At 45.0% G+C, this 230,686-nt stretch carries 189 protein-coding genes, 4 tRNA genes, 1 other RNA gene, 1 pseudogene and 1 riboswitch (2 of these 196 only partly in view); of the genes and pseudogenes, 83 read left to right on the top strand and 112 right to left on the bottom strand.

Going from position 1 to position 230,686, the window contains the following annotated elements:
• Both DXX93_RS03515 and pdxH read left to right on the top strand, forming a co-directional pair.
• On the top strand, positions 1-1,177 hold the 3' portion of the coding sequence (locus tag DXX93_RS03515; protein WP_116006837.1) for an amidohydrolase. 137 nt of this gene lie to the left of the window's left edge; the window shows 1,177 of its 1,314 coding nt (coding positions 138-1,314); the start codon falls outside the window, past its left edge; the stop codon is at positions 1,175-1,177.
• Positions 1,178-1,307: 130 nt separating this feature from the next.
• A complete protein-coding gene (gene pdxH, locus DXX93_RS03510; RefSeq protein ID WP_116006836.1) occupies positions 1,308-1,961 on the top strand; it encodes a pyridoxamine 5'-phosphate oxidase in 654 nt (217 codons plus the stop codon).
• A 130-nt stretch (positions 1,962-2,091) separates the two neighbouring features.
• Here pdxH and DXX93_RS03505 read toward each other — a convergent pair whose 3' ends face one another.
• The 13 genes from DXX93_RS03505 to DXX93_RS03440 all read right to left on the bottom strand — a co-directional run bounded on the left by DXX93_RS03505 (position 2,092) and on the right by DXX93_RS03440 (position 15,856).
• Entirely contained in the window at positions 2,092-3,222 is a 1,131-nt protein-coding gene (locus DXX93_RS03505) for a sodium ion-translocating decarboxylase subunit beta (protein WP_116006835.1), read from the bottom strand.
• 9 nt (positions 3,223-3,231) lie between these two features.
• On the bottom strand, positions 3,232-5,028 hold the full coding sequence (gene oadA / locus DXX93_RS03500; protein WP_116006834.1) for a sodium-extruding oxaloacetate decarboxylase subunit alpha: 1,797 nt from the start codon (positions 5,026-5,028) through the stop codon (positions 3,232-3,234).
• Between the two features lie 13 nt (positions 5,029-5,041).
• Complete coding sequence (locus DXX93_RS03495) at positions 5,042-5,308, bottom strand: OadG family protein (RefSeq protein ID WP_116006833.1); 267 nt, start codon at positions 5,306-5,308, stop codon at positions 5,042-5,044.
• A 1,651-nt stretch (positions 5,309-6,959) separates the two neighbouring features.
• A tRNA-Arg gene (locus DXX93_RS03485) sits at positions 6,960-7,036 on the bottom strand.
• A gap of 67 nt (positions 7,037-7,103) precedes the next feature.
• A tRNA-Arg gene (locus DXX93_RS03480) sits at positions 7,104-7,180 on the bottom strand.
• Positions 7,181-7,281: 101 nt separating this feature from the next.
• Positions 7,282-7,358, bottom strand: a tRNA-Arg gene (locus tag DXX93_RS03475).
• Between the two features lie 52 nt (positions 7,359-7,410).
• Positions 7,411-7,503 (bottom strand) — tRNA-Ser (locus tag DXX93_RS03470).
• Positions 7,504-7,736: 233 nt separating this feature from the next.
• Complete coding sequence (locus tag DXX93_RS03465; protein ID WP_116006831.1) at positions 7,737-10,469, bottom strand: M16 family metallopeptidase; 2,733 nt, start codon at positions 10,467-10,469, stop codon at positions 7,737-7,739.
• A gap of 140 nt (positions 10,470-10,609) precedes the next feature.
• On the bottom strand, positions 10,610-10,807 hold the full coding sequence (gene csrA, locus DXX93_RS03460) for a carbon storage regulator CsrA (protein WP_115999145.1): 198 nt from the start codon (positions 10,805-10,807) through the stop codon (positions 10,610-10,612).
• 129 nt (positions 10,808-10,936) lie between these two features.
• The gene (locus tag DXX93_RS03455; protein WP_116006830.1) at positions 10,937-12,163 is read right to left on the bottom strand and encodes an aspartate kinase; all 1,227 of its coding nucleotides are present in this window, start codon (positions 12,161-12,163) and stop codon (positions 10,937-10,939) included.
• Positions 12,164-12,181: 18 nt separating this feature from the next.
• Positions 12,182-14,806 carry an alanine--tRNA ligase gene (gene alaS / locus DXX93_RS03450; protein ID WP_116006829.1) on the bottom strand — a complete coding sequence of 875 codons (2,625 nt, stop codon included), beginning with the start codon at positions 14,804-14,806 and terminating at the stop codon, positions 12,182-12,184.
• A 20-nt stretch (positions 14,807-14,826) separates the two neighbouring features.
• Positions 14,827-15,264, bottom strand: coding sequence for a regulatory protein RecX (locus DXX93_RS03445; RefSeq protein WP_116006828.1), 438 nt, complete (start codon positions 15,262-15,264; stop codon positions 14,827-14,829).
• Between the two features lie 244 nt (positions 15,265-15,508).
• Positions 15,509-15,856 carry a hypothetical protein gene (locus DXX93_RS03440; RefSeq protein WP_116006827.1) on the bottom strand — a complete coding sequence of 116 codons (348 nt, stop codon included), beginning with the start codon at positions 15,854-15,856 and terminating at the stop codon, positions 15,509-15,511.
• Between the two features lie 81 nt (positions 15,857-15,937).
• Between DXX93_RS03440 and DXX93_RS03435 the strand changes: the two genes are divergently transcribed.
• The 4 genes from DXX93_RS03435 to DXX93_RS03425 all read left to right on the top strand — a co-directional run bounded on the left by DXX93_RS03435 (position 15,938) and on the right by DXX93_RS03425 (position 19,527).
• A protein-coding gene (locus DXX93_RS03435; protein WP_116006826.1) for an IS3 family transposase occupies positions 15,938-17,091 on the top strand; the annotation gives its coding sequence in 2 pieces (ribosomal slippage) (positions 15,938-16,184 and positions 16,184-17,091; 1,155 coding nt in all).
• A 192-nt stretch (positions 17,092-17,283) separates the two neighbouring features.
• Complete coding sequence (locus tag DXX93_RS20915) at positions 17,284-17,418, top strand: hypothetical protein (RefSeq protein ID WP_258872577.1); 135 nt, start codon at positions 17,284-17,286, stop codon at positions 17,416-17,418.
• The gene (locus DXX93_RS03430) at positions 17,415-18,377 is read left to right on the top strand and encodes an NAD(P)/FAD-dependent oxidoreductase (protein WP_116006825.1); all 963 of its coding nucleotides are present in this window, start codon (positions 17,415-17,417) and stop codon (positions 18,375-18,377) included. Before DXX93_RS20915 ends, DXX93_RS03430 begins: the two co-directional genes overlap by 4 nt.
• Complete coding sequence (locus tag DXX93_RS03425) at positions 18,325-19,527, top strand: IS256 family transposase (RefSeq protein ID WP_116006715.1); 1,203 nt, start codon at positions 18,325-18,327, stop codon at positions 19,525-19,527. The genes DXX93_RS03430 and DXX93_RS03425 overlap by 53 nt, the downstream gene beginning before the upstream one ends.
• A 189-nt stretch (positions 19,528-19,716) precedes the next feature.
• Here DXX93_RS03425 and DXX93_RS03420 read toward each other — a convergent pair.
• Both DXX93_RS03420 and DXX93_RS03415 read right to left on the bottom strand, forming a co-directional pair.
• Positions 19,717-20,873 (bottom strand): IS3 family transposase gene (locus DXX93_RS03420; protein WP_116006824.1). Its coding sequence is split into 2 segments (ribosomal slippage): positions 19,717-20,630 and positions 20,630-20,873, totalling 1,158 coding nucleotides; the frame shifts between segments, so codons are not numbered across the junction.
• Positions 20,874-20,933: 60 nt separating this feature from the next.
• Positions 20,934-22,190, bottom strand: a complete 1,257-nt coding sequence (locus DXX93_RS03415; RefSeq protein ID WP_258872576.1) for an AAA family ATPase — start codon at positions 22,188-22,190, stop codon at positions 20,934-20,936.
• Between the two features lie 176 nt (positions 22,191-22,366).
• Here DXX93_RS03415 and DXX93_RS03410 point away from each other — a divergent pair, with 176 nt between their 5' ends.
• Positions 22,367-23,335 (top strand): IS30 family transposase, encoded by a 969-nt coding sequence (locus DXX93_RS03410; RefSeq protein ID WP_116006822.1) that lies wholly within the window; start codon positions 22,367-22,369, stop codon positions 23,333-23,335.
• A gap of 78 nt (positions 23,336-23,413) precedes the next feature.
• Here DXX93_RS03410 and dinB read toward each other — a convergent pair whose 3' ends face one another.
• The 16 genes from dinB to DXX93_RS03330 all read right to left on the bottom strand — a co-directional run bounded on the left by dinB (position 23,414) and on the right by DXX93_RS03330 (position 43,465).
• Positions 23,414-24,478: a DNA polymerase IV gene (gene dinB / locus DXX93_RS03405; protein ID WP_116006821.1), complete on the bottom strand. Its 1,065-nt coding sequence runs from the start codon at positions 24,476-24,478 to the stop codon at positions 23,414-23,416.
• Positions 24,479-24,694: 216 nt separating this feature from the next.
• Positions 24,695-25,483: a tetratricopeptide repeat protein gene (locus DXX93_RS03400; protein ID WP_116006820.1), complete on the bottom strand. Its 789-nt coding sequence runs from the start codon at positions 25,481-25,483 to the stop codon at positions 24,695-24,697.
• Between the two features lie 209 nt (positions 25,484-25,692).
• Positions 25,693-25,929: a (Na+)-NQR maturation NqrM gene (nqrM, locus tag DXX93_RS03395; RefSeq protein WP_116009820.1), complete on the bottom strand. Its 237-nt coding sequence runs from the start codon at positions 25,927-25,929 to the stop codon at positions 25,693-25,695.
• A 254-nt stretch (positions 25,930-26,183) separates the two neighbouring features.
• A complete protein-coding gene (locus DXX93_RS03390) occupies positions 26,184-27,203 on the bottom strand; it encodes an FAD:protein FMN transferase (protein WP_116006819.1) in 1,020 nt (339 codons plus the stop codon).
• Positions 27,204-27,313: 110 nt separating this feature from the next.
• On the bottom strand, positions 27,314-28,537 hold the full coding sequence (gene nqrF, locus DXX93_RS03385) for an NADH:ubiquinone reductase (Na(+)-transporting) subunit F (protein ID WP_115999136.1): 1,224 nt from the start codon (positions 28,535-28,537) through the stop codon (positions 27,314-27,316).
• Between the two features lie 66 nt (positions 28,538-28,603).
• The gene (gene nqrE, locus DXX93_RS03380) at positions 28,604-29,227 is read right to left on the bottom strand and encodes an NADH:ubiquinone reductase (Na(+)-transporting) subunit E (protein WP_116006818.1); all 624 of its coding nucleotides are present in this window, start codon (positions 29,225-29,227) and stop codon (positions 28,604-28,606) included.
• Positions 29,228-29,232: 5 nt separating this feature from the next.
• Positions 29,233-29,856 carry an NADH:ubiquinone reductase (Na(+)-transporting) subunit D gene (locus DXX93_RS03375; protein ID WP_115999134.1) on the bottom strand — a complete coding sequence of 208 codons (624 nt, stop codon included), beginning with the start codon at positions 29,854-29,856 and terminating at the stop codon, positions 29,233-29,235.
• Positions 29,856-30,629: a Na(+)-translocating NADH-quinone reductase subunit C gene (locus DXX93_RS03370; protein ID WP_116006817.1), complete on the bottom strand. Its 774-nt coding sequence runs from the start codon at positions 30,627-30,629 to the stop codon at positions 29,856-29,858. The genes DXX93_RS03375 and DXX93_RS03370 overlap by 1 nt, the downstream gene beginning before the upstream one ends.
• Positions 30,619-31,830, bottom strand: a complete 1,212-nt coding sequence (locus DXX93_RS03365; protein ID WP_116006816.1) for an NADH:ubiquinone reductase (Na(+)-transporting) subunit B — start codon at positions 31,828-31,830, stop codon at positions 30,619-30,621. The genes DXX93_RS03370 and DXX93_RS03365 overlap by 11 nt, the downstream gene beginning before the upstream one ends.
• A 2-nt stretch (positions 31,831-31,832) precedes the next feature.
• The gene (locus DXX93_RS03360) at positions 31,833-33,182 is read right to left on the bottom strand and encodes a Na(+)-translocating NADH-quinone reductase subunit A (protein ID WP_116009819.1); all 1,350 of its coding nucleotides are present in this window, start codon (positions 33,180-33,182) and stop codon (positions 31,833-31,835) included.
• 378 nt (positions 33,183-33,560) lie between these two features.
• Positions 33,561-34,751 (bottom strand): enoyl-ACP reductase FabV, encoded by a 1,191-nt coding sequence (gene fabV / locus DXX93_RS03355; protein ID WP_116006815.1) that lies wholly within the window; start codon positions 34,749-34,751, stop codon positions 33,561-33,563.
• 134 nt (positions 34,752-34,885) lie between these two features.
• Positions 34,886-35,986, bottom strand: coding sequence for a TRAP transporter substrate-binding protein (locus DXX93_RS03350; protein WP_116006814.1), 1,101 nt, complete (start codon positions 35,984-35,986; stop codon positions 34,886-34,888).
• A 60-nt stretch (positions 35,987-36,046) separates the two neighbouring features.
• The gene (locus tag DXX93_RS03345) at positions 36,047-37,432 is read right to left on the bottom strand and encodes a TRAP transporter large permease (protein WP_220347593.1); all 1,386 of its coding nucleotides are present in this window, start codon (positions 37,430-37,432) and stop codon (positions 36,047-36,049) included.
• Positions 37,432-37,992: a TRAP transporter small permease subunit gene (locus tag DXX93_RS03340; protein ID WP_116006812.1), complete on the bottom strand. Its 561-nt coding sequence runs from the start codon at positions 37,990-37,992 to the stop codon at positions 37,432-37,434. The genes DXX93_RS03345 and DXX93_RS03340 overlap by 1 nt, the downstream gene beginning before the upstream one ends.
• 211 nt (positions 37,993-38,203) lie before the next feature.
• On the bottom strand, positions 38,204-40,330 hold the full coding sequence (locus DXX93_RS03335; RefSeq protein WP_116006811.1) for a S9 family peptidase: 2,127 nt from the start codon (positions 40,328-40,330) through the stop codon (positions 38,204-38,206).
• A gap of 141 nt (positions 40,331-40,471) precedes the next feature.
• Positions 40,472-43,465, bottom strand: a complete 2,994-nt coding sequence (locus DXX93_RS03330; protein WP_116006810.1) for a TonB-dependent receptor plug domain-containing protein — start codon at positions 43,463-43,465, stop codon at positions 40,472-40,474.
• 277 nt (positions 43,466-43,742) lie between these two features.
• Here DXX93_RS03330 and DXX93_RS03325 point away from each other — a divergent pair, with 277 nt between their 5' ends.
• Positions 43,743-45,980, top strand: coding sequence for a winged helix-turn-helix domain-containing protein (locus DXX93_RS03325; RefSeq protein ID WP_116006809.1), 2,238 nt, complete (start codon positions 43,743-43,745; stop codon positions 45,978-45,980).
• Positions 45,981-46,028: 48 nt separating this feature from the next.
• On the opposite strand, the gene bolA is transcribed toward DXX93_RS03325, so the two are convergent.
• Positions 46,029-46,346: a transcriptional regulator BolA gene (gene bolA, locus DXX93_RS03320; RefSeq protein WP_116006808.1), complete on the bottom strand. Its 318-nt coding sequence runs from the start codon at positions 46,344-46,346 to the stop codon at positions 46,029-46,031.
• A gap of 256 nt (positions 46,347-46,602) precedes the next feature.
• The gene (locus tag DXX93_RS03315) at positions 46,603-47,223 is read right to left on the bottom strand and encodes an alpha-ketoglutarate-dependent dioxygenase AlkB family protein (RefSeq protein WP_258872575.1); all 621 of its coding nucleotides are present in this window, start codon (positions 47,221-47,223) and stop codon (positions 46,603-46,605) included.
• 169 nt (positions 47,224-47,392) lie between these two features.
• Between DXX93_RS03315 and DXX93_RS03310 the strand changes: the two genes are divergently transcribed.
• The 6 genes from DXX93_RS03310 to DXX93_RS20760 all read left to right on the top strand — a co-directional run bounded on the left by DXX93_RS03310 (position 47,393) and on the right by DXX93_RS20760 (position 52,604).
• Positions 47,393-48,595 carry a methyltransferase gene (locus DXX93_RS03310; protein WP_441351373.1) on the top strand — a complete coding sequence of 401 codons (1,203 nt, stop codon included), beginning with the start codon at positions 47,393-47,395 and terminating at the stop codon, positions 48,593-48,595.
• 9 nt (positions 48,596-48,604) lie between these two features.
• Positions 48,605-49,291: a YajG family lipoprotein gene (locus DXX93_RS03305; RefSeq protein WP_116006807.1), complete on the top strand. Its 687-nt coding sequence runs from the start codon at positions 48,605-48,607 to the stop codon at positions 49,289-49,291.
• 22 nt (positions 49,292-49,313) lie between these two features.
• Complete coding sequence (locus DXX93_RS03300) at positions 49,314-49,901, top strand: peptidylprolyl isomerase (RefSeq protein WP_116006806.1); 588 nt, start codon at positions 49,314-49,316, stop codon at positions 49,899-49,901.
• 383 nt (positions 49,902-50,284) lie between these two features.
• Positions 50,285-50,614, top strand: coding sequence for a hypothetical protein (locus DXX93_RS03295; protein ID WP_116006805.1), 330 nt, complete (start codon positions 50,285-50,287; stop codon positions 50,612-50,614).
• A gap of 96 nt (positions 50,615-50,710) precedes the next feature.
• Positions 50,711-52,360, top strand: coding sequence for an AmpG family muropeptide MFS transporter (locus DXX93_RS03290; protein ID WP_116006804.1), 1,650 nt, complete (start codon positions 50,711-50,713; stop codon positions 52,358-52,360).
• A gap of 73 nt (positions 52,361-52,433) precedes the next feature.
• Positions 52,434-52,604, top strand: a complete 171-nt coding sequence (locus DXX93_RS20760) for a hypothetical protein (protein ID WP_181902129.1) — start codon at positions 52,434-52,436, stop codon at positions 52,602-52,604.
• Between the two features lie 99 nt (positions 52,605-52,703).
• Here DXX93_RS20760 and DXX93_RS03285 read toward each other — a convergent pair whose 3' ends face one another.
• The 4 genes from DXX93_RS03285 to DXX93_RS03270 form a co-directional block, all read right to left on the bottom strand.
• Positions 52,704-53,189 carry an LURP-one-related/scramblase family protein gene (locus DXX93_RS03285; RefSeq protein WP_116006803.1) on the bottom strand — a complete coding sequence of 162 codons (486 nt, stop codon included), beginning with the start codon at positions 53,187-53,189 and terminating at the stop codon, positions 52,704-52,706.
• A 109-nt stretch (positions 53,190-53,298) separates the two neighbouring features.
• Positions 53,299-53,724 (bottom strand): hypothetical protein, encoded by a 426-nt coding sequence (locus DXX93_RS03280; RefSeq protein ID WP_116006802.1) that lies wholly within the window; start codon positions 53,722-53,724, stop codon positions 53,299-53,301.
• 106 nt (positions 53,725-53,830) lie between these two features.
• Complete coding sequence (gene chrA, locus DXX93_RS03275) at positions 53,831-54,991, bottom strand: chromate efflux transporter (protein WP_116006801.1); 1,161 nt, start codon at positions 54,989-54,991, stop codon at positions 53,831-53,833.
• 155 nt (positions 54,992-55,146) lie between these two features.
• On the bottom strand, positions 55,147-55,641 hold the full coding sequence (locus DXX93_RS03270; RefSeq protein ID WP_116006800.1) for a GNAT family N-acetyltransferase: 495 nt from the start codon (positions 55,639-55,641) through the stop codon (positions 55,147-55,149).
• A 133-nt stretch (positions 55,642-55,774) separates the two neighbouring features.
• Here DXX93_RS03270 and DXX93_RS03265 point away from each other — a divergent pair, with 133 nt between their 5' ends.
• Positions 55,775-56,677 carry a hypothetical protein gene (locus DXX93_RS03265; RefSeq protein WP_116006799.1) on the top strand — a complete coding sequence of 301 codons (903 nt, stop codon included), beginning with the start codon at positions 55,775-55,777 and terminating at the stop codon, positions 56,675-56,677.
• A gap of 195 nt (positions 56,678-56,872) precedes the next feature.
• A complete protein-coding gene (locus tag DXX93_RS20755) occupies positions 56,873-57,022 on the top strand; it encodes a hypothetical protein (protein WP_181902128.1) in 150 nt (49 codons plus the stop codon).
• A gap of 210 nt (positions 57,023-57,232) precedes the next feature.
• Here the strand turns inward: DXX93_RS20755 and DXX93_RS03260 are convergent, their stop codons facing one another.
• On the bottom strand, positions 57,233-58,249 hold the full coding sequence (locus tag DXX93_RS03260; protein WP_181902127.1) for an extracellular solute-binding protein: 1,017 nt from the start codon (positions 58,247-58,249) through the stop codon (positions 57,233-57,235).
• Between the two features lie 351 nt (positions 58,250-58,600).
• Here DXX93_RS03260 and DXX93_RS03255 point away from each other — a divergent pair, with 351 nt between their 5' ends.
• Positions 58,601-60,973: a bifunctional diguanylate cyclase/phosphodiesterase gene (locus tag DXX93_RS03255; protein ID WP_116006797.1), complete on the top strand. Its 2,373-nt coding sequence runs from the start codon at positions 58,601-58,603 to the stop codon at positions 60,971-60,973.
• Between the two features lie 25 nt (positions 60,974-60,998).
• Here the strand turns inward: DXX93_RS03255 and zapE are convergent, their stop codons facing one another.
• Positions 60,999-62,114 (bottom strand): cell division protein ZapE, encoded by a 1,116-nt coding sequence (gene zapE, locus DXX93_RS03250; RefSeq protein ID WP_116006796.1) that lies wholly within the window; start codon positions 62,112-62,114, stop codon positions 60,999-61,001.
• A 219-nt stretch (positions 62,115-62,333) separates the two neighbouring features.
• Between zapE and DXX93_RS03245 the strand changes: the two genes are divergently transcribed.
• Positions 62,334-62,789: a YhcB family protein gene (locus tag DXX93_RS03245; protein ID WP_116006795.1), complete on the top strand. Its 456-nt coding sequence runs from the start codon at positions 62,334-62,336 to the stop codon at positions 62,787-62,789.
• A gap of 79 nt (positions 62,790-62,868) precedes the next feature.
• Positions 62,869-64,224 carry a Do family serine endopeptidase gene (locus DXX93_RS03240; RefSeq protein WP_116006794.1) on the top strand — a complete coding sequence of 452 codons (1,356 nt, stop codon included), beginning with the start codon at positions 62,869-62,871 and terminating at the stop codon, positions 64,222-64,224.
• A gap of 92 nt (positions 64,225-64,316) precedes the next feature.
• Here DXX93_RS03240 and yjgA read toward each other — a convergent pair whose 3' ends face one another.
• The gene (gene yjgA, locus DXX93_RS03235) at positions 64,317-64,835 is read right to left on the bottom strand and encodes a ribosome biogenesis factor YjgA (RefSeq protein WP_116006793.1); all 519 of its coding nucleotides are present in this window, start codon (positions 64,833-64,835) and stop codon (positions 64,317-64,319) included.
• 118 nt (positions 64,836-64,953) lie between these two features.
• Here yjgA and pmbA point away from each other — a divergent pair, with 118 nt between their 5' ends.
• Positions 64,954-66,297, top strand: a complete 1,344-nt coding sequence (gene pmbA, locus DXX93_RS03230; protein WP_116006792.1) for a metalloprotease PmbA — start codon at positions 64,954-64,956, stop codon at positions 66,295-66,297.
• Between the two features lie 185 nt (positions 66,298-66,482).
• On the opposite strand, the gene mgtE is transcribed toward pmbA, so the two are convergent.
• The 12 genes from mgtE to DXX93_RS03170 all read right to left on the bottom strand — a co-directional run bounded on the left by mgtE (position 66,483) and on the right by DXX93_RS03170 (position 75,934).
• Positions 66,483-67,841 (bottom strand): magnesium transporter, encoded by a 1,359-nt coding sequence (mgtE, locus tag DXX93_RS03225; protein WP_116006791.1) that lies wholly within the window; start codon positions 67,839-67,841, stop codon positions 66,483-66,485.
• Between the two features lie 216 nt (positions 67,842-68,057).
• On the bottom strand, positions 68,058-68,333 hold the full coding sequence (locus DXX93_RS03220; RefSeq protein WP_116006790.1) for an HPr family phosphocarrier protein: 276 nt from the start codon (positions 68,331-68,333) through the stop codon (positions 68,058-68,060).
• A 30-nt stretch (positions 68,334-68,363) separates the two neighbouring features.
• Positions 68,364-69,218 carry an RNase adapter RapZ gene (gene rapZ, locus DXX93_RS03215; protein WP_116006789.1) on the bottom strand — a complete coding sequence of 285 codons (855 nt, stop codon included), beginning with the start codon at positions 69,216-69,218 and terminating at the stop codon, positions 68,364-68,366.
• A gap of 17 nt (positions 69,219-69,235) precedes the next feature.
• Positions 69,236-69,688: a PTS IIA-like nitrogen regulatory protein PtsN gene (gene ptsN / locus DXX93_RS03210; protein WP_116006788.1), complete on the bottom strand. Its 453-nt coding sequence runs from the start codon at positions 69,686-69,688 to the stop codon at positions 69,236-69,238.
• Positions 69,689-69,690: 2 nt separating this feature from the next.
• Positions 69,691-69,978, bottom strand: coding sequence for a ribosome hibernation promoting factor (gene hpf, locus DXX93_RS03205; RefSeq protein ID WP_116006787.1), 288 nt, complete (start codon positions 69,976-69,978; stop codon positions 69,691-69,693).
• Positions 69,979-70,005: 27 nt separating this feature from the next.
• Positions 70,006-71,514, bottom strand: coding sequence for an RNA polymerase factor sigma-54 (locus DXX93_RS03200; protein WP_116006786.1), 1,509 nt, complete (start codon positions 71,512-71,514; stop codon positions 70,006-70,008).
• Positions 71,515-71,590: 76 nt separating this feature from the next.
• Positions 71,591-72,325 carry an LPS export ABC transporter ATP-binding protein gene (gene lptB / locus DXX93_RS03195; RefSeq protein ID WP_116006785.1) on the bottom strand — a complete coding sequence of 245 codons (735 nt, stop codon included), beginning with the start codon at positions 72,323-72,325 and terminating at the stop codon, positions 71,591-71,593.
• Positions 72,325-72,837, bottom strand: a complete 513-nt coding sequence (gene lptA, locus DXX93_RS03190) for a lipopolysaccharide transport periplasmic protein LptA (RefSeq protein ID WP_116006784.1) — start codon at positions 72,835-72,837, stop codon at positions 72,325-72,327. Before lptA ends, lptB begins: the two co-directional genes overlap by 1 nt.
• The gene (lptC, locus tag DXX93_RS03185) at positions 72,803-73,369 is read right to left on the bottom strand and encodes an LPS export ABC transporter periplasmic protein LptC (RefSeq protein WP_116006783.1); all 567 of its coding nucleotides are present in this window, start codon (positions 73,367-73,369) and stop codon (positions 72,803-72,805) included. Before lptC ends, lptA begins: the two co-directional genes overlap by 35 nt.
• Positions 73,366-73,950: a 3-deoxy-manno-octulosonate-8-phosphatase KdsC gene (kdsC, locus tag DXX93_RS03180; RefSeq protein ID WP_116006782.1), complete on the bottom strand. Its 585-nt coding sequence runs from the start codon at positions 73,948-73,950 to the stop codon at positions 73,366-73,368. Before kdsC ends, lptC begins: the two co-directional genes overlap by 4 nt.
• Entirely contained in the window at positions 73,950-74,921 is a 972-nt protein-coding gene (locus DXX93_RS03175; RefSeq protein WP_116006781.1) for a KpsF/GutQ family sugar-phosphate isomerase, read from the bottom strand. The genes kdsC and DXX93_RS03175 overlap by 1 nt, the downstream gene beginning before the upstream one ends.
• A gap of 32 nt (positions 74,922-74,953) precedes the next feature.
• On the bottom strand, positions 74,954-75,934 hold the full coding sequence (locus DXX93_RS03170; RefSeq protein ID WP_116006780.1) for a calcium/sodium antiporter: 981 nt from the start codon (positions 75,932-75,934) through the stop codon (positions 74,954-74,956).
• Between the two features lie 302 nt (positions 75,935-76,236).
• Here DXX93_RS03170 and DXX93_RS03165 point away from each other — a divergent pair, with 302 nt between their 5' ends.
• The 7 genes from DXX93_RS03165 (at position 76,237) to murA (ending at position 80,940) form a co-directional block, all read left to right on the top strand.
• Positions 76,237-77,040 carry an ATP-binding cassette domain-containing protein gene (locus DXX93_RS03165; RefSeq protein WP_116006779.1) on the top strand — a complete coding sequence of 268 codons (804 nt, stop codon included), beginning with the start codon at positions 76,237-76,239 and terminating at the stop codon, positions 77,038-77,040.
• Positions 77,041-77,043: 3 nt separating this feature from the next.
• On the top strand, positions 77,044-77,820 hold the full coding sequence (gene mlaE, locus DXX93_RS03160) for a lipid asymmetry maintenance ABC transporter permease subunit MlaE (RefSeq protein ID WP_116006778.1): 777 nt from the start codon (positions 77,044-77,046) through the stop codon (positions 77,818-77,820).
• A gap of 36 nt (positions 77,821-77,856) precedes the next feature.
• Positions 77,857-78,327: an outer membrane lipid asymmetry maintenance protein MlaD gene (gene mlaD, locus DXX93_RS03155; RefSeq protein WP_116006777.1), complete on the top strand. Its 471-nt coding sequence runs from the start codon at positions 77,857-77,859 to the stop codon at positions 78,325-78,327.
• Positions 78,328-78,987: an MlaC/ttg2D family ABC transporter substrate-binding protein gene (locus DXX93_RS03150; protein WP_116006776.1), complete on the top strand. Its 660-nt coding sequence runs from the start codon at positions 78,328-78,330 to the stop codon at positions 78,985-78,987.
• A 5-nt stretch (positions 78,988-78,992) separates the two neighbouring features.
• On the top strand, positions 78,993-79,289 hold the full coding sequence (locus tag DXX93_RS03145; RefSeq protein ID WP_116006775.1) for an STAS domain-containing protein: 297 nt from the start codon (positions 78,993-78,995) through the stop codon (positions 79,287-79,289).
• Positions 79,290-79,306: 17 nt separating this feature from the next.
• On the top strand, positions 79,307-79,564 hold the full coding sequence (locus DXX93_RS03140; protein ID WP_116006774.1) for a BolA family protein: 258 nt from the start codon (positions 79,307-79,309) through the stop codon (positions 79,562-79,564).
• A 113-nt stretch (positions 79,565-79,677) separates the two neighbouring features.
• Positions 79,678-80,940: a UDP-N-acetylglucosamine 1-carboxyvinyltransferase gene (gene murA / locus DXX93_RS03135; protein WP_116006773.1), complete on the top strand. Its 1,263-nt coding sequence runs from the start codon at positions 79,678-79,680 to the stop codon at positions 80,938-80,940.
• Positions 80,941-81,065: 125 nt separating this feature from the next.
• Here the strand turns inward: murA and DXX93_RS03130 are convergent, their stop codons facing one another.
• A complete protein-coding gene (locus tag DXX93_RS03130) occupies positions 81,066-81,623 on the bottom strand; it encodes an NAD/FAD-utilizing enzyme (RefSeq protein ID WP_116006772.1) in 558 nt (185 codons plus the stop codon).
• 223 nt (positions 81,624-81,846) lie between these two features.
• Complete coding sequence (locus DXX93_RS03125; RefSeq protein WP_116006771.1) at positions 81,847-82,551, bottom strand: FadR/GntR family transcriptional regulator; 705 nt, start codon at positions 82,549-82,551, stop codon at positions 81,847-81,849.
• Between the two features lie 437 nt (positions 82,552-82,988).
• Here DXX93_RS03125 and DXX93_RS03120 point away from each other — a divergent pair, with 437 nt between their 5' ends.
• From DXX93_RS03120 to DXX93_RS03100, 5 genes are all read left to right on the top strand, one after another.
• Positions 82,989-83,753, top strand: a complete 765-nt coding sequence (locus DXX93_RS03120) for an SDR family NAD(P)-dependent oxidoreductase (RefSeq protein WP_116006770.1) — start codon at positions 82,989-82,991, stop codon at positions 83,751-83,753.
• Position 83,754: 1 nt separating this feature from the next.
• Positions 83,755-84,729, top strand: a complete 975-nt coding sequence (locus DXX93_RS03115) for a 2-dehydro-3-deoxygalactonokinase (RefSeq protein WP_258872574.1) — start codon at positions 83,755-83,757, stop codon at positions 84,727-84,729.
• A gap of 107 nt (positions 84,730-84,836) precedes the next feature.
• Complete coding sequence (locus DXX93_RS03110; RefSeq protein ID WP_220347550.1) at positions 84,837-85,433, top strand: 2-dehydro-3-deoxy-6-phosphogalactonate aldolase; 597 nt, start codon at positions 84,837-84,839, stop codon at positions 85,431-85,433.
• Positions 85,430-86,395: an SMP-30/gluconolactonase/LRE family protein gene (locus DXX93_RS03105; RefSeq protein WP_116006767.1), complete on the top strand. Its 966-nt coding sequence runs from the start codon at positions 85,430-85,432 to the stop codon at positions 86,393-86,395. Before DXX93_RS03110 ends, DXX93_RS03105 begins: the two co-directional genes overlap by 4 nt.
• 417 nt (positions 86,396-86,812) lie before the next feature.
• The gene (locus tag DXX93_RS03100; RefSeq protein ID WP_116006766.1) at positions 86,813-88,240 is read left to right on the top strand and encodes an SLC5 family protein; all 1,428 of its coding nucleotides are present in this window, start codon (positions 86,813-86,815) and stop codon (positions 88,238-88,240) included.
• 357 nt (positions 88,241-88,597) lie between these two features.
• On the opposite strand, the gene DXX93_RS03095 is transcribed toward DXX93_RS03100, so the two are convergent.
• From DXX93_RS03095 to glpD, 7 genes are all read right to left on the bottom strand, one after another.
• A complete protein-coding gene (locus DXX93_RS03095; protein WP_116006765.1) occupies positions 88,598-89,407 on the bottom strand; it encodes a lysoplasmalogenase in 810 nt (269 codons plus the stop codon).
• Between the two features lie 688 nt (positions 89,408-90,095).
• Positions 90,096-90,845, bottom strand: a complete 750-nt coding sequence (locus tag DXX93_RS03090; protein ID WP_116006764.1) for a SapC family protein — start codon at positions 90,843-90,845, stop codon at positions 90,096-90,098.
• Positions 90,846-91,013: 168 nt separating this feature from the next.
• The gene (locus DXX93_RS03085) at positions 91,014-93,155 is read right to left on the bottom strand and encodes an alpha-galactosidase (protein WP_116006763.1); all 2,142 of its coding nucleotides are present in this window, start codon (positions 93,153-93,155) and stop codon (positions 91,014-91,016) included.
• Between the two features lie 531 nt (positions 93,156-93,686).
• Entirely contained in the window at positions 93,687-94,472 is a 786-nt protein-coding gene (locus DXX93_RS03080; RefSeq protein WP_116006762.1) for a SapC family protein, read from the bottom strand.
• Between the two features lie 101 nt (positions 94,473-94,573).
• Positions 94,574-96,091 carry a tryptophan halogenase family protein gene (locus DXX93_RS03075; RefSeq protein WP_116006761.1) on the bottom strand — a complete coding sequence of 506 codons (1,518 nt, stop codon included), beginning with the start codon at positions 96,089-96,091 and terminating at the stop codon, positions 94,574-94,576.
• A 199-nt stretch (positions 96,092-96,290) separates the two neighbouring features.
• Complete coding sequence (locus DXX93_RS03070) at positions 96,291-99,008, bottom strand: TonB-dependent receptor (protein WP_116006760.1); 2,718 nt, start codon at positions 99,006-99,008, stop codon at positions 96,291-96,293.
• Positions 99,009-99,082: 74 nt separating this feature from the next.
• On the bottom strand, positions 99,083-100,570 hold the full coding sequence (glpD, locus tag DXX93_RS03065; protein ID WP_116006759.1) for a glycerol-3-phosphate dehydrogenase: 1,488 nt from the start codon (positions 100,568-100,570) through the stop codon (positions 99,083-99,085).
• 577 nt (positions 100,571-101,147) lie between these two features.
• Here glpD and glpK point away from each other — a divergent pair.
• The 4 genes from glpK to galK all read left to right on the top strand — a co-directional run bounded on the left by glpK (position 101,148) and on the right by galK (position 106,462).
• Positions 101,148-102,623: a glycerol kinase GlpK gene (gene glpK, locus DXX93_RS03060; RefSeq protein WP_116006758.1), complete on the top strand. Its 1,476-nt coding sequence runs from the start codon at positions 101,148-101,150 to the stop codon at positions 102,621-102,623.
• A gap of 415 nt (positions 102,624-103,038) precedes the next feature.
• Positions 103,039-104,064 carry a UDP-glucose 4-epimerase GalE gene (galE, locus tag DXX93_RS03055; protein ID WP_116006757.1) on the top strand — a complete coding sequence of 342 codons (1,026 nt, stop codon included), beginning with the start codon at positions 103,039-103,041 and terminating at the stop codon, positions 104,062-104,064.
• Between the two features lie 84 nt (positions 104,065-104,148).
• Positions 104,149-105,204 carry a UDP-glucose--hexose-1-phosphate uridylyltransferase gene (locus DXX93_RS03050; RefSeq protein ID WP_116006756.1) on the top strand — a complete coding sequence of 352 codons (1,056 nt, stop codon included), beginning with the start codon at positions 104,149-104,151 and terminating at the stop codon, positions 105,202-105,204.
• Positions 105,205-105,310: 106 nt separating this feature from the next.
• A complete protein-coding gene (gene galK, locus DXX93_RS03045) occupies positions 105,311-106,462 on the top strand; it encodes a galactokinase (RefSeq protein WP_116006755.1) in 1,152 nt (383 codons plus the stop codon).
• An 87-nt stretch (positions 106,463-106,549) separates the two neighbouring features.
• Here galK and DXX93_RS03040 read toward each other — a convergent pair whose 3' ends face one another.
• Positions 106,550-108,781, bottom strand: a complete 2,232-nt coding sequence (locus DXX93_RS03040; RefSeq protein ID WP_116006754.1) for a dehydrogenase E1 component subunit alpha/beta — start codon at positions 108,779-108,781, stop codon at positions 106,550-106,552.
• A gap of 818 nt (positions 108,782-109,599) precedes the next feature.
• On the opposite strand from DXX93_RS03040, the gene DXX93_RS03035 reads away from it, so the two are divergent.
• Both DXX93_RS03035 and DXX93_RS03030 read left to right on the top strand, forming a co-directional pair.
• The gene (locus DXX93_RS03035) at positions 109,600-110,313 is read left to right on the top strand and encodes a response regulator transcription factor (RefSeq protein ID WP_116006753.1); all 714 of its coding nucleotides are present in this window, start codon (positions 109,600-109,602) and stop codon (positions 110,311-110,313) included.
• Positions 110,313-111,833 (top strand): sensor histidine kinase, encoded by a 1,521-nt coding sequence (locus DXX93_RS03030; protein ID WP_116006752.1) that lies wholly within the window; start codon positions 110,313-110,315, stop codon positions 111,831-111,833. Before DXX93_RS03035 ends, DXX93_RS03030 begins: the two co-directional genes overlap by 1 nt.
• Positions 111,834-111,904: 71 nt before the next feature.
• On the opposite strand, the gene DXX93_RS03025 is transcribed toward DXX93_RS03030, so the two are convergent.
• The 5 genes from DXX93_RS03025 to DXX93_RS03005 all read right to left on the bottom strand — a co-directional run bounded on the left by DXX93_RS03025 (position 111,905) and on the right by DXX93_RS03005 (position 118,425).
• On the bottom strand, positions 111,905-114,496 hold the full coding sequence (locus DXX93_RS03025; protein WP_116006751.1) for a putative bifunctional diguanylate cyclase/phosphodiesterase: 2,592 nt from the start codon (positions 114,494-114,496) through the stop codon (positions 111,905-111,907).
• A gap of 113 nt (positions 114,497-114,609) precedes the next feature.
• The gene (locus DXX93_RS03020) at positions 114,610-116,139 is read right to left on the bottom strand and encodes a methyl-accepting chemotaxis protein (protein ID WP_116006750.1); all 1,530 of its coding nucleotides are present in this window, start codon (positions 116,137-116,139) and stop codon (positions 114,610-114,612) included.
• A 434-nt stretch (positions 116,140-116,573) separates the two neighbouring features.
• Positions 116,574-117,422: an alpha/beta hydrolase family protein gene (locus DXX93_RS03015; RefSeq protein ID WP_220347549.1), complete on the bottom strand. Its 849-nt coding sequence runs from the start codon at positions 117,420-117,422 to the stop codon at positions 116,574-116,576.
• A 149-nt stretch (positions 117,423-117,571) separates the two neighbouring features.
• On the bottom strand, positions 117,572-117,910 hold the full coding sequence (locus DXX93_RS03010; RefSeq protein WP_147302634.1) for a hypothetical protein: 339 nt from the start codon (positions 117,908-117,910) through the stop codon (positions 117,572-117,574).
• Between the two features lie 158 nt (positions 117,911-118,068).
• The gene (locus tag DXX93_RS03005; protein ID WP_116006748.1) at positions 118,069-118,425 is read right to left on the bottom strand and encodes a hypothetical protein; all 357 of its coding nucleotides are present in this window, start codon (positions 118,423-118,425) and stop codon (positions 118,069-118,071) included.
• 737 nt (positions 118,426-119,162) lie between these two features.
• Between DXX93_RS03005 and DXX93_RS03000 the strand changes: the two genes are divergently transcribed.
• From DXX93_RS03000 to DXX93_RS02990, 3 genes are read left to right on the top strand one after another with little or no spacing between them, the layout of a single operon-like run.
• Positions 119,163-120,635 (top strand): sensor histidine kinase, encoded by a 1,473-nt coding sequence (locus tag DXX93_RS03000; RefSeq protein ID WP_116006747.1) that lies wholly within the window; start codon positions 119,163-119,165, stop codon positions 120,633-120,635.
• Between the two features lies 1 nt (position 120,636).
• Entirely contained in the window at positions 120,637-121,197 is a 561-nt protein-coding gene (locus tag DXX93_RS02995) for a hypothetical protein (RefSeq protein ID WP_116006746.1), read from the top strand.
• Positions 121,198-121,232: 35 nt separating this feature from the next.
• Entirely contained in the window at positions 121,233-122,642 is a 1,410-nt protein-coding gene (locus DXX93_RS02990; protein ID WP_374188921.1) for a sigma 54-interacting transcriptional regulator, read from the top strand.
• Between the two features lie 58 nt (positions 122,643-122,700).
• Here the strand turns inward: DXX93_RS02990 and DXX93_RS02985 are convergent, their stop codons facing one another.
• From DXX93_RS02985 to DXX93_RS02970, 4 genes are all read right to left on the bottom strand, one after another.
• Complete coding sequence (locus DXX93_RS02985; protein WP_116006745.1) at positions 122,701-127,176, bottom strand: PAS domain-containing protein; 4,476 nt, start codon at positions 127,174-127,176, stop codon at positions 122,701-122,703.
• Between the two features lie 223 nt (positions 127,177-127,399).
• Positions 127,400-127,891 (bottom strand): TlpA disulfide reductase family protein, encoded by a 492-nt coding sequence (locus DXX93_RS02980; protein ID WP_258872573.1) that lies wholly within the window; start codon positions 127,889-127,891, stop codon positions 127,400-127,402.
• Positions 127,892-127,921: 30 nt separating this feature from the next.
• Positions 127,922-129,982, bottom strand: a complete 2,061-nt coding sequence (locus DXX93_RS02975; RefSeq protein ID WP_258872572.1) for a TonB-dependent receptor — start codon at positions 129,980-129,982, stop codon at positions 127,922-127,924.
• 130 nt (positions 129,983-130,112) lie between these two features.
• Positions 130,113-130,637 carry a RidA family protein gene (locus tag DXX93_RS02970; protein ID WP_116006744.1) on the bottom strand — a complete coding sequence of 175 codons (525 nt, stop codon included), beginning with the start codon at positions 130,635-130,637 and terminating at the stop codon, positions 130,113-130,115.
• Between the two features lie 302 nt (positions 130,638-130,939).
• Here DXX93_RS02970 and DXX93_RS02965 point away from each other — a divergent pair, with 302 nt between their 5' ends.
• Together DXX93_RS02965 and DXX93_RS02960 are read left to right on the top strand one after the other, a co-directional pair.
• Complete coding sequence (locus DXX93_RS02965; RefSeq protein WP_116006743.1) at positions 130,940-131,713, top strand: substrate-binding periplasmic protein; 774 nt, start codon at positions 130,940-130,942, stop codon at positions 131,711-131,713.
• Positions 131,714-131,942: 229 nt separating this feature from the next.
• Positions 131,943-132,524, top strand: a complete 582-nt coding sequence (locus tag DXX93_RS02960) for a Crp/Fnr family transcriptional regulator (protein ID WP_116006742.1) — start codon at positions 131,943-131,945, stop codon at positions 132,522-132,524.
• 273 nt (positions 132,525-132,797) lie between these two features.
• On the opposite strand, the gene DXX93_RS02955 is transcribed toward DXX93_RS02960, so the two are convergent.
• The 9 genes from DXX93_RS02955 to DXX93_RS02915 all read right to left on the bottom strand — a co-directional run bounded on the left by DXX93_RS02955 (position 132,798) and on the right by DXX93_RS02915 (position 146,944).
• Positions 132,798-134,570, bottom strand: coding sequence for an AMP-binding protein (locus tag DXX93_RS02955; RefSeq protein WP_116006741.1), 1,773 nt, complete (start codon positions 134,568-134,570; stop codon positions 132,798-132,800).
• Between the two features lie 320 nt (positions 134,571-134,890).
• The gene (locus tag DXX93_RS02950; protein WP_116006740.1) at positions 134,891-136,291 is read right to left on the bottom strand and encodes a flagellin N-terminal helical domain-containing protein; all 1,401 of its coding nucleotides are present in this window, start codon (positions 136,289-136,291) and stop codon (positions 134,891-134,893) included.
• A 252-nt stretch (positions 136,292-136,543) separates the two neighbouring features.
• A complete protein-coding gene (locus DXX93_RS02945; protein ID WP_116006739.1) occupies positions 136,544-138,262 on the bottom strand; it encodes a PepSY-associated TM helix domain-containing protein in 1,719 nt (572 codons plus the stop codon).
• Positions 138,259-138,564, bottom strand: coding sequence for a hypothetical protein (locus DXX93_RS02940; RefSeq protein WP_116006738.1), 306 nt, complete (start codon positions 138,562-138,564; stop codon positions 138,259-138,261). The genes DXX93_RS02945 and DXX93_RS02940 overlap by 4 nt, the downstream gene beginning before the upstream one ends.
• The gene (locus DXX93_RS02935; RefSeq protein WP_116006737.1) at positions 138,554-138,889 is read right to left on the bottom strand and encodes a hypothetical protein; all 336 of its coding nucleotides are present in this window, start codon (positions 138,887-138,889) and stop codon (positions 138,554-138,556) included. Before DXX93_RS02935 ends, DXX93_RS02940 begins: the two co-directional genes overlap by 11 nt.
• A gap of 551 nt (positions 138,890-139,440) precedes the next feature.
• Positions 139,441-140,319, bottom strand: coding sequence for a hypothetical protein (locus DXX93_RS02930; protein WP_116006736.1), 879 nt, complete (start codon positions 140,317-140,319; stop codon positions 139,441-139,443).
• 196 nt (positions 140,320-140,515) lie between these two features.
• A complete protein-coding gene (locus DXX93_RS02925) occupies positions 140,516-142,813 on the bottom strand; it encodes a tetratricopeptide repeat protein (protein WP_116006735.1) in 2,298 nt (765 codons plus the stop codon).
• A gap of 325 nt (positions 142,814-143,138) precedes the next feature.
• Positions 143,139-143,681 (bottom strand): hypothetical protein, encoded by a 543-nt coding sequence (locus DXX93_RS02920; protein WP_116006734.1) that lies wholly within the window; start codon positions 143,679-143,681, stop codon positions 143,139-143,141.
• Positions 143,682-143,743: 62 nt separating this feature from the next.
• Complete coding sequence (locus DXX93_RS02915; protein ID WP_116006733.1) at positions 143,744-146,944, bottom strand: S8 family serine peptidase; 3,201 nt, start codon at positions 146,942-146,944, stop codon at positions 143,744-143,746.
• A gap of 956 nt (positions 146,945-147,900) precedes the next feature.
• Here DXX93_RS02915 and DXX93_RS02910 point away from each other — a divergent pair.
• The 4 genes from DXX93_RS02910 (at position 147,901) to DXX93_RS02895 (ending at position 154,115) form a co-directional block, all read left to right on the top strand.
• The gene (locus DXX93_RS02910) at positions 147,901-151,176 is read left to right on the top strand and encodes a VPS10 domain-containing protein (RefSeq protein ID WP_116006732.1); all 3,276 of its coding nucleotides are present in this window, start codon (positions 147,901-147,903) and stop codon (positions 151,174-151,176) included.
• 424 nt (positions 151,177-151,600) lie between these two features.
• On the top strand, positions 151,601-152,239 hold the full coding sequence (locus DXX93_RS02905) for a hypothetical protein (RefSeq protein ID WP_116006731.1): 639 nt from the start codon (positions 151,601-151,603) through the stop codon (positions 152,237-152,239).
• 354 nt (positions 152,240-152,593) lie between these two features.
• The gene (locus tag DXX93_RS02900) at positions 152,594-153,400 is read left to right on the top strand and encodes a sensor histidine kinase (protein ID WP_181902126.1); all 807 of its coding nucleotides are present in this window, start codon (positions 152,594-152,596) and stop codon (positions 153,398-153,400) included.
• A complete protein-coding gene (locus tag DXX93_RS02895) occupies positions 153,390-154,115 on the top strand; it encodes a LytR/AlgR family response regulator transcription factor (RefSeq protein WP_116006729.1) in 726 nt (241 codons plus the stop codon). Before DXX93_RS02900 ends, DXX93_RS02895 begins: the two co-directional genes overlap by 11 nt.
• Before the next feature lie 264 nt (positions 154,116-154,379).
• On the opposite strand, the gene DXX93_RS02890 is transcribed toward DXX93_RS02895, so the two are convergent.
• The 10 genes from DXX93_RS02890 to DXX93_RS02850 all read right to left on the bottom strand — a co-directional run bounded on the left by DXX93_RS02890 (position 154,380) and on the right by DXX93_RS02850 (position 164,945).
• Positions 154,380-155,099 carry an enoyl-CoA hydratase/isomerase family protein gene (locus tag DXX93_RS02890; RefSeq protein ID WP_116006728.1) on the bottom strand — a complete coding sequence of 240 codons (720 nt, stop codon included), beginning with the start codon at positions 155,097-155,099 and terminating at the stop codon, positions 154,380-154,382.
• A gap of 399 nt (positions 155,100-155,498) precedes the next feature.
• Positions 155,499-156,206, bottom strand: a complete 708-nt coding sequence (locus DXX93_RS02885; protein ID WP_116006727.1) for a hypothetical protein — start codon at positions 156,204-156,206, stop codon at positions 155,499-155,501.
• 264 nt (positions 156,207-156,470) lie between these two features.
• Positions 156,471-158,168 (bottom strand): sulfatase-like hydrolase/transferase, encoded by a 1,698-nt coding sequence (locus DXX93_RS02880; RefSeq protein WP_181902125.1) that lies wholly within the window; start codon positions 158,166-158,168, stop codon positions 156,471-156,473.
• Positions 158,169-158,286: 118 nt separating this feature from the next.
• Positions 158,287-158,970 (bottom strand): response regulator transcription factor, encoded by a 684-nt coding sequence (locus DXX93_RS02875; RefSeq protein WP_116006725.1) that lies wholly within the window; start codon positions 158,968-158,970, stop codon positions 158,287-158,289.
• Between the two features lie 98 nt (positions 158,971-159,068).
• Positions 159,069-159,365, bottom strand: coding sequence for a hypothetical protein (locus DXX93_RS02870; RefSeq protein ID WP_147302633.1), 297 nt, complete (start codon positions 159,363-159,365; stop codon positions 159,069-159,071).
• A 125-nt stretch (positions 159,366-159,490) separates the two neighbouring features.
• On the bottom strand, positions 159,491-160,591 hold the full coding sequence (locus DXX93_RS02865) for a hypothetical protein (RefSeq protein WP_116006723.1): 1,101 nt from the start codon (positions 160,589-160,591) through the stop codon (positions 159,491-159,493).
• A complete protein-coding gene (locus DXX93_RS02860) occupies positions 160,575-162,689 on the bottom strand; it encodes a peptidase domain-containing ABC transporter (protein WP_116006722.1) in 2,115 nt (704 codons plus the stop codon). Before DXX93_RS02860 ends, DXX93_RS02865 begins: the two co-directional genes overlap by 17 nt.
• An 8-nt stretch (positions 162,690-162,697) precedes the next feature.
• Positions 162,698-163,939, bottom strand: a complete 1,242-nt coding sequence (locus DXX93_RS02855; RefSeq protein WP_116006721.1) for an HlyD family secretion protein — start codon at positions 163,937-163,939, stop codon at positions 162,698-162,700.
• 102 nt (positions 163,940-164,041) lie between these two features.
• On the bottom strand, positions 164,042-164,194 hold the full coding sequence (locus DXX93_RS20750) for a hypothetical protein (protein WP_181902124.1): 153 nt from the start codon (positions 164,192-164,194) through the stop codon (positions 164,042-164,044).
• A gap of 73 nt (positions 164,195-164,267) precedes the next feature.
• Entirely contained in the window at positions 164,268-164,945 is a 678-nt protein-coding gene (locus tag DXX93_RS02850) for an ATP-grasp domain-containing protein (RefSeq protein ID WP_116006720.1), read from the bottom strand.
• Positions 164,946-165,007: 62 nt separating this feature from the next.
• Here DXX93_RS02850 and DXX93_RS02845 point away from each other — a divergent pair.
• Positions 165,008-166,037 (top strand): IS630 family transposase gene (locus DXX93_RS02845; protein WP_374188918.1). Its coding sequence is split into 2 segments (ribosomal slippage): positions 165,008-165,466 and positions 165,468-166,037, totalling 1,029 coding nucleotides; the frame shifts between segments, so codons are not numbered across the junction.
• Positions 166,038-166,042: 5 nt separating this feature from the next.
• Here DXX93_RS02845 and DXX93_RS02840 read toward each other — a convergent pair.
• On the bottom strand, positions 166,043-166,417 hold the full coding sequence (locus DXX93_RS02840) for an MvdC/MvdD family ATP grasp protein (protein WP_116006719.1): 375 nt from the start codon (positions 166,415-166,417) through the stop codon (positions 166,043-166,045).
• A 932-nt stretch (positions 166,418-167,349) separates the two neighbouring features.
• Between DXX93_RS02840 and DXX93_RS02830 the strand changes: the two genes are divergently transcribed.
• The 3 genes from DXX93_RS02830 (at position 167,350) to DXX93_RS02820 (ending at position 170,178) form a co-directional block, all read left to right on the top strand.
• A complete protein-coding gene (locus DXX93_RS02830) occupies positions 167,350-167,724 on the top strand; it encodes a recombinase family protein (protein WP_116006717.1) in 375 nt (124 codons plus the stop codon).
• A gap of 46 nt (positions 167,725-167,770) precedes the next feature.
• Positions 167,771-168,924 (top strand): IS3 family transposase gene (locus DXX93_RS02825; RefSeq protein WP_116006716.1). Its coding sequence is split into 2 segments (ribosomal slippage): positions 167,771-168,014 and positions 168,014-168,924, totalling 1,155 coding nucleotides; the frame shifts between segments, so codons are not numbered across the junction.
• A gap of 51 nt (positions 168,925-168,975) precedes the next feature.
• The gene (locus tag DXX93_RS02820) at positions 168,976-170,178 is read left to right on the top strand and encodes an IS256 family transposase (protein ID WP_116006715.1); all 1,203 of its coding nucleotides are present in this window, start codon (positions 168,976-168,978) and stop codon (positions 170,176-170,178) included.
• 129 nt (positions 170,179-170,307) lie between these two features.
• On the opposite strand, the gene DXX93_RS02815 is transcribed toward DXX93_RS02820, so the two are convergent.
• The 4 genes from DXX93_RS02815 to rsmI all read right to left on the bottom strand — a co-directional run bounded on the left by DXX93_RS02815 (position 170,308) and on the right by rsmI (position 172,964).
• Positions 170,308-170,973, bottom strand: a complete 666-nt coding sequence (locus DXX93_RS02815) for a DUF6538 domain-containing protein (RefSeq protein ID WP_116006714.1) — start codon at positions 170,971-170,973, stop codon at positions 170,308-170,310.
• Positions 170,974-171,234: 261 nt separating this feature from the next.
• Positions 171,235-171,649, bottom strand: an RNA gene (gene rnpB, locus DXX93_RS02810) — RNase P RNA component class A.
• 55 nt (positions 171,650-171,704) lie between these two features.
• Positions 171,705-172,106, bottom strand: coding sequence for a hypothetical protein (locus tag DXX93_RS02805; RefSeq protein ID WP_116006713.1), 402 nt, complete (start codon positions 172,104-172,106; stop codon positions 171,705-171,707).
• 6 nt (positions 172,107-172,112) lie between these two features.
• Positions 172,113-172,964 (bottom strand): 16S rRNA (cytidine(1402)-2'-O)-methyltransferase, encoded by an 852-nt coding sequence (gene rsmI, locus DXX93_RS02800; RefSeq protein ID WP_116009812.1) that lies wholly within the window; start codon positions 172,962-172,964, stop codon positions 172,113-172,115.
• Between the two features lie 107 nt (positions 172,965-173,071).
• On the opposite strand from rsmI, the gene DXX93_RS02795 reads away from it, so the two are divergent.
• From DXX93_RS02795 to dolP, 4 genes are read left to right on the top strand one after another with little or no spacing between them, the layout of a single operon-like run.
• Positions 173,072-174,901, top strand: a complete 1,830-nt coding sequence (locus DXX93_RS02795; protein ID WP_181902123.1) for a penicillin-binding protein activator — start codon at positions 173,072-173,074, stop codon at positions 174,899-174,901.
• Positions 174,888-175,262 carry a YraN family protein gene (locus DXX93_RS02790; protein WP_116006711.1) on the top strand — a complete coding sequence of 125 codons (375 nt, stop codon included), beginning with the start codon at positions 174,888-174,890 and terminating at the stop codon, positions 175,260-175,262. Before DXX93_RS02795 ends, DXX93_RS02790 begins: the two co-directional genes overlap by 14 nt.
• A gap of 15 nt (positions 175,263-175,277) precedes the next feature.
• Positions 175,278-175,865, top strand: coding sequence for a phosphoheptose isomerase (locus tag DXX93_RS02785; protein WP_116006710.1), 588 nt, complete (start codon positions 175,278-175,280; stop codon positions 175,863-175,865).
• A gap of 5 nt (positions 175,866-175,870) precedes the next feature.
• Entirely contained in the window at positions 175,871-176,440 is a 570-nt protein-coding gene (gene dolP, locus DXX93_RS02780; RefSeq protein WP_116006709.1) for a division/outer membrane stress-associated lipid-binding lipoprotein, read from the top strand.
• A 336-nt stretch (positions 176,441-176,776) separates the two neighbouring features.
• Here dolP and recA read toward each other — a convergent pair whose 3' ends face one another.
• Positions 176,777-177,805 (bottom strand): recombinase RecA, encoded by a 1,029-nt coding sequence (recA, locus tag DXX93_RS02770; RefSeq protein ID WP_116006707.1) that lies wholly within the window; start codon positions 177,803-177,805, stop codon positions 176,777-176,779.
• Between the two features lie 270 nt (positions 177,806-178,075).
• Here recA and mutS point away from each other — a divergent pair, with 270 nt between their 5' ends.
• From mutS to DXX93_RS02755, 3 genes are all read left to right on the top strand, one after another.
• Positions 178,076-180,640 carry a DNA mismatch repair protein MutS gene (gene mutS / locus DXX93_RS02765; protein WP_116006706.1) on the top strand — a complete coding sequence of 855 codons (2,565 nt, stop codon included), beginning with the start codon at positions 178,076-178,078 and terminating at the stop codon, positions 180,638-180,640.
• Positions 180,641-180,682: 42 nt separating this feature from the next.
• A complete protein-coding gene (locus tag DXX93_RS02760; protein WP_116006705.1) occupies positions 180,683-181,180 on the top strand; it encodes a hypothetical protein in 498 nt (165 codons plus the stop codon).
• Positions 181,181-181,519: 339 nt separating this feature from the next.
• Positions 181,520-181,933 carry a hypothetical protein gene (locus DXX93_RS02755; protein WP_116006704.1) on the top strand — a complete coding sequence of 138 codons (414 nt, stop codon included), beginning with the start codon at positions 181,520-181,522 and terminating at the stop codon, positions 181,931-181,933.
• 175 nt (positions 181,934-182,108) lie between these two features.
• Here the strand turns inward: DXX93_RS02755 and DXX93_RS21095 are convergent, their stop codons facing one another.
• Positions 182,109-182,690, bottom strand: coding sequence for a prepilin-type N-terminal cleavage/methylation domain-containing protein (locus tag DXX93_RS21095; protein WP_309545392.1), 582 nt, complete (start codon positions 182,688-182,690; stop codon positions 182,109-182,111).
• Positions 182,691-182,983: 293 nt separating this feature from the next.
• On the opposite strand from DXX93_RS21095, the gene DXX93_RS02745 reads away from it, so the two are divergent.
• The 6 genes from DXX93_RS02745 to DXX93_RS02720 all read left to right on the top strand — a co-directional run bounded on the left by DXX93_RS02745 (position 182,984) and on the right by DXX93_RS02720 (position 189,460).
• The gene (locus DXX93_RS02745; protein WP_116006703.1) at positions 182,984-184,054 is read left to right on the top strand and encodes an ROK family protein; all 1,071 of its coding nucleotides are present in this window, start codon (positions 182,984-182,986) and stop codon (positions 184,052-184,054) included.
• Positions 184,020-185,240: an N-acetylglucosamine-6-phosphate deacetylase gene (gene nagA / locus DXX93_RS02740; protein ID WP_258872571.1), complete on the top strand. Its 1,221-nt coding sequence runs from the start codon at positions 184,020-184,022 to the stop codon at positions 185,238-185,240. Before DXX93_RS02745 ends, nagA begins: the two co-directional genes overlap by 35 nt.
• A gap of 58 nt (positions 185,241-185,298) precedes the next feature.
• Positions 185,299-186,690 carry an ATP-binding cassette domain-containing protein gene (locus DXX93_RS02735; protein ID WP_116006701.1) on the top strand — a complete coding sequence of 464 codons (1,392 nt, stop codon included), beginning with the start codon at positions 185,299-185,301 and terminating at the stop codon, positions 186,688-186,690.
• 187 nt (positions 186,691-186,877) lie between these two features.
• Positions 186,878-188,533 carry a methyl-accepting chemotaxis protein gene (locus tag DXX93_RS02730; RefSeq protein WP_116006700.1) on the top strand — a complete coding sequence of 552 codons (1,656 nt, stop codon included), beginning with the start codon at positions 186,878-186,880 and terminating at the stop codon, positions 188,531-188,533.
• A 157-nt stretch (positions 188,534-188,690) separates the two neighbouring features.
• Complete coding sequence (locus DXX93_RS02725; RefSeq protein ID WP_116006699.1) at positions 188,691-189,056, top strand: substrate-binding periplasmic protein; 366 nt, start codon at positions 188,691-188,693, stop codon at positions 189,054-189,056.
• Positions 189,057-189,100: 44 nt separating this feature from the next.
• Positions 189,101-189,460, top strand: a complete 360-nt coding sequence (locus tag DXX93_RS02720) for a transporter substrate-binding domain-containing protein (protein ID WP_258872570.1) — start codon at positions 189,101-189,103, stop codon at positions 189,458-189,460.
• A gap of 29 nt (positions 189,461-189,489) precedes the next feature.
• Here the strand turns inward: DXX93_RS02720 and DXX93_RS02715 are convergent, their stop codons facing one another.
• The 3 genes from DXX93_RS02715 to bufA2 form a co-directional block, all read right to left on the bottom strand.
• Positions 189,490-190,278 (bottom strand): HvfC/BufC N-terminal domain-containing protein, encoded by a 789-nt coding sequence (locus tag DXX93_RS02715; protein ID WP_116006697.1) that lies wholly within the window; start codon positions 190,276-190,278, stop codon positions 189,490-189,492.
• Positions 190,279-190,293: 15 nt separating this feature from the next.
• The gene (gene bufB, locus DXX93_RS02710) at positions 190,294-191,139 is read right to left on the bottom strand and encodes an MNIO family bufferin maturase (RefSeq protein ID WP_220347592.1); all 846 of its coding nucleotides are present in this window, start codon (positions 191,137-191,139) and stop codon (positions 190,294-190,296) included.
• Between the two features lie 179 nt (positions 191,140-191,318).
• Entirely contained in the window at positions 191,319-191,798 is a 480-nt protein-coding gene (bufA2, locus tag DXX93_RS02705; RefSeq protein ID WP_116006695.1) for a BufA2 family periplasmic bufferin-type metallophore, read from the bottom strand.
• 686 nt (positions 191,799-192,484) lie between these two features.
• On the opposite strand from bufA2, the gene upp reads away from it, so the two are divergent.
• Together upp and DXX93_RS02695 are read left to right on the top strand one after the other, a co-directional pair.
• Entirely contained in the window at positions 192,485-193,114 is a 630-nt protein-coding gene (gene upp / locus DXX93_RS02700) for a uracil phosphoribosyltransferase (protein ID WP_116006694.1), read from the top strand.
• The gene (locus DXX93_RS02695) at positions 193,114-194,340 is read left to right on the top strand and encodes a uracil-xanthine permease family protein (protein ID WP_116006693.1); all 1,227 of its coding nucleotides are present in this window, start codon (positions 193,114-193,116) and stop codon (positions 194,338-194,340) included. Before upp ends, DXX93_RS02695 begins: the two co-directional genes overlap by 1 nt.
• A gap of 64 nt (positions 194,341-194,404) precedes the next feature.
• Here the strand turns inward: DXX93_RS02695 and DXX93_RS02690 are convergent, their stop codons facing one another.
• Together DXX93_RS02690 and DXX93_RS02685 are read right to left on the bottom strand one after the other, a co-directional pair.
• Entirely contained in the window at positions 194,405-194,854 is a 450-nt protein-coding gene (locus DXX93_RS02690; RefSeq protein WP_116006692.1) for a MaoC family dehydratase, read from the bottom strand.
• Between the two features lie 92 nt (positions 194,855-194,946).
• Positions 194,947-195,690, bottom strand: coding sequence for a hypothetical protein (locus DXX93_RS02685; RefSeq protein WP_116006691.1), 744 nt, complete (start codon positions 195,688-195,690; stop codon positions 194,947-194,949).
• A gap of 291 nt (positions 195,691-195,981) precedes the next feature.
• Between DXX93_RS02685 and DXX93_RS02680 the strand changes: the two genes are divergently transcribed.
• The 3 genes from DXX93_RS02680 (at position 195,982) to DXX93_RS21090 (ending at position 198,670) form a co-directional block, all read left to right on the top strand.
• Positions 195,982-197,166, top strand: a complete 1,185-nt coding sequence (locus tag DXX93_RS02680; protein ID WP_147302632.1) for a sensor histidine kinase — start codon at positions 195,982-195,984, stop codon at positions 197,164-197,166.
• 125 nt (positions 197,167-197,291) lie between these two features.
• Positions 197,292-197,939, top strand: a complete 648-nt coding sequence (locus DXX93_RS02675) for a response regulator (protein WP_181902122.1) — start codon at positions 197,292-197,294, stop codon at positions 197,937-197,939.
• 185 nt (positions 197,940-198,124) lie between these two features.
• Positions 198,125-198,670, top strand: a complete 546-nt coding sequence (locus DXX93_RS21090) for a type II secretion system protein (RefSeq protein WP_116006689.1) — start codon at positions 198,125-198,127, stop codon at positions 198,668-198,670.
• Between the two features lie 163 nt (positions 198,671-198,833).
• On the opposite strand, the gene DXX93_RS02665 is transcribed toward DXX93_RS21090, so the two are convergent.
• Both DXX93_RS02665 and mdh read right to left on the bottom strand, forming a co-directional pair.
• Positions 198,834-200,744 (bottom strand): methyl-accepting chemotaxis protein, encoded by a 1,911-nt coding sequence (locus DXX93_RS02665; protein ID WP_116006688.1) that lies wholly within the window; start codon positions 200,742-200,744, stop codon positions 198,834-198,836.
• Between the two features lie 491 nt (positions 200,745-201,235).
• Complete coding sequence (gene mdh, locus DXX93_RS02660; protein ID WP_116006687.1) at positions 201,236-202,171, bottom strand: malate dehydrogenase; 936 nt, start codon at positions 202,169-202,171, stop codon at positions 201,236-201,238.
• 406 nt (positions 202,172-202,577) lie between these two features.
• Here mdh and argR point away from each other — a divergent pair, with 406 nt between their 5' ends.
• Entirely contained in the window at positions 202,578-203,051 is a 474-nt protein-coding gene (gene argR, locus DXX93_RS02655; protein ID WP_116009809.1) for a transcriptional regulator ArgR, read from the top strand.
• 99 nt (positions 203,052-203,150) lie between these two features.
• Here the strand turns inward: argR and DXX93_RS02650 are convergent, their stop codons facing one another.
• Together DXX93_RS02650 and DXX93_RS02645 are read right to left on the bottom strand one after the other, a co-directional pair.
• Positions 203,151-205,631: a TonB-dependent receptor gene (locus DXX93_RS02650; RefSeq protein ID WP_116006686.1), complete on the bottom strand. Its 2,481-nt coding sequence runs from the start codon at positions 205,629-205,631 to the stop codon at positions 203,151-203,153.
• Positions 205,632-205,715: 84 nt separating this feature from the next.
• Positions 205,716-205,994, bottom strand: coding sequence for a hypothetical protein (locus tag DXX93_RS02645; RefSeq protein WP_147302631.1), 279 nt, complete (start codon positions 205,992-205,994; stop codon positions 205,716-205,718).
• Between the two features lie 302 nt (positions 205,995-206,296).
• Between DXX93_RS02645 and DXX93_RS02640 the strand changes: the two genes are divergently transcribed.
• Entirely contained in the window at positions 206,297-206,722 is a 426-nt protein-coding gene (locus tag DXX93_RS02640; protein ID WP_116006684.1) for an MAPEG family protein, read from the top strand.
• Positions 206,723-206,824: 102 nt separating this feature from the next.
• Here DXX93_RS02640 and DXX93_RS02635 read toward each other — a convergent pair whose 3' ends face one another.
• The 4 genes and pseudogenes from DXX93_RS02635 to dapA all read right to left on the bottom strand — a co-directional run.
• Complete coding sequence (locus DXX93_RS02635; protein WP_116006683.1) at positions 206,825-207,952, bottom strand: succinylglutamate desuccinylase/aspartoacylase family protein; 1,128 nt, start codon at positions 207,950-207,952, stop codon at positions 206,825-206,827.
• Positions 207,953-207,955: 3 nt separating this feature from the next.
• On the bottom strand, positions 207,956-209,173 hold the full coding sequence (locus DXX93_RS02630; RefSeq protein ID WP_116006682.1) for a PLP-dependent decarboxylase: 1,218 nt from the start codon (positions 209,171-209,173) through the stop codon (positions 207,956-207,958).
• 18 nt (positions 209,174-209,191) lie between these two features.
• Complete coding sequence (locus DXX93_RS02625; protein WP_116006681.1) at positions 209,192-209,944, bottom strand: 2,3,4,5-tetrahydropyridine-2,6-dicarboxylate N-succinyltransferase; 753 nt, start codon at positions 209,942-209,944, stop codon at positions 209,192-209,194.
• 97 nt (positions 209,945-210,041) lie between these two features.
• Positions 210,042-210,941: pseudogene (dapA, locus tag DXX93_RS02620) on the bottom strand (4-hydroxy-tetrahydrodipicolinate synthase); the annotation flags it as partial.
• Between the two features lie 79 nt (positions 210,942-211,020).
• Positions 211,021-211,193: riboswitch (Lysine riboswitch) on the bottom strand.
• A 245-nt stretch (positions 211,194-211,438) separates the two neighbouring features.
• On the opposite strand from dapA, the gene DXX93_RS02615 reads away from it, so the two are divergent.
• The 3 genes from DXX93_RS02615 to arcA all read left to right on the top strand — a co-directional run bounded on the left by DXX93_RS02615 (position 211,439) and on the right by arcA (position 215,266).
• Positions 211,439-212,500: a class I SAM-dependent methyltransferase gene (locus DXX93_RS02615; protein WP_116006679.1), complete on the top strand. Its 1,062-nt coding sequence runs from the start codon at positions 211,439-211,441 to the stop codon at positions 212,498-212,500.
• Positions 212,501-212,750: 250 nt separating this feature from the next.
• The gene (locus DXX93_RS02610) at positions 212,751-214,364 is read left to right on the top strand and encodes an ATP-binding protein (RefSeq protein ID WP_258872569.1); all 1,614 of its coding nucleotides are present in this window, start codon (positions 212,751-212,753) and stop codon (positions 214,362-214,364) included.
• A gap of 200 nt (positions 214,365-214,564) precedes the next feature.
• Positions 214,565-215,266, top strand: a complete 702-nt coding sequence (gene arcA / locus DXX93_RS02605; protein WP_116006678.1) for a two-component system response regulator ArcA — start codon at positions 214,565-214,567, stop codon at positions 215,264-215,266.
• A gap of 12 nt (positions 215,267-215,278) precedes the next feature.
• Here arcA and DXX93_RS02600 read toward each other — a convergent pair whose 3' ends face one another.
• A complete protein-coding gene (locus tag DXX93_RS02600; RefSeq protein ID WP_181902121.1) occupies positions 215,279-215,623 on the bottom strand; it encodes an Hpt domain-containing protein in 345 nt (114 codons plus the stop codon).
• 286 nt (positions 215,624-215,909) lie between these two features.
• On the opposite strand from DXX93_RS02600, the gene folE2 reads away from it, so the two are divergent.
• The 4 genes from folE2 to DXX93_RS02580 all read left to right on the top strand — a co-directional run bounded on the left by folE2 (position 215,910) and on the right by DXX93_RS02580 (position 225,186).
• Positions 215,910-216,836, top strand: coding sequence for a GTP cyclohydrolase FolE2 (gene folE2 / locus DXX93_RS02595; protein ID WP_116006676.1), 927 nt, complete (start codon positions 215,910-215,912; stop codon positions 216,834-216,836).
• A gap of 502 nt (positions 216,837-217,338) precedes the next feature.
• Positions 217,339-221,799, top strand: a complete 4,461-nt coding sequence (gene gltB / locus DXX93_RS02590) for a glutamate synthase large subunit (RefSeq protein WP_116006675.1) — start codon at positions 217,339-217,341, stop codon at positions 221,797-221,799.
• A 17-nt stretch (positions 221,800-221,816) separates the two neighbouring features.
• On the top strand, positions 221,817-223,250 hold the full coding sequence (locus tag DXX93_RS02585; protein ID WP_116006674.1) for an FAD-dependent oxidoreductase: 1,434 nt from the start codon (positions 221,817-221,819) through the stop codon (positions 223,248-223,250).
• A gap of 163 nt (positions 223,251-223,413) precedes the next feature.
• Positions 223,414-225,186, top strand: a complete 1,773-nt coding sequence (locus DXX93_RS02580; protein WP_116006673.1) for a sensor domain-containing diguanylate cyclase — start codon at positions 223,414-223,416, stop codon at positions 225,184-225,186.
• Between the two features lie 38 nt (positions 225,187-225,224).
• On the opposite strand, the gene DXX93_RS02575 is transcribed toward DXX93_RS02580, so the two are convergent.
• Positions 225,225-226,040 carry a class II aldolase/adducin family protein gene (locus tag DXX93_RS02575; RefSeq protein ID WP_116006672.1) on the bottom strand — a complete coding sequence of 272 codons (816 nt, stop codon included), beginning with the start codon at positions 226,038-226,040 and terminating at the stop codon, positions 225,225-225,227.
• Positions 226,041-226,281: 241 nt separating this feature from the next.
• Here DXX93_RS02575 and DXX93_RS02570 point away from each other — a divergent pair, with 241 nt between their 5' ends.
• The 5 genes from DXX93_RS02570 to mtnN all read left to right on the top strand — a co-directional run.
• Positions 226,282-228,099 (top strand): DUF885 domain-containing protein, encoded by a 1,818-nt coding sequence (locus DXX93_RS02570; RefSeq protein WP_258872568.1) that lies wholly within the window; start codon positions 226,282-226,284, stop codon positions 228,097-228,099.
• Between the two features lie 146 nt (positions 228,100-228,245).
• Positions 228,246-228,875, top strand: a complete 630-nt coding sequence (locus tag DXX93_RS02565) for a dUTP diphosphatase (protein WP_116006671.1) — start codon at positions 228,246-228,248, stop codon at positions 228,873-228,875.
• A 310-nt stretch (positions 228,876-229,185) separates the two neighbouring features.
• Positions 229,186-229,860 carry a DUF2726 domain-containing protein gene (locus DXX93_RS02560; protein ID WP_116009806.1) on the top strand — a complete coding sequence of 225 codons (675 nt, stop codon included), beginning with the start codon at positions 229,186-229,188 and terminating at the stop codon, positions 229,858-229,860.
• Between the two features lie 160 nt (positions 229,861-230,020).
• Entirely contained in the window at positions 230,021-230,554 is a 534-nt protein-coding gene (locus DXX93_RS21085; protein WP_116006670.1) for a type II secretion system protein, read from the top strand.
• A 48-nt stretch (positions 230,555-230,602) separates the two neighbouring features.
• A protein-coding gene (gene mtnN, locus DXX93_RS02550; protein WP_116006669.1) for a 5'-methylthioadenosine/S-adenosylhomocysteine nucleosidase crosses the window boundary here: on the top strand, positions 230,603-230,686 show its 5' portion. The gene runs 627 nt beyond the window's last position; the window shows 84 of its 711 coding nt (coding positions 1-84); it begins with the start codon at positions 230,603-230,605; its stop codon lies beyond the right edge, outside the window.

Genomic DNA, 230,686 nt, shown 5'->3' with positions numbered 1-230,686 from the left:
CCGCCATTTTCACCAACACCCAGAGCTTTCCAATCGCGAGTTTGAAACCGCTAAAGTCATCGAAAAGTACCTTAATGACCTTGGCCTGGAAGTACAAACCGGTATTGCTAAAACCGGCGTAGTAGGCGTTCTTGACACAGGAAAGCCCGGCCCTGTTGTTGCCTTGCGCGCAGACATGGATGGCCTGCCCGTAACCGAAGCAACTAATTTGCCATTTGCCTCAACCGTGACCGCCATTCACGAGGGAAAAGACGTTGGTGTCATGCACGCCTGTGGACACGATACACATATGGCCATGCTAATGGGTGCTGCGAAAATTCTCACCGAACAAAAAGACCAACTTAAAGGCAAAGTAAAGTTCATTTTCCAACCAGCTGAGGAAGGTGCGCCGCGCGGCGAAGTGGGTGGTGCGGAAGTGATGGTTAAAGAAGGCGTGCTTAAAAATCCTGATGTCGATGTCATTTTTGGTCTCCACATCAGCTCAGGTCAAGATGTCGGCACCGTAGAATACAAAGCTGAAGGCATTATGGCAGCGGTCGACCCTTACCGCATCGTCATCAAAGGTCAGCAGTCACATGGTGCCTACCCTTGGTTGAGTGCTGACCCTATTGTTTCTGCGGCACAAGTGATCATGGGCTTACAAACGATCGTCAGCCGTGAAGTCAAACTAATCGACAGCGCCGCAGTCGTAACCGTTGGTATGATTAACGGTGGTAACCGCTCCAACATCATTCCAAGCGAAGTTGAACTGGTGGGCACCATTCGCAGCTTAAACCCAGAAATTCGCAAACATATCCACGAAGCGGTTCATCGTAAGGCGAGTCATATTGCTGAAAGTATGAATACCACCGCCGAGGTCACTTTACCACTGGATTATAGCTATCCAATTACCTACAACGACCCTGAGCTTATGCAAAAAATGCTACCCACGTTAGTCTCAACGGCTGGTGAAAGTAATACCGTTGCCACAAAAGCGGTAACAGGTGCGGAAGATTTTTCATTCTTCCAAGAAGAAGTGCCCGGGTTGTACCTGTTCGTTGGCGGTAAAAGCCGAGACATTCCGGTTAACGAGGCGCCCGGCCACCATACACCAGAGTTTAAAATTGACGAAAGCGGTATGAAGTTGGGTGTTGAGTTACTGACGAACCTCACTTACGACTATATGAAAATGAACTAAAACACGTATCTGCCAGTAGTATAAACTCAAACCAAGTAGGTAATTTATGCTACTGGCTCGCCCTTTCTTTGTGGCAATCCAGTTCGCTAACTTGCTAAAATAAACCTAACCATTATTTGCTGTTATCACTATGACTTTCCTAGAAAAACTTCGCTGTTTATTTACGTTTGGCCAAGGGGTTGCCTTGTCATTACCCGAATTTGATGACGCCAGTGACCCAATAGCCCTATTTCACACGTGGTTTGATGATGCCAATAAATCTGGGATATTGTTGCCAGAAGCTGTCTCGGTAAGCACTTGCAGTAAAGATGGTCAGCCAAGCTCGCGTATGGTGCTGATGAAATCTTTCGACGAACGAGGCTTTGTGTTTTATACCAACTACGGCAGTCGCAAAAGCCATGAGCTGGAAGACAACCAAAAAGTCGCCTTGTTATTTCACTGGAATGTTTTACAACGCCAAGTACGCATTGAGGGCACCGTTGAAAAAACGACCTTGGAAGAGTCGGCCAATTACTTCAACAGCCGTGATCGTGGCAGCAAAGTGGGCGCTTGGGCGTCAAAACAAAGCCAGCAGCTCAGCCACCCGAACGAACTTAAAGAGCGCGTAAAGCAATTTGAACAAGAGTTTTCGGGTAAAGAGGTGCCACACCCGGAATTTTGGGGCGGTTGGCGCGTAAAACCGCATTACATTGAGTTTTGGCAAGGGCGTGCAAGCCGCTTACACGATAGGCTGTGCTTTGAACACAGTGACAGCGGTTGGCAAACGTTTAAGTTACATCCATAGCGCTTAGCTTTTAACTCTTAGCTTTTGGCAGAAAAGAACACCCAGTAAAAAGCCCAAGCACTGCTGCTTGGGCTTTTGGTTGATAGCTTAGCTATGTGACTATGTGACTAAGTGACTAAGTGACTAAAGCTTAGCCAACTAATGCTAAGAGAATGCCTGCGGCAACTGCCGAGCCAAGTACACCAGCAACGTTTGGCCCCATCGCATGCATTAGCAAGAAGTTGTGTGGGTTTGCTTCCAAACCCACCTTATTAGCCACACGTGCTGCCATCGGCACCGCAGAAACACCCGCTGCGCCAATCAGTGGATTAATTGGCTCTTTCGATAGCTTATTCATTAATTTGGCCATCAGTACGCCTGATGCCGTACCAATCGAGAATGCCACCGCACCTAAGGCTAAAATACCCAAGGTTTCAACATTTAAGAACGCTTCTGCACTTAATTTTGAGCCAACACCTAAGCCCAAGAAGATAGTCACGATGTTAATCAATTCGTTTTGCGCGGTTGAGCTTAAACGATCAACAACGCCGGACTCACGCATCAAGTTACCTAAACAGAACATACCAACCAATGGTGTTGCTGCCGGCAAGAAGAATATCGCCATTAGCAGTACCGCCAGTGGGAAAATGATCTTCTCAATTTTGGTAACATGACGCAGTTGCGCCATCTCAATTTTGCGCTCTTCTTCGTTTGTGAACAGCTTCATAATTGGCGGCTGAATAATAGGTACTAACGCCATGTAGGAATAGGCTGCAACCGCGATGGCACCAAGCAATTCAGGCGCTAGTTTCGACGCTAAGAAGATCGCCGTAGGGCCGTCAGCACCACCAATAATGGCGATGGCCGAAGCGTCTTGTAAGCTAAATTCAAAACCCGGTACAGCGTTTAATGCAATGGCTCCAAACAAGGTGGCAAAAATACCAAATTGCGCAGCCGCCCCTAAAAATAAGGTTTTAGGGTTGGCAATCAAGGCGCCAAAGTCAGTCATTGCCCCCACGCCCATAAAAATAAGCAGTGGGAAAATGCCTGTATCTATCCCCGCGTAATAGACATAGTGCAGCAAGCCCCCGACTTCAGAGAAGCCGGCAACAGGAATGTTCGTCAATATGGCGCCAAAGCCCATAGGCAATAGCAATAAGGGTTCAAAGTTTCTCGCGATGGCCAAATACAATAGGCCACAACCAACCAACATCATAATGACCTGACCAACCTCAAAGTTAGCAAGGCCAGTCGACATCCAGAGTGTTTGTAACTGCTCCATGTTCAGCCCCTATGACAAGCTCAGCAAGACGTCGCCGACCGCAACAGAATCACCTTCGCGAACATTTAAGCCAACCACAGTGCCGCCTGTTACTGCGCGTACTTCGGTTTCCATTTTCATCGCTTCCATGATGATGACGACATCACCTTCAGCGACTTCTTGGCCTTCACTGACCAGCACTTTAAAGATGTTACCGGCAAGCGGAGCGTTCAGGGTTTCTTCTGCCGATACTGAAGCGGTTTGTTTAATGGCCGCGTCTGCCGCTGAAGTTGCAGCCGCAGCTGGCGCAACGGAAGTGACACTGCCACTTGGGCCAACAACCACTTCGTAAACTTTACCGTCAACCGCTACAGAGTAATTCTCTGTCGCCGTCGAGCCTGACGATGCCGCAGGTGCCGCTTTTGGCGCAACATCTTCTTTCGTTGGCGCAGGTTCGAAAGCATCTGGGTTGTTGCGATTTTCCAAGAATTTCAAGCCAATTTGCGGGAATAGTGCGTACGTGAGCACGTCATCAATTACATCGTCAGCTAAGTCGATGTTTTTCTCTTTTGCTAATTGCTCTAGCTCCGCGGTTAGCTTATCAACCTCGGGGTCAAGTAAATCTGCGGGGCGGCAAGTGATCGCCTCAGCCCCATCAAGCACACGTGCTTGCAATTCGGCGTTCACTTCCGCCGCCGTTGCGCCATATTCGCCTTTTAACACACCAGCGGTTTCTTTAGTGATGGTTTTATAGCGTTCGCCCGTCAGGACATTCAGTACCGACTGTGTCCCTACAATTTGTGACGTAGGCGTTACCAATGGGATATAACCAAGATCTTTGCGCACTTTAGGGATTTCAGTGAGTACTTCGTCTAAACGGTCTGCTGCGCCTTGCTCGCGCAACTGGTTTTCCATGTTAGTCAACATGCCACCAGGTACCTGAGCAAGTAAGATACGCGCATCAACACCCTTTAAACTGCCCTCAAACTTGGCATATTTTTCTCGAACATCACGGAAATAAGTCGCCACTTCTGCCAACTTATTCATGTCTAAACCAGTATCGCGTGCCGAGCCTTCGACCGCAGAAACGATAGTCTCTGTTGGCGAATGGCCGTAAGTCATACTCATGGAAGAAATTGAGGTGTCAATCACATCAACATCAGCATCAATCGCCTTCATATGGGTTGCTACACTCAAGCCCGTTGTTGCATGACAGTGTAATGAAATCGGCAAAGCTACCGTTTCTTTTAATTTAGCAATTAACTCTTCGGCGTAGTAAGGCTTGAGCAAGCCCGCCATATCTTTAATACATAGTGAGTGCGCGCCCATATCCTCTAGCTGTTTAGCCATGGTGAGCCAGCCCTCTAGGGTATGTACAGGGCTTTCAGTGAAACTTAATGTCCCCTGCGCATGAGCACCCACGTTTACTGCCGCTTTGATGGCGGTTTGCAAATTGCGGACATCGTTCATGGCATCAAATATGCGGAAAACGTCAACGCCATTAACATGCGCACGTTCAACAAACTTCTCTACGACATCGTCAGCATAATGGCGATAACCAAGAATATTTTGGCCGCGAAATAGCATTTGCTGCTTGGTATTTGGCATCGCCTTTTTAAGTTCGCGAATACGGTGCCAAGGATCTTCACCTAAGTAACGAATACAAGAATCAAAAGTTGCACCGCCCCATGACTCAATAGACCAAAAGCCTACCTCATCTAGCACTGGCGCTATCGGTAACATATCTTCCAAGCGCAGTCGGGTTGCCAGCAGGGATTGGTGTCCGTCCCTAAGTACAAGCTCTGTAATGCCTAATGGTTTTGTCATGACCATGCTCCTTCTATTCTTTATTATGCTTTTGGCGGTATTGTGAAACAGCGGCAGAAATCGCCGCTACAACCGATGGTGAGACACCATCTTGGGCCGTGGATTTTTTAACGGGTGAACGAGTAACGGCTTGCGCAACCGGATCTGGAAACTTGTTAGCCAGTGGCGCTAAGATGGTATTAATAATCACCACTAAAATACCGAGAAAGGCAAAAACAAACACCATACCAGCGAGCATTAATGTGCCTGCTTCAATAAACAATTGGCTGAGTGACTCCATTTGTTACTCTCTTATAATTTTCATTGTTTAGTTAGAATAATCACTCCAATATTGAAAAATCAATCAACAAATCACGAATCAAGATAAAAAAACAGAAGTCAATAGCAAAAAACATGATTTTTACTATTCATTCATAATATTTTGATATTTATTCACTCAAAAAACAGCAAAAAATATTTTTGTATACAATATTTTTTATCTTAGTTGATTAATTTCAGTGACATAGACAAATATTGTATACAATTTCAACCATTGAGTTGTCTATACAATTATGCACAACAAGTTGAAAGGCTTTTGCTAAGTGATCAGCAAATGAGTAGTCTAAGCCTAGTTTGAACAAGTCAAATTTCAAGCGCGTGATAAGTGGCTTACCGATCAACTCAATTTTTACTGCGCCCTCTAGCAACTAGCGACTAGCGACTAGCGACTAGCGAGGAAATGATAAGCCAACCGAGAAATGAATAGCTGGCTCAGAAACAATTGACAGCTCCGGAAATAGGTAGCAGGTTAAGACATAAGTAATAAGGAAAAATTAGCCGCATAAATGACAAGATAGCCGATATGAAATAATCCATGTGAAATAGTCCACTAGCGACATTGATGATCAAGCTCAAGCTAGAGGCTCAGCATAAAGGTTTGTTGTAGTCTCGAGTAACCAAGGTCGCGGTTTTGTATTGATACTGTAGTGGCAAAAGTCGAACCTGCGACCGACTGGTTCGTCGCCACTTCACTTTTATATCAGGCTATCCAGCTGAGCTGCGCGTCCGCAGTCAATCGCAATCTACACCATCAGTCATGAACAGTGAGCAATTTTGTGTAGACGAAAAAAAACCAGTCAAAAGACTGGTTTATTCTTTTTTCAAGATATGTGGCACTCTTGATTGCTGTAGCACAGGCAGGAGTCGAACCTGCGACCGCTTTGTTCGTCGCCACTTTACTTTTATATCAAACTATTCAGCTGAGCTGCGCGTCCGCAGTCAATCGCAATCTACACCATTAGCCATAAATAGTGAGTATTTCGTGCAGACGAAAAAAAACTAGTCAAAAGACTGGTTTCTTAGATGTGGCGCTCTTGATTGCTGTAGCACTGGCAGGAGTCGAACCTGCGACCGACTGGTTCGTCGCCACTTCATTTTTATATCAGGCTATCCAGCTGAGCTAGGCGTCCGCGGTCAATCGCAATCTATGCCATCAGTCATGAACAGTGAGCAATTTTGTGTAGACGAAAAAAAACCAGCCAAAAGACTGGTTTCTTAAATATGGCGCTTTCGATCGCTGTAGCACTGGCAGGAGTCGAACCTGCGACCGCCTGATCCATAGCCACTTTACTTAAATATCAGACTATCCAGCTGAGCTAGGCGTACGCAGTCAATCGCAATCTACACCATCAGCCATAAATAGTGAGCAATTTCGTGCAGACGAAAAAAAACCAGTCAACAGACTGGTTTCTTAGATGTGGCGCTCTTGATTGCTGTAGCACTGGCAAAAGTCGAACCTGCGACCGACTGGTTCGTCGGCACTTCACTTTTATATCAGGCTATCCAGCTGAGCTAGGCGTCCGCGATCAATCGCAATCGACACCATAAGCACAAATAGCTAACCATTTCGTGTAGACGAAAAAAAACCAGTCAAGAGACTGGTTTCTTAGATGTGGCGGACGCGGCAGGAGTCGAACCTGCGACCGCCTGGTTCGTAGCCAGGTACTCTATCCAGCTGAGCTACGCGTCCGCGGTCAATCATTATTTTATATCCCGAGGTAAGGATAGTCTTTATTGTGCTGCCACTTTAAAGAAAGTGGCGGACGCGGCAGGAGTCGAACCTGCGACCGCCTGGTTCGTAGCCAGGTACTCTATCCAGCTGAGCTACGCGTCCGCAATAAAATAAAACAATACTAATTTATTTAACCAGCCTTAATATTAGCTGCTTTTCTATGCTTAACCAGTTGTTTAAGTTGATTACCACTTTCGAGAAAGTGGCGGACGCGGCAGGAGTCGAACCTGCGACCGCCTGGTTCGTAGCCAGGTACTCTATCCAGCTGAGCTACGCGTCCGCAATAAACTTAAATCTTAATCCTAGTTAATCTAGAAGCCATTAAGAAATAATGGCGGTGAGAGAGGGATTTGAACCCTCGATACGGCTACAAACCGTATACTCCCTTAGCAGGGGAGCGCCTTCAGCCACTCGGCCATCTCACCAGTGGCTGCGAATATTAATGATTCTGAAAAATAAGTCAAACAGTTTTTTAAACTTTTTATTCCGTTCGCTCACAATTAGTACAACACGTCGATAATTGATGCAAATATGTGATTATTTCATCAATTCTTCCGTCACTTTTGTTCGTTTTCTACTTTGGCTTGTCGGTAATATTTGCCCAATAAAAAAAGGCTACCCATTGGGTAGCCTTCAAAAAAGTTAAATAAATACGTATTTATTCGACTTTACTCATGTCACCACCTTTAATGATAGAGAAATCTTTCAGTTTGAAATATTTCTTCACCACTTTGTGTAGCTGCTCAGGCGTTAAAGACGCCAGTTGTTTTTCGTACTTTTTGTCAAACTGCATGGTTTTGTTGTAGTACAAGTTACCATTTAGTTTGCCCACTAACTCGCGATCTTGTGAGCGGCTGACACGCTTGCCTTGCAATAAACCCGATTTTGCTGCTTCCACTTCCTCAGCAGTAAAGCCATCTTTAATCAGCCTAGCTAGCTCTTCTTTAAAGCCCACTTCAACTTTTGCCAGGTTTTGTGGTGCACAAATCGCATAAGCCCCCATTGATGCGCGCGCATCACTGCTGCTCATACGCACAAAAGAACCAGCACCATAGCTCAGACCATCTTTTTGGCGTAAACGCGTTGCTAGTCGACTGTTGAGGAAGCCTCCGCCGAAAATATAGTTTGCCAACTCCAATGCAGGTGCATCTTTGCTGTTAACGCCAACAGGTAAAGTGGTCGAGGCAACAAATACCGCATTTTCTTTATCTGGGGTGTTGAACGTTTGGTCTTTACTCGGCTGCTGGTGATAAGGGTGTGTAATGCGCTGGTAAGCTTGATCTGACGACCACTTGCCAAATAGCTCGTTCAACGTTTTAACAACGACCCTTTCGTCAAAGTCACCCACGACACTAACCTGCATGCTGTTCGCGCTGTAGAATTGCTTGTGGAAGGCTTGTAGGTCAGCCAGTTTTACTGTTTTCAGGTTGGCTAGCTCTTCTTCCATCGTGGCAATATAACGCGGGTGTGACGCATCAAATGGACTCTGACGGCGAGAGAATTCTCTGAACACAATCGCTTGTGGATCTTGTAGCTGTTGTTCAATATCAACTTCCGTGGTTGAAACAAGTTGATCGAACTCTTTCGCGTCAAACGAAGGCTGTTGCAGCACTTGCGCCATTAGCTTTAACGCAGGAACAAGGTTGGCTTTCACCGTTTCCAGGCGCGCTGAAGCACCTTCTACATCACCGCCAATGCGAGCATTAGTTTTGAGCTTGTCGAATTCGTCTTTTAACTGTTCACGAGTGTATTTTGTCGTACCACGCATCAGCATGCTACCGGTTAACTCACCCACTAGACCTTTGCTTTGTAATGAATCTAAATCACCCATTTGGGTGGCAACATTAACCACAACCGACTCACCGCGAGTTTTCTTCGCCAACAGCGCCACTTTAATGCCATTGTCTAGCGTTAACATTTTAGTGCGGCTATCAATGTTGTCGTGACTCGGGTCGAAAGCTTCACCCTGCGCGATGTTTTCACGCCCCTTGTAGCCTTCGAGCATTGCGGCAACGCTTTCTACCTGTGGAATTTCGACACGCTCAGGTTTGTCAGTTGGAATATAGCGGCCAACGGTACGGTTGTTTTGTACAAAGTAGGTATCAACAACACGTTGTACATCGGCCGTGGTCACCTGCTCGATGCGATCGCGATTTAAGAACAGTAAGCGCCAATCGCCCATACCAACCCACTCACTTAGCCCCAGCGCAATACGCTCAGAGGAATTAAACGTTAGTTCAATGTCCTTTAAAATGGTGCGTTTTGCACGTTCAACTTCGTCATCGGTGAACGGCGTTGCCATGGTTTTCTCAAGCGTTTTGATCAGCTCAGCTTCCGTGACGGCTAAATCTTGATCCTTATCGACTTGCGCGAAGTAAAGCGCCACGCCCGGCTCTTCCCACTGGAAGTTAAAGCCAAACGCACGGCTCGCCAGTTTGTTTTCAACAAGAGCTTTGTGCAAGCGACCAGTTGCTGCGGCGCCGAAGATCTCGGCGGCAACATCAAGCGCGGCAAAATCTTCGTGTGAGCCAGCTGGCACCTTGTAAACACTGCCCACTAGCTGCACGTCACCAACGCGACGTACGGTAACTTCACGTTCACCATCTTGCGCAGGGTCTTTTGTGTAAAGTGGCTCAATAACACGTGTTGGCTTTGGAATCACGCCAAAGTACTTATCGATCAGCTTGATCATGCTGTCGTTTTCAAATTTACCGGCAACAATCAAGGTTGCATTATCTGGCTGATAGTACTTTTTGTAGAACGCTTTTAAGCGGTCGATCGATACGTTTTCAAGGTCAGAGCGAGCACCGATGGTTGATTTACCGTAGTTGTGCCATTCAAATGCACTGGCCAAGGTACGCTGCAAGGTCACGCGAAATGGGCTATTTTCGCCGCGCTCAAATTCATTGCGCACTACCGTCATTTCACTGTCGAGGTCTTTTTTCGCGATAAACGAATTGACCATGCGATCCGCTTCCATGTCTAACGCCCAGTTAATGTTCTCTGGCGAGGCTGTGAAAGTTTCAAAGTAGTTAGTGCGATCTGTCCACGTGGTACCGTTTGGACGCGCACCGTGTGAGCTTAGCTCAGCTGGAATATCTTTATGACGAGGCGTTCCCTTAAACACTAAATGTTCGAGTAGATGCGCCATACCGGTTTCGCCGTAATTCTCATGTTTCGAGCCAACGTGGTAAGTCACATTAACGGTCACCGTTTCTTTGGTTTGATCAGGAAATAATAGTACTTGCAGACCGTTGTCCAAATGGTATTCAGTTATACCTTCGATACTCGTCACTTGTTTGGCCGCCAGCGCAGACCAAGAAACAGCACTTAAACTGCTACAGACCACAGAAGCAACTAGCCAGCGCTTGGTGGGTTGGGCTAAGAACATCCCGTTCTCCTTGTTGTTTTTATAGAAAGATTAACACCAATTCAACAATGTAAAGGAAGTTGACACATTTGGAAATATCTGCGCATAAAAAAGGCCAGCGTAACGCTGGCCTTTTTTGTATCAATTTTTCTCAAGTTCGCTTAGAACTGGTTGCCTGATGGCTCTGAATCGCCTTTTTCGGCTTGTATGCGCATGTAGATTTCTTCACGATGCACAGAAACTTCTTTTGGTGCATTAACACCGATGCGTACTTGGTTACCTTTAACACCTAGTACAGTGACAGTCACGTCGTCACCAATCATTAATGTTTCACCTACGCGGCGAGTTAATATTAACATTCTTCGATTCCTTTAAGTATGAATTGAGATCCACTAATTTTCTTTAAGCTAGTTTTTTGGTCATTGACCTTATCTAAGTTAGTCTATATTTTACATTTATCCATAAAAACTATGGGTAAAAATAGTCACTTAGGAAGATGAATCCAAACCAAATCCGCTATGCAGTATTTGAACCGCGCGAACCAGATAAGTTTCATCAATTACAACAGAACATGAAATTTCTGAGGTAGAAATTAACTTTATGTCAATTTCTGAAGATGCGAGTAGGGCGACAATTTTGCCAACCACTTTGGCATGAGCATTCAGGCCAATTCCAACTGCTGATATTTTAGCAACTGAATCGCGGCTGCGGATAGTACCAAATTTGTTACACATTGTAATCTCTTGCAGCGCATTTTTCGCACATAAAAGCTTGTCTCGATTCACGGTAAACAAGAGCTGCTTAGCGAGTGATGACTCACCTATCAGCTGTACCATATCCGCTTCAATAGCACTGTTATCAAGGGCGTCAAATAGCGCTGGTAATGCACTGTCACTCACCTCTGAGATAGCGATCAAGGCCTGTTGCTGATCATGCACAATACTCGTTACCAGATTGCTATCTTGGCTTTCTGCCAATACTTGTTCTTTAGGTAACACTAACGTTCCCTCCCCTTGGCTAAAGCTGCTCAGTACCCTGATTGGCATATTGTGCTGATAGGCATATTCAACAGCGCGGTTTTGCAGCACTTTGGCACCTAAACTCGCCATGACCAGCATTTCATCAAAACGCAAATAATTAATGCGCTGCGCACAACTGACAAGACGAGGATCCGCACTGTAGACACCATCAACATCTGTGAATATTTGCGCCTCAGCAGCGTGCAAGGCAACTGCTAAGGCAACGGCGCTAGTGTCTGAGCCACCGCGCCCTAATGTTGTGATATTTTGCTCTTGATCTTGGCCTTGAAAACCCGCAACAACAATCACTTGCTCTTGCGATAAGGCTTGTGAGAGGCGTTTGGTGTCAATCGCTTGTATCCGCGCGGCGCCAAAGCGATTATCGGTTTGAATGCCGACTTGATGGGCAAGCAGTGAAATCGCTGAAATACCACGCTGCACCAGCGCAATAGCAAGCAGTGAAATGCTCACTTGCTCGCCAGAAGCCAAAAGCATATCAAGCTCTCGGCTAGCAGGCTGGGCATCAAGCTGTTGTGCCATCGCCAGCAAGCGATTGGTTTCACCCGCCATAGCAGAGAGCACCACCACCACTTGATGGCCTTGCCTAACCGTCGCAATCACATTTTCTGCCACGGCTTCAATACGCGAAAGGGAACCTACCGAGGTTCCCCCATATTTTTGAACGATAACCGCCATGTAAAAACGAGTGGCAAGTTAGCCGAGTTTCTCAGTCAACCATGGCTGTACCGACGCAAGTGCTGTTGCGATATTTTCAGGTTGGCTACCACCGGCCTGTGCCATATCTGGACGACCGCCACCTTTACCACCTACTTGCTGAGCCACCATATTAACCAACTCACCCGCTTTAACTTGACCTGTTAGGTCTTTTGTCACGCCAGCAATTAAGCCAACTTTATCGCCGTTCGCGGTTGCTAACATGATAATGCCTGAGCCCATTTTCACTTTAAGCTCGTCAACCATGCCACGCAGCGCTTTTGATTCGACACCGTCTAAATCCGCAATCAAGGCTTTGACGCCATTGATTTCAACAGCTTGACTGACTAAGTCACCACTTGCGGCAGCAGCTAGTTGCTGTTTAAGTTGCGTGATTTCTTTCTCTAATTGCTTAGCGCGCGAGATCATTTGCTCAACCTTACCCGTGGTGCCAGCGACATCAGACTTCACCATAGATGCGATGGTAGCCAGTGTATCGGCTTGGCTATCAATAAAGTCCAATGCGGCTTCGGCGGTAACCGCTTCAATACGGCGAACGCCAGCGGCGATGCCAGATTCCGAAGTGATTTTTAACAGGCCAATATCACCCGTGCGGTCAACGTGTACACCACCACAAAGTTCAGTTGAGAATTCAGCTAGCGTCACTACGCGCACTTCGTCGTCGTACTTCTCACCAAATAATGCCATTGCCCCTTTGGCTTTAGCTTCGTCAATTTGCATCAACTCGGTTTCACGTTTAACGTTGTGGCGAATTTCGCTGTTCACCATGTGCTCAATTTGGCTGAGCTCTTGTGCCGTTACCGCTTCAAAATGCGAGAAGTCAAAACGCAGCTTGTCTGGGTCAACCAATGAACCTTTTTGCGTGACATGATCGCCTAGCACCTTGCGCAGCGCTGCGTGTAAAATATGCGTAGCCGTGTGGTTTTTAACAATTTTCTCGCGGCGTACTAAATCAATTTCCGCTTTCACACGGCGATTTAGGCCAATCGCAATTTGCGCTGTACCGTGGTGAGCAAAGGCATTACCCACTTTGACTGTGTCGGTCACTTCAAATGTACCGCCGTCCAAGTGCAAGACACCTGTGTCCCCTACTTGACCACCTGATTCAGCGTAAAATGGTGTGTTATCAAGGATCACGACACCTTTATCACCCGGCGCTAATTCAACAACCGCTTCGCCTTCTTTGAATAGCTCAACCACGGTACTTGAGTATTCGTGATTGGTGTAACCTTTAAATTGAGTGAGCTTGTCAGATTTAAGCTGCTCGTTGTAGTCAGTACCGAATTGGCTGGCTTGCTGGGCGCGCTCACGCTGTAAGCCCATCGCAACGTCAAAACCGTTGTGGTCGATGCGCAATTGACGCTCGCGCGCGATATCAGCGGTTAAGTCTGCCGGGAAGCCATACGTATCATACAGTTTGAACACATCATCACCATTGATGGTATCGCCCTCTAAGCCACCAATAATGTCTTCAAGTAACGCCATACCGCGGTCTAGCGTGCGGCCAAATTGCTCTTCTTCAATACGCAACATTTTTTCAACAACGGCTTGCTGCTGAACAAGCTCAGGGTAAGCTTCGCCCATTTGCTCAATCAATGCTGGTACTAATTTGTGGAAGAAGAAGTCTTTCGCACCGAGTTTGTGACCGTGGCGAATCGCACGGCGAATAATGCGGCGAAGTACGTAACCACGACCTTCATTTGACGGCATCACACCATCGGCAATCATAAAGCTACATGAACGAATATGGTCGGCAATAACGCGCAGTGATTTGTTCTCTAAATCGTTGCACGCAAGCAGGCTTGCAGCAGCGCCGATCAACCCTTGGAAAATGTCGATTTCGTAGTTGCTGTGAACATCCTGCATGATCGCAGAAATACGCTCTAAGCCCATGCCGGTGTCGACAGACGGCTTAGGTAAAGGCTCCATCGTGCCATCGGCATGACGGTTGAACTGCATAAATACTAAGTTCCAGATTTCAATGAAACGGTCGCCATCTTCTTCTAGTGAGCCTGGAGGACCACCCCAGATTTGTTCACCGTGATCGTAGAAAATTTCTGAACAAGGGCCACATGGGCCAGTGTCACCCATTGACCAGAAGTTGTCAGAATCGTATTGCTTAGCACCGTGCTTGTCGCCAATACGAATAATTTTCTCGGCGGGTACGCCAACTTCTTTATGCCAGATATCAAACGCTTCTTGGTCGGTTTCATATACCGTCACGAGGAGCTTTTCAGTCGGTAGTGCTAGAACTTCCGTTAAAAATTGCCATGCAAATTTAATGGCATCTTGCTTAAAGTAATCACCAAAGCTGAAGTTACCTAGCATTTCAAAGAAGGTGTGATGACGTGCCGTGTAGCCAACGTTCTCTAAATCGTTGTGCTTACCACCAGCACGCACACAACGCTGTGATGAGGTAGCACGTGTATAGCTGCGAGTTTCTGCACCTAAAAATACATCTTTAAATGGCACCATACCGGCGTTTGTAAACAACAAGGTCGCATCATTGCCCGGTACTAATGAAGCACTTTGGACAATTTGATGTTGTTTGGAGGCAAAGTAATTTAAAAATGCTTTGCGTATCTCAGCACTACTTCTAATCATGGTTATTCCAACACTTTCGGTTAATTTGCATTCAATGCCGTTAAGCACTCGTCCATCGAGAAGCCACGGTATTGTAAAAATCGTAATCGCTTGGCTTTGTCTTTTTGATCTTCAATTGGCGCATGGCCAAAACGTTTCTGATAGGCTTGTTCTGCTTGGGTGTACCAGTCAACCTTGAGCTCATCTAGCACCCCAGTGTAGATGTCACTATTCACCCCTTTGAGCTTGAGCTCTTGGCGGATCGCATTCCAGCCGTAGCCGCGACTCACTTTATTGCGAATCACACTTTCCGCAAAACGTATGTTCGACAAGTAACCTTCGTCCAATAAAAACGCGATAACTTGTTTAATATCGTCTGATGAATAGGCCTTTTTGCTCAGCTTTTGCGTTAGCTCTTTAGTCGAGTGTTCCCGGCGTGATAATAGCCCGATGGCGGAGTGTAAAACGTCTTTATTCAAAAATCATAAAAGCCAGACAAATAATAGTCGGTATTCTACCTAAACCAATGAAGATGTGTAGTGCTTTTATACCAATCCAGCAAAGAAAGCAGGCGTAAAGCGAGAATGTAAAGCATCAGCGAAGCAATAGTAATGGCCAAGCGTTAGGTGAATCAGTTAGTTGGATGATATAGCAAACTGGCGAAGCGCTAACAACGATTGCCGCGCTTCGCCAAAGTGTTGCTAAAATTCTTGTGAAATGCCTTTATTGATAATCAGTCAATAGGTTTTTTAACCAGCGCTCTTCGGTAATAAAGCGCCACGACAACGTTTTGTATTTGTCTTCAACACCTGCGGCCAGAATTTCTGCTTCTGTTCGACCAGCTTTTAACTGCGCCTTCACTTGTTTGCTCGTATCACTCATCATATTGGCAAACTGCTGTAGCCCCGCCTTGTCAGTTATTTCACCATGCCCCGGAATAATCACCACGTCATCGGGAAAGACCTTGAGCATATAATTGACATTGGCAATGTAACCATCAACCGAGCCGCCGCCTTTTAAATCGACGTAGGGGAAACGTCCCTCAAAAAACAAATCCCCCGTATGCAGCACATTTGCTTGTTTAAAGTATGATCTGATCCAATAGTTTTGGACACCTCATTAAGTGAGTAAAATAACTCACAGAGGTGAATAATGACATCCCAAAAGAAAATCCGAAAAACCTATTCAGTAGAATTCAAAGAAGAAGCTCTAAAGCTAGCAGCCAAAGTTGGAGTAGCACAGGCTGCACGTGAACTTAGCATTTATGAATCTCAACTTTACGCATGGAGAAGTTCGGCACAAAAAAAAGCATCCACATCTGAACGAGAAAGTTCTTTAGCCACAGAAAATGCGAAGTTAAAACGCCAATTAGCCGAACAAGCCGAGGAGCTAGAAATACTAAAAAAGGCGGCCACCTACTTCGCGAAAAACCAAAAGTAGCCAGATTTGAGTTTATTAAAGACAATCACGGCTCATTCTCCATTGTCAGAATGACTCGTGCATTGTCCGTTTCGCCAAGTGGGTATTATTCATGGTTGAAGGCTTGTCAACAGCCAAGCAAGCGAAAGCAGGCACAGCAAGTTCGTGATGAAAAAGTCAGGCACATTTTTGATGACAGTAAAGAGCGAGATGGTGCTAGACGCATCCAAGCTGAGCTTGAAGAACAAGGTCATAGACATGACATAAAAACCATCGCCAACAGCATGGAGCGTCAAGGGCTTGTTGCCAAAGCAGGGCGTAAGTTTAAAGTCACGACAGACAGTAAACATTCGTTACCTGTTGCACCGAATTTACTAGAACAGAATTTTACCAGCGACAAGCCAAATCAGAAATGGGCGGGTGATATCACCTATCTAATGACGAGCGAAGGCTGGTTATATCTAGCCGTTATCATTGACTTATACTCCCGCTCAGTGATTGGCTGGTCGATGAGTACCCGTATGACCTCAACGCTGGTCTGTGATGCTTTACAAATGGCTTTATGGCGCAGAGGCAAACCTAAGAATGTCATTGTGCATAGCGATCGTGGTAGCCAATATTGCTCACACGCTTATCGTGATTTGATTAAAAAGAACTGTTTAATCCAAAGCATGAGTCGAAAAGGCAACTGCTGGGACAATGCCTGTGTTGAAAGCTTCTTCCATTCAATGAAAGTTGAAGCGGTTCAATATGAGCCGATTATGAACCGAGAAACCATGCGCCAGCACATATTTGAGTACATCGAAATTGATTACAACAAAAAAAGAAGGCATAGTGCCTTGGGCTATTTAAGTCCTGAAAGATTTGAACAATTAAATGTCGCTTAATGCAGTGTCCAGTTTTACTGGTTCAGATCATTTCTATTGGCGCAGCTATTGGCAAAGCCTTAAGATAGTATTATTAGAGAAGCTTTATAAGGTTTAAGGTTTAAGGTTTAAGGTTTAAGGTTTAAGGTTTAAGGTTTAAGGTTTAAGGTTTAAGGTTTAAGGTTTATAGAGCTTCGCACAGGGAAAATAACTATGTTTATTGAATTTTTAAAGAATAGAACAGATGCTGAAGCAGTTTTAATTTTTTTTGTATTAGGAGTTTTAATTCTTTTTAGTGGTGTAAAAATCGGTCAATTGATTGGTATGTTAATTAAGAGTTTTTCATGAAGAGAAAATTTGATGTCGCTATTGTTGGCGCAGGACTAGCAGGGCAAAGTTGTGCGCTTGTAACTGCAAGAGGGTTACTAGATGTTGCAATATTTGGAGCGAATAACTCTCAAAATAATAACTTTGAAACTCATAATTTTATTACTAATGATGGTTTAACTAAAAAGAGTATTTTATCTAAAGGTCTATCAGATCTGAAAAAATACTCTAACATCAATATTTATAGCGATCCAGTAATAAAAGTTTCAGTTACGATGAATGGTTATTTAATATTCACAGAAGAAGGTGTGGCAATTGAAGCTGAGAAAGTTGTTTTTGCAATGGGAAATAACTTTGATTTCGATTCTACAAAAATTGAAGGCCTTAAAAAGGTATGGGGTACAAGTGCATTTTCTTGTGCTTATTGCCATGCATATGAACTTAAAGGTAAGCCTATTTCTATAATTGCTCAAACAGAATCCGATATTCATTTTATTAAATTGCTTCGAAGGTGGTCAACAGATATTAAAATATTTATTCATGCAGAGGAACACATAAATATTGAACAGATGATCTACAGGAATATCCCTGAACCGAAGATATATAATAAGAAAATCAAAAGTATTGAAAGTTGTGAAGGTCAAATAACCTCTTTGGTATTAGAGGATGGTAAGAGGGTTGCGTCAGATGCATTATTTATATCTGACATAGACACTCGAACAAATATCATTATAGATAGCATCTATAACTCAACAACTTTTAATTCACAATTGAATAGAAACTTATACAAGACTGATCCTTATGGAAGAACGGATATGAAAAATATTTTCATAATAGGAGACTCTAGAACTAGATTCTCTACATTAGTAGGGGTAGTGTTTAGAAATCTGTGTCATTTCAGTAATATTAAGAAAATAGGAATGACACATGACTCAATCTTTCGACTTCAACAAAGCATTAGCAGAACTTCAATCAGGTAAAGGGTTAACGGGTGAAGATGGTGTTTTAACGCCACTCATTAAACAATTAACAGAAGCTGCACTCAAAGCCGAGCTAGAGCAACACCTAGACTCAGAGCAACAACCTAACCGTAAGAACGGTACAAGCAAGAAAACGGTTAAATCCTCCGTAGGCCAGTTTGAGCTTGAAACCCCAAGAGACCGTACTGGCTCATTTGAACCTCAACTCGTTAAGAAAAATCAAACTAAGCTAACCGCTGAGATTGACCATAAAATCCTATCCATGTTTGCGTTAGGCATGAGCTATCGTGATATTCGCAGCCATGTTCAGGAAATGTACGGCATTGAAATCTCAGAAGCCACGATAACAGGCGTTACAGACCAGCTCATACCAGAGCTAAAAGCGTGGCAATCACGTAGCCTTGATACGCTGTACCCGTTTATCTGGCTTGATGCTATTCACTATAAAATCAAGGAAAGTGGCCGTTATGTTAGCAAAGCTGTTTACACCGTACTCGGCATAAATATCGAAGGTCGCAAAGAGTTACTTGGCTTATACGTCTCAGAAAGCGAAGGCGCTAACTACTGGCTATCAGTGCTCACCGATTTACACAATCGCGGCGTATCCGATATTTTAATTGCTTGTGTTGATGGACTTAAAGGCTTTCCTGAGGCCATTGGTACTATCTATCCTGAAACAGAGGTTCAACAGTGCGTTATTCATCAAATTCGTAACTCGATGAAGTATGTTGCTTCAAAGCACCAGAAAGCATTTATGGCGGACTTAAAGCCTGTTTACCGTGCAACGACCAAAGATGCCGCAGAAGCAGCCTTAGACGAATTAGATGCTAAATGGGGCAAGCTATATCCCATCGTGATTGAGTCTTGGCGCAGAAAATGGGCTAACTTGTCGGTTTACTTCAAGTATCCAGACTACGTGCGCAAAGCTATTTACACCACCAATGCTATCGAGGCAGTGCACCGCCAGTTTAGGAAATTGACCAAAACGAAAGGCGCTTTCCCGAACGAAAATAGCTTGATGAAATTATTGTATGCGGGCATATTGAACGCTTCGAAGAAATGGACAATGCCAATCCACAGTTGGAACCTGACATTGTCGCAATTAGCCATCCACTTCGAGGGGCGATTAGATGGCGTGCTAGATATTTAGCAATTTAGGCTGACACAGAATTCTGAACGCCCTCTTAGTAGGTGCAGCCAATGAAGGCTTTTTAGCCGGTATTATGATTGTTACAACGTATCTTAGTTTAGAAGCTAATTTTAATGATTATATCTAATAAACTTTCATTTTCTGTATTAAAAAGATGTCCACTCATTCTTCAATCAGAAATTGTTCTGGTCAACTCCAGCCGGACACTTTTCTAAAAGAATTTTCATACTCTACTGGTGACAGATCACTATTAGCTGAATGCAGTCTTTCTAAGTTGTAATACTTCATATAATCGACAACATCATTTTTCATATGCTCACGCGTAGGTTGAGCCACTTTAAGTAACCAATCATGTTTCAAACTGCCAAAGAACCTCTCCACTACTGCGTTATCCCAACAGGCTCCCACATCACCCATACTCGCTCGAATACCAAATTGTTCGAGCAGCTGACGGTAACGCTTACTGGTGTATTGAGAGCCTCGGTCAGAGTGGAATACTAAGCCTTTAGCTGGTTTTCTCAGGTTATAAGCCCTAATCATGGCTTTCATCACTAAGTCAGTCGTCATACGTTTATCTATATGCCAACCAACAATGCGTCGAGAATATAAATCCATCACAACAGCAAGATACATCCAACCTTCGCCTGTTTTTAAATAAGTCACATCACCAGCCCAAATCTGATTTGGCCCCAACGGATTAAAGTTCTGATTAAGCAAATTATCTGCAACTGCATCAGCATGCTTACGCTTCGTTGTTACCTTGTAGGCAACTCGCTGCTTTACTTTCAGGTTCAACGCTTCCATGAGCTTTCGAGTTCTGTGCTTACCAATTTCAAAGCCTTCTTTGCGTAAGTTTTTATGTAGCTCGCGATAGCCCAAGCTTTCACGACTGCGTTTAAACAGCGCTTTAGCTCGCCGATATAAATGAAGCTCTTCTGCCGTAATTAACTTGGCTGGCCGTTTGAGCCATGCATAGTAAGCAGAGCGACTGACTTGCATCACAGCACACATCTTGCGGACGTCATGAGCCTGACTATTGGCTTTGACGAACTCGTACTTTACTTCATTTCTTTCGCAAAGAAGGCGCTTGCCTTTTTTAAGATCTCTTTCTCCACTTTGAGTTCTTTAACTTCTTTTCTCAGTCGTTTTAGCTCTGCTCGTTCACCTTCACTTAACGCATTGCCAGCTTGTTGTTGTTCAAGTTTAGCTTTCCAGTTATAAATGAGTTTAGTTGTAATTCCCAAAGAGGCTGCGGCTTGTGAGACCGTATAGCCTTGCTCAGTCACTAAAGCTACAGCTTCTTGTTTAAATTCGGTTGTATAGGTTTTGTTTTTTCGTTTTGTCATTTAACACCTCAATATTGGAACATTGTCCTTTATTAAAGTGTCCGGCTCAATTAAACCAGTTCAATCTAGCTCTGTGTTGGCAATAGATTGTGATGATACGATATCAGCAAGAACCTTACCGCAACCGATGGGAGGGAGTTGGTCAGGATCACCTGTAAAAATAATTCTGACGGATGGGTGAATATGATTAACTAATCGGTACATCGTAGGTATGTCAATCATGCTAGCTTCGTCAATTACAAGGAGATGATTTGGTTTTTCCTGACTCGGTTCAATAGGCTCGTCCCTGAGTAGTTTGGCTATTGTTGATGTAAAAAAACCTATTGATTCGTGAAGGCGCATTGCAGCACGACCACTTAGTGCTACAGCGTGAACTTCAAACCCTATTTGGTGATAAGCCTTTAATGCTGTTCTTAAAACCGTTGTTTTACCAGTGCCTGCACCTCCTGTTATACAACTTACAGCATTATCTAAACAGGTAACGACAGCAACTTCTTGCTTCTGCAATATTTCGTAAGGAAGTTCATTTTTAGCTGAATCATATGCTGCTTTGGCTCTGTCATCCAGTAACTCTGTTTTTGAAGCAAGTAATTTAAGTCGTTTCGCAACGACACTCTCCATTAACAATTGAGCTGTTGGGTGATAGGTTCCAGTTTCTGGATGTAAGATATACTGCGCTTTGTCGTACCCTTTCCGAAAAGCTAAAGAAACCAGCTCAGTATCCTTAAGTAATTTTAGCAAAGAAGGCCGTAAACTTTCTTGACTAGTGTAAGTGTGCCCTTTTTCAACTTCTTTGCGAATTGAAAATTCTAGTGCTGCACTCAATCGTTTAGGGTCGTTGTTTATTAACTTGTTTTTGAATTGATTGCTTTGTACTAGTAAATCAATATCCTCAAACTTCATACCAAAACCTATTAGCAAGTAAGGGTTTTGTTTTATGGCCCTTACGGAATTTTCACCATGATGTTTGAGTAATCGCTGTTGTATGCTTGCAGGGATCTTATGATTAGACATCCAATTACAGTGAGAAAGGTTCTTGTATTTTTTGTAACCTTCAAATAACGCACTAATGGAATCGTCACTTAGAAGCTTTCTGAGCCTTTTTCTTGTTTTAGGAGTATCATCTTGCAAAACTTTGTGAAAATCCTCCCCAAGCTCATCCCACAATGCTCTAGCTTTACCTTCACCAATGCCTTTGAAATCTTTTTCTTTACCAATGAAGCGAATAAGTTGTTCGCCATTTTCTGGTAGACTGCATTGTATAGACTCTGGTGAGTCATACGTATGCTGCTCCATCTCATAATCACCTGTATCCACTTGAGCAACATCTCTTTTGCCTGTTACAGTCCAATGCTGACCAATTGCGGGTAATACTGGTATTTTTTCTGGCGCTATTTTTATTGTGACTTAGATTCGCATAATAAGTGCAATTTCTCAGGTTAGGTGGCCAGCTGTTATAGTTCGGCTACTTTCTCGCCAAAGGAAATAGCCTTATGAACTACAAACAGCTGACACAAGCTGAACGATACCAGATTTACGCTTTGTTAAAAGCAAAACATAGTCAAAAAGAGATAGCTGAAATTTTAGAGCGCAGTCCGTCATCCATTTCACGCGAGATACGACGCAATAAAGGATTGAGGGGCTATCGACCAAAACAAGCTCACCAATTGGCTAAACAAAGACGTCAATCGGCTACTAAGTCAGTCAAAATCACAGAGCAGGTCCAAGGTTGGATTAAGTGGTTGCTTGAGCAAGACTTTAGCCCAGAGCAAATTACTGGACGGATTAAATTAGAAGAAAAGCTTTCCCTGCACCATGAGAGTATTTACCGCTATATTTATCAGGATAAAGCCCAAGGTGGTCAACTGTATAAATCTCTCACCAGAGCAGGTAAAAAATACCAAAAACGCTATGGCCGCTATAGTAAGCGTGGCCAACTTGTGAACCGTGTCGGTATTGATGAACGCCCAGCGGTAGTTGACACAAAATCTCGTCTTGGTGATTGGGAAGGTGATACTGTTATAGGAAAAGGGCGCCAACACGCCTTTGTCACACTGGTTGAGCGAAAGACACTTTATACCGTTGTTAGGCGTATTGAGAGCAAACATGCTGATATTACAGCAGACGCTATCATTGATAGTGTTATGCCACTCAAAGAAAAGGTACTGACGATTACCTTCGATAATGGTAAAGAATTTGCTCAACATGAGCGAATTGCTCAAGCGCTAGAAGCGGATGTGTACTTCGCCCACCCTTACGCTTCGTGGGAGCGAGGTATCAATGAGAATACTAACGGTTTACTGCGACGTTACTTTCCCAAAGGCACAGACTTTATGGCGCTTAGTGAAGAAGAAATTCAGGCGGCAGTTGATAAGCTCAATCACCGCCCAAGAAAGACAAGAGGTTATAAAACACCTTATGAATTATTTACCGGTCAGCCAGAGAAATTAGTGGCTGCATAAACGATTGCACTTATTAGTTGAATTCAAGACAAAAAGAACCAGCCAACAACATGATTAAAAACAATTGTTTAAAATGGTTTAATCAAACGCCAGCCCTAATTGTGCTGTCTGCTCTTCCGGCGCTTGTAAGCCAATATGAATACCTAATAATCGCACTGGCTTACCCTGACCACGAAGCAGGGCTTCTTTTAGGAGTTCATTGAGTAGTGGCAAGCTAATTTCATGGCTTTTTTGATCTTTGGTGGTTTGCACAAAATCATTAAACTTTACTTTCACGCCAAGCTTGTTCATTCCATACGTTGCTAGATACTTTTCTGAACGGCGATAAAGCTCGGGCAATAACTTTTGCGCCATAATTTCGCTAAGTTCATCATAGCTGTTGATATCATATTCAAAAGTGCGCTCAACCCCCACAGATTTTCGCACGCGCGATACTTGTACTTCTCGCTCATCAATACCATGGCTGCGCGCCCATAATACTCGCCCATATTTGCCAAACCGACTGATCAGATAAGCTTCATCAGAGCGGCGAATATCACCGCAAGTATTAAAACCCAGTTTACTGAGTTTTTCTGAGGTGACCTTACCAACTCCGGGGATTTTGCGCAGTGATAAATCTGCTAAGAAGTCCCAAATTTCATCTGGGGCTATCGTGCACTGGCCATTGGGTTTATTCAGATCAGAAGCAATTTTGGCAACAAATTTTAGTGGTGCAATACCCGCTGATGCGGTGAGCCCAGTTGCTTTAACAATTTCTTGGCGAATTTCTTGGGCAATTAACGTGGCAGAGCCTTGATGTAAGTCAGAGTCAGATAAATCTAGGTAGGCTTCATCCAGCGACAGTGGCTCAATTTTGTCAGTATAACGTTCAAATATGCCGCGAATAATCTCGCTGGTTTCTTTATACACTTGCATTCGTCCTGGCACGACAATTAAATCAGGACACTTTTTTCGCGCCAGCGCCACCGGCATTGCCGAGCTGACTCCATATTGGCGCGCAATATAGTTACAGGTCGACAGTACACCTCGGCGATCCGATTTGCCACCTACGGCGACCGGCCTATTGGCTAATGCAGGGTTGTCTCTGATCTCGACCGACACATAAAAGGCATCCATATCGATATGGGCAATTTTTCTTTGCATCGTTACCTTAAAGCCTACCTTACAAATACTGAACACTACTCAAACCTAGCCGCTATGTTATCAGCTATGTTATCAATAACGGCTAGCTACTGGATGGAGCTCGGCCTCTATTTTTATATTGAAAAAAAATTGATGAGAACATAAAAAAAGAGCTTAGCTGTATATTAATACAGTTAAGCTCTATCTAAAAGCCAAAGCGAGTAATTTGCTATAGAGCTAGAAGCGGATGAAAGGAAAATCTAGCAGCCCTTCTGCACCACTAGTAGAGTAACACCCAAATTGATTTTTACACTGACTATTCGGTAACCGCGAGCCCAACGCTTTGGCTGGGCGTCGATATAGCACTAGTTGCTCGGTAAGCACTTCCTCTATTGGCGGCGAAGTAATGGTAATCACTTCAGTTTCGCCTTTCGGCCATATCAAGCTACCTTCTTCATTTTTAGCCAAAGGTTGGTTAGCGAGTGCAGAGGAAAGGTCAGGGAGGCTTTCCGCAGTGATAGGCTGTGATGTCTGAATTAGCTCAATCACAGCTGGCATATCAGGATGATTGTCTCGATAAGATTTGGCTAGATAGCTGTCTGCTTTTATCAGATCGTGCAAACCAAAATCTTTACTCAGATAAGCAATACCCAGTAAAAAATTGGCATTCTTATAATTTTTTCTAGCAGCGGTTGCTAAATAGCGAACACCCTTATCTAAATCTTTAAGATTTGGGTCGCTAAGATAAACAAGACCCGCTTTATAGTGAGCAGCAATATCGCCCCCTTTTGCTGCTTTCTTGTAATAATGCAGCGCTTTTTTGGTATTTTTTTCAGTACCATACCCCGCTTGATAAAGCTGACCTAACAAGCTCATGGCACCGGCATGACCACGAGTGGCTGCCGCTTGATACTGCTTAAAGTACTCAATGCAAGTAGCCGTCTCGCATACGCTGAGCGAGTTAGCGTTAACGCTGATCGCGAATAAGTAGGCAATAGTTAAGGTGGATAAAGCGCCTTTTTTCATTCCAATATCCTTGTCGGTGGTATTTTAATAGCGATTACGGGAATCTCGACGATGTAAAGTTATGGCAAATACCTGTTTAGCGTGCAAGTCAGTTGTGGTCAGTCGCCACCCGATAGTGACTAATGGCATCCAATTGATCGGTGAAACGAACATGCCAGCCATAAAAAAGGCCGCAAATGCGACCTTTTCAAAGATGAGGTAATTTTTACTTACAGCGTTTTAATATCAATGCTGTTTTTCGCCATAGCGACTTTGCGCTCTCTTTCTTGGCGCTCTCTTTCTTGGCGCTTTTCACAAGGGTTATCGCAGTTACAGGCTTTGTCGATACCAAGCGTGCCTAAGCCACCACAACTGCCCGCTAGGGATTTCTGCTGAAAGATATAACCAACGGCCATACCCAGTGCAATAAGTAAAAACAAACCTAGGGTAATAAAAAATACTGTCATCATAATCCAAGCGAGCCCAAGCAAATACTGATTAATTTATCATGTGTGGCCATTTAGACCCGACTAACACACGATAATTTCAACTACGGCGCAAATTTTAACGCATTCCATCAAGCAAAACAAAATAGCGAGCTGATTTTTCATTCAATCATTCCAGCTAAGTGATTATCATCGCCCTAGCATTGGATAACATGAATTGAATATCAACTGACACTAATAGCAATTTAAGTAACTAACCTTACACCAGACATCTGCTATTTTAAGAATGGCATAAACTTCTTAGTGTTGATCTCTTCAAAACCTTTGTCGGTTTTGCTGATCATCATTACTGCCAAATCGTGCTGCTCAGCAAACGCTAAGCCTTTTTCTGGCCCCATCACCATAATTGCCGTCGATAAACCGTCTGCCGTCATTGAAGATGGATGAATCACAGTCACAGACACTAAACGATGATCAATCGGTTTGCCCGTTTGCGGGTCAATAATATGCGAGTAACGTTTGCCAGCCACTTCGATATAGTTACGGTAGTCACCAGAGGTGGCAACAGCATTGTCTTGCGGCACAATCACTTGGTGTACGCTACGCTCACTCGTAATAGGCTTTTCAACCGCGATATGCCATAAGGTGCCATTCGCTTTAAAGCCTTTAAGGCGCATTTCACCACCGATTTCCACTAAGTAGTTTTCAATGCCCTTGCCTTCAAGTAATTCAGCAATTACATCAACCCCCCAGCCTTTGGCAATGGTCGATAAATCTAAGTAAACATCGGCTTGGGTTTTGGCTAAGCCTTGCTCAGTCAACAACAATTTGTCTAAACCAATACGGGCAAATGCCGCGGCTTGTTCATCAGCAGATGGCACTTTTTCAGGCTTTAAATCAGGGCCAAAGCCCCATAAGTTAACCAATGGGCCGACTGTCACATTGAGCATGCCATCCGTTATTTCACCCAAGCGCAGCGCTTCGGTCACCACAGTTCTAAAACCTGTTGAGATTGCTGTTGGCTGATCCCCTTGGCTATTGTTGAACTGTGTGAGTTCAGAGTCTTGCTGGTAAGTCGACATCTGATTGTTCACTTCCACTAAGGCAGCATCTATGTCTTTCTGAAGAAGCGCCAGATCGTATTGTGCTTGCTTGGCCACAACTTTAATGTTGTAGGTTGTGCCCATCGTACGCCCTTGTAGATGGAATTCCTGATTGGCGTCTTGAGAAGGCGCAGGAAAACAGCCGATAAGTAACAAGGCCAAAAATGTCGTAATAAAAAGCTTGAGTTTCATGTTCTAAACCTTTAATCCGTTAACATAACAAGAATACAAAAAGAGCGGCTAATGCCGCTCTTTATCAGGTTGCTAGCTAGATCACTCGTTAGCGAACCTTGAAATATCGCTTAACCACCGAAGTCATCAAGTAGGATATTCTCATCTTCTACACCAAGATCTTTCAGCATGCCGATAACCGCTGCGTTCATCATTGGTGGACCACACATGTAGTACTCACAGTCTTCTGGTGCTTCATGATCACGCAAGTAGTTTTCATAAAGAACGTTGTGAATGAAGCCCGTCATACCATCCCAGTTATCTTCTGGTTGCGGATCTGATAGGGCAACATGCCAGTCAAAGTTTTCATTTTCAGCCGCTAAGCCGTTAAAGTCATCTTCATAGAACATTTCACGTAATGAACGTGCACCGTACCAGAAAGAGATCTTGCGCTTAGAGTTAAGACGCTTGAGCTGATCGAAAATGTGAGAGCGCATTGGCGCCATACCCGCACCACCACCGATAAATACCATCTCGTTGTCAGTGTCTTTCGCGAAGAATTCGCCGAATGGACCTGAGATAGTCACTTTATCGCCAGCTTTTAAGCTCCAAATAAACGATGACATTTTACCCGCAGGTAAAGATAGGTTATTAGGCGGCGGCGTAGCGATACGCACGTTCAACATAATAATACCTTCTTCTTCTGGGTAGTTCGCCATTGAGTAGGCACGAAGCGTGTCGGTATCAACTTTCGATTCGATATCGAAGAAGCCGAAACGCTCCCAGTCACCACGATATTCTTCTGGAATATCGAAGTCTTTGTATTTCACGTGATGCGCTGGTGCTTCAATTTGAATGTAACCACCGGCACGGAAAGGTACAGACTCACCATCAGGGATCGCTAGCTTAAGCTCCTTGATGAAGGTTGCTTTGTTGTCGTTAGAAACAACAGTACATTCCCACTGCTGAACACCGAAGATTTCTTCTTCAAGTTCAATGTCCATGTCTTGTTTAACCGCAACCTGACATGATAAACGACAGCCTTCTTTCGCTTCACGCTTAGTAATGTGACCTAATTCAGTGGGTAGAATATCGCCACCACCTGAGTGAACGTGTACACGACACTGGCCACAAGTACCACCGCCACCACACGCTGACGGTACGAAAATACCTTGGTCAGCTAATACGCCCAGAAGTTTGCCACCAGCACCTGCTGTTACCGCTTTTTCTGGGTCACCGTTAATTGAGATGGTTACATCGCCTGTTGATACTAACTTAGATTTGGCAAATAAAATTACCAAAACAAGTGCAACAACAATTGCTGTAAACATCGATACGCCGAGAATAATTTCCATCGACTTTTCCTTAGCACTTATCTTGAGAAGGATTAGCTAAACGCTTCACCTTCTGCATTAATCTTATTACAACGAAATACCACCGAAAGATAGAAAGCCGAAAGCCATCAATCCAGCGGTAATAAACGTAATACCCAAACCTTTAAGGCCATCTGGTACATCAGAGTACTTCATTTTCTCACGTAAGCCCGCAAGTAAAACAATCGCTAATGCCCAACCAATACCTGAACCGATACCGTAAACTACAGACTCACCTAAGGTTAGGTTCTTGGCAACCATAAAAGATACGGCACCAAAAATCGCACAGTTCACCGTAATCAATGGTAAGAAAATACCTAACGCGTTGTATAGCGGCGGGAAGTACTTGTCTAAGACCATCTCGAGGATTTGAACTAGGGCAGCAATTACACCGATAAAGGTAATGAACGATAGGAAGCTCAAGTCAACTGACTGTGTTGGGTCAGTAATACCTAGTACGCTGTCTAACGCACCTGGGGCTAGAATTGCTTGGTAGATGATTTGGTTAGCAGGTACTGCGATACCCAATACCACAACTACCGCAACACCAAGACCAATCGCTGTGCTTACCTTCTTTGATACCGCCAAGAAAGTACACATACCAAGGAAGAAAGATAACGCAATGTTCTCGATGAAAATTGTTTTAACTAAAAGTGATAAATAATGTTCCATCGTGCTTAGTCCTTCTCAACCTGCTCTGGTTTCCACTGGCGAATTGCCCAGATGATTAAACCAATAATGAAGAATGACGAGAATGGTAGTACTAATAAACCGTTCGCTTGGTACCAACCACCGTTTTGAATTAACGGTAGGATTTCAATACCAAATAACGTACCGAAACCCAATAATTCACGGAAGAAAGCCACGGTAATTAGGATAAAACCGTAACCTAAACCGTTACCGATACCATCCATAAAGCTCACGCCTGGCTTTTCTTTCATCGCGAAAGCTTCAGCACGGCCCATCACGATACAGTTAGTAATAATCAAACCAACGAATACCGAAAGTTCTTTCGATAATTGGTATGAGAATGCTTTTAGTACCTGATCAACCACGATTACCAATGACGCGATAATCGCCATTTGCACGATAATACGTACACTTGATGGAATGTGGTTACGGATAATAGAGATAAATAAGTTAGAAAATGCCGTTACGAAAACAACCGCTAAGGTCATTACTAACGCATTTGCCATTGAGCTAGTTACCGCTAACGCAGAACAAATACCTAATACCTGTAAGGCAATTGGGTTGTTGTCTACGATCGGGGTAGTTAATACCTTTTTAGCTTCAGAAGCCATTAGTTAAGCCCTCCGCGATTTTTCTTGATGTAAGGCAAGTAGCCTTCTTCACCAAACCAGAATTGCAGTGTGCGTGTTACGCCGTTACTGGTTAATGTCGCACCAGATAACGCATCAACACCGTGCATGTCGCCAGATTTAGCACCACCTTTTACAAGGTTCGCTTTAACAACATCACCTTCGCCGTAAATTTTCTTACCTGGCCACATAGCGATCCACTTAGGGTTCATTACTTCCGCACCTAGGCCCGGAGTTTCTTTGTGATCAGAGTAAATTACGTTTTTCACTGTGTTTAAGTCAGCTTCTAGACCAACGTAACCAAACATTAAGTCCCATAAACCAGAACCTACGATTGGTAGTACCACAGTTTCAACTTCACCAGCACCGTTACGCACTAAGTAAACAACTGCATCGTGTGAACGACGGTTGATACCTGCCATATCATTTTCAGGCTTGTCTGATTTTTGCGCATCACGAGAGTTACGACGCTCGTCAAATAACTCAGGGTTACCGTCAATATAGTCACCTGAGTCAAGGTCGATCATTTTCGCTTCCACGAATTGATCGAACGTGCTGTTCACTGAGCTCTTGTTCACTTTCTCCGGTAAAATACCAGCGGCTTCTAAGATCTTAGTTTGTTGATCAAGTGCTTTGTTATCGATTTGCTTTTGTTTTAAGCCAACCGCAGCTGTTGATACAACCGCTGCACAAACAATACATACCGCTAAAACGAAGCCGACCGTTTTGCCAAAAGTTTCTTTATTAGCTGACACGTGCGATCCTCCGTTTAACATTGGCTTGCACTACAAAGTAGTCAAATAATGGCGCGAATAAGTTAGCAAATAAAATCGCTAGCATCATACCTTCAGGGAACGCAGGGTTAACTACACGCACTAGTACAACCATGACGCCAACTAACGCACCGAACCAGTATTTACCCGTATTGGTAAATGACATAGTTACTGGGTCTGTTGCCATAAACATCATACCGAACGCGAAACCACCAACGACTAAGTGCCAGTACCAAGGCATTGCAAACATAGCATTAGTATCACTACCAATCATGTTAAATAGCGTTGCTGTTACCGCCATGCCTAGGAATACACTTAGTACGATACGCCATGAGGCAATACCTTTGTAAAGAATGTATGCACCACCCACTAAAATAGCGGCAGTAGACACTTCACCCATAGAGCCAGGAATAAAGCCCCAGAATGCGTCGAACCATGCTTGGTTCATGCTGTAGTCAATTGCGCCTACTTGTGCTGCTGCGCCTGCTGCTAAGTACGTTGCACCAGAGAAACCATCAACCGCAACCCATACCGAGTCACCAGAAATTTCCGCAGGGTAAGCGAAGAATAAGAAAGCACGACCCGCTAATGCTGGGTTTAAGAAGTTTTTACCTGTGCCACCGAAAATTTCTTTTGCGATAACCACACCAAAGGTAATACCGATAGCGACTTGCCACAATGGAATTGAAGCAGGCAAAATCAAGGCAAATAAAATTGAGGTAACGAAGAAACCTTCGTTCACTTCATGCTTGCGTACTGCTGCGAATAGCACTTCCCAGAAGCCACCGACAATAAAGGTTGTGGCATAAATGGGCAGGAAGAAACACGCGCCGTAAAGCATCATAGTAAACCAACCAGCGTTTGCTGTTAGTTCACCACCTAGCATTTGGAATAAACCAACCTGCCATGAATCAGGTAATGCATAACCTGCTTGTAGTGCATCAACGGCTTGGTAACCGATGTTGTACATACCAAAGAACATCGCAGGGAAAACCGCTAACCACACAGTGATCATAATGCGTTTTAAGTCGATGCTGTCACGAATGTGAGTTTTACCTTTGGTTACGTAACCTGGGGTAAATAAACCTGTAGCTACGGCTTCGTATAGAGCAAACCACTTCTCGTGTTTACCGCCTTTTTCAAAATGCGGCTCGATATCTTCAATAAACGTTTTTAAGCCCATGTCTAACCTTCCTTCTCAATCGTCGTCAGGCAGTCACGAAGTAATACGCCGTAATCTGTTTTACCAGGGCAAACAAATGTACATAACGCTAAATCTTCTTCGTCTAACTCTAGCGCACCTAACTGCTGTGCACTGTCAGTATCACCCGCGGCTAAATCGCGTAGTAATAAGGTCGGTAAAATATCTAATGGCATGACACGCTCATAGTTACCAATTGGCACCATGGCACGGCTTGAGCCATTAGTTGTGGTTGTCATGTTAAACAACTTACCTTTGAACAAATGCGACATGTAAGCGCGAGTAACCGAAAACTTGTTCGGGCCCGGGTACATGTAACCAATGAACTCTTTTTCACGGCCTTCAAGCAAAGCTACCACTTGGTTGTGGTAACGGCCTAAGTAACCGTGAACAGTTTTTGCTGTTTGACCTTGTAATAAAGAGCCAGACACTAAACGCACTTCACCGTCAGTGGTTTCACCAGCCGCTAACTCATTGATGTTAGCACCCAGTACAGTGCGCACTAAGCTAGGCTGTTTTGCCGCAGGGCCAGCAAAAGAAACAACGCGGTTGCTGTTCAGTTGACCTGTGGTGAATAACTGACCAAAAGCGATAACGTCTTGGTAGTTTAAGTGCCAAACAGATTTATCTGCACCAACAGGTTTTAAGAAGTGAATATGAGTACCAACAAGGCCAGCTGGGTGTTTACCGGCAAATTCAGTAACCACTTCGTTAGCATTGGTTGGAATATTGGCACTAGGTGCTTTTGAAACGAACACTTCACCCTCAGTTAAGCGGCTAAGTACCACTAAACCTTGTTTGAACGCTTCAGCTTGCTCGTTAATGATAACTTCTGGATTTGCCGCTAGTGGATTGGTATCCATCGCGCTAACGAAAATTGCTGCTGGTACAGCGTCAACCGCTGGGATTTTACTGTATGGGCGCGTACGTAAAGCGGTCCATAAACCTGAGTTGACTAGGTTGGCAACAACGTCTTCACGCGCAATTGACGCAAGTTCATTAGCGGAGTAGCTGTTGAAGGTTTCTTGCTCGTCGCCATTATTCTCTTCATTGAGAGTAATAACAACGGATTGCAAAACACGCTTCTCGCCACGGTTAATCTCGGTAACAACACCGGCTGCTTGAGCTGTGAATTTAACGCCAGGGTTCTTTTTATCTTCAAAAAGTACCTGACCTTTTTTAACACGGTCGCCTACTTTGACGTGCATAGTAGGGCGCATGCCCACAAACTCTTCACCCAATGTTGCAACGGTTTTGATGGACGGACCATCATGGATTACTTGCTGGGGAGCACCCTGTACAGGAACATCCAGACCTTTTTTGATTGTAATCATAAACACTTGCACTACTTTGACGGGAGTATAAAAACCAACTAACAATAATCTTGCTAAGCACGCTTATCGTTAAATGATTTCAGTGTATTTCAGTGGTTTCAAAGTCTTTGTCTCAACTACCTAGCAAAAATCAACGGATTATAAGTAGATAATTTCAACAAAAGTTATTAGCCACCAGACTTAAGTTAAAAATTTCAGCGGCGAATTTTAGCACGAAAAAAGAGTATTATGCTATCCGCGCTCGTCACTTTTCGTAACAAATATACGTAAACCAATGCCAACTCAGGTTAAATATCAACCAAGATATTTAAATGTGCGCCAACAAAAAAGCCAGCGTGTAAAAACGCTGGCTTTTTCAGGTAGTTGAAATATGGACAATTAACTCAAATGGTTAATCTCTACCAGTGGGCTAACGTCGGCATCGTAATCAACACCGTCCACGCCAAAACCGAACAGTTTCAAAAACTCTTGATGATAACCATTGTAATCAGTTAGTTCATCAATCGTCTCAGTTTGCACTTGATCCCAAATGGCTTGCACGCGATCTTGTACGCTATCTTCCAGCTCTTTGTAATTCTGGCTTAATCGCCCGGCTTCATCTAAACGCGGCGCGTCACCAAATAGGTTTTCACGGAATAAGTCTTGAATTTGCTCAATACAACCTTGGTAAGTGCCATCAGCCTTCATCACTTTAAACATCGCAGAGATATAGAGCGGCATGATTGGAATCGCTGAGCTTGCTTGGGTAACCACAGCATTTAACGAGGTCACGTAAGCTTGGCCATTGAGGCTAGCCGTTGAAACATTAATCGCTTTAGCGGCGCGATCTAAATCTTCTTTCGCTTTACCGATAGTCGCATGACCGTAAATTGGCCAGGTAAGTTTTTTGCCAATATAAGTGTAAGCCGTGGTTTTAAAGCCATCCGCCAACACACCGGCATCACCTAGCGCTTTGATCCACAGCTCCCAATCAGCACCGCCCATCACATCGATAGTGCCTTGAATTTCAGCGTCATTGGCTTGCTCAACGGTCACTTCATCAATAACGCGCTTTGAGGTATTCAAGTTTTTCGTGGTCACGGTTTCACCAATGGGCTTTAACGTTGACGAGTAAACTTCGCCCGTATCAGGATCCGTGCGGCGTGGTGATGCCAGCGAGTAAATCACTAAATCAACTTGCCCTAACTCTTCCTCAATGGACTCAATCGTTTTGGCTTTAATTTCATGAGAAAACGCATCGCCATTGATGTTTTTCGACCATAAACCCGCTTCGTCTGCGGCTTTTTGGAACGCTGCTGTATTGTACCAGCCGGCACTGGCGGTTTTCTTTTCTGTGGGTGGCTTTTCAAAAAACACACCAAGTGTTTTCGCCTGATTACCAAATGCCGCGGTAATGCGTGACGCTAAGCCGTAACCTGTTGATGCACCAATAACGAGTACGTTTTTTGGCTTTTGTGTTGCTTGTGTTTGACTTTTTACGTAGGCAATTTGCTCTTCAACGTGAGCCGCACAGCCTGTAGGGTGGGCATTTGTACAAATAAAGCCTCGGATTTTCGGTTGAATAACCATAAGAAACCTTTGTTAACCTTGTTCTGATCATTATTTTTAAAATTGCTGCTTAGTGTACCTGTCTTTGACGTCAAAGAGGTACGAGCAGCAATTTGGGACGAATATTCTATCGCTGATGCGTTGTCGATAACGCGCTATCGATTATTTAAATAAGCCTTGAGCGTCGTGTCGTGGTAGTGGCGAATTGATTTCATAAACGCACTGTAAGATTGCCACACTCGGGCAAAGTCTTCGTCAGCAGCAACCTGTTCGTTAATCACTTCATCAGTGTGCGCCTTTAAACCCGCCAAGACGGAATCAGGTAAGGTGCGCAGTTGAACATTGTGTTTTTCGATCAAGGTTTGCAGCGCTGCGTTATTGCGTGCGTTGTACTCATCGAGCGTATCTTCATTGACGGCGCGCGCTGCCACTTCAATAATTTTCTGCAAATCTTTTGGCAAACTGGCATAGGCTTTTTCATTGATCAAAAACTCTAAGCCTGTACCCGGCTCATGCCAAATAGACGAATAGTAGTAATCCGCCGCTTGGTAAAAACCAAACGCTAAATCATTGTATGGGCCAACCCATTCAGTGGCGTCAATGGCACCGCTTTGCAATGATGAAAAGATCTCGCCCCCTGTCAGTGTTATTGGAATGGCACCGGCGCGTTTTAACACTTCACCGCCAAGACCTGGAATGCGCATTTTCAAGCCTGCTAAGTCTGCCATTGAATTGATTTCTTTTTTAAACCAGCCGGCAAACTGGGCACCCGAGTTGCCGCCCGCCATCGGAATAATGCCAAATGGCTTGTACAATTCTTGCCAAAGTTCTAAACCACCGCCGTGGTGTAACCAAGCGTTTAATTCGGTTGCTGTCATGCCAAACGGAATGGCACCGAAAATCGGTGACGCGGGAATTTTACCTTTCCAGTAATAAGAGCCGGAATGCCCCATTTGCACTGTGCCCTGCGAGACAGTATCAAAGACTTCAAAACCCGGCACTAATTCGCCAGCACCGTATACTTGAATCGTTAAACGGCCGGCACTCATCTCACCAACGAGTTTGGCAAATTTTTCTGGTGCCACACCCAAGCCAGGAAAGTTCTTAGGCCAAGATGTCACTAGCTTCCATTGATAAGTTTGCATTTTTTTTGCAGCCACAGCTGGCGACGGAGTCTGACTTTCTTGTTTGCCACAGCCCGTCAAAACGGTAACGGCTAACAGACTCGACATGACAATAGAGAGAATGCGTTGCATGTTTTTATCCTTGTTGTAATCTTTGTTGTAGTTGTTTTTAACGCTTTTGTAATTATGACGCTAGCCGTAAACGAGTTTAGGCAACCAAGTCACTAAAGTCGGCCAAATCGCCAGAATAATCAGTAACAATAATTGAATGGCGATAAACGGAATAACCCCGCGATAAATATCCGCAGTTTTGACTACTTTATCGGCAACACCACGCAAATAAAATAAGGCAAAGCCAAAAGGCGGCGTTAAAAAGGAAGTTTGCAGGTTAATAGCAATCATAATGCCGAGCCAAATGGGATCTAACCCCATCATCAATAACACTGGCGCGACGATTGGAATAACAACAAAGGTAATTTCAATAAAGTCGAGAATAAAGCCCAGTAAAAAAATCACCAACATCACGATTAGCGTTGCGCCAAGCACGCCACCCGGCATTTGTTGGAAAAAGCCATGTACCAGTTCTTCACCGCCAAAGCCGCGAAATACGAGCGAAAATAAGCTAGCACCAATTAAAATTAAAAACACCATAGCGGTGATTTTTACGGTGCTGTCCATCACCGCGGTTAAGTTTACTTTGCTCAACTGGCCTTGAATAAGCGCCAGCAACAAAGCGCCCATCGCACCGACTCCAGCGGCTTCAGTTGGGGTTGCATAGCCAAATAAAATAGACCCCAATACAGCAACAATCAGCAACAAGGGGGGCAACAATGCACTAAGCACGATACTGGCCAATGACTGCTGTTGATCGAGTTCAGCAATATCCTCTCTCGCCACTTTAGGGGCTGCTTTCGGCTTAAACAGTGCCACCGCCAAACAATACCCTATGTACAAAGCAACAAGTAATAGGCCAGGTACCACAGCACCGGCAAACAACTCCCCTACTGAGACCGTTTCAGGATTAAAAATCCCCATTTTTAACTGCGCTTGTTGATAGGCGCTAGATAAAACATCCCCCAATAACACCAGAGCGATTGATGGTGGAATAATTTGCCCTAGCGTGCCGGTGGCGCAAATGATCCCTGTTGAAAATTTAGGGTCGTAACCGCGTTTTAGCATGGTTGGCAGTGACAACAATCCCATAGTGACCACGGTTGCCCCAACAATCCCGGTGCTGGCCGCTAACAGCATCCCTACTAACGTGACGGCGATAGCTAAGCCTCCGTGAAAGCGCCCCATGAGCAGCGACATTGCCGTTAATAAATTTTCCGCTATTTTGGCGCGCTCTAGCATCGCCCCCATAAACACAAACAGTGGCACGGCAAGCAGCGTTTGATTGTTAATAACGCCGTAAAGACGGCTCGGCAAAGCATTGAGAAACAGCGGTTCAAACACTCCGGTTGCGACACCAATGCCAGCGAAAATAAGTGCAACGCCAGCCAAGGTCAAAGCCACTGGATAACCGATGAGCAAGATTACGCAGACGAGCAAGAACATCAAAAGCGGCATCAAGGTCATCATAATGTCGCCTCCTCTTCGCGTTGATTCTCACCCTGTTCACCTCGGTCATCATCACTGGCTAGCAGAATATTGATATTGCGTAAGCACTCGGCGATACCTTGCAAGCCAAGCGTAATCGCAAATAACCAAAGGTAGGTTTTACTCAGATAAACAAACGGCAGGCCACCCGCCTCAGACGATTTTTCAGCAATACGCCACGACGTAAGCACATAGTCATAAGAAGCAACAAACACGAAAATAACCACAGGAAGTAACAGTACGAGCGTACCAACGAGATTGACGAGGGCTTTTTGTTTGGCGCTGTAATTTTGATAAAAAATGTCTACTCTTACATGTCCGTCGGCTTTAAGCGTGTATGCTGCACCTAACATAAAAACCAGACCGTGAAGATAAAGCACCGACTCTTGCATCGCGATCCAGCCAATATTGAAACCGTAACGCAATACCACGATTGCAAATGTCAGTAAGACCATGAACAAAGTGAGCCAGCGAATAACCGCACCAACCCCCTCGGTGATGCGATCAATCAAGGCCAAAAATACCGCGCTGCCCTTCATCTGCCCTGCTTACTCCCCATCTATTGTTTGGATTTCTATTATTGTTGGTAGAGCTAGTAATATCAGAAACCCGTTAGAAAACAAATGTAAAAATACCTAACCAAGCTGAATAAACAGCTGGTTAGGCAGAGATTGGCTGACGGTAAATTACTATGTGGGTGATTGAGCTATCGCAATATCAAGCACGCGGCTTATCCTGTTGTGGCTACTCTTAATGCCGCTTAGGTATTGGCTCATGTGAGTAGGTTTTATTGAATATATAACGATCAAACCATTCCAGCTCTTTGTTAATCTTGAACAGTCGATTTTTCGGCTTGCGAAAACCATGTGGTTCTCCCTTTGCGATATAAAGCTCGGTATCGACACCGTTATCGCGCAGACCACGAAAGAGCAATTTTGACTGTGTCGAAGGCACTCTAACATCTTTTTCCCCAACAAAAATTAACGTCGGAGTTTTAACCTTCCACAGCTCATTGACTACTGAATTTTGGCGATATGTCGCAATTGGCGCATTTTGCTCCCATGGTTTACCACCAAACCACCAAGTTCGCATATAGGCAGCATCAGTTTCACCATACATAGACAGCCAATCAACGGCGCCTGCGCCAGACGAGGCGACTTTGAACCTATCAGTAAAGGTGATCATTTTGTTCGTCATATGACCACCGGCACTCCACCCCATTTTAACGAGCTTTTCGGGGGCTGCTAGCCCCTCTTCAATGAGGAAATCGACGCCAGACAAGACATCTAAATGGGCATTCCTAAAGTACCCACCAACCATATCGCGAAGAAATTCATCGCCGTACCCTGTGCTACCACGATGGTTAACCATTAAGATGCCATAGCCATGAGCGGCTAATACTGGCAGGTAGTCTGAAGTACTCCATAATCCAAATTGATCTGAGCTGCGAGGGCCACCATGCGTTTGTACAACCAACGGGAAAGCATTGCCCGCACGGTAATTCAGGGGAAACGTCAGCAACCCTTCTATGCTTTGGCCATCATGGCTAGACCAACTGATTTTTTTCTGCTCGGGAAGCAGAAATTGCTGCGCAATATTTTGGTAATGGCCAGTTAGGCGCTTTAATTTCACACTTGGTTGAACATCAGCGAAGCTATGTTCACGGCTTGCTAATTGCCAAAAATCCCCCGGCTCTGTCGCACTTCGTTTTTCAATAATGTGGCGGTCAAGTGACGGTTGATAAAACCAATCATCAATCGTCCAATCACCAAAAGTCAGCTGAGTGATCTCATTAGTGCTCATATTGACCTGATGTAAATGGCTACTTACCCCAATATTGGCAACGAAGAGTACATGGTTAGCGGTCGCAGCCCACTCAATATCTTCAATTTCACCGATAAAGTTTTGGCTCAACAACCTAGTCGTTTGCTGCTCAACATCCAACACAAATAACTTGCTGTTGTGATATTGCTCCTGCTGATCATTCACCGTGGCCGTGTAGATAACGAGTTTACCGTCAGCGGATAAGCGGCCATTGCGTTCAAAATAATGGTTATACGTTAAACGTCGTTCACTTTTATCTGCGAGATTCAATAACCAAAGCTCAGCTTGATGACGCTGATCCAAGAGTTTTCCTGGCGCTTTACTCAGTAGTACGGTTTGGCTGTCATTCGCTAACTGGTAGTAAACAATCGAGCGGTTAGCTTGTGTCAGCTGTTCGACCTTGCCCGATGCTAGGCTTATGCGCCAGAGCGCATATTTATCGTTTGGATCTTCAAATGCCTTAATAATGGCCTTGTTTTTTCGCGCTTTTTGCTGCTCTTTAGAGAGTGACGGTTGTGCGGTGAAATACAGGTGTTGACCATCAGGAGACCAGGTTAGATTATTAGGGCTAACCTCAAGCTTACTTAGCGGATAAGCCTCGCCACCATCAAGGTGCATAACGTAAAGTTGGCGGCTTTTGTCCTTGTCGCGGCGCGTGAAAAAAGCGATTTGCTGATCGTCCGGAGACAGCACTAAATTACTCACCGAGTTTCGGCCAAACGTTAATTGGCGGCTCTTTCCTGTCGCTTCTTGATAGCGCCATACTTGATTCACCCAGCGATTGCCACGCCAATCGAGTTGGCTTTTTAAATAGACTAAGCTTTGGCCATCACGAGTTAATCGCGCACTGCGCACTTTACTCAACTCAAGCACATCTGCAATCGTCATGGCTTTGGCTGAAGTTTTGGTTGGCGAAAGCGATGCGCGCATACTCTGTTCTGGGGCTGCAATGAGCGCTGGTACGGGCGGCTCTGAAGTGGTGCTAACCTTGGCAGCACAAGCCGTAAAAAAGACTGACCATAACACTATGATTAGCACATGAAACTTACACATAATTTGCTACTCAATTAGTTTTCTAACGGGGTTAACCGTCAGCAGGCTGACTGTTAACCAAAAGGAAGATTGGGCAATGAGAAAAAATAGATGCCTAAATTAAATTGGCAAGCTGGCTAGCGCATGCTAGCCAGCAATGTTTTAGAAGGTTAAGTTGACACGGGCGTAACCATAACGTCCGCGATAGCCAAAGGCGTCGGCAACATTATGTGAACCACCAGCCTCAGTATCACCCGTTGGTAAGAACGGCCCTTCATTGTCAAAGACATTATTTAGACCAACCGAGAAGCGGGCTTTAACATCGTTGAACTGATGGGTATATGACAGCGTAAAGTTGTGGAAGAACTCTTCATCAATATCGAGAAATAGTGGTTTTTCCGGCGCAATAGCACCTGGGTCGCTAGCCAGAGCTTCTTGGTGATCAGCAATCGCTTCTTCGTAAGCACCTTTGAGTTCGTTACTATCAAAACTAGAGCCGTAGTAAATGGTACGCCAGCTAACACGCCAGTCATCGTAACGCCAAGTCAGACTTAAACGACCTCGATCTTCAAACTTCTCGTTTACTAGCTCGCCTTTTTGATCATCAATAATTTGGCCATCCAAACCATCAGAGGTCAACACATGCTTGATCAAGTGGGTGTGTAAGTAACGTACTTCCAACTCCCCAGGTAACCCAAGGCCATCTAGCTCAAACTCGTAATTAACTTGATAATCGACACCGCTGCTTTCTAACGAATTCAAATTGAATTGACGCTGAATGATATTCGTTAGCTGACCATCTTCGGCATTTCTGCTGATATCCTGACAAAAGGGGTTATCTGCCCCAAAACTGTCACTGTCATAACACTGACGCAAAATATCAGAGTTCGAGTAGGCATCAATCACATCCGTGATTTCGACGTTGTAATAGTCTGCTGCGAAACTAAACCCTTCGATGTATGACGGCTGCCACACAAAGCCAATAGTGCGCGTATCCGCTTCTTCTTCTTTGAGGTTTAAATTACCCGCATTCGGCGAAGAGTGGCTACCACTGTCTTCTTCATACACGCCAAGCTCGGCGATGGTTGCTGCAATTCCTGAAACAGAACGGCAATTATCGGCGATACGGCCTGTTGTACTGGCATCAATACCATCACAAATATCCGTAAACGAATCCACGTCACCGCGCGGTGGTGAAAATAGCTCGGTTAAATCTGGTGCGCGCAACGCGCGTTGAAATGACGTACGAATATTAAGTTCTTCAATCGGCTGCCATTGTAGGCCAGCACCAAAACTGACGACAGTGCCAATATTGTTAATACTGTAGTCAGCAACACGAACCGATAAATCTGAACTGAGGAATTCAACCGCCGTTAAGCCTTCCAGCAACGGGATTGACACTTCGGCAAAGACTTCGGTGACGTTGTAGTCCCCGTCAAACGCTGGCACATGGCCTGATGAATGACCACCACGCTGATTTAAGTCATCCGGATTAAGCTCCATCTGATCTTTGCGGTATTCAAAGCCAAATGCTGCACCAACAGTACCTGCTGGTACTTCAAACAGATCTCCCGCCATATAACCTTGCACCGTAAACTGCTCGACAATTGCCTCTTGGGCAAGGTTGGCGCGGATGTAATCTGCCGCTTCTGGGGTTATTGAGCCACGTCCAAATAAATTGACGGGTACGCAGCCATTAGCACGTGCATCAGCGTCTGCACACTGAATGGTACCATCAGCCAGCTGTTCTGCATTTAAACCATTGCGCAAGTTAACAATATCAATTTCGTTAAAGCGCACCTGCTCTTGCTTATAGCGGCCGTAACCAACCGAGGTTTCCCAATCCCACTGCCCGTCGAAAACAGTACCGCTGAGCCCAGTCCAAAAACGAGTGGTTTGACGCTCATTTTCGGTAAGCTGGCGGCCAACCTCAACGAATCGACGATCCCAGCGAATACCGCGACTGGATTCAGCATCAATAATCACTTGTGGCGCAAATGGATTGTCTAACGAAATACGACCAGCATCAAAGTCTGTGGCGGCAAAAGTGACAGGGTCGATTAGTGGGTGGTTATCGTTATAGTCATCCCCTTCTGGTTCACGCTGGTTATTCGTATCAATATCCGAGTGAATTAAGGTTGCAAACGCTTTAATGTCTTCGGTGAGTTGATAACTGCCTTTAAGGGCTAAATTTAGGCGGTCACGAGCACCGTCTAAATCGTCCTCGATACGAAAATCATAACCGTCGCGATCGCCCTCAAAGTCTTCGCGCAAGCCATTTTCGTCATACCAAAAATTACTACCGTCAAAGCGGCCACCATCGGGATCTGAGCTTAGGCTACCGTATTGATCCGGGGTGATATCGCCAACCGGTATACGATCACCTAACATATTAACAAAGGTATTTACCCCATCGTCATATTGATAGTCCGCCTGGATCAGTGAACGAGGTACATTGCGCGCGCGAATGGCAGTTTCTTTGTCGTAATTGAGCGAAGCGAAAACATAACCTTTATCATTGGCGAAACTACCACCCCAACTGATGTCAAAGGTATAGTCTTCATTCGATAAACTATTACTGCGCCCTGCTCTGGCATCAACTTCAAAACCTTCCTGGTTGTTTTCCGTAATGATGTTAACCACACCTGCAACCGCATCAGAGCCATAAACGGCAGATGCCCCACCAGTAATCACTTCTACTTTGTCAACGAAGCTCGATGGAATTGTGCCTAAACTCACCCGGTTGCCATTAGCACTGTTTGAGACAGTGCGACGGCCATCAATAAGTACTAAGGTTCGGTTGTCGCCCAGGCCGCGTAAATTAGCAGTATTCAAACCAGAATTTTGAAGACTCGTCGTGGATGTAGACGAGCTGATGCCGGCAACTGCCGATGGCACTTCAAACAATACGTCGGCGATATCGTTGCTGCCAATAACATCTATATCCTCTTTATTTAACCCAACCAGAGGCATTGGCATGGCAAACTCATAGCGTTTGATCCGCGAGCCGGTAATTTGAATTTTTTCTATTTCTTTTTCAGCGGCTTGTTGTTGAGACTCTGACTGTTGTGCAAACGCGCTTGGTAAGCTAGTAAAGGTAATGAGTGGCGTTAGTATCGCTGCGGTAAGAGTACTTAGCTTGAATTTTGCTTCCATCTTGTTATTTCCCAGGTGTAGTAATCGTTATTATTAACGCTAGCTGAGTCCTGATAACAGCCCGCACAATTAACTCAAGGTTGAGTTTTTTCAGCGGTTTAATTACAGGAATCTTTATTTGAAGGTTTGTTAGGTAAATTTTCCCAGCATAAATAGCGCTCAATCTTTTTATAGAGAAAACAGAATGTTAAAAAAAGAATGGACAGCTCGTTTTTTTCACCTTTTAATATCTATTTAATCTCTATTTACTTATTTTTACTAGGCTTTACGCCATCTTATGACAATAACAAGCAGTACATCATTTAAGATCGGTTGTTACACCGTTATTCCCGAAGATCACAGCGTTCAGATCGAGCACGGTGATATTGAATTACTGCAGCCCAAGTTTATTGAAGTACTCGCCTATTTAGCCCAAAACTATCCGAACCTAGTAAGCCGCGATGAGTTGATTGAGAATATTTGGGGTGGCAATAGTTATGTTGGTGAAAAAGCACTGACCAACGCCATCTGGCACATTCGACAAAAGCTTCACCAAAATGGTGATGAATTTATCCAAACCGTACGCAAAGGTGGTTATCGATTAGTACACCAGCCTCACTACCTAAGCAAGGAACAACTCGTCGGCGTTAAATCATCACAGTTAAGCGAGCAGTTAACAGAGCCATTCAGTGAATCTCGAAGTGAGCAGGCTGAAAGCGAGGGGGCAAATCATCACCATGCTTCAATTGACCATGGTGTTAAACAACTGGGTTGGCGGCTAACCACGTTAGCACTTGTTATCGTTATCGCTCTGTCTTGGTCGTATACATACTGGCATAGCAGGCCATCAGCAGTTCCCCAAATCACTGCCCTGACATCACTACCGGGGCGGGCGATTTATCCGGCAACGTCACCTGATGGCAGGTACCTGGTTTATTACTGGAAACAAGCGAATCGCGCCCCTGATTTATACCTTAAAGATCTCTCACAGCCGAGCTTGGCACCAGAGCAACTTACTTTCGACACCGATAGAGAATCAAAACCCGTTTGGGGCAAGTTGGGTAAGGTTATCTACTTTGTCCAAAAATCATGGCAAAAGGATCGCTGCCACATTGTGAAACTCGATCTGCAAACTAAGGGGCAAACCAAGCTAGCCTCCTGCAAACCGCAAGTAAACGGAGCCCTCTCCATTTCAAATAACGGCCAGTTATTAGCCTTTAATGGTATTGATCCCGATAACGCAGACGTCGGTATTTACTTACTTGATCTAACGACAGAAAACGCAAGGCCAGAGCGGATTTCATGTCGCACTGACTGTGAATATTCAGATCGGGATGCTGTTTTCTCGCCAGATGATCGCCTGCTTGCCTTTACAAGGCGTGCTCAGCCCTATGAAGAAGATATCTTTTTATTCGATCGTATCAATAAGCAAGCCGAGCGACTCACTACAGGCCAAACAGACATCCACGGTATGGCCTGGCATCCATCAGGCCAGCACATTGTCTACAGCGCCGAAATTGCCAACCAACGAGATGGCTATGCTATTGATATAAAAACGAAAGAAGTCAGCAAACTAAATGTACCCGGTTTTAGCTTTCCGTCATTTATCTCGAACTCTAGTCGCGTTGTCTATCACGATTGGCAGCTAAACAGCTTTATTGGCAGTTTATCGTTGGCTGAACAGGTACTTTCTGTTCCCTTTCCAATTTTACAGTCTCGGTTTAACTACAAAGATGTCGACTTTTCTGAGCAACGTCAGCAAATTACCTATGTTTCCAATGAATCGGGACATAATGAAATATGGCTTGCCGAGGGCGACGGCACTAACCGCAAACAATTGACCAACCTCGCCAAGAATGTGTCGGTTCCTCGGTGGTCGCACCAAGGCGATAAAATTGCCTTTTTAGTACGTGATAAAGCCAGTGCGCGTAATGCCATTTATGTTATTGATATCAAAACCAAACAAGTTAATCGGATTAGTAGTCGATTGACTAGCTTTGGCACGCCTAGCTGGATGCTAGACGATCGCAGTTTATTAGTTGAAGCTTTCGATGAGGCAAGTGAGCAGGCAAAGCTCTATCAAATGACACTCGACGGCCAAGCAAAAGTGCTAATTGAAGTCGAGGCTAGCTATGCTGTGCAAAGTTTAGCTGATGATATTTGGTACAGCGTAGATGACCAAGGCCTTTATCGTTTGAGCATTAAAGACAGTGCAAATCAGATCGCGTCAAGCCTTGAAACCGAGCAGGCTGAGTTAATGATTTCGGCCGAACAACTAGCCAGTGATTACAGTTGGCTCGTCAATGGCGACAGTATTTACTACTTGCAAAACTTTGCCAACCATCAAGAAGTAGTGCTACTTGATCTCATCAGCAATAGAAAACAAACACTGTTAAAGATGCCGCTGCGCACGGTAAATCGCAATACACCACTTAGTATCAATCAGCGCCAGAAACAATTAATTTTTAGCCAAAGCCAATCAATAAATGTTGATATAAAAATGTTGGAGCATCCCCTGCTAAACCAATACGAATAAAAGGCTCTTAGCTAATCGGCCTATGCGCTATCAGCAGGGGAAAAAAGATTAGCGTTTGCTACCACCGAGGCAGGCAGGTGAAAGAGGGATGTTATCGGCGTAGTAGTCTTGCCACTCTTTTTCTGTGTATGTGTGCAATGCCAAGGCGTGAATGTGCTCTGACAGCTCTGTTGCTAACACTTGATTAATCGCACGATGACGCTTGATCAGGCGTTCACCTTCAAAATTTTTAGAAACAATAATCACTTTAAAGTGTGATTCACTACCAGGCGCGACATTGTGCTGATGGCTTTCATTGACCACATCTAAGTGTAAAGGAGAGAAGGCTGAAAGCAGTTTTTGCTCGATAGATGTTGCTATATTCATATATTTTCCCTTAATGGACTACACAGGTACTGATTTTATTGGTTGTTACCTCGCTATTCATCTCACGTTTCACCTCTCTATTTGCTTGGGTGATCGACAACACATTTCTATTAAGTTTAGTTTGTCGCGCCCTAAGTGCCAGCATTTTGGCAATTAGCACAAGGTAAATGGCATTAACTCGCTAGCAGCTAAGGTAATTTAGTTGGCGATTGTTGCACCTGTAACTATTGCTCGTTAATCCCCTACCACGAAACGGTTAAGGCATGACAATGTGCCGAAACGTGAGGTTAATGCGCGGCGATTTTACGCGCTTTGTTTTGGCGATACAATGCTGCCAATAGTGCTGAGTTTCGCCTGCCATCAACAATAAACTGCCACTATTGAGTGGCACAGTCAGCTTTTCATTTTGCACTTTGTGCTTGAGTTGAAAGTCGCGTTTTGCCCCCAACGACACAGAAGCGATCACCGGGTTTAGCCCTAGCTCAGGTTCATCATCACTGTGCCAACTCACGCTGTCATTACCATCGCGGTACAAGTTCGCTAAGCAGCTATTAAACTGGCAACCGCTATAATGCTCAACGGCTTGTTTAACTTCATATAAACTTTGTGTCCATGGCAGTGCTTGCAGTGTTAGCCCTGAGTATGTGTAAGCTTGTTGGCTATCACCGTACCACGCCTGTAAACGCGGAATGGCTACTGCTCGGCCGTAAACAAAAATAGTGTCTTGGCGCCACGCAAGCTCTTGAGATAAGCACTCAAACAGCTGCTCAGCCTGCATCATGCCTAAAAAGCTGGGTTCAAATGTCAGCTTGGCATTGGGTGCGGTGATGTTAATATGTTTTTCCCCTGTGCTATTTCTACACGACCTGCACAGCAAGCGCGTTTCATGAAAAGCCAAGCAGAGTCGCAGGAATTTTTCTTGGCTGATAGCTGATGAATTTGCGACAATACCCGCAATATTGACCGATAATTACATTTAGAGCATTTGATGGCGCTTAGCAGCACGATACTTGCCCCCAACTCTTGCTCTAACTAGTGCCCCGACTATGATGCAAAGCCCATTTATTTTTGACGAGCAGCCACTGCGCTTATCTCGCTTTCCACTTAAACAAGTTAACCGCAGCTTACAGGCTTGGGATGCGACCGATGAGTACTTGCTATCTCATTGCCAACAAGACCTGTTGACATCCCCCAAGCGCGTGTTGGTTTTTAATGACAGCTTTGGCGCACTCGCCGCTAACTTGTCACACCACCAAGTGTTTAGTGTCAGTGATTCTTACCTAGCTCACCAAGGCTGTCGACACAATTTAGATGAAAACGAGTTAAACACTGAAAATGTTCACTTACTCACTTCATTAGATGAACTGCCGCCAAAAGTCGATGTAATTCTATATCGCATTCCCAAAAGCAATGCGTTATTAAGCTATCAACTGAGTTTAATTGCCAATACCTACTCTGCCAATGCTGATCAAACAGGCGACAGCGAGAAGGTAACCTTTATCGCTGGTGCCAGAGCAAAAGATATTCACACCTCGACCCTTAAACTGTTTGAAAAGTACTTGGGCACCACTAGCACATCGCTGGCAAAGAAAAAATCGCGCTTGGTGTTTTCACAACTTGAGCACACGCATAAAACATTAGCGCATCAAGATTGTGTTTGGCCACTGATTTTCGAGCAGTCAGCACCTTCGGCTCATAATGTCTCTGATCATAACTTTTCTATTCACAACTTAGCTGGTGTATTCTCTCGCGACAGTTTAGACATTGGCGCACGCTTTTTACTGGAACATTTACCAGCGTTAAAACCGGGTCAGCGAGCGATTGATCTGGGCTGTGGTAACGGCGTATTGGGGCTTTCATTACTGGCCAAGCAACCAAGCGCAACGCTGGTGTTTAAAGATGAATCCTTTATGGCCGTTGCCAGTGCCGAGCAAAATATTCGCGAGAATTTACCAACGGCGCATAAGCAATGCCACTTCAGCGCTGATGATTGTCTAACGTTAGAGGCCAGCAACAGCGCTGATATCATCGTCTGTAACCCGCCGTTTCATCAACAACACGCCACTACCGATCATATTGCATGGCAAATGTTCAACGATGCCAAACGCGTGTTGAAGCCTGGCGGCGAACTGCGCATTATTGGTAATCGTCAATTGGGTTATCACGTCAAGCTACAACGCGTGTTTAGCAACTGTAAAACCATTGCCAGTAATAAAAAGTTTGTCGTGTTATCAAGTATTAAACGTTAAGGAGCTAATGTGTCTTATTTTTCAGCGCTGCTGCGCTCAATATTCACGTTCGGTCAAAGGTACAAAACAGGCCAAATGTTCAAGCTAAGCCAATCACTCAAAAGCCGCAGGAAAATGACTTGCGCCCTCGTCAGTGCATCGCTTATGACCTTACTAGCCGCCTGTAGCACCAAACCTTCACAAGTCATTGTTGCTCCGCAAATCAGTCAATCGGCAACCCCAATCTACAGTGGCAAGCAGATTTCGCTGAACGTTATTGACCTGAGAACCAGTAATCATTTAATTCAGATATTACGCAAAGGCAAGCCAGCGGAGTTGTTCTCACCAGCTCAGTCTTTACCTGATGCGTTAAACGCGAGCTTGAACCAGTACTTAACAGCGCAAGGGCTCGCCACGCAAGAACCTAATACACAAGATGGCGCAACGGCAATGACAGTGTCGATTGAAAAAGCCTTAGTTAGCGTTCAGCAATCCTTGGTCAAGTATCAAGCCAGCAGTGAAATTCGACTACTGATAAATATTACCAAAGGTGATAAAACTTACAGCCAAGTACTCACCTCAAAAGGTAAAAGTAACGGCCCAATTAGCGCAGATGTGGCGGTATTAGAGCGTGACCTCAATCAACAGCTCGGTAAAGTAATTAGCGATCTCGCCAATCACCCCGAACTGATTGCATTTATGCAAAACAACCATTAATAGCAGCACTTAGGGAGTAAGCATGTTCAAACTATTTATCGCCACGATTTTATTGATGCTTAGCACCATGACGAGTGCAAAAAATTTAGCCATTGACCCAGATAATTTATTTCCAAAAGTAAAATTGGAAACCTCGAAGGGGGACATTATCGTCGAGCTAGATCGGGTCAAAGCGCCGCTAACCGTCGATAACTTTTTGACGTACGTTGTCCAAGGAGACTTTGATAACACCATTTTTCACCGCGCCATCGAAGACTTTATCGTGCAAGGTGGCGGCTACGACAAAGACTTTACACACCTAAAAACACTGCCCGATATCGTCAATGAGTCAGGCAATGGTTTAAAAAATGAAGCAGGCACCATCGCCATGGCCAAAGAAAGCCGCCCTCATACCGCGAATCGCCAGTTTTTCTTCAACTTAGCTGACAACACCAATTTAGATCCTGGTCGTCAATGGGGCTATGCCGTATTTGGCAGTGTAGTTGAAGGTATGGAAGTCGTTGAGGCGATGGGCAGCTCGCCAACGGCATACCATGAGCTGACCGGCTGGGACGATGTGCCCGTTGAACCAATGATGCTTATCAAGGCAACATTGCTTCCCGCAGAGTAAGCTAGCTGTTCGCGGCCCCACACTCCCCCTCTAACCTTGATGGTGCTCAATGAATGAGTACCATCAAGATGGCATCTCACTACACCCCAACTTCTTACCGCAACGTCGTTTGTCTTTACAAGGCATTAACATCATAGCGCATCAGTACAGATCTCGCTTTTCTGCTATATCGATCAGCGACAATCGAAGCAAAAAAAGTAAAAGTTTGTTATATATCAAACTTTTATACCTGACAAGTGTCAAGATTGTATGATAATTTAGCCCCTTACTTTGACAACTGTCAGATGTTGGTCAATAACTAAGTTAAATAATAATCATTATCGAGCCTAATACTGAAGCGGCTTTTCTAAACAATACTTATATCGTTGGCAAGAGTAATCATCATGATAATTGAGCAGTTTATCAATGAAAAAATTAAGCAGATCCAGGCCTATATAACGGCCGTTTTTGAGCGCACACTTCACTATACCGAGCTCGACAAGTTTATTGTCGATACCATGGAAGAGTGGACATTATATAGTGTTAATGACGAAACCCCAGGTAATGCCAAAGAGCGTGTATTTTGGCACTTAATGCACGAGATTAGCTTACATGGTGCACAAGCGCTCAATACCGATTTATTCTTTAAAAGCGAAATCAATACATGCTTGGATTTTTTCGCCGATAAAGGCAGCTACCCAATAGATTGCGTGGGCTGGCGCCCTTTGCCCTAAACAGCACTCACTATTACTAACCCAATAACAATAATCGCTTTTTTCCACTAGCACAGTTTGATAGGCTTAGCGCTCTATTCTCAACTCTAGTGCCGTATGCCCGCTCGCTCGTTATTTCAATCCCTGCGCTACTTTCAAGATCGCCGTTTACTTACCGTTTTTTGCTTTGGCATTGCCAGTGGCTTTCCTTGGGTAATGATAGGCTCAGCCATGACTGGCTGGCTAAAAGACGAAGGGTTATCGCGCTCGAGCATTGGCTTGTTTGGGCTTATTTTTGTCGCCTACAGTATTAATTTCTTGTGGTCTCCCTTGGCCGATCGGCTCAAAATCCCTCTGCTCACCGCCAAGCTTGGGCTTAGACGCAGTTGGATATTCACGACGCAATTATTCATTTGTTTATGTGCGCTGCAACTCAGCACACTGGATGTAACCAACCAGTTAAGCCTAATGGCGCTGTTTGGTTTGTGTCTGGCAGTCAGTGGTGCCACTCAAGATATCGCTATCGACGCCTACCGCATTGATATTTTAAGCCAAGGCGAAGACCACAGTAATGAATTAATGGCCGCAGGCTCTGCCATGGCAACCGCCGGTTGGTGGACCGGATATGCTGGCCTTGGCAGTATCCCTTTTATTTTAGTCAGCTCACCGAATTGGCAATGGTCAGAAGTGTTTATGGTGCTCGCCTTGATGATGGCGGCTTTGTCGGTCACAGCACTTGTTGTCAACGAGCCAGCGAGTCAGCGAGAGCAAGCGCTCAATCAGATTCAGCAGGACTATTTGAGCGTACTGCCTAATTATCGCCGCCAAAGTATGGGAATTTTACTGCTTCTGCCCCTGATTATGCTCACGATTGTCTACGCCAATATCGACTACCCCGGCTGGCCTGAGTTTATCGATGGACAATATCAATTTGGCATCGCCAGTGTTGCGGTTGTCGTTATGATTACACTTTTTGCTCGCCAGCTGAGTAAACTTAATCAAGCAGTCGGCACAGTCAAGGTTAACACCGGTGAGCCACAAAGCCTCGTCATCCTCGCTAACAACAATAACACAGATATCATCGCTCGACTGACTGCTTGGCTACTAGCGACCCTAGTGGCGCCCATTCAAGAGTTTTTCCAACGCAACGGCGTGCGTTTGGCACTGTCGATTTTAATGTTTATTTTCCTATTCAAGCTTGGCGAAGCGTACCTTGGTAGAATGTCGATAGTCTTTTATCGCGAAGTGGGCTTTTCCAATGAAGATATTGCGTATTATTCAAAATTGATCAATTGGGGCACGACCATCGTTTTCTCATTGATTGGCAGTGTCTTTACCATTCGCTACGGTATCTTAAAAGGGTTGTTTATTGGTGGCATTGCCATGTCAGCCAGCAACTTGCTGTTTTCCGTCATGGCCGTCATGGGGCCAGTAAAATGGCTTTTCGCACTGACGGTATTTGTTGACGGCTTTACTTCTGCATGGGGCTCGGTGGCGTTTGTGGCACTCTTATCTGTGCTATGCAATAAGAGTTTTACCGCCAGCCAATATGCCTTGATGGCATCGCTAGGCACCTTTGGGCGGGTGATGCTCGGCTCATATTCGGGCATAGTAGTTGACTGGTTAGACGGTAATTGGGCGCTATTCTTTGTATTAACTGCGATGATGGTGATCCCGAGTTTGTTGTTTTTATACAGTATTCGAAAACCACTAAAAGCGTTAATCGAGCAAAACGAATCGACACCAGACAAGTGCAAAGCAAGCTAGGCAAAACAAGCTAAGCAAAGTAGGCAAACCTCTGCTTTTGCTCTATGATTAGAAAAAACAAAGCATTAACTACATGATTAAATTATTCTTTTTACTACCCATTTTGATGTGCAGCATTTGGTGGCTGTACCTAAATCAAAAAGGCTTCAGCGCGAAAGACGGATTGAAAGGGTTTGCCTTTATTTTGGGGTTAAACGGTTTATTGCTGGGCTTCTTACTGGTGATGATGTACGTCACGAATTAATAGCAAACACGCACAAATATCGCGATAACCTGCTCCCCTTATCAATCGGCACCCTTATCGCGATATATTGTTAAGTTTTAACCGCTGATACGGTAATGACTAATCGCTGTCAAATGCACCGCCATCATTGTGGTTCACTAAATCTATCGTTGCCGCAGCAGCGAGCATTAGCGGAATATCTCCTTCGTATTTGATTTCAATGCCATAGCTATCGCCTAGGCTAAACCAGCGTTTCGAAACATAAGCTATTTCCTCGCCATCAACACTAAATTGATATTCATGAGACAACAAGTCCCCTTCAATCGTCACTTGTGCTTTAGGTGTAGTTAAGACAAAGCGACTAGTAAACAACGGCCAAAAGCATTTTTTTATTTTGCAGCACTCGCCTGTTGCTAGCGTGATATAAAAAGTTGGTTTCCAAGCGATAAGTTTTTGCTTAATGCGGGCGACTTGAGTTTCATCAGGTAACATAAGGGTGAGCCCTTTTCGGATACTGAAAAAGCCTCCTTTGGCAATAAACGCTAACTGATCATCTTCATCAAAAATTTTAAAGCTGTCTCGAAAAGACAGTAACTTTTGCTTCATGGTATAACGCACAGTATTAATAATCTCCCTATTCTATTGATTGTTGTTCTTGTCAGTTTAGTCACTTGTTTTAGTGGCTTGGTTTAATGGCTTCACTTATTGGCTTGGTTTAGTTCAGTGACTTGAGTACTTGTTTGAGTTCACTTTGAAGCACGACCAGCTGCTGTTCAACCGCTGTCAGTGACTGTTTATCCTGTGTAAGCGTACTCCAATTACTCGCCCATACTTTTTTTAGTTCAATAGCAGCCATTTCTACTTTGGGATCGATTAAAACGCTAAGCTGTTCAATCAAACCAACCTTCACCCAGCCGATGCGCGGCGAGCCAGCAATGGGATCATCATCGTATACCGCTGCAAAAATATTTTGCTCTAGCTCAGCAGTCGCAATAATCAGTTCAAACGCCGCAGTTCTAACGGTTGAATTATGCTCACTTAACTCGAGCCGCCAAGTGTTATAAGCAAAGCCGAGTACGGCAATGAGCAACCCGACAATAGATGTCGCATAATACAATTTCAAACGATCATTCGAGATCATTTTACTTTTACCCCATCATTAGTTTTTTAGCTTTCACCCTGCGGTTATCCAGTGCGAACTCAGCTCCCATTCTGAGCGAAATAAAGTGAACTGCCATAGCAAACAGCTATACCAATAAAATACCTAGGCCAGCAAAGCACAGCACGAGTACAATAACAGGCACTTTTAAGCCTCTTAATAACCATAAGCCAATCAAGGCAATAGCGCCATCAAGCCAGCCGGAAATCGCCGACACCAGCACAGGTTGATAGAAAGCGGCTAACAGTAAACCAACAACGGCGGCATTAACGCCCGACAAACTCCCCGCTATTTTGGGATCAGCGGCATATGCTTGCCAAACTGATTGAAAGGCCAAAATAAGCAAAAAACCCGGTAAAAAAATCGCCAGCGTTGCCGCAATGGCGCCAAGCACAGGGGCGCTTTCTAACATACTCGCCCCTAGGTATGTCGCCAAGGTAAACATTGGCCCTGGTAAAGCTTGCGCCGCTGCGTAGCCAATCAGAAATTCACTTTGTTCAAGTGTGCCAGCGACCGCCTCCTGCAATAGTGGTAGTACGACGTGGCCACCACCAAACACTAAACTTCCTGCCACGTAAAAATCTTTAATGATTTGCACTAATTGGCTACCACCACTGATCGCGACGCCAGCAACAAGCAATACTGAAAAAGCGATAAACACTGGCCAGTTTAATCTTTGACGAGTGGCTGATGCTGTATTTCCCACTGGCGTATCGCTTGCACTAAAAAAGCTGCGACCAATAATCGCGCCACCAATGATTATCACTAGCTGCATTGCTGGTAATGGTGAAAGCACCAAAATGATCGCACTTGCCAATGCCAAGCATTGCTGCCAGCGCTGCTGACAAAAACTCTTGGCCATGGTCGCAATTGCATCAGCCACTACCACTACGGCCAAAAGTTTTAAGCCAGTAACCACACCGATGAAGGTTTGTGAATTCGCAAATTCTAAGCCGACAAAAAAGAGTAATAACATGAGGACAACTGACGGCAGTGTAAATGCAATAAATGCAGTAATCCCACCGAGTACGCCAGCGCGATGACAGCCAATGGCAAAGCCTACTTGGCTAGAGCCCGGGCCAGGCAAAAACTGGCTTAAAGCCACTAAATTACCGAATTCTTGTTGGCTAAGCCATTTGTGTTGTTGCACGAATGCTTGCTGAAAGTAACCAATATGAGCCGCTGGCCCGCCAAAGCTAGTGCAGCCTAAAGTCAAAAATCGGATAAAAATTTCAAATAGTGTTGTCATGACAATTGTCTACTTAATTACGCTATGGTTTTTCTATTGGAGGTTCTTACGACCAGATCAAGGCATTTTCTCATGGCTGAAGGCTTTTTATCATAGCTGAACATACTGACAAGTAAGGAGTTTGCGCAACAGTCTGCACAGCGTGAACTGATAAATTAAATCGGGCATGCCGTTAATGAAACCAATTTTTCACCGCTAGCCACCTGCTGTTGGCCAATTTCAATAAAACCTTGCGCTTGATGAAAAGCAAGCGAAGCTGGGTTTGCTGGCGTTAAATCTATTTCCGCACACAGCCAATGCAGCTGATGTTTGCCAGCGTATGCTTTTATTGCCTGATAAAACTGACTGGCGATACCCATACGGCGAAATGACTCACCAATAACAACTCGGTCAATATACAAAAAGTCCTTAAAGCGCTGCGCAAACCATCGATAATTAATGCTGTCGTAGCACTTACCATCAGTAAAAGCTAAAAGGAACGCCGCCACTTGACCGTCTAATTCAGCAATCCAAAATAATTCCGACGTCGTAGTGAGTAACTCAAGCCTTGCGCTATCCATCGGGCTTAACACCGCAACCGATGCTAAATTTAATGATAAAACGACATCGGCATCTGCCGCCGTTGCAGGGCGAATAATCGGGCTAGACAAAACAAGCTCCTAAGACTACTGATTAAATAACAACAGCCACTATGCGAATAGCGGCTAACCATGGCTAATAACTCTAACACTTCAAATCGTTAAGTCATACATGGCTCAGTGATAAGGATAAGGAATCAAGGCAATGTCAAAGACCAAGACAAAGTCAGGTGACTATTTTCGACCTTTGCTGATCATTGCCATTTGGTTTTGGTCTTTATGTGGTTTAATGCTCAGCGCAATGACGAGACCAGTACATGCCGAGCCCGTGCGCTGGCTAAACGGTGAGGGCTTTAGTGCCAGCGAACAAAAAACGGTAGATACTTGGTTGAATTTCGCAGTAAAAGCCACTCAGCAAAGTTTTGGTGTACTTCCCTTTAATACCATAAATTTTCGCGTTAAGCGCAGTCGTCAACATTCAGAGCCCGTCCCCTGGGGACAAGTTAATCGCATTGATAACTCAATTTTACTGCATATTTCGCCCTATTATGGGCTAACCGCGCTCAAAGATGACTGGACCATTTATCACGAAATCGCTCACCTTTACTTACCCTTCCTAGACGATCACGACACTTGGCTAAGCGAAGGTTTTGCCACTTATGTGCAACATATTACGATGATGCAGGCGAAGGTGTTAACTGAGCAACAAGCATTGGCGAGGATAAACGCCGGGTTTGGTCGTGGTAAAGCCAATACAAGCAAAGCACGAGGGCCACTATTTCGCGTGAGTGACAAGATGCACAGCAAAAGCGCGTACATGCGCGTGTATTGGTCAGGAGCTGCCTATTTTATGGAAGCCGATACCGCTTTGCAAAAGCAGGGGAAAAACTTGGTTGAGATTATTGCCCAATACGCAAAATGTTGCTTAACCATGGATGGTACAGGCCGAGATTTAACCAAAGCTTTAGATCGCATTAGCAACTCTGCCATATTCTCGAAACTTTATCAGACCTATCGCAATCGCGCTGATTTCCCGGTTATCGACGAGTCAGAAACAATAAAGTTACTCAAGTTTTATCAAACGAACCAGCTCGCATTGACGCGCTAAAAAACCTCTGTACGTAACTAAAAAATCAAGTGTTTTATGAGGCTATTTTCTCTGGGTATAACCGTTATCCATTAATCATCATGACAAACTGAAATCTCGCATGTAATATTAGATATGTAATTACATTATTATTTTCAACACAGATAACTTTACAACACTGGTAACTTTACACAATATAACCAAGCTGAGGTTCATATGGCACACAATGACAACGCTATGCTAAACAATGCAAATGAAGACACATCAACAGAGCAGCTATCACTAGCTGAGCAACTGGCCAACGCGCAGCAAGAAATCGCGGATTTAAAGCTGCAGCTACTGTGGATGGAACGCAGCTACGAATAACCTAAGGCTGCGAATAGTGAAGCAGTGACTAGCTAAAAACATAAAACAAAGAAAAGCTAACAAGAAAACTTACAAACTGACTTTCAACAAAGACTTGCTCGCTGAAATGAAGGCAGATAAGTTCCTGTGATTGAATTCACTAACTAACTCACTCATACCAATGAGTGAGTTTTTATGTATTGAAAGCACAGTAAATAGCTAGGTAGCCACCTACCAACTAGTATCGGCAATAATGCTATCTGCGGCTGCTAAATGTGAATAAAGCTGTTGCACAGAGTCAATGTCACCTTTGAAATCGCCCCATGAACCGACTAAACCACTGGCTTGAATATCACGTCGAATGGGCAGTTCGTGGTTAATATCAGCATACATTTCCTGTGCCTGCTCAGTCAGTAAAAACTCAATAAAAGCTTGCGCATTTTGCTTGTTTTTCGCGGCGCTAGTAATTGCTGCACCACTGATATTAACGTGTGTTCCCGCACCTGCTTGCTCTGGCCAGATAACGCCGAGGTTGGCATACACCTCACGATCTTGCTGCGACGCGCTCTGTGACATCATGCCGTAGTAATAACTGTTCGCGATGGCTAAATCACATTTCCCGCTGTTTATATTGCGCAACTGATCGCGATCCCCCCCAGTTGGGCGCATCGCCAAGTTTGCCACGAGTCCTTGCGTCCAACGCTTCGCCGACGCTTGGCCGTGCAAAGCAACAAAGCTTGCTAGCATTGATCGATTGTAAATATGGCTGCCTTTGCGCGTGCAAATACGCCCTTGCCATTGGCTAGCAGTTAAGTCTCGATAACGAGTGATGGATGCCGGGTTAACTTTATCCCTAGCATAGAAAATTGCTCTTGCCCTGATCGACAGGCCATGCCAATAACCTTGTCGGTCTCGCAACGGTGCAGGGACGTGCGTTTTAAGATAAACCGAGTCAATCGGCTGCAACAGCCCAAGCTGTTTCGCTTTTTCTAAACGCGCAACATTTGTTGTCAGTAACACGTCGGCAAAGCTGTTATCACCATCCTTGATTAGGCGGTTTAATAATTTGTCCGCTTTGCCACTCACGACATTCACTTTGATCCCCGTGGCTTGAGAAAAGCGCTCGATAATCGGCGCAATTAATTTGGCTTCGCGAAAAGAATAGACATTAACCGACTCGATCTCTTCGCCATGCGCTTTAACAACAACTAGCGACCACGCTAGCACTGCAGTGAGCAATAACTTCATACAATCAACTTCCAACTTGCGTAACCTAAGCATGAGTAACGGAACATTAGTATCGGAGCCTCAATAAACAAGTACTTTTGTCTTGTGCTCTTTTCTGCCAGTTTTCGCAGCGGCAACTAGCGCTATTGAAAAAACTGACGACATCAAAAATAAACTTTATAACCATGTAAACAAGTGAATGGTTACTACTTTTTGCTCAACGCTCAGGTTCAGTAGATTAAATAAAAACCAAAGCATATTAATGATAACTATTATCATTTACAAGCTGTATTGATTACCTTATTATCCTTTCACCATGATGTCCTGTGACAACCTATCGTTGTCTTCCAGCTAACCTATACCGCAACCCCTATGTTAAAACTGCTTAATCACTACAAGAGTATCCTGCTAACACTAGTAATTGGTGTGGTGATGGCTTGCTCAGCATTTGCAGTGATCAAGTATTATGAACGCCAGCAACTCGCTGATCAGTTTCATGCCAAATTTACCGACAAAGTCACCGGGTTATCGCAAGCGATTATTGCAATTGAGAAAGTGCTAATCGCCAGCCAACAAATGATCGAAGTCTACCCTGCACTAAGCCGTACACAGTTTGCTCAATTGATCAATGAAGAGTTACTCGCCAGTACGGTTATCCAGGGCGTGCAGTGGGCTCCCTTTGTGCCTAACACGAGCATCAAAGCTTTTGAACAACAAATGCAAAGCTCAGGAATATTCGACTACCGCATTCACCATGTAAATAATAAACAGCGCTGTAACAACAGCTCATCTGCGGGTATTTTTGCAATCGCTTATGCCGAACCAGCAGCAACACTAGGGCATGAGTTAGGTTTAGATCTTAGCTCTGACTGTCAACTCAACCATGATATGCAGCAGGCAGTGAATGAGAATCGCATTACCACCAGTCATTTCGCCACAGAGCAAGGAGAAGTGGGTGTACGCTTGTTTGTACCTGTTGTGCAAAAGGAAAGGCACTTGGGCTTTATTGTTGGCCTCGTGATGATCAACCAGCTCGTGGATAGCCTGTGGGGAAACTTGACCCAGTCAGATAACTTCGTACTGACGATGCACAATAAAGTAGCGGGTGATAAAGGTATTACCCTGAATAACCTATACGACTCCCAATGGCTAAATCACTGTGACAAGGCCAACAATTGCGCTGAATCAGCCCCCATTTTCACTGAAACCGCGACGGTGCCATTTGCTAATCAACAATGGTTGTTCAAGTTTAGTCAACAAAATCTAAGCGACAAAGAAAATTACTACGCCTATCTCGCGGCCTTACTACTTATGCTAATTACAGGTGGCTTGGGCTACTACCTGTATACCAATATTAATCGCATTAAATGGGCAAACGCCCTAGTGGAAGAAAAAACGGCCTCGCTAAAGTTTCAGGCAACCCACGATCAACTCACAGGTCTGCTTAATAAAAAATCGCTGTTTGATTACTTGAGCGCGCGTATCGATAGCAGCGAATCATCCACCAGTCCAACATCTTTTAGCGTACTCTTTATCGATTTAGATCACTTCAAGCGCATCAATGACACTATGGGACATATCGTTGGCGATCAAATTCTGCAACAGGTTGCCAAGCGCATCCGCACTAATAGCCGCTCACAAGACTTACTATTTCGCTTTGGTGGTGATGAATTTGTGGTTGTATTACAAAATATCCAAGCACAACAACAAGTCACTGAAGTGGCTCAGCGCTATCTTGACGCATTGAAAAAACCGTACGAATTACACAGCAACCATTACACAATTGGCGCGAGTATTGGCGCAACAACCATTAACAATGCTGACTTTAACCCAGAAGATATCCTGCGAAATGCTGATATTGCGATGTATCAAGCGAAAGATTCTGGCCGTGGTCAGGTCATTTTTTTCCATCATAAAATGTACGATGATGTGGTGCATTTACACCGATTAGAGTTCGACTTAGAGCAAGCGATTCGCGACGACCAATTTGTGCTGTATTACCAACCAATATTTAACAGCACTCAGCAATTAGTGGGCTTTGAGGCACTGGCTCGTTGGCAGCACCCAAGTAAAGGGCTAGTCATGCCATTGGATTTTGTGCCTTTAATTGAGAAAACTAACAAGATAAAAGCGTTTGGTGCATTAATTGCCAAAAAAGCAATTCGCCAATTGGCTAAGCACGTCGACTATTATGGGCAAAACAACTGCCCTTACATCAGTATTAATGTATCGGCATTACAATTGGCGGATAGTGATATTGTCGATCTGATCGCCAAGCAACTTGCGCATTATCAACTGCCCCCGAAATTACTGGCTATCGAGCTAACGGAATCGGCATTGATCAACAATCACCAGCTCGTGCAAACCCATTTGATGCAGTTAAGCGCTATGGGCGTAAAAGTGTATTTAGATGACTTTGGGACGGGTTATTCGTCGCTGTCACTGCTGCAACACTTGCGCATTGACGTATTAAAAATTGATCGGTGTTTTATTGCCGCGTTAGGCGATAAAACCCCCGAAGCTGAGAATTTGGTCAAGGCTATTATTCACATGGCCCAGGCACTGCACATGGAAGTGATTGCCGAAGGTATCGAAGACACCAACGCCATCGCGCAACTTACTCAATTTGGCTGTCACGCTTTTCAAGGTTATTACTTCGCTAAACCGCTTGCTGAGCCGCAACTGGCGAAATTTATGCAGCCGCGGTTGCTGCCCTTAGCACCAACGACGCAGCAAGCGGGCTGATGCTAATGGCCGCAAACAATAACTATTAAGGCAAATGCTCCGTCGCTAAATAATCGCGTGATTGCATTTCCTGCAAGCGGCTTAAACAGCGTTTAAACTCGAACTCTAAACCGCCGTGACTGTATAGATGTTCCATCGCCACTTGAGCCGAAATAATCAATTTGACTTTACGCTCGTAAAACTCATCGACCAACGCGATAAAACGGCGTGCGGCATCATCACAATCGACGTTCATTTGCGTGACATTAGCCATCAGCACAGTGTGATAGAGTTTACTGAGCTCCATATAATCAGCTTGACTGCGGGCACTCTCACACAGTTCACTAAACTCAAAATGCACCACACCGTCTGATTCCTCAATCGTGTTTAGCTCGCGGTGATTAATTTCAATCACTCGCGCTTTTTCACCCGGTTCAACAGATAATTGCTGGAAGTATTGCGCTAAATTGCTGCTTGCTTTCGCGTCGAGTGGGTAATGATAAATTTCAGCTTGTTCTAGGGTACGCAGGCGATAGTCAACGCCGCTGTCAACATTCACCACTTCACAATTCTCGTTAATCAACTTAATGGCAGGTAAAAAGCGAGCCCGTTGCAAACCATTGCGATACAGTTCATCAGGGATAATGTTGGAAGTCGCAACAAGTGCAACGTTATGCGCAAAAAGCTCTTGGAATAAGGTTCCCAAGATCATCGCATCGGTAATATCTGAGACAAAAAACTCATCAAAACAAATAATGCAGGCTTCATTAGCGAAGCGCTTGGCAATAATTTTAAGTGGATCAGATTGCCCAGCCAGTGATTTCATTTCTTCGTGAACGCGGTGCATAAAACGGTGAAAGTGCACCCGCATTTTATTTTCAAAGGGCAAGCAGTCGTAAAAAGTATCCACTAAATAGGTTTTACCACGACCAACCCCGCCCCAAAAATACAAACCTCTAACCTTGTGTTGCTGCTGTTTACCGACCACGCGCTTCCAGCGATTAAGGACTTTTTTAAAGCCAGTGACAGGCAAGGGTTTATTTTGTAAATCATCGAACAAACGCTGGAGGTGTTTCACTGCATTTTCTTGTGCCTCGTCGTATTGAAAATCTTCACGGGTGAGGTCTTGTTGATATTTTTGCAGTGGCGTCAGGTTAATCATGAAGGATAAATTCCAGCTATTACTTTTCGGGGCGTTTACTGGTTCAAGTAGCGTTTATTTTTCACATATTCTCGAGTTAAAAACGCCGCGCGCTTGAAAAACAAAAATTAGCAAACATATTCGCTATATTAGGCCAGCATTAAACGCTATATTTACGTTATTGCTAATGGTTGAATATTCTCACTAATTTTCTACACGAATACAACGAGGAACCTAGATATGACAGTTGTAATAGATATCGCACTTTTGTTAGTTGGCATCGTTATTGGCTTTGTTGGCGGCCGTTACTTATCGGCATCAGCCAAGGAAAACAAAGCACTGGCAGAAAAAGTCAGCAAGGGTGAAGCGGCACTTACGCAATACCAAAACGATGTGGCCGAGCATCTTGACGACTCAGCAAAATTATTAGAGCAAATGAACGTGACTTGTCAAAAAGCGATGAAGCAAATGGAGCAAAGTACCGCCCTATTACAACGCGCAACCCCTACTGACGGTGAAACAATGCCATTCTTCTCACAAGAAACCCAAGAGCAGCTGGCCCAAACCGTTAAACTGCGTCACGAGAAGAAGCCTGATTTTAGCGAAGAAACGGCTAATGAAGCACCGCTTGATTATTCAGGTAACCCTAGTGGCCTATTTGATGATAAGAAACAAAGTGTTACAAATGCCGAATAAGGTTATTTTGAACTAACTCAGCAAGTCTTAGTCTGTATATCGGTATGTACTTAATTCTGGTTAAGGAGTTTTTTTAAGTATGAAAAAATTATCGTTAGTGATCAGCGCCGCACTAATTTCAGGTTCAATAGCATTATCTTCAAGCCCGGCTTACGCCAATCTCCCTATCGTTGTTGAAGGCCAAACACTGCCGAGCTTAGCACCTATGCTTGAGCGTACCACGCCTGCGGTAGTGAGTATTTCGGTTAAGGGTACACATGAAGTGAATCAACGGGTGCCTGATGCTTTCCGATTTTTCTTTGGCAACCCAAGGCGCAACCAGCAACCGCAAGAGCGCCCTTTCCAAGGCTTAGGTTCAGGCGTCATTATCGATGCTGACGAAGGCTATATCGTCACGAATAATCACGTTGTCGAAGAAGCTGACGAAATTTTAGTGACACTAAAAGATGGTCGCCAACTAGAAGCGAAGAAAATTGGCTCTGACGCAGAAAGCGATATCGCCTTACTACAAGTTGAAGACGATAACCTCACCGAAATTAAAATGGCGGATTCAGACAGATTGCGCGTTGGTGATTTCACCGTTGCTATCGGCAGTCCATTTGGCTTAGGCCAAACGGTAACATCAGGTATTGTCAGCGCGTTAGGGCGCAGTGGCCTGAATATTGAAAACTTCGAAGACTTTATTCAAACCGATGCGGCGATCAACAGTGGTAATTCAGGCGGCGCACTGGTGAACTTACACGGTGAGCTAATTGGCATTAACACGGCCATCTTAGGGCCAAACGGCGGTAACGTAGGCATTGGTTTTGCCATTCCAAGCAATATGATGAACAACTTAGTAAATCAAATTGTCGAGTTTGGCGAAGTACGCCGTGGTGTACTCGGGGTTGCAGGGCGCAGCGTTAATGGTGAAATTGTCAAAGCCATGGCACTTGAAACCACACAAGGTGGCTTTGTTGAGCAAGTTGTCGCAGACTCTGCCGCAGCTGAAGCTGGTATCAAAGCGGGCGATGTAATCACCGAAGTTAATGGCAAAATGGTGAAAACGTTTGCGGAATTGCGCGGTAAAATTGGCTCAATTGGCGCTGGTAAAAAGGTGAAGCTAACGGTTATCCGCGATGGTAAGAAGAAGAAGTTTACCGTAAAGCTCAAACAAGCGAACACCGCAAATGTAGAAGCGGCCAGTTTACACCGTATGCTTGAAGGTGCCGAGTTAGACAATAATGCTGATGGCAAAGGTGTCGAAATCACGGAAGTTGAGCGCGACAGTGCAGCAGAAGCCGTGGGCCTCAAAGCCGGCGATATGATCACTGGTGTTAACCGTCAAGACATACGTACGATTGCCGAACTGCGCAACTACCTGAAAGACAACACGGGTGTATTAGCACTTAAAGTGGTTCGCGGTAATCGCGCCATGTATTTGATGATCCGCTAAGTAAGCCGTTTATTTAAATGAAAAAGCGCTGCCCTCCATTGAAGGCAGCGCTTTTTTGTACCTGCTTTTATCGAACTGGCTGAAAGCTTCGTTTACTCTTGATAATTGGCTTTGATATACGCCAATAAATCGCGGTAGCTCTTGCCTGGCTTGTTGTTCGCCTGCTCTTTGGTTGCTTGGCGCACTAATTGACGCAGCTTTTGGCGCTCCATCCCCGGACACAGTGCAAGTAGGTCTTCGACCTCCTGATTACCCCCCGCAATAACCTGTTCTCGCAGTTGCTCAAACTTTTCATGTTGCTTGCTTTGCTGTTGGTGTTTATTGGCGAGCACGTCCATTTCCGCGCGAATCGCATCTACATCCGTCTCGGCCAATAGCTTAGCAACAAAACGACTGTGGCGTTTCAGCGCATCAGGTTTGTTAAGGATTTTATCCCCCAACACCATGGCATCTTGCAGCTCTTCATTAAGTGGCAGTTTATTGCGCTTTGCTTTAGGTAAGCGAATAATAGTTAACGCCAAATCTTGCAACTCGTGCATGTAACGTTTGACATCCGTTTTACTTACATAATCTTCATCGAATTCGTCGATATCGTGGTCTAAGTGGTGCATAATGATCACAAATCAAAGTCAGTTTCCCGCTATTATACAGCAAATGTACAACAAACACTCTTAGGGCAACGCTTAACTTAGGCGTAACCACTCGCCAGCACCTCATCGGAAGCAAATCATGAAAGAAGTCGATAGCATTAACACCCAAATTGAACATGTCAAAGGTCGCGTTGAAAACGCGCTTACCCTCGCCAAACAACTTGGCGCAGACAACGCTGAAGTCGCTTTGAGTCGCCAGCAAGGGTTAAGCGTTAACACCCGTATGGGCGAAGTTGAAAATGTTGAATTTACCAATGATGGTGCGCTGGGCATTACCGTTTATAAAGATGGCCGAAAAGGCAGCGCTTCGACGGCTGATTTATCAGAAGAAGCATTGCAAAACGCAATAAAAGCGGCGGTTGATATCGCTAAATATACTTCTGTGGATGATTGCTCAGGCTTGGCCGATAAAGATCGCCTTGCCATGGCACCTGCTGATTTAGATTTATATCACCCTAAAGCGCTCACCACTGAAGCCGCGATCGATATTGCCAAGCAATGTGAAGACGCTGCTTTAGCAAGTGACGCACGCATTACCAACTCAGACGGTGCAACCCTTGCCAGTTTTGAAGGCTTTAAAGTGTACGGCAATAGCCATGGTCAATTAGTGGGTTACCCGAGCACGCGCCACAGCTTGAGCTGTGTGAGCATTGCTTCTGACGGTGATGATATGCAGCGCGATTATGCCTACACCGTAAACCGTGATTTTTCGCTATTAGACGCGCCAGAAATGGTTGGCCAACAAGCGGCTAGTGAAGTTATCTCAAGACTTCACGCTCAGAAAATTAGCACGCAGAAAGTGCCTGTTATGTTTAGAGCGGATATTGCCAATACCATTTTTGGTCACTTTATCGCGGCCATTAGTGGCGGCAATTTATACCGTAAATCATCTTTCTTACTCGATGCTTTGGGGCAACCCATTTTCCCTGAACACCTGACCATTAGCGAACGCCCTCAATTAGCAAAAGCATTGGCGAGTAGCAGTTTTGATGCAGAAGGCGTGGCGACCATAGATCGCGACATTATCAATAAAGGTCAACTGGAAACTTACCTGTTAACCAGTTATTCCGCACGTAAACTGGGCTTGCAAACGACTGGGCACGCTGGCGGTATTCACAACTGGCTGGTGACCGCGAATGGCGGTGATTTTGACGCTATGCTTAACCAGCTTGGTACTGGCTTATTGGTGACTGAATTAATGGGCCAAGGGGTAAATGTGGTCACTGGTGATTATTCACGTGGTGCCGCAGGTTTCTGGGTAGAAAACGGTAAAATTGCTTACCCGGTATCAGAGATTACCATCGCAGGTAAGCTGCAAGATATGTTTAAGGGCATTGTGTCGATTGGCACAGACACGGATATGCGCGGTAGCATTCGCACAGGCTCGTTGTTAATCGAAGAGATGCAAGTGGCAGGTAACTAAGCTACTCCTTTATGGAAACTGGGGTCATGAAAGCTAGGGTTATGAAAACTGGGGTTCAGTAAGCAAGTGTCCAGCAGGCAAGAGCTCTGAAACCAGAGCTCAGTAAATAAGCTGAGTAACTTCGTAAAACGAAAAGAGCGCTAAGCAATGCTTAGCGCTCTTTCTCTACTATATGCAGACTCGTATTAGGATAACAACAAGGTTGCGGTACCTAAAAACGCAAAAATCCCCACCACATCAGTAATCGTCGTTAAAATCACACTGCCAGCCAATGCGGGATCAATGTGCATGCGTTTGAGCATCAATGGAATAGTTACCCCGGCAATACCTGCGGCGGTTAGATTCATGAGCATGGCAAAGGCGATAATGCCACCAAGCGTCAGATCTTGTTTCCACACCGCGACAACCGTGGCTATTAAGAACGCCCAAATTAGGCCATTGAGAAAACCAACCGCAAGCTCTTTGTAAAGCAGGGAACGGGCGTTACTGTCACCGACATGGCCGAGCGCAATACCGCGAATAACCAGAGTTAACGTTTGATTACCTGCGACACCGCCCATACTCGGTACCAGTGAGTTTAATACCGCTAAAATGGCCAATTGGCTAAACAAGCCTTCAAACATGCTAGTAACGGCTACTGCCAGTAATGCGGTGATCAAATTCACGCCCAACCACACGGAGCGTTGGCGCGTACTTTTGATGACGGGCGCAAACGTATCGGCCTCATCGTCAAGACCCGCCATACTCATCATCGAGTGTTCGGCTTCTTCACGAATAATATCAATAACATCGTCGATGGTAATACGACCGAGCAAACGCCCTTCTTCGTCAACAACAGGGGCGGATAGCCAGTCATAGCGCTCAAACAGCGCCGCGACATCATTTTCTGGCATATCTGGAGCAACGGCTTCGATATCGGCGTCGATAAGGTTAGAAACCACGGTTTCCGGCTTTGAGGTGACAATTGCCGAAAGGGAAACAGAGCCAATAAAGCGATCATGACGATCAACCACGTAAAAACTATCGGTGGCTTCTGGCAGTTCACCTTTAAGGCGCAAATAACGCAATACCACATCAACCGATACGTCTGGACGAATGGTGATGGTATCGGTATTCATAATACCGCCAGCGGTATCTTCTTCAAAAGATAGCGCGGTTTCTACCCTCGCCCGATCTTGCGTATCCATGCTTTGCAGCACTTTTTGATAGACGCTGTCAGGCAGTGTACGCAGTACTTCCGCTAGGTCATCAACATCCATGCCTTCAGCAACTTCAGCTACCTTCTCAGGTCGCATGCTTTTGAGAATGCCTTTGCGCACCTCTTCATTGAGCTCTTCGAGCACTTCACCTTGATGATCAGGATCGATAAGCTGCCACAGGACAGGACGGCTTTTAACCGTAGAGGATTCGAGAATAAGTGCTAAATCGTAAGCGGGTAGTTGTTGCAGTAGTTTGCGAACATAAACAAACATACCACTACCAAGGGCTTCGTTTACCTCTTGCAGTCGTTGTTGATTATATTCTTGTTCTGATATTTCCGGCATAACTCACCCTGCGCCGACTGATTGACTGACTAACTGAGACATTGACGATATCGATGTCGCGAGTAACGATAAGTATGCTGCTAGTGGTTTAACGTTTGATGACAAGCTGACATCAATTTAAGCCGCGTAACACTTGTTACTGCATTGCCAGCCAGTGTATATGAGTTACCGTTATTTTTCAGCTTTTTATTGCGCTAAGCGTAGGATTTTTCAACCTTATTCAGCTTCGTCAAAGCGCTGGTTGATGAGTTCACAGATACTTGCCAACGCCTGCTCAGCATCTTCGCCTTCGGCACTGACAGTAACGACTTTTCCCTGGCCGCCAGCGAGCAGCATCAGCGCCATAATGCTACTGGCATCGGCTTGGTTGTCGTCAAGCGATAAGGTTATTTGTGCACTAAAGCGTTGACTGAGCTGTGCAAGCTTAGTAGCGGCACGCGCGTGCAGGCCAAGTTTATTAATGATTTCAATATCTTTGGATACGCTTGCCATGTGACTTCCCGATCTAAAACTAGGCTAAATTTAGGTGCTTTTGATGTCGATATCACGATGACGCGATTGCACATCTTCGCGTTCTTTACGGAAGTTGCCAGCCAGCAATTCAGCAATGTATACCGAGCGGTGTTTCCCCCCAGTACAGCCAATCGCAATCGTGACGTAACTGCGGTTGTTGCGCTCAAGATGAGGTAACCAAGTCATCAGAAAGCTGTTAATTTGCCACACAAACTTAGTAACAATTGGCTGGCTCGCCAGAAAATCTCGCACGGATTGATCTAAGCCGGTTTGCGTTTTCAATTCTTTGTCCCAAAATGGATTCGGCAAAAAACGGGCATCAAATACATAGTCAGCATCCGCTGGAATACCGTGCTTAAAGCCAAACGACTCAAACACCAAGACCATAGCACCGGTTTTTTTACCGAGAATACGCTCTCTGACTAAATCCGCCAATTGATGCGGTGACAATTGACTCGTGTTCATGTACAAGTCAGCTCGCGTTGAGACGGGCTCTAACAGTTTTTTCTCTAACTCAAGCGCCTGGTCAAGGGCAATATTTTGTCTGATCAAGGGGTGCAAACGGCGCGTTTCGCTAAAGCGGCGAATTAAGTCATTATCGTTGGCATCGAGATACAATATGGTCAGCTCTACCGCCGCTGGCAGGTAGTCTAAAATCTCGTGAACGTCTTTTGGCTCGGCAGGTAGGTTGCGAACATCCAGTGAAACTCCCACGTTTTCATACTCATTGATTACTGTATGAGTCAAGGCAGGCAATAGGTTTACGGGAATGTTGTCGACGCAGTAATAGCCTAAATCTTCCAGTACTCTGAGCGCAACAGACTTACCAGAGCCAGAGCGGCCACTGACGATAATGAGTTTCATAGTGTTTTCGCTTGTCGTTATTCCGCTTGCTTGATCAATTCGTAAAGCTCGTGATTAGTAGTGCATTTGCGAATTTTTTTATTCATTTGTTTGTTGCTAAGCAGTTTAGCAATACTTTGTAATGTGGATAAATGATCTTTACAGCAATCTTCTGGCACAAACAGGGCGACAAAGATATCTACCGCGCGATTATCAATCGCATCAAACGCCACTGGCTGTTCAGTGGTCATCAGCACGGCAACCACGTGATTCGTACCATTTAAGCGGCCATGTGGAATAGCAATACCATTGCCAATACCTGTACTGCCCATTTTTTCCCGTGCTAATAGGCTTTGTAGTAGCTCGAATGATGAGTGCTCAGGAATATGGTGGGTGGCAATATTACAAATATGCTCGAGGATTTTCTTTTTACTGGATAATGGGACTGCACAGGATGTGCAGTCCTCGGTTAGTATATCTTGCAGCTTCATAGTTAGTGCTGAGTGATTTTTCCTTTGTATTTAAGGATTTGACGGTCAAGTTTATCAATGAGCGAGTCGATTGACGCGTACATGTCTTGATTCTGGGCTGAGGCGTGTACCTCAGTGCCATTGAGGTGAACGGTTGCCTCGGCTTTTTGATTAAATTTTTCAACGGTAAGAACGACGTACACATTATTGATGTGGTCAAAATGTCGCTCCAGCTTTGCAAACTTGGTGTTAACGAAATCGCGTAATGAATCTGTCACTTCTACGTGGTGGCCTGATAAATTAATTTGCATAAGCTATTTTCCTCATTGCTTGAATACTTATAGTAAACTTTTTCGTTGATTTGACGGTGGAATAGATAAGGATTCTCGATACTTAGCTATAGTCCGTCGCGCCACATTAATCCCTTGCTCTGCTAATAGTTCCGCCATTTTGCTATCACTTAATGGTTTTGCTGGAGTTTCTGCTGAGACAAGCTTCTTGATTAATGCTCTGATAGCAGTAGATGAACATTCCCCCCCATTTTCCGTACTAACATGACTGGAAAAGAAGTACTTCAACTCGAAGATACCTCTTGGTGTGTGCATGAACTTTTGCGTGGTAACACGCGATATGGTTGACTCATGCATATCAACCGCTTCTGCGATGTCGTTCAACACCATCGGGCGCATCGCTTCTGGCCCGTATTCAAAAAAGCCCTGCTGACGCTGAACAATACAGTTTGACACTTTCAGGAGCGTTTCGTTGCGACTTTCTAAACTTTTAATAAACCACTTGGCTTCTTGCAGGTTTGAACGAATAAATTGATTATCATCCGATGACTTCATACTTTTGGTCATCGCTGCGTATTGCTGATTAATGGAGAGTCTTGGTGCAGTACTTGGATTAAGCTCTACCACCCAGCGGCCATTTTTCTTTTCCACAGAAACATCAGGGATCACATATTGATCATCACTTTGCACCACAGCATCACCCGGTCTTGGGTTTAACGACTGAATTAGGCGCAATGCTTCACGCAGCTGGTCTTCCTTGAGCTTGGTTTTTCGCATTATTTGACGATAGTCACGATTCCCCAATAAATCAATGTGTTCACTGATGATCAGCTTACTTTCCGCTAAATAGGGGGTGTCGTTATCAAATTGGTTAAGCTGAATAAGCAAGCATTCGGGAATTGAGCGCGCGGCAACCCCGATAGGGTCAAACATATTAACGCGCTTTAGCACGGCTTCCACTTCGTCTAGCTCTACGTCTTCTAGACCCAGGCTTTCTAAAATATCTTCGGCAGAAACCGTCAGATAACCCGCATCGTCTACGGCATCGATAATCGCAAGCGCAATGGCTTCATCGGTTTCACTGAACGGGGTAAGCTCCATTTGCCAGCGCAAATGATCTTGAATTGAGTCTGACGTTTCCCCTTGGTACGTGTAGTCATCACTACCGCCTGTACCAATACCAGAACTACTGACACCAGCACTAAAAGACTCGTCCCAAGTCGAATCGATACTTAACTCTTCAGGAATGTCATTCTTTTCCATCGCTTCCGTCGTGCTAACTTCGTCGGCAGTGGGCATGGCATCTTCCGAGCCGTCAGTCGCTGGCTGCTCACCGGTTACCGATGCAGAATACGCTTCTTCGATAGACTGATTATCACTGGTTTCTGTTGATGACGAGCTAGACTCATCCACTTCGAGTAACGGATTACTTTCGAGCGCTTCTTGAATCTCTTGTTGAAGGTCTAATGTTGATAATTGTAATAACTTGATGGCCTGCTGTAATTGCGGCGTCATCGTAAGTTGTTGACCAATTTTTAACTGCAGTGATGGACGCATTTAAGTCTAACGTTTTCCTTTTTTTATTGTCTTTGCTTGTTACTTGTATACAACAAACAAAGTGCTGCTGTGTTAACTATAGCGTGAATTGCTCGCCCAGGTATACATCTCGGACTTGTTGATTCGACAAAATTTGTTCTGAATCACCTTCTGCGATTAATTCACCGTGACTCACAATATACGCATGCTCACATACATCGAGTGTTTCACGCACGTTGTGGTCAGTGATCAAAACCCCAATACCACGTTGCTTCAAATGCAAAATAATCTTTTTAATGTCGCCAACCGAAATTGGGTCAACCCCAGCAAACGGCTCATCCAACAAGATAAACAGCGGATCAGCGGCAAGCGCGCGAGCGATTTCAACACGACGGCGTTCACCGCCCGATAAACTCATGCCCGTATTATCTCTAATATGGCCGATATTGAATTCTTCAATCAGTAATTCGAGTTTTTCTTCCCGTTCAACGTCTGACAAATCTTTGCGGGTTTGCAAAATCGCCATAATATTTTGGTAAACCGTAAGCTTGCGAAAAATAGAAGCTTCTTGTGGCAAGTAGCCAATACCGCGGCGCGCACGCTCGTGCATAGGCAACAAGGTAAGCTCATCACTGCCTAAGGTAATTTCGCCACTGTCATTTGGCACTAACCCCACAATCATGTAAAACGAAGTCGTTTTACCCGCGCCATTGGGGCCAAGCAAACCGACGATTTGCCCGGTACTGACCGACAAACTGACATTTTTAACGACCTGACGACCTTTATAAGCTTTGGCTAAACCCGATGCCGTTAAGGTTACTTCTTTTGTCATCAATTATTTTCACTTTTTACTTTGGGTTTGAGGATAGTCGTTACTGACTGATTATTACCACCTTCCGCTGCTAATTGCTCAGTCAGGGTGTTGTAAACAATCTTTTCACCACTCACTTCACTTCCTGCTTGGGTCATTAGCGCATTGCCAGAAATGGTAATGGTGTAAATGAGTGGCTCGTATCTGATTTCATTGGCTTGCAGGCGAATCTTACTACCATCTTCAAGCAGCTGCTCGAAAGTTGCCGGTTGGCCTTTAGCCACATAGGTTCGTACGTCTTGATCTTTTTGGCTATATACCTGCACCAAATCGGCATTAATCTTGAGCGAGCCTTGAGTGATAACCACGTTGTCTAAGTAACTGGCGATCTTATTTTTCAAGTCACCTGCTTGGCGACCAGCAGAAATGTGGATTTCTTGGTCAAGATCAATTTTGGCGGCCAGCACAGACGTGCTCAATGTCGCAGCAAGCGCTAGACTAGCTAGCAGCTTTTTTATAAATAGTTTGTACATGCTCGGTTAGTGTCATTTGTTTGGTGTTTAAATCTATAATCAGCCCAGAGCCATACATAGTAAAGTCTTTTCCTTGGATCAATATGGTTTGATCTGAGCTAATAATGTTCGTGTTTAAGTCAAGTTCAAGATACTTACAGTGTATCTCTTGAATTAAACTGTCTGGCTCGGTTGCCGTCAATGTGACGCGATTTTTTAATACTACGCGATTATTGTTGTAGAGCGTGCCTTCCAACGCTGCTAACTGCCATGGCGCAGAGTCATCTTTTGGATATAGCGTGTAATTGGGTTGCTCAAAGTAAGTAAATGCCAACTCTGCATAATGTTCCATGCGCTCTGCGATCACGTGGTGAGAGAGCTGGCCAGTATCGCTATAAATGTCGCTGTTTAATGCCTCAGCGATAAAGTCAGGGACCAACTCAGCTTCAACAACGTCTGGGTCTTGTTGATTTGCTTGTCGCCACTGCACCACGCCATAAGCCATTAGGCTAAATGCAAAGGCGATCAGTGCCAAGCCGTACAGTCGGTTCATACACTCGCGCCTTTGGCACTCGATAAAGTGTTTTGGCTGAGCATAATCAAATCACACAATTCACGAACGGCGCCAAATCCACCTAAGGTGTAAGTGCAATAGTCAGCTTTGGCCAGTACTGCCGGATGCGCATCTTTAACAGCCACGCCCAAAGCGGCATACTCGATACAGGGTAAATCAGCCATGTCATCGCCAATATACGCCACTTGCTCAGCAGATATCGACAGCTCACTCATTAATGCCTGCATTTCAGGCAGTTTATCTTCTTTGCCTTGAATAATATGGCTAATGTTGAGCGCCTTCATACGGTCGTTGACGATACGCGAATTTCTCCCCGTAATAATGGCAACGGTCACACCTGAGGCAATTAACGCTTTCACGCCATAGCCATCTTTGGTGTGAAAAGCTTTTAGTTCTTCCCCTTGATTGCCAAGATAAATTCGCCCATCGGAAAACACGCCATCAACATCGCAAACTAACAACTTAATGTCACTGGCGCTATTCATTACGCGCTCAGCAACAGGGCCGTAAAAGGTAGTCACTTGCTCGCCTGTTGTTTGTGTTTCGTTCGTCAATGCCATTACAGCACTCCAGATTTTAACAGATCTTGTAAGTTAAGGGCGCCCACTGGCTGATTGTGCTCATCGACAACAATCAAACCATTAATTTTTTTCTCTTCCATGACATTCAGCGCCTCAGCCGCAAGCAGCTCCGCTTGCGCGGTCGTTGGTGTTTGAGTCATCACAGAGACAATGTTATCGCTGTGGATATCAACCTTGCCTTCGAGAATTCGGCGTAAATCACCGTCGGTAAAAATACCAGCAAGTTTGCCATCAGCGGCGCACACCGCCGTCATCCCTAAGCCCTTTTCACTCATTTCCACGAGCGCGTCTTTGATCAAGGCGTCAGTCGACACCACCGGCAGGCGATCACCCGTGTGCATGATATCACTCAATCGCAGTAGCAAGCGTTTACCTAAGCTACCGCCTGGGTGTGATAATGCAAAATCATCGGCAGTAAATCCTCTCGCATTGAGTAGTGCCACGGCAATGGCATCTCCCATGACTAAAGTAGCGGTAGTGCTTGATGTTGGCGCTAAGCCAAGTGGACACGCTTCTTGCTCCACTTTTACGCAAACGTGATGTTCAGCCAGCGTTGCCAGCGTTGATTGCGGGTTGCCCGTCATGGCAATCAAGGGGGTGCCAATGCGTTTGATCACCGGAATGATCGCCAGCAATTCCCCCGTTTCACCGGAATTTGAAATCGCTAAGACAACATCTTTTTCGCTGATCATCCCTAAATCACCATGGCTTGCTTCGCCTGGGTGAACAAAAAAAGCAGGGGTTCCGGTACTGGCCAAGGTGGCAGCTATCTTACCGCCAATATGACCCGACTTCCCCATACCAACCACAACCACCTTGCCGCAGCAATCGAACATGGCTTGGCATGCATTCGCAAAACCTTGGTCTAGGTATTGTTTTAGACCCTGTACCGCGGCTAACTCAGTTTCTAGTACCTTGTTGCCGAGGGAGATAAAATTTTCAGAATTCATCGCAATAAAAAACCTGCTGTCGCCATTGCCGATTAGCCAACTTGGCTAAACAAAATCACTTGGTACAAAATAAAGGCAAAAAACAGTGTTGCCCCTTTGAGCCGAGTAATGCGAAACGCACCTTTTTGTCGGCTAAAGCAAAGGAAAAACAACAATAACGTGATGCCCAGCATATAGGGCGCATCACGGCTTGCCGCCTCAGCGTCTATCGCCCCTGGGGCAATAATGCCCGGCAGCGATAACACCGCCAAAATATTAAAAATATTAGAGCCAATGATATTACCTAGTGCCAAATCGTCTTCTTTTTTAATCAAGCTCATCATGCTGGCAGCAAGCTCTGGCAAGCTAGTGCCGATAGCGATAATGGTTAGTCCTATCACCAAATCACTGACCCCGAAGGCTTTGGCAATAAAGGCCGCAGAATCAACCAAATAACTAGCACTTAACGGCAGTAAAATCATACCCGCAGCTAACCACAGAAACGCCATTTTGTTGCTGGTGGCTTCGGGTACTTCCGCTTCAGCTTCAACAATCATAGGATCATCGACTGGGTTAGCCTTCGCTCTGCGCAGCGTGATCACCAGTAAAGTAGCGATATAAACAAAAAAACCAACCATTAAGATACTGCCTTCAACCAAGCTAAGCTCCAAGTTGAATAGCATCAAAAAGGCAACAAATGTGATGCCCAGTGTGATTGGCAACTCGCGCTTGATTGTCGAAGAAGACACTTGCAGAGGCTTGAGCAGTGCGGTTAAGCCAAGTACTAAAGCGATATTCGTAATGTTAGAGCCAATGGCATTCCCAATAGCGGTATTTGCTTTGTCGTCGAGCGACGCGGTTGCTGCAACCATCATTTCTGGCGCTGACGATCCCATCGCGACAATCGTTAAGCCGATAATCATTGGCGATACACCAAAATTTCGGGCAACCGACGAGGCACCATAAACAAATTTATCTGCGCTCCACACAAGGACAATAAGCGAGATAACTAATATCAATACTTGCAATAACATTTACTACTCCTGATCTATGGGTAAATTGTCGCTGTTAAGCAAATAAAAAAAAAGAGGAAAATGAATTTACCCCGCAATTCGACCATGAATTGCTGCTTTTTTACGCAAACAGAGTCAACTGCAGAAGAAAGAGCCTCAAACCGCACGCAAACACTTAGCGTAAGCCTTTCCCATAAAGAGCTAATTGGAAACACTTATACACATTTATTCTGTAAAAATTTGTCAAATACAGATGAACAATGTTAGCTGCTAGGGTAACATTCGCCACTTATATTCCTGTTAAATTGGTGTAAAGACCGTTAATGCCCGAGACCTTGGTTGAAATTAAAAACGTCACTTTTAAGCGTGACGAAAGGACGATTTACGACAACATCAGTTTGTCTATCCCAAAAGGAAAAGTAACTGCAATTATGGGGCCTAGTGGTATAGGAAAAACCACATTATTGCGTTTGATTGGTGGCCAGCTTAAACCTGAAAGTGGGCAAATCCTGTTCGACAACCACAATATTCCAACGTTGGGGCGAAATGCCCTGTACGATGTGCGCAAGCGGATGAGCATGTTGTTCCAAAGTGGCGCATTGTTCAGTGAGATGTCGGTATTCGACAATATTGCTTTTCCGATTCGCGAGCACACTAAGCTACCAGAGCACATCATTGAAAAAATGGTGCTCATGAAGCTTCAGGCAGTTGGCTTGCGCGGTGCTCGTCACTTAAAGCCTAGTGAATTATCTGGCGGGATGGCGCGGCGCGCGGCGTTAGCGCGTGCAATTGCCCTTGATCCTGAGTTGATCATGTATGACGAGCCATTTGCTGGCCAAGACCCTATTTCAATGGGGGTCATTGTCCGTCTTATTAAAGCGTTAAACGACGCGGCTGGTTTAACCTCAATCGTGGTTTCGCACGATGTACCAGAAGTGATGAGTATCGCAGATTATATTTACATTATCGCCGAGCAAAAAATTATCGGTCACGGAACACCAGAGCAAATTCACCAGCAGTCTTCGCCGCTGGTTAAACAGTTCGTGCAAGGGGAGTCAGATGGGCCTGTGCCGTTTCATTTTAATGCACCGCCGATGTCTGCTGAAATATTGCGAGGCCAAGGTTAAATTATGCAAGCTATTTCTAAATTAGGACGCAGCACCATAGCCATGATTGCTGGCCTAGGCAAAGCCGTGATGATGCTGTTCTCTGCTATTGTTCAAGTGCCAAACCCGCGCAAGGGTTTTCCGCTGCTAGTGAACCAGCTCCATGCGGTTGGCGTTTTATCGCTTATCATTATCGTCGTATCAGGCACTTTTATCGGCATGGTACTGGCGTTGCAAGGCTACACCATTTTGGTGGGTTATGGCGCAGAAGCGAGTTTAGGGCCGATGGTGGCACTATCGCTGTTACGTGAATTAGGCCCAGTCGTTGCGGCTTTGTTATTTGCTGGCCGCGCTGGCTCAGCGCTGACGGCAGAAATTGGCTTGATGAAAGCAACCGAACAGTTATCTAGCATGGAGATGATGGCTGTCGACCCGCTACGCCGCGTGATTGCACCGCGTTTTTGGGCTGGCTTTATCAGTCTGCCACTGCTCGCTGGCATATTTTCGATGGTCGGTATTTTAGGAGCGCATTTAGTCGGTGTTGATTGGCTAGGTGTTGATGGCGGTACGTTCTGGTCAGTAATGCAGGCGCAAGTTGATTTTGAAAAAGATGTGCTTAACGGCATTATCAAAAGCTTAGTGTTCGCGTTTGTGGTGACTTGGATCGCGGTCTACAAGGGCTACGCTTGTGAGCCAACTTCCGAAGGTATTAGCCGGGCAACAACGGCCACGGTAGTGCAATCATCACTACTTGTTTTAGGTTTAGATTTTATTTTAACGGCACTGATGTTCGCTCGTTAATCATTTGAAAGTATTTGTAATAGTTAGGTGAAAGACATGACGTCTAAAAAATTAGAATTAACCGTTGGTTTCTTTGTGGCACTTGGCTTAGCTGCCCTGCTAGCACTTGCCCTTAAAGTTGCTGATTCCGGCATTTCAGGCAATGGCCAAACCTACGAGTTATATGCAAAGTTTGACAATATTGGCGGCTTGAAAGTGCGCTCGCCAATAAAAATCGGTGGCGTTGTTATTGGCCGCGTCAGCAATATTGCACTGGATGACGAAGACTTTACCCCGATTGTCACACTTGAGATTTTCTCCGAGTACCAAGGCTTCTCAGAAGCGACCTCAGTGTCGATTTTGACTGCAGGTTTACTTGGCGAGCAATATTTGGGCTTAGATCCCGGCTTTGTTGATGAGTCTGTCGACACTTTAGTACCGGGTGACTTTATCGAAGACACCAAACCAGCACTTGTGTTAGAAGAGTTAATTGGTCAATTTTTATTTAGTCAGGGGAGCGACGATTAAATGAGAAACATCATCCAAGCTATACAAACAATGCCAAAGGCGCTGCTATTTACCGCGCTACTATTTACTGCCAACGCACATGCGGATATCAGTAAAACAGATCCTTACGCCATGATTCAGCAAGTGGCTGACATCACCTTCAAGCGTGTTAAAGACGAACAGGCAGCCATTCGCAGCAACCCGAATTTATTAAAAAAGGTCGTGCGCGAAGAACTCCTACCATACGTTGATTACCGCTATGCTGCTTACAAGGTGATCGGCAAGAATTTAAAGAAAACCACTGAGCAAGAACGCAAAGCATTTGTTCCTGTGTTCAGAGACTATCTAGTCACTTCGTATGCACAAGTATTTACCCTATACAACGATCAAACGGTTGAGTTTGAAGCCGGTCGAAAACTCGATAAACAGAAAATAGTTGCGGTTAAAACGCGTGTATTACAACCGGGCGGTGAGCCCATTGATATTTCATTCAAAGTGCGTAAAAACCGCAAAAAGAATGAATGGAAAGCGTTTGATATGATCGCTGAAGGCATCAGCCTGCTCGACAGTAAACAAGCAGAGTTAAGCAGTATTATTCGCCAAAAAGGCTTACCGCACGTTACCGAAATGTTGAAGGAAAAAGCTGAGCGTGATGTAGTCTTCAAACAAGGCGAGCCGTAATAAAAATGCTGACTATAGAGATCAAGGATCAGGTTGCCCAGCTCAACGGGCAACTGACCAGTGCGGCAGTCGCCGCACTGAAAAATAAAGCCCATCGCAACATTGTAAAAAGCAAGCACATGGTTGTTAGCCTAAAGCACATCAATGATGTTGATACCGCGGGCCTTGCTTGGCTTTTGTTTTTAGTTGAACAAGCCAAGCGCCACAATTGCCAGTTATCGTTTGCAGACTTACCTCAAGATTTATTAAAATTGGCACAACTTAGCGATGTTGATCAGTTATTATCATCGCCCAGCCAATAAATCAGTAGGAGAGGCTTTTGGAAATTTCAGAAATCGAACAACTTATTAACGACGCTATCGAACTTGATGAGTTGCACGTCGCATTTGACGGCTCTCAGTGCAAGGTCATCGCTGTTGCAGAAGTTTTCGCCGAACTAAGTCGCGTTAAAAAACAGCAAGCTATTGCAAAACCGCTAGCTGTTGCCATTAACGATGGCCGTATTCATGCCCTGACCGTTAAAACTTTCACGCCTGAGCAGTGGAAGAAAGACAAAATGTTTAACCTGCCACTCTAGGCACCAGCAAAACCAGATTTGACGAATCTGGCAAAAGTAAGCCTGATAGCAATAAGCCTAGAATCAATAAACGTATACTCAATAACTCATTAGCACAGAATAGAAATAGCACCTTGGATTCATTTAAAATAAACGGCGGTAACCGATTACACGGCGAAGTTACCATTTCTGGCGCAAAGAACGCTGCCCTGCCGATTTTGATGGCGGCGATCTTAACCGACCAAAAAGTTCAAATCAGCAATGTACCTCGCCTAAACGACATTAATACCACCATTAAGCTACTCGAGCAGCTCGGTGCCAAAGTTAGCTGGCAAGCAGCAAATACGCTTGAAATTACCGCAGGTTCAATTGATCAGCACGTTGCTTCATACGAGCTGGTCAAAACGATGCGTGCTTCTATTTTGGTGCTTGGCCCACTATTAGCTAAATTTGGTCATGCTGAAGTCTCACTGCCCGGCGGTTGTGCCATTGGCGCTCGTCCTGTTGATTTGCATATCCAAGGCTTAAAACAAATGGGCGCGACAATCGACGTTGAGCAAGGTTATATCAAAGCAAAAATCGATGGCCGCTTGCAAGGTGCCACCATTTTTATGGATACCGTCAGTGTCACAGGCACTGAAAACCTGATGATGGCCGCTGCGCTTGCAGAAGGCACAACGATTATTGAAAACGCTGCTCGCGAGCCAGAAATTGTTGATTTAGCAGAATTCCTCAATGCCATGGGCGCAAAAGTTGCTGGTGCCGGTACAGATACACTCACCATTGAAGGCGTTACCAGTTTAGCTAGCACTGAACACAGTGTGATGGCTGACCGTATTGAAACAGGCACTTTCTTAGTCGCCGCAGCGGTTACGCAAGGGCATATCAAGTGTTTAAATGCCGAGCCTAAAGCTTTAGATGCGGTCATTAGCAAGCTACAAGAAGCTGGCGCTCAAGTGACGACAGGCGATGACTGGATTGAGTTGGAAATGACAACTCGGCCGACCGCAGTCAATGTGAAAACTGCACCTCACCCAGCCTTCCCAACTGACATGCAGGCTCAGTTTGTCACGCTAAATGTGCTTGCTCAAGGCTCGGCTCATGTGACCGAAACCATTTTTGAAAACCGCTTTATGCACGTACCTGAATTGCAGCGCATGGGGGCAAATATCGCATTGGAAGGCAATACTGCCATTACCACAGGCGTTGAACAGCTCAACGGTGCGCAAGTTATGGCGACAGACCTTCGCGCATCGGCAAGTTTGGTTATCGCGGGCTTGGTCGCCACGAGCGAAACACAGGTTGATCGCATTTACCACATTGACCGTGGATATCAGCACATTGAAGACAAGCTGCAAGCATTAGGTGCCGACATCACCCGCGTTAAGACCTCGTAGCAAGTAAGTTCACGTATGTTTGAGGCCAGCTTTTGCTGGCCTTTTTCATGCCTTGCTCACGAACAACTGACGTACAGACTTAACGCACATTAACGAAAATTGAGGCAAAAAACTCAGGTAAGTATCTAGGGCATAGTTTTAATAAAACTGTGATAAGCATTTTGCCCCTTCACTAGCCAACCTGGCACAGACTCTCCCGTGCCAGCAAGTTGAATATGCGGGTGATGACGAATCACTCTCGCCAACATTTGCTCTTGATCTTGTTCGATATCGACAAACAACACATGCTTACCGCGCTTGAGTACTTCTTGGAAGCGTTCGAAGTGAACGTTATTACGCTGAATACCAATAAAGCCACCTTCCCAAGTACAGAAGCCCAACACCACCACAGCCAGTAATACAAATGGTAGCCAACCAGCAGCGGAATTTGTCCACCCCATGTAATAGGCGATGATCAGTGTCAGTGCTGCACCTATAACACCGACAATCGCACCGATTTCTGTCGAATGTACCACGTCTTTTTTCAATACCGATTCGACTTCTGGCAGGTCGTGTTGGACAAGTGCAGCATCGTCATTACTTAACACGTGGATTTGCGGCTCTGTAACACCTTGTTCGGCGAGTTCATTGCGCAGGCTTTTTAACTCAGAAAGTTTTTCACTAATAAAGTAGTGTCTAAGCATAGTGGTTTCCTCAGCTTATCTGTTGCCAAGTTAGCCTAACTTAGACCACCGTATGTGATTGCTGGCAGTAATTTACATACGCGAAGTACATCTAGGACATGGGAAGAATACGACAATTATTAACCCGATAGATCAATTAACATCTAGATCAAGCAATCTCTTACACGAAAGTATAGCAGCTTACCCTTACTACAAACTCAAGCTGCTATTGGCGGGATAATGTTTACGGATTAAGCTGTGAGTCGATTAACGCCAGCGCTTCATCTAATATCGTGCTCACACAGTCGCGTGCTAATTCGGGATTGCGCGATTTAATGGTGTTAAAAATATCGGCGTGCTTTTGCACATCAGCCCCTGGCACACCTTTAATCCGGTTGGTATAGCGAATACTGACGCGCAGCGCTGTACCAATAAAGTCGGTCAGCTGAGCGATAAAACGGTTGCCACTGGCAAGCAAAATAGCGGTGTGAAAAGCGATATCAGCATCAAGTGGATCATCAAGCCCTTTATCGGCATCCGCCATACGGTTCAACGCTTTTTCTATTTCACCAATTTGTTCATCCGTGGCATTTAGCGAGGCCAGTGCCGCAGCTTCTGGCTCAATTGCCGCACGCACTTGGGTAAATTCTTTGAGTAAAGTAAGTGATGGTTTGCTGTTTAAGATCCAACTTAATACATCAGTATCAAACATATTCCAGGTGCTTTCCGGCAATACTAAAATGCCTTGTTTGGGGCGCGATGAAATCAGCCCTTTTGCCGATAGCATTTTAACCGCTTCACGAGTCGCACTGCGGCTCACATCGTATTGCAAACAGAGCTCTGCCTCTGAAGGTAAACCTGAGCCTACGGGATAGTCGCCTTTGACTATCGACATACCAAGGTTATGCGTTAGTTGGTGCGTTAAATTGTGTTTTGGGCTACTTCTCATCACTTTCTCTTACGTGCTAGGCTTTGTCGTTAGTTTTCTCACTAGTTTCTATCGTTAAGCGAGCGACTATTTTGTTCGAACCGATTTACTATTATTCCAACTAGAAATTATTCAACTAGAACCTATTCAACTAAAAATTATCCAACCAAAAAGTTTTTATAATCTGCGTTTTTATACCAGCAGGGTATATACTACTGTGTTTGATGTATACCCGATAGCCAGTCAGTTACTCTTTTTTAACAAATAAAACCCAAGGCAGTCACTCAATTTTTTGCATTTTCATATAATTAATATAATAGTATATAACATATTATTTGATGAACAATGATACAACACGTCACAGATATTGGCACTCGACAGTCACACCAAGCCGACATTGGCACTGCCAAGAAAAATTCGATAAAGTATCAATAGTGCTTATTTATTAGGAAGTTACATTGTCAACCACAACCCAATACCTGAGCCTTAAAAACAAACGTGTGTTCATTACTGGCGGTGCATCTGGCATCGGTGCCGCAATGGTTCGCGCCTTTGTCGAGCAAGGTGCATATGTCGCTTTTATTGATATCGACCAAACGGCGGGAGAGCAACTAGTTAATAAGCTACACGATTTCACCGCTCAACTTTGCTTTCAAGTCGTTGATGTAACCAAGCACAATGAGCTGGTTGAGGCCATTAGCAATGCCACTGAGAGGCTGGGCGGTATGGATATCTTAATTAACAATGTGGCCAACGATATGCGCCATCGCCCACAAGATGTCAGCCCGCAAGATTGGCAGTCTTGTATGCAAATAAACTTAGATGCAGCGTTTTATGCCTCACAAGCGGTTTTTGCACCGATGCGAAAGCAAAAAAGCGGTGTAATTATTAATTTTAGTTCGATCAATGCCCTTATCGGCCCGAAAAATATGGTTGGCTATACCACAGCGAAAGCCGGCCTTATCGGTATGACTAAGTCACTCGCCAAAGATTACGGCCGTTACAACATTCGCGTTAATGCCATCTTACCCGGTTGGATTGCCACCGATAAACAACTCGCTTCCTATTTGAGCGAACACCAAGAAAAGCAATGGATGGCGGCAATGGCAATTAAAAAGCGCATTGAGCCAAGCGAAGTCGCTAAATTGGCGATGTTTTTATCCTCGGATGACAGTGCCATGATCACTGGCCAGTCAATCACTATTGACGGTGGACGAACGTAGAATGACTGAGGCGAGTACTCGTTACATGGAAAACGCCGACCTTATCGCCATTGATTGGGGAACAAGCCATTTGCGTGCTTTTCTTTGCCAGCTTGCCTCGGACAACTCGCTAACCTTACTCGCAACCAGTTACGCACGAGGTGTGACGAAAGTGACACAAGGTTTTGAGCAAGAGTTGTTTGACTGCATCGCCCCCTGGCTTGACCATTACAAACAATTGCCCATTATCATGGCTGGACAAATTGGCTCAAGTATCGGCTGGCAAGAAACGACTTACCTTCCCTGCCCCATTTCGCCGCAAAAAGTCGCTGATTCTTGTTTACATTTTGCTTGCCAAACGCAGCAACTGGCTATTATTCCCGGCTTACATTGCAGCCATGAAAACAACCATCGCGATGTGATGCGCGGCGAAGAATTACAAGTGCTCGGCTGGTTGGCACAAAATCATAATCACCTGCACGGCCAACACCTTATCTGTTTGCCCGGTACACATACAAAGTGGGTTTTGGTTGAGTCTGGTCAAGTAAAGCTTTTTAAAACCGCGATGACAGGTGAATTGTACGACTTGCTGTGTCACCACAGTGTGTTAATTCAAGACTCGCAAGGAGAGTTTTGTCCTGAGGCATTCGCCTCTGGCGCACAATACACGTTAGCGAGTGCACTCGGCAGCTTTATTCACGGCTTGTTTAGCGCCCGCAGTAAACAGTTATTTAATGAACTGGCACCTGAGCACGCCACCGCTTACTTGTCCGGTATGCTGATCGGCAGTGATGTGCGTGCGGCAATTAATGCAACGGAGTGGTCTTTTCAGGAGCTCGATTCGGTCAGCATTATTGGCAGTAACACTCTGAGCCAACGTTTCGCCGAAGTCTTAACGATGCAATCAATTACGACGACACGTTACGATGTTGAAACGATCACACTTGCCGGTTTTTCTTCGGTTTATCAACAATTACATCATGCTGACAAGCTTTAGAGCCAATTCGCTGTGCATACAGTTAACACTTGATACTAAATCTAACGTATTAAACATAGCTATTTAACTAAGCTACTTACATAAGCTAAAGCACAAAGGTGACTCCAGTGAACTCTTGGCTACCAGACAATCAAATCATCGCGATTTTACGAGGCTTACCTCCCGAAGATGCCGCGAACGTTGGCAAGGCACTATACCAAAGCGGTACTCGCGTGATGGAAGTGCCATTAAATCGTCCACAAGCGCTATCATGCATCACCATATTACGGGAAAACTTACCTAGTGACTGCATAGTGGGCGCTGGGACTGTGATTAACATCACACAGGTTGAGCAAGTTAAAAACGCAGGGGGACAGCTGATCGTATCGCCCAATTGCGATAGCGATTTAATTGATTACACCTTGGAGTTGGGGCTAATTAGCTTACCCGGCATTGCAACCGCCAGCGAGGCTTTCCAAGCCTATCACGCTGGGGCAACCACATTGAAAGTCTTCCCAGCCGCAAGCTATGGTACAGATCACATCAAAGCACTCACGAGTGTATTACCACCAGAATGCGCGCTCATTGCCGTGGGCGGCGTATCAATTGAAAATCGTCATCAGTGGCTATCTGCTGGGGCTCGCGCGGTTGGCATTGGTAGCCACTTGTATCAACAAGGTGATAACCTGTCGCAAATTCAGCAAAAAATCAAAGGGCTGGTGTGAAATTACTCACTACGTTAGCAGTGCACAATCAACTCGGTGAAGGCGTACTTTGGCACCCTAGTCAAACATCACTTTGGTGGACCGATATTCAGCGCGCAACCTTGTATCACTATCAGTTGGCTGATAAGAGTGTTGTTACCTACCCAATGCCAGAGCGAGTCGCCTGCTTTGCGTTTACCCAGCACCCAGATCAACTACTGATCGCCTTTGCTTCTGGTCTCGCCCTTTATCACTTATCAAGTGCCAAAATTAACTGGCTTGCCAAGCTCGAATACGCCAACCGAGGACACCGTCTCAACGATGGACGACTTGATCGACACGGCCGCTTTTGGGTCGGCGCCATGGTGGAAGATACTGCGCTAAGCCCAGCGCCAGCTGCGCTGTATCAGTTAACTTCAAATACACTCCAAGTGCGCAAATCAGGCATTCGCATCTCTAACTCTCTTTGTTTTAGCCCAGACGGCAACACCCTTTACCACGCCGACTCACCAACAGGGGTCATTTATCAATATCCGCTTAGCGGTAATGATTCACAGGCGCTAAGTGACCAACTATCCCATCAGACTACTTTCGCAACAACTCAGGCCGGCATTGCCCCGGATGGCGCTTGTATCGATAAGCACGGCAACCTCTGGTCTGCCCAATGGGGCGGCAGCCGAGTTGTTCAATACAATCCTTGTGGCAAGGTATTGCAAATACTAACTTTGCCTGTATCACAGCCCACTTGTGTTGCCATTGGTGGGCCAAATCGCGATTTACTGGCCATCACCAGCGCCCGCGACGAGCTATCTTCGCAGCAGTTATTATCGCAACCAGAAGCGGGCAATGTGTTTATTTATCAGCTGAATGAAAGCATAGGGATAGATGAACGGTTTGCTGACCTTAATGACTTAACACTAGGCGTTAGCCAAGATCGTAACCGATACGATAACTTAGCTAAGACACCCGCTGATAAAGTCTGATAAAGCGCCGCTTACTCATTCCAATCTAAGCATTATTACTCAGCTAATTATGCGCTTAAAGACCTGATTGAGAATTCTCCATCTAGCGGTTTTAAACGTGTGAAAATAAAGATAGTATATATAATACAAATAAAGCGTCTATCTACGGAAACTAGCCTCTACACTGCTCGTTTCACCACGAATAAATAGCAATAACAAGCTGATATACAAGCAAATTCGACGCACTTAATGCTAACCAGCTGGCATTTTTTGGCAACGCCAGCGCTATGGTGGTATCAAAAGCATTAAGGTCGTGAGTCTGCAAGTGTCATAACAGGTGAAAATAAGGCGACAGGTGTAGAACTGATAGTGATGAACTCAGCATTACCAGCTGTTGATCACGCCAAGGGTTAGTTAAGTGTCAATGAGGAATCAGGAATGTCAGCACAAGCCATACAGGTATTGGTGTTTTTCGGAATCACTGCGTTAATTGCCTTTGCCACCTATTTAAAATGTGCAGGCCATGCGCGCTCTAGCGACTCCAATAAAGAGTACTTTCTCGCCAGCGGTGGGCTTTCTTGGATGTTTGTCGCTGGTTCAATCACCTTAACTAACCTAAGTACCGATCAGCTCATTGGCATGAACGGCAATCAAATGGCGTTGCTTGCTTGGTGGGAGTTTGCCGCAGTTATTGGCTTAATTATTCTCGCTAAAGTCTTTTTGCCGGTTTATTACAAAAATAACTGTACGACGACAACAGAACTGCTGGAAAAGCGCTATGGCGATAAAAATATACGGGCGGTCATCGCTGCCCTTTTCTTACTAGGCAACGTATTTATCTTCTTACCCGCGGTACTTTACAGTGGCTCGTTATTTATGAAATCGCTGTTCGGTACAGAGTTAAGCCTTATGTTCTTGGCGGTTTGTTTTGCTTTAGTCGGCGCTTGTTATGCGGTATTTGGTGGTTTGCGCGCGGTTGCCGTATCAGACACCTATAGTGGTATTTTGCTGCTCGGTATGGGGATGTTGATTGTTTATCTCGCCGTTGCCGCGATTGATTTTGATTTCACTGGCATTCCGAAAGAGCGCTTAACCATGATTGGCGGTGATGACTCACCATTGCCCTGGCACGTGTTGCTCACCGGGATGATTTTTATTCAAGCCTTCTACTGGGGTACCAACCAAACCATTACCCAGCGCGCGATGGCGGCGCCTAATCTAAAAGAAGCACAAAAAGGTGTCTTCTCAGCGGCGCTTATTCGTTTACTCATTGTGCCACCTATGATTGTGATCCCAGGTATTGTTTCCTACAAGCTTTACGGCGACATTGGTGATGCCGCCTACGGCACCATCGCCGCTGACGTGCTGCCAGTTTGGTTGTCGGGCGTATTTGCCGCGGCAATTGCCGCCGCAGTGCTGACGACCTTCAATAGTATTCTGAACTCGTCTGCGGCACTTTACTGCTGTGATATTCACGAAGCCTATGTCAATAAAGACGCTAATGTTGGCAAATTAAATGCGATAATTACGGTGATATTCGTTAGTATTGCACTCGCTTTAGTGCCCGTTTACGCAACCCAAGAGAGTATTATCAACATAGTACAAGAGCTTTACGGTTTATTGAGTATGCCAATTCTTTCCACCTTTATTGTTGGCCTGTTGTTTAAAGATGTTGATGCTCGCGCGGCGATTATCGCCGTGATCTTCGGCACTTTGTTATACGCGTTTTTTGTCTTTGTTTGGGCGCCGTTCCACTACATTCACATGATGTGTATTACACTGTTTGCCTGTGTTGGTATGGCGCTCGCCATCAACCGTTTAGTGTTTGGCAACAAGCTTGCGTTTGCGCGCCAACAAACGGCTTAGTGATTTGCATAACTAAGTGCTGAGCTAAGCGCCGAGCAGATGGTCAAGTGGTTTATTCAAGCCACTTGACCACAAATCCCCCTCTACTTTTCTCTTCAACGCCCAATAGTTCACTTTAGCACCTGATGCTTTATGCTTGTTGCTAAGTACTTGTTGCTAAGTACTTAGGGCTTAGCTACTTGGTATGCAATAAATTGAGGGCTCTGCAGACAGTTTATACCGTTTGGCATCAAACACTTGTTCGAAGCCACTTAAAACGCGTCTTGCAGGTTAATTTGGTGACAATAGCGCGTCGCGTGCCATGCTTTTTTTGCACAAGACAATTAACCAAGACTCACATTGCATGGTTAGGCACTGTTATTTGCATTTAGCCGACGAGTTTACTGGATCAATCGGCTCTGGTGCGGGCTCTTGGGTCATGTGCTCGCGGTGAGCGGTAGTTGTTGCTCGGCCACAAATATCACTAACCACGCCATTGATAATCAAATATTGCGCGGCGTAATAAGTCACCATGACAGCGGCAGTTCCCCACGGCTGCGAGGTGTGGAATGTCGTTGTCGCTAAAACTGCATCCGAGACGACAAAACTTGATACGCCAAGCTTAGCTTTAAGCCCATAATGACTGTGCCACGCAGCTACAGCCATGACCGTAATTGCCGTTAAATACACGATAACCGGTAGCAATAACTCGCCCGTAGCTGGCAGTAAATAAAAAGCCATAACAGCTGCAAAGACAATAATACCTGCAGCGACCAGTTTTGCGGCGCGGGCGGGTTTATTTGTGCGGTTTTGCAAAAAAATAACGGCGTACAAGCATTGTGCTACTAAAAACGCAGCTAGCCCCATCACAAAACTTTGCTGCAATGGCAAAGCTAACAACACATCACCAGTACCTGAAGCAATGATGGCAACGAGTAATAAACGCTTAGTCGAACTTGGTCGATATGGCTTTTGCGCAGGAGCTTCTAACCTTGCCGTTAAAACCATAATGAGTAAGCAAACAATAGGTGAGACTTTTAATAAAAATTGCCCGGTATAAGGTGCGATAACTAACGAGCAGAGATAGCTAGTCGCAAAGATAAAAAACAACACTGATAGCAGTATTTGGCGACCATGTTTTATTTGCGCTCTTTTTTTAGTTTGTATCGATTCTGCTACTTGTTGCATTACCGCTCCCAAAAGGTTTATACGACTGCTGCTTGCACGTTATTATCTTCATTCTGTTTAAAAGTCACGGTAACACAGTAGCTTAAATCAACAAATGTTTATTAATTGTTCACGTGAAGAGGTGTAACGTTATGCCCGCGCGACACTCAAGCACGCGTTTATTGCCAAGTATTCTTGAGGCCAACTAACACAATCACCGCAAACAGCGCGCAGCTATCTACTATCAACTTACTCATCAAGGGATATCAATAAACCGCCGACTTTTAGACAAACAAACTTAGGTTTACGATGACTGATAATATCAGCAAAACTTTCCGGCAATGCCGGCGGGAGGTGTGGGGTTTTGCGAGCAACCACAGAGAGCGCCAAACGGCAAAGTGGTTACCTTTAAAGATTTATATGGCACCGTTGGGATTTAATTGAGCCTGCCACTTAGTAAACACTAGATAAAAAGGAGCTACAGTCTCTAGCTCCTTTTAAGCTATTCCTCGAGCTATACTATACGGAATAACTATTTTGTCAGTTGGCAAGAGCTTAACACTAGCCTCTTGGAACACATAAGTAGCATAGTAACTATAAAAAACTTACTTGAAGTAGAACAACTATACCGCTATAAATTTCGTTTGTTTTGATACTGCATATGTCATTTTGAGTACCTAAATGATGAATCAAATGGGTATTGTGATCTTTATTTACCATTGACAGGATTAACATTGACGCCAGCAATTGGCTCACCCAGTTTGATATGACCATGAATTAAGCGATTTAGTTGAGTCATTGACGAAAGCATCGCAAAAATAGGGGCGAAATAGCCTTGCGACAGCAACGACTGCTGTTCTTCTATTGAAAGCTCATTTAACGCTTTTTCATTCAAGTTCCACAAGCCTTTTAGCGTACTTTTTTGACCATCGGCCATGGTAATTTCTAATTCTGCTTGCTGAATAAGCCCCAGCTCGTCCAGTGCTTGAACAAACTTACCTGTTGCCAACTGACCGTTGTAATACTGCTCTAATTGATGATTATAGTGCTGAAAAAAAGGCGTAGCCTTATCTCCCTCAAACAACACCTCTCCCTGATCATCACTCACGAGTTTAGAGTCAAGATCTACAAAAGGAATAACACTTTTATCATTTTCGGGATCAAGGCCTAGGGCAAAAGGCCTTAGGCTTGCAGACAATGGCACATATGCCAACTGATGTTGGCCATTTTCTTCGACAAGTACATTAGTATCCATCACAAATGACGTTACTGCCGCAATAAAGGTATTTCCAGTTTCGCTATTTTTAATAAAAAATAATGGAAAACTGGACGCTGCTTGTTGAGCTTCTGTGACCGTGATCTCGAGTTGGTGCTGTTTCGCAACGAACTCCCAATCAACGACAGGCTTCACTTTCAAGTTCTGATGCTGTTCCGGTTTTAATGGTTGAAAATCTGACATAAATTTATCTTTTATTAGTAATAATTATTTGGTTTCAAGGTCACCTGTTAGCTTACCGAGTTAACGCTGTGTGTAAAGCTTAATAATCAGTCGCTACATACAAAAATAGCCTGATAAATCAGGCTATTTTCAATTTGCGTTTGTGGTAAACATCTAAACTTGAGGTGCTTAAACTTTGGTTAGTTTAAAGATAAGCGAGTTTTGAGGGAATAGCACTGGCATTTGCATACCGTGCTCCATAAGTAATTCACCGCTAAATGTTTGTCCTAACGCTTGGTCTAAAATTGACTCGGAATACTCTTTAAAGTCTTCACGTTGCGATGGCCAAACGAGATCAAGCTTATATTTGCTCTGCGCATCAAGCCCTTTGAACAGAAATTGGTTAGGCATATAGCGCAGTGGTTCAATCACGCTGTTATACGAAAATAGCGCCTCTGATTTATCGGCATTAACAATACCAAATTCCACCGAGTTGCCATCAGTATCTAGGCGCACTAATTGGCCTTGGTGGATCAATTCGCGATGGGCTTTGTGCAGTGCGATTGCCGCTTTTAAACTCGTGCGTTCTTGCTCGGTTAATTCGCGCGGATCCATTTCAATTCCCATATGCCCAAACATGGCAACAGCGGCGCGCATTTCAATATTGGCGCGGCGCCCCGTGATATGACAATCACGCGGGCCAACATGTGCGCCCATGACATTTGACGGGAAGAAATAAGAGCAGCCCTTTTGAATTTCTAGGCGGTCTAAGGCATCGTTGGAATCAGACGTCCAAACGCGATCGGTGTGCGCCAAAATACCGTAATCAACACGCCCACCACCGGAACAGCAGCTTTCAAACTCAACATTGGGGTGTTTCGCGCGAAGCTTATCAATTAAGGCGTAAAGCGCTAGCATTTGTTGATGGATAGCAGGCTTGCCCAAGCCATTGCCCGGCTGGTTAACGTCGCGGTTCATATCCCACTTGATATAGCTAATATCAGGGTATTCCAGCAAAATATCGTCGATACATTTGAATAAGTAATCACATACCGCAGGGTTGGTAAGATCCAATACGTATTGATTTCTAAAGCCAATTTGCGGGTTGCCGCGTGTCTGTAAAACCCAATCCGGATGATTGCGATACAAGTCGCTGTCTGGGTTAATCATCTCTGGCTCAAACCAAATACCGAACGCCATGCCCGTTGCCAGCACTTGCTCAATCAACGGCTGTAAACCCTCTGGGTAGATTTCCTTATCAACAAACCAGTCACCAAGCCCTGCATAATCACCACGGCGGCCGTTAAACCAACCATCGTCAAGGACAAAACGTTCAGCGCCTATGTCTGCCGCTTGTTTAGCCAGTTCCACTAATGTGTCGGTATCGTGATCAAAATAAATCCCTTCCCAGGTGTTGTAGTGCACTGGGCGTGGCTTGTTGAGCACTTTATCGCTGAGTAACTGCTCGCGCACAAAGGTGTGAAAGCTGTTCGACATGGTGTTAAAGCCCGTGTCGGAGTAACAGACATAAAGTTTCGGCGATTGATACGATTCACCTGGCGCAAGTGTTAACTCACTTGGCAATAGCAACTCACCCATTTGTACAAAACCACGACCATCAGCCAATAACTCGCTCATCACCTTGTGATTGCCGCTCCAACCCAAGTGGAAACCAATACAATCCCCTTGATGCTCAGCGGTTGTTGTTTTGTGCATGATCAAACCGGGGAAGCTGTCGTGAGAGGTTTTGCCTTTGCGATTTTCTCGTACAAAGCTGCCAAGAAAACGTTTAATGTGTTGACGGCGAAACTCGTTTGACCAACGACCTTCAAACGCCATGATATCAGTGTAACTGGCAGCGACTTGGAAAGTCGGCGCAGCACACCAGTTCACCGCTAATTCGCTATCGCTGTTATTAAAGAGTGAAGTAGCACACTCAACCACATCCGTTTTCGGACAGATACGCAGTTCGTGTAACAAGGATAAATGACGCACCTCGTCGGTGGTGGTAATCGCCACTTGATGCTCATTTAACTGCTCAACTGCGCTGATGTCGCCACCAAACGACCAAGCATCGTCATTGTTTCCAATTTCAAGGCCAACATGACCGGTAAAGCCACTGCCGTAAGTCGGTGTTAGCGCAATAGGAGGCTCGTTAACCACGGCACACTTGGCTTCTTGACGAGTTGCCAGCATCTCAATCATCTGACCCGACGATTGCGCCGACAGCTTTTTCCCGTAATAACTAATGCGCGGGGTGCGTTCACTTACATTAATAATAAGGCTACTGCGTTGCCCTGCTAAATGAATATGCGTAGGTTTGTTGTTCATATCAATGCTCTTTCACTGCCAACTGGCTAAGCCTGTTTACAGACTCAACCACTGGTGAATTTTGGAGTACTTGCTTGACACTTGGCAATAGCAAGTAACCACTAACCAAGATAATACTATTAGAGAAATTTCATCAATTAATCTAATGGATACAAATGGATCAAGGATGGCTTACTTTACCGAAAAAACCAGCCTTATTGTCGTATTTGTAATATAAATTAATTTGTTCTAGATGAGAATTAGATTTGTACATTATTTCCCAAGGGCTTAGTGGGTATTTTGAAGAAAAGAAATAGCTACCGCTTGCCTGACTACTCGTTAACTCTCGGGGAAATGCTCAAGGAGTGATGCCATTCTGGCGCTAGGCTAGTGCTAGGTTAACGAGCAGCTAAACTAAAAATTCGCTTCCACTTATTCTTTTTCGCTTTCTTATCAGTCACATAAACGTGGCAATATCTACATTCGGTATTGGCGATAGCCTAAAACTATCACCAATACCAAGTAAACACTATCTTGTGTTAATTATCTCAATTAACTAAACGTATTACCGGAATTTACGGCAATCTTGATTTCTTTAATCGCACCAAAGCGTGCGTCTTGCTTGTTTCGGCGATTGTTTCGGCGGATTAACGCGTTTAACTGGTAAATTGACGTTAACATCGCATAAATTGGTGACAAGTAACCTTTTTCACTCAAGGACTTTAACTGTTCGCCAGAAAGCGCATTCAATTTATCTTCGTCAATAGTGCATAAGCCTTGTAACGTTTCTTGGCTGCCGTCTTGTCGATGAATAACTAAGTTAATGGCTTTGACTAAGCCCAATTCCTGCATTGCCTGACCAAATTGGTAAGTGTGAATATCTTGTTCGATACTCGCTTCCAGTAGCTGAGTGACGCGCATCAGCTGAGCGCTTGCCTTGCCGGATGAGCTGAAAATCGCTTGATCTGCTTGAGTTTTTTGCTCAGAAAAGGCGGCACTTGCTGGGTTAATACCTATGGTATAACCCTTTTCTTCACCTGGAGCTTTCATTAAGTAAAAAGGAAAGGTTTGCATCGCTAACGGCTTGAACGCAGGAAGCCACTGGCCTGACTCAACAAACAAGTTAGTGCCCATAGCAAAGCTGGCAACCGCCGAAATGCGCCACACACCTGAGCTGGGATCTTTCATCAAGAACACCGGGAAACTACTCCCCGCTTGCCCAACTTCTTGTACTTTTAAGCTGAGTAAATGTTGACTGGCAGCGAATTCCAGCTCTGCATTGGCTTTTATACACAATGATTGATGTTGTTCGCTGTTCAGGGCGACTAATGCCGTCATAACTCTCTCTTTTTATATATGTTGTCAATGTAATCTTTAGGTTTTCATCAAGCGGGTTCACAACCAGTTTGAGCTAGCCCGTTTTTAATAACCATCAGGGCTTAACCCGTTGCCAGCCACTGTTCAATGTAAGCGCGGTGAGCAGGCAAGTTTTGTAACATTTGCTGCGTAATTTGCTGGTTGCGTCTGATCAATTGCTGCGCTTGTTGCCCTTGATTGTACAAATAGGCTTGGCTGGTAAAATCTGGCTTGAATTCCATACCGTAAAGCACGTACTGATAACTCGCCGCAGGGAATAACTCAATCGCACTATCAAAATCATTCGTTGCTGGGCCGCGATATTGCCAAATAGCTAAGTCATCTTTAAGCGATTGTGGGAATGTACTTTCATCGCAATGGGCTTGCCAATATGGCTCTGGGCGTTGAGTCAGCATGTAGTGCAACTTCAAGAAGTCAGCAATGCGCTGCCAGCGATAGTCCATTTGTTGGTTAAAGCGTTTTGCCACCACCGGCATAAGCCCTTTATCCGCAGGTAAATTCTCACCAATAAAACGCGACGACAGTTCGATCAACATAATCGCGGTCGCTTCTAACGGCTCAACAAAGCCAGCAGCCATACCAACCGCCACACAGTTTTTATGCCAGAACTTTTCTCTGTGGCCAGGCTTATACGAGATCTTGCGCGCCGTTAACCCCTCAGCTGCTTTACCTAGGTATTTGCGCAAGTTTGCTTCGGCGTGATCATCACTGGTAAAGCGACTTGAATAAACATGACCAACCCCGCGACGATGGGTTAAGCCAATATCCCAAATCCAACCTGCATCTTGCGCTGTCGCTATGGTATGAGAAGCAACAGGGCTATCATCGTTGTCGTAAGGCACTTGCATCGCCAGTGCACTATCGTTAAACAGCACATCGTCAAGTGAGTGGTAACCTACGCCAAGCGCTTTGCCAAGTAATAACGAGCGCGCACCTGTGCAATCGACAAATAAATCAGCGCTGAGTTGGCCTGTTTTTTCCAGTGCTATCGCGGCAATACTGCCATCTTCGGCGATCACAGTCTCTTGTAAAGTATCTACTAAGTGGTGGACGCCCAGCTTTGCTGTGCAGTGCTCTTTAAGCATAGTTGCCAGCTCACCCGCATCTAAGTGGTAGGCATAATTGCACGGCCCTTGGTAGTCGAGATCAGCGTGCCCTCTTGGCGCTAACCCAGCTTCGCAAATGTGGTGTTGGAAATTTGATTCAATCGCAAAGTTTTCGACGTTTTCAACATAAGGGGCAAGATCGAGCTTGCCGTATCCCAAGGGCACAGTGAACGGGTGATAATAAAAATCACCGTTGCCATGGACCCAATTGACAAATTTGCCACCTTGCTTAAATGCTGCGTGGCAGCGAGCAAACACTTCACGCTCACTTAACCCAATTTGGCGCAGGGTATTTTTCATGGTTGGCCAAGTCCCTTCGCCAACCCCCAATGTCGGTACGTCAGACGATTCGACTAAGGTAATGCGAAACTGTTCGTCATTGGCGCCTTGATGATACGAAGCAATGACGGCTGCAGATAACCAGCCAGCAGTACCACCGCCCACAATGACAATATTTTTAACCGGATGCGACATAAAATATCCTTTGGAGTGTTCACTCGAGACTAGTGCTTATTTTGCCCACTATACTTTTGCCTAATATGCAAAGGAAGCATCAGTCGAATAACATTTCATAGCGAACCTAAGCTTAATACTTTATAAAAATGGCCTGATTGCGAACAAGCAGGCCATTTATATCAGCTTTTGTTTAGTTGTTAAAAACTAAACGTGCAGCTTAGAACTTAGCGCGCACACCCACAGCGTAACGCGAGCCGTTATCTTCGATGTTGTACACTTGGTTTGCAAAGCGACCGGTTTGTACTAGCTCTTCTTCAGTAATGTTAATACCTTCAAAGAATACCGAGATATTTTCGTTTATATCGTAGCTCGCACTAATGTCCCACTGACCAAAGGTATCTGTGTTTACTGGTTCGCCGTTGAAGCCGTTGTCCACTAAACGCAAGAAACCTTCACGGTTGTTGAACGCGATACGCGCTTGCCAGTTATCCGCTTCGTAGAACACAATTAAGTTTTGTGAATCACCCAAACCTTCTAGCGCGAACGCTGTTGATTGGTCTTCACCCAACTCAGTGTCGCTATCAACGATAGTCGCATTCGCGGTGAAACCGAAACCGTTTTCGAAGATGTGTGTTAAGGCCACTTCATAACCAGTTACTGTGATTTCTTCCGAGTTTTGTGGACGTGTTACTGAGTAAATTTCTTGTGCACCAGATAACTCGTCAGCGTCTGAACAGAACTCGCCTTCACAGGCAAAATCTGGTGCGGTACGGCCCGTCATGTCAAACGTTTCGGTACCGGTGCGCGTGATGATGAAATCGTCTACTTCTTTGTGGAAGAAAGCGAAGCTAAACAAGCTCGCGTCACCGTAGTACCACTCGTAAGAAATATCCCAGTTTTCAGAAGTGAAAGGTTTTAACGACTCGTTACCACCTTGAGCCGTTAAGTTTTGACGGCGAGGCTCGTTAAAGGTCGTCGCTGGCGACAATTGCGAAAGTGTTGGGCGCGTTAATGAGTCATATGCAGCAAAGCGAAGTACCATATCATCTTGTAGCTCTAACTTAATGTTTAAGCTCGGTAGCAAGTTTGAGTATGAACCGCTTTCTGAGATATCACGCGCAGGGCCAAATACGTTAGCAAATAACGTTTGGTCAGACGTCGGCACAACATTAACAATGTCACTTTGTACCGCTTCTGCTTCAACATCAGTTGTTGAGTAACGCGCACCAACGTTAATGGTTACAGGCATATCATCTAGATCGAAACCGAACGTAAAGTCAGCGTACAATGAGGTAATATCTTCGTTTACGGTGTAACGGTTGTTTTGTAACGTCGGTACAATCGGGAAGCCTTGGTCGGCTAAGTAATCAACATACGCATCACCGTCGTAGGTGTAGAAAGTATCAATTAAACCAGAGAAGTAGTTTTCTGCGGTAAACTCTCTAAAGTCAATCACGTCAAGTGGTGCTGGAGTGCCGTAACCACAGAATTGACATTGGTTACCAAAAATTTGGAAGCTCTTCTTCTCACGCTCTTGGCGGTAAATACCAAAGCGCGCGGTTTCAAATACATCGCCATCCGCTTCGTATACAAAATCAGCTTTTAATTCAGTGATTTCATCTTCGTCACTAAACTGATTGCCTTTTTCGTTGTAGTGTAAGCGAGCTAGGTTGGCGTCTGGCAATGCACCATTAACAAAACCGTCGTGCGAAACAGTTGGTGTGCCGCCCGTACCATCAAATTGGTAGTTGTTGATAATGCCCACTACGTTAAAGCGGTCACGGCCAGCGCGATCGTTTTCAGCTGACGACGTTGAAACGTCAAACGTCGCTTCCAGTTGGTCGTTAATCAGCCACTCAACCTGTAAACCAAAGCCATCATTCGAGACATCGCGTGAGTTACGTGTGTGTGATACAAAATCAGTTGCCGGGTTACCACTACTTTCAAATAAACCAACATCTTGCGTAAACTGCAATAAGGTGCCAGTTTCCGGGTCGATGGTTGCCGAGCCAACGCGATCAGGTTCAAACCATGATGCTAAGTCAGTCACTTGCGACTCAACTTCAAATTTAGACACGAAACCGTCTAACGAGATCGTCACATCATCACTTGGCGCGTATTGGAAAACCAGGCTAGCGTTGGTACGTGTGCGTTCTTGTTGGTCAACAATTTGGTCCCAGTTACGCGGGATGTATGCATTCGTGAACAGCACGCCATCACGGTTATTTGAAATCGTTTGACCGCCACGCCAACCGGCGGTTTCAATGCGGTTAATTTGTACGTCACGCTCAGAATGGGTCACGGCAAGTAACACACCCATGGTATCGTCGTTAAACGTATTGCTCACTAAAAATGAAGCGCTTGGCGAGGTTTCTTCAGACAAGCTTTCATACATGCCTTTTAATGAACCAACCAATTGTAAGCCATCGTAGTCGAACGGGCGGGCAGTTGATACGTTGATCGTACCACCAATGCCACCTTCTTGTAGCGTCGAGGTTGAGGTTTTGAAAATATCAGCGCCAGTGATTTGGTCGGCAGCGATAATATCAAAGTTAAATTCACGGCCGGCACTATCCGTCGCAATTTGGCGGCCATTCACTAACACAGTGTTAAATTGTGGGCCAAAACCACGAACCGTCACTTGCTGGCCTTCACCACCACTGCGGTCAATTGAAACACCTGTAATACGCTGTAAAGACTCGGCAACGTTCAGATCCGGGAATTTACCCAAATCTTCCGCGGCGATCCCGTCTGACACAACATCAGATTCTTTTTTGTCTAACATTGACGATTTCAAGCTACTTAGCATACCAGTAACTGTGATCACCTCAACGTCACTTTCAGCTGCATCTTGAGCAATTGCTACTTGCGAGTAGCCGCCCAAAGCACCTGAAATAGCGACTGCCAAAGCAGTGCGTTTTCCTAGGTTTAACATATATCTCCCCTTTTGTACTTGCTTGTTGTTTTTTCTGTGTTTTAAACGTTTTTAATGCTTTATTTATTAAGTAGTTACTGGCTACGCGCTGCCAAATATTGGCTTATGTTTTGTTGTTGTGTTTCGCTTAGCAGTAATCCTAATTTCGTACGACGCCAGATCACGTCATCGACACTTTTAGCCCATTCTTGCTCGGCTAAATAATCCAATTCTTTCTGGTATAAACCTGCACCAAAGTCTTCACCCAAGTCATGTAAACACTCGCATCCCTTTAAAAAATGCAGGGCAATTGTCCCGTAAGTCCTAACGTAGCGAGCGATCAAGGTTTCCGCCAGCCAACCAAAGCCACCGCGCAAAGTTGCTGCCAGTGATGCACGGTCGGTAAAGTCGCCCCCTGGTAGCGCCGCTTGCTTCGTCCAGGCGGGTTTCATATGTGGGAACACTTGGGTGAGTTTGTCGACAGCGGCTTCCGCCAAAGTGCGATAAGTGGTGATTTTGCCGCCGTAAATATTGACCAAAGGCGCGTGGCCTTCGGTGATTAATTCTATGGTGTAATCGCGGGTAACCGCTTTGGCGTCTTCCGCTTCATCGTGCAGTAATGGGCGAATGCCGGAGAAAGTGTGCACGATATCGTCACGGCTAATTTGGCGCTTAAAATAGTGATTGGTAATACCGATAATGTAATCAATTTCAGCGCTTTCAATGGCTACATCTTGCGGATCGCCTTGGTAATCGACATCAGTTGTACCGACCAGTGAGTAGTCTTGTTCAAAGGGCAACACAAACACGATACGTTGATCTTCGTTTTGTAAAATATAGGCGTGTTCGCCTTCGTGAATACGCGGGACAACAATGTGGCTACCTTTTACTAGACGCAGGCCATGCGTGTGCTCTTTCACCACGTTACCGGTAATGTTTTCAACCCAAGGGCCAGCCGCATTAATTAAGCTTTTACTGCGCACTGTGATGGTGTCACCAGTCGCCTTGTTGAGCAATGATAAATGCCAAACGCCGTCGATAGATTCCGCGGCAACTAACTGTGTCCGAGTTAAAATTGTCGCGCCCTGCGCTTTCGCTGACAGCGCATTGAGGACGGTTAATCGGGCGTCATCCACCCAGGCATCCGCGTATTCAAACCCTTTTTTAATATCTGATTTAAGTGGTGATTGCTGGTCGAACTTGATAGCGCGTGATTTGGGTAAGGTAATGCGCTTGCTCAGGTTGTCATATAAAAACAAACCAGCGCGAATCATCCAAGCGGGTCGTAAATGCGGTTGATGCGGCAGGCGAAACACCAATGGCGAGATAATATGTGGCGCGTTTTTCAGTAATACTTCACGTTCAGCCAGTGCTTTTTTCACTAAACCAAATTCGTAATACTCTAAGTAGCGCAAGCCACCGTGAATGAGCTTGCTGCTCGCACTTGAAGTGGCTGATGCAAGGTCGTTCATTTCGCACAGCAGCACGTTCAATCCACGACCAGCGGCGTCATTGGCAATACCAACACCGTTAATGCCGCCGCCAACAACCAAGGCGTCGTAAATTGTTTCTGTTACATCCATCTAACTCGCCACTCTATTGCTCAAAATAGTTTTAGAACGTGCAATAAATATAATTTATATGATAAATATAATCAATATGACAAAGCACCTTGTTTAAAAAACAACCAGCACTAGCTTTAGCGCGATTTCGTGATAGCTTTTGTTGATTTGCTCTGCGCTACCCTGCTTTGTTACCAATGGTTTTTACTAAAGCCCGAGCTAAGCGTTACATATACCAATTGAAATAACTATTTAATCATTCAGCGAGAATTAACAGGCTTAGAGGCATAGGTTGTATGCTCCATGCATAACCTAAGTACCTACATCCATGTAAGCAAGGCATTGATTGCAGAGAATGGTCGCTCCACTTTTTTACATGAAAAGCAAAATCAATAATGCCGCACAAGTCGCTGTTAAATCACTTATAAGCAAAGAATTGAATACATTCCATTGAACTGAAACACAACTTTTACCAACAGCTGTCGATTAACAATAATCGCCAAGGCTAACATCACTTCACCATCGCTAATTAGTTGACTTAGCTCAAGCTAGGTTTAAGATAAATAATCATATTTATCATCTTATACAAGAGGCGGCTATGGAAAAATACCTACTTTCGATCGACCAAGGTACCACTAGCTCACGCGCAATTTTATTCAACTTACAAGGCGAATTAATCGACAGTGTTCAACAGGAATTTACCCAACACTACCCTGAAAATGGTTGGGTTGAGCACAACCCAGACGATATTTTGTCAACCGTCATAGGCACGACAAAAACACTACTTGCACAGACCAACGTAGCGCCTGAACAAATCGCCAGTATCGGTATTTGCAACCAGCGTGAAACCACTTTAGTTTGGCACCGCGAGACTGGTCAGCCAATCTACAACGCTGTGGTTTGGCAAGACAGACGTACGGCCGATTACTGCACTGAGCTGGTTAATGCTGGCCACAGCGAGATGATCACGGAAAAAACGGGGTTGTTAATCGACCCTTATTTTTCTGCCACTAAAATTAAGTGGATACTGGACAATGTTGACGGTGCACGAGCGCTGGCTGAGCAAGGGAAGCTTGCTTTTGGTACCGTCGATACCTTCATTTTATGGCACCTCACTCAGGGTAAATCACATTACACCGATGCCACCAATGCCTCACGCACTATGCTTTACAACATTCATCAAGGCTGCTGGGATGACGCTCTACTGGCACTGCTGGATATCCCCAAGTCGCTGTTACCGCAGGTTTGCGACAGCGCATTTGATTTCGGTGAAACCAGCGTGTTTGGCGGTACTATTGCCATTCAAGGGATCGCCGGCGATCAGCAAGCGGCACTATTTGGGCAAACGTGTTTTGCGCCGGGTACCGCCAAAAGTACCTATGGCACAGGCTGCTTTTTAATGGTCAATACTGGCGAGCAAGCATTAACATCGAACAATCGCCTGCTCACCACGATTGGCTATCAAATCAATGGCAAAGTCCATTACGCACTAGAAGGCAGTATTTTTGTCGCAGGTGCAGCAATTCAATGGTTACGTGACGGCGTTAATATGGTTAGCTCTGCGAAAGAAACGGAAGCCATTGCCACCAGCACATCTGTTGATTCTGGTATTTATTTTGTGCCAGCCTTTACCGGTCTTGGCGCCCCTTATTGGGATCCGGAGGCGCGCGGTGCGATTTTTGGCCTTACTCGCGCTACTGGTATAAACGAGATTGTCTCTGCCGGCTTGCAATCGGTGTGTTACCAAACGGATGACCTAACCCAAGCGATTGCCAAAGACGGTATCGCCATCAAGCAAATGCGGGTTGACGGCGGTATGGCAGCGAATAACTGGTTTATCCAATTTCTCGCGGATATTTTAGATGTGCAAATCGACCGTCCAAAAACAGTGGAAACGTCTGCGCTTGGCGCCGCTTATCTGGCGGGCTTGCAAGCTGGCGTTTATGACTCTTTAGCGCATATTCAGTCACTGTGGCAGTCAGACACTCAGCTCACCCCGAAAATGTCGAGCGAGCAACGTGAAAAGTTACTGCACGGCTGGCAAGACGCCGTTGCCCGCGTCTTAAAGAAGTAAGTTTTATCTTCGAGCGCAGTTTTATTGCTCATGTTTAACGGCCAACTTTAGCCACGATTGGTTTAGCGCCAATAGGCTGAACAGTTAATGCTTTGAGTTGATGCTTAACAGCTATTGGCTTAATCGCTAATGATTTAGCAACAGCTAAAAGAACCATTAGCCATGAGTAACGGTCCTTAGGTGCAGCCTAACCAAGCTTTCTTATTTCGATATCAATAAGTTAGCTTTATTTTCTGTTCAATACTTGCTTCACCCTTGGTGATAACTAGCAAGTACAATCCCATCGCTGCTTAAAAAATGGCTTGCGAGCCAACTTTCGCAATAGTAGTATTTATACTATAAATACCTAGTTAGCCATGAAGTTACCGCGCTGGTGGCCTCATCAAGGCAAATTCTTTAGCATCAGGAAAGTACTGTGAAGGTTCTTGTTACCGGTGGTATGGGCTATATCGGCAGCCATACCTGTATTGCGCTGCATCAAGCTGGCTACACACCTGTGATTTACGATAATCTGTCAAACGCGAGCGTTAAGGTTATCGACCAATTAGCACAGATCACAGGTCATCACTTTGACTACATCGTCGCCGATATTGGCGATAAAGACGCCCTATCCGCTGCTATTAACGATCACCATATCCAAGCAGTATTCCATTTTGCTGCACTAAAAGCCGTCGGCGAATCCACCGAGCAGCCTATTCGCTATTATCAAAATAATGTCGCGAAAACGCTGACGATGATCGAAGTGATGTCCGAACTTAATGTCAAAAAGCTGATTTTCAGCTCGTCGGCCACGGTTTATGGCGACCCTCAATACTTACCAATTGACGAGCAGCACCCGATTTCGTCGACCAATCCTTACGGTTGGAGCAAAGTCATGGTGGAGCAAGCATTAAACGACTTGGCCGCCAGCGATGGCGAATGGTTAACCATTGCACTGCGCTATTTTAACCCGGTAGGCGCCGATAAAAGTGGCCTAATTGGCGAATCTCCAAAAGGCATTCCTAACAACCTGATGCCATTTATCGCACAAACGGCGGTCGGTCGCCGCGAACATGTCAGCGTCTTTGGGGATGACTACGACACGCCTGACGGTACGGGGGTACGCGACTACATTCACATCAGCGATTTGGCGGATGGCCATGTGGCTGCGTTTAGCCATCACTTCAATCACGAGCAAGCAGGTACTGGCAGCTATGCTTACAACCTTGGTACCGGTGAAGGCTACTCGGTATTAGAGATGATCAAGGCATTTTCAGTTGCCTCTGGGGTTGACATACCCTACCAGCTGGCACCGCGCCGCAGCGGTGATATTGCCTGTAACTACGCTGATGCGAGTCTTGCCAAACAAGGTTTTGGCTGGCAGGCAAAACGCGATATTAATGCCATGACGGCTGACACTTGGCGCTGGCAAACTAATTACCCGAATGGCTTGGACGAATAAATATCCAGCTATTCCTTTGTTATAACGAACACGTTTCAACAGAAATGCTATGTCCTAATCAGCATAGTGTTAGGTTAACAACACATGAGTGAATTTGAATACACGCACCGCAGAAAAAATCCACTAACTGGTGACTGGGTGCTAGTGTCACCACACCGCAATAATCGCCCTTGGTTAGGCGCGACTGAGCAAGCAAGTACTGAAAGTTTGCCAAGTTATGTGGAAGATTGCCCGTTATGCCCGGGAAACAACCGAGCAAACGATGCCAAGAATCCCGACTATCAAGACACTTTTGTGTTTGTAAATGACTTTGGTGCGCTTAACTCACAGACAACAAAAGAAAGTAATGGCAGCGCTGCAGATGATGAGTTATTCACATTTGAAGCCGCCCGTGGTGAGTGTCGCGTTGTTTGTTTCTCGCCCGATCACAGCAAGACCATGCCGCAACTTTCAGTTGCTGAACTCACCAAAGTGGTGACCACCTGGCGTGAAAATTATTTGGAACTGGCGAGCACCTACGCCAATGTGCATATTTTTGAAAACAAAGGTGAAATCATGGGCTGCTCGCAGCCACATCCGCATGGGCAAATATGGGCGCATCAGCACACCTCAAGTGAAATCAGCAAGAAAGGTTCACATCAAGCAGCTTACTATGGGCGCCACCAAACGCCGTTATTGGCAAACTATATCGACAAAGAGCTAGCAGATGGCACCCGGGTTATTTGCAGCAATGAACACTGGGCTGCGGTTGTGCCGTTTTGGGCTGCATGGCCTTTTGAAACCCTCGTTGTCGCGCGTCAGGATATTCGCCAATTTGGGCAAGTAAGCGACGAGCATGCGGTAACTCTGGCGCGCCTACTCAAAGAGCTAACAACGCGTTACGACAACGTATTTAATTGCAGCTTCCCTTACTCAATGGGCTGGCATAGCGCGCCAACGAATTTAGCTGACGATAGTCATTGGCGACTGCACGCGCATTTCTACCCACCGCTATTGCGTTCAGCCACAGTGAAAAAGCACATGGTAGGTTACGAAATGTTAGCGGAAAGCCAGCGTGATTTGAGCGCAGAAACCGCGGCCGCAATTTTACAAAAAGCCAGCACAACACATTATAAACAAGCCGCACAAGGCAAAGATTAAGCGCAGCGCTTTAACGTTAGCTAACGTTTTAGTTAAGGTGTTAATTAAAGCGTTAGTTAAGATTTCAGTTAAGGCACTGTGCAAAGGATCACTCAAGGTATTAGCAATGACTAACAATCAATTTACAGCCGATTTTCAGCAGTTATTTGGCCACCCCGCGCAAGGACTATCTGTCGCGCCAGGGCGCGTTAACTTGATCGGTGAATTTACGGACTACAACTTGGGCTATGTGCTGCCCTGTGCACTCAATTTCAGTACTCAGGTTTTATTTAAAACCCGTGACGATAAGCAAGTTGTGGTGTATTCCAACAACTATCCGGGAGAGCAAGACAGCTTCAGCATTGATAACGATATCGCCCAAGGTGATTCGCAATGGGGGAATTACATTCGCGCGGTAGTCTACGTATTGAAAAAACGCGGCTATGCACTTGGCGGTATCGAACTGTTAATTAGTAGTGATGTGCCGCAAGGGGCGGGCTTGTCTTCTTCAGCAGCGCTGGAAGTTTCTATCGCGGGCGCATTTAACCAAGCATTTAACTTGAGGATAGACACCAAAACTATCGCCTTAATTGGTCAACAAGCTGAAAATGAATTTATGCACTGCCAGTGCGGCATTATGGATCAGCTGATTTCTGCACAAGCAGAAGCCGGCCATGCGCTAAAAATTGACTGTGACGACTTATCAACAGAAAAAGTGCTTATTCCAGAAGACCTTAACTTAGTGATTGTCAACTCTAACTACCCGCGCAAGCTAGTAGAAAGTGAGTACAATCAACGTCGTTTAGACTGTGAGGGTGCTGCGCAAAAAATGCAGGTAAGTTCACTTCGCCAAGCAAATTTGGCCTTGCTTGAGCAAACCAAAGCCGTGCTGACTGAAAATGAATACAAACGTGCGTTTCACGTATTAAGTGAGAATCAACGTGTTGTGGATACGGTTACCGCATTAGCCAACAACAGTATGGATGATCTGCGCGATTTATTGGCAGCCTCACACCAATCACTGCGCGATAACTTTGAAGTCACCGTACCTGCCACCGATGGCCTTGTTGACATTATCAGCCGAGCGCTTGAGGGCAAAGGCGCGGTGCGTATGACTGGTGGCGGCTTTGGTGGGGCAGTGATTTGTTTGTGTCGCGATGACGAAATTGCCGTGGTTAAAGCCGCAGTTGAAAGGGAATACCAGCCAAAATTTGATTTACACGCTGATATTTTTGTTTGTCAGGCGGGTACTGGTTTGGCGGTAAATACCGTTTCCTAAACCTTACGCAGCGAAAATTTCCGGAAAAAATTTACGGTGAAGTAATTACGTTATTTATTGCTTACTTCACCTTTGTATATCCACATTTCACCTTAGCCATTTTATCACGGTATCGACGATTTCCTGCGTTGAGGGCAGCACCTGATAAGCTGCACTACCAAGTGGAATAAAGCTGTCTTGCGCGCAAATTCGCTTGATGTCTGTAATCACTGTGTGCTCGGTGAGCAAGGTCACTAATGCCTCACTAATGGAGCCATTCGCTCGGCATTCATCAACAATTAGCACTTTTTCACATTCGCTCAACTGGTGAATCAGCCCAGCTTCATCGAGCGGCGCCAGAAATCGCAAATCAACCACACAAACATCAATGCCCTGCTCAGCAAGCAAGACTTGTGCTTGGCGCGATAAATAACAGCCATTGCCATACGTCACAATACTCAATGAAGTAGCACCTGTTGTATTTATCGGAGGATGTACTTTGATGCCCATATCAATTGTGTGCTCAGCCAAAGCTTGATAGTGATAGTGGGACATCCACAAGCCATCGCTTTTAGCTTTGCTTGGCAAGAGATCTTTTGTCATATACAAGGCGATTGGCTCTAAAAACACCACCACTCGCTGCTGCTCGTGAGCAAGCTTGATACAAGTGCGCAGCATCTGGACACCGTCTGCGCCAGTTGACGGACAAGCTAAAATCACGCCCGGAATATCGCGAAAGACGGCAAAGGAATTATCGTTGTGAAAATGGCCACCAAAGCCCTTTTGATAAGCAAGGCCAGCAATGCGAATCACCATAGGGTTAGTAAATTGCTGGTTGGAGAAAAACGACAGCGTGGCCGCTTCACCGCGAATTTGATCTTCGGCGTTATGCACATAGGCTAAAAACTGAATTTCAGGGATGGGCAAAAAGCCATTATGTGCCAAGCCAATTGCACCACCTAAGATCGATTGTTCGTCCAGCAGGGTATTCATCACGCGATTACTACCAAAGCGCTCGTTAAGTTTACTCGTCACGTTGTAAACGCCGCCTTTTTTCGCGATATCTTCGCCTAGCATCACCATATTTGGTAACTCAGCCAATGCGTCCATCAAGGTCCAGTTGAGTAATTTGGCAAGGTGTTGCGGCTTAGCCAGATTGTGCTGTTCATGCGCAAACAAAGTGTCGCGCATTGCCTGGCTTACACGCTGGTAATCTAATTCACTCGTAGATTTTGCTTGGGGAATTAAACTTGCCATGACTTGCGCAGGACTACTCAACTTAGGCTGCTGCGCTACTTGCTCAGCAAGATCGCTGATATGCGCAGCCGTTGCCTCATAGAGCTCAATAATTTTTGCTGTCGACATAATACCGTGATTGAGTAACAGTTTTGCACTGTGTAGCAAAGGATCTTGGCGCTCTGTTTCCTCAATACTCGCGAGATCGCGATAACTAAATTCCGTATCAGAGCCAGCATGACCGAGCAAGCGTACCATGCGCACGTGCAAGAACACTGGCTTTTGTTGTGCTCTGGCAATTTTTGCGGCGTTACGTGCTGCCTGATAGGTATCCATTAAATTCAAGCCATCGCAATAAAGATAATGAATACCTGCGCGCTGTTTGAAATTTGCAGCAATCCAACCTTGAGGAGTTGCGGTTGAAATACCAATGCCGTTGTCTTCGCAAATAAACACTATGGGCATAGGAATAGATTGATAAGCGCACCAGGCAGCGCTATTGATAGCGCCAAGCGCTGTCGAGTGGTTGGCCGAGGCGTCACCAAAGCTACAAATAACAATACTATCGCTCGCCAGCTTACCATTAAAATTTAGCCGTTGAGCTAAGCCAATCGAGAATGCCGTCCCCATTGCTTTTGGTAAATGCGAAGCAATCGTACTGGTTTGCGGGGGGATATTGTGCGCTTTTGAGCCCAGTACTTTATGACGACCACCAGAAACCGGATCTTCACTGCTCGCGGCATATGACAATAACATTTCGTAAAGCGGCGCATGGCCGGTTGCCTCCTTGGCTCTTTGCAGGCAAAAGGCACCACTGCGATAGTGTAAAAATGCCATATCGTCAGCGCGAAACGCTTTGCCGTAAGCGGCATTGCCTTCGTGCCCAGCACTGCCAATGGTGTAAAAGCTCTGCCCTAGCTTTTGCATGACTCGCGATTGCAAATCCAAGTGGCGGCTCATCACTTGCGTGCTAAACATATCCACCAATTCACTATCACTGAGGCCAACCGATTGTGGAGATTGTGAATACGTTAGGGCTGGTAATGCTCCTGTGCGCACACAGCGCGCAAAATTTTCTTTCACTATTTGATTTCTATCACTCATTTATCAAGTACTTAGTCAACAATCATTCATTTAATAACGCTAGTTTCTGATCGGCACAATCGCAAATTCATTGTGATAAAAACGTGATTCTTTTGTGACCACTTTGCAATGGCAACGCAATATCTATCCGTCATCATTGATAGTGTTCAAGGTACTAGCTAGGTGCTTGCTGTGTGACTAAGTGAAACTGCCTGGCCGCTAATTCGCTTATGTCTCTTGGCTTTATTTAACCAACTAGCTAGCACCTTTTTAACAACACCTTTTTAACAACACCTTTTTGACATTGACACCTTATTAGCTGATACCTGACTAACAATGCTCGCGCTGGCATGTGCGCTCGATGTAGTTGCTTTATTGCGGTGGCATAAAATGCGACTGAGGCGCACTATCTGCTAAGAGATATTGATCACACCTTGCTCTTGGCAAAATCACGCTTAGTGCAAAGTCACGCCTAATCGAAGGCAAGCGCTCGCCAAGTAATGTTGGCAATCAATAAATACGAGCTTGGTAAATACATTGTGAAAAAAGTAGCACAAACAAGTGAATATAAATGCGATGTTGTCCGGTCTTAGGAATTTACATCTATCATTAATGATGAAAAGGCGTTGCTCATATCGAGCATTTCATCAGGTTTTGATGTTGTATTAACCATTGAGTATTGCTGAATGATGACTTAGCTATTTCAATTGGTAACAGTATGTGATGGATGAAAAGACTTGGTGATGCGGCAATCAGATTGCTTGCGCAACCAATAGTGAGTTTTCTTATAACACAAATAGATTAGGCAGTTGGCAATTGCCAACTGGTGGCCAGGGATTATGACTGACAAAATTTTGATCATTGAAGACGAACAAGATATTGCTGAGCTAATTGCTGTACATATGCATGAACTTGGTTTAACTCCAGATAAATGTCACACCGGAAAACTAGGGCTAGCCGAAGCGCTTAGCCAAGACTATCAATTGGTAATTCTCGACGTTATGTTACCCGACATGAGCGGTTTAGATATTTGCCGACAACTGCGCGAAGCCAAACCACTGCAAGCAATTATGATGCTAACCTCACGCAGCTCAGAAACTGATCGAGTATTGGGGTTAGAGCTTGGCGCCGACGACTACATGGCAAAACCGTTTAGCGTACGCGAGCTACAAGCCCGTGTGAGAGCACAGCTCAGGCGCGTTCACAGCTTGCAAAGTATCGCCGTACCGTCGCAAGTGAAAGCCGTGACCTGTATTGGCAAGCTGATGGTCGACCATCAATGTCACAAAGTGACCTATCACGATAATTCGATCAATTTAACCTCAACTGAATTTGAACTACTGAGCTTTTTAGGCAAACATCCTGATCAGGTATTTTCACGCAGCCAATTGCTTGATTCCGTGTGGGGCTATCACCACAGCGGTTATGAGCACACGGTCAATTCACACATCAATCGTTTGCGCAACAAACTGGAAAAAGACGTGACCCAGCCGCAAATCATTCAAACGGTTTGGGGTGTCGGTTATAAACTTAATTCAGCAGGAGTGCATTGATGAAAGTGATTGCCAATTCCCTCTACCAGCGGCTGGCAATTTCCGTCACCCTGACCTTTGCACTGCTGGGTTATTTATTTTTTTGGTGGAGTAGCTCACTTGCCCAACACTCGCAGTTTCAGGCGGAGCAGAAACTCCATATTGAATTAGCAGAGCACTTAGCGCAAGACAACCCACTATTGCAAGATGGTGTATACGACAAACCCGCGCTAGAAAATTTGTTTCATACGCTGATGTTATTGGGGCCTGCGTTTGAGTTTTACTTTCTCGACCCAAACGGCAAAATTCTCACCTACTCCGCCAAGCCCGATAAAATAAAACGCGAGTCGGTCGACTTAACGCCCATCTCTCAGCTTATTGATGCGCCCCATCAAGTGCCTATTTTCGGTGATGACCCGCGCCATTTATCACGCAAAAAAATCTTCTCTGCCGCGCCCGTTTACAAAGGCGAAAAACTGCAAGGCTATTTGTATGTGATCATCGGTGGTGAAATATACGATTCTACCTACGCCAAAGTAAAATCAGACCAGCAGCTACTTGAGCATTTATCGTTACTCGGCGGGAGCTTACTGTTACTGCTGATTTTATTGTTGATGTTGTTCCGCAGTTTTACGAGCCCTATTCGCCGCCTAGTGCGCGATATAAATGCCATTCGCGCCGCCAACTTTGATCAAGACAAAATTGCCTTAGATCATTGGCGAGAGTTTACGCGTGATGACGACCGCCAAGCTGAGCGAGGTAGCAAACAAAATGAAGTAGAGCAGCTGGGCGCCAACTTTGTCGCTATGGTGGAGCAAATTAACAGTCAGTTCCAGCAGCTTAAACACAACGATAAAATTCGCCGCGAGTTGCTGGCTCACCTGTCACATGATCTAAGAACGCCATTGGCGGCGATGAAAGGTTATGTGGAAACCTTATCGATAAAAAATGATGAACTCAATAGTGAGCAACGCCAGCAGTACATCAATACCGCATTGAGAAACGTTGAGCAGCTCAAACTGCTTATCGATCAAATTTTTGAGTTAGCGCACTTAGAAGACGGGCAAGTCTCGGTCAATAACGAAGCCTTTGCTGTTGGTGAGCTACTGCACGATATCATTGCCAAGTTTGCGTTAAAAGCCAATCAAAAACGGATTAATTTGTCGCTCTTACCGGAGCACTGTGAGCGCGTTGTCTTCTCAGACATCGCCAAGCTAGAGCGAATCTTAACGAACTTAATTGAGAATGCCCTGCGCCACACCCCAGAAGACGGTAATATCAATGTGCAAATTACGCCGTTGGAAGACAAATTGAGAATTAGTGTAGTTGACACAGGCACTGGCATTCATCAAAAAGACTTAGCCTATATTTTTGATGCCAGATACCGAGCGAGTAACGCCCGCGGTGAGAAAAATCAGCACGCGGGTCTCGGGCTAGCCATCAGTAAGCGGCTGAGCCAATTGCTCAACAGCGATCTCAGTGTTAGCAGTGAGTTGGGAAAAGGCAGTGCATTTTCACTCACCCTAGCACAGGTGAGGTAGTCCTTATTTAGGCGAGCAAGCCTTATTTTGACGAAAATGAGTATTTAGCACGTAAATTAAGTGAGCGCGTATTAAGCGCGCTCTTGGGTGAGTAACTCAATGCAGCTATCGATAGCAACTGCAGGACTAAAGAAGTAGCCTTGGATTTGGTTACAGCCGTAATCACGTAAGCACTCCAGCTGCTCAAGCGTTTCCACCCCTTCTGCAATCACTTGCATATCAAGCTTTTCTGCTAAACTAACTAAGGTTTGTGTCAACAGACTTTGGTTGCACTCGGTTAAGATATTATCGACAAAAGACTTATCGATTTTTAGAATATCGACTGGGTATTCAATCAAGTTACTCAAGGACGAAAAGCCGGTACAAAAATCATCTAACGCAATTTTTACTCCACTCTCCTTTAACTTTGCCAGAGCCTCATTAACGTAATGATTGGATGACATTGCCACCGATTCGGTGATCTCAATCACAATCGAGTCGGCAGGTATTTCAGCGGCGTTTATCGCCTGCGTGACCAACTGCACTTGATCATTATCGGTGCGAAACTCATTGATAGAGCGGTTAATACTAAAGCTAATGTCCGTGTAGCCAAGCTGATGTAGGGCTCGCAAGTCTTGGCAAGCGCGCTCTAACACAAACTGCCCAAGTTGCGTAATTAAACCGAATTCTTCGGCAATCGGAATAAACTCGCCGGGTGAAACAAAACCCAGGTTTGCATCATGCCAGCGTACCAAGGCTTCAAACTTTTCAATTTTTTGTGATTGCGCGCAAATAATCGGCTGATAGTTAACAGTCAGTTGCTGCTCGCTCAAGGCAACTTTTAACTGATCGCGAATCGCTAAACGGCGTAAGTATTGCTGCTGTAATTGTGTGTCGTGAATGCCAATCGTTGCGTGGCTACTGCCCTCTTGCTTAGCTGACTCTTTCGCGCGCAGCATGGCATAGCTAGCATCGCGTAGCAGCGCGGTAGCAATAGCATCTGAAGAAGCACCTTGCTCACAGACCTTATCCTCTCCAGGATCGCACAATAAGGGGCGGTTTGCTGAGTATTCAGCCAAGCCCAAACTAATGCTGATCTGAAGGACAAGCTGATCTAAATAAAACGGCTCAGCAATTGTTGCTTGCACGCGCTCGGCAAAATGTTGTGCTTGCGAGAGATCGTGGTTTGGCAACATAAACGCGAACTCATCAGCGCCGTAACGACAAACCAGCTCGGCACTATCAAGTAATTGCTGTAATCTTGAGGCCACTTGTTTTAACAACCAATCGGCGGTTTGCAGGCCGTAAATGTCGTTAATTTCTTTGAAGCGATCAATATCAGCAAATAAGACAACAAAAGGCAACTCTGCTTGGTTACTCAGTGCCACTTGCTGTTCCACTTGCTCGATAAAGGCACGGCGATTTGCCAAGCCCGTCAGTGGCTCTTTATTGGCGTAGAAGGTTAATCGCCGTTCAGTTTCCTTCCACTCGGTAATATCGCGAAACAGCGCAACGTAATGACTGATTTGCCCGTATTGATCTCGCACTAAGTTAAGAACCAACTCTTCGGGAAACACTTCGCCATTTTTGCGTTGGTTAATGATTTCACCACGCCAAATGCCATCGGCTAACAACTTCTCCCACATCGCCTGATAAAAAGCACTGTCTTGTTTACCCGAGCTAAAAATGGCGGGATCTTTACCAATTAGCTCGTCTTCTTGATAGCCTGTCAGTGTTTCAAGCGCTTTATTCACCCAAATAATTTTATTGTTGTTATCAGTGATCATTACCGCTTCTGATGAATTGGCCAAGACCATATTTGATAACATTAAGTGACGGTTAAGACGCTTTTCTTCGGTGATGTCCTGAATACTCAGCTGCACTATCAACTCACCGGTTAAGCTGTCTTGCTTAGTCACCCCCAACACTTTTAGTTGCTTGAGCTCATCCGCTGGGGTACAAATTTGCACTTCCATATCAAACCGGTTAACGGTTTCGTCTTCCACCGCGGCTAATTGATCATTCACTTTTTGATGCTCTCGCGGGTCAATTAACGCCAACAACTCTTGACGAGTTAGCTGCTGACCTTTAGGCAAGCCAAACAGCTGATAGGCGTAATCACTGGCAAGTACATAGTCAGATCCCAAACGCCATTCAACCGTACAGAGTTTAGCGAGCGATTCACCTAGTGAAAGGTGTGACACCAATTGCTGATTCTCAAAGGTATTCAATTCATATTTAAATTCAGCACCTATCAAATAACCCACTTCGCGAAACCAAGCTTGTTCGCTGGCAGTTATATCCATTGCTTGATCGAATAAGCAAACCAATATCCCCACTGGTTTATCGTTGAACGAGCGAATAGTGACGGCAATATAGCTTTCTATCTGCCATTCTTTTAATGCCGCATCACTTGGGAATTTGGTTTGTACGTCACCGCGATAGCAACAAGTACCCAACGACTTTTTCGCCTCGGCACAAGGCGTGCCAGTTAGTTCATAAATAAAGTTGTTGGTTTCTTTGCCATCTGCCAAATGCAGCACAGTACGCACTTTGTCGTTATCAACAAACTTGCCGATAAAGCAATGGCTTGGGTTAAATTTTTCTTGAATACTTTGTAAAGCGTGGCGGTAGCGACCTTGGCTAGATTGAATACCGAAAAATTGCGCTAAATCGTTAGTCATAAATACTTTGGTTCAGGTAAGGCGAACTGGCCAACCACCTCGCTTACGCTATGGTAGTTACACAGCTCACGCTTGTTAATTACTTACAATGTGAGTGGAATCATTTCAACGTTCTACTTAAACGTACTACTCAACTCTTCGATATCTTCAACATTTTTGAAAACATCAACGCTATTGCGTTCTACTTGACGGAAAATTTCAGTATTGCGATGAGAGTGATCTGTAATGGTTTGCACGCTATCTTTGATCTGTGCGGTGACCACACTTTGTTCTTCCGTTGCAGTAGAAATTTGCGCAGTCACATCGTCTAACTCATTCATCATAGCGTTCACTTTGCCCATCGCTTGCTTAGCTTCAATGGACTCAGCGTTACACTGTTCCGCATTGTCTTTGCTCGCCAACATCAACTCACGCCATGAAGTTAACGTTGCTTGCAGCTCTTTTACCGAGCCGCGAATTTGTTCTGTCGCGCCTTGAGTTCGGCTTGCCAAGGTACGCACTTCATCAGCGACGACAGCAAAACCTCGGCCTTGCTCGCCAGCTCGTGCCGCTTCAATCGCGGCATTTAACGCCAGTAGGTTGGTTTGATCGGCAATCCCTTCAATTTCCGCCATGACACTTGAGATTTCATCGGCATCGCTGACTAACTTGTGCGCGGTGCTTGCGGCGTTATCCACCTCGCCAGCTAGCACGCTGATTTTAGCTTGGCTAGAGTTCACAACCTCAATCGCACCATCACACGTTGTTTGAACCTCTCTAACTTTGTCGTAGGCATACGCGGTATTGCGGTTGACTTCTTCAAAACTAGTGCTCATTTGGGTGATAGCAGTGGCCAGTTGGTCTAAGTGATTGCTTTGCTCCATGATACTGGCAAACGCTTCCCCCGTTGACGTTTGTAATTGCTCTGCGACCTGCTTTAAGCTGCGGCCAGAGTCATTGCCACGACCTAATACGGTGCGAATTTTTGCGCTGAGCAGTTGTCTGGGATAGTCGAGAATACCGACAATACCTTTACCACTAATAATCAAGCGCGTTGGGCTGTCGTAAAGTGCTTTTGATTGCGCAACGTATTTGGGCAATCGAATCATTTCTTCAAAGAAAACCGCCGTTAATATCGCCACCAGAATAAAGGGAAGTAAAGCCAGTGCAATGGCCCCTGTTTGCACGTAAAGCAATATCGCAGCAAATAAACACACTAGCCCAGCGATCGTGATTTTAAGTGTGCTGTTCGCATGAAAATCCGAGACTTTCTTCTGCTGATTAAGTGCATCATAGAGCGCTTGCGCTTGCGCTTTTTGCGCCTGTGATGGCTTACAACGCACCGACTGATAGCCAGTGACTACGCCTTCTTTGTAGAGCGGTGTGACAAAGGCATCAACCCAATAGTAGTCGCCATTTTTACAGCGATTTTTCACCATGCCACGCCATGAATCACCGCGCTTTAACTTCTCCCATAAATCGCCGAATGCCAGCTTGGGCATATCAGGGTGGCGTACTAGGTTATGCGGTTGACCAATGAGTTCCTGCTCACTATAGCCAGCAATCTTACAGAACTCAGGGTTAGCGTATGTGATTACCCCACGGGTGTCAGTAATTGACACGAGTTGCTCAGATTCAGGAAATAGGACTTCCGCGCCGCTCATAAATGTAAACCTCGAATAGTGAAAAGTAATTTCGTTAGTAACAATTTAAAATTTTTCATTGATATCCATCAAAAAACCAAATAATTGATATCCATCAAAAAACCAAATAATTGGCCTGATCAGATTTTGATCTATATCAATAACTATACGTTTTGTCTCTATGCGAATCAAAATGCAATTAGCCCGATTCACTCGTATTACGCAAAATATGTGCACCTTAGACCAGCCAAGCCAATTCAAAATCAAGCAAAGCTCTACTGGTATATCGATATACAAATGTAGGAAAGAATTATGAATTTTTGATATCTCAACCTAACGGTCAAGATCATAACGCAGGCTTGCGATCATCATCCGTAATTAAACGTAAATAATTGTAATAACTAGAGTTATCGCTCGTAATATTGAACAAGACACAAGCAATTGTTATGCGGGTGTTAAGAAAACATTGATGAAATGAAAGTCGGCCACAGCGTGTTTTGATGTTGTGCTCGGAAAAAACCAAAATGCCCAATACGAGCAACATTTTGTTGGCTAGGGCAAATATACTCATGCCGTTTGTCTGCTGACTGATAAAAGCTATGCAGTTTTTCAAAACCAGCGTAATTAATCAGCTCGTCATCTTTAAACGCAATGGCAGTAATAGGAATAGCTAAGGATTGATACTGAGCGCGAATTTGCATACCCTCAGAGCCAACGAGGTAATCGGGATCAAGGCACCAAGCACGCCATTGACGGATCACTTGCCGAGGTAAATTGCCAACCACACCCAGCTGCTTACCGGGAAAGTAGCCGCAAAGTTTAGTTGCCACAGGCGCCAACATAAACCACAACACGAGCGATAATGCTTTGACTTTGGGATCAGACTTGCGCCAATAACCTGAGCCAGAAGCAACCGTAATCAGTCGAGTTACCTTGTGACGATTAGGGATCATCGCGAAGACTTGTCCGCCCAAGCTATGACCAAGCCAGTATAGTGGCTTGTCCTGTGCCATTAACGCGGCTTTATCAATCATGTAAGCACAATCTTGTTGCACCCATTCAGAAATAGACACCTGAACTTTTGACAATGGCTGACGCAATGACAAGCCTATCCCTCGATAATCAAATGTCAGTACATCAAAGCCTTGCGTTGCTAGCCAATCGGCAAAGTCGAAGTAAAACTTCTGCTCAACTCCCATGGCGGGTGCGATAACAATCACGCCTTTTGCGCTTTCTTGCGCTTTGAAATAGTGCCCTACCAAGGGGTTATGACAACAAATTTCAACGCTAAACCTTTGGTGCACGAGCTAATTCCTTAAAGCTAAAGTTGGGCTACTACTAGATTGAGATGGTAAGCTTCTGTCGCGAACAGCGGTAATCTTGAAGCCGCTAATCAATGACAGCGATTCAATGCCTGACCATTAAAATAACCTAACCAAGCTCGCCAAGGCAATCAAGCTATTTTTTGTACAGTTTTTATCGGCTTAACGCCTTCGCCCTGCGCACTTTCTGACGGAGGTGACTGACTCGGTAGCTGCGGCTCTGCGCCTAAATGTAGCTCTTTAACATCCAAGAGTTCACACATGCGCTGAAATGTTGCGATGTCTTGCGCAGAAAACGTGTCTTGGGCTGCATGTAAGCTACCGTCGACAAAGGCGAAATCGCCATTAATATTGAGTTGAGCAATTGCCCGATATGGCTGTCCATAGCTATCAACTTTAAGGGCGCGTACTAACTTTACTTCAAAAATCCAGTCATCCATGCGTACACACCGTGAAATAGCTTGAGTCATTGTGCTACCTTGTAAAAAAGCCGATTACGGGTTGGGGGCGCAATCGGCAAAATGGGAGAAACGTATTTATAAGCCGTTGTGAACATATTTGTGAACATAGCTGTGAAACCTGATGGAGCGCTATTGGTAAGGCCACTCAAGGTTGTCACTGCCATGCACTAAAAGTTGTTTTTAATATCCACTTTCGCCAAGAAGCTTTTGAGTTCTTCTTCACTGATGCCTTTATCGGCGTTACTATCGATTTTGCTAAACTGCTTTTTCAATAGCTTGTTCTTGGTCATACTCAACTCTTGCTCGCTAATCACGCCATTACTATCAATATCTAGCGGTGCAAACAATTTGTCATGGGCAAGTAATTGATCTGCCTTGACCGCATCTTGTGCTTGTTCCACTTTCGCCATGACTGGCTTTTCTTTATCAACATCTTTCGGCTCGGCATTGGCTTGCACTGTGATCGAGCTTACGGTGGCAACCAGTACAAACGCTGTAACTTCCAATAAACTAATATTTTTCATGATTCGATATCCTTGTTTAAGTAATTTTTATGACTCAATTTAACCTTGATTCAGTTGACTATTTCAGCTGACATTGGCAGGCAAATAAATTGCCTATCACTGATGAACCATCCTTGTGCACGTAATTCAACATATACGCTCAAGCGGCCTTGCTCGATATCGTGTGCCTCAAGTCGCCTCAACGTCAATTGAGCCTACTTGCAGTGATAAAGTCGCTTTGGGGTAAGCCCATTGAGGGGCGCACTATCTAGGGGCAATAGCCGACGACCTCAAGGTACTTTTTCTCGTAACGGTTTTTAGTCCCCAAAGCGACCTTGACCTGTGCTATGCAACCGCTTTGTTATCTTTTTGCTAGTTGTCAAAGTCATGCACGTTACTCACTGCAATCACCCTGTTGCACTTGTCATACCAAACTTACAAAGCATTGATAAATATGGTTTTTTATAATTTTTAACCACTTTATTTTGTTGCTATTCAACAACAGTTAACAACAAGCAACTAAACATCTAATCACTCATTTTCAATTACATTTTTGCGTAGTACTTTAAAATCAGTCACTTAGCACAGAAAAGCAGAGAGACAATCCTGTGTTGCCAATAAGCAACAGTGTTGAATTTACTCATAGAAGCGCTTTAAATGGAGGGGCTAACTAATACCAATCCGCATCACAATATGCTCAACTCAGCGCGATTTATTGATGCAGCTTGGTATATTTCATCAACGAAGAGAAATTGCTTATGACCAGCGACTTGCCGGTGCTTGCTAAGCTACGACGTTCAGCCAGTCAATTGTCAATTAAACACCTTGCCGTGCTTGGTTTTTTTAGTGTTATCGGGCCTCTATTCGCCGCGCTGCTGTATATCGCAGAGCAAACTAAAGCGGCATCAAGTTTGGGAGTTCAATCGATACTCGCAGTATCCACCTTGGTAAAAGCAAACCAAGACCTGAGCCAAACCCTCACACGAGCAGAGCGCTTTGCCAGCCAGTTTATGGTGCTAAAAGAAATTGAATTGCTTGACAGATTTACCGTCGAGCACTTTAAAGCGGTTAATATTCTGGAAACACAGCTCGCAAAGATGAATGACGAACAACTAGATTCGAGCATTGCATCACTCAATGATCAACTGAGTGAGTTAGCGCAGCAGCTACCAAGAGAATTTCAAGCGCTTGAGCAAGTTGCGACAGCATTTCGTCAAATGGTGCCGATCAATCAAGCGATCAGGGCGCGAAGCGATCAGCTTATTCAACTGAAAGCACACGCGATTAGGGATCAGACCGAAAGTGTTGATGTTGTCATTTACCAAAGTTTACTGATCGTACCGATAAGTTTGCTGATCGCGATTTTCTTCGTTTATTTAATCAATCGTCCACTGCGCCGTATTACCGGCCAGATTGACCAATTGTCGCAAGACAATTTTGAACATGCGTTCGAACTCACGGGCCCCAAGGAAATTAGTAACATCGCTCGTGCACTGGAAACGATGCGGGTTAGGCTACGCGCTTTAGAGCTGCAAAAATCCAGCTTTATTCGCCACATATCCCACGAACTCAAAACGCCACTCGCAGCAATTCGCGAAGGTAGTGCCTTACTTAATGACAACAGTTTGGGCGCGCTCAACGCAGGTCAAAAAGAGGTCAGTGGTATTATCATCAACAACGTTAACCGCTTGCAGCAGCTTATCGAAGACTTGTTGGCATTCAATATTGTACTCGATTCAACCAGCCTGCAGGACAGACAAACCTTCCTTATCGCCCCAGTGATTGAAACTGTTGTTAAGCAACATAAATTAGCCCTGCAAAAAAAGGGATTAAGTGTTGAATTGGCGCTGGCAGATGCCACCCTGAAAACCAATCAAAAACAACTGAGCGTGGTGATTGAAAACTTGTTATCCAATGCCATTAAATACACCAATAATGATGATGTGATAAAAATAAGCGCAGCGGTAAAAGACCAACAACTACAATTAAGTGTGAGCGATCACGGGCCAGGAATGTCACAGCAAGAGTGTACCCACATCTTTGATGCTTTTTACCAAGGTAAGCTAGCCACTGCCAACGGCGTAGACAGCAGTGGTTTGGGACTTACCATAGTACAAGAGCTGGTGATGCGACTCAGCGGCACGATTGACGTTCAATCAAACCAAGCCAAGCAAACTCATGGCACCACGTTTATCGTGAAATTACCCAGCTTGAGCGCTCAGGAGGCATAACATGAAGGTGACACACTTAATTCTACTGATTGCGCTAACGCAGTTACTGCAAGGTTGCAGTTTATTCCTTCCGCCGCCCGCTTCAACACCAGTCATCACCGCCCAACCTTTAGCGGCTAAACCTAATTTAAGTGCTTATTATCAATGGCTCAAAGGATTGGAAGCAGAGCAGCTTGCCAGTGAAACGGCACTGCAACAGCAACGAAAAAGCGAACAAGTACCCGATGCTGATTTATTCTTACTCTTGTTGCGCAGCTTGCCAAGTTCGCCGATACACAATCCATACACAGCAAAAGCAATGTTAAATCAAGGGGATTTCAACCAGTATATTTACGCCCATGTCTCTGCCGCTGATTTAGCATTTGTCACTATGCTCCGCGATCAACTCAATCAACAATTGCTCTTGCTGCAAGCAAATAAGCAAAACGTGACACAAAGCCAACAAGAAATCGCCAAACTGACGTTAAAACTGGCGATGTATCAAGAAGCGAATACATCACTGACCGAAAAGCTAGAGCAATTAAAAGCAATTGAAGCTCAGTTAAATGCGCGAGACCACTAACCATAACAAACAACAAGCATAACAAGACAAGCACCATGACAAGACAAGCACCAAGTAAGCCTGAGCCATTGATGAATCACGAGCACGCAAGAATTATGGTCGTTGACGATGATCCCAGTCTGTTGCGGCTGCTTTCGATTAGGCTAGCAGGCGCAGGCTATCAAGTAGAATCAGCCGAAAGCGCGAAAGTAGCACTAGGCGTGATGAGTAGCTTTCAGCCCGATGTCGTGATCAGCGATTTAAAAATGGAGGGCATGGATGGCTTTGCCCTATACGAACAAGTACGCCAACGCCACCCTAACCTGCCAGTTGTGATCATGACGGCGCACGGCACAATTCCCGATGCAATTAATGCCACTAAACAAGGGGTATTCAGTTTCCTCACCAAACCCTTTGAGAGTAAACAGCTACTCGATACCGTTGAGCAAGCACTAAAACTGCAACCGCTCAGCTCAGGTCAAGAAAACACGGAAAGCTGGCGCAAAAATATTATTAGCCGCAGCAGTAAAATGGCGCAACTGTTACAGCAAACCAAGCAAGTCGCACAAAGTAACTTTAGCTTGTTGATTCAAGGGCAAAGTGGAACCGGTAAAGAACTGTTGGCCAATGCAGTGCACCGAGCGAGTAAGCGCGCTAGTGCGCCTTTTACCGCCATAAACTGTGCGGCGATTCCTGAATCACTGCTTGAGTCTGAACTATTTGGTCACGTAAAAGGAGCGTTTACAGGCGCAGATCAGCGTCATGTCGGTTTGTTTGAAGCTTGTCATGGCGGCACCTTATTTCTCGATGAAATTGGCGATATGCCAATGAATTTTCAAGTTAAATTACTACGGGCATTGCAAGAGAAAGAAATTCGCCCAGTCGGCAGTACGCAATCTATCGCAGTGGATGTGCGCGTGATTTCAGCCACGCATAAAAACCTGCGCAAAGCGATTATCGAAGGTAAGTTCCGCGAGGATCTCTACTATCGCCTAAACGTGGTCGAACTGGAAATTCCAGCGCTTGCTCAGCGCCGAGAAGATATTCCCCTGCTCGCCCAGCATTTTCTGCACAAAGGCAAGCATCAAACGGACAATGTGACGGTCAGTGGCTTTACTCAAGAGGCGATGGAGCTGCTCATCACAGCGCCTTGGCCCGGCAATATTCGCCAGCTTGAAAATGTCATCGAACAAAGTATTGCCTTGGCAACTGAGCCACTGATCAGCGAGCAATTAATCAGTAATGCGCTACGCAATAAACCCAGTGAGCTGCCATCTTTCGCGCAGGCAAGAGACCAATTTGAGCGTGACTATCTCGCTAAGTTGTTACGATTAACTAACGGCAACGTGACCCAAGCGGCGCGCATCGCTCAGCGCAACCGCAGTGAGTTTTATAAACTACTCAACCGCCATCATCTCACGCCGGAAGCATTTCGCGACGCAAATGATGAATCGCCACTTGAGTAATAGAAAAAATGAGTAGCAAAAAACCTATTACTTAATTGTCAGCACGATTATCAGCACGCTAGGATAATGAGGCTGTCGATGGTACAACCAAGTAGCGGCTTAGCGTACTCGAAAGCGCGTCTTTGTTGATAGGTTTACTCAAGTAGTCATTCATACCCGCGGCTAAGCACTTTTCTTTATCGCCAGCCATGGCATTTGCAGTCATGGCGATAATAACCATGTGCTGATGCTTACTGCCCCCTTGACCTGCTCGAATCGCTTGCGTTGCCTGATAGCCGTCCATCTCGGGCATCTGGATATCCATTAACGCGACATCATATTGCTGTGCCACATCGTTTAACATACGCAATGCCTCAACTCCGTTAACCGCAATATCACAGCCATACCCCAACTTCGTCAATACGCCTTTTGCTACCATTTGGTTAACGCGATTATCTTCAACGAGCAAAATTCTTGGCCCATCCGCAGACGCTTTAGCAGTACTGTCGACAACCGCTGGCGGTTGTGCCATCGCATGTTCCGTGGATTTATGATCTGCTGATGGTTCATGATCTGTTAATGGCTCATGATCTGTTAATGGCTCAGTCTCCGCTAAGCGCTCAGTCGTTGCTAAAGACTTTGCATTTGTTAACGGCTTCTCACTTTCTGTGTGACCTTCTTGGCTGCCAAGCTCACTAATGTAATGACGAGTAACGAGTGGTTTAGCATGGCGCAGCGCCTCACCATTGTCTGCGATAATATTCACGGCGGCATGCAGGTCATTAATGGTTGCCGGTTTTGGAAAGTAACCGCTAAAGCCCATTTGTGCGAAGCGCTTGCCATCGCCAGGGGTTTGCATTGAGGTCATGACGATAAGTTTCATGCCATTACCGACATCGAGTTTTTTCAACGCTCGCGCCAGCACCTCACCATCCATCGCGGGCATTTGACGATCTAAAATGGCAATGTCATACAAGGGCTGCTGCAGGTCGATACGCTGCTGACAATGGGCTATCGCTTCTGCACCAGTTTTACACGAGACAACCGCTGCTCCCCATTGGCTTAACTGGCGCTCTAGCACTTCGCGATTAGTATTATTGTCGTCAACGACAAGGACATTCAGCTGGCTAATATCGACTTTCGGCATACGCGGCACTATTTGTGGCGTTTTGCCTACACAAATATCACAGGTAAACTCACTACCCTGCCCAGCCGCACTGCGGACACTGACATCGCCATCCATACGGCGACACAGTTTTTTGACAATCGCCAAGCCCAATCCCGTACCGCCGTAATTGCGCGTCGTTGACGAGTCCACTTGGCGAAATTTTTCAAACAACAAATGCTGCTTTTCTTTTGCCACCCCAATGCCAGTGTCACTCACGGTAAGCAACAATCGCCAGTGGCTATCGTCCTCTTCAACCAAACTCGCTTTCACCAAGATTTCCCCTTGATGAGTAAACTTGACGGCATTGCTAATCAGATTGGTCAGCACTTGGCGAATTCTACTGGGATCACCGACGATTTGACGGTCGGATAGGCCAACGGTATCGAGAATTAACTCAATATTTTTCGCCTGCACCTGCGGTGCCATCGACTCACTGAGTTCCCCCATCATATGCGCGAGATCAAACACAATCGCTTCAAGATCTAACTTATCAGCGTCAATTTTTGAGAAATCGAGTATGTCGTTGATTAACTGAAGTAAAGAATTCGCACTGCTTTGTGCCAGTGAAACCTTGTGCTGTTGATCCTTGCTTAATTCAGTATCTTGCAGCAGATCTAACATGCCAATCACGCCGTTCATCGGCGTGCGAATTTCGTGGCTCATACTCGCCAAAAACTCATTTTTCGCTTTTACCGCCGATTCCGCTTGGGTTTTCGCTGCCGTCAGCGCTAGCTCATTACGCACTCGCTCAGTAATGTCGTAGTTTACGCCAATCATATTGGTGACTTGGCCGTCGTCATTGACCGTGTTGATGGCCGTTGCTTTGAGATAACGAATTTCACCTGACGGGCGAATGATACGAAATTGCGCTTCAAATTTGCCAGCTGAATCAATCGCTTGTTGATGCGTACTGTAAATGCGTTTTCGATCGTCTGGGTGTAAACCTTGTCGCCACGCACTGAGTGCACCGGAAAAGTTTTCGCGCTCAATACCATACAGCTTGAGCATCCAGTCATCCCATTGCAATTCGTTGGTTAAGACGTTGTAATCCCAAACACCGATACCACCAGAGTCAGCGGCAAGCTGCATTCGTCGGTTACTGTCTTTAATTTTTTGCTCAGCGTTTTTCTGCTCACTGATATCTAAATGGGTGCCAATCATACGCTTAGGGCGGCCATCATTATGCCATTCAACAACTTTGCCCGTGTCTAGCACCCAAAGCCAATGCCCCTCTTTATGGCGCAATCGCGTTTCGCAGCTGTAGTACTGTGTTTCACCACGCCAGTGACGCTGTAATTCCTGTTGCGACAATATTAAATCGTCAGGGTGTAACCTAGACGTCCAAGTCTGGCCAGTAGTGGGTGCCAATTCAGCGAGGGTATAGCCAATGATATTGGCCCAACGTTCATTGAGCACGGCTTTATCGGTATCAATTTCCCAATCCCAAATCCCTACCGCAGTGGCCTGCATCACAGACGCTAACCGTTCATTACTGTCAGCGAGCTCTTGCTGCGCCTCAATGCGGTTAGTAATGTCTTGAAAGGAGCCGTACAAACGGATACATTCGCCATTTTCAAACTCCGCTTCCCCCTTGGCAACGACCCATATCTCTTTCCCTGTGGCAGTGATTAATTCAAGCTCTTGCTGATAAGACTCACCGTGCGAAATAGAGCGCTCGACTAACTTGGTAATTAACTCGCGACTGCGTCCTGCTTTGTAAAAATTAATCGCCGTATCCAAATCAGGCACATAGTCAGGAGCTACTTCATGAATTTGTTTGGTCATTGGCGACCAGTAAATTTGATTGGTTCTAAGATCTACTTCCCACACACCAAGGCGCGCCAGCTGGCTCATCTGCTCCATCAATTGCTGTTGACCCAAGAGTTGTTCACGCTGCTGTTTGCGCATCAGCTCGTAACCTATCCATTGCGCAATCAGCTGAATAATTTCTAGATCGGCATCTATAAATTCATGGCTATAAGGCTCAGCGCTGGAAAAGTTCAAGGTGCCAAATCGCTTGCCATCAACCAATATGGGGGCGCCAATATAAGTTTCCAAAGCAACGTTTTGATAGCAGGGATGACCGCTAATGTCGCTCTCACTGATTCGCTCTATGGCAATCGGCTTATTGGTATTTAAGGCGTGAAAGCAAGCGGTTTTAGCCAATGGAAATGATTCGCCAGCGCACACCGCATCATTGGTGCTACGGGCGAAGAGCACAGTATAGTCTTGGTCTTGCACTTGGCTGACAATACCGAGCGGCAAGTGGAACAGCTCGCAACCCAGTGCCAGTAAATTATCTATTTTTCGCTCAAAATTGGCGCTGCTATCGGAGGTCAGGTCGTGGATGCGTTTTAGTGCTAACTCAGTTTGGCGTTGCTCGGTAATATCGTTTTGAATGAGCATGAACTTATTGTGCTTTTTGTCAGCTTTTAATGGCACTATCGTCGTCGTGAACCAAAGCTTACGGCCGTTGCAAGAAAGCGTGCACAATTCACCTCGCCAAACACTGCCTGTGCGCAGCGTTTGATAAATTTTGTCAATAAAGGCATCTGTGTGATGGTCGCTTCTTAGTTTTTCAACAGGCTGAAACAGCAAGGCGTCCGACTCATAGCCGTACACTTGGCTAAAGCGCTGATTGTAAAACGTAATAATGCCTTGCTGATCGAATTGTAAAACGAGGGAATGCTTGTTGATGGCAAATTGAAAATCAGACGCGCGATTGCGCTCATTGCTCAGCTTCGAGTAGGTTTGTTGTAACAAATTGCGTATAACGTAATAGGCGTAACAAGCGACAGCTAAAAAGACCAGTACGGTCACTGTCCAAATCAATGCACCTATGCGTTCACTGGCCTGAAAACGCTCACTCGCTTCGTGTTTAAACACCGTGAGCGCCTGCTCAAGCGCGATAACAAACGAATCACTCGCCAAGGCATTAATATTGGCCATTTGTTGCGCAGACATTGTCGCATCCCTAGCCAGCGCTTCGGCACTGGTCAAATATGCCGCCAAGCGCTGGTTTAAGTCGCGATATGTCGCCATGTTGAGCGAAAAATCTGAGGCTTCGTTTGCCATCAACAGCTCGACATGCTGAACCAAGGCTGCCTGGTTTTCTCGCATGGCTTGCGCTGTTGCGATCACTTTTGCGACAAGCTTAGATGGACTATTGACCTTGTTTGCTTGTTGGTATTGAACGAGTAATAGGCTGATTTGTTGTAGTGAATTTCGTTGGTCATCGGCAACCTTCGACACTTGCTGAAACACTTGCTGCTCTTGGTAGTGAAGCCGCAACTGAGAAAAAGCAACGGCGACCAATAAAACATTCAGCGCAAACAGTAAAATATAACGGCGAGTAAAATTAGCCAGTACTGAGTGCATTTTTTGCATCAAAAAACCCTAGGGAATTGGAATAAATTAATATTTTGTAAAGTATTACATGCCCATTGAGTAAACCCAAATATTTGCATAGCACTAGGTGCCTATGCTTGAAATCAGTGTCTTAGAACAAAGTCTCAACACATAGTCTTAAAACATAGCCTTAAAACATAGCCTTAAAACAGCGACTCGAAATAGGCTGTCCAACAGATCGTAGTTTTGTCTCGCAACAAACCTAATTGGCGAGCAAGTTAGCCAATGCTTGTTGATACTGTACTTTTTTGACGTCGTTAAAACCGACATGGGTTGCCACGAGCTTGCCTTGACGATCAAATATCATACTACTTGGCATGCCCGGTAAATTGAAATGACGCGCGATTTTGCCTTTGGGGTCATAAATCACCTCAAAATCGGCCGGATGCTCGGCAAGAAAGTCCAAGGCGTGTGCCTTATCGGCATCTAGGTTCACTGTGATGATTTTAAGCCCTTGCGCTTGATACTTCGCCTGCATTGCATTCATCCACGGGAATGACGCTTTACACGGTATGCACCAAGAAGCCCAAAAATCCAAATAAACCACTTGCCCTTGGTGCTGTGCTAATTTTTCTTCCAACTCAATAAGCTTGGCATGCTTTGCCGCTGCTGGGTTCGATAACATCAATAGCAGCGCTGTTAACATTAGGCCAACCCATTGAGTAAGCCGTGTGGTGTAGTTGTTTAATGTCATGATTATCTAGCCTCGAGTGCGTAACACGCGTTAGTCAAACTGATAGTTGAGAGAGACAAAAAGTGAGCGCGGTTCACCCACAAAATAGCGGTATTGACCAAAGCCAAAATCGGCGCGCTCTGCGTAATCTCGGTTCGTCATATTAAGCCATTGCATCGCCACCGTTAAGTTGTCTGCTACTTGTGTACTGGCGCGTAAATTCAGTAAATTATGGCCTCGATAGTCAGCGGTATTTTCTGGGTTGAGGTAATAATTGCCCATATGCTGCCATTCCAACGTCACTTTTTGCTGTGCGTTATGCTGCCAGCCAAGTTGCACATTTGCGATATGCTGAGGCGCAGTATCGATTTCATTTCCTTGGATGCTGACTCGGCTCAGTGTCAAATCTGCTTGATAGGTGTGATTAGCCAAGGTGCCCGATGCTTGCACGAAAAAATCTGCTGGCAGTTGATAACGCAGTAAAAATTCAATACCAAGATGGCGCGTTTCACCGTTATTAACGTTCTGGCGATCCGCGTCTTGAAATATCACGCGTTCTTTATCCATGGCGAATAATGAAACGTCGTAAAACAGTTGAGTTGATTGCCCACGTACACCTAGCTCGATACCTTGAGAGGTTTCTGGGGCTAAATTGGCAATCGTTTGTCCGGCCTGCAAGCGGAATAATTCTGTGGCTTGCGGTGCGCGATACCCCTGAGAGTATTGACCATAAAGTCGATGAGAAGGCGCTAATTGGTAACTAGCGCCAAGTTGGTATGAGGTTTCATTAAAGCTTACTTGTTGTGAACTGGGTCGAGTATAGCGACAATTAATCACATCAGGCGCACAGGCACTGCCATCCGTTAGCTTGTTTTGATAATCGTAATCTGTGTATTCATAGCGCATACCAGCGGTGAACTCCAGCTGCGTAGTCGCTTGCCAAAACAGCTTTGCGTAGGGAGAAACAATGGTTGCGTCAACTTGGTAATCATAGTGAAAACCCGCGGGTAAATGCGGAGCAAACGGCTCGGCCTGAAACTCCACCAACTCCCCCTGCGTAAAGTCGACATCAACCCCTGCCAGCCAATCAATACGCTGCTGGCTTTTGTGGTAGCTAAGCTTCATACCGCCACCCGTTTGACTGTTTTCTTCCAACGGTTGCCACGGTAAAAAGTGTTGTAAGAACTCCATGTCTGTCCAGCGCAAGTAAGGGCTCACTTGTAACAGTTCATCATCGCTTAATTGGTAGCGAACAAGTGAATATAGACGAGCACTCTGGCTATCGCGATAAGCTTGAGGATTCGGATTTTCACGTTTGCGCGCTTCTTCTCTGTATGCTTCAAAGCCGCGAATAAAGCCGGCGGTGTCTTGATTGAGATGAGTTGCAGACAGCACATTTTTAACCGACCACTGGCCATGTTCGAATTGATGAATCAAGGTCAACTTTTGCTGTTCAAAGCCACTATCATCTTTATAGCCGCCATCATGAGCGCTGTTGCCATAAGCCATAAACCCGTGTTCATTTTGCTGATGACTAGCACTAAATGTTGCGCGTTGGTAATCATGTGGCCCTAATGTTACCCCCAAGGAGCCACCTTGCGTGGACAGAGGTTCGGGCGTGATCACATTGATCACGCCATGGACAGCATTTGAGCCATACAAGGTACTCGCAGGACCACGCAGTACTTCAATACGTTGGGCTTGCAGTGCATTCGCATCAAATAATTGGTTGATATTACAAAAGCCGGGACCACGCAGTGAAATACCATCTTGCGCCATAAAAAATGCGCCACACCCGCCACCGCCGGTAAGTACTGGTGAACGCAGTGCGGTCAGGTGCTCTTGCCCATTGCCACGGCTAATCCAAGCGCCTGGCACTTGCGCCATTATCTGATTAATGTGCTGATGATTAACCGCTTGCAGCGCTTGCTCGCCAATCACCGTTAAATTACCCGTGAGTTTGGCCAGTTGGCGCTCAATACCTGAGGCCGTAACCGTAATGGTTTCTAACCCCGTTGGCTGCTGCGCAGCCGCTTGCCATGGAGGACCAACAAAAGTGGCCAATAGCCCGGTAAACAGGGCGCGGCGCAGTATCAGACGAGAGTATTTCAAAAACTTTTCCTTATTGGCCTTTCGCTAGTAATTAGCTAGTGACTGTCTAGCAATTGTCGAGAACTCAACGAGTAACGGTTAGGTAACGATTAAATTTGTTTTATGGTTTGGGTTTTATCGCTTGGCGGCGCTAGTTTACAGCGGCGATACATTCAACTTCAACCAATGCTCCCGCTGCCAACTCACTTACGGCAAATGCGCTACGCGCGGGATAAGGCGCACTGAAATATTGGCTATAAACTTGGTTAAATGCCTTGAACTGCTTAATATCAGTTAACATCACCAAGCACTTTACCACGTCAGACATTTGATAGCCGTATTGGGTTAACGTGCCTTTGATGTTTTTCATGACTTGATGAGCTTCACCTTCAAAGCCACCTTGCGCTAACTTGCCTGTTGCCCCATGCCAACCAATTTGCCCGGATAAATAAAGCGTATTGCCCACCTTAACAGCCTCAGAAAACGGCAATGCCTTATTGCTCGGCTTGGTATTTAAAAACTCGATACTATGTTCGGTATTGTGCTCGGTACTGTGCCCGGTACTATGTTCAGTACTATGCTCGGTAGTTGCCAATGAAAGGGGGACAAATAACAGGGTTAACACCGCCGCCAGTAACTTGGATTTGAGTGTTGAGCATGCGCAAACTTGTTTCATAACTCACCTTCTTTTTCGCTTTATCTGTTGTTTTAATAGTTTGGTGTTAACGCGTTTGGCCTTGTTGTGAGCCATACCGATAGCGCTTTGTCTACGAGAGTGTAAGACCTAGGGATTAAAAAATATATTCTTGTGCCAATAATCGTGATTTTGGCAAAGCAAAGATCGCATTGGCGTGCCGGCGCGTAATTTATCGCAGCAAAGTGCATTATTGCTTTAAACTTCATCCACTAAACGCTAAGGTACTTGTTAATAATGGCGTCGGAGAGGCGTCTGTAAGTTAATCGCAAGCAGTTGAATTAATGAAGCATTTATTTTTCTTGGTATTCATATCTGTGTGCTTACTCAGCCACGCCGGAGAACATCAGCTAAGCGTGGTTTCTGAGCATTGGCCGCCCTATATTATTCACTACAAAAACGACACGGTTCAAGCAGAAGTCAAAGGGGTAGTCACCGAGAATATTCGCGAAATTTTAGCGCTTGCCAACCTTGATTATTCACTGAACATTTACCCATGGGCAAGAAGCTACCACCTCGCCACCAACAAACCTAATGTGCTTATTTACTCTATTTTTAAAAACGAGCAACGCGAGCCACTGTTTCATTGGTTTTGCCCAGTATACCAAGCGACCCCAATCAGAATTTTTAAATTAGCCACTAACAGTGCTGATATTAGCTCACTAGCGTCCCTTAAAAACTCTGTAGTCGGTGTAATGCGAGATGACAACAGCTATCGATATTTGTCGACTAAAGGCTTTGAGCCAGGTGTCAACTTAGATATTTCATCCAACGAAGAGATCAACTTGCTCAAGTTGATCACAGGTAAAATTGATGCGGTCGTCCAATCAGAAGCAGCGCTGCGCTATCGTTTAGCGCAAGTTAATGCCAGTAACCTCGCCATTGTTGCAGGACTGACACTGCATTCCAAAGAAAAAACCGAGCATTGCATGGCACTAAGCAAAAATTCGGATGCGCAACTGATCAACAAAATTTCAACCGCATTTGCTCAATGGCAAGCAAATGCGACTCATGCTGACAGTAACAATACAGACGCGCAATTCAGTAATTTGCGGTAATACTAACTCGGTAGAATTTACATGGCAGCTGATGGCTAACGCAAGCCAAGCACGTACTTTACAGTACGCGGTAAAATCAATATGTGTAGAACATCTTGGCAGTAAAGAGCTAAAAACACATTACTGAAAGATAAATTGCTTAAAAACATTGGTGACATGCTGCATTGTCACCAATGCTTTCCCTTGTTAACCTTGTCGCTCAGCGCTCGCTAGCAATCTCGACAGCTCTATGCACAACTTACACGATTTAAAAACCTTGCTCAGCCCCCTACTTAGCCTTGACGATAGCTTGTGGCAAGCTTGGTCAACAATTGTCAAACCAGTCTCGGTCGCCGCTGGCGAGCGGCTATTACATGCAGGTAAACAGCAAACCCACTTTTATATCATCAAAACCGGGGTTGTGCGTTTTTTCTATACCTTGCCTGATGGCAAAGAGCGCAATAAGGCCTTTTTTAAAGAGGGCGATCCCATTGGTTCAATGAGCGCCTACCTAACAGGCTCGGCCAGCAGCTTCTGTATCGAAACCTTAGCCCCCTGCGAGCTTTATAAAATTGCGGTCGAGGACTTTAATCAGCTAATCGCTCAATATCCGCCAATCAACGACTTTTTAGACAACCTCACCAAACAGCTATTCATTCGTAATGAGCGACGCGAAGGGATTTTATTGACCGGAAATGCAGAAGCGAGATACCAATGGCTGATGGATGAAGAGCCCTGGCTGTTAGCAAGGCAAATTCCGCAATACCACATCGCCTCTTACCTGAGTATGGATGCGGTATCACTGTCTAGGCTAAAACGTAAGAAGTGTTAATTAGTTAGGGCGTGTTGATCTTTTAGGGTTGTTTTTGCAGCAGTCTGTTTGGGTTTTATACAAGGCGACACTTGTGCCGTGTAGTCACTCTCCACAAATAAGTGGCAACACAGTAGAAAAGTCAAACAGACGCTGCCCCTCTCTAACACAAAAGGGGGTCACCTAAACGCTTCCTGCTCATTGTTACTCGCTTTTTACATGGAATAACCATGCGACAAACCGAGTGCCGCGATCAGCAAGCGTTTAGATTGCACAAAATTCAATCTCGAAAGATCAACACGCCCTAATATTCACTTCCAAATTAAGGGTTTCAGCCAAATGTGCACAAGTTTTTACCAGTGAATCGCTCACTTGATGAGCGCTCACATCAACGAAAATTTTACCGCAACTTAGCATTTTAGCCTCCGCAACAAGGTCAATTTCGGGCAGTTGTGCTGCCAATTGCTCTTTTACCGCGTCTAACGCTGCGAGTGTTCGCAATTCTGTTTTTTGCAACTTGCCAACCGCTGTCATTGGCAAAGCGTCAAGCACAGTAATCGCTTTAGGATGTGCAGGTGGCTCGGCAATGTGTTGCTTGGCGTAGGCCATAAGCTCCTCAATGCTGACCTTGGCCGCTGGCTCAAGCTGAACATAAGCAACCGGTAATTCACCTGCATAGGCATCGGGCTTACTTACCGCAGCAGCCAGCGCAACGGCGGGATGGCTTTCCAAACAACTCTCAATATCAACCGGGTCAATATTATGGCCACTGCGAATAATAAGATCTTTAGAACGCCCCGTAATAAACAAGCTACCATCGGCATCTAGGTAACCTAAATCACCCGTTCTCAACCAGCCATCGGTTAATGGCGATTCGTCACTGCCAAGGTAGCCAGCAAATACGGTATCACCGCGCACGCAAATCTCGCCTATACCATTTGAATCCGGCGACAGTTCGTCAATAGTGATTTCAACGCCTGCGGCTTGACTACCTGTACTCAGTAGTTTTGCCGGCGCCGACAGGTTTGGCATGGCAATCACACCTGACGTTTCGGTCATGCCGTAAATTTGATACAGCTCTAGGCCCGTCATTTCTGTGATTTTTTGGCCAACACTTTCCGGTAGCGATGCGCCCCCCGAAATCAAATAACGCAACGAGCTAATATCATGCTCAATAGGCACATTAATTAACGCCGCGAGTGACGTTGGAATCGCGCCGCCAACGGTAACACCGTAATGCGCTATAAGCTGCCAATATTGGCTAATGACTTGCTTGTTTCTAAACCCAGCCATGGTGGGGAAGACAGTGTGTATACCCGCAGCTAAGCCGCCTAATCCGACGACTAAACCACCAGCAACGTGAAACAGCGGCAAACCGTTGATAAAAGTGTCTTGCTGGTCAGATTGCATCGGCACGACATAGGCATTCGCAGCCGCTACGTGGTTAGCATGCGTATGCATCACAAGCTTAGGTGACCCCGTTGTTCCGCCAGTATGGAAATACGCAGCAACATCTTCTGCGGTAGGCAGCCAATGCGACGGCAGTGGTGCATCGCTATAACCACTCAAACGTTGACCAAATGCTGCGTTATCGCCGTCGGGAATTGCCACAGGGATAAGCTTTATCGGTTTATTTGACTGCTCAACCACAGCCTGTGCTTTTTGCCAGAAGTCTGATTGTGGATTTGGCCCAAGGGCGAAAATAATATCAGTGTCTGCTTTTTCCATGAGTGCCGACAAGGCTTCAACATTTAACAGCGGATTGATCGGGTTTGCGATACCACATGTTTCCGCCGCCCATATAATATATTGTGCTTCTGGGATATTCGGCAGTAGGAATGAAACCACCGGGCGTTTACAGCTTTCATCATTAATATCAAGGTGGTCGCGAATTAATCGCACGGTGCGGTGAATATTACTTAACAAGGTTTGATAAGTAACCGACTCATCAACTAACTCTGGTGTAAGTTGCTTGATCAAAGTAAAGGCGTTGGCCTCGCCTTGTTGCTCACATATTGTCTGTAGCAACTGATAGACATTGGTTGGCTTTGTCTTGATATCTATCATCAATCTCTCCCCATAACTTAGGTGTATTATTTTTTAATCGTTTGCTCATTGGCATAAACATACTGCGACTAAATTAGTAGAGGGTCATTAACAAATGTTAATTGTCAATTAGATAGGTCAACGTTGTGTTCACTGAGCTTGCCGATCATCGAAGTTACGAGTAAGGAAGAATTAGCCCACGAAATCTCAGGCATATGGCGTTGCCGCGAGTCTAAAAGCCACTCGCTTTGAGCATTACTTGTTAGGCATGGCCAGCTTTACAGGGCGTGTGATTGGTATTAATACCGGAATTGCAATCCGGTAAGCGAGAATGTAGAGAATTACTGATTGAGCAAGGACAAGGCTAATTCGGGCTGAATATTAGCTTGCGATAAAATAGACTGCGACGCCTGCTGCAACACTTGCTCTCTTGCTAATTTCGCAGTTTCACTGGCGTAGTCGGTATCTTGAATACGAGAGCGCGCGGCAACGATATTTTCATGTGAATTCATTGTGGTGCGAGCAGCGCTCGCCAGAACATTTATTGACGCACCATACTCGCTGCGATAACCGCCAATCGTATTTAAGGCGTTCTGCAATGCGCTAATTGCCGTTTGTGCACCCGAAGCACTGCCGATTGTCAGCGGTGCAATGCCTAAATCTACGGACGTACTGGCGGTTTTTTCAATATCAATAAAATCATCGTTACTGCCATCAGGTGTAGTGGCAACAAACACCTTAAACGGTTCATTATTGTTAGTCGTATTGCCTAGGTTGGTATAATTAACCGTAAGATCAAAGCTACCACTGCCGACCACCGCCACGTAAAGGGGCTCCGTGGTAGTATCAATATGAACCGCCTCAATAAGGGTGTTGCCCATATTAATTCCATCGTTATTGCCGTCACTAGGAGAAGTTCGATCGCCATCGCCACCAAAGCTTATGGTCATGCCATTGTAGCTTGTGCTGTTAGCAGCAGTTGGCGAGTACACTGGCCCACCAGAGTTTAAGTTGCTGGCATCATAACTAGCCCCCGGTGGAAAACCGTTTTGCGGGGTCAATAAATTGTTTTCGACATCTTGCGGTGTGCTAATGGGAATATTGTCAGCGTTATTTTGCCAGCTGTTATCATTTAAATCAGTCCCCACCAAATGTCTGCCATCTTGTGTAAATATTTGGATGTCATCATCTAAGCCTTGTGAGTCAAGGGTTAAGCTGACATTGTTAGAGCCGGCGGGGATTGCAGCAAATGAACGGATACCAGAGCTAAACGTACCAGTGCCACCACTGATTGGGAAAATATCCCCCAGCGACGGCACGTTGTTACCGCCAAGCAAAGGGTATATACCGAAGATTTCGGTGTTATTGGCAATGCGATCAATTTCACGTTTTAGGCCTTGAAACTCCACATCTAATGCTTGCTTATCGGTGGAGGTAAGCGAGCCATTAGCGGCCTGCACGGCTAATTGGTACATACGTTGCGCCATACTTGAGACCTCAGCTAGCGCCCCTTCTGCTACCTGCGCATAACTAATGCCGTCGTTAATGTTTTGATCGATGCGCGAAAGTGCATTCGACTGCGCCGTGAGTCGCACGGAAATTTGCAGGCCAGCAGCATCATCGGCAGCAGAGTTTATTCTCTTCCCCGACGAAAGCGCTTCATAGCTTTTTTCTAGCCGATTAGCATTAATGTTAAGCTGATTGATAGCGTTGAGCGCTGACGTATTGGTATTAACAAACATCAGTCACTCAACCCTATACCGAGTTCAAGTTGCATTACCTTTCAAAACGATTCAAAAAATTGACAGAAGTCTAGGTAATGCAGGTAAAGCAGGAGCCGTACCAATTGCTATGGGTTAGTTGTAAACCTCGTTAGCTAGGTTAAAGCGATGAGTTTTCCATGTGCACATGGATGAGAGATATGGAAGAGAAAGCGAGGTAGCAGCAATTACTACCTCATAGTAAATGGGCTGGAATGAAGAGGATTAGAACGATTAGGTAATTCTTGCACCCACTTCATGTGGTGCCCCTAAATAGTTGTCGAGCGGCTTGTCCACAGCGCGTTTTGGTCGAAGAACTTTGCGCGCAATGGCAAGCAGCAATATGGCGATAATCGCCAACCCGGCACTCACATGCCCTAGTATTGGATAACCAGCCGTAATCATCGCAATCATAATTTTGCCAAAGACCAGCCACTCAAAAGCAACAGTCAGCAGCAGTAATACGGCACTGGCAAGCAGATTAGCACCGATAAATCCTCGCAGGTTATTAGCGAAGAATCCAGCGATAGTCACCAGCAGTAAAGTGGCGCCAAAGACATACTCAATCAAGTGTTCGCGCTCGCTGATGGCCTCAGGTAATGAGCGTTCAAGAAAAAAACTAAGTGCCGTCGCCGTAATCACGCCTAAGCACGCTCCTAAGGTTGCACCTCGAGTAAAAGCAAGAGTTTTCGGGTAAGCATTTTTTGGCTGACGTTTGACGACCCAGAGTACATTACCTGCGACAATCATGGCGCAAAACAGCATGGCGAGAACAAAGTAGATGATACGCATATCCGTCCCGGCATAATTGGCGAAGTGCATGGCATAAAGCATTGATAAACCGCGAGCGAAAACGTTATCTTCTGCCACGTTCATGGTGTCTGGGTAGCTGTCGGTAGCGACTTCGTAGAAACGCGAGAACGAGTGATTAAACCCTTGGTTATAAAGCCCAATGGTTTGAAAAACGGCACTTTTGTCGCCATATCCGTAAAGGTTTAGGCCGGTAATTTCCGCGTTATTAGTACGCTCCAAGTCAGCAACAAAGTCGTGTAAATTTGGCATTAATTGGGGCTGAGTGGCGGCAACGCCTCGATGAGCGTAAAAGCCCGCGTCTTTGGCAATAGCGTCAAGATCGCCCTTGTACAACACCAAAGCGCTAGGGATTTGCACTAAGATAAGTAGATTGAGGATCACGCCAGTTAACGCGTACATAATGGCATAGGGCAAGCTGATCACCCCGACAACATTGTGCATGTCGTTCATTTGCGTACGCAGTTTTTGGTCTTTGCGATATAAGAAAAAGTTTTTTACGATTTTTTTCAGCTGAACGATAACCCCCGTGATAATAATCACGAAGAAGAACAGGGTAATAACGCCGACAATGTAAAGCCCCTGCGGTAAATGCAGCTTGTAGTGCAGCACGTACAAAAAATCGGCCAGTTCGAACGGGCTATGGTCGGTAAAGACTTCGCCACTGTGTGGGTCAATGAGAATATCCTTAAATTCTTTTTTAACCTTTTTTTTATCCTCAGCTGGCGCTTTTTCAGTAGCTTGAGTTGGCGCGCTCGTTTGCCCCTCTGACTCACCATTACTCTCAAGCGCTTGATGGCTAGCAGCCGCTTGAGTGATGGTGTCACCTTCTTCTACTGGTACCTGAAAAAACATCCGTAAATACGGCATTTTTTCATTGGGAAAGCGCAGTGATATGCGATCTTCCGCCAAGATGCCGTACTCGGCGATTTGTGCCTCGACCAAGTCGTTGTAGTCGACGGTTTCACCACGTGACTTGGCCTGCGTATCAATGTCGTAATACAGCAGTTTTGCCCACTGGTCTATTTCGGGGTGAAAAAGTGTTATCGCGCCAGCCCAAAAGACAATAAACAATGGTAAAGAAATTATTAAGCCAACCCAACCATGGGCATTAAGCGCGTTTTTTAATGTTGCTGACTTCATGCGCCCCCCTGCATGTAAAACCACGTATTAACTAAGCCAGTCACCAGTAAGCTCGCGACGCAAAACAAGGTCGGCTTTTTGATCGACGGCATACAATAAAACCAGGCAAGCAGTGCGCTCCACAGCACAAAGCCACCAATCACAGCAATTAACAAAAAGACATCTCGAGGCAGCGGAAGGACAAAACCAATCACGATAAATAAGCTCATGGTGCTTAAAAAGCCGAGTAAAAAACCCGCCAGTGATTTTGTCCACAGTGAATATGCCCAATTAGTTTTTACCTTTGCGGAACTAGAAGACATAAAACCCCCCAATCACAGCATTTACTATGGTCAGCACAGTGCCGTAAAACAAAGGCCTGCGCTGTTTAGGAAAGTAAGGAATGACGAGTGATAAGGCAATCCACACTAGCATCACCATCACGGTTAACACCAAAAAAGCAGCCAACCAATGGTGCAGACTTAGTAGTAATGTGAATGCGGCAATCAGCGTGATACTAAACACTGACCACCCCAGTTTTTTGCCTAAAGGGTGAGATAAGACTTGTTGACGCTCGGATGTAAGATAAGCGGAAGTACTGCCCACCCAACACAAAAATAGCGCGACAGCGTTGATAAAAAAGCTCATAAATTATTGTTATTTGATGTTTTCCTGCTTGAATTCTAACCCACGCAAAAACCAAAGAAAACCTTAAAGACAATAGTAATTATTTGCATTCATTAAAAATTCTACTGAATACTCCTCAAAAAAAACAGAGGCTACTCTAAGTGATCTGATCTCACTGGGCTGGACTGGCACACATATCAAAAACACCATTGACAGTTACTTACAAAAACTTTTTCTCATGCCAAAACTAAAGCCCAAACTAAAGCCAAAAAGTATTGGGGGTATGAGCCATGATTGAAAAAGGCAAGGAACATTTGGGGCGGCTTATGCGCGGTTTATACACAGGACTTAGCGAACTTGGCGTTGAAACGCCCATATTTCATACACATTTTTAGCGCAGATCGTATTGAAGCCGCGAGTAAAAACCAGCAATCGGCTCAGGTTATATTTTCCCGTTCGGGGACTTGCGCCCAATGGCTCCAAGAGAAGACAAGTTTATTACCACTTGCCTAAGGGGACGCGTTACTTTGCTGCAAATTCGAAAAAGCTACCCCTTGCTCTGTAACACGCTGTTAATAACCGTGCGCAGTACTTAACGACTGACTCGGCGCTTGCTCACTAATGTTTAAAAACAACGAGCGGCTCTTGATCATACGATCAGTACATGCCCCCTTAAATTCAACGATTTTTCGATTATCGCACACTGATAACGCATGAATTTCATCAACCGTTGAAGTGCCGTCAGCTTGGCTATAAAACACCGTGAGTTGACCAGCAAAGTTATCTATTGCCCGTGTTACCGAAAGCGCTTTTAAACGCACTCTGTCGTTGTTAAACACCTCTTTTTCCATACGTGCCAGTAACATATTCGGCAAGCGGTTTTCACCAATAAACTGTTTTAACCTTTGGTAGAAATCGAGTACTGGCGAAACCAAAGTTAACTTACCTTGGTATTGCGAAAGCCACATGCTGTTACCGACAATTGACGTGCCAACTCCTTGAGTAATCACATGTGATGGCGCAGGCAAATACCGGGTCGCAATATCAAGCGCATTACTCCAATTGGGCAATGAAACAAATTGCTCGCCTCGGCGCTGAGCACTTGGCGCCGACAAAAATTCAATGGCGATGCAAGTGTAGCCTTGCTGAACCAAACGCTTGATAAGCGGCATAAACTGATGAGCATTTCCCCCACCATGCACCAACCAAATATAGTTTCCCGCTTGGCCGTCTGTCCCTTCATTTTTCCTTGCATCTAAACTGCCACCTGTGGTGTAGGTGCGAATACCGCCATATTTAGTGCGATATAATTTCCGCTTGCTCTCTTTAGCCCAACGCGCGCTTGAAGAATTTGGGATGAGTAATTTGCGCTTAACTAATGTGTAAGCATACTCAGGAAACCAATTGCTCAGCAATTTGATCCCAACGCTGAATAGTTTTTCTTTGATCATCACTTGTCCTATCGCACTTGGGGGCTAGCTGGTATTTTGCCCAAGACTATAAGCTGCAAATAGGGAGGAAATATGGATAGGCTTGCTATATAAAGGTTAGCTCAATAGAAATGGGGCGCTAAAAATGGAGTGGTGAGAAATGAGCAGAGCAAAGCGTTATGCGCAGACAGTGCTCAACGCGCAAACACGCAATGCATTAGCGTTTGGCAAGTGGTAAGGTGATCAAAATAGCGACACCGCCTAGTGCGCTTTGCTTCGCTTCAATTGTCCCTTGGTGCGCATGGATAACGTTTTGACAGATAGCCAGCCCTAAGCCAGAGCCTCCCGTGGCGCGATTTCGCGACTTTTCTAGGCGATACAAGCGCTCGAAGATCTTGCCAAATTCACTTTCCGGCACTGAAGGCGAAGTATCTTGCACGCACAAATGCAACTGCCCATGTGCTTGCCACGCGCTTAATTCAACTCGCCCGGGTTTATCGGTATAATTGACACTATTGTTAATGAGATTCGCCAACACTTGCTTGATGCGATCTTGATCAACGGCGACCCAAGCTGGCGCTGAAGCGATGTTGTCATGCCATTGCAGCTCGTGTCCGGTCACATAGTCCTGGAATTCGCTGCTCCATTGCTTGAGCGCAGGAGTCATATCAAGCTGCTGTGTATTTATCGACAAGCCATAAACATCCGAAACCGCTAACTCATAAATATCACCAATCAAATTACTTAGATCGGTAATTTTGCTACTGAGTTTTTGATAACTCAGCTCGACGTCATCGACTAAGTGATAACGCAATGCGTCTACTTGCAGTTTCAACGCGGTCAAAGGCGTGCGCAACTCGTGTGAAACATCCGCCAGCAGCTGATTTTTCTGTTGTAGTGCATCTTCATACAAGCTGGCAGAGATCACCGCAAGTTTGCGCCGCTGATGTAACACATAGAAAATAAGCAGAAACAGTACCACTAAACCCAAAGTGAGCAAGGTCACTTTTTCCGTGACTTTTTTTTGCTCAACCACCTCTAGTTCTGCTTGTTTACTGGCCTCTTCCAATTTCGCGACTTTCACTTGCTCTTTCAGCAAGTTGATATCGCGCTTGTGTTTTTCCAGCTCTTCAATGCGCAGCTCTGAATCTAATTGTTGCTTGAGCTCATACGCAGCCTTTAAATGAGTGAGGGCAATTGAGTCTTGGCCTAGTTGGTGATGAATTTCACTGAGTAGCCTGTTGTCATCGAGCTGATCTTTCAAAAGTTCGAGTTTTGTCGATATTGCCAGTGACTTACTGACGTAGCGCTCTGCCTCTGTTAATGCTTGATGATCAAAGTAGTAAACTCCAAGGTTGTGCCATACCGACCTCATTTGGAAATCAGCGTTAGAGACTTGTCCTGTTTTTTCAGCTAACAGCAAGCTAGCTAAACGGGCTTCTTGATTATCGAGCTTGTCAAAAATTTGCGCCCGCTGCACATATGAGCGAGACAGCACCTGATGGAAAGCCCCTTGAGCAAAGATATCAATCGCTTTTTGGGTAACATCCAGCGCTTCATCAAGCTTGTTCTGTGCCATGTAAATAGAGCCAATTCGATGGTAATCGTAACCAATATATTCTGTGTCGTTGAGCTTTTTATCGAACACCAACGCTTGCTGATAAAAAGATAATGACTTATCGTAATCTTCTGAGCGGTAGAACAGTTCACCCAAATTGAAATAACTACTCGCTTGGTCTTGCGCATTACCGATTCGCTCAAATAGCTTCATGGCTTTGATTTGATACTCAGCGGCGAGCACCAAATCATCTTGCGATTCATACAACACTCCTAAAGACCCATACATGCGCGCAAGTTCTAGTTCATCACCTAGCGCTTGATAATTTTCTAATGCCAACAAGTAATACTTTTCTGCTTGAGCATGTTGTTTGTCCAGACGGTAAAACCTGCCTGTATGTCGATAAACACGAGCTAGCACAGCTGTATTTTGACCAGCGAGCGGTATCCCTTTAGTTTCAAGCATCTTTGCGGCAGTCGCATAGTTGTTTTTCTTGCGCTCAAGTTCCGCGCCGCTAATCAAAACCTCCAACTGTAATTCGTTGCTAAGCTCAGCCACGGCTTTGTTTAACGCTTGTAACAGGGTGCTGGCTTTTTCAACTTGCGCACTGCGGCGATAAATACTGACCAGTTTTAGCTGCGCATAGACTTTATCCGTGCCACTCAATTCAGTAATCAGCGCCATAACAGCCTGCTCAGCAATAGGGTCTGCCCCCTCTATTTTCGCCAGTTTCGCTGTTATCGATGGCGATGTCTGAGTAACTGTATTGGTTGGAGATTGTGCTTTGGCGTCTGTACTGGTATTTGAAGTTATAGGTTGATGAGCTGTTTCACTGGCAAATGCACTGGTCGAGAGCATGTAGGCAGACAACACAGCACTAATAAAGGCTAAAAAGAAAGGGAAAACCAACCCCAAAAAACAACGTTGAACACTCAATGCCCGCTGAGTTACTTGCATAAAATACAAAGAGATACCTTTTATGATAAGTTGCCTTTGCTAGCCGAAGATTTACTGGTTGGCTCGCCTTTAATTATTCTCAGGCAATGATTATTCGTCTTGTTTATGTCATACCAATTGTAAAGAGGAATTACAACGACGACCAATACCAATTGAGGTAATCTGCGCCGTGAACTAACAACCGAAATACTGCTCAAAAAATAAGGCTTGCTGTAAAAGCAAGCCTTACGAGTACCTCACTGTGCTATCTGCTCAAGTCGCTGTAGCAGCCTTTTCATATTGAAAAGGGGTGTCCTTATCAGCTAACAAAGCGACACTTGGCAAACTATCGCAGTCGGCGACGATTAACCAATGCAACAAACATTAACGCAAATAACACCAACACTGATGGCTCTGATACCACTGACGCTTGACCAAACGACAGCTGACCAAAGGGTGAACTAGCAGTGGCTGAGACATTGATCACGTTATCGAGTAGCGGGGTTGTGCTAAACGCATCAAAAAAGCCATCGTACCCGACACTGTTACTAGAGAGAATATCGAATTCAAAAAACTCGATACCAGCAAAGACATCGTCAACGAGCACTTCAATGGTAAATAAAAACAGATCTGGCATACCAAATTCATCAACAGCTGTGATCGCTCCTTCATCTGGATCAAAGAGTGTTAAGCTATTAAACGATTCGATAACAAAATAGTCGCCATCAATAAATCCGTCGGTTGTATCAATGGTGATTTCGCCAAAGAGATTACCATCAAGTAATATGTCTTGCGTAATTAGCGCAGCGTTTGCGGTTTGAGAAAACATAAAAACCACACTTAGCGCACCAAGTGTTGTTGCTAACCATTTTTTAAAAGATTTCATCATTTAACTTCCTATAAACCTGTAAATGTAAGCTAGGGCATTGCGCCCTAGCGCATTTGTTATTGTTAGTTCTGTACTTCGATTAGCGTGGTCGCTTGAGCGTCACCACTAGCGTTATAGAAAGTAACTGCGCCCATATGCAGGTTACCTTCAACTAAGTTTCGTCCTGTAATGGAAACTCTGTTAAATCGGCCGTCGACAGCACGTGTTGAAGCGCGAATACGCGTCGAGCTTTCTGCCTGATTTAATACCCAGCTATTGACTGTGTAGTCAACGCTTGCTTCACCTGCCGTATCGAACGGACGCATGTACAAGATGTAAGTATCAAGCTCTGCTGGATTATTTCTCGCCTCAGGGTTCATCACGATAATCTGCTCATCGTTACCAAAGTTTTGCGACGTCGCAGCAACTGCGCATGCACCGTTTCTACAGATAATTAACCAAAGGTCAATATCAGAACCTGGCACACTGACCATTTCTTCAGTTAGTCGCACTCTTAACGCTTTAGTGCCTTCGGGTACTGACAGGTAATAACCTTTGTCGAATACTGAGCCAAACGTAAACGGCTCATCAGCATCAGCAGTGTTAGAGAAGGACTCAGATGGCGTTAAGCCAACATAATCAATGCTTGTATCTCCCGAATAAAGCATGTTCACTAGGAACGAACCACGACCACGGCTATTTAAGTCGACAGATACTGCCGCTGGCGCTTCAATCAGGACGATTTCAGCAGGCAAGATCGCAATTGGGCTACGAACAACATGACCATTTTCACCAGTCAAGGTAACAGCACCAAATACCCATTCGCCAACCACCGAGCTTTCACTGCGAGAGAACGTTAGTGCGTAATTGGCTTTGCCGTTGGCAGGCACAACTAATGTGTTGCCATCGGTTGGGTTGTTATCACTATCAAAGGTAGTAATCACCACATCAATACCCGCAGGAGCCTCAACAGAAACGAGATAATTACCACCATTGCCAGTTGCATCAGTAACGGTACGAGTAATGGTTTCAGGTCTGCTTAATTCAGCGATGGCTATCGATGGTAGGTTCAACTGGCTCGCATCAGTGGCAAAACCATCACTACTGATCGTATCACAATCGCCGCCTTCCAATAGACCAGGGATTAAGCCACTTGCATCTTGCCCACAAAGGAAACCAAGGTAATCTAGGAAGTTGGTGTCATAAACAAGGCCAGGATCAGTGGCATCAACAGGTGATGCGTGTCCTGCACCGAAGTTGAAAGGATCTGCTGGCGTGCTGCCATTTGGCTTGAAGACACCTTGATAAGCTGTTGTCATCAAAGCAGATTTCACTTGTGCAGGTGACCAATCAGGGTATTTCTCCATCACTAATGCCGCCATGCCCGCAATGTGTGGGCTAGACATTGACGTACCTGATAAATACGCAAAGTTTTCGCCGTCAGAGTTTGTCCCCAATTGATCAAAGCTGGTCGCTGCTAAAATGCGAGAACCGGGCGCCGTTATATCGGGTTTAATAATATCTGCGGTTTGAGGGTTAGGGCCAATCGAAGAAGAAGAGCTCATGATATTGCCCACTTCGACTGAATCTTCGTCAATAGCGTTATTGGTCATATTCACGGTTACAGGTGTTGGGACTTCAGCAGTCAATGCCGCTAACAATGCCAAACCATCGGCATTTTTAATCATCACACCAGGGATCAGGATATCACTTGTATCGCCACTACCGCCCATTTCTATTGGCGAACGATCGTCAGTGTAAACAACAATACCATCTGCATTGGCTGCTTGCGCATTTCTAAATTTGTCCGTGAAATTACAAGTACCGCGAGCAATCAAGGCAATTTTACCTGTCAAGTCAACGGTCAACGGATCACACGCTGTGTAGATATTGTCTGTACTCTCAGCATTTACCAATTGCAGATCACGGCTCAGCCCGCCATCAGGAATAGGCGGATTAATTGTGCCAACAAATGAGAATACCGAGGTAGAGGCGGCATCAGCAATGTTATATTGAAGTTCGTTGCCGATTAACTTTGAAGTACCATCATAAGTGGAATTACCCACTGTCACCATCCAAGGCATGATATTGCGCACTGAGCCTGGGCCATCTGTGCCTTCGTTACCCGCGGAGCCAGCAAATAGCACGCCGGCTTGAGCCGCTTTCAATGAGGCAATATTTACTGTACTCAAGCCGCCAATAGTCGCGGAGTTGCCAATTGAGTGATTAAGCACATCAACCCCATCGACAACCGCTTGATCAATCGCTGCCACACGGTCTGCTGTGGTACAAGAGCTGGGCCAACAAACTTTGTAAGCGGCAATACGTGCACGTGGTGCAATACCCGAAATAACACCGATATCAACACCTTTTATTGATGCTTGAACACCAGCATTACCGCCGGCTGTACTTGCCGTGTGGCTACCGTGTCCATCGGCATCACGAGCAGAGACGAACTCGCCTTGATCGAATGGAATACCACCACTGGCAGTGAAACCTGTACCGTAATAGCGCGCACCTATTAACTTATTATTACATGTAACGGTTTCGTCTTTAGTAAGCGTTTCATCTGAATACACAACATTATTGTCACCATCGAGCAAAGTTCCAACCGAGCCAACGTTACATTCACCTTGCCAGCCTTCAGGTGGCGCGTCATATGCCCTTTCCGGAATGTTCGAGTCTTCGGCAAAAGCAGGGTTTTCAGGCCAAATACCTGAATCTAATATCCCAATAACAACATTCTCACCCTTCACATCGAGCGTCGGTTGGTTATTTTCGTCAACTAACCCCAAAAAAGCAGGTGTATTTGAGGTATCAATCGAATCAATGCGATCTTCAGTCACCGACAAAACGTCTGGGTGATTACGTAAACCTTTAACCTGCTCCGGCGCTAATTTCGCCGCAAAACCATTAACCGTGTGCGCATAATTGTAAAGTATATCGACATTACCAATATCAGAGGCCACTTGTGCTTGCTTCGCTTTCATGGTCGCGACATAGCGGGTGATATTTGGTGTCGTTGGATTGTATCGGTTGCCAAAACTAGCAACCAACTGATTACTGGGTAATAACTCACCAAGTTCAGATGCTTTCGTAATGCCGGATGCACCTTTTAGCTGTACGATATAAACACCTGATTGGCTTTTACTTTTAGCTGCTAGCCCACTCAGCTCAACACTATCACTAGCGCTGGTTGTGTTGGCATATGCATAATTTGAGGTAACACCGACGGTTAGAGTAAGTGCTGCTAAACTCACCGTTAGCCTGCTTTTAAACTTCATTGCTTTCTCCTGTCGAAGCTTTTAACTTCTATGTGAATTGCGTTCGTCAACAACCACAAACATTGCGCTCGGGCTGCGTGAAAACGGTTTAAAACAACTGCCGTTTTTTTAAGAAGAGAAGTATTTAAGGACTGTTATAATTCATAGTCATACGAGGTTCCTTCGTTTAATTCTTGTTATTGTTAGTTATTTGTAGTTGTTAATGAGTGGCAATACAGCTTAAATAGCAACACCATCACTTTTTTCTGATTGACACAGCAACACCTAGCTGTGAATCAAGCCAGAGTGGGTTACCTCAAGCAAAGTCCGAACCAAATCTCTACACCCCTGATTGTTAAAGCCTTGTTAATTTTTTGATACACAAAGGTAAACAGAAGTGTAAAGTAAGTTGACGCTTTTTTGAGCACACGCTAAGTCTTTGTCAATTTGTTAAAAATCTTTTCCAAGCCATTGTTTGCAGTCAAATATCAATCCAAGTTAACCAAGAGCGAGCTGTTATTGATTGAAAGCCCTCAGCTTTATGTTGTTCAAACGCTGTTCCTGTGAACATTTGCCCCGGTAATCTATGAGGTCTAAATCAGACTAACCATAATCTTGGCTTACATAATCTTGGCTTAGAAAGGGTAAGTGGTTAAGTACTGACTTTGAAACCTCAATAGCATGGTATGTTGGAACGGTTAAGATACGCGAGTGAAGTCGTATGCAAGCTAACAAGCACCTCATAGAGCGCAACTTACGGTTCACTTTTGAAATGATTTATTCATTTACTTTCAAACACTTAAAAGTTTTCAATTATCTAAATACGATATCTATCTACCTGTATTAAACAAGGTATTGCTTATAAAACTGCCACTTAACGCAAATTTCTGTGACCTAACCGCGTCTGCGCTTGAACCGCGATTGATTTCACACTAGTGTTACTTTGTAACAAAAAATAACGATAAATTCGGTGAAACATGAAAAACCTACGCAAAGCAGCGATAGCTGCCTCCTTGATGGTGTCTGTCGCTGGCGTCTCAGCCAAGTCAGGCGACGCAGAAAACAGCTCGCTGTTTACCAGTAAAACTTTTGATGCGATGGAAATGCGCAATATCGGCCCTGCTTATATGTCGGGGCGTATTGCTGATATTGCCGTCGACCAAAAAAATCCGTCAACCTGGTATACCGCGGTAGGCTCTGGTGGTATTTGGAAAACAGTTAATGCCGGAACGACCTGGACGCCAATATTCGACAAGCAAGCGGTTTACTCAACGGGAGATGTCACTATCGATCCGAGTAACTCAGACATTATTTGGGTAGGTACGGGTGAAAACAACGGTGGCCGTCATATCAGCTTTGGTGACGGTATTTACAAGTCGCTCGATGGCGGTAAAACATGGAAAAACATGGGCTTAAAAAAATCTGAGCGCATTTCCGACATTATTGTTCATCCAACCAATTCCAATATTGTTTGGGCGGCAGTGCAAGGCCCATTGTGGACTGGCGGCGGTGAACGCGGCCTCTATAAAACCACTGACGGTGGTGAAACATGGAAGCAAGTATTAACGCCGGAAGACGAATGGACGGGTGTTACCTCACTGTTGATCGACCCACGTAACCCTGACAAACTTTACGCAGCCACTTGGTCACGTCAGCGTAAAGTCGCCATTTACGTAGGTACAGGCCCAGGCTCTGGTATCCACACCTCAGACGATGGCGGTGAAACTTGGGCCGAGCTAAAAACCGGCCTACCCAAAGGCAACATGGGTAAAATTGGTATGGCAATTTCGCCAACGAATCCGGATGTGGTTTACGCAACTATCGAAACCGACAACCGCAAAGGTGGTTTTTACCGCTCAGCAAATCGCGGCGCCAGTTGGGAGAAAATGTCTGACGAAGTCGGCGGTGGTACAGGCCCGCACTACTACCAAGAAATTTTTACTGATCAGCACCAATTTGACCGCGTTTACATCGCCAGCAACTATTCGAAAGTGTCAGATGATGGCGGTAAAACTTGGACGCCGATTAGCACCAAACGCAAGCACGTTGACGATCACGCATTTGCCTTCCACCCAACCGATCCTGATTTTGTCTTGATTGGCTCAGACGGCGGCATTTACATGTCGCACGATCGCATGGAGCACTGGCGCTTTATCGCTAACTTGCCATTAACCCAATTCTACAAAGTGGCTCCTGACGATGCCGAACCTTTTTACAATGTTTACGCTGGCGCGCAAGATAACTCAACACAAGGCGGCCCTTCGCGCACGGCACGAGCAGAGGGTATCAAAAACAAAGATTGGTTCTTAACACTCGGCGGCGATGGCCATCAGCCAGCGACTGAACCCGGTAACCCAAATATTGTTTACTCACAGTGGCAACAAGGTAACCTCAATCGCCGCGACATGAAAACAAGTGAGAATGTTTACATTAAGCCGCAACCACTGCCGGGCGACCCTGCCGAGCGCTACAACTGGGATGCGCCCATTAATGTTTCAGCCCATGATCCAAAGCGCCTTTATTTTGCGTCACAGCGCGTTTGGCGCTCTGACGATCGCGGTGATAGCTGGACACCAATCTCAGGTGATTTAACCAAAAATGGCAATCGTATGCACATCCCGATGATGGGACGTACTTGGTCGGTAGAAGCAGGCTGGGATATTTACGCGATGTCGGAATATCACACCATTGCTAACTTCTCTGAAAGCCCTGTGGATGAAAACATTCTGTGGGTCGGTACAGACGACGGGTTAATTCAAGTCACCACTGACGGTGGTAAAACGTGGAAGAAAATTGACCTAGGTAAAGTGCGCGGCGTACCTGCGACTGCCTATGTAAACGATATCCGCGCCGATCTTTACGATCCAAACACGGTTTATGTAGCGCTTGATAATCATAAATACGGTGATTTTAAGCCTTACTTAATCAAATCCACTAACTTAGGTAAGAAGTGGACATCACTGGCCAAAGACCTACCAGAGAAACACTTAGTGTGGCGCATTGTGCAAGATCACGTGAATAAAGATCTGATGTTTATCGGTACTGAATTTGGGGTTTTCTTCACGGTTGATGGTGGTAAGAAGTGGTTAGAGCTAAACGGTGGCATACCAACGATTTCAACTCGCGATGTGAAAATTCAGCGTCGTGAAAACGACTTAGTGGCGGGTACTTTTGGCCGTGGTATCTACATTTTAGATGACTATGCGCCATTGCGTAATTTAACCGCTAAGGCCATGGAACAAGCGGCAATGCTATTCGCGCCAAGCCGCCCTGTAAAATGGTTCTCGTTAGATACGAATCATGCAAGAACTGACGGTGACGATCGTTATGCCGCGAAAAACCCAGCGCACGGCGCAACATTAACCTACTTCTTAAAAGACAGCCTGCTCACGGCAAAAGAAAAGCGCCAAGCTACTGAAAAGAGCATGGTGAAAGACAAGAAATATCCTAAATACCCAAGCTGGGAAGCGATTGAAAAAGAAAATCAAGAAGCTAAGCCTGCTGTTTACCTTGAAATTACGAACGCCAACGGCCAATTTGTTAACCGCGTCGCAGGTAAAACAACAAAAGGGTTACACCGTATTACTTGGGATATGACCTACGCTAAAAGCACGGCTATTACGGGTGAAAAACAATCGCCTTGGCACCCACTTGCCAAAGGCTTAATGGCAGCGCCGGGTAAATACACAGCGACTTTATATCAGCGCGTTGGCAGTAAAATTAGCCAACTTGCTAGCCCTGTAACGTTTGACCTTAAACCGATTTTTGATGCAGCAATTACTGGTAATACACAAGATGAAATCGTTAAATTCGGTCAAGATGTGGTGGCAGCTGAGCGCCAATCATCAGCAGCAAGTGCCGTACTTAAAGGTATCACTAAGAAAATGGAAGCGATTCGCACTGCCCTTGATCGCACGCCGAACAACATGGCAGCGTTAGAGCAGCAATATGCTGACATTCAAATCGAGCTTAACGCCATCAACCTTGAATTAACGGGTTTAAAATCGCGTGATCGCAAAGGTGCGAAGCCAGCAAACATCGCTAGCCGTTTAGGTTACGCCATGTCAGCAGTACGCTCGTCTTATGGCCCGACTAAGCAGCATCGCGAGCAATTTGGTTATGCACTTGAAGGCCTTAACGCGGTAACCAAGCGCTTGAATGTGCTGGAAGTCACGACAATTCCAGCATTACAGAAAGCCATGAGTGAGGCAGGTGCCCCTTGGACAGTAGGATCTGCACTTATCACACAATAATGCGGTTTTTAACCTCTAAGCCCTTTCACAAGTTTGAGACGGGCTAGCAACCCCAAATGGCGTCTACTTTAGACGCCATTTTTTATGCCCTACGATTTTGAGCAAAGGTTATGCTGCATCTTCACCCACCACATTGATAGAGAAAATAACAACTTGCCCATGTTAATTTTCATTAGCTTGAGTGAGATAAAAGCCAGCAGACGCTCAACCGAATAAGGGATTTGATGACTTTTCCTAAAGTCATGCGTGGCGCCCTTGCCACTCAAGAGTAGAAGTATCTTCCTTCGCTATTATCACCTAGCGCTTACCGCTCATCCTGTTTTTTGACCGCTTATCATTTACTGCAACACTGGCTTTTTCGTTCGCTGTAGATTGTCCCCATCGATTTCACCAATTCAATTGCCAAAATCTTTAGGGAAACAAGATGAAAAAAATATTAGCCACCTTATTATCAACGCTAGTTATGAGTACAGCTGCTGCGGAGCCTAAGGTCGAGCGAGAGCTAGCTCATAACGAGAAAACGTCATTATCTGTGGGACTTATGAGTTTTGACTCTTCCGAGTTAGACGGACAAAGTCTAGGATACGAAACGACACTATTGCGATTAGGTAAAACTCGATTTTTTGGCGAAAAATCTAGTTTATATATGGGGACTCGCTATCTAACAGGTGAAACTGATAACACGATGAATTCAGATCTAACGGAATCAGAGAGTTACGTAGGGTTGAGAATGAGTTTTGGCGGCGATAACTGGCTCTTTATAGAGGAAGGATACCTTGTCCAAAAGGAGCAAACGACCAACCAGTTCTTTCGCGCCAACAGCGATGTCCTGCGTTTCGGCATAGAGAACAACATACTAACTAACTGGTTGTCCGAACATACGCGATTAGAAAGCGGCATTAATATTCGTGTAGCTATTGAAATGTATGACAATTTTGATGAAGACTATGAGGGATATCGCATTGACTTAGGTTATAAAAGTCCATTTGCGTTATTTTACCAGAATGATTTTTCAAATAACGAACCTGTTTTCGGTATTAACTTTACCCACACCTTTAAATAAAGGGGTGGGTAAAGTTAATTGAGCCATTGTATCGTTCGGGATGTTTGTTTATCTTCATCCCGTTGTTGTATTTACATAAATACGGTTTTTTAAATGCTAGTCCCTAGTTTGTATTACCTTCTGCAATTTGTAGTATTTTGTTGTTTGTGCGTTGCGGGTCTGATCTCTCAATTCTTAATCATGCCAGATGTGCAATTTGACTTGTTTTTTTTACTTAACGTATTTATCACCAGTTTCAAGTTTACCCTAATCGCGCATTTTGCTATTCGATTCATATTTAAAAAACTGAATAATCGGTTGGGGAATAAGCTTCGTAAAAAATCGGCTCAAGCAGTTTTGTTAGTGGTGTTATCTATGTTTGCTGCCATTATCTATACCGTCATCGACGAGCCTAGATTTGATACTGCTGTGGGTGGGACCAGCTCAGGGATAAAAGTAAACTCAGGCAATGGCGACTATGCCATCAATAAAAATCAACAAGCTATCCTTGAAACAAGTGCCATGTTTGTTTTTTTCACATTGTGGAGTACCTGCTATCTCGTTGTGACTGGCCGACGTCTAGAGCAACAGATGCAATTAAAACTTCAAGAGCAGCAATTGGAAAACTTAAAAGCGCAAATTAACCCGCATTTCCTGTTCAATTCGATGAATACCATTCGAGCCTTGATTTATGAGGACAAAGACAAAGCAGCCGAAGTTATCACGCAGTTGTCTGAGTTATTTCGATACAATTTATCATCAGCCAACAAAAGTACCGTTACTCTGGACGATGAGCTAACCATCTGCCAACGCTATTTGGCTATTGAGAAAAGTAGACTTGGTGAGCGCTTAAACATTGAGTTTGAAATTTCCCCTAATTTATCGCACGTCCAGTTGCCCAGCATGGCGCTGTTCACTTTGCTCGAAAATGCCGTTAAACATGGCATTGCCCCCCTGACTAAGGGTGGCACCATTAAATTGACAACCACTAGAGAACAAGAGTATTGGCTATTAACTGTCACTAATCCCTTTTGTGCGCTTGCCAATGTCGATGGCGCCAAATTGGGGCTCGATAATTTGCGCCAACGACTCACGTTAATGTTTGGCCAAAGCGCCTGTATTAACACGCGCAAATACGATAACGAATACCAAGCAGTAATTAAGATACCCTATGGAACTTGACGTAATACTCGTTGATGACGAGCGACTAGCAAGAGCTGAACTGCGCCGACTATTAAAGCCTTTTGCACATATGAATATTGTTGGTGAGGCTGAAAATGCCGAGCAGGCAATGCAGATATTGTCTAAGCAAAAGGTAGATATACTATTTTTAGATATCGAAATGCCCGGTGAAAACGGAATAAAGCTCGCCGAACGAATTGCCGCTCAACACAAGTGTGACGCACAAATTGTGTTTTGTACCGCATACGATGAATTCGCTGTTGATGCCTTCTCATTGAACGCCGCTGATTACTTGATGAAGCCTATCAACCCAGCACGTTTGCACCAGTGTTTAAGCAAGTTTCAAACGGCTACTCCTGACACTACTTTGCTCAATGACGACTTCAAACTGATGGTCAAGTTTCAAGATAAGATGAAGATCATCAAGTTATCGCAGATATACCGCTTTCAATCCATTGGTAACCACGCTGCGCTCTATACCACTGAAGGCAAAGCCTATATTCAGAGTTCTTTAAATAAAGTCGAGAAAAGACTCAATACTAACGACTATTTTCGCGTTAACCGCAGTGATATTTTGCGTTTCGATGCCATTGAAACCATAGAGCAGAATGTTAATTCAAGTCTCTTAGCTAATCTGTCTGACGGCGAACAGGTAGAAATTTCCCGCAGACAGTCCGGTCGGTTAAAAGACATGTTTGGTTTTGCAGGGTTTTAGCGGACTTGCGAGCCGTAAATGCCTACGCGAGTCCGCCTAGCAAGCTCTGTTTGATCAAAGCATGTCACCACTCAAAGCACTTATCTCAAGTGCTCTGGGTGAATCGTATTATTGAAAGCTACTTAACCCAGCTCAGGATAAATATGTGAACTAAAGGCTAGCTCAACGATCAGATCGTTCGACCAACAACTGTTAGAACGAGGGTTAGCATGAATAAATACAATTTTTTTGCTGAAATCGTATGTACTGCTTACCCCCTTCTCGTTATTTGACCATCAATTGTAAATTATCGATCAGCGGTTGGTTTTGCGAGTCAATGATCTCAATAATTTCTTTGTGTAAACGCTTTTTGTGCTCACCAAAAATACCGCGTTTTTTGTCGAACTGTTGCGCAAATTCTAGCGCAGCGGCTTGTAACTGCTCGTTGTTTTCACAAGCTTTTTCTATCACATGATCGCGTGCTAACTCGTCAGCACCAACGCGACGACCGGTTAACTTCATTTCATTAAAGCGGTAATAAGGTACAGCTTTTTTCACAAAGGCGATCATGCCAGGTAAAAATGGAATCGAGAGATCCACTTCAGGGAAACAGAAGAAGCCGCGATCCGAACGCATCAAACGAAAATCACATGCACACGCTAAAATCGCCCCGTTGCCAAATGCATGACCATTGATCGCAGCAATAACCGGAATGGGGTAAAGCAATAGCGTTTTGAAGACATCATCCATGCCGTGCATAAAGCTTTTTACCTCGTCAAACTGTTGCTGCGCCATCGCGGGCATCAACCACTCCACATCAATACCTAAACTCCAGTTTTTTTCATCACTTGAGGTAATGATCAGAGCTTTGTGATTACTGTCGGCAAGCACGGCATCAAGTTGTGCTTTCATGCTTTTTGCAAACGCTGGGTTGTGACGATTTTCGCCATTATTCATGGTGATAATCGCGACACTGCCTTGGCTAGTTAGTGTGGTTGTTGTCATGGTGTTGCTCACTATAGTTGTTGTTATCTGAATGCGTTTTTATCGTTTGTTCTCGGCGACAATTGGCGAAAATTGGCGACAAAGTGCGAAATACCAATAATTGTCAGGTAACTATCATTATTCCCAGATTATCAATCTGACACAAGTCAAGATTGATTCCTAATAGTAAAAACTAGCAGTCAAAAGCGAATGCACAGCAACTCACGATAAAGAAGCTAGTTGGCACCAGTAAAATAGTCGTGAGTGAGATAGTGATAAGAAAACAATGGGTTGAGCAGGAATAAAGGACAAATTAAGCGAAAGCAGGCCGTTGATTGGTTGAAGAATACGTAAAGAAAAGGCCAACAGGCGGTGCTATTGGCCGAAACTACTCACCCTGTATACCTAGCCAAACAGCGGCTACTGATGAGTGGCGTTTACCTGCCAAAGCCTTAGCGCGACTAATCCCAACAGCAAAATAGCAGTCGAACTAGGCTCAGGCACAGGTGTTGATTCCGTTGTACGAACAAGTGCTACACCTAGACCGTTTCTGACGAGGCTCGTAGCCAGTCGATCAAATTGCAGGGCATTAGTGCCAGGGTTGTATGGTGAAGGTATGTCATCTCTGTTGCCCCAATCGTCACTGACATATGCCCAATCGTAATTATTGTTGATAGTGCCGTAATCAAACAAAGCGCCCGAGTATTGCCAACCACTTCGGTTAAGGGTGTCGCCAAACAGTGAAACAAAGACTAATTCTCGATCATCTTCACTTTCAATACTGCCATCCGCAGGCGAGAAGTAAGAATTACGCTGTCCGTCTTGCCACACAAAGCTGCCATAACTGAAATCAAAAGTATTAAATAATTCAGCCATTTGCATGCCAGACGCCAACTGCCAACCATCGCTAGCGTATGCCGCCAAGGCATCATCAATAGACATACGGCGGGTTTGAGACCATTGCAGCCACTCTAAATTATTGCCTGAATCTGTGACTATATTGGCGTCGCTATCAAGCGAATAGTCACTAATCAAACCGGCATAGCTCTTTGGTGAGCACAGGCCAAGCAGGGTTAAAGAAAGTAAGGTTAAACAAGGTAGTAGAGAAAGTATTTTTTTTATATACATTGCCAAGATTCCTTTTATCTTTCAGGCAGTTTACGACAAACAAAAGTTTGTTAACTGTTCGCGATTTTGACTTTAGCAATGCAATATGGAGGAAAAATGGATAAAACCAGTTCAAGTTCTACAAGGTTTAGCGCAGTGAGCGCGCTGGTCATGCACTAGCTGGTTACGCACTGACTGGCTAGCAACAAGCGTTATCAACAGCAGAACAAGAGCAAGCTCAAGCCATGCTCTCGTCCTAAAAAAGCTATACAGCGCCGACAAGGTTTACTCTCCGCGAATGCGAGCGCCTTCGGCATTTAATTCAGCAACAATAGCCGACAAACTATCGTCATCAATAAGGTTTTGCGTTTCATTGATGTCTTGGTTGATTTGATACAGCGCTTGCGGCTGTCCATCCAAAGCCAGTAGCTTATACTCTTGGTTTCTCACCGCCCACCCCGTTACACCATCGCGTATAAATTCGGTGTAATTAAATTCACGCAGCGGCGGTTCAGCGCTTGTAAACAAGGGATAGAAACTATAACTCTCATTGATCTGTATGGCAGCTAGAGAGTCACTTTGCCCACTGTCCGCTGCACTAACGACTTGGCTAATCGTGGCAAAAATATCGGTACTATTAACCAGTGCAGCTTCGCGCTGATTTTCACGCGCTACGCCAAAACCCGCAGTGAGCATAGGCACTCTTACGCCACCTTCGTACAGTGAATTTTTACTGTGGCTACTGCTAAACACGCCAGCATCAATTACCCCGCCAGGTGTGCCATTATCGCCTAGATAAATAATTAAGGTGTTGTCTCGCTCATCGTCGGGCAGCGACGCTAACAATCGCCCGATTTCGCTATCCATGGCTTCAATCGCAGCCAAGTAATATTCGCGCCTGTTACTTTGAATATCTGATGCAGTGCCAGTCAAGTTTGAGCGCGTATGCAGCTCAGCGGGCGGCAAGTGAAATGGCGAATGGGGAGCAACATAGGCCAACCATAAAAACCAAGGGCGTTCTTGCTGGTTTTGCTCGGCGAGCCAATCAACCGCTAAGTCAGTAATACCTGTGGTGTGATAATCCGTGCGCTCACTGGTTTCGCCCATCTCGGTTAACTGCCATTGGAAATAGTCACTGATGGTTCCCGCAATAGTGCCGGCGTAATAATCGACGCCACTGTCGGTTGGGTGCGTTAAATCAGGATTAGCGCCACCTAAGTGCCACTTGCCAATGACAGCGGTCTGATAGTCGCTATCAAGGCTTTTAACTTGCCTTTGCAGCGTGTGGGTACTGGCATCCATCACCGCAGGTACAAAGTCTATACCGCTGTGAATACCGTGTTGCCCAGTGATCATTGTGCCGCGTGTTGTCGTGCACGCTGGTGTTGCCCACACATTGTCGAACACTAGGCCGCGAGCCGCTAAGGCGTCTAGATTAGGCGTCATTGGCAAGTCGATAGACAAGTTGTGTTGCGCGGAAGCATCAAGCCCTAGATCGTCAGCAATGATCAATAAAATATTAGGCTTGCCGGCATTATTGCCAACAGCATCTGGTGTCGTCACAACAGTACTTTCAGGGCTGATCACCACTTCGTCAAAGTTATCACCATCGGTGTAGCTAATTTGTACCGATAAACTCGCGCCAATATCTTGCTCAGTTATTTGGTAACTAGCCGCTGTTGCACTAGCAATAACCTGATGGCTGCCATTGAGCAATCGTCGCCACTGATAACTGAAATTACCCAAGCCATTCACGTCTGCTAAGTCTTGCGTCAATGAAAGTGTTTGCCCCACAGCCGCTTCACCCACCAAAATAATACTGCCGGTTGGCGCACTGTTAGCGGGTGTTGTTGGCGGCGTACTAGTATCCGGGGACGTTGTGTCTGGCGGCGTAGCTACTTGCTCTGTCGAGCCACCAGCGCCACCGCCACAGGCAGAGAGAAAAATAAGCACGTAAAATGCGACTAAAACTCGAGTATTCATTACCATCCTCTCTACATTTATTTTTTCTGACTTAAATGCTTGCTCAGCCCTCAAGCTTACAAGGCAACGACGTCACAAATTACGCAACTTATACAGTCCCCAACTTGCCTTGAACCAACTACTCATTGGGCTTGTTTACAGGCGTTTGGTTAAAGCGGTATCCGGCACCATAAACCGATTGAATATGGGCAGGTTCAATACTGTTTTGCTTTAATTTCTTGCGTAAATTTTTAATATGGCTATCAATCGCGCGGTCAGTAATATCGCGAAAATCAGCGTAGATTAACTCGATGATTTGCTCTCGCGAAAAGACGCGATTAGGTGAGTTGTACATCAAGGTAAACAGGCGATGCTCGCCAACCGTAAAATCGAGTACATTGCCGTTAAACGCCACCGTTAACTTATCCTCGTCAATCACCCACGACTGGTAATGCACTTGCCCTTCTGTTCTGCGCAGCAATGCCTTAATTCTCAGTAAAAGTTCCTGAATATCAAACGGCTTACACAAGTAATCGTCAGCCCCAGTTTCTAGGCCCGTCAGTTTATCTGTTTGCTCAACACGCGCGGTAAGCATAATAATGGGTACGTTGAAAGATTTGCGGATCTCCTGTGTACACGCCAAGCCGTCGACGTTCGGCAACATAATATCCATAATAATCAGATCGGGATGAACAGCGTGCACTTTGCCAATAACCTCAGCGCCATCATCAACATGTACCACTTGATAGCCTTCATTTTTCAGAAAAAGCTGAATTAACTCGACGATATCGGCATCGTCTTCAACAAGTAAAATCGTTTTCATTACTGCACAACTTCCCAATTACCGCGATTTAAGCATCAAAACATGGAGAGAATATGAAAAAAGTATGGGGGTACGATTAATCTCAGCCATTTTTTAATTTAATTTACATTAGCGATGTGAAAAGACCAACGTTTAGCCGTTGAAAATAAAAGATTTAGTAAAAGAGAATGGAACCCTATTGGGTCTTGCTCCGGGTGCCGAGAAGTTTTAGCACCCTGCTGCCAGTGGTTACTTTTGACGCCCGTAAAACGAAAAAGCCCCTGCATTGCTGCAAGGGCTTGTGGAATATGTGAGTTGGCCGATAAGCTAGCTTTGCCACTAGTTATAACACATTGTTTTAGCTTGAATTTTACATGCGTGAATTTTTGAATTTTGTTGATTAAATTACTTGTCATGAACTTACAAAGGTCTCGTTCTTGCCTCATCACGTTCAAAACAAAATAGTAGTCCGAACAGTGCGAACAGGAGATTGCCTCTGTGATAAAGGGTCCTTTAAATTTTTCTTGTTCCCTAAAGCTCATTATTGACTCAAGTTTTGTGTGAGGTTGCAAACAGCATCGCTACTCAAATTTCCCATAAATTGTATTGCACCCTGATTCATATCACCTCCCTGCTCAATAAACATTAGTACGATGTCGCCATTTACTTTTCGATATGGGTAAGCCTTAGCAATATTTCCGATCTCTTTTCCTACAACCAACTGTTCTTCACCTAAATTCCCATAGCTGTCAATACATCGTCGCCATAAAGATAACTGACCGTCATTTCGTTGCCCACTATGAGAGTAGTAAAGATCAATTTTCCCATCGAGCCGCTCAAAAGGGTACGCGTCGTGCACCTCATAAACCATTTCCGATACCAGTAATTCAGGCCACCAGTTTTCACCATTATAAATTTTAAGCCTAGACTTTTGAACATACTTAGGTTTTTTGTGATTAGTTGTTGGAAAGCTTCTTTGGTATGTATATATCATACTACTATCAGCAAAACTGGCTATAACAGGCATGGCACCTTTTTGTTTATATGCCAGTTGTGGCTTGTAAGAAGCCTTATCAGAACCTATCAATAACCCTAAGTCGCAACACTTCGCTTTTCGATAGGCAATTGCATTGCTTCCATTATTTAACTTCCTTATCCTTGGCCAACTACCACCTACCAAATAGTCCTCTATCTCAACTTTTTTCAGGTCATTCAAATTTCCATCCAACGACAATCTTGCTTTAAAAAGAGTTGCTGGTTCTTTATATCCATCGGAAAGACTTACATAAAGCCATGTTTTTGCATTATTTTGCTCGTAACCAACTAGCGTAAAGTAGTTATATGCCGGAGCTCGGCCATTTATCTTAAGTTTAATTTGACTATATGTTCCATCACCTTGCTTAGTAGCCATCATAATATATATTTTATCAAAATTGATATCCTCGACCTGTTCATACAGGGCTACTTCTATTTCATCAACTTCCAGATATATACTATAAAAATTATAGGAGTCTCGCGTATCAAATTGAACCAATTGACTTGTATTACTTATTACAGGTATTTGTGCAGCTATTGCAATACAGCTTGTACAGAAAAAAATAAACAAGACTTTTTTTAGTAGTAATTTATGCACATTCCGCATTATTTTTCTCTCTTGGATTCATTGATTCCTTTAGGTTTATTACCCTATTTGCTGACATGATTGTTTCTGGCCTATGAGCTATCACTATTCTTGTAATTTCCAGATGTTGAACTGATTCATTTATATGATGCTCTAAGTTGACATCAAGGTGACTAGTTGCTTCATCTAGAAAGAGTATTTTAGGCTTCCTATATAGTGCTCGAGCTAGGAGTAATCGCTGTTTTTGACCACCTGAAAGAATAGAGCCCATCTCGCCTACAAGGGTGTTGTATCCCATAGGCATCGAGTTTATATCTTTGTCAATATGCGCTAATCTGGCACATTCTTTTGCTAGTTCTAAATCAGCATTAGCATCAAAAAAAGTAATATTATCAATAATAGAACCGGATAGAACATTATCATCTTGCATTACTGAGGCTACCTGATTTCGATACACTGTCTTATCTATTTGGTTGAGAGGTACACCATCAATCAGGATTTCTCCACTTTCGACTTCTGCCAGCCCGAGCATCAATTTTAACAACGTTGATTTCCCGCAACCCGATTGTCCTGTTATAGCGATGTTCTCCCCTTTTTTTATTGTCATGTTAAGATTTTTTAATATATAAGGTGAGGTATGACTATACCTAAAGCTAACATTTTTCAGCTCTATGCTCCCATCTACTTGCAAGTAATCTTGATTTGAAAGAGACGCTTCTTTTGGAGTCAGTACAATATCTGACAGTCGGTCAAAGTGTACACTAAGCATTTTAAGTTCTATTGATTTTTCTATAAGGCTTGAGGTTTTAATTAAAAACTGATGCTTGTACGCAAGAAAAGCAAACAACATACCGGTACTAAATCCACTACCTATCACCATGTGTGCAGCAATGAAGACAACGATAATGTTTTCAATACCAAAGAAAAGTCGATGAAGCGCATCAAAGCAGGCTTTAAACCTTCCTAGCTTAATAGCTTGGTTGGTGATATTCACATAGTTATTTTGCCACAATGATTCTCTTTTAGATTCAGAACCAAAAACCTTAATGGTTTGGATACTCTTTATTGTTTCTATAAAGTTACTGTTTTCTTCTGCTTTAGCTACAAGCTCTCGTTCGCAGATCTGTCTATAATACCTATAAAATAAAGAGTATAATGTTGCATAGACTGTTGCTATTAACACAACTATAACCGTCAATTTTATACTATAAAAAGCAAGCATAATTAAGGTGAAAATAGCCATTAAACCATCGATTACTGCCTCGGCAAGCCCTGTTGATAATGTCTGTTTTATTTGTTGAAGTGAGTTAAACCTTGATATCACATCTCCAGTATTTCGAGTTTCAAAATAACTCAAAGGTAATCTTATCAAATGGTGAAATAAGTTTGTTGCGAGCTGAACGCTAAGCGATTGATTAAAATGAATTAAAGATAGAGACCTTACTAATTGCGTTAGTACTTCGAAAGTTAAAATTAACGCAAATCCAATCGCTATAAGATTGAGAAGATTTACATCTGCCGTAAGAATTACTTTGTCAATAACAAGCTGGATATAATATGGACTAGCAAGGAGGAAAAACTGCAGACATAAAGAAAGCATTAGAATCAATGCGATGGATTTCGTGAGCCCTGTAATTTTAGACCAAAAATCTGAAGGGCGAAGTCTTCTAGTTTTATCTTCTTTGATAAATGTTTTTGTTGGCGTTAACTCTAAAGCAATGCCAGTGAAGTGCTCAGAAACATCCTCTAAAGTCAATGTACGTTCACCAAACGCGGGATCATGCACTACAACGTGCTTATCATTGGCGGACTTTAATACAACAAAATGGCTTAGATCCCAATGAAGAATGCATGGATGTTTAAAGTGCTTTAGATCCTTTAGTTCTACTTTTAAAGCACGAGAAGAAAGGCTTAATTGCCCTGAAAAGTATACTAAATCCTTCAAACTACTCCCTGTGGCGGAAACTTTGCAGTTCCGTCGCAACGTAGTAAGGTCTATTTTCTTGCCGAAATAGCTTGAGATCATAGCCAAACAAGCTAAGCCACATTCAGCGATTTCCGCCTGAAGAATCAAAGGGATTTTTTTTGTGGGGGGCCATTCATGTAATAGTCTATTCATTTAATTATCTAACTTTTGGCTGTAATAAAGAAAGGCTCAAATACCCACTCAATTAATGATCTTTTCCCGATTATAATATCGGCATCTAAAGTCATACCGGCTCGTAAATTGATTTTTTTTCCATATGCTTCCACAAACTCTTTTTCTAGACTCACAACCACTCGATAACTAGGATATTTGATAAAACTTGAGATATCACTTTCTTCGGGATAAACAACGTTAGTACTTACTTCCTTTATTTTGCCTTTAAATACTCCAAAATGATGAAAAGAAAATGCATGATATCTAATCCGTATATCTTGTCCTACTTCTACAAAGCCAAAAGACGAGGTTGGTACATATATAACAGCCTCTAGATGGCTGCCTTTGGGCAGTATCGAAAATAGCGTATCATTAGGCTTAACTTCTTGACCTACTTTTTTTAGTATCGCTGTAACCAAGCCAGTTTGAGGCGCCACTATCTCTGAAGAAGATTCAAAATAGAGCTCAGCGGTCAATGATTTAATTTTATTTATGTCTCGCTTTAATTGCGCTATTCGGGATTGAGTTTCCAACAAAGAGTGGTCTATATCGATTTCTATCTCACTAATTTTATTTTTTAAGCTGATATGTTTTTCTTGCAGGGTTATTGCGTCTTGATTTAATTTCAATAAAATATCTTTTTGTCTACTTAGTTCAAGTTCGGACGAATGACCATTATTTTTTAATAATGCCATCTTATCAACTATCGTTTTATTGGTAGCTTGTCTCGAGTCCATTATTATTATTTTTCTTTCTAATAGGACTAACTCACTTTCTAAGCTTGATTTTAAGGAATGAAGGCGCCTAGTTTTTATTTTACTTTTTTCGTTAGCTCTCTCGATTTCTTCCTCCATGTTTAAAACCTGAAGAGTATAATTTTTTTTCAGCGTATCATTAACATCGACACCTCGGGAGTCTACCTTTTGAGATGTGATTGTTAGAGCAGGCTGATTAAAACTAATTAGAGATTGTTCTCTAACGAGCATCTCGCTAATAAAACCCCTCGTATGTGATTTTACTCTTATGACTCCTTTATCAGGAACTATAACCCCCGGGACTCGTTCTTTTCTTTCATATTCATTTGAAAAAAGAAATACAGTACTAACTAGTAAAAATGTGAGTACTATAAGTGCTAAGTTGGTAAAAACAGCAGGTTGAATCAAGCTCACATCGCCAATTAAACGGCTATTATTTGCTTCAAAGACTTCTTTCCTAAATAAAGAATGCAAAAATGTTGCTCTCTATACAAATGTTTCAAACTTTGGTGGACTATTCGGAAATATAGAGAGGTCGAATTTACTTCGGCCTCTCTTTTTTAGAGTTAGACTACTTTATGGTAGCATCGCTGGGCATTCGACATCATTACCTTGTTCATCTGCACATCCGTCAGTTTTAGGTGTAGTCACCCCTCCACTTACTTGCTCCATTTCTTCAATAGACAGTACACGACCTAGTACACGTTCTTCATTTTCATAATTTTCCATTTTTGTTTCCTTTTTGTGTAACATCATTGTTACTTTAATATGCACGTTATTGTGCTTTTGTGAGTCAAAATGGCTATGCCACTTCGACTAAATCCTTTTGAACATCTTCCAATTTGATAACTTTCTTATGTTTTTTTGTGTATAAAAAGTCAGATTTATTTGACGTCAAAAATTCACAGAATGCGTCAAGTATTGGTAAGTGTGGGCACCACTTTTCTAGAAATAAAAATTGACCAGCTTCATTGACTTCCAAGTAATGCCAAACATCATCCTTATCGATTATAAAATCAAACGCGCCAACAACAATTCCTAACCGATTCATAAGCTTGAGACATTTTTCGTATACCTTGTCTGGAAGGTCAAACTCTTGGAATTCTTTTAAGTCTTCTTGATGTCGACGCCAATCAAGCTCTCCCAGCTTTATTGTGTTGGAATCGATTTTAACTGCAAAGCAGGTCGCACCAAAAAATTGGGCTCTTACTTCAAATTTTTTTCTGATTTGCTTTTGGAAAATACTCGGGGTAGAGCGGAAAAGGCTTACGTTTTTTAAAGCTGGCTCATTTTCTTTAACAAGAGAGGTATAAGTAGCATAACTCTGACATTCATCCCATACGTACCCATTTAATGGCTTATATATTACTTTTGGGTATTTTCTAATAAATTCCGCAGCCTGCTTTGATGAGTTTGTAATAATTGTAGGGGGAATTCTAAAGCCAGTTTCTAGTGCTATCTTAAGTTGATATGGTTTCAAGTCATACCAATTGAAATAAACATGTGATCTAATAGTTATGATTTTTCAATGATTAGATCATCATGCATCAACCAATAGAATTAAAAAAACTTGCCCAACAAGAGAGTGATGCGAGAGTCCGAATAAGATTGCTCGCCATTTATCACTTTTCACTCGGCCAAAATAGAGCACAAATAGCTAAATTGCTTGGTGTTGCTCGCGGTAGTGTTAATAAATGGGTTAATAAGTATCTCTCTGGTGGGCTTAAAGGGCTGCAAACCAAAGTAAATACAGGTAGACCCTCGAAACTATCACAAGCGCAACTGAACCAATTGTCAGCATTTGTGTTATCTCATGTCGAAAAAGACAGTGGTGGCAGGCTGATTGGGGAAGATATTCAAAAATTCATCGATAAAAAATTTGATGTCTCCTATTCACTGCGCAATATTTACCACTTATTACATGCACTTGGATTTAGTTGGATAACGAGCCGCTCCAAGCATCCTAAGCAATCCGAACAAGCCCAAGCGGTTTTTAAAAACCTTCCGACTGGAAACGATCCGTAACACTCCATGGCACGTTCAGCCCGAAGACATTGATGTATGGTTTCAAGATGAAGCGCGTTTTGGACAGCAAAACCAAGTGACAAGATTATGGGCTAAGAAAGGGAGTCGCCCCAGAGTGGTAAGGCAGCAGCAGTTTGACTATGGCTATTTATTTGGTGCTGTTTGTCCTTCAACAGGCCAAACCGAAGCGCTAATTACGCCGCTCGTCAATAAAGCGATGATGACAGAGCACTTGTCTCAAATATCCAAAGCTACACCTCAGGGTAGACATGCGGTGGTTATCATTGATGGTGCGGGGTGGCATACAATGGATACAGCTAGTCCATTTTCTAATCTTACGCTAATCAAGTTGCCACCCTATTCACCAGAGCTAAACCCAATTGAGCAAGTGTGGCAATGGTTACGCCAGCACTGCTTATCTAATCGTGTATTCAGCGGGTTTGATGAAATAGTAGAGCAGGTTTCAGTCGCTTGGAACACATTCATTTCGGATATTGATAGAGTGAAAAAACTTTGTACTCGCGATTGGATTCAAGTGGTCAGATAATTATTTCAATTGGTATCAGTAATCGCTCGAGACTGGCGTGGATTAACCCAAAAGGCATTGGACAGAAACTGATAAATTGAATCGGTAGCTGTTTTTAGTTCTTGCCAAGCAAACTTTTTGTCTTCTTTTGCGACAATGCTTGGTATTACAGGAAAGAATGGACGTCGCTGCCAAACGGTACTAACATCATTTAAATGGAAATGATTTTCTCCCGTATCGACAGAAAGTTCAGCCTTACCAGTTTGGTATGTAAAATTAACTGAGCCGCTCAAGGAAATACTAGATGTATCGAAGATTAAAGAGTCAATGCCGTTTAATGTTAGAGCTTTTTGGACAGTTATCGAGTGCAGATCATTTTCTGGGGAAAGTATAAGTATCATTTAGCATCCATTGCTTTTCATATCATCCGTTACAGGTCATAAGCTACAATAGAAAAATTATCAAAGCAATAGCCTTTAGTACTGTTAGTCGGTTGCTTTTACTATCTTGATATAGTTTTAATATCCTTCCACCCCTTGTGTTTATTAGTCTAGACAAGAGTTGTTATGCTGATTTAATGATACGAAATTTCAGTGCAGGAATTGATGAAAATCAATTAATCACTTGCCTAGCTAGCCCATGTCACTGTTTAAATTTTTCAGAATAAGCTCTTTTTACGTCTTTGTTTGAAAATAGTTAGTTATTATTTTTATTAGTTAAGTCTTGCTGCATATAAATTGCTTTAGCTCTAACTAAAGGCTGATAATTGATCGTCATACCATTTCTAGCTATTTCATGTACTTCATCGGAATAAGTGGGCAAGGCATGTTCTTGGGGGACCTCTTGAGGAATACAAGTAGGAGCCAAGTTAAATAAAAATCGACTTTGGTAAGTGTTAGCTATTCACTCGGCGTAATAGACTATAAAATATATATATCAACTCCTTAGAATAATTATAGGGAATTGATTATGTTAAAACGCTTTAGATTTACCGATAAAGCCAATAGGGTTCTACCCGCCAATCCGCATGATGCTATGTCTACCGTTCAGGAAGTTAGCGATACCGCAGTGCAGGGCTTAATAACAAGGACAAAAAACTGCCCACTTCAACTTTTATCAATAATCATTTATCAGATATCCATTGATTAATTATCAATGAACTATTGCCTAAAAACTTCATTGATAAATTTAGTGGTGCAAGTTTTAAGTACACTCAAAAGTGTCACTTTTATCTCAAGATTTTCACTAGAAAAAATATGGCACTTTTACCCTTGAGGTCAATAAAATCGCCAGTTACTGTGGATTTAAAGATTTTAATTACACGGTGATTTTTATGAGCGCACAAATTGGGTACATTCGAGTGTCGTCAGTACTTCAAAATACTGAGCGTCAATTATTGAATGTTGAGCTAGATAAAATTTTTGAAGATAAATGCAGCGGTAAAGACACTGAGCGGCCTGCTCTTAAACAGTTACTTGAATATGCCCGAGAAGGTGACGTTGTCCACTGCCACGACATTAGCCGAATGGCACGAAATACAGAAGACTTACTTAGGTTAGTTAAAGACTTTAACGCTGATGGCATAACGCTAAAATTTCATAAAGAAAACTTTATTTTCGATGGTACTAATAACCCAATGCAACAGTTGATGTTAACTATGCTCGGTGGGATATATCAATTTGAGCGAACCATGAACTGGTTTAATTGAGCCGGACACTTTAATAAAGGACAATGTTCCAATATTGAGGTGTTAAATGACAAAACGAAAAAACAAAACCTATACAACCGAATTTAAACAAGAAGCTGTAGCCTTAGTGACTGAGCAAGGCTATACGGTCTCACAAGCCTCAGCTTCTTTGGGGATCACCACTAAACTCATTTATAACTGGAAAGCGAAACTTGAACAACAACAAGCTGGTAATGCGTTAAGTGAAGATGAACGAGCAGAGCTAAAACGGCTCAGAAAAGAAAATAAAGAACTCAAAATGGAGAAAGAGATCTTAAAAAAGGCAAGCGCCTTCTTTGCGAAAGAAATGAAGTAAAGTATGGGTTCGTCAAGGCCAATAGTCAGGCTCATGACGTCCGAAAGATGTGTGCTGTGATGCAAGTCAGTCGTTCAGCTTATTATGCATGGCTTAAACGACCAGCCAAGTTAATTACGGCAGAAGAGCTTCATTTATATCGGCGAGCTAAAGCACTGTTTAAACGTAGCCGCGAGAGCTTGGGCTATCGCGAACTACGTAAGAATTTACGCAAAGAAGGCTTTGAAATTGGTAAGCACAGAACTCGAAAGCTCATGGAAGCGTTAAACCTAAAAGTAAAGCAGCGAGTTGCCTACAAGGTAACAACGAAGCGTAAGCATGCTGATGCAGTTGCAGATAATTTGCTTAATCAGAACTTTAATCCGTTGGGGCCAAATCAGATTTGGGCTGGTGATGTGACTTATTTAAAAACAGGCGAAGGTTGGATGTATCTTGCTGTTGTGATGGATTTATATTCTCGACGCATTGTTGGTTGGCATATAGATAAACGTATGACGACTGACTTAGTGATGAAAGCCATGATTAGGGCTTATAACCTGAGAAAACCAGCTAAAGGCTTAATATTCCACTCTGACCGAGGCTCTCAATACACCAGTAAGCGTTACCGTCAGCTGCTCGAACAATTTGGTATTCGAGCGAGTATGGGTGATGTGGGAGCCTGTTGGGATAACGCAGTAGTGGAGAGGTTCTTTGGCAGTTTGAAACATGATTGGTTACTTAAAGTGGCTCAACCTACGCGTGAGCATATGAAAAATGATGTTGTCGATTATATGAAGTATTACAACTTAGAAAGACTGCATTCAGCTAATAGTGATCTGTCACCAGTAGAGTATGAAAATTCTTTTAGAAAAGTGTTCCGGCGGTAGTGTTTAGAAATCTGTGTCATTTCAGTAATATTAAGAAAATAGGAATGACACATGACTCAATCTTTCGACTTCAACAAAGCATTAGCAGAACTTCAATCAGGTAAAGGGTTAACGGGTGAAGATGGTGTTTTAACGCCACTCATTAAACAATTAACAGAAGCTGCACTCAAAGCCGAGCTAGAGCAACACCTAGACTCAGAGCAACAACCTAACCGTAAGAACGGTACAAGCAAGAAAACGGTTAAATCCTCCGTAGGCCAGTTTGAGCTTGAAACCCCAAGAGACCGTACTGGCTCATTTGAACCTCAACTCGTTAAGAAAAATCAAACTAAGCTAACCGCTGAGATTGACCATAAAATCCTATCCATGTTTGCGTTAGGCATGAGCTATCGTGATATTCGCAGCCATGTTCAGGAAATGTACGGCATTGAAATCTCAGAAGCCACGATAACAGGCGTTACAGACCAGCTCATACCAGAGCTAAAAGCGTGGCAATCACGTAGCCTTGATACGCTGTACCCGTTTATCTGGCTTGATGCTATTCACTATAAAATCAAGGAAAGTGGCCGTTATGTTAGCAAAGCTGTTTACACCGTACTCGGCATAAATATCGAAGGTCGCAAAGAGTTACTTGGCTTATACGTCTCAGAAAGCGAAGGCGCTAACTACTGGCTATCAGTGCTCACCGATTTACACAATCGCGGCGTATCCGATATTTTAATTGCTTGTGTTGATGGACTTAAAGGCTTTCCTGAGGCCATTGGTACTATCTATCCTGAAACAGAGGTTCAACAGTGCGTTATTCATCAAATTCGTAACTCGATGAAGTATGTTGCTTCAAAGCACCAGAAAGCATTTATGGCGGACTTAAAGCCTGTTTACCGTGCAACGACCAAAGATGCCGCAGAAGCAGCCTTAGACGAATTAGATGCTAAATGGGGCAAGCTATATCCCATCGTGATTGAGTCTTGGCGCAGAAAATGGGCTAACTTGTCGGTTTACTTCAAGTATCCAGACTACGTGCGCAAAGCTATTTACACCACCAATGCTATCGAGGCAGTGCACCGCCAGTTTAGGAAATTGACCAAAACGAAAGGCGCTTTCCCGAACGAAAATAGCTTGATGAAATTATTGTATGCGGGCATATTGAACGCTTCGAAGAAATGGACAATGCCAATCCACAGTTGGAACCTGACATTGTCGCAATTAGCCATCCACTTCGAGGGGCGATTAGATGGCGTGCTAGATATTTAGCAATTTAGGCTGACACAGAATTCTGAACGCCCTCTGTTTAAACTCAGCCGTATAACTTCTGTTTATTCTTTTTGTCATTTAACAACTCAATAATTGGATTATATTCTATTATCAAAGTGTCCGGTTTAATTACAGCAGATCATTAGTCGATGTGGTTATTTTGCTGACCAACATCCGAAACGCCAATGACGATGTATCATCTTTAAAGCCTTTGTTTAAAAGCAGTTGTCTTGCCAGTTCCTGTGTACCAGCATTGTCAACTTCATCAGTTAATCTAACCAACACTTTAACCATTGAAGACAAAGCATCCATAAACGGCCACTTATCTTCTTCAGACAAACTACCAATAACTTCGTTAAGGCGTGCGGTACGGATATTATTATCAGTGGCTTGAGCTATGTAGGAAAGTTGTTCTTTGAATTGGTTGTCATCACTAAACAACTCCGTTTGACCTAGTACATTTATAGCATGAGCACCATTAGAATAAGTTTGTTCCATCTCAGCAATCAAGGCATCAACATCACTTACTTGTAGCTGCTTTAACATAGCATCCTTTATCAACATCAACTGCGGTCTTACTTCACTAGTGTCTAATGATTTCGATGTGATAACAAGTTGTTTTAGTTGTTGAATATAAGGCTTAAATTGCTCAACACGTTTAACGGCTGAAATGAGGTTTTGTGTCTGTAGGCCGAAGCGAATTTCCCTAGTACCTAACCGTTTAGGTAGTCTCATTCGAAAATAAAACCACTGTTTGCGAAGGTATAAGTACTTATTACCAGCTACGGCTTTCATCTATTTGGCTTGAGTTGGTCACCGTGTATCACACCGTGTACCAATTTTTGTCGCTCTGAATTGAAAATTTAAAATGATCTTAACTGGCAAAAATTCTAACCAAAACAAAAATTAGGATGATTTTTGAAGAGAAATAAAAGAAGTTAAAAATGAAAAGCGTGTACCAATCCGTGTACCAATTTTTGAATCTAATGATATGAAATATAAGAGATTTTAGATAACCGCTTGTCTAACATAAAGAAAAACAAGCGGTTTCTAAAATTTTTGAGTCAACCGATAAGCCGGGTTCTGTATCTTTCCTAAAATAGAAAAGCGACAATCATTCGTCTAGGCCTCAAATCGCTCTAAGGCTCAAGCAACCTACCCGGTTCCAACGCGAGCCACGCATCATTGTCATTGATAAATCAACGCAAACTGGAACCCTATTTGGTCTTGCTCCGGGTGGAGTTTACCCTGCTGCCAACTGTTACCAGTGGCCCGGTGCGCTCTTACCGCACCCTTTCACCCTTACCGGCATTACTTGAAACAAGAAAATGCTTAGGCGGTCTTCTCTCTGCTGCACTTGTCGTCGGCTTGCGCCGCCCAGACGTTATCTGGCACCCTGCTCTGTGGAGCCCGGACTTTCCTCCCCCAATACCTATATATAGATATCAGCAGCGATTGTCTGGCCAACTCGGCGCGTATTCTACAACAAGCTTACCGACAAATTAAAGTAACTTATTAGGCTAAGCTTATTCTTTGTTCCAAGTGGCTCTGTCAAGTTGTTGCTGTAACCAAGCTATTGCTTCAATTCTATCGGTAAAGAGCTTGGTATTTTGCAAGTCTAATGCAGGCGAGCGGCTAAACAGAATGTCAGGCTGAACAGCGCTATCATAGAGTAAAGCTTTTGCGACTAAAGATTGCTTAGCCAGCCACTGATTATAGTTATCAAGAAGAAGATAGGCTTCAGGTGTTCCCCCTTCAACTCGCGTTAAATCTACCAACACAACAAATGGTTGACCATTAAACCCCATGACTTGTGCATGCATTTGCTCAGTATACACAGTGATGCCGTCTTCATTAAAACTGCCGATTAACGTGCCGAAAAGCATATTACCATTGCAGCTTACTTCACATTCACCGTGTATGTTCATATCAGCTTACCATTTCATTGCTAACGTTAGATCGTAAAGCTTGTTCTTTTTAAGACCGTAAATTTCAGCAGTTATTGCACACGCTTTTTTCGGCGGTAGCTCTTTAATAAGTAATTTTAACGTATTTTCCACTTCCGGTGAGATGGCATCAGGGTCTGCTTGATAGCCGTCAATCATCAGTACCATTTCACCTTTGAGCTGATTCGGATCGGCGCGCAACCAATCAACAAAATTGCCCGCAGAGTCTGATTTAATGGTTTCGAAGGTTTTGGTGAGCTCGCGCGCAATCACCACTTGTCGCTCGGTGCCCATTACCGTCACTATGTCTTCTAAGGTATCGAGTGCACGCCTTGGCGCATCGTAAAAAACCATAGTGCGAGTTTCGTTTTTAAGTGCTGCAAGTACTTTTTGTCGAGCACCCGATTTCGGCGGTAAAAAACCTTCAAACGTAAAGCGATCAGTTGCTAAACCAGAGACCGACAATGCCGTAACCGCAGCACAAGCGCCCGGTACAGGCACAACGGCCAAGTCTTGTTGCTTTAAGCTGTTAACAATGTGAAAACCGGGATCACTAATCAGCGGCGTCCCCGCGTCAGACACCAACGCAATGCTCTTACCTTCTTGAAGCCAACTAGCGACCTGCTCTTGGCGCTGGCGTTCGTTGTGATCGTGGAGCGAAAAAGTCTTTGCTTTAATGCTAAAAGCGTTCAGTAACTTTTGCGTATGGCGCGTGTCTTCACAAGCCACTAAATCCACTTGGCTAAGCACGTCGATAGCGCGCTGCGTTATATCGCCTAAATTGCCAATAGGTGTTGATACTACATATAAAGTGCCGGGCACTACTTGGAAATCTGTCATTTATCGGTCGCTTTACTATTTATCTCTCACAAGGGTACGCAAGAGTTGAGAGTCATTGGGATGAAGTTTATTATAAACTCACACTTAAACCCACGGATTTCCCTGTAGTGAAGTCAGAAAGTCACCTGTTATCGCGTATTCAGCCTGTTGGCATCTTTTGTTTGCTGCTCTTGCTCGCAAGTTGCGCCTCGCCGCAAAAAACAGCCGTCGTCAAAACAACGCAACCGGAGGCATTGCCAACGCCAGTCAACCTTAATGCTGAGCACTTTATTGCGCAGAGCAAACAGCAAAGCGGCGCACAGGCACTTTCATCGTTAGTCACGGCAAGCGAACAGCTGCTGTTGGAAAGTAAACCGCTCGACGCCTTGTGGTTAGCAAATCAACTGCAAGCGGAAGCATTAGATAGCGAATCGAAGTATCGTTTACTGTTAGTAAAAGCTGATGCCTTAATTGAGCTGGCACAGGCTGAATTAGCCTTGCAACAGCTGCAAAAGGCTCAAACCTACACCGAATGGTTAGACACACGTTTTTATCAGCTAACGGCAACAAGCTATCGAGCACTAGTCTTTCCGGTAAAAGCACTGGATGCTCAATTATTTGCTTTTTCACACAATACGCAGGCCAACGAACAAGATATTGAAATCTTGTGGCAAGCCTTTCAGCAGCTAGCACCTTGGCAATTAACCACGATTAGCGAAAGTAAAGCCCCCTATTTAGGCGGCTGGTTACAGTTGACCAAGTATGCGAATCGCTTTGGCGGTGATGTCAGCGCTTTTGATCGCTATCTGCGCCAGTGGCGTCGACAGTTTCCAACGCATCCAGCCAATGGGCTAGTGAACGAGATACTGGCAACGGAAAAATTTATGCCCTTGGGTGCACAACACATCGCGGTTATTTTACCTTTGTCAGGGCGCCAACAGGCGGCGGGTAGTGCTGCACAACAAGGCATTTTGGCCGCATACCAACAACAAAACGCGCCAAAATTGCACTTTTTTGATTCCCAAACACTTGATTGGTCAACACTGGCTAGTGAGCTCGAGGCGCTGGAAATTGATCAAGTGATTGGCCCATTGCTGCGCGATCAAGTGAACAATTACCTTGAGAACCCCGATTTTAACCTACCAACCTTGTTGCTTAATGTCGCTCCTAAGCAAACGCTCAAGCACAACCAATTTGCCCTTTCTATGCGACCAGAAGACGAAGCTATTCAGGCGGCGGCAACTCTGGCGCGAAAAGACTATAAAAAGCCGATTGTACTGGTCAACCAAGATCAAGTGAGCCAACGTATCGCCACTGCGTTTGTGGATGAATGGCAGCGTATTACGGGTTACAAACCTAAACTCATGCCTTTTAGCAAAGGTAAGAAAATGCAAACTATGCTGAAATCGGCGTTAGGTGTGTTTCAAAGTAAAGCGCGTATTGATGATTTAAATAGCCGAATAAAACACACCATCAAAGCGGAAACACGTAACCGCCGCGATATTGATATGATTTACCTTGTTGGTTCACCAACGCAAACACGGCTACTTAAACCCCATATTGACGTAAGCATCAGCCCATTTGCCGACACTATTCCCATTTACGCAAGTAGCCGTAGCCACAGTGCTGCTGTTGATGAAGGTGACACGCGCGATCTGGCGGGAATGAGCTTTACCGAAATGCCGTGGCTATTGGCGAGCCCAGCCCAAAACAAACCATTGGCAAAGGTGGCTAAACAATTGTTTCCAACTCGCAGTGACAGCTTACAGCGCATTTTTGCTATGGGCTACGACTCGCTAGCACTGGTCAATAAACTTACTGTGATGCAGCAGCAACCCTATGTTCGACATTACGGACAAGTGGGCACCTTGCAGCTGACTGATGAACAATTACTAACGCGTACCTTGTTGTGGGGACGCTACTACAAAAATAGCGTGCGCCACATTGCAATGGATTAAACGCCTCACGACCAAATCCATTGGCGACCAAACAGAAACACTGGCGGCCAACTATCTCAAACAGCAAGGCTTAACGTGTTTAGCTCGTAACTTTACCAGTCGATACGGTGAAATTGATATCATCGCCAAACACGGAGAGAGCATCGTATTTATTGAAGTAAAATACCGTAAACAACTGGATTACGGTGGCGCGATCGCGACGATTTCCAAATCAAAACAGCAAAAATTGAAACTTTGCGCGTCTTTTTATCTCCAACAGGCGCAATTAAATGAATATAATACGCCATGTCGCTTCGATGTGGTCGCCCTGCAGGGGCCAATTGAACAACCGAATATAACCTGGCTAAAAAATGCCTTTTAAGGAGCCATTACTCTTATGTTAGAGCGTATCAAAAGTAACTTTACCGAAAGTATCCAAACCAAAATTGCCGCGAGTGAAGCGCTAGCAGTGCCGATTGAACAGGCTGGCATGGTAATGGTGCAAGCGTTACTCAACGGTAAAAAAATTCTGAGTTGTGGTAATGGTGGCTCAGCAGGCGATGCCCAGCACTTTTCTTCTGAATTGTTAAATCGCTACGAAACAGAGCGCCCAAGTTTACCGGCAATTGCCCTTACCACCGACAGCTCAACAATTACCTCAATCGCCAACGACTACCACTACGATGAAGTGTTCTCTAAACAAGTCAGAGCGCTTGGCAATGAAGGTGATGTGTTACTAGCCATCTCGACCAGTGGTAATTCAAAAAATGTTATCAAAGCAATTGAAGCAGCCGTAGCGCGAGATATGCCAATTATCGCCTTAACAGGCCGCGACGGTGGCGATATTGCAGGCTTGTTAGGTGAAAACGACGTTGAAATTCGCGTACCTTCGCCGCGCACCGCTCGCATTCAAGAAGTGCACTTGCTCGTTATCCACTGTTTATGCGAAATTATTGACACAACGCTATTTCCTCAAGGTGAATAATTACTGTGAAGTTTTATAAACTCGCCGCAATTGTAACCGCGGTAACACTTTTACAAGGCTGTGTGGCAGCTGCTGTGGTTGGTGTTGTTGGTGGCGCCACCGTTGCTGCTGACAACCGCTCGGTTGGCACTCAAATTGACGATCAAAGTATTGAGCTGCAAAGTTACGCTAAACTTGCTGAACACAAAGGCATTAAAGACAACACGAATTTACAAATCACGAGTATGAACGGCTCCATTCTCGTGGTTGGCCAAGCACCGAATACCTATTTGCGCGATGAAGCAATAAAACTGTTGAAGTCAGTTAATGGTGTGGTGCAGATTCACAACCAAATTCGACTAGGCAACACAGTGTCTGTTGCCACCAAAACAAATGATGTTTGGTTAACGTCTAAAGTAAAAACAGCATTGTTTAAAAGCGATGAAGTTGATGCAAATCACATCAAAGTCGTCACTGAAAATGCTGAGGTCTTTTTGATGGGCTTAGTCACTCGCAATGAGGCAGATAAAGCCGTTAACATTGCCCGTAACATCGGCGGTGTCAATCGCGTTGTTAAGGCATTTGAATATCAGTAAATCAGATGCTCTTTAGCTATAAACAACGCCGCTTAATGTGGCGTTTTTTATTGCTTAAATTTAAGCTGATGAAACGATAACTACCGTACCGCAATGTATGAGTTCGCCCGTTTAGCTATGGCATCAGAAGCACTCCGCTTGAAGTTATCTACCCCATTGGCTGGCCACAAAAATAACTTGGTATCTAACTCAACGGCTGTGTTGCACAAGTTGCTCAACTGGTGGTTATCACGGGCAAAAAAAATCCCGCAGTTGCGGGATTTCTTCTCGTTACTATGACGCGGTAGTAATGCAGAGTCTAGATAATCCAGACTCGTGCCAATTTAATACTAGCAATTACTCAGCTTGAGTTTCAGCTTCCGCTTCACCTTCGGTTTTCTTAGCCAAGAACATTTCACGTAAACGACCGTCTAGCTCTTGAGCCACTTCTGGGTGCTCTTTTAAGTACTTAGTAGCATTTGCCTTACCTTGACCAATGCGGTCACCATTGTAGCTATACCAAGCACCGGCTTTTTCAACCATTTTGTTTTGTACGCCAAGATCTAAGATTTCACCTAGGTTGTTAATCCCTTCACCGTACATAATTTGGAATTCCACTTGCTTAAACGGTGGTGCAATCTTGTTCTTCACTACTTTAACACGAGTTTCGTTACCAACGATTTCATCACCTGCTTTGACCGCACCAATGCGACGAATATCTAAACGTACCGAAGCGTAGAATTTAAGTGCGTTACCACCCGTTGTGGTTTCTGGGTTACCAAACATCACACCAATTTTCATACGAATTTGGTTGATGAAAATCATCATGGTATTTGATTGCTTTAAGTTACCCGTTAACTTGCGCATTGCTTGCGATAACATACGTGCTTGCAAACCAACGTGCGAGTCACCCATATCACCTTCGATTTCAGCTTTTGGTGTTAACGCTGCGACCGAGTCAACCACAATCACGTCAACCGCACCAGAGCGCGTTAACATGTCACAGATTTCTAATGCTTGCTCACCAGTATCTGGTTGCGAAACCAGTAAGTCGTTAATGTTCACACCAAGCTTTTCGGCATAAATTGGATCAAGCGCGTGCTCGGCATCAACGAACGCACATACTTTACCGTTGCGCTGTGCTTCTGCGATAACTTCGAGTGTTAGCGTCGTTTTACCACTTGATTCTGGACCATAAATTTCAACAACACGGCCCATCGGTAAGCCGCCAGCACCTAGCGCAATATCTAAACCTAGTGAACCCGTAGAGATGGTTTCCACATCCATACTGCGATTTTCACCAAGGCGCATAATTGAACCTTTACCGAACTGACGTTCAATTTGGCCAAGCGCGGCCGAGAGTGCTTTTTCTTTGTTGTCGTCCATTTATCGCTCCAATAAATACGATAGCGTGAATTTGTTAAGTTGCGCTTAGTATACTGTACGCTCGTACAGTATCAAGTTTTAAATATCATTATTTCTCAAATATAGCGCAAACAACTGTTACTAAAGACTTTATTGTTTATGCAACAATATTGCTCAAAGCTTATCCAGTAGTTTTAACCAGTACTTTTCAGCAGTAATTCTCTAGTAGGGGAATACTGGGGTTTGTGGCATAATCCTCGTCAATTTTGTCTCAATAATATCTCTGAATTTATGACCACTGCGCCTGCCGATTTATCTGCACACACGCCAATGATGCGCCAATATCTGAAAATTAAAGCAGAATTCCCAAATATCTTAGTGTTTTATCGCATGGGCGACTTTTACGAGCTTTTTTATGACGATGCCAAAAAAGCGGCAGACTTAATGGATATTTCGCTAACCGCGCGTGGCAAATCAGGTGGCAACGCCATTCCAATGGCCGGTGTGCCTTACCACGCGGTCGAAAGTTATCTCGCTAAACTCGTGCAATTAGGTGAGTCAGTCGCCATTTGTGAGCAAGTAGGCGATCCCGCCACCAGTAAAGGCCCTGTTGAGCGCAAAGTGGTGAAAATCGTTACTCCGGGTACCGTGAGTGACGAGGCGTTGTTATCTGATCGCCAAGACAACCTGATTGTCGCCATTAGCGAAGCCAAAACAGGCTTTGGTTTAGCTTATTTAGATATGACCAGCGGTCGCTTTGTGATTAGTGAGCCAAGCAGCGGTGAACAATTACAAGCCGAGTTGCAGCGGTTATCACCGGCAGAGCTGTTGTACCCTGAAGACTTTAGCGCCCAACACTTGCTTGAAGCGCACAAAGGGTTACGCCGACGCCCCGAATGGGATTACGACTTAGACACCGCTATCAGTATTTTAACCAAGCAGTTTCATACGAAAGAGCTCACCGGATTTGGGGTCGATGATCTACCACGCGGTTTGATGGCAGCCGGTTGTTTGCTTAATTACGTGCAAGACAGTCAGCGCACTGCCCTCCCGCACATTCGCTCAATTGTCGCGGAATCATCGCAAACGGGTGTTATTTTAGATGCGGCAACTCGTCGTAACTTAGAGCTTACCCATAACTTGCAAGGTGGTGTCGAAAATACCTTAGCCTCAGTGCTCGATAAATCTGCTACGCCAATGGGTTCACGCTTGCTAAAGCGTTGGTTGCACTTCCCGCTCAGAGATATAACCGCGTTAACGGCCAGACAAAATGCCGTAGCGAGCATCATTAACGATGAGCTGCATCCAGAATTTAAAACGGTACTCAAGCACATTGGCGATATTGAACGCATTGTCGCGCGTGTTGCCTTGCGCTCTGCGCGCCCGCGCGATTTTGCCCGCTTGCGCAACGCCCTAGGCCAGTTACCAGAGCTGCAAAGCTTATTGGCCGAATCAAGCACCACTGATTTAGCCGTATTAGCGCAGCAAACTCAACCACTGGACGAGCTGTTTTCACTGCTCAACAGCGCAATCATCGACAACCCACCAGTGCTTATTCGCGATGGTGGTGTAATCGCCCCTGGCTATCATCAAGAGCTAGACACATTGCGTGATTTAAGTGATGGCGCAACCAATTTACTGACCGAAATTGAGACCCGTGAGAAAGAGCGTACGGGTATTCAAACGCTGAAAGTGGGTTACAACAAAGTACACGGCTTCTTTATTGAAGTCAGCAAAGCGTCTGCTGCGCAAGTGCCCGCGGAATATATCCGCCGTCAAACGCTGAAAAACAACGAACGCTATATTACCGAAGAGCTCAAAGCACACGAAGAAACGGTACTGACCGCGCAAAGCCGCTTTTTGGCACTGGAAAAACGCCTGTACGATGAACTGTTCGACAAAGTGATGCCTATGCTTGAGCAGTTACAAACGTTAGCGCAAGCCATTGCCGAGCTTGATGTACTCAATACCTTTGCCGAGCGTGCGGAGTCACTTAACTACGTTAAGCCAACACTCACCAAAGACAAACGCATCAACATAGAGCAAGGCCGTCACCCTGTGGTTGAGCAAATGACCAACGACGCCTTTATTGCCAACCCTGTGGTATTTGATAACAGCCGCGAAATGCTCATTATCACGGGCCCTAACATGGGCGGTAAATCAACCTATATGCGTCAAACCGCATTGATTGTGTTACTTGCGCATATCGGTTGCTTTGTACCAGCAGACAGCGCCGAAATCGGCTTAGTGGATCGCATTTTCACCCGGATTGGCGCCTCTGATGACCTCGCCAGTGGCCGCTCAACGTTTATGGTGGAAATGACGGAAACGGCTAACATCTTGCACAATGCCACTGAGCGCAGTTTGATTTTGCTGGATGAAATCGGCCGTGGTACCAGTACTTACGACGGTTTATCACTGGCTTGGGCAGTCGCAGAAATGCTGGCGCTCAATACCAAAGCGTTTACCTTATTTGCGAGCCACTATTTTGAATTAACGCTATTGGCCGAACAAATCGAGACATTGGCGAATGTGCATTTAGATGCCGTTGAACACGACGACAACATTATCTTTATGCACGCCGTACAAGAAGGTGCTGCGAGTAAGAGTTTTGGCTTACAAGTCGCGCAATTAGCGGGTATTCCAAAGCCTGTGATCAGCCGTGCCAAACAGCGTTTAGCTGAGCTTGAAAACCAGCAAGCACACACAGTGGCGACGAAACCACAAGCGTTTGAACAATTGCCTTTAATGGATATTGACCATCCTGTGGTAGAGTCGCTAAAACAATTAGATGTTGATGAGTTAAGTGCGAAACAAGCGCTTGATTTACTCTATCAATTAAAGTCGCAAATCTAACGCTAGCCTCTCGCCAAAGCCAAATATAAGGAGCATCAGCACTTGAAATTACCCATTCGTATTGCTGCCGAGCAGCAGGTTTCTGATGCCCTTAACATCACTAAACACGATCTCGAGCGCATTGAAGCTTGGGCGAACTTTGAAACACTAAAAGCCAATTGGTACGGCGACGAAGCGCATAGCCCAAGTTGCCAATTAACGCTGGTGTCCCCGCAATATTTTAATGCCAAGTTTTTGCCTGAAAGCGCTTTACCTAAAACCTTGCCTGAGACTTTGTCGAAAAATACTCAAGAACACTTAGTCGGCTGGCAATTAGATGACGATCAAACAGCAGCCATCAAGTATGGAGAGCTTGGCAGTAAACACCTGATCGTTATCAGCGTCGATGACAATCAGCTCAATGTACTGATGGCAAAAGTTAGCCAGAATTCACCGCCAAGCGAATGGATAGGCTCAGACAATGCCGTCAAACTGCAACAAGTGATCCGCCACTGGCTACTGCATCTCGCCAAGCATTTTGACCTAGATCCTATCGATTAACCGCAGTTCAGCGCGAGAGATGTACACAGTTTTAACGGTATAAGTCGCTTACTGACGCTATCTGCCAAGGATTGGTTCAATGACTGGACGACCTGCCCAAGTAAAGTAACACGCCCCTAGGCTATTGATTTAGCATAAGAATAAATCATAGCGTAAAAGTGAACGAAAACTTTCGTTCACTATGGTTTACAAAACCTAGAGTTTACCGCGCGTTTTAGTGCACTTTTTGATCGACCCGCTGCTTTACTTGCCAGCTTCTGTCTATATAATCGCCGCCATTTTTCAACAAGTGTTTACAGCCACAGGACGCAGGCTGATCATTTTCATAGCGAGGTAGTGATGAAAACATTTATCGGCGCAGTGGCGTTAGTAACAGCAACATTAAGTAGCCAGGCTTTTGCAGCAAAACTTCAATTTGTTGGCAAAGATACATCCACTGAAACCAGCCTTTGTGTGCTAGCGGCAGAACAAGGTTATCAAGCGGTGGTGGCGCAGTTGGGCCTGAACAAAAGCCAGCTGAACGGTACTCAGTGTAACGGCGTAAGCTTGAAGGAGTTTGCGGCATCGCTTAAAGCACCTAAAACGGCGGTAACACATAAAACGGTTGTTGTATCGGGTAACCAATCAATGGAAAGCCAACTGTGCTTGAAAGCGGTAAAAGAAGGTGTGCAAGCTGTTGGTCACCGCGTTTCTTCATTAAAATGTAACGGCCAATCAGTGAGCAGCTTCGTAAAGTCAGTGAAGCGCTCATAAGCGAGCACATCACCCAGTACATTACTTAATGCATTGCTTAGTACATGACTCTGTAATTAAACCGTTAAAACCTCACTGTGACACTTTGGTCGTATCACAATGAGGTTTGATTTTCGTCACGTTAAACAAGCCAGTTACAACGTTGCTAACACCACTGACGAATATCAACTGCCAACTAAGGGTTAAAAGGCCATTCTAAGGCTTGTACCGCACCAGTTTGCACATTGTATTGAATCACAGGTACACGTGCACCGCTTTGACCACTAAACGCACCGCTGTTAAATGCGCCGACATAAACAAAGTGGCAAAATAAATCACTTGTTTCCTGCAATCGGCCAATAGCACCGGCATTGCGTGCCCAATCCCCTTGCAGTGTCGAATTATACCAACCGTCGACAGAGTTCACGAAAGGTAAATTCGCAGGTTGATCGGCCAATACATCTCGCCAAATCGTTTCACAGTCACCTTCAGCAGCAGATGACAAATCACTCCCACCGGCGGGAAAACCCGTAGCAGAAGGCACGCTCGACACGCCATCAAACGCTTGAGCAGGCTGATCTTTTACTTGCCAGCTCATATGATACAAATTAACGCCGGAACGAAAAGCACCAACAAAGCCATCAAAAACCGCTTGTTCCGCATCGCGACTGATATTGATGTAGCGTGGCAACGCCACCGCAGACAAAATACCCAAGACCACAATAACAACAACTAGCTCAATTAAGGTAAAACCTTGACTCTGTTTTTTAATCTGCACCGTACCACCTTATTACTCGGTTATGAAGTGGGCGGAATTATCGGCAAAAAAACATCAATGTAAAGTAAATTTTTTGTTAAACATCATAAAAAGCATGACTACATTCGAGTGCTGGTGTTGTCAGCGTGACCAAACAGCATACTAATCGCCACATGGGCATAACCGTTTCGTTTTCGCTGGTTGGCTTTTATTACTGGGTTGGTGAAGACCTTGCTTATTCCTTACATTTGCCGAACACTCAGGTAATAATGCTAGACTAACGCACTATTGAAATTGATTGCTCCACCTTTGCCATGACACAAGCTGCAACCGCTGCTCACCCCGCCAATCCGTACCTATACGGAATGGATATTGGCGGCACTAAAATTGAAATCGCTATCTACACGCGTACACTTGAATTCGTAACATCAAAACGCGTAGCAACACCTACTGACGATTATGCGCAGCTATTGGCGGTGATCGCAGCGCTGATCGAACAAGCCGATCTTGACTATGTTCATGCAGGTGATGCGCTTCCGCCAATTGGTATAGGTATTCCTGGCATCAACACACCACAAGGTGATGTGATATGTGCCAATATCCCTTGCTTAACAGCGCGCAATTTCGCTATTGATATTCAGCAATACCTAAAGCGCTCTGTTGCTGTTGCTGTTGCCAAAGACAGCCATTTGTTTGCACTGTCTGAGGCTAATAGCGCGGTAAATACCAAGGCTAACACCAGCCAAACGAACGCCCGTGTCTTCGGCGCCATTATCGGCACAGGTGCGGCTGGCGGACTTTGTCAGCACGGTCAGCTCCCTAAAAGTCGGCAAAGCTTGATGGGGGAATTTGGCCACTCACCGATTCCCGCCAGCCTAATTGCAACATACCAACTGCCGCTTTATCGCTGCGGTTGCGGCTTAACAGGTTGTTATGAAACTTATATCGCAGGAGCAGGCCTAGGTCGTCTGTATCAATTCTTTGGCGCAAAATCAGCGGATACCAAAGCGTTTGCCATGGCACTAGCGACAAACGACAGCGTCGCCGTGAAGACCTTTAATTGTTACATCGACATACTTGGCGCTGCCATCGCCAATATTATTGTCCAGCACGATCCCGACACCATAGTGCTCGGCGGCGGACTCTCCAATATTGAAGCGATTATCGACAAGTTACCCACTGCGAGCGCAAAGTATTTATTCGCTGGCATCGAGATGCCGACAATCACGAAAGCGAAGCACGGTGATAGCAGCGGTGTGCGCGGCGCTGCTATTTTGGCCTTGCAACACGAGCGCCAATATCACGCGGAATACGACAAGCAGTATAATATGCACCACAACACACAGCACCTTGCAAAAGCAAACGGCGAGCCAAGCCATGATTGATCAATTGCCAACAAATTATTACCTAAAAGCCGCGAAAATCTTCACCGAACAAGGTATTTTAGCAAACCATTATTTACTGATTGAGCAAGGTAAGATTGCAGCATTAGAGAGCACAGTAAGTCAAGCACTACCGGTTTTTGATTTGGGGGATCATCACATCATGCCCGGCTTATTGGATTTGCATATCCACGGCCGTGATGGCTGCGATATTATGGACGCTAAGCTGGCATCTATCACGACAATTTCCCGCTCACTCGCCAAACATGGTGTCGTCGGCTTTTTAGGCACAACCGTAACCTCTACTTGGCAAAATACCTTGGCGGCGTTTCGTTGCTTAGGGCAAGCCTATCAAAACCAACCCGATGGCGCCTTACTGCTGGGCGCCTATAACGAAGGGCTGTTTTTTACCAAAGATCACAAAGGCGCACATGATGAACAATACTTTTTGCCGCTGACACAAGATAATGTAGACGCCATTATCAACGCCGCCCAAGGCGCACTGAAAGTGGTCGCGCTTGCGCCAGAGCTGGACAACTCCAGTGACATCATTCGCTATCTAAACAGTAAAGGCATTCGTACCATGCTCGGCCACACGAGTGCCAACTACCAACAAACATGTGATGCGCTGCACGCAGGCGCATGTGGTGGCGTTCATGTATTTAACGGAATGAGCGGCATTCATCACCGCGAGCCAGGTTGCGCAGGCGCTGTGTTGTTAAACGAGAGAGCTTATGTTGAAGTGATTGCCGATGGCGTGCACCTTCACCCTGCGATACTACAGTTGATCTACCGCCTAAAAGGCGCCAAAAACATGGGCTTGATCAGCGACTGCATCAACGCCGGTGGCCTGACCGATGGCAAATACCGCTTAGGCATGCTTGATGTCGACGTAACCAACGGTATTGCTCGCACCAACAGTGGCGCGCTAGCGGGTAGTACATTAACCTTGGAAAAAGCCGTAGCTAACCTGATCAAATTGGCCGATATCCCAGTGTTAGACGCCATTCATGCCGCCAGTTTACGACCGGCTGAATTTTTAGGCGTAGACCATGAGCTTGGCAGTATAAAAGCTGGAAAGCGTGCCTGTTTGGCCATCGTCGACAGTGATTTCAACGTTCAAGCAACACTTATCGATGGACGTTTAGCATTTACCGACCTGCCCATGCCATTTACGCTCTCTCAATAAAATGTGAGCACTCACCAGCGAGAAAGAGCCTGCAAAACAAAAGCAAGAGTACTAATCAATGATTTCAATACGTAATCTCCGCTCCCCTACACTCACCATCGATAACTGGCACATTCAACCGGATGAACACTGGTGTGTATTGAGTAAAGTCGGTGCTGGTGAGCAACATCTCTTGGCGTTATTCGAGCAGAAATCAATAGATGCGGTGTACTCGCCTTATGCAGATGAACTGCGACTACCTGACCACAATGAGCTGGCCGTGTTGTCTTTTCGCAGCTTGCAACACTTGTATGAAGAAGAATTAAAACGCGATCAAAGTGACTATATTAATGCCCATGATATCGGTACTCGGGTCAAAGATTTTATTCCCATCACGACTCACAGCATGGCGTTGCTAACGTTAATTGGCTTAGACCATAAAATCGATACGGGCTTTCGCCAACTGAGCACAGGCGAAAGCCGCAAGTTACTTATCTTAAAAGCAATTACTGAGGGGGCAACAACACTCGTTTGCGAGAACCCCTACGACAGTTTAGATGCCGCTGCGCGCATTCGCTTAACAGCGCTATTTACACAGCTTCACCAGCAAGGCGTCCAAATTATCTACGTGATAAATAATCGCGATGATATCCCCAGCCACTGCAATCGTTTTGCCACCATCGAGCAAGGTAAGGTTAGCATTATTGAAGCAACCACGGCTTCACCGCAACGCACACAAATTGACGAATACTTTGCTAAGCCCAAGACAACGCTTGACTGGCCGGCGAATCACCAGCCTTTGAACTGTTATACACATACCCTATTAGCCGAGCTCAAAGGCTGTACCGTCAGCTATGGTGACAAAGCGGTATTAAGCAATTTCAACCTAAGCATAAAACCACTAGAGCACACCTTAGTGCAAGGAAAAAACGGCTCTGGCAAATCAACCGCATTACAATTAATTTCTGGCGATTGCCCACAGTGTTTTGCGAATGATGTCACGGTTTTTGGTTATCGACGCGGTACTGGTGAAACCATTTGGGATATCAAAAAACACTTGGGTATTGTCAGCGCAGACTTGCACCGCTCTTATCGCGTTAGATGTAATGTGCTCACGGTTGTGATATCTGGCTTCTTCGACTCAATCGGCGTATATCAAACGGTAACTCAACAACATATTGATACCGCCCAGCAGTGGTTAGAGGCGGTGGGACTGGCACATCACAGTAAGTCGTTGTTTCACGATCTCAGTCACGGTGAACAACGGTTAGCGTTAATTGCTCGCGCCCTCGTTAAATCCCCCTTGCTGCTTATGCTGGATGAACCAACACAGGGGTTAGATGAAAACCATCGAACACTGCTACTGTCATTCCTCGAGCGGTTAGCGGCTGATCAGCAAACGACGATTTTGTACGTCAGTCACCGTGAGGATGAACACTTGCCCTTGTTTACGCAACGTATCACGATTTAAGTACTGCCAAGGCCAATGGTCTAAACACTTGCTTTTCTTGCGAATACATTTCGGCAATTTACCTAAGGGTGTTAAAATCGCCAAGCGCAGAAGTGTTGTGTATTAATCAAGCGACTTTTATCTTGTGATCACTGGCTTCTGAACGACTAAACTATACATTAATCAATACCTAAACAACGAGCGCTCAATGTTAAATTACTTAACCCTTCTACCAGTTAAAACCCGACTCACCTTGGGCTTTGGTATTATCTTGATACTGATGCTGACGTTAACAGTACTTGGTATCCAAAAGGTAAATGTTATTGATCACACCTTAACACGAATAACGGATATCAATTCCGTTAAGCAGCGCTACGCCATCAATTATCGCGGTAGTGTGCACGACAGAGCTATCGCGATTCGCGATGTTGCCAATGCGCGAAACGCAAGTGAACGACAAAGCTTTGAACGCGAGATCGAGCAGCTGGCAGGTTTTTACCGCGAATCTGAGCGCTCAATGCAAACCATGCAGCGTGAAAACCCTGACTATTTCACCCAGCAAGAGCGCGCGATTTTAACTAAAATTGACGATATTCAAGCGCAAACGCTGCCCGTTGTTGAGCGAATACTAGCGCTAAAGAAAAGTAATCAAGACGCTGAAATCAACAATATAGTACTTGAGCAGGCGCGCCCAAACTTTATTAATTGGCTCGCTGCTATCAACGAATTCATTGATTACCAAGAAAACGCCAATCAACAAGCCACGCCGCAAGCGCGTGAAGTGGCTAGCGGCTTCCAAACACTGATGTTGGCATTAAGCGCCGTCGCATTAGTGATTAGTTTATTTGTGGGTTACTTAATTGAGAAAAGTCTGCGCCGCTCACTCGGTGGAGAGCCATACGAAGCTGCTGGTGCCTTGGCTAAAATTGCGCAAGGCGATTTAACTTCGCAAGTAACGACAAAAGACGCCAACAGCTTGCTCGCCTCGGTTAATTCGATGCAAACCACACTGAGTGCAACGGTCGCCAATATCGTGAGCGCGGCGGATCAATTGAGTGTGCAAACAGAAACGGTTTCTAGTGGCTCAGAACAAGCATTTCAAGCAGCTCAGAATCAAGCATCGCTCACCGCCGATACGGCCGCCCGTTTGGAGGCAATGCGCGACAACATAGATCAAGTTTCTCAAACAGCAATGCGCACAGAGGAAAACTCAAGCTCTACTGCAAGCTACGCGAAACAAGGACGAGCCGCGATTAATGCCAGCGCAAAAGAGATGGATTTAATCTCAGACACAGTCAACAACACCGTTGAGCAGATCAGGCGTTTGGAAGAGCGCACCAAAGAAATTGGTGGTATCGCCAATGTGATCAGCGGTATTTCAGAGCAAACGAACTTATTGGCATTAAACGCGGCAATTGAAGCGGCACGTGCTGGTGAGTCGGGTCGCGGCTTTGCCGTGGTAGCCGATGAAGTACGACAATTGGCGAAGCGAACCGGTGAAGCGACCGCCGAAATTGAAAATATGATAGGTCAGGTGCAAGCTGAAACTGCTGCCTCTGTCACAGCCATGGAAACCACCCAACCGCAAGTTGAAAACGGCCGAGCACTAACGCTGGAGGCAACGGATTTACTTAGGGATATTGAGCAACAAGCAACCGACTCATTGGCTCGTATTCAAGAGTTAGCAAGTGCGGCAAGTGACCAAGTAACGAGTATTGGCGACATTGCACACACTATGGAGCAAATTGCCGATATGTCGGCTAATTCAATTAATTCACTGCAAGCCAATAATAGTGCGACAAATTCACTAGCGGAGCTGTCCGCACAGTTAAAGTCAGACGTCGATTACTTTACCTTAAAGTAACCAACCTCTAGACAAACGCCTGAGTTTAGCGAAATTACCATGGCGAACATACTCGTGCGTAATTTCGCTTAAACGCCATGATAACAGCCACCGTAAGCTTCAATTTTGTACTGGTGGCAAGTACTATTAAACTCGCAGTAACAAAAAGTTGTACCGTATGCACAAACACCTACTCACTTTTATATGCGTTTATCTCGTCGCAGCGAATATCGCTTGGGCTAAGCAGTGCCAAGAAATTCATGTGGGTGGCAGCAGTACTTGGTTTCCCTATGCTTATTTAGACGGCGAAGGAAAACCAACAGGTATTGCTTACGACCTCGCGACCGAAATTCTGGAAGAGCTGAACATACCCATTGTTTACCGCCCCAATTTACCTTGGCTACGTCTGCAAAAGTCCCTGACTAAAGGTACGGTCGACCTGCTAGTGAGCAATCATTGGACGGAGCAAAGAGCGCTAGACTGGCAGCTTACGGAAGAAATCGCCAAAGAAAAACTCCATGTTTTACCATCAACCCCACCCTGACAACGGTATCGAGTTGGCATGACCTTATCGGTTTTAATGGGGTAGTGAGCCGAGGAACGGCATTAGGTGAACGCTATCAGACACTACAATCAGAACTATCGGTGTTAGAAGTGATCGCCCATCAAGAATCATTCACTATGCTAAACAGGAAACGTGCCGACTATATTTTACTGACCGAAAGTGCTGCCCAGCCCTATTTAGCGCAGGCTAAAAATGCCCAGGTAAAAATGTCGACAAAGTCACTGGAAAGCTATTCTATTCGCATGTCTTTTTCGCGCACATCAGCCTGTGCGGATGTTTTTTCAACATTTAATGAACGATTGAAAAAGAAAATCGCCAATGGCCGTGTGCAAGAACTCAGCGACAATTACAATGCAGAGCGCCTACATCAGTTAAGGCTGTAGGCGTATTGCATTTGATAGGAACAAAGCTGCTATTGCGTTTTAAACTGATAAATTAGCCCTTGCTCAAGCCACGTTTGTAAACTTTGGACAGCAAATACCGGCACTTGCTCTGGCACATGCCAAGTCAATAATCCTTCACAAATATCGGCAAAACTTGCGCCCTGCAAATACTGTTCAATCATAAAACGCTCATCATCTGGTAGTGATCTAAATTCTGTTAAGCGCTCGTGATTTCGCCACAGTAACCAATGCTGCGTATCTGGATGTTCATTTGCTGGGGCTGGCGCTTGATTCCCTTTAATTGCCTGCCAGCTGCGCACAGTATTGTAGCGCTCATCAAATAGCTGCATGCTCGGATGAAAGCGCACTTGAATCGTAGGCCATAACTCTGGCGCTATGGCCGCTAAATCTTGTGGCTGAGCACGCTCAATATCAGCCGCATCGAATGCCGCTAACAGCAAGCGCTCAAAACGAGCAAGTTCCGCTAAAATTGGATGCTCGCTAAACGGCGCATTATGGGCGAGAAATTCCGGTAAGAACTGACAATAATGGCGCAGCGAATCGAATTTCGACGGATAAGCATCAAGATAACCGGCAAACATTTGATCGAATAGTTCATCACCTAGATACAGGCCAAGAATTTCATGATCCGTTTCCATGACTTCCTGCAACCTGATCCGGTAAGCATTGCCATAAATAGACACTCGCTGCTGGGCGTTAATGTTACCTTGATCATTGACCACATGATCTGCCAACGGCCCGTTGCCATGCAGTAAAAAGTTGAGAAAATCTTGCTGAATTTGTTTAAGCGAACTCATACTCACAGCCTCTCGCTACACATCTATTTGGGCGCGAATATTCGGCACACATTGCTCGGCAATTTCGCGCGCCACATTGAGCTCTGCCGTCAAACTGGCAAAGCTGGGAATATTGGCATCGCGTTCAATCATAGTACTGACGGGGCCAAAGAGCTTGAGGGCTTCTTTGTACAGTGCCCACACGGGATCTGGCACATCGTGATCATGTGTATCCACCACGTAATCACCAAAATCAGAATGGCCTGCCAAGTGAAACTGCTGAACGCGCTCGGGATTAAGCGAACGCAAATACGCCATGGGATCAAAGTCGTGATTGCGAGCGCTGACGTAAATATTGTTGATATCAAGCAACATTTTACAATCTGCTTGCTCACACACTTCGCGATAAAACTGCCACTCGTTCATTTCATCGCTTTTGTATGTCAAATAACTTGAAACATTTTCCATCAACATTTGGCGACCGATAAAGTCTTGAACTTGCCCAATACGGCTCACTACGTGTTTAAGTGATTCTTCAGTATAAGGCAGTGGCAATAGATCATGGCTGTTAACACCGCCGACCGAGGTAAAACACAAGTGATCAGAAAACCACTCAGGTTGCACATCGGCAATAAGCGTTTTGAGTTTTGTTAGGTATTCTTTATTGAGCGGATCAGTAGAGCCCACTGACATGGAGACACCATGCATCACAATCGGGTAATTTTCTCTAATTTGATCAAGGTAATACCTTGGCTTACCGCCAGCAACCATATAGTTTTCAGAGATGATTTCAAACCAGTCAACATCTGGTTTTTGTTCGATAACATCAAGGTAGTGATTGGTTCGTAGGCCAAGGCCAAATCCTAGAAATTTCTTCAAAATAGTCACTCGCCGCTATAAGTCGTGATAGTGTAAATGAGCTGGAAGTAGAGTAAAACTCAAAGGCTAAATGCGACAGAAAAAAGTGGGGGTTTATTGGTATACATCAAGGGGGTTAACGCAAAGTAGCAATGGAAAATGTCGCTAGCTTCCACTGCTACTTTACAGGTTAGCTACTGAGGTTACTTACCTACAGTACCGCCGATATCACCACAAGACTTTGCTGTGGTCGAAACAAAGCCAGTACCTTTACAAGTTGCGTGGCCTGCACAGGCATTTTCAGCCGTTTTACAGTCGTTGTGGCCTTTACAAACATTCACGCCGTAACAGTGTACTAAGTCTGCCGTTGAGATTTGACCAGTCCACTCGTCAGAAACTTTACCGCCAACGTCTGCACATGCTTTCGTTGGCATACCAACAAAACCAGTACCTTTACAGCTACCATGACCCGCACAGGCATTTGTCGCCGTTTGACAGTCATTGTGACCTTTACATACGTTCACGTCATAACAATGCACCATTTCTACTGTATTCGTGTTTGTTGCTGCTACTGTGCTACCAGCTGTACCTGAATTTGAAGCGGTTGCGCCACAACCAACTAATGTTGCTGCCGCAAGTGCCATAGCTGCACCTGATAACTGTGCTTTTGTTGCTTTTTTCATAATATCTCCGGGGCTTGTTAACAGTAACCAAGCTAGAGCACGCTCTGGTTAATTACTGCTTAATTTTCATGAGTCAGGGCATAAGACCCGACACCGTGAAAAAAATTGACACAAAATGTAAAAAAATTTTGTTAGCTGGCGTTAAGCCTGACTATAAGCATAGCTGTTGAGTAGATTTTTGAGCATAGTGGGAAAAGGAAAACTGAAAAATTGTGAAGCATAACAAGACCACTGCGGCTAAGCAGCCAGATGAAAACTGCTAATTGCAGCTAAACACAGGTTTCATCGCGAAGTTGCGCATCTTATATTTCACCACTGGTGGTACAGTCACCGTCTAAGCGTGGCGGAAATGCCTGATGTCTTCACTATCAATGGTCTCATCTATTATAAAAATGCGATTGCTATAGACCATTACAAGTTGCGCTTTGGCAGTAGCGACAAGCTCATTTGACCTTATTGACGCATAGTAAATTGACTAACAAGCTCTCATTAAACACTGATTTAATTGGCAATTTATAGCAAACACTGCGATTTATAAAACAAATACTGCCGAATCACAGCGCCAAATTAATAACACTTAAATTCCTTATTTAGATCAACACAAGGTCACTTCATTACGTTTTATTACTGACAAAGAAGACCGATAAATTGTTATAATTGTTACAAATTCACGATTAAGGATAACCATGGCTGTTCATGAAATAACCCACCCACTCGTTCAACACAAATTAGGTTTAATGCGCGCCAACGGCATTAGCACCAAAAGCTTCCGCGAATTTTGCTCTGAAATTGGTACTTTGCTGACGTATGAAGCAACCAGACAGTTGCCAACAGAGAAGAAAAGTATCGACGGCTGGCAAGGTACGCCAATTGAAGTTGAGCATATTAAAGGCAAAAAAATTACTCTAGTGCCAATTTTACGCGCAGGGCTCGGTATGTTAGACGGGGTAATGTCATTATTGCCTAGCGCAAAAGTCAGTGTCGTGGGCTTGTACCGCGATGAAGAAACCCTTGAAGCCGTGCCTTATTTCGATAAAGTAGTTGCCGATATTAGCGAGCGTACCGCGCTGATTGTTGACCCCATGTTAGCAACGGGCGGCACTTTGATCGCCACTATTGATTTGCTGAAAAAGAAAGGCTGTAAAGACATTATGGGCTTGTTTTTAGTGGCTTCACCCGAGGGAATTGAAAAGCTTGAAGCTGCGCATCCTGATGTCGATATCTATGTTGCGTCGGTTGATGATCACTTAAATGACAAAGGCTACATTATTCCTGGCCTAGGCGACGCTGGCGACAAAATTTTCGGTACTAAATAATGCAGGGATTGAAAACGCCACTGCTCGGGCTACAAATGTTATTTGTCGCCTTTGGCGCACTTGTTTTAGTGCCGATTTTAACCGGGCTAGACGCCAATGTTGCACTATTTACTGCGGGTATTGGCACACTGCTGTTTCAGCTTGTCACTAAACGCCAAGTACCAATTTTCCTCGCTTCTTCTTTCGCCTTTATCGCGCCAATCAGCTATGGCGTCGCCACGTGGGGCATTGCTGCCACCATGTCAGGGCTAGCAGCCGCTGGTTTGCTTTACATGGCGTTAGGGCTTTTAGTTGCTTGGCAAGGCAACCAAATTATTCATCGCATTTTACCTGCGGTTGTTGTCGCGCCAGTGATCATTGTTATCGGCCTAAATCTCGCCCCTGTCGGCGTTAATATGGCGTTGGGCAAAACTGGCGATGGCGCTGCACAACTCGTTGAAACAAGTACCGCACTCACTATCTCGTTAACGGCGTTGGCTGTCACTGTGCTGGTTTCGCTCTTGGGTAAAGGCTTGTTCAAGTTGGTGCCAATATTGGCTGGGTTAACCGTTGGCTATGTGTTAGCACTATATTTTGGCATCGTCGATTTTAGTGCAGTTAGCAATGCCGCGTGGTTTGCACTGCCTAACTTCACCGCCCCAGAATTTCACTGGGAAGCGATCTTGTTTATTTTACCAATCGCCATTGCGCCAGCAGTGGAGCACATAGGCGACATTACCGCAATAGCAAACGTGGCGGGTAAAGATTACTTGGAAAAGCCCGGCTTGAAACGCACCCTCATGGGTGATGGTTTGGCGACATCCGCGGCCGCCATGTTTGGCGGCCCACCCAATACCACCTATTCTGAGGTAACAGGTGCTGTCGCCCTGACGAAATCGTTTAATCCGGTGATCATGACTTGGGCGGCTATTTTCGCCATTGCCTTGTCATTTCTGGGTAAAACTGGTGCCCTACTCGCGACCATTCCGGTGCCTGTAATGGGCGGTATTATGGTATTGCTGTTTGGTGCGATTGCCGTGGTTGGTTTAAAAACCCTGATCACTGCACAAGTCGATTTAGGCAAGAGCAAAAATATGGCAATTGTTGCCGTTGCGCTCGTCTTTGGCTTAGGCGGTATGCAGTTTGATCTAGGTCTCTTTCAACTGCAAGGGATTGCCTTAGCCGCAATTTCTGCGATTGTGTTGAACTTAGTGCTGCCCAATGACCAGCTACCTAGTGAAAAATAACCCGCTAAATTAGCGGTTGTTGTCAATGTAAAAAATCCACCCATTCGGTGGATTTTTTAATTCTTCACACCCTGCCCGTTGGTACGACAATGGCAGAAATATAACGACAAACCTGTTCCTCTCGTTGATTAAACGCCGATACCGCAATAGTCACCACCCCTTGCGCGGGTTTAGACCGAGACACTTGCGTCGCTAATACTTCAACACTGGCATGTATAGTATCGTTTGGCCTAACTGGCTGATAAAACCGCAGCTTATCTATGCTAGCGCCAATCAAACCGTCTGCGGGTTTTGCTTCGCTGGCGACAATCAACTTCATGGTTAATGAAGCGGTATGCCAGCCACTTGCCACCAAGCCTTTAAAAAAACTGTGCTGTGCTTGTTGTTCATCAGTATGAAAAGGTTGAGGGTCGTACACCTGAGCAAACGCTATAATTTGCCGAGCAGTGACTTTGTGGCTGGCGGTGATAATTTTCTGGCCAACCACAAAGTCTTCTAGATATTTCAAGGTCATCTCACTTCCTTTTGATTCGTTTACTTGTCATATCTAACAAACATTTTACCGCCAAGCCACAGGTTTTATATAAAACAGCTTACGCTAGCGAGTTATGCAACACGGTATTGCTTGCGGTACTTCTTGACTAACTTGTGCGTGAGAATGCCGCCAATCACTCCTGGTAAGACCCAAAACACGATTTGCCATTGCCCGCTCACCACAGATGCCAATAACTGGCGGCCACCGAAGGCAAAGAACGCTGTGTAAGCACCTATTCCGGCACCAATAATGTGTCGCAAGTGCTGAATTAGCCACTCTCTAGGCTGAAGGTTCGGTTTAAATGTATAGCGAAGCAGTTGATAAACATTCGCTAGGCAAAGCACACTGAAGACTTGCAGCAAAACAAAATTGTATTTGGTACCCAAGTAGCCAACATAGGGGGAAATTAATGCCATCGCAATAATGGGCAATAAGTGTGGCCATTGGCGCAAGATTTGGCGGTTGTCACGGCATTTAAGTACCAATATTGAGTGACGAGTACTGTTCCAGACTAACAGCGACAGCATCAGTAAAAACCACGCAAACATTTCAGTCCACCAAATTAGTTTAGTGACTTCTTCCCCGCTTAGCTTGGCTTGTGGATCTTTGATAGCGATTGGATCTGCAAGTGTCATAACGGTAATGGCAATACCTGTTACGGCGACGGCTAGCATGCCATATTCAAACCATTTACCTGATTTCTTGTGTAGTTTGCCACCTTTTTGACTTATCACAGGCAGCCAAAAAGTAATGAGCGATACGGTGCCTATCGCTACGTGTATAAATAATAAAACGGAATAAATTGAATAATACATAGGTGTGCTCCTTTAGTGTTGAGCACATTTTATGGCGCCTTTTCCGCAATGCTCAGTGCCAAAAGTCACCAATTGAAACCGTGACTTTTGGCCTATAGGCTTTTTAACCTTCATTTGTCATAATCGATAAATCTGTTGCCAAGGCAATCACTTAGTAGTGACCACTAGGCTCAGTAACGAGCGCATTAACTCACTCTGTGAGCATAATTAAAAGCTGACGATGAGTTTGAAATTTTCTTTTTTAGCCGCCTTACTGTCAGCGCTTTGGTTTTGAGAAATTACGGGAAACTTGTGTCGAACATAAAAACAATATGGAAAGCCGCAGTGAGCATTAGCCGGCAGTGCGAGCGCCTTGATGTGTTAGCTGTGCTGACTTGGGGGCTAGTGTTTGCCATTGCTCTATCCGCACTGCCCACGCAAGCCAGTAGCGTTAAAGCCAATACCCCCTTTATCCTCGCTTGTTTCCTGTTATACCTTGTCGCCTTTTTTGGAGCGACCAAAACTGGCTATTGGCGATGTTCAGCCAATACGCAACGCGCTTTTCTGGTCATACAATTAGCCAGTGCATTTGCCATTATGTTGATGTTACCACTGGATTTTATCCCCATACTTACCATTATTTGGGCGGGTATGCTGATTAATTTCTGTCGCTTTAGCACCGCGCTGTTAGTGGTTATAGCCTTAGTAACGGTTTGGTTTAGCTTGTATGGCTGGCGCTGGCAAAAAGACTACGTCATGTTTACGGGTGCGCTTTATTTCACCTTCCATATTTTTAGCTTACTGACAAGCCAACAAACCAAAAAAGCACAAAGCGCGAGTGAGCAAGCCAACGAACTCAATCGCCAATTATTGGCGACACAGCAGCTACTCACGCAATCTACCCAGCAACACGAACGCACCCGAATAGCGAGAGAACTGCACGACCTGCTCGGCCACCACTTAACCGCGCTAACCATTAATTTACAGGTTTCTTCGCATCTATGTGAGCAGGCGGGCAATGCTGAGGCGAAAGCAAAAGTTGATCACAGCTACGCGCTCGCCAAATTATTATTGAGCGATGTGCGCGATGCCGTGAGCACAATAAAAAGCCATCAAGCTATCGACCTCAATGCCGCGCTCGATGCCTTAGTGAGTAATGTTCCCACGCTAAGCGTGCATCTCGATATCGCCTCAGACCTCAAGCTAGAGCATATTGAGCTGGCCACTACGATAGTGCGCATTTGCCAAGAAGCGCTCACAAACACGCTGCGTCACACTAACGCTACCGACTTTTGGTTATCGGTGACTCAGGGGGCTGATACTATCGAGCTAACGATAACCGACAATGGTACGGTAAGCGGCACGCTTACTCTTGGCAATGGCCTAACAGGGATCAAAGAGCGCGCAGCTCTCGTAGGCGGCACAGCCTCGTTCAGTCAAGCAGAAGGCGCGCTAATCATCTCTGCTGTATTGCCGGATTCGTTGGTATCGCCTTAGCTATGGATAGTGGATAGTGGATAGATAGCGTGACGAATTAATCGCCAGTCGCTACGACTCACCTACTGAGCATCAGCCTTAACTTTTAACCTTTAATCACTAACTTTTAAACGGAGCATAACTAAGTGGCAATCAAACTTTTACTTGTCGACGATCAGACTTTAGTGAGAGAAGGTATAAAAAGCCTGCTCGCACTGTCAGATAAAGTGCGTGTTGTTGCCGAAGCGTGTGATGGCACACAAGTATTACCGCAAATGACTGCACATCGCCCTGATGTTGTTTTACTCGATATCTCAATGCCTAAAATGAACGGTATTGAGGCACTGCAACAGTTATCAGCTCATCACATGACAACCCCCGTGATTATTCTCACCACCTTTGACGACTCGGAGTTAGTGCTCAAAGGTATACAAGCCGGTGCCAAAGGCTATTTGCTCAAAGACGTGTCATTAGATTCATTAATTAACGCCATAGAAACCGTCTATCGGGGTGAAACTATGGTGCAACCAGCATTGACTGAGCGTTTACTGCAAGGCGTAAGCAAGGTGCAAAGTGACTTTGCAGCCCCAGCAGAAGTTGAAGCGCTAACCCCAAAGGAAATTGAAGTCTTGCGCTTAATGGCAAGTGGTTACTCCAACAAAGAAATATCAAGTGCACTGTTTAAGTCGGAAGGCACGATCAAAAATCACGTCTCAAACTTGCTTGCTAAATTGGGCGTTAGAGACCGCACGCGCGCGGTGCTATTGGCCATTGAAAAAGGCATATTAGGGTGACCCAAGGTAATCTGGCTTATGTTCAACATGAGCAAAATTAATTGAGCGATGAAGTTTTTTTAAACTAGGATGTTGATATACAACTTTGGAACACCGTACTATTAGCCCCCAATTGTTGTATTAGCGCATGAAGCGCTGTGATTTTGCCATACACAACAAGGAATTGTCGTACTAGGAGAAGACATATGGTTACAACTCACCTAAGCTCACCGCGTAACAACGCGAAAGGTTTCACATTAATTGAACTGGTCGTTGTTATCGTTATTTTGGGTATTTTATCTGCCGTGGCAGCGCCACGATTTATTAACTTAACATCTGATGCCAATGCCGCCGCAATTGAAGCGTTAAGTGGCAACTTGGCCTCTACCGCTGATTTGTATTACAGCAAGGCGATTATCGAGTCAGACAATGGCGGTTTAGAGAATGGCTTTGTATTTGAAGGTATTTTCTTTGACCAAGGTTACCCAATTGGCATCTCGTTTAGCGATAGCGACAATGTGCCAGAAATATTAGAAGCAATGAACATTAGTGATGATTTTGTCTTCAATACGCAATTTACCGATACCAATGCTGCTGGCCAATTAACGCGAGGCTTATACTTAACCAATACGCCGCCTAACGATGCGCCGTCTGTTGCCGAGATTGTTGCCACGAATTGTTACGTTAGTTACAAAAGCACGGTAACAGTTGCAGCAGAGCCAGAAATCCTCACGGTCACCACAGGCTGCTAGAGACTGAAAACGGCTTAAATAGCGCTATGACTAAGTAGCGCCGTAAAACATCAGAGCTGGAAACAGCATTTGCAACAAGTATAAAAAAACCGACCATCGCCCTGCCAAAAAGCAGATAAGCGGGTCGGTTTTTTATTCATTAAACGATACTAACCAAGCCTGGCTATAGCTTAAACTGACTCACTACCCGAGTTAAGTTGCTATTCGCACTGGCCAGAATGGTCGTCGCCCCGTTAACTTCGTCGCTACTCGCTGCCACTTGATCAACCATTTCACTGATGGTGACCATATTGCGATTAATTTCCTCAGACACAGACGATTGCTGTTTAGCGGCCGCCGCGATTTGGATATTCAAATCGTTAATATCCCCCACTGAGTTAACAATTTGATCTAAGCTTTCAACCACTAGATGTGTTTGCTGTGAAGCTTCTTCACAACTTGTCTTGGTTGATTCAATACCGCTGATCACGCTTTGTGAACTCGCATTTAAGCGATTGATCGTATTGTGAATTTCAGTTGTGCTATCTTGTGTTCTAGAGGCTAACGCTCTCACTTCATCAGCAACGACCGCAAAGCCACGGCCCTGTTCACCGGCACGTGCGGCTTCAATCGCAGCATTAAGCGCGAGTAAGTTGGTTTGTTCAGCGATATCGCCAATCACTTTCAATACGGCAGAAATGTTGTCAATTTCTTGCCCCATTTGATGAATTTGCGTGGCTGACTCATCAACTTTAAGCACTAAATCACTAACATTTTGTGTCGCCCCAAAAACAACCTCTTTAGAATGAGTGGCATGCTCATTGGTGCTCGTTGTCGAGGTTACGGCATGCTCAGTGTTATGCGCCACATCGTTTGAACTGGCACTCATTTCATTAAGCGCAGTCGCCACTTGGCTAGTTTCTAGGCGGTGTGCTTCCAAGATCTCATTGTTGTTTTGACGCAGTGCCTGCAAGTCATCAACACTGGTGGCAATATGCTGGCTCGACTCGGCAATATCGCGCATCATCGCCTGTAAATTTTCGATAAAGGTGTTGATATCACGTGAAATCTCACCTAAATCATCTTCGCGTTCAACGACTAAACGCTGAGTTAAATCGCCATTACCGCTGGATAACTCATTAACGGTTTTCTTGAGCGCTTCAACTGGGCGATAGGCAATCGACAAGAGCACGTAAATCGCTATAGTCGACAGCATAATTAATACGACTGTGGTAATGGCTGATGATACCAGCGAGTCACCTAGCGCGCTGTACATCACCGACTTATCAATAGCAACTAACATAAACCAGGTCGTATTGTCGGTTATATTAACCGTTTCAAAATAAGCGATTTTGTCTACGCCCAGCAGCTCGAATTCAAACTTATTTTGCTGCTTTGCCAGCATGATTTGCTCTAGTTCAGCCAAAGGCTCAAAGTCAGACAACCGCGACTCGCCTGGTACATCGACTTCGCCAGTTGATGAGATCGTTAAGCCCGTATCGTCATAAAGGGCGGCCATTGCCCCCGGAAAAGTAGCGCGCTCAACCAATGGGTCAAGTGCTTGAATGGCAATATCTGCTGCCACTACCCCTTTAAACTGGCCGCTTTGGTATAAAGGCGTGGCCAATGTAACCATGAGTTTATTGGTCGACTTGTCTTGGTACATTTTAGTGACAACCGTTGTCGCCTTTGCCTTTGCTTGTTGATACCAAGGGCGCGTGCGCGGGTCTGATTTATTCGCATTAAATTCGCCATGCTTGTGGCTATAACCGAGACCGTCTTCATACCCAACAATCACGTCTGATGCGGAAATCTGTCGCCCTAAGCTGCCTAAATAGCTATAAATTTGTGCCTTGCTCGCTGGACTAACAAATAAATCAGCCGACTGTTCAACCCCATGTCTAATGCGCGACATATAGTTGTGGACTTTCGCACCATTACTCGACATTTGTAGCGTGGCATATTCGTCTACATTGCTTTTCACTAAGGTTGATAAGTGCTGGTAAGCGGAGGTTGCCAAGATGATCATTGAGACGGCCAGTAAGCTAATTGCTACCATCACAATGCGGGTTTTGAAATTAAACTGCTTCTTCAAAATAAACTCTCTGTTTTTATTTTTTGCTAACGCAAAACTTTTATTTCCGTCAATACTAATCCATGTCAGTGATTACTCTTCCTGTGCTTGCCTTATCTCTAATCGTTGTAATTACCTGCTTGAGGTTGGCAGCGTTTTTATCGCACGTTTATTTATTTCTCCTTGTATAACCATTGGCATGGCCTTCACAGTTGGCGATATTCAGATTGCTAATGCGCACTAAATTCCACCAATCTTGTTCAACTTAGTTGATACTTTAGGCGCAAAAGGAGCGATACAATATGGCTAAACTGACCGAATAATCAATTAATTCGGCGTCATGATGAACTGTTTGAGCAATTGCTCAACAGTAGTGGGGATTGATAGATATTTGTGCGATTTTCAGATAAGTGAAGAGAGCTGAAGAAGGCTTAGAGAGAGGCTATCTTGCATAAAAAAAGGTATGCCTAAGCAAGGCATACCTTTTCAAATAATCAATGATCAGACAGCGATTAGCCGTTGATAAAGTCGATACCTTCTTGGATATCTTTGTTAAGCGTCGCTAGCATATCTGCTTTTGCTTTTTGCTCGAAATCACTTAACTCACCGTACGCTAATACTTCTTCAACACCGTTTTTGCCTAAGCGAACTGGGTGTGCGAAGTAGGCTGCGTCGCCATCTTCAACAGCAACGTAAGCGTAATCAACCACTTCTTCACCTTGTAAGCCTTTGATTAACGACATAGTGAAGCGTGCTGCCGCTGCGCCCATAGAAAGTGTTGCAGAGCCACCACCAGCTTTTGCATTGACCACTTCAGTACCTGCGTTTTGAATACGAGGTGTTAAGGCAGCAACTTCTTCTTCTGAGAATTCAACACCTTCTACTTGAGAAAGTAATGGCAGAATCGTTGTACCTGAGTGACCACCGATGACTGGTACTTTCACGCTAGCAACGTCAACGCCTTTTAATTCTGCGATGAACGCTTCAGAGCGAATCACGTCAAGTGTTGTTACACCGAATACGCGGTTTGCTTCGTAAGTGCCTGCTTTTTTGAATACTTCAGCAACAATTGGCACAGTACCATTGACTGGGTTAGTGATCACACCCACTAATGCTTTAGGACAGTTGGCAACAATGCCTTCTGCCAATGTTTTTACGATACCAGCATTAACATTGAATAAATCTGCACGGTCCATACCTGGCTTACGTGGCATACCCGCTGGAATAATTACAATGTCAGCACCGTCTAGTGCTGGTGCTAAATCGTCAGCACCGTAACCTTTAACATTTACCGCTGTTGGGATGTGGCTTAAATCCACAGCAACACCAGGCACTACTGGCGCAACATCGTATAGCGCTAGGTCAGAACCTGCTGGTAATTGAGTTTTTAGAAGTAAAGATAACGCTTGGCCGATACCACCAGCTGCGCCTAATACAGCAACTTTCATTGGAATGCTCTCCCGATTTGAGTATTTACTTAATTTTTGTCGCCCAAACGATATAGCATTAATGCACAAAAAACAATTAGAGAATCAGCAGCAGACTTGGCGATTACACGGTAAGCTGCAATTTTCCTTTACAGTTACCTTGATAATTTCCCTGAATGTTAATTATCTTTGGGCTGTGGCTAGGCCGTGACCTAACAATAAATCACCAAGTAACATCATTTATCATCAGGCAAAGTGCTCAGTGCTACCCTATGTTAGCCATTACTTGGTATAGTAGAGCATAGTAGAAAAACAAATGAATGAAATTAGCCAACAACTCGGCTCTTTCAACGAATGGATGCACCTAATGCGCTATGCTTAATCGCAAAAAGCGCAGCGTTAACGCAACAGGTAGTACGGCAGTATGATGACAGCACAGCAAAAACAAGAAGCTTTAGTTCAAGCCTTTAAAGATTTACTCAAACAAGAGCAGTTTGGCTCGCAAGGTGAAATAGTTGATGCCCTTAAAGCACAAGGGTTCGACAACATTAGCCAATCAAAAGTATCACGCATGCTTAGCAAGTTTGGTGCGGTACGTACCCGCAATGCCCGCCAGGAAATGGTGTATTGTTTGCCCGCTGAGCTTGGTGTACCGACCGCCAAAAGCCCGCTCAAGCAATTGGTATTAGATATTGAACACAATGATGTCATGATCATTATTCGCACGAGTCCTGGCGCGGCTCAGCTTATCGCTCGTTTGCTCGACAGCGTCAGTAAAAGTGACGGCGTATTGGGTACAATTGCCGGCGATGACACCATTTTTATTGCCCCGACCAATGTACAACAAATTCCAGAAACTATTGTTAAATTAGAAGACCTTTTTCAGAAGAATTTAGGTTAGTTGCCCTACCTCCTAAATTAACTGCCTGTACAAAAGAGGCTAGCAAACAAAAAGCCCTGAATATTCAGGGCTTTTTACTTTCAATTGCTTGCTAAACTACTAGAAGCTACCGCGAATACCGACGGTAATATTGCGACCCGGTAGTGGCGCATCATCTTTTAAGAATGATGAGTGCACGCGTGCTTCTTCATCCGTTAAGTTACTGCCTTTGATAAATAATGCAGTATCAGCGCCAAAGCCATCAAGGTAGTAATTGATGTGCGCATCAACCATAGTGTAGCTATCGGTTTCAGTTTCGAACTCAGCAATGTCGTCTTGCTTGAAGTAATGAGTTACCGCAAGTTCAGCCGCTAAGTTGTCACCTTGGTAATTAAATTGGCTACCGATACGCATGGGTGGAATGCGCGGTAAGTTACCACCGTCTGATAATTCAGCGCGGATATAATCAGTAAATACTGACACTTTTAATGGCGCACTTACTTGGTAAACAAACTCAGCTTCAACACCGTATAAGTCGACATCGTCTTGGCGATAAACAAATACGGGTAAGCCCTCTTCTTCGCCATGGTGCTCGTTAGCTTCGTCGTGATGCTCTTCCTCATGACCTTCTTCTTCATGCTCCTCTTCGCCATGCTCGTGACCGTCTTCCATAAAGAAGCCTGTGTCTTGCTGGTAGTAGTAATCATCAATTTGGTTATAGAAAGCACTGACGATAAAGCCGAAATCGCCTTCAAACTTACGCCATGTTAGGTCTATGTTGAACGATTTTTCAATATCAACGTCTTGGTTACCCAATTCGATATCAACATGGTCATCGTGCTCAACCACATCGTACAAAGCACCTACTTCAAACGTGTTAGTACCAATGTGAGGGCCATTCGAGAATAATTCTTGTGCCGAAGGCGCGCGCTCAGAGTAAGATACCGAGAAGCCTAAGTTGTAGCCCGGTTGGTAATCCCACACTAAACCAACAGAAGCACTCACTGGCGTGAACGATTGCTCTTCAAGCATACCGTGTTCTTCTTCGTGCGCTTCTTCCTCTTCGTGTTCTTCGTCGTGATGCTCAATCGCTTCGCCGTTTGGCGTTAACTCGACGTGCTCAATACGAGCGCCTAGCTGCACTAACCAATCACCGTAGTGCTTTTCTTCTAGCCAAGCAAAAGCTAGTGTGCTTGATTCAGACGGCGGCGTGAAAGCTTCTTCACCAATCGCTTCAAAGTCACTGTCTTTATAATGCAAGGTAAAGGCACCATTCCAGCCATTGATTTCTTGATGGTAAACATCTGCGCGCGCTTCAATGCTCTCATTTTTAAACGTAGTGCCAATTTCACCACCTTCTATTTCTTGGTGCTGGTAATCTGTGTACGCAAATTTTGACGCAAGGCGCGAAATAAATTGGTCTTTAAAATAAAGGTCGCTCAACACTTGGAAGCGGTCTTGCTCTAAGTCAGCAAAGACATTCTCTTCCTCTTCTTCCTCGTGCTCTTCATCTTCGTGCTCTTCTTCCTCGCCATGGCCATGACCGTGGCCTGGAATACCGTATTCTCTATCTAAACGGCCATATGAAAAGCCAATAAAACCATTGTCTAATAAATAGCTCGCGCCGATAGTAAAACCTGAAGATTCTGAGGCACTGCTAGCAAGTGTACCTTCTATTGCTTCCTCATGCTCTTCGCCCTCGTGCTCTTCTTCGTGTTCTTCTTCACCGTGAGCCGCTTCATTTTCGGCAAAGCCGGGAATATCGTAGTCGTTCGCATCACGCCAGAAGCCATCAAGGTGGAACGCTATATTGTCACTACCCGTATTTAAGCTAAATGACGCTTCATCTTCATCTGCTACCGTACCGTGCTGTAATAAGTACTCAACTTTAGTGTCTGTGCTCGTTGGGACACGCTCGTCAACCACGTTAACCACACCACCAACGGCGCCACTGCCGTAGAACAAAGTAGCTGGGCCGCGTAGTACTTCAATCTGGGTTGCTGTCGCGGCTTCTGTCGCAACTACGTGGTCAGCACCAACACGTGATGCATCGCCGACATCAAGGCCGTTTTGCGTGATTAATACGCGCGGGCCATCAAAACCGCGAATAATTGGACTACTCGCCACTGGGCCGTAGTAGCTTGAATGGACACCCACTTCATTTTTAAGCGTTTCACCAAGCGTTGACGCTTGCTTCATACGTAAATCATCACCCGCAAGTACACTAATCGGTAGCGCAGACTCTATCGATGATGAGTGCAATGGCGTTGCTTGGATGTCGATAATTTCCATTACCGTTGGTGATAGTGAAATCGACAAACCTGTTAGGTTTTGATCGGTTACTTGAATTTCGCGATGGTAGTGATTGAAGTTGTCTGCACGCACGTGAAGCTCAACTTCACCTTTGTTAACACCTTCAAGCACAAATTGGCCTTGGTCATTAGTAAAAGCACGCGCCTTTGAATTTTCGACGTGAACTTCGGCATTGGCAACAGGCTTGCCTGCTGCATCAATAATTTGACCACTTACGTTTTGCGCCAATGCGCTGTTAGAAAAAGTAGCAGCGACCGCTAACGCGACCAACGCTTTTCTTGTTTGCATGAATAAACCCTTAATGAATAATACTTAGATGCCACAGTGATTTGTGACTCACACGAGTTGTGATCATCACTAGTGGCGAGAGAACTAACTAACAGTTAACACTGGTGGCGCCCTTAATGGCGGAATGAAATGTGTACTGGATAAATCAGTGAGCACTGCATGTGTTGGTGTTTTGTAGGTGTAGACATCGTAAGAAAACGGCGTCTGGGTAACACTATCTTGTGGCTTATCGTGGGATTTTTGGCACAACTTGCAATCAACTTGCAGTTCACTTTGCGCCTCGCTTTGCGATAGTGTTTCAACATATTCTTCTTGAATGTGGCTGATATGGATAAACAACGCCAACAGCCATACAGCTAGCATTAATGCGCCATATTTGTGCAAATTGGAATTATTATTGTTTGAGCCAGCCTTCATAACGGTGTGATGTTATAACATCCACCAAATCAATTCAATCAATTCAAACCAATAATATAGCTCGCTTGTTTGACACAAAATTAACTGGGGCCAATCAACCAGTGTTGAAACAAAGCCACTAGCTAGCTGACAACTCGGTAATAATCGTTCTAATGATATAATTGATGATTTATTTTACAGCTCGGTACAAAATAAGGTGTCTTTTATTCAACACTCGAAAAAGAAAAAGTAAGAAAAGGAAAACAATAATGATAACTTCACCATTACATGTGCCAGTGGCAATAATGATCGGCTTGACCTTACTTGTTTGGCTATTTATGTATGCCAGGCGGCTGACCTTCTTGCTCCGTAATCAAATTGATGCCGATCGCTTAAAAGCACCGGAAAGCGTTAGCCAAATTATTCCACCAAACATTAACGCACCGTCGAATAATTTGAAAAACCTATTTGAAATGCCAGTGCTATTCTACGCATTAGTACTTATTGCTATGCAGTCAAACCTAGAAAGTGACCTAGTTTCACTGAGCGCATGGGCATTTGTGCTACTGCGTATACCTCACTCTGTTATCCACTGCTTAAATGGCCCGGTAATGGCGCGTTTTGTTTGCTATTTACTGTCAAGTGCAGCACTAATAGTGATGGCACTTAACGTGTTTGGGCAGCTATTCGCCTAGCGTGACCAGTAAGACGGGAAAAGAAAGGGGGGCAGCTTTTGCTCTGCCCTCATTTGTGAAAATAAGTAGCGTCGAACTTTCAACCGCTAGCGCTTAAAGCCACTACAACTTAAAGAAATTCGTAAACACCTTATACAGCTCAGTGCCTTGATTCACGCTCGCTGAGGCAAAATGTAAGATAGGGAGCACTTCTTTATCTAAGCTAATATAATGCAGCGCATCGCCATCGCCGTAATTGTCCATTCGCAAAATACGAGCAAGTGGCTCACCAGCGGCTAGTGGCACACCAAATTCCGCCAAGTAATCCACCATGCCGCCCATGGGCGAATAAAACGCTTTGTAATCCTTTAAGAAGCAGGCATAACGTGTCATCACCTCTGGCACAAACTGCTCGCCAGCGACAACCCCTTTGTATTGTAGGTAAGTCAGCACACTGTTGGCATCATCGAGGGCGACATCTAAGTCAATCTGCTCTTGTGAGCCCAGCTCAACGGTAAAACTTTCTTTGTTTAATACTAGTGGGCGCCCTTGCTCAGCGTACGCTTGGGCGAGCGACCACCACGGACAAAACGTAGCTTCGTCTAACGCACCATCAAATTCATTCGGGATCAACAGCGTGTGTTCAATGTTAAAATAACTCGCACTTGCTCTGGCATATTCAGGGCAATACAAATGCTTGCTGGAAATTGGCCCCGTATGTAGGTCTAACACCAAATCCGCTTGATGAGCCATCTTTTGTAATTGATAGGCAATGCGCTGGCCAGTCGTTAAACCGTACATGTTGTGATCAAGTTGTTCGTCAATATCATCGAGCAATGCCTGTTTAAACTCAGCCTTAATCTCCTGCTCAGTTGCACCGCTATGTGCTTGGACAAACGGCATGATGATATCGGGATTAAAATGGTACATGCGATTCCAGTTAACCCCCGTAATGGGATCAAAGCGGCCAAGCGTGTATTCACCATTCTTGTGGTTGCACCCGACAGGATTGGCATAGGGTACTAAGGTGATATCACCCAAAATCGTCAGCTCTCGTAATCGCTCCAGCAGTTGGTAAATCACCGCGTTACCCTGTACTTCTGCGCCGTGCATATTCGCTTGAATATAGACACTAGGTGCATCACTTTGTCCGTGAAAACGATACACAGGCACGGTTAACTTAGCCCCACTGGCCATTTCGCCTACGTGAAGAACCGTCTTTGTCACTTGGTTTGCTATCACTGCCATCATTTTTTACCTCATGTACCAAGTGGCAGGCTGAGCCGCTCGTACTTCTGTTAACTGATGATTATCATAAACATATTCTGCGGCTACTTCATGACATAAGAACAATGGCATGCTTTCGGTAAAACCGTAAGCACCCGCCAGGCTAAATACCAGTTGATCACCCACTTGAATATCGTCAGGCAAAGGCAAACAACCTAACTTGTCCATACTTGTGCACAACGGGCCGTGTAAATGAAAATCAGCAAGTGGCGCCGATGATTGTCGCAATAAACTCACCGGGAAAGGCTGATCAGTAATTGCAGGGCGCAGCAGATGATTGATCCCCGCCGCCAGCACTAATTGCTCTTTGCCAAAATTAGTTTTGCGATCAACGACATCGGTAACATAGTAGCCAAATGGCGCAACGGCATAACGGCCAAGCTCTAACCAAAGCTCAGCAACGCCTGCTTGTTGTTTAATTTGGGCAAGGTCGGCCATCGCTTGTTGCCAGTCAATACCCTGCCCAGTTTCGAGATAATCAACGCCTAAGCCGCCGCCTAAATCCAGCACTTTAAGAGCAAAGCCAACGCGCTCAGCCAAATCAACTAAAGGCTCGACCATTTGCCCCCACAGCGAGAACATTTGACGATTACTGAGCATATTGCCCCATTGGAATATATGTAAACCGCAAATATTCACAGAAGGGAAATCATTAGCACGCACGCCTGACCACTCTTCGGTGCCCATACCAAAAGGCGTTAAGCTGTTGCCACCGAGTGGGTTCTTTTCACCCTCTGGCCAGCGCAACTGCACTCTTAGCAAGGCATCAGGTTGTTTCCCTTGCTCTTTTGCCGCCTGCGCCAACCATTGCAATTGATTGTAACTTTCCACAACAAAGGTATTTACACCTTGTTGTAAGAAATAAGCAATTTGCTGGAATGATTTAGCTGGGCCTGTGTTAAGGATTTTTTCTGCTTCAACATTTTGCAGTAAAACTTGCGTTAATTCCCCTTTGCTGGCGACATCAAATTGAATACCACTGTCAGCAACCGCTTGAATAACACTCGATAAGGGGTTGGCTTTTACCGCATACCAAAGCTTGACAACATCCTGTTGCTCAAGCTTGGCTAAGTGTTGTTTTAACGCGGGAATATCATAGACAAAATAGCCATTTTCATGACTGCCGCCTTGGTGAGCGCGCAACGTTTGCGATAAATCATCTGGAAGTAATTTTGATGTCGTCATAATGGTTACTCTAGCGAATTAGCGAAGCACAGCTTCTAGTTCGAGTGACGCATCACTTTGCTCGTCACGGTATTTAACAATGAGTGCACAGGCCATACTTAACCCTTGTTGCTGCGCCCATTCGCCAGTTACAGGACGGGTGCCCGGAATAACTACCGCGCGCTCTGGAATCGGCTCGCCTTTTTCTAAACGGCGATTGTTCACTAAATCAAACACGGGAATAGCAGCCGATAGTGAAACTCCCGGCGCTAATACCGCCCCTTTTTTAATCACCACACCTTCGACCACCACAACACCTGCGCCCAAGAAGGCATCATCTTCAACAATAACAGGACTAGCACCAATGGGTTCAAGTACGCCACCAATTTGTACCGCAGCTGACAGGTGCACGTTTTCACCAATTTGTGCGCACGAGCCCACTAAAGCGTGGCTATCAACCATAGTGCCTTTGCCGACATAAGCGCCCACATTAATGTAAGCGGGTGGCATCACAATTACGCCCGGCGCAACATAGGCGCCGGCGCGCACCGATGAGCCACCTGGCACCAAACGCACACCATCGGCAGGTGTAAACTGGCGTGCGGGTAAGTTGTGTTTATCAACGAAGCCTTGATAATTGCCGTCAAACGCGATGTTTTCGCCTGCTTTAAAGGCCGCTAAGATCGCTTGCTTAGCTTCTACATTTGCGTGCCAATGCCCTTGTTCATCTTGCGTTGCGGCGCGTACTTCGCCGTGCTCCATTTGTTGTAATACTGCTTGCCAATTAGTCATTTGAAATACCTGTAAATCGAAATCTTGAAAGTGTGAATTATGCGCTTTGTGCTTGCCGTCTGGTGGCGGTGGTGACTGGTGCTGAAGTTTGCTCGCGATACCATGCTTCTATTGCATCGTTGGCGGCGATAATGGCCTGCGTGTCAGTCAGTTCGAAATGCGTCAGTGGTAATTGCAGGGCTGGCGAGTCAATGTCGCCATTTTCATGCATCAGCACCTTGACCGGAATGGGGTTGGCAACGCTGAATAATGTCGCAACAGCGCTTTGCCAGAGCGAACGGTCAACATCGGCGTGCGTCAAGCATTGTTGAACGTATAATTTTGTTGCTTGTGGCCAAGCATTGGCGGCAACAGACACTAGCCCCTGTGCACCATGTACCGCTAACTCAGGCATTAGCGCATCTTCGCCGCTGTACATCACTAGGTTCGGGCAAGCCCTGCGATATTGTTCAAATTGGGAAAGGTTGCCACTGGCTTCTTTAAGCGCCCAACATTTAGGGTGATGTTGAAGTTTTGTCAGCGCTTCAACCGCTAGCGTCACGCCACTGCGAGACGGCACGTTGTAAAGCATACAAGGTTTGTCACTGGCATTGAGTAGTGCTGAAAACCACTGCTCTTGTCCGACTGGCCCCGGTTTAGCATAAAGGGGCGCGCCCAATAGAAACGCATCAATATTGAGTTGATTACAGCGCTCAATCCAATCTAATTGCTGCAGTAATTGAAAACCGCCCACACCCACCATGATGGGTACATTCAGGTTAAGCTCAACAACATAGTTAACAATGCCAAACTGTTGCTCAGGGCTAAGGGATAAGGCTTCGCCTGTGCTGCCAAGTAGTAACAAGCCATTACCTGTGGCAGCTTGCTGACGAGCAATACGCGACAAGCTGGCAAAGTCGATGGCGCCACACTCGGCGAAAGGTGTGACTAACGCAGTCCACAAGGGGAATTTGGGTAACGTCACGTTAGCTAAAGAATAAGAAATTTCAGGGTTCATTTCTCTCGAACTCACTTCGTTCGGAGAACTTATCGGCATTTGTTTTTTGCCCGCAGCAAAAAGCGCAGGCGATAAAACAAAGGCCAGAAGCTCTCCACCTAATGGGTGACAGTTGCCAGGATTCAGCCTGCACAACCGACAAATGTATCAATCAAAAATACACTCATCTCGGCGTTAATCCCCCTCATTAATGGTCACTGGAGTTTGATCTCCTGACATTAACTACCTGGTTAACGCTCCTCTTCTGGCCCTTTTCACCGTGCTGATCTCAACGAGAAACACTGTTATCAACACGGTGGAATAAGGACGCGGTTATTACATCGAACATTTACTCTAATGTCAATAGAGCGCTATACCCCAGCCAGACAATCAAGTAAACTGCGCCTTCGCGCCCTTTTTCGGCTAATTTTAGCGGCTATTTTTACTCGCTGTTTTTGCACGGTAATTAAGGTGGGCAGTCAACTCACCGCACTTTTTCACGGCACTTTGGAAATTTCATGGCATTATCGAATTTATCTCAGGTACTTATTCGCAACATTGATGAACTAGCATGCTCACGCGCAGTACTGGTCAACTTTCCCGTTGATCACTTACATCAAGAATGGCTCGCTACCCACCCTGAGTGCCAACTCCACTATTTTACTAACAACAAGCTGGCGGCAGGACAACTCGCGCAGCTCAGCTCCCCCCAGCTTAGCTATAGCTTTGCTGCTTTTATGCAGGCATCCCCTGCGAATCCTAAGCCTACTTATGACTTAGCTGTGATTGCCTTTCCGAAAAGCAAAGCCGAGTTAGCTTATTCGCTCGCCATGTTGGCTCCGTACTTAACCGATGACGCTCGATTACTTTTCGTGGGCGAGAACAAAGGCGGGATCAAATCGGTTGCCAAATTAAGTCAAAGCTATGTCAGTAATTGCCACAAGTTGGATTCGGCGCGTCATTGCAGCCTCTATGTTGGGCAGTTTATCGCGGGTGATTACCACTTTTCACTTGAGGAATGGTTCCATTATTACCCGTTAACCGTGAATGGTGTCGATCTCAAAATCGCCGCATTGCCTGGCGTGTTTAGTCAAAAGAACCTAGATAAAGGCACTCAAGTCTTGTTGGAAAATTTACCGGCAGACTACCGCGGTAAAATATTAGATTTTGGCTGTGGTGCAGGGGTTATTAGTGCCTATATCGCCAAGCAATTCAACAACATTGAAATTTGTGCACTCGATATTAGCGCACTTGCCGTGGCATCAACACAACAGACATTAGCGATAAATAACTTAATCGGCGATGCCATTGCCTCAGACGGTTTAGCAGAAGTGTCGGGTAAGTATGATCACATTGTGACCAACCCACCATTTCATCAAGGGTTAAAAACACACTATGCAGCCACTGAGCAGTTTTTACGTCAATGCCCTAAATACTTAGCTAAGTCAGGCACGTTAACGGTTGTCGCCAATAGTTTTTTAAAATATCAGCCGATGATAAAGGAAGGGTTTAACATGCTGAGTAGCCACGCGAATATTCGCGGCTTTACAATTTATTACGCCCAAAAGCATGGTAAGTGATTTGCTAATACCAAACCACAGCGACACTAAGTATCACCTTTGTCATTAAACACGAGCTGTCGGTTAATAAAAAACCAAGCATTGACAACCAATGCCTTAATGATATTGACTGAAAGAAGACGCTTGCTAAAAATAACGCCCACAAATATGTGCAACGAGCTATGGTTAGCCTAATGACTTGTCGGCATCGTTCAAGCTAGCAGTTACAAGCCTGCAATTAAGAGATAAATTGAGTAGTTAAGATCAACGTATGAGCCCAGCAAAGCACATTACCTCTATTCGCCGCAAATTCCACTTGTTGATGGCCGCCTTTGTCACCGCCGCCTTTTTTGCCGGACACTTGGTTGTCTCCCACTTTGTCTTTGACCATCTCAGTGTTGAACTCAAACAGGACATTCAAGAGCGCGCAGCAATCATTAGCAGCCGCGCCGTGGCTTTTATCGAAAACGATAATTACAGCGAATATCAAGAGGTGCTCAAGCGTTTATCCAATTTACCCCGTTTCAACTATGTACATGTTTACCGTTACAAAAACGATGAACTGGTGTTCTTTGCCAGTTACAACAAGCAAAGCTTTCCCGCCATACCAGAGAAAACCAGACACCTTGGTGACTATCAAAAGCCCCTGATCACCGACAGCATCATTGAGTACACTAGCCCAATAACAGTTGACGACAAGACAATTGGCTTTGCCTACCTGCAACTGGACACCAATAGTTACCATGAACTACAAACAACTACCTGGATTACCTTGTCGGTCGGTTACATCTTAGTGCTTGTTTTAGGTGCATTGCTTGTTAATCGCATGCACAGAGCTATTGTAAAACCGACGAATCGTATTATTTCGAAAGTTCGTCAGCTGTCCCAAAATCGCGACTTTAGTGACCGTATTGGCGAGATGGACAGCCACGAATTTGCCCTACTCGCGAGCAACCTCAACACTATGCTGAGCAGAATTGAGCGTCATATCGCAAAGCAAGAAGCGACCGAGCAACAAGCCTTAAAACTCAATCAAGAGCTAGAAGACAAACTTAACCAGCGCACCGATGCGCTAAAAGATTCTAACCAAGAGTTATTATCAACATTAGAAAAGCTGCACCAATTCCAAGGGCAACTGGTGGAAAGTGAGAAAATGGCATCACTTGGCGATATGGTTGCCGGCGTCGCCCATGAAGTTAACACGCCCATAGGCTTAGGGGTAACTGCTTCTAGCCTACTCGCGGATAGACTCAGTGAGATTCGCACGGCATTCGATGAGAAGACTCTAAAAGCCAGCCAGCTACGTCGTTTCTTGGAGGAAAGCACCGAGAATCTCGGCATTGTTAGTCGAAACTTACATCGCGCTGCTGAGTTAATTTCAAGTTTTAAACAAGTGGCGGTAAACCAAAGTAGTGAAGCGGATTGTGCTTTTGATGTGCGTCAGCTTATCGATGAGGTTATCTCGTCACTCGCTCCTCAGCTCAAACGCAAAACCGTTGCATTTGCGATTGATTGCCCACAACAGCTGACGGTTATCAGCAAACCCGGCCCGATCAATCAAATTCTGATTAACTTAATCGTGAACTCCTTGATTCATGGCTTTAGTCAAACCAATTCAGGTACTGTCACTATCAGTGTGATGCAGCTAAGTGGCCAACTGCACATCACCTACCAAGATGATGGCCAAGGGGTTGACCCATCAATCAAAAGCAAAATATTTGATCCCTTTATTACCACCCGACGTGGCGAAGGCGGCAGTGGTCTGGGCTTACACTTAGTCTATAACTTAGTAACTCAGGCGCTGGGCGGCAATATTCAATTTGATATTGAGCAGGCTACCGGGGTGCAATTTGAAATATCCTTTCCCGCTCAACTGAAAGAATAAATGGGTTAAATTAGAGTAGTGTACAAAAGGTGACAAACCCTTTAGTGAAGTCCCTCATATTGTTTGTTAAAATGTTAACGACTAAGATAAAAAGTAATCTTCACTCAGTGCTGCAAAGCACCTGCTGGCGACACTTAATCAAGTAACAACACAATCAAGTAAACATTTAGCACAGATACCAGTTAAACAACGGACCGAAAATGCAAAAAGCCCATATCCTTATCGTCGAAGACGAAGACGTCACCCGATTTAATTTACGGAATTTATTCGAAGCAGAAGGCTACCAGGTATCTGAAGCAGTTGATGGCGACTCGATGGATGCGCAGCTTAGCCGTCAAAAAGTTCACTTGGTGATCATGGATATCAATTTACCGGGTAAAAACGGCTTGTTACTGGCCAGAGAATTAACCGCTAACCGTGACATGGGCTTAATTTTCTTAACGGGCCGCGATAGCGATATCGATAAAATTTTAGGTCTTGAAATTGGTGCCGATGATTATCTAACCAAGCCATTCAATCCACGCGAGCTCACCATTCGCGCGAGAAATATTCTGAGCCGTATTACGCAAGTTAAATCTGACCCAGACAATGCGTTGTTGCAGTTTAACGGTTGGTCGCTTGACGGTAACTCTCGTAAAATGACCACACCGGATGGTGCTGTTATTCCCATTCCGCGCGGTGAATATCGCGCACTCAAGTTATTAATTGAAAACGCTGGACAAATTGTTTCTCGCCAACAATTGATTAAAGAAATGACTGGTCGCGATTTACGCTCTAATGATCGCACGGTAGATGTCACCATTCGCCGTCTGCGCAAACACTTTGAATCAATTCCAGAAACGCCAGAGCTGATCAACACCATCCATGGTGAAGGCTACCGCTTTGTCGGTAGCATTGACTAACGTCAATTCGAATTAAGCAGCTAACCAACGCTCAAATTCAGTAATCGCATTGTTGTTAGCACTCACTAAGCGGGCTATAAGCTCGCTTTTTTGTGGCCAAGGTGCAGTCGATTTCTCAATTTCCACCAGAAATTGATGGACGCTCAGTAAACCAACACTACCGGCCGCACCTTTCATTTTATGGCAACGCTCTTGCCATTGCTGCTGACTTTGTTCACTGACTGCCAACTCAATTTCGCTTAAATACACACTAGACTGCTTTTTATACAGTTCAAGCATTTGATTAACGACAGTGCCACCTAAGTTGTCTAAGTAGCCTTGAATTAGCGCTTTATCTATTGTTACAAGCTCGCTCATAACGGTATTTTTCCTCATATTCACTACACTTTGACAGCCTAATGTTTTGCCCAAATAATGTAAATCTAAAATCGCGATACTCAAGCTTTTTACAACATAGACTATGCCGCTACAGATATTGATCTTAGCCGGATTTTCGTTCAGAATAGCCGCCCATTTTGCTAGCAAAAACAGCCGATATAACAGTACATAATGTACGGTTTTTGAAGCACTTGAGAAATGTTAGCCAAAGTAGCCTGTTTAGATTTATACCAATCGGTATTACTACTGATATTGCGGAGAACTAATGCCAACATCAATGCCGGACATCGCCAATCACACCACAGCACAAACTGAGGGAAAGCTCGATTGGGTTGGAATGAGCAATATTGAAATGCCATTGATGGTGGTTTCAAAAGACCAGCCAGAACGTATGGTGTCTGCCCATATTGATGCGTTTGTCAACCTCAAAGAGCCGCAAGCGAAGGGCATACATATGTCTCGCCTGTACTTATTGCTCGATGAACTGTCTAATAACAATACCCTTAACTTTCAGAGCTTAGCCGCCCTGCTTGATGGCTTTATTAGCTCCCATCAAGAGTTGAGCGATCAAGCTAAAGTACAGCTCAAATTTGATTACCACTTGCGCCGTAAATCGCTCATCAGTGGTAAGCAAGGTTGGAAAGCCTATCCAGTGACCTTAACTGGGCAGCTTAATCAAGGGCACTTAACAATAGAGTTAGCCATCGACGTGCGCTATTCCTCAACTTGTCCTTGCTCTGCGGCGCTAGCTCGTCAGTTGATTCAACGCGCCTTCTTAGATCACTTTGAACAACAAGACAGTATCGATAAAAGTGCGATTCACGAATGGTTAGGTAGCACAGAAGGTATTGTTGCGACCCCGCACAGTCAACGCTCAATTGCGCAAGTAAAAGTCAAACTTAATCCTTCGGTCACCGAGTTTCCCATTATTGATCTGGTCGATGTGCTAGAAAACACCTTGCAAACGCCAGTGCAAGCAGCAGTTAAACGGGAAGATGAGCAAGAGTTTGCCCGCCTGAATGGCCAAAACTTGATGTTTTGTGAAGACGCAGCACGCAAACTCCAGCACGCATTGAACAGTGCATCACAATACGACGACTTCTGGGTTAAGGTGAACCACCTCGAATCGCTGCACGCACATGACGCAGTGAGTGTCACCACAAAAGGCGTTGAAGGCGGTTATCAAGCGTAAACGTTAGCGCTAAAGTAAATGATAAAAAACCTGCTAATGCAGGTTTTTTATGGCTATTGTTTTATCTTTTAAGCTTTTATCGTCACTTTTTAACCTTGCTAGGTTTTGTCATTTGCATAGAACAATTATGAATAAAAAAAACTAACTTTGAATATTAATACACGGCCTCTCAATAATCCTCCTCCCACCTTTAAACTGTAATTAAATTACAAGATAAACTCTTATATAAGTTAGCCCGCCCCAACATTGACCATTTATTCAACTTTTGTGCAAACAATGATTTAAATTGGCGCACCCATCAATAAATAAGCCATAAAAATAGCGATTATTATGAAAATTTATTACGAGCAAATACTCTATATATGTTGACGACCTGTTTTTTTGTCGCTAGTGTTTGTGGTTCGCTTATAGCGCATACGGGTATATTTATTCACTATTATCGTCTTTTTATTCGTACCCCATGGCCTGTATCTGCGAATAATAAAATGCTTGGAGAACAATAATGCAGCTATATGATCCCAACACACAAAAGGATAATTGTGGTTTCGGTTTAATTGCTCACCAAAAGGGTGAAGCAAGTCACAAATTGATAAAAACTGCGATAAGCGCCTTAGATCGTATGCAGCACCGTGGTGGTATTGCAGCTGATGGTAAAACGGGTGATGGTTGCGGCCTATTAATGCAAAAACCAGATACCTTCTTCCGCGCCATCGCAGAAGAAAACGGTTGGCAACTTGGCCGCAAATACGGCGTTGGTATGATTTTCCTCAATACCGATCCAACGCTTGCCGCTCATTCAAAGAAAATATTTGAAGAAGAACTCACACGTGAAACCCTGACCATTGTGGGCTGGCGCGTCGTACCAACCGATAAGTCAATTTTGGGACCAATAGCGGCAAGTAATTTGCCGACGATTGAGCAAATATTTGTTGATGCACCTCCGGGGTGGCGTAATCGCGATTTAGAGCGCCGCCTATATATGGCAAGGCGCCGTGCAGAAAAGCGCATCGACGATGACAAGTTCTATATTGCCAGCTTGTCATGTCAAGTGACCATCTACAAAGGCTTAATGATGCCTGTCGACTTGCCAAACTTTTACTTGGATTTGGCAGACATTCGCATGCAAAGCGCCATTTGTGTTTTCCACCAGCGCTTTTCAACGAACACCTCACCGCAATGGCATTTAGCCCAACCTTTCCGCTACCTTGCACACAATGGTGAAATTAATACGATTAAAGGTAACCGCCAGTGGGCAAGAGCAAGAACCTATCGCTTTAATTCGCCACTGCTACCTGATTTGCAAGACGCAGCCCCGTTTGTTAACGAAAGCGGCTCAGACTCGTCTTCGCTCGACAACATGCTCGAGTTATTCCTAGCAGGTGGCATGGACTTTTTCCGCGCGATGCGTTTGTTAATGCCACCGGCGTGGCAAAATAACCCAACCATGGACGATGACCTAAAAGCATTTTATGAGTTCAACTCAATGCACATGGAACCATGGGACGGCCCCGCAGGTATTGTTATGACCAATGGCCGTCATGTTGCTTGTAACTTAGACCGAAATGGTCTGCGCCCTGCTCGCTATGTTATTACGCGCAATGGTTTTATTACCTTGGCATCGGAAGTGGGTATTTGGGATTACGGTGAAGACGAGGTACTAGAAAAAGGCCGTGTTGGCCCCGGTGAAATGCTCGCCATTGACACTTACACTGGCACTATCTTTGATTCGAATAAAATCGATGATGAACTAAAAGTTCGTCACCCTTACCGCGAGTGGCTCAATAAAAACATTCGTCGTCTAGTGCCATTTGATAAATTAGATGCTGATCAAATTGGTACACGCGTTTTTTCTGACATAGAAATGGCGCAATACCACAAGCTGTTTAATTACAGCTACGAAGAAATTAACCAAGTTGTTAAAGTGCTTGCCGAGAATGGTCAAGAAGCGACGGGCTCAATGGGTGATGACACCCCAATGGCTGTGCTGTCAAGTAAGCCTCGTACGCTTTACGATTATTTCCGCCAGCAATTTGCGCAAGTGACCAACCCGCCCATCGATCCATTGCGTGAACGTTATGTGATGTCGCTGGCCACGTGTATTGGTCGAGAGCACAATGTCTTTAACGAGACAACAGGCCACGCTGACCGCATTATCTTTGACACGCCAGTGTTGATGTATACGGGCTTGAAACAGCTACGCGAATTAGATCAAGCGCATTACCGCTCAGACACGTTAACGTTGCACTACGACCCAAGTGAAGGCTTAGCAGCTGCGGTTAGTCGCTTGTGTGACGAAGCCGTTGAACTCGTCCGTGACAAAAATACCGTCATTTTAGTGTTATCGGATCGCCAAATTCATCAAGGCTTACTGCCAATTCCGGCGGCAATGGCCGTTGGTGCAGTGCAAAAACGCTTAGTAGAAGAGCAACTGCGCTGTGATTCAAATATTATTGTCGAAACCGCTTCCGTGCGTGACTCTCACCAATTTGCGGTACTACTGGGGTTGGGCGCAACCGCAATCTACCCATTCCTTGCGTTTGAAACCATTGAGCAAATGGTAGAGAAAGAACAACTTGACTTACCTGCTCGCCAAGCCATTGAAAATTATCGCAACGGTATCAACAAAGGCTTACTGAAAATTCTCTCTAAAATGGGCATTTCGACCATTGCCAGTTACCGCTGTGCAGGCTTGTTCGAAGTTATCGGTTTAAATAGTAATATCATGAAAACCTGTTTCCCTGATATTCCAAGCCGCTTAGAGGGTGCAGATTTTAGCGATATCGAGCAAGACAATATCAACTTGGCACGACGCGCATTTTTACCGCACCAAAAAGTTGACCACGGCGGTTTACTTAAATATGTGCACGGTGGTGAGTACCATGCATTCAACCCTAATGTTGTAAATTACCTACAAAATGCGGTTAAAACGGGCAACTACGACGACTACCGTCAGTTTGCCGATGAAGTCAATAACCGTCCGGTTGCCGCATTGCGCGACTTGCTTGGCTTAAAAGACGATACACAAGCCATTGATCTGGCTAATGTAGAGCCTGAAGCGGATCTCTTTAAACGCTTTGACAGCGCCGCCATGTCGATTGGCGCACTAAGCCCTGAAGCGCACGAAGCGCTGGCTATTGCCATGAACCGCCTCGGTGGATTTTCTAACTCAGGTGAAGGTGGTGAAGACGAGCGCCGTTTTGGCACAGTGAAAAATTCACGTATCAAGCAAATCGCTTCTGGCCGTTTTGGTGTAACGCCACATTACCTAGTGAACGCTGACGTGCTACAAATCAAAGTTGCACAAGGTGCCAAGCCGGGTGAAGGCGGTCAATTACCGGGCGACAAAGTGACGCCATTAATCGCAAAACTGCGTTTCTCTGTCCCTGGGGTGACACTCATTTCACCGCCACCTCATCATGATATTTACTCGATTGAAGACTTAGCTCAGCTCATCTTTGACTTAAAACAAGTTAACCCTAAGGCCGTGATCTCAGTGAAACTGGTCTCCGGTCCTGGTGTTGGCACTATCGCCTCCGGTGTCGCAAAAGCTTACGCTGACTTTATTACCATTTCAGGTTACGACGGTGGTACAGGTGCCAGCCCGCTAACCTCAGTGAAATACGCCGGTTGCCCATGGGAGATTGGTTTAGCTGAAGCGCACCAATCACTGGTGGCGAATGGCTTGCGTCATAAAGTTCGCTTGCAAGTTGATGGCGGCCTAAAAACGGGCTTAGACATTGTGAAAGCCGCTATTTTAGGTGCTGAGAGCTTTGGCTTTGGCACCGCGCCTATGGTCACGTTAGGTTGTAAATTCTTGCGTATTTGTCACTTAAACAACTGCGCAACAGGTGTTGCAACACAAGACGAAGTACTTCGCGAAGAGTTCTTTAAGGGGTTACCTGAGCAAGTCATGAACTACTTTAAGTTTGTCGCGCAAGACGTGCGCGAAATTCTTGCTCAATTGGGTGTTGAAAGCTTAACCGCGATTATCGGCCGCACCGATCTACTGGTGCCATTACAAGGCATTAGCGCTAAACAGCAAAAACTGGATTTATCGCCCATTATTGCGCCAGTGGTCGCGGGTAAGCACACGGCATTACACCAAACTGAAGCGAATATTCCATTCGATGAAGGCAAGCTCAACCAACAGTTAGTGAATGCATCACGAGATGCTGTTGCTCACAAAACAGGGGCTGAATTCCGATTTAACATTAACAACACCGATCGCTCTGTTGGTGCTGCACTTTCTGGTGAAATTGCCAAACAACATGGCGATCAAGGGATGGCGAGTAACCCAATTAAGCTACACCTGAGCGGTACTGCCGGGCAAAGCTTCGGCGTTTGGAATGCTGGCGGCTTGGAAATGACACTAACGGGTGACGCGAACGATTATGTTGGCAAGGGCATGACCGGCGGTAAACTCACCATCAAGCCACCTAAGGGCGTGGCATACCCTAGTCACGAAACCATGATCATGGGAAATACTTGTTTATACGGTGCAACTGGTGGTCGCTTGTATGGCTGTGGCCGCGCGGGTGAGCGCTTTGGTGTGCGTAACTCAGGTGCCCATGCGGTTGTTGAAGGCACAGGTGATCACGGCTGTGAATACATGACAGGTGGTATCGTCACCATTTTAGGTCAAGTTGGCTTGAACTTCGGTGCTGGTATGACAGGAGGTTTCGCTTACGTGCTTGATGAAGCCGATGATTTAGCAATTCGTTTGAATACCGAATCGATTGAAATGTTAGCGATTGAAGACTTGGTCATTCACCAAGAGCACTTACGCGGCATTATCAACCAACATTTCGAGGAAACTGGCAGCTTACGAGCACAAGCGATATTGAACGATTTCGATAATTACGCGCCTAAGTTTAAGTTGATCAAGCCCAAAGCAACGGATGTAAACGCCCTGTTAGGCCATCAAACCCGTTCGTCGGCAGAACTGCGCGTGCAAGCGCAATAAGCGGTGGAGGAGTCATTATGAGTAAGAATGTTTATCAATTTATCGACGTAAAACGCATCGATCCACCGAAAAAAGCGATTGAACAGCGTAAGATTGACTTTGTTGAGATTTACCAACCACTGAGCAGCGATCAAAGTAAAGGACAAGCGGATCGTTGTTTAGATTGTGGTAACCCTTACTGCGAGTGGAAGTGTCCGGTGCACAACTATATTCCACAGTGGTTGGAGTTAGTGACTGAAGGCAAAATTTTCGAGGCAGCTGAGCTTTGTCACCAAACCAATAGCCTGCCAGAAATGTGTGGTCGCGTCTGTCCGCAAGACCGACTGTGCGAATCAGCCTGTACCCTAAATGATGAATTTGGCGCGGTTACCATCGGCAATATTGAAAAATACATTACCGACACCGCATTTGAACAAGGCTGGACACCAGACCTGTCAAATGTCGTAAAAACAGGGAAACGCGTTGCTATTGTCGGCGCAGGCCCAGCGGGTTTAGCCTGTGCTGACGTATTAACTCGCCATGGCGTTGACTGTGTGGTCTATGACAAGCACTCAGAAATTGGTGGCCTGCTAACGTTTGGCATTCCGGCCTTTAAACTGGAAAAAGACGTGGTGATTCGCCGTCGGAAAATCTTTGAAGGTATGGGCATTGAGTTCCAGCTAAACACTAACATTGGCGTTGATATTGAATTTGATGCCTTGTGCCAAGAATTTGATGCCGTGTTCCTCGCCATGGGGACGTACACCGACATGGAAGGTGGTTTTGCCAATGAGCAAGCCAGTGGTGTGTATAACGCACTTGATTTTCTGATTGGCAACACTCAACACATTATGGGGATAACCGAAAACACTAAACCTTACGTTAACTTTAGCGGTAAGAAAGTTGTTGTACTGGGTGGTGGTGATACCGCAATGGACTGTGTTCGCAGTTCAGTACGCCAAGGGGCAAGTGAGGTTACTTGTGCATACCGCCGCGACGAAGCCAATATGCCCGGTTCACCACGTGAAGTGCAAAACGCCAAGGAGGAAGGGGTTAACTTCGCGTTCAACCTCCAGCCGCTTGATATTGCCATTGATGAGCAAGGTAACGCGCTTGGTGTACGCTTTGTTAAAACTCAGCTCGGTCAACCAGACGCCAATGGCCGTCGCAGCCCAGAGCCGATTGAAGGCTCTGAGTTTGTCATGGAAGCCGATGCCGTTGTTATTGCCTTTGGTTTCTTGCCAAGCCCACCACAGTGGATGAAAGATGCCGGTGTTGAAGTCGATGCCAGAGGCCGTGTGGTTGCTACAGACAAGAGTGAATTTGCGCTGCAGACCAGTGCTGATAATATCTTTGCCGGTGGCGATATGGTCTTGGGTTCAGACCTCGTCGTGACCGCAATAGACCAAGGCCGTAAAGCCGCGATGGGCATATTAGACTTTGTTTACAGCGAACAAGTGATCGCCGTGTAACCGCTGACGTTCAGTTTACAACGCGAGTTACGAACAACAGTAGCAGGCGCATGATATTGGTTTACCTCAATATCATGCGCCCTTTTTTTGCCCACATTGACCATGTTATCAACAGTTAAAGGTGCTATAGTAGAGACGCGTATCGAGGCAAGAGAAGTAATGCGTGCAGCAATCTAAGCGACAAACCATCCGCGCTATTATCCTTATCACCACTTTTATGGGTGCCGTGGTGCTTTTGTCTGTGGTGGCATTACAGCAAATCAAAGCCTCGACCACTGAGCAAATTCGCGATAATTTGCAAACCTTATTACTGACAGTGCAAGAAGCCCATCATATTTTGGTTGAGCAACGCCGCTTTGCCCTGTCCAGTATCGCTGAGAACACCGGTGTGGCAGCCTTGACACAACGTATGTTGGATGATCATAACAACAAGGTGCCGCTTGCCGATAGCCAGGCATTAAAATCGTTTCGCTCATTTATCTCTCCCATTATTCGCAAGTTTGGCGATCAAGGCTTTTTTATTGTCGCGCCTAACAAGGTGACGATTGCGGCGATGGACAACGCTAGCTTAGGTACCCTTAATCTCATTGCGCAGCAAAAGCCGGCGCTGCTCGCCAAAGCTTTTGCTGGTGAAACAGTATTTATTCCCCCGATAAGCGCCCATATTTCAACGAAAACCAGCAAGGCTTCACAACCTCAACAAGACACAACCATGTTTCTCGTTGCGCCGATAGTCAACCGTGAGCAAGAAGTCATCGCCGCATTAGCGCTGCGTATCAACCCGAAAAAATACTTTTCCAGCGTAACCACTTTAGGGCGCATTGGTGACAGCGGTGAAACCTATGCTTTTGATGAGTCTGGCCAGCTATTAACGGAAAGCCGCTTTGGCGATCAGTTGCGCACTTTAAATATTTTGGGCACTAGTGAAAGCGGCATGCTCAATATTCAATTCAAAGATCCCGGCGGCGTTCTTACCCAAGATCACCAACCCGCTTTGCCCTATGAACAGCGCCCATTAACTCTGATGGCAGCGCAAGCTACGCAGGGTAAGAGTGGTGTGAATACCCAAGGCTACCTCGATTATCGCGGCGTGCCAGTCATGGGCGCTTGGATATGGGATCACAACTTCCAATTTGGTATTGCCACCGAAATTAATGTGGAAGAAGCATTAGCGCCTTACTATCGAACGCGTAATACCTTTATTCAGGTGTTTAGTATCACCTTGATCATGGTGACTTTGTTACTCAAGCTAATTTTTCGCTTACAGCGCCAGCACCGCGCCAAGATTGAACAAACCAATGCGGAGCTTGAACAAAGGGTTAAAGAGCGCACCGCAGATTTAGAAAAAATCCAAAAAGAATTATCTGCGGCCAATGAAGAACTCGCTGTCCTTGCCACTACTGACAGCCTGACGGGGTTATACAATCGACGCCAATTCGATAACCAGTTGAATTTAGAGTGGCAACGTTGCTTACGAGACGAAAAATCGCTCGCCATTATCTTGTTCGATGTTGATTACTTTAAACAATACAATGATCACTACGGTCACTTAATGGGCGACATTTGTTTGAAGAGCATCGGGACTTTGCTCAATGAAGCGGATATCACCAAACGTCCCAGCGATATTATTGCGCGCTATGGCGGCGAAGAGTTCATTGTCATGTTGAGCAATACCGACCATGATTACTGCCAACAGGCGGCACAACGCATTTGTGATCAAATACGATCACTGGCGATCCCTCATGAGTACACCAAAGAAAACCACCCGCAAGTGGTGACGGTCAGTGTCGGCTTTATCATCTGCGATCAGTTATTAGAGCTACGCCCTAACCAGCTAGTGAGCCGTGCGGATATAGCCTTATACAGCGCCAAACACGCCGGAAGAAATCAAGTGGTGGAATATCACGACGACCAGCGTGACGCTAGCCGCCGATAACCTGTTTTAAGCTTGAGACTCAAGTTTAAAAAACTCAGTTACGCCAAAAAGCTATTGTCCTGTGCCAATACTTGCGCATACATAGGCTGGTAATTCCCCCAAGTCACATAGTCTGAGCCATTAATTTTTTGTGTCTGTATCGCAACCTCTTCTGGTATTAGCGCCAACTCGCCCGCCGCCTGTGCGAGCAATTGGCTGTGACAGCAACTATCCATGATGACAAAGTTAGCAGCTGCGGCATCAACACTTTTACCGACAGTGAGTAAACCGTGATTTTGCAAAATAACCCCCGAGCCTTGTCCCAGTGCCTTGGCAATCAAGTCCCCTTCTTCAGCCACAGCAACAACACCGGTAAACTCGCTAAACAAGCCGTGATTGTTGTAAAACATGCAAGCATCTTGAGAAATAGGTTCAAGCTTAATGCCTAACGAAGCAAACGCGCGGCCATAAGTGGTGTGGGCATGAGCAACGGCATTGACATCCGGTCGCGCTTCGTGAATACGAGAGTGAATAGCAAAAGCGGCATTATTGATTGGATGATGCCCTTCGACAATGTTGCCTTGGTGATCGACACGCACTAAATCTGACGCTTTGATTTGCGAAAAGTGCACGGCAAGTGGGTTGACCCAAAAGGAATCAGGCTCGACCGCATCACGCACAGTAATATGCCCTGCTAACCCTTCGTCAAATCCCTTCATGGCAAATACGCGAAACGCAGAAGCCAAACGCTGCTTATCATACTGACGCTGCGCCATCACATCATCAAATACAGGCGGTTTTGGTACTTCAAATTGCTCACTACCGCGCGTCAAATTTTTAACCGTGGCTTGTGTCGGCTTAGCAAGTGCAGTCATCTCAGATCCCTTATTTTTACCAGTCTTAGATTACCTAAATACTAGACAACCGAGGAGTAAACACCAATGATATTAATTAATAGCCAACCATAAGTATGGGGAATAAGCGTTCAGGATAGCAAGGGTGCATAAATCAAGGTTTGACAAGGTGTTAACGTCCTCTCTAGCTCAAAAAATGGGTTGCTGATTTATCATAACAAGAGTGCTAGTCTAAGCAGGAAAATAACAATAAGAGTTAATCATGATAAAAACTATCTTCAAACGTTTACTACTTGGCTTGTTGGTACTGCTAGTGCTTGCAGGCGCATTCGCTGCACACGAATGGAAAGCCGAAAAGCCCTTTATTTTTCGAGCCTTTCTCGATCGCACCCTCATTCAATTTGCCTTTGAAAGCCCAGAAACCCTAACGTCATTAGGCTTTTTAGAGTCGCTAGGCATCAAAGATCACAACGCCAAGCTCGATGACAACAGCCCTGCCCGAGCCGATGAGTTGTATGAGAAAATCCCTGAGATCAAACGGGTTTTACTCAGCTATGACGATAGCAGCCTTTCTGAGAGTGACAAGTTATCAAAGGAAATCACCCTATACTTGCTGGAGTTTGGTGAAGAATCAGAGCAGTTTCGTTATCACAACTACCCAGTAAACCAATTATTCGGTGTGCAAAATGGCTACCCAAGCTTTATGGAAGCGCAACACCAAGTTCACACGGTTGAAGATGCAGAAAATTACCTCGCAAGGCTGGAAGCAGTTCGCGTCAAGTTCGCACAGAGTCTGGCAGGCATCCAACTGCGTACAGAAAAAGGGATTTTACCGCCGCGCTTTGTCGTCGATCGCGTACTTGACGAAATGAAGGCGTTTGTTGCCACACCCGCGCAAGAGAACATTCTTTATACCTCGTTAACAAGTAAACTCGATGAAGCGCAAGACGTTAGCGCACAAGATAAGTCTCGACTCTTGGCAAGTGCAGAGAGCAATATTAACGACTACGTTTACCCTGCCTATGATCTGTTTATTGAATACTTTGAGCGTATCAAGCCACAAACGGGCACTGACGATGGTTTTTGGCGACTACCCAATGGTGACAAAGCTTACCAATCCGCGCTTAAATTCTTCACCACAACAGACTACACCGCTGACGAGATTCACCAAATTGGTTTAGCTGAAGTGGCGCGCATTCAAGATGAAATTCTCGCTATCTTAACGCAAGAAGGTTTTGACACTGCGCAAGGGTTTAGCACCGCTATCGAAGCTCTTGCTGCTGACGAACGCTTTTACTATGAAGACAGCGACGAAGGCCGCGCACAAATTCTTATCGACTACCAAAAAATCCTCGATGAAATTGAAATGGGTCTCGACGATGCATTTCGCATTCGCCCAAAAGCGGGCATGGAAGTGGTACGCATTCCTGAATTTAAAGAAAAAACATCGCCGGGTGCTTATTATCAACAACCGGCGATAGACGGCTCTCGCCCAGGTCGCTTTTTTGCCAACCTTTACGATATCAAAGCAACGCCCAAATACGGTATGCGCACCTTGGCATATCACGAGGGTATTCCGGGCCACCATTTCCAAATCGCCATTTCAATGGAGCTAGAGGGCCTACCTTTTATTCGTAAAATTTCCCCCTTTACGGCATATACCGAAGGTTGGGCACTTTACACCGAGCAATTGGCGTGGGAGCTCGGCTTCCAAGAAAATCCATTCGACAATATTGGTCGCCTACAGGCGGAGTTGTTCCGCGCTGTTCGCTTAGTCGTTGATACAGGTATTCACGCTAAGCGTTGGACACGTGAACATGCCATCGATTACATGAAAGCGAACACGGGAATGGCGCAATCTGATGTAGTCTCAGAAATCGAGCGTTATATTGTCATGCCAGGTCAAGCGACGGCGTACAAAGTGGGGATGATGAAAATTCTCGAACTGCGCGAGCGTGCTAAGGAAGTGCTAGGTGAGCGCTTTGATCTGCGCGATTTCCACGATGTCGTTCTGAAAAATGGTGCGGTACCGTTAGACATCCTCGAACGCCTAATTGAGCAATATATCGAAAGCACTTAACGACGCGAAACCAATATAAAACTAAAAAAGCCAGACGCAATGTCTGGCTTTGTTTTTGGGCAATCCCAAACGGATTGCTTGCATGGCCTAAAGCCGTTAGGCAAACTATAGCCTTTGATTTCCATCCCAGTGAAAAAGAGTAAAGAATGAGCACACAAACTGTCGCCACGACACAAATTAGCCAAATGTTGGCGATGCAAGATGCAATGAATAGCCGAGTCAGTGACACTTGGCGCGAGAATGGTTACGAGTGGTATCGCGCCATCTGGGTTGAGTGTGCGGAAATGCTGGATCACCACGGCTGGAAATGGTGGAAGCACCAAGAAATTGACGTGCCTCAAGTACAGCTGGAATTGGTCGACATTTTCCACTTTGGTTTAAGCCTGCGCTTAATGACGGGCGCAAGTGTTGATGACATTGCGACCACGCTTACCGATGAACTGGCACACACCAGCGATGAAACCGACTTCAAATTAGCGCTAGAGCAGCTGGCATCGGCTGCCGTTAGTAACCGTGAGTTCAACGCGCAAGCATTTGCTGACTGTATGCGATTAATGCATATGGATTTAGATGAACTGTTTCGTCAATACGTTGGTAAAAACACACTGAACTTTTTCCGCCAAGATTACGGCTACAAAGAAGGTACTTACATCAAAGTATGGCACGGTAAAGAAGATAACGAAGTATTGGCAGACGTGGTCGCTAAGCTTGATACAAGCGCCAATGACTTCCAGCAGCAAGTGTACGATGCGCTAGCCGCCAATTACCCAAGCTAGCACCTAAACTTTTAAACACGAATACGCTCTATTTAACCTCAGGTTTAAATAAGAAATAGTGGCTCATTAATAAATTCATACGCTGAATTTTATAGCTACTTCTAGCGAGAAATTTTTTCTGATATCAAGGCGAATTTGCGCGTCAATAGCTGGCCTATTGCAAGTAAATTCAACGCTGATAGCAGGAAAAAGAGCCGCTAGAAGCACATTAATTATTTAAAGCTGAGGTTATTTCAGATCTCTGGCACACATTCTGCTTTAACAGGTTATATCGGTAACCCGTCAAGAATTTGAATCGTTGGAGATGTTTATGGAGCTTATCCTTTTTGCACTGATCAGTTTGATCGCAATTGTCGCCGTATTGGCAAGCCGTTTAACTGATAACAGTTTTCCATTTCCCTTTGACAGCAAGCCAGCTGTTTACACCGCAGCAGAAAAGAATTTTCTCAATTTAGTGGAGAGTGCGCTAGGGCCAGAATACCGAGTGCTTAATCGCGTTGCCTTGGCTGATATTGTCAATATTCGTCGCGGCGTTTCCAAAAAAGCCACCCAAAGCGCGTTAAAAAGCGCAAACAGCAAGTACTTAGATTTTGTCATCTGTCAGCGCAGTACCATGAAGTTATTAGGTGCCGTTGACTTGGTCGATACCAATGGCAAAGGCTACAAAGTCAAAAAAGACTGGTTTGTTGGCGGCGCGCTAGAAGCAGCATCGATCCCTCACGTGCGTATTAAAGTGAAGCCAAACTACACTGTTGAAGAAATTCGCGCATGTTTAGGCAGTAAAATACTGGGTCGCAACGTAAAAACTACGCCTAAAATCAAAGGCCGTGTTATTCCGGCACCTATGGTTAGAGCCCGCCCTAAAAGCACTGGCACAGTTGAATCTAGCGATATGAATACTGGTGCGATTACCGCACACGCCGCCAAACAAATGGCAAACCAAGGCGCGCTGGCTGGCTCTCCTATGCCAGCTATGCCTCACTAACCTTAGCATCTAAATACCAAACGATTTGGAGCGAGTTTTTCACTGGCTCCAAATCGCTTTATTTCATCTTATTTTACTGATTTTACTGGCTTTACGAATTGCCACTGCCCCTTTGATGCTGATAACATCTTTTTTACAACAAGTAGTACAGGATTAGTTTATGAAATCTCAGCAAAAAGGCTTCACCTTGATTGAGTTAGTGGTGGTTATTGTTATTCTCGGCATTCTTTCCGCGGTAGCTGCGCCAAGGTTTATCAATTTAACCTCGGATAGTCGCACCGCAGTCATTGAAGGGGTTGCCGGTGCTATTGCATCAAGTTCAACCTTAGTTGCCGCCAAAGCGCGTATTGATAACATTGACGATGGCAGTATTACCGTTGATGGCAATACTGTTACAGTCGACCAAGGTTTTGCCAGCGGTCATTGGAATAACGCGTGGCGCTTCTTGATCAATGTTGGCCAAGATATTTCGTTCACAAGCGCCAATGCTGAGTGCACACTCAACGATCTCTGCGGTGTCGGTAATCAGAACAACGCGCCTAACCTGGATTTCACACCGAGCCCAGCTAACAGCAATGGCTTAATGCTTATCTGGCAGCGTGGTTATCGATTAGCGGATGCTTGCTACGCTTATTATTTCAACCCGAAAACTGGTGCTGAGCCACGCATCGGCACAGTTACCACTGGCTGTTAATATTCAATGGCGTATAATCGCGCTAACTATTATTAACCGAGATTTCCAATGAAAGCAGGTATTATTGGCGCCATGGAGCCAGAGGTTGCAATTTTAAAAGCAGCGCTTACCAATCCAACCACCACGAACCAT

This window comes from Thalassotalea euphylliae (assembly GCF_003390335.1).
Classification (GTDB): Bacteria; Pseudomonadota; Gammaproteobacteria; order Enterobacterales; family Alteromonadaceae; genus Thalassotalea_F; species Thalassotalea_F euphylliae_B.
Note: the sequence above shows the minus strand (reverse complement) of the source record. Positions and strands in the feature narration are given on the sequence as shown.

Bases quoted from the DNA above. Each gene is read 5' to 3' on its own strand.
- pdxH (WP_116006836.1), top strand. From the start codon at position 1,308: ATGACTTTCCTAGAAAAACTTCGCTGTTTATTTACGTTTGGCCAAGGG.
- DXX93_RS03505 (WP_116006835.1), bottom strand. From the start codon at position 3,222: ATGGAGCAGTTACAAACACTCTGGATGTCGACTGGCCTTGCTAACTTT.
- oadA (WP_116006834.1), bottom strand. From the start codon at position 5,028: ATGACAAAACCATTAGGCATTACAGAGCTTGTACTTAGGGACGGACAC.
- DXX93_RS03495 (WP_116006833.1), bottom strand. From the start codon at position 5,308: ATGGAGTCACTCAGCCAATTGTTTATTGAAGCAGGCACATTAATGCTC.
- DXX93_RS03465 (WP_116006831.1), bottom strand. From the start codon at position 10,469: ATGTTCTTAGCCCAACCCACCAAGCGCTGGCTAGTTGCTTCTGTGGTC.
- csrA (WP_115999145.1), bottom strand. From the start codon at position 10,807: ATGTTAATATTAACTCGCCGCGTAGGTGAAACATTAATGATTGGTGAC.
- DXX93_RS03455 (WP_116006830.1), bottom strand. From the start codon at position 12,163: ATGGCGGTTATCGTTCAAAAATATGGGGGAACCTCGGTAGGTTCCCTT.
- alaS (WP_116006829.1), bottom strand. From the start codon at position 14,806: ATGATTAGAAGTAGTGCTGAGATACGCAAAGCATTTTTAAATTACTTT.
- DXX93_RS20915 (WP_258872577.1), top strand. From the start codon at position 17,284: ATGTTTATTGAATTTTTAAAGAATAGAACAGATGCTGAAGCAGTTTTA.
- DXX93_RS03430 (WP_116006825.1), top strand. From the start codon at position 17,415: ATGAAGAGAAAATTTGATGTCGCTATTGTTGGCGCAGGACTAGCAGGG.
- DXX93_RS03425 (WP_116006715.1), top strand. From the start codon at position 18,325: ATGACTCAATCTTTCGACTTCAACAAAGCATTAGCAGAACTTCAATCA.
- DXX93_RS03410 (WP_116006822.1), top strand. From the start codon at position 22,367: ATGAACTACAAACAGCTGACACAAGCTGAACGATACCAGATTTACGCT.
- dinB (WP_116006821.1), bottom strand. From the start codon at position 24,478: ATGCAAAGAAAAATTGCCCATATCGATATGGATGCCTTTTATGTGTCG.
- DXX93_RS03400 (WP_116006820.1), bottom strand. From the start codon at position 25,483: ATGAAAAAAGGCGCTTTATCCACCTTAACTATTGCCTACTTATTCGCG.
- nqrM (WP_116009820.1), bottom strand. From the start codon at position 25,929: ATGACAGTATTTTTTATTACCCTAGGTTTGTTTTTACTTATTGCACTG.
- DXX93_RS03390 (WP_116006819.1), bottom strand. From the start codon at position 27,203: ATGAAACTCAAGCTTTTTATTACGACATTTTTGGCCTTGTTACTTATC.
- nqrF (WP_115999136.1), bottom strand. From the start codon at position 28,537: ATGGAAATTATTCTCGGCGTATCGATGTTTACAGCAATTGTTGTTGCA.
- nqrE (WP_116006818.1), bottom strand. From the start codon at position 29,227: ATGGAACATTATTTATCACTTTTAGTTAAAACAATTTTCATCGAGAAC.
- DXX93_RS03375 (WP_115999134.1), bottom strand. From the start codon at position 29,856: ATGGCTTCTGAAGCTAAAAAGGTATTAACTACCCCGATCGTAGACAAC.
- DXX93_RS03365 (WP_116006816.1), bottom strand. From the start codon at position 31,830: ATGGGCTTAAAAACGTTTATTGAAGATATCGAGCCGCATTTTGAAAAA.
- DXX93_RS03360 (WP_116009819.1), bottom strand. From the start codon at position 33,182: ATGATTACAATCAAAAAAGGTCTGGATGTTCCTGTACAGGGTGCTCCC.
- fabV (WP_116006815.1), bottom strand. From the start codon at position 34,751: ATGGTTATTCAACCGAAAATCCGAGGCTTTATTTGTACAAATGCCCAC.
- DXX93_RS03350 (WP_116006814.1), bottom strand. From the start codon at position 35,986: ATGCAACGCATTCTCTCTATTGTCATGTCGAGTCTGTTAGCCGTTACC.
- DXX93_RS03345 (WP_220347593.1), bottom strand. From the start codon at position 37,432: ATGACCTTGATGCCGCTTTTGATGTTCTTGCTCGTCTGCGTAATCTTG.
- DXX93_RS03340 (WP_116006812.1), bottom strand. From the start codon at position 37,992: ATGAAGGGCAGCGCGGTATTTTTGGCCTTGATTGATCGCATCACCGAG.
- DXX93_RS03335 (WP_116006811.1), bottom strand. From the start codon at position 40,330: ATGTGTAAGTTTCATGTGCTAATCATAGTGTTATGGTCAGTCTTTTTT.
- DXX93_RS03330 (WP_116006810.1), bottom strand. From the start codon at position 43,465: ATGGAAGCAAAATTCAAGCTAAGTACTCTTACCGCAGCGATACTAACG.
- DXX93_RS03325 (WP_116006809.1), top strand. From the start codon at position 43,743: ATGACAATAACAAGCAGTACATCATTTAAGATCGGTTGTTACACCGTT.
- bolA (WP_116006808.1), bottom strand. From the start codon at position 46,346: ATGAATATAGCAACATCTATCGAGCAAAAACTGCTTTCAGCCTTCTCT.
- DXX93_RS03310 (WP_441351373.1), top strand. From the start codon at position 47,393: ATGATGCAAAGCCCATTTATTTTTGACGAGCAGCCACTGCGCTTATCT.
- DXX93_RS03300 (WP_116006806.1), top strand. From the start codon at position 49,314: ATGTTCAAACTATTTATCGCCACGATTTTATTGATGCTTAGCACCATG.
- DXX93_RS03295 (WP_116006805.1), top strand. From the start codon at position 50,285: ATGATAATTGAGCAGTTTATCAATGAAAAAATTAAGCAGATCCAGGCC.
- DXX93_RS03290 (WP_116006804.1), top strand. From the start codon at position 50,711: ATGCCCGCTCGCTCGTTATTTCAATCCCTGCGCTACTTTCAAGATCGC.
- DXX93_RS20760 (WP_181902129.1), top strand. From the start codon at position 52,434: ATGATTAAATTATTCTTTTTACTACCCATTTTGATGTGCAGCATTTGG.
- DXX93_RS03285 (WP_116006803.1), bottom strand. From the start codon at position 53,189: ATGAAGCAAAAGTTACTGTCTTTTCGAGACAGCTTTAAAATTTTTGAT.
- DXX93_RS03280 (WP_116006802.1), bottom strand. From the start codon at position 53,724: ATGATCTCGAATGATCGTTTGAAATTGTATTATGCGACATCTATTGTC.
- chrA (WP_116006801.1), bottom strand. From the start codon at position 54,991: ATGACAACACTATTTGAAATTTTTATCCGATTTTTGACTTTAGGCTGC.
- DXX93_RS03265 (WP_116006799.1), top strand. From the start codon at position 55,775: ATGTCAAAGACCAAGACAAAGTCAGGTGACTATTTTCGACCTTTGCTG.
- DXX93_RS20755 (WP_181902128.1), top strand. From the start codon at position 56,873: ATGGCACACAATGACAACGCTATGCTAAACAATGCAAATGAAGACACA.
- DXX93_RS03260 (WP_181902127.1), bottom strand. From the start codon at position 58,249: ATGAAGTTATTGCTCACTGCAGTGCTAGCGTGGTCGCTAGTTGTTGTT.
- DXX93_RS03255 (WP_116006797.1), top strand. From the start codon at position 58,601: ATGTTAAAACTGCTTAATCACTACAAGAGTATCCTGCTAACACTAGTA.
- zapE (WP_116006796.1), bottom strand. From the start codon at position 62,114: ATGATTAACCTGACGCCACTGCAAAAATATCAACAAGACCTCACCCGT.
- DXX93_RS03245 (WP_116006795.1), top strand. From the start codon at position 62,334: ATGACAGTTGTAATAGATATCGCACTTTTGTTAGTTGGCATCGTTATT.
- DXX93_RS03240 (WP_116006794.1), top strand. From the start codon at position 62,869: ATGAAAAAATTATCGTTAGTGATCAGCGCCGCACTAATTTCAGGTTCA.
- yjgA (WP_116006793.1), bottom strand. From the start codon at position 64,835: ATGCACCACTTAGACCACGATATCGACGAATTCGATGAAGATTATGTA.
- pmbA (WP_116006792.1), top strand. From the start codon at position 64,954: ATGAAAGAAGTCGATAGCATTAACACCCAAATTGAACATGTCAAAGGT.
- mgtE (WP_116006791.1), bottom strand. From the start codon at position 67,841: ATGCCGGAAATATCAGAACAAGAATATAATCAACAACGACTGCAAGAG.
- DXX93_RS03220 (WP_116006790.1), bottom strand. From the start codon at position 68,333: ATGGCAAGCGTATCCAAAGATATTGAAATCATTAATAAACTTGGCCTG.
- rapZ (WP_116006789.1), bottom strand. From the start codon at position 69,218: ATGAAACTCATTATCGTCAGTGGCCGCTCTGGCTCTGGTAAGTCTGTT.
- ptsN (WP_116006788.1), bottom strand. From the start codon at position 69,688: ATGAAGCTGCAAGATATACTAACCGAGGACTGCACATCCTGTGCAGTC.
- hpf (WP_116006787.1), bottom strand. From the start codon at position 69,978: ATGCAAATTAATTTATCAGGCCACCACGTAGAAGTGACAGATTCATTA.
- DXX93_RS03200 (WP_116006786.1), bottom strand. From the start codon at position 71,514: ATGCGTCCATCACTGCAGTTAAAAATTGGTCAACAACTTACGATGACG.
- lptB (WP_116006785.1), bottom strand. From the start codon at position 72,325: ATGACAAAAGAAGTAACCTTAACGGCATCGGGTTTAGCCAAAGCTTAT.
- lptA (WP_116006784.1), bottom strand. From the start codon at position 72,837: ATGTACAAACTATTTATAAAAAAGCTGCTAGCTAGTCTAGCGCTTGCT.
- lptC (WP_116006783.1), bottom strand. From the start codon at position 73,369: ATGAACCGACTGTACGGCTTGGCACTGATCGCCTTTGCATTTAGCCTA.
- kdsC (WP_116006782.1), bottom strand. From the start codon at position 73,950: ATGGCATTGACGAACGAAACACAAACAACAGGCGAGCAAGTGACTACC.
- DXX93_RS03175 (WP_116006781.1), bottom strand. From the start codon at position 74,921: ATGAATTCTGAAAATTTTATCTCCCTCGGCAACAAGGTACTAGAAACT.
- DXX93_RS03170 (WP_116006780.1), bottom strand. From the start codon at position 75,934: ATGTTATTGCAAGTATTGATATTAGTTATCTCGCTTATTGTCCTTGTG.
- DXX93_RS03165 (WP_116006779.1), top strand. From the start codon at position 76,237: ATGCCCGAGACCTTGGTTGAAATTAAAAACGTCACTTTTAAGCGTGAC.
- mlaE (WP_116006778.1), top strand. From the start codon at position 77,044: ATGCAAGCTATTTCTAAATTAGGACGCAGCACCATAGCCATGATTGCT.
- mlaD (WP_116006777.1), top strand. From the start codon at position 77,857: ATGACGTCTAAAAAATTAGAATTAACCGTTGGTTTCTTTGTGGCACTT.
- DXX93_RS03150 (WP_116006776.1), top strand. From the start codon at position 78,328: ATGAGAAACATCATCCAAGCTATACAAACAATGCCAAAGGCGCTGCTA.
- DXX93_RS03145 (WP_116006775.1), top strand. From the start codon at position 78,993: ATGCTGACTATAGAGATCAAGGATCAGGTTGCCCAGCTCAACGGGCAA.
- DXX93_RS03130 (WP_116006772.1), bottom strand. From the start codon at position 81,623: ATGCTTAGACACTACTTTATTAGTGAAAAACTTTCTGAGTTAAAAAGC.
- DXX93_RS03125 (WP_116006771.1), bottom strand. From the start codon at position 82,551: ATGAGAAGTAGCCCAAAACACAATTTAACGCACCAACTAACGCATAAC.
- DXX93_RS03115 (WP_258872574.1), top strand. From the start codon at position 83,755: ATGACTGAGGCGAGTACTCGTTACATGGAAAACGCCGACCTTATCGCC.
- DXX93_RS03100 (WP_116006766.1), top strand. From the start codon at position 86,813: ATGTCAGCACAAGCCATACAGGTATTGGTGTTTTTCGGAATCACTGCG.
- DXX93_RS03095 (WP_116006765.1), bottom strand. From the start codon at position 89,407: ATGCAACAAGTAGCAGAATCGATACAAACTAAAAAAAGAGCGCAAATA.
- DXX93_RS03090 (WP_116006764.1), bottom strand. From the start codon at position 90,845: ATGTCAGATTTTCAACCATTAAAACCGGAACAGCATCAGAACTTGAAA.
- DXX93_RS03085 (WP_116006763.1), bottom strand. From the start codon at position 93,155: ATGAACAACAAACCTACGCATATTCATTTAGCAGGGCAACGCAGTAGC.
- DXX93_RS03080 (WP_116006762.1), bottom strand. From the start codon at position 94,472: ATGACGGCATTAGTCGCCCTGAACAGCGAACAACATCAATCATTGTGT.
- DXX93_RS03075 (WP_116006761.1), bottom strand. From the start codon at position 96,091: ATGTCGCATCCGGTTAAAAATATTGTCATTGTGGGCGGTGGTACTGCT.
- DXX93_RS03070 (WP_116006760.1), bottom strand. From the start codon at position 99,008: ATGTTAAACCTAGGAAAACGCACTGCTTTGGCAGTCGCTATTTCAGGT.
- glpD (WP_116006759.1), bottom strand. From the start codon at position 100,570: ATGGATGTAACAGAAACAATTTACGACGCCTTGGTTGTTGGCGGCGGC.
- glpK (WP_116006758.1), top strand. From the start codon at position 101,148: ATGGAAAAATACCTACTTTCGATCGACCAAGGTACCACTAGCTCACGC.
- DXX93_RS03050 (WP_116006756.1), top strand. From the start codon at position 104,149: ATGAGTGAATTTGAATACACGCACCGCAGAAAAAATCCACTAACTGGT.
- galK (WP_116006755.1), top strand. From the start codon at position 105,311: ATGACTAACAATCAATTTACAGCCGATTTTCAGCAGTTATTTGGCCAC.
- DXX93_RS03040 (WP_116006754.1), bottom strand. From the start codon at position 108,781: ATGAGTGATAGAAATCAAATAGTGAAAGAAAATTTTGCGCGCTGTGTG.
- DXX93_RS03035 (WP_116006753.1), top strand. From the start codon at position 109,600: ATGACTGACAAAATTTTGATCATTGAAGACGAACAAGATATTGCTGAG.
- DXX93_RS03030 (WP_116006752.1), top strand. From the start codon at position 110,313: ATGAAAGTGATTGCCAATTCCCTCTACCAGCGGCTGGCAATTTCCGTC.
- DXX93_RS03025 (WP_116006751.1), bottom strand. From the start codon at position 114,496: ATGACTAACGATTTAGCGCAATTTTTCGGTATTCAATCTAGCCAAGGT.
- DXX93_RS03020 (WP_116006750.1), bottom strand. From the start codon at position 116,139: ATGAGCGGCGCGGAAGTCCTATTTCCTGAATCTGAGCAACTCGTGTCA.
- DXX93_RS03010 (WP_147302634.1), bottom strand. From the start codon at position 117,910: ATGACTCAAGCTATTTCACGGTGTGTACGCATGGATGACTGGATTTTT.
- DXX93_RS03005 (WP_116006748.1), bottom strand. From the start codon at position 118,425: ATGAAAAATATTAGTTTATTGGAAGTTACAGCGTTTGTACTGGTTGCC.
- DXX93_RS03000 (WP_116006747.1), top strand. From the start codon at position 119,163: ATGACCAGCGACTTGCCGGTGCTTGCTAAGCTACGACGTTCAGCCAGT.
- DXX93_RS02995 (WP_116006746.1), top strand. From the start codon at position 120,637: ATGAAGGTGACACACTTAATTCTACTGATTGCGCTAACGCAGTTACTG.
- DXX93_RS02990 (WP_374188921.1), top strand. From the start codon at position 121,233: ATGACAAGACAAGCACCAAGTAAGCCTGAGCCATTGATGAATCACGAG.
- DXX93_RS02985 (WP_116006745.1), bottom strand. From the start codon at position 127,176: ATGCAAAAAATGCACTCAGTACTGGCTAATTTTACTCGCCGTTATATT.
- DXX93_RS02980 (WP_258872573.1), bottom strand. From the start codon at position 127,891: ATGACATTAAACAACTACACCACACGGCTTACTCAATGGGTTGGCCTA.
- DXX93_RS02970 (WP_116006744.1), bottom strand. From the start codon at position 130,637: ATGAAACAAGTTTGCGCATGCTCAACACTCAAATCCAAGTTACTGGCG.
- DXX93_RS02965 (WP_116006743.1), top strand. From the start codon at position 130,940: ATGAAGCATTTATTTTTCTTGGTATTCATATCTGTGTGCTTACTCAGC.
- DXX93_RS02960 (WP_116006742.1), top strand. From the start codon at position 131,943: ATGCACAACTTACACGATTTAAAAACCTTGCTCAGCCCCCTACTTAGC.
- DXX93_RS02955 (WP_116006741.1), bottom strand. From the start codon at position 134,570: ATGATAGATATCAAGACAAAGCCAACCAATGTCTATCAGTTGCTACAG.
- DXX93_RS02950 (WP_116006740.1), bottom strand. From the start codon at position 136,291: ATGTTTGTTAATACCAATACGTCAGCGCTCAACGCTATCAATCAGCTT.
- DXX93_RS02945 (WP_116006739.1), bottom strand. From the start codon at position 138,262: ATGAAGTCAGCAACATTAAAAAACGCGCTTAATGCCCATGGTTGGGTT.
- DXX93_RS02940 (WP_116006738.1), bottom strand. From the start codon at position 138,564: ATGTCTTCTAGTTCCGCAAAGGTAAAAACTAATTGGGCATATTCACTG.
- DXX93_RS02935 (WP_116006737.1), bottom strand. From the start codon at position 138,889: ATGAGCTTTTTTATCAACGCTGTCGCGCTATTTTTGTGTTGGGTGGGC.
- DXX93_RS02930 (WP_116006736.1), bottom strand. From the start codon at position 140,319: ATGATCAAAGAAAAACTATTCAGCGTTGGGATCAAATTGCTGAGCAAT.
- DXX93_RS02925 (WP_116006735.1), bottom strand. From the start codon at position 142,813: ATGCAAGTAACTCAGCGGGCATTGAGTGTTCAACGTTGTTTTTTGGGG.
- DXX93_RS02920 (WP_116006734.1), bottom strand. From the start codon at position 143,681: ATGATGAAATCTTTTAAAAAATGGTTAGCAACAACACTTGGTGCGCTA.
- DXX93_RS02915 (WP_116006733.1), bottom strand. From the start codon at position 146,944: ATGAAGTTTAAAAGCAGGCTAACGGTGAGTTTAGCAGCACTTACTCTA.
- DXX93_RS02910 (WP_116006732.1), top strand. From the start codon at position 147,901: ATGAAAAACCTACGCAAAGCAGCGATAGCTGCCTCCTTGATGGTGTCT.
- DXX93_RS02905 (WP_116006731.1), top strand. From the start codon at position 151,601: ATGAAAAAAATATTAGCCACCTTATTATCAACGCTAGTTATGAGTACA.
- DXX93_RS02900 (WP_181902126.1), top strand. From the start codon at position 152,594: ATGTTTGCTGCCATTATCTATACCGTCATCGACGAGCCTAGATTTGAT.
- DXX93_RS02895 (WP_116006729.1), top strand. From the start codon at position 153,390: ATGGAACTTGACGTAATACTCGTTGATGACGAGCGACTAGCAAGAGCT.
- DXX93_RS02890 (WP_116006728.1), bottom strand. From the start codon at position 155,099: ATGACAACAACCACACTAACTAGCCAAGGCAGTGTCGCGATTATCACC.
- DXX93_RS02885 (WP_116006727.1), bottom strand. From the start codon at position 156,206: ATGTATATAAAAAAAATACTTTCTCTACTACCTTGTTTAACCTTACTT.
- DXX93_RS02880 (WP_181902125.1), bottom strand. From the start codon at position 158,168: ATGAATACTCGAGTTTTAGTCGCATTTTACGTGCTTATTTTTCTCTCT.
- DXX93_RS02875 (WP_116006725.1), bottom strand. From the start codon at position 158,970: ATGAAAACGATTTTACTTGTTGAAGACGATGCCGATATCGTCGAGTTA.
- DXX93_RS02870 (WP_147302633.1), bottom strand. From the start codon at position 159,365: ATGACAAGTAATTTAATCAACAAAATTCAAAAATTCACGCATGTAAAA.
- DXX93_RS02865 (WP_116006723.1), bottom strand. From the start codon at position 160,591: ATGCGGAATGTGCATAAATTACTACTAAAAAAAGTCTTGTTTATTTTT.
- DXX93_RS02860 (WP_116006722.1), bottom strand. From the start codon at position 162,689: ATGAATAGACTATTACATGAATGGCCCCCCACAAAAAAAATCCCTTTG.
- DXX93_RS20750 (WP_181902124.1), bottom strand. From the start codon at position 164,194: ATGGAAAATTATGAAAATGAAGAACGTGTACTAGGTCGTGTACTGTCT.
- DXX93_RS02840 (WP_116006719.1), bottom strand. From the start codon at position 166,417: ATGATACTTATACTTTCCCCAGAAAATGATCTGCACTCGATAACTGTC.
- DXX93_RS02830 (WP_116006717.1), top strand. From the start codon at position 167,350: ATGAGCGCACAAATTGGGTACATTCGAGTGTCGTCAGTACTTCAAAAT.
- DXX93_RS02820 (WP_116006715.1), top strand. From the start codon at position 168,976: ATGACTCAATCTTTCGACTTCAACAAAGCATTAGCAGAACTTCAATCA.
- DXX93_RS02815 (WP_116006714.1), bottom strand. From the start codon at position 170,973: ATGAAAGCCGTAGCTGGTAATAAGTACTTATACCTTCGCAAACAGTGG.
- DXX93_RS02805 (WP_116006713.1), bottom strand. From the start codon at position 172,106: ATGAACATACACGGTGAATGTGAAGTAAGCTGCAATGGTAATATGCTT.
- rsmI (WP_116009812.1), bottom strand. From the start codon at position 172,964: ATGACAGATTTCCAAGTAGTGCCCGGCACTTTATATGTAGTATCAACA.
- DXX93_RS02785 (WP_116006710.1), top strand. From the start codon at position 175,278: ATGTTAGAGCGTATCAAAAGTAACTTTACCGAAAGTATCCAAACCAAA.
- recA (WP_116006707.1), bottom strand. From the start codon at position 177,805: ATGGACGACAACAAAGAAAAAGCACTCTCGGCCGCGCTTGGCCAAATT.
- mutS (WP_116006706.1), top strand. From the start codon at position 178,076: ATGACCACTGCGCCTGCCGATTTATCTGCACACACGCCAATGATGCGC.
- DXX93_RS02755 (WP_116006704.1), top strand. From the start codon at position 181,520: ATGAAAACATTTATCGGCGCAGTGGCGTTAGTAACAGCAACATTAAGT.
- DXX93_RS02745 (WP_116006703.1), top strand. From the start codon at position 182,984: ATGACACAAGCTGCAACCGCTGCTCACCCCGCCAATCCGTACCTATAC.
- DXX93_RS02735 (WP_116006701.1), top strand. From the start codon at position 185,299: ATGATTTCAATACGTAATCTCCGCTCCCCTACACTCACCATCGATAAC.
- DXX93_RS02730 (WP_116006700.1), top strand. From the start codon at position 186,878: ATGTTAAATTACTTAACCCTTCTACCAGTTAAAACCCGACTCACCTTG.
- DXX93_RS02725 (WP_116006699.1), top strand. From the start codon at position 188,691: ATGCACAAACACCTACTCACTTTTATATGCGTTTATCTCGTCGCAGCG.
- DXX93_RS02715 (WP_116006697.1), bottom strand. From the start codon at position 190,278: ATGAGTTCGCTTAAACAAATTCAGCAAGATTTTCTCAACTTTTTACTG.
- bufA2 (WP_116006695.1), bottom strand. From the start codon at position 191,798: ATGAAAAAAGCAACAAAAGCACAGTTATCAGGTGCAGCTATGGCACTT.
- upp (WP_116006694.1), top strand. From the start codon at position 192,485: ATGGCTGTTCATGAAATAACCCACCCACTCGTTCAACACAAATTAGGT.
- DXX93_RS02695 (WP_116006693.1), top strand. From the start codon at position 193,114: ATGCAGGGATTGAAAACGCCACTGCTCGGGCTACAAATGTTATTTGTC.
- DXX93_RS02690 (WP_116006692.1), bottom strand. From the start codon at position 194,854: ATGACCTTGAAATATCTAGAAGACTTTGTGGTTGGCCAGAAAATTATC.
- DXX93_RS02685 (WP_116006691.1), bottom strand. From the start codon at position 195,690: ATGTATTATTCAATTTATTCCGTTTTATTATTTATACACGTAGCGATA.
- DXX93_RS21090 (WP_116006689.1), top strand. From the start codon at position 198,125: ATGGTTACAACTCACCTAAGCTCACCGCGTAACAACGCGAAAGGTTTC.
- mdh (WP_116006687.1), bottom strand. From the start codon at position 202,171: ATGAAAGTTGCTGTATTAGGCGCAGCTGGTGGTATCGGCCAAGCGTTA.
- argR (WP_116009809.1), top strand. From the start codon at position 202,578: ATGACAGCACAGCAAAAACAAGAAGCTTTAGTTCAAGCCTTTAAAGAT.
- DXX93_RS02650 (WP_116006686.1), bottom strand. From the start codon at position 205,631: ATGCAAACAAGAAAAGCGTTGGTCGCGTTAGCGGTCGCTGCTACTTTT.
- DXX93_RS02645 (WP_147302631.1), bottom strand. From the start codon at position 205,994: ATGCTAGCTGTATGGCTGTTGGCGTTGTTTATCCATATCAGCCACATT.
- DXX93_RS02640 (WP_116006684.1), top strand. From the start codon at position 206,297: ATGATAACTTCACCATTACATGTGCCAGTGGCAATAATGATCGGCTTG.
- DXX93_RS02635 (WP_116006683.1), bottom strand. From the start codon at position 207,952: ATGATGGCAGTGATAGCAAACCAAGTGACAAAGACGGTTCTTCACGTA.
- DXX93_RS02630 (WP_116006682.1), bottom strand. From the start codon at position 209,173: ATGACGACATCAAAATTACTTCCAGATGATTTATCGCAAACGTTGCGC.
- DXX93_RS02625 (WP_116006681.1), bottom strand. From the start codon at position 209,944: ATGACTAATTGGCAAGCAGTATTACAACAAATGGAGCACGGCGAAGTA.
- DXX93_RS02615 (WP_116006679.1), top strand. From the start codon at position 211,439: ATGGCATTATCGAATTTATCTCAGGTACTTATTCGCAACATTGATGAA.
- DXX93_RS02610 (WP_258872569.1), top strand. From the start codon at position 212,751: ATGAGCCCAGCAAAGCACATTACCTCTATTCGCCGCAAATTCCACTTG.
- arcA (WP_116006678.1), top strand. From the start codon at position 214,565: ATGCAAAAAGCCCATATCCTTATCGTCGAAGACGAAGACGTCACCCGA.
- DXX93_RS02600 (WP_181902121.1), bottom strand. From the start codon at position 215,623: ATGAGCGAGCTTGTAACAATAGATAAAGCGCTAATTCAAGGCTACTTA.
- folE2 (WP_116006676.1), top strand. From the start codon at position 215,910: ATGCCAACATCAATGCCGGACATCGCCAATCACACCACAGCACAAACT.
- gltB (WP_116006675.1), top strand. From the start codon at position 217,339: ATGCAGCTATATGATCCCAACACACAAAAGGATAATTGTGGTTTCGGT.
- DXX93_RS02585 (WP_116006674.1), top strand. From the start codon at position 221,817: ATGAGTAAGAATGTTTATCAATTTATCGACGTAAAACGCATCGATCCA.
- DXX93_RS02575 (WP_116006672.1), bottom strand. From the start codon at position 226,040: ATGACTGCACTTGCTAAGCCGACACAAGCCACGGTTAAAAATTTGACG.
- DXX93_RS02570 (WP_258872568.1), top strand. From the start codon at position 226,282: ATGATAAAAACTATCTTCAAACGTTTACTACTTGGCTTGTTGGTACTG.
- DXX93_RS02565 (WP_116006671.1), top strand. From the start codon at position 228,246: ATGAGCACACAAACTGTCGCCACGACACAAATTAGCCAAATGTTGGCG.
- DXX93_RS02560 (WP_116009806.1), top strand. From the start codon at position 229,186: ATGGAGCTTATCCTTTTTGCACTGATCAGTTTGATCGCAATTGTCGCC.
- DXX93_RS21085 (WP_116006670.1), top strand. From the start codon at position 230,021: ATGAAATCTCAGCAAAAAGGCTTCACCTTGATTGAGTTAGTGGTGGTT.